Origin of the sequence: Pelagicoccus enzymogenes, assembly GCF_014803405.1 — a bacterium.
Taxonomy (GTDB): Bacteria; Verrucomicrobiota; Verrucomicrobiia; order Opitutales; family Opitutaceae; genus Pelagicoccus; species Pelagicoccus enzymogenes.
Genome location: NZ_JACYFG010000040.1, coordinates 56,916 through 287,601, shown reverse-complemented (window position 1 = coordinate 287,601; position 230,686 = coordinate 56,916). Strand labels below are relative to the sequence as shown.

Below are 230,686 nucleotides of genomic sequence, written 5' to 3'. Positions count from 1 at the left end.
AGTTTTCGCCGCCGACGAGGTAGAATTCGTTGTCTGGGATCTTGGCGCGACCGCCTTCGGGGTAGGTTATCTGGGCGGCCTTGGTTCCCAGGTGGAAAAGCCAGCGATCTCCGAGTCGCTTATGGTAGGCGAAGCCGAGTTCGGGTTTGAGGAAGCTCGATTCTCCGCCGAGGGATTCGTCCGCGTAACGCACGACTCCGCTGATCTCGTATCCGGACTTAGGGTACAAGATGTCGTCGATGTTGCTCCGAGTCGCTCGGAGCGAGAGGCTGCCGATGTTCGCCTCTTGCAGGCCGAATTCCTCGTTGAACTTCGGGTCGCTGGAAGCTTTGCGTTCCAAGGCGTAGTCGATTCCCACGTCGGTGAGGAGCTGGGGAAAGCGCCTGAAGAGTCCGACGGACACGCCTCGCTCCTCGCGGTCGAAGTAGAGTTCCTGGCGGTCTAGGAAATTGATTTCGAAGGTGCCGTCTATGGATTCTCCGAGCAGCTCGGGCACGGTGTAGTCGAGCCGTCCGCTGGTAGACTTGATGGAGCGGATGGCTTCGAAGGAGAGGGTATGGGCCCGGCCGAAGAGGTTTTCGCGACGGGCGAGCAGGCCTGCCCGGAATTGCTCGTAGCTGCCGTAGCCGAGCAGCAGCTGCGCTTTTATCCGCTCGCCGGGTTTGTAGTCAAATATCGCTTTGCGCTGACCGGTTCCGTCGGCTTGGTAGCTCAGATCGATTCGCTCGAAAATGCCGAGGCGTGAGAGGCGTCGGCGGGCGGCCTCGGCCTTGGTAATGTCCAGCGGTTCGCCGGGCGTGAGGTCGGTCTTGCGGTCGAGCAGTGGCAGGTGGGTGTTGGTGGCTCCTTTGTGTTCCACGCCAGTGAGCGTAACTTTAGGCCCGCGGCGCACTTCGAAGCGAATGTGCACGGATACGGTGTTTTCCTCGGGAGTCGCTTTTATGACGCGGTTGCTGACCTTTGTATCCGGATAGCCGAGACGGTAGGCTTCGTTGCGGATGGCTCGGGTTTGGTCCTCGACCCAGGTTCTGGTATAGATGGCTCCTTGCGGGATTTCCTTGGTCTCGACCAGATTCTCCTCTCTCAGGTAGTGCGCTTCGGCTTGGGTGATCTTGTAGAGCGGGCCTTCGCTGACTTGGAAGGTGACGTTTACGGCGCCGGTCGCTTTATCGAGCTCGATGGAGCTAGCGGTCACTTTCGCGTCGGTCCGGCCGATGGCTACGAGGGCAGCGGTGAGCTGTTTTTGGTGATTGGAAAGGATGTTCGGCGAGTAGGAACGGTCCTTTTTGCGGGAATAGAGCGAGGTATCGGGAATGATGTAGCTCTTCGCTTCCTCGACTGGCAAGGATACGAGGCCGTCGATGGTGACGTCTTGGTAGTAGTAGAGGGTGCCCTCGTCGATTTGGAAACGTAGTTCGGTGGCCACTACGCCTTCTGGGATTTTTGGTTCGAAAGGCGCGGACCAGCTCGCGGTGTGCTCTTCCTCGTCGGCGGTTCGATAGGTGGCGCTGACTTGGGCGTCGAGGTAGCCGTTTTGGGTGAGGCGTGTGAGGAGGAGGAAGGCGGCGTCGTCGATTTTTTGGGCATCCAATTCGCCCTCTTCGATTTCGAGCAGGCGCAGCGAGCTGCGCAGCTCGGCGTTGCCGAAAAGTCCGAATCCGCCAACCTTCACGGGGGCGGCGTCGAGGGGCGAGAGTTGGGCGATAAGGAAGGTTAGGAGAATGGAAAGGAGCGGCCTCGGACTGAGGGCAATGCGGCGTGCCGCGAGCGGCAGCCCTACGTGAAGAGCGAAGCGTGATCGCGACACAAGGTCGTATCCTGCTGGATGAAGTACGTCTCGGGTCATCGCTTGAAGATGGTCCATTTAAGGTTGGCGTTGAATTCGTCGCGCTTGTCGTACTCGCCTTCGATTTCCAAGTCCTCGGTCAATTGGTAGCTGGCGTCGATGGTCTTCTTTCCTTGCAGGGAGATGTCTTGCCCGACTTCCAGGCTGAGCTTGCTGGCGGAGTCGCTGTTGCCGCCGGTGAGTTTTTTGAAGAGCCCTTTGCCGATGAAGAGTCCGAGGGAGGTGGCTGACTTTTGGGCGAGGTTCCCTTGGGCGTCGGGCAGCGCCCCCGTGGTAAGCAGGAGCAGAGCTTCGACTTGGGTGAGGGCGGGGTTGGAGGTGATGACGAGCTCGGGATCGTCCACGGTGCCGCCGACGTCGAGGTTGATGTCGTAGGCGAAGAGTCGGCCCTCGGCGATGGCTTCCAGCTGCAGCTCGGAGGGGCGATCGCGGGTGATGTAGGCTTGTCCCGACTTTAGCCTTAGCGAACTGGCGGGGAAGAAGATGCGGCCTGTATTCGTTTCTGCCTTACCGATGAGCAGGGGCGTGCCGAGGGTACCTTCCAGGTCGAATTCAGCGGAGAGGGTGCCTTCGAAAAAGGAGTTGGAGACGCGCAGGAACTCGTTTCCGCGAATATCGATATCGATGCCCCATTCGTCGAATGGCTCTTGCTCGACGGAAAAGTAGGGCGGTCGCGAGCTGACGGTCTTGGTGGAGCTCGCCAGCAAGTCCGGCTCTATGAGAAAGAGGCCTTTGGTGAGGTTGAGCGATCCTTTGAGGAGGGGCGGCTCTTGGTTTTCGGATACGAGCTGTAGGTTGATATCGCCGCTGAAGAGCAATCCGTCGTCGCGTACCAGCGGGAATTCCTTGCTGGAAAAAGCTAGGTCGTAGAGCGGGTTGGAGAAGTCGTTGAGGTCGGCTGTGCCGGTGAGAGTGAAGGGGCTTTTCTCAGCCAGTCCGCGTACCCTCTGGATTCGCCAGATTCCCTCGGCGAGCTCGACTTGGCCGGAAATCTTGGAGAGGGCTCCCAGCGGCGGGAGGGGGCGAGTGGCGAGGTTTTCGATGTTCGCGACCGCGGAAATTTCGCCCGCGTCAAAGTTGACGTCGATTTGAGCTTTTCCCTCGTATCGCAGGACGGGAGGCAGCCAGCTTTTTAGAGCCTCCAGCTCGAGCAGTTCCACGCGGGCTTGCCCGGTGAGCGGGGAGAAGTCGAGTTTTTGGCTGTCGCGAGCGAGGTCCAGGAGGGAGGTTTGTCCGATGGGAAGGGTGGCGCTCGCGTGGACGGCGTTTTTGCCGGCGTGGGCTTCGAAGGTCTTGATGGCGAGGCCTTGGGAGTCGGCGAGCAGGGAGGCGGAGAGGTCTTGGAGTTGGATGTTTCGGCTGGCGTCGTTCGGGTGGCGCCAGTCGAGCGACGCGAGCTTGAAGTCGAAGGTGCCTTGCGGGTCGTTAAGGGTGCCGGAGAGCTGAGCCTTGATGACGGGGCGTTTGAGGGCGATGGGAAAGAGGCTTTCGAGCGAGGCCCAGAAGTCGGGGTGAGGCGAGGACTGGAGCGAGAAGGCGAGCGGGGCGTCTTGGTGGATTTTGGTTTTGGGGGCTCCTTGAGCCCAATTGACGGAGATGGGGAAATGGCCCTCGGCAACGAGGATGTGCTTGGAGTCGGCCCCGACTTCGAGGTGGTCGATGCTCAGGCTGTCGGAGCGTTTGGGGTCGGACTTGGCGAGCCAGGACAGGTTGACGTTGCTGGATTCCTTGAGGGTCCAGGAGGCGGAGCCGGAAGTGGTGATTTGGGATTGGGTTTCGCTGAGGCTGGCCTGCGTATCGAAATCTTGGATGCGCAAGCTTGGGACTGGGGAAGCGAGCCAGTTGTTGAAGACGTCGGTCTCGAAGTCGATGGCGGTGGCGTGGAGGGCGAATTGGGAGTTGGTGAGCCGCAGGGAGCTCAGTTCCAGCTGTTGTCCCTGCGGACCTGCGAGCAGGATGCCTGAGGACTCGATGCTTGCTTGCTGGAGGTCGTAGGTGACGGTGCCGGCTTCTTCGAGGGTGAGGATGGGCTCGCCGGAGGCTCGGGCGAGGTCGAGTTGGGAGAGCTTTACGGTTGCTTGCTGCGGGGTGCGTTCGAGGTGGAGGGCGAGGGCCAGGGTTTCGAGCTCGTTCGCCGCTTGCAGCTCAGCGTCCAGTTGGTTGAGGGTGCCTCTTAGGTGCGATTTGACCGAGAAGGGCTGAGTGCTGGAGAGCTGCAGGGTAGCGAAGGCAAGGTGTCCTTCGAATTGGGGGTCGGCCAAGGGGCCGACGAGGCGGAGGTCGCCGTCGAGGGTCTGCCATTCGATGGGTGGCATCAAGTCCCTCAGGCGTTGGGATTCGTTTTCGAGGTGGAGGGTGAGTTGGGAGTCGAGAAACCGTTGCTCCTTGATTTCGTAGCCTCCGGTGAGGTGAGCCGTGGAGCCTGCGGCGGAGCGGATGTCGAAGGTCTGGATGGTAGCCTCTTGGCCGAGCAGGTCCACGTTGGCGGACAGGCTTTCCAGGGTGCTGTCCCAGAGTGTTATATTTGCGCCCTGCAAGTCGGCAGTGAGGATAGGCAAGCCCTCGGGCGAGGTGCGGGTTTTCAGGAGGGCGTCGAGTTTTCCGCTGGCCTCGATGAAGGGAAGTTTTCCGAGGTCGAGTTTGGCTTCGAGTTGGGCGGCTTCCAAGGGGTTGTCCAAGGAGAAGTCGAGGCGTATGGGCCTGTCGCTCTCAACGGTGAGCCAAGGCAGGTCGACTTTGGCGGTTTCGATTTCCAGGTAGGTTTGCGAACCGATGCCCGCTAGCTGGATTCTGGAGTCGCCGCTTAGGTCGGTGGTATCGAAAGCGTCGATACGGTAATCGAAGCCTTGCCCGGTCCAATTCGCCAGCAAGTCAACGGCGAGGGGCGGGGCGGATCCCCAAAAGGCGTAGCGTTGGTCGAGCTCGAAGTCGTTGCTCTGGATGGTGGCCTTGTCGGGAACGAGGGAGCGGCTCCAATCCGCTTGCAGCTCGATCGCGTTTTGGTGGCTTCGCAGTTCGCCTACGAGGCTGGCGTCGGTCTCGGTGGCCTGAACTTCGGCCTCGAGGACGAGTTGGTGCTGGGGGAGCTGGGCGGCGAGTTGCCAAGGACGGTCGGCGGCGAAGCGGGCTTGCAGTTTGGTCTCGGTCTGGCTGGGCGTGTGCTGAAGAGCGGCGGAGAGTTCCTTGGGGCTGAGCTCCAGGCTTGCGACTTCGAGCGTTGGCTGGCCATTGAGGGTTACGGCGCCGGAGCTGAGGGTAATTTGGGAAAGGTAGTTGCTGAGCTGCTCGAGGGCGCCATTTGCGAGGCGGATGATTTTAGCAAGCGTGATTGGCTCCTGGTTTTGGGGGGCGTCCTCGGTCGCCGGGGCGACGATGTCGAGCTGCCAGTTCTCGAGCTCGAGGGATTGGGTTGCGGGTTCGGAGGAGAGGTGCTCGAAAAGGAGTTTTGTGGGCGAGGGGAGCTCGACTTGGCCGACTTTCAATTGGACGCCGGCCTGTTCGGTGGAGATCTCACGGAGTTGCCAGCGGGTCCAAGTGAGTCGTTGCACGGAACCGATTTCGACGCCGAAGCTGGCGGCGATTGGCTTGGCGATCCAGGCGGACCAGAAGGGAAAGCTGAGAAGGGCGAGAAACAGGAATCCCGTCGCGGCTAGGATGGCGCGTTTGGTCTTGCGGAAGCGTGGGGGCTTGGCGGGACTTTTAGGTTTGGACATCGATGGAACTGAGCGGATGGGTCACTTAGGATACGCTTAGGTGGAAGGGAATGGATGCGAGCGGTTTGCCGTTTACGAGCAGATCGACGGTGTTTTCTCCTGTGTAGTACTTGCGGGTGGTAATTGGTTTCAGATGGAAGCTCTTCTGGAGGGACCTTTTCGCTTTGGGGGCGAGGGTGAGGGTGGCGCCTTTGAAGACTTTGGGGGAGGTTTGGCCGTTGGCTTTTACGAAGTGGAAGCGGTAGTCGACGATGAGCTGCTGCGTTTGCGGGGCGGTGGACTGGAGTTCCAGCTGGAGGACGAGCTTTTCGCCGAGCTTGAGGGAGCGCGGGCTGGCGGAGAAGCCAGCGACCTTGAGCTTGGGAGCCTGGTAGCCGAGGAGCTTGAGGCAGCGTGGGTGGCCTTGCTTGACGAGGCTGCGGCAGGCGTGCTTGAGCAGGCGCTGGCGCTGCGGACTGGCGTCGGCCAGCCAGGCCTCGACGGTGTCGAGCATGAGCTGGGGGTTGTCCTTGGAGATGTCGTTGAGGTTGTTGGCGACGGAGCGGCGGACGTATTCGGAGGGGTCGTCCTTGAGGAGCTCCAGAAGCGGCAGGACGGGGCGGGGGTCCTGCACAAAGGCGGTGATCTGCTCGCCCCAGGGCAAGCGGGGGCGGGTGCCTTCGGAGACCAGGCGCCGCAGGTTGTGGTTGGAATCCATGGCCCAGCGCTGAAGCAGCGGGAAGACTTTCTCGGGCTTGTGGATAAGGAATACGCGGATGCCGAATTCGGCGGTGAAGCGTTGGGTGACTTCCGGGACGAGCTTGAGGGCGGCGTCCGGGGCTTCCAGCCCATGGGCGGTGAGCAGGGAATTGAAGGCCATGAAGAGCCAGCCGTCGAAGGAGTCGTCCTCTTCGAGGAGGGGGACGGGCAGGATGGCTTGGCGGGCGACTTCGAAGGCTTGGCTCGGGTCGTCGGGAAGCTCCCGCCAGAGCTCTTCGGCTAGCAGGGCGGCGCGCTGCTTGAGCTCGAGGGCGTCGAGCTTGGCGAGGCAGCGCTTTTGGAATCGCTTGTCGTCGAATTCTGGATACGCGGCTTTGACGAGTTGGGACAGGGTGCGGACGACTTTGGCGTCGATGAAGTTCTTAAACGGCTCCATCGTCGTCCTTCTTCTGGTCTTCCAGCAGCTTCTCGTAGTCCTGTTTGCTGAGCGAAGTGATGACTTTTTGGATCGCGACGTTGGCGGGCAGCGTGATGTAGGAGCCGCCGTCGGTCTGGATTTTCAAGTACATGAGGGTGACGTCCTTGAGGACTCCGCTGTACCGGGGCTCGTTCTCGATGAGGAGGCGGTCGCCGATGCGGTAGGGGAAGGTGAAGTAGAGGATGATGCTGGCGGTGACGTTGCTGAGGATCGACCAGTGGGCGAAGAAGGCGACGCCGACGATGGCGAAGAAGGAGCTGGTGGCGACGAAGATGCCTTGGATGCCGAAGCCCAATACGTTAGACACGATGCCGACGGAGACGAGGTAGATGAGGGCTTGGCCGGCTTTGGAGATGCTGTCGCTGCGCTGGGGAGCGAAGCGGTGGCGTTCGCTGGTGTGGCTGATGTAGCGGCGGTAGAGGCGGATGGAAAAGTGGGTGAGGATGAGCACGAGCACGGTGATGCCCGCCTTGATGAGGCCTTCGCTGTAGTCGTTTATGAAGTTCAGGATGCTGTCTTTCATGATTTTCGGCGGATTTTGGGGATCGCGCTCGCGAGTGCGATGCAGAAAACGCCTGTGGGAGCAATGTTGAGGGGGGAGGCGCTTGCGCAAAAAAAGCGAAGCTTGCGTTTTTTTGCGCGGGGGAAGCCCCCGGAGGGCGCGGCGAAAGGGAGAGGGAGGCGGGGCCGGATTGCGGAGGGTGAAAAGGGGGTTGTGGCGCTGGTCGAGTTGTGGCTAGTGGTGCGGCTTCAGATGACGTGGGTATACGAAGCAGTTGCGAGCGCCTTGTTTCTCGGGGTGTATGACGTGTTCAAGAAGCATTCCGTGAATGGAAATGCGGTGATTCCGACCTTGTTCATCAGCGTGTGCGCGGGGGCCTTGCTTTGGTTGCCTTGGGTCATCCTGTCGGCTTGGGGCGAGGTTCCGCACGCGATGCTCGAGGTCGACGCTTTGGGCTGGGCGGACCACCTGCGCCTTTTGCTCAAGTCTACTATCGTGTCGGTTTCTTGGGTGCTGGCCTACTTTGCCCTGAAGCACTTGCCGGTTTCATTGGCGGGTGGAATTCGGGCGACGGGTCCTTTGTGGACCTTGCTGGCGGCGTTGGTGATCTTTGCCGAACGCCCTAACGGCATGCAGTGGGCCGGGATCGTGGTGACGCTTGGCTCTTTCGTAGCCCTGTCCTTCGCCGGGCGTCTGGAAGGCTTGGTGTTTCATCGCAACAAGTGGGTGTTCCTGATGATTGGCGGCACGCTGGCTGGCACCGTCAGCGGTCTCTACGACAAGTACCTGATGGGTACCATCGGCTACCGGGCGTCGACCGTGCAGGCCTGGTTCTCCATTTACCTCGTGGTGGTGATGCTTCCGATGATGATCGGCTGGTGGCGACGCTGGTGGCCGCGGGGGGAATTTCACTGGCGTTGGACGATGCCCTTGATCGGGGCCACTTTGCTGGTGGCGGACTACTTGTATTTCGAGGCCCTGCGCGACCAGGATGCCATGATCTCGGTGGTTTCCTGTCTGCGTCGGGGCGGCGTGCTGGTGAGTTTCGCGGCGGGATACCTGCTCTTCCGGGAAAGGAACTACCGGGCCAAGACTCCTTGCGTTTTGGGCATTTTGGCAGGGGTTGTCCTGATCGTGCTCGCCAGGTAGGCGAGGACGCTCCGTTGCGTGCTGCAAATCGGTCGCCGGGACCCCGAAATCTAGGGGAGGCTTGACAGCGCCAGACTCCGAGCGAAGGATTCGTGTACGAATGATTCGTGTCGAAACAGTTCGAAGGCTTAGCAAATGAGCCAGGAATTAGAGACAGATGAAGTCCCCTTGGAGCCGCGAGGCGAGGTGGAGGAGGTTTTGCCGGTGGTGCCGCGCGAGCGTTACGATTTGAGGATATTAAGTTCATTGCGTCGCATCGTGAGGTCGATCGACAGCCACTCTCGTCGGCTTGCCGCTGAGAGTGGGATGACGGTGCCGCAGCTTCTGTGCATGCTGAAGTTGGACGAGCTTGGCCCTCTGACCATCAAGGACTTGGCTAGCGAGGTCTTTCTCAGTCCCAGCACGACGGTGGGCATCGTGGACCGCTTGGTGAAGTCGGGAGCTTTGGCCCGCGAGCGTTCTGTCAGGGACCGGCGGCGGGTTCGTATCACCTTGACCGAGAAAGGCCGGCAAATGGTGGCTAGCTCTCCCTCTCCGCTGCAGGAAAATTTAGTAGACGCGATCGACAAGCTTCCGGAACTGGAGCGGGCAACGATCGCGCTCTCGTTAGAGAAAATAATCGAATGCATCGACGCGCCGGTATCCGAGGCCGCCGATAGCCAAACCGCCCCCATTCTAGAGACTACGGCAGATTTGCGGGGGAACGGTCGTCTTTCTCCCAGATCGGTCGAGCGGACCGACTCCTAATCCCTCGTAACCCCTCGTAGATATGCATCATGCTCTCATTTACATGAGAATGCAGCTACGCTCTGTCGCTGCGTTTTTATTTGTATCGTTAGTTTCATTACACTCCACGCCGGCTCTGGCTACCGGCTTCACGGAACCCGGGGGTGAGAGCTATCAAACCGACGACGGAACGGTTTCCCTGGTCTGGGGCGAGTCGGAATCCGGGGGCGCCGCGAACAGGGTGTTCGAAGTGCGTCGCTGGATGTCGGGAAGTTCTCTTGAAGGCCAGCTTGTTTACGAGGGGCAGGATACCGCATCCTTTGTTTCGGGCTTGAACGAGGGGGAGTACTCGTTTCGGATCCGTTCGAAGCCGGAAGGCGGAACGTATCCAGAATGGGGAGACGAAAGCTTGTCCGTGACGGTTGACTATATCGATATGGCTATCGTTTGGCCTTTGATGGCAGCGGGCGCGGTTTGTTTTGTCGTTTTGATTCTAACGATCGTTTTCGGTCGTCGAGCTGTAGCAGGAAAGGAAAGCGCCTAGGGCGAGTTTAGATGAATCAAGAAGATACCATTCTCGCTCCGAACGTTGGGTGGATTTTGCTGATCGCGTTTGGCGTCCTTTGGGTAGGGCTCGGCCTTTACTGGGGACGCAAGTCGAAGAGCCTTGATGGCTTTATGCTGGCCGGTCGCAACGTGGGGATCGCCTTTGGCTCGGCTACGGCGATGGCGACTTGGGTAACCTCCAACACGATCATGGTGGTGCCCCAGTTTGGGCTTAAGATGGGTGTTTGGGGCTTGTTGGCGTTCACGACGGCAAGCTTCGGGCTTTTCCTTTTTGCTCCAATGGCTTCGCGTATCCGAAATCTCATGCCGCGCGGGTTTACCTCGGGGGACTTCATTCGTCTGCGGTACGGCAAGGTCGCTTGGTCGGTCTTCTTAGGGATTTCTCTCTTTTACTCGATGGCGTGGCTGGTCTCCATGGCGATGGCGGGCGGTATCGTTTTGGAAGCCTTGGCTGGAATCAACTACAAGTACGGCATGAGCATGATCCTGCTGGTGTGCGTTCTATATACTTTAGTGGGGGGCTTGTACGCGGTGATCGGTACCGACTTCATTCAAAGCGTCATCATCCTCGTGGGAATCATCGCAGTAGCGGTAGCAGCTCTCTCTCGCATCGACTTGGGGCCTGCCTATGAGACTTCCGTTCGCACGCAACCCGCTCTCTTCAATGCGTTGCTGCCGGTGGCGTTGTTGTCGCTTTTCAACAACATGTTCTTCGGCTTCGGGGAGGTGTTCCACAACAACGTCTGGTGGAGCCGGGCCTTTGCGATTCGCAAGAAGGTGGTCGCGAAAGCGTTTTCCTTGGCCGGGTTGCTCTGGCTTCCTATTCCCTTGGCCGTAGGCTTTTCTGCCCTTTTTAGCAACAGCTTGGGTATCAACATTACGGATATCGATATGACTGGACCGTTGATTGCTGGAGAGCTGCTTGGATCGGCTGGAGCGGTCGTGCTCTTCGTGGTCATCTTTTGTTCGCTAGGCTCGAGCATCGACAGCTTGCTGGCCGCGACCTCCGACTTGTTGGCGGAGGATGTCTACAAGAAAATGTTCAACCCGGAGGTGAGTGATGCGCGTCTGCGTACGATTTCCACGATGATTATCGTGGGGCTTGGCCTCGTTGTTTGGCTGATTTGCTTGCCGCGAGTCGGAAACTTGATGTCGGTTCTTTTTTTTGCGGGGCCTTTTGTGGGGAGCGCGGTGTGGCCTGTAGTGACGGGCTTGTACTGGAGCCGATCTAACGAGATTGGGGCTGTCTTGGCGATGGTTCTCGGATCTGCAGTTGGGTTGTACGCTTATTTTGAATACGGTTGGTATACGGCATCGTTGATCGCGACGATTGTTTCGATGCTTATTACCTTTGGGGCGATCGCGTTTTCGAAGACGCGGTTTCAGTGGAGTAAATTGAACGAGGAGGAATTATGATCGTACTGTTTCCGAAATTTGTAGTGGTGGCGTTGATTTTTGCGGCGCTCTTTTTAACGGCGGCCGGGGTGCTTACTTTGCTCTGGATGGTTGCCAAGGACATAATCTCTAAGGACCTGTGGTAATATGGCTGAAAAACTGGAACTGAATAAGCATATCGAGTTTCTGGAGCCCCCCGAAGGCGCGGAAACGTTAAGGCCGAAACCGGTCAATCTCTTCGAAGACAACCCGATCAATTTGTCGGTTCTAGAGGGCTTGAAGGGTCGCTCCATACTTGGGGTCAAGGACTTCAAGCGGGAGGAAGTGATCGAGCTTGCGAAGCTGGCTGCCGTGCTGGAGAACTTCGAAATCGCTCCCTACCACATCATGGATGGAAAGATCGTGACCACGGCGTTTTTCGAAGCGAGTACGCGGACGCGGCTTTCCTTTGAAAGCGCCGTGCTGCGCTTGGACGGAAAGGTCTTGAGTATCCCCGAGGGCGGGGTCACGGGAGTTCGCAAGGGAGAGTCGCTGGAGGACATCGGCGAGATGTTCAACGCTTACTGCGACATGGTTATCATGCGCCATACCGAAACCGATTCGGCGGAACGGGTACGTCGCAACCTGCGCGTGCCCCTTATCAACGCGGGTAACGGCAGCGGAGAGCATCCGACTCAGTCCTTGGCTGACTGGTATGCGTTGCTGAAGTGGAGGCCGGAACTTGCGAGCCCGGACCCGTCCAAGAAGAGCAAGCGGCTATGTCTTGGAATTTTGGGTACGCCAGGAAGCATGCGTGCGGTGAAGAGTTTCTTGCTCATGTCGCTGATGTTTCAGGACAGGATAAGCCGCGTTGTTGTCATCTCCCAGATGGCGGATCCTTTTGGCGAAGACTTGGTAGCGGAACTGAAGAAGGCGGGAATTCGCTACGAGGTAACCAACGACATGCAGAATCATGTGGCAGAGTTGGATGTGATCTACATGAACTCCATCGCCTTTCTAGGCGACAGCTACAAGAACCTCGATAGCGAGTATCAGCTGAACAAGGACAGTGACCTTAAGGAGAACGCCGTTATTTTGCACCCCTTGGCCCGCTTGTCGGAGCTGGACTGCAGTCTGGATAACACGGCGCACAATCTCTACTTTTCGCAGGCCCACGGGGCTGTTTTTGTGCGGCAGGCGCTGTTGATTAGCATAAGCGGTCGCCTGAACCGGCTGCCGAAGGAAATCCCAACCGTAAAGTAAAATCGAGCGAGGGGAACGGATCCCCCGCAGCTCAAACGCAAAGGAACTATGTGCGGAATAGCAGGAATGTTTTCAGTAAAACCGATGCATCCAGAAGATGGTTACACGCTGTCTCGGATGCTCAAGACGATCGAGCATCGCGGTCCTGATGGAGAGGGTAGCTATGTCGACGCTGGGCGAGGCTTGGCGATGGGGCATACGCGTCTTTCTATCATCGATCTCAATACCGGCGAACAGCCGATCCACAACAAGGACAAGTCGCTGAGCTTGACCGTCAATGGAGAGTTTTACGACTTTAAGAAATATCGCTCCCATGCCATGGCGGAGGGGGATCGGTTTAGCTGCAAGTCTGACAGCGAGATCGCTCTCACGCTCTATCGTAAGTACGGCAAGGCCTTCGTGGAGCACTTGCGGGGCGAGTTCGCTTTTGCTCTCTATGATCGCGAGAAGGACGAGATGTTGTTCGTGCGAGATCGCTTCGGCATTCGCCCGCTGTTTTACTACAACTCCGGCGAGACGCTTGTCTACGGTTCAGAAGTGAAGGCTATCCTCGCTCACCCAGATGTGCCGAAGCGATTGAGTCGCAAGGCGGCCTTGCACCAATTGATGCAGACCATCAAACCCGGAACTTCTGCCTTCGAAGATATTGTTGCCGTAGAGCCGGGACACATGATGGTGGTGCGGAAGCGTAATGGAAAGCTGGAGACGTCGACCCGAAAGTACTGGGACATGAATTTCCCGGAGGTGGACGCTCGGGACGACATGATGAGCGAGGAGGACCACGTGGAGAAGGTCCGTGAGAAGCTCATCGAGTCGGTCATATTTCGCTTGGAAGCGGACGTGCCGGTCGGTTGCTACCTTTCTGGAGGAATCGACAGCTGCAGCATTCTCGGTCTCGCCACTGGGGCGATGCAAAGTCCGGTCAAGGCCTTTACGATCAGCTTCGACGACGACAAGTACGACGAGGCGCATATCGCCAAGGAAATGTCGGACAGCATGCAGGCGGATCAGGAGCAGATAAACCTCAAGGCGGAAGACCTTTATGGGGACAATTTCATCAAGACGGTCTGGCACGCGGAGCGCACGTTTTACAATACCTTAGGGGTCGCGAAGTACCTCATGAGCAAACGTGTCCGGGAATGTGGATACAAGACGGTTGTTACGGGGGAGGGCGCGGACGAGCTTTTTGGCGGTTATCCTGCCTTCAAGCGCGACATGTTCCTCTACGGGCTGGACAGCGAGCGGCCGGAAGAACGGGCTCGATTGCAAGGCTTGCTAGACGAGTCGAACAAACTCTTCAAGGGCGCGATCCTCGCGGAGAACCAATTGAAGCACTCTGCGTTCGAAGAGCTCTGCGGCTTTACTCCCTCTTGGATTCAGCCTTGGATGGCGACCTTGGAGTTGGCGAAGCCCTTGTTGAGCGATGAGGCTCAAGAGGAGATCGGAGACTACGATCCGATTGAAGGGATCGCCTCCAAGATAGACCCCAAGATGCTGATGAACCGACACGCTTTGGACAAGGCCCAGTACACATGGAGCAAATGCCAGCTGGAAGGCCAGATCTTGAATTGGGGAGGGGATCGCGTGGACATGGCGAACTCTATGGAGTCGCGTCCTGCATTTCTCGACCATCACCTGGCGGAAGTCGCGATGCAGGTTCCGGCGAACCTGCGGGTGAAAGGCAATATCGAGAAGTGGGTATTGCGTGAGGCGGTGAAAGGAGTGTTGCCGGAAGTGCTCTACAAGCGCGAGAAGTTCGCCTTCATGGCTCCGCCCGCTCACACCAGTCCGGACAAGCAGGCCAAGGTAAACGAGTTGATCGAACGCTTTCTCAATCCGGACGCCTTGCGCCGTTCGGAGCTGCTCAGTCCGAAGCGGACGGCTCAATTCTTGGAAGACTACCGGAAGGACAAGGATCCCATCTCCCTGACGCGAAAGGACACCTTGCTCAACCACCTGCTCTGTCTGCAGATTTTGAGCGAAACCTTCGTCGAGAATCCAGTTGTATCCCCGTAACGACTACGCGATTGTGCGCTCGAAGGCTAAAAGGAGTAGAAGTCGAAACGGGGTGTGTGCTGTTTCGTCGCGAGCAAGTAGGGGAATTGGGTTCTGCGGCCTACCGCGAGCGGCAGCCCTACCAATCAGGAGCGAAACTCGATAACTAGCGATGACCGCGATCGTCGAATAAAAGAAAGGAATCCCATGGCTCTCACCATCGATATCGAACGTCTTAAGCAGGACTTCTTTGAACTGTCTGAGATTGGAAAGAACCCGGAGGATCGAGGCCTCTACCGGACTGCGTTTTCGGAGGCCGACATGCAGGGACGCGAGTGGCTCCGGGAAAAGCTCGACGCTTGCGGTCTGCAAGTCCGGACCGACGGGGCTGCCAACGTGTTCGGGCGCCTTCCTTGCGAGGAGGATTCCGCCAAGACGATCTTGGTGGGCTCCCATTTGGATACGGTTCCCTGCGCGGGGGCTCTAGACGGGAGCCTAGGAGTTTTGGTCGCCCTCGAGTGTCTGCGCACGCTAAAGGATGAAGAGGCGGCGGAGTCGTATGCCCGTCACTTGGAGTTGGTTGCCTTTAGCGACGAGGAAGGGCGTTTCGGCGGGATGTTCGGTTCCCAAGCGGTGGTGGGGGCGGTGACTCCGGAGACGTTGGAGTACTATAGCGACTTGGAGGGCTGCACCTTGGCTGAGGCCATGACGCGTTGCGGTATGAATCCCTTGGATGCCCTCGACGCGCGTCTCGGACCGGAAACCATTGACTCCTACCTGGAGCTTCACATCGAGCAGGGCCCAGTCTTGGATCGTCTCAAGAAGTCGGTTGGGATCGTGGAGAACATCACAGGCCTATTCAAATGGCTTATCAAGATCCGCGGCACTGCGAACCATGCGGGTACCACTCCGATGGAAATGCGCGAAGACGCCTTTATGGGGCTGGCGGATTTCGCCCATGAGATTCCGCGCATTTTGGAAGAGAACGGGGCGGAATCGAGTCGGGCGACTATTGGCCGAGCCCAGATTCTACCGGGAGCTCCGAACACGGTCCCAGGTTTGGTGGAGCTGACGATCGATGTGAGAGACACCTCCAAAGCTGTATTGGAAGATTTGGGACAGGCCTTTCACCGAGCGCTCTCGGCGATTGCCCGTCGTCGCAAGCTGATGTTCGACTACGAGATTCAAAGCGTAATCGAGCCGACGCAGTGCCATGAGGAGATTATCGATGTGCTGGAGGCAGAAGCGAAGGAGTTGGAGCTGGACTATCTAAAGATGCCCAGCGGAGCGGCTCATGACGCGCAGATAATGGCCCAGCTTACGCGCATCGGCATGATTTTCGTTCCCAGTCGGGAGGGCAAGAGCCACTCGCCGGCTGAGTGGACGGCTTGGTCGGATATCGAAGCGGGAGCGAACTTGGCGTTGCGGGCCTTGGACCGCATGGCGCGGTCAACCGAAAAGTGAAAGGTGTATCCAATGAGCGAAGACGACAAGAAACAGCGAGATCCCCTGAAGTCCATCTACCACGATTCGATCGTGGACAATCCGGGGCACTTCAAGCAGTTGATCAACCACAACACCGGGCTGCTCTGCATCGACCTCCAGTATCTTGATGCAGTTGAGGGGTTCGGGGTTTTTAGGGAGCCAGAGAAATCGGGTGTGCCCAAGGAGGGCCGCGATTACTACTTCGGTCGCCTCAAGGAGACGGTGCTTCCAAACGTCAGGCTGCTTCAGGATGCGTTTCGTTCCTGCAAGCTCGAGGTCATGCACACGCGGATACAATCGCTGACGCAGGACGGTAGAGACCGCAGTCCGGGGCACAAGCGCCTAGATTTGCTGGCGGCTCCTGGGTCGAAGGAAGCGGAGTTCGTGGAAGCGGTGGCTCCGGTAGGCGACGAAGTGGTGGTAAACAAGACGGCAAGCGGAGTGTTCTCTTCGACCAACTTCAACTTTGTGCTCAGCAACATGGGAGTGAACGCCTTGTTTGTTTGTGGCGTTTACACTAACGAGTGCGTGGAGACCACGGTGCGAGCTGCGAGCGACTTGGGGTACTTTGTGACTATGGTCGGCGATGCCTGCGCAACCGTGACGCCCTATTTGCACGAAGCGAGTATAGCGACTTTGAAGGATCGCTATGCGCGCGTGGTCACGACTGAGGAGGCCCTTGAAGACTTGGCTCGTTTTGCGGGAGTGGAGTCGAGCAGCATGCTATAGGGCGCGTGATGCCAGGCGGAGCGGCCGGCCCACCCTTTGTACCTTCAGTTGTTTTCGTCTACGAAGCGTAGGGAGAAGGCGGCGATGAGGAGAGACACGCCGCCAAGGGCGACGGCGATAGCGGCGTTGTTGGAGAAGAGGTGCTTCACCACAAATCCCAACCCGAGCGAGGCCACTATTTGCGGCAGCACGATGAAGAAGTTGAATACGCCCATGTAGAACCCCATCTTTTTGGACGGGATTACATTGGAGAGCATGGCGTAGGGCATGGACAAAATGCTTGCCCAGGCAATGCCAACCCCGACCATGGAAACTAGTAGTATTTGGTGGTTGGATACAAGTGCCGTAGATGCGAGCCCCAGGGCTCCGCAAACGAGGCAAGCCGTGTGGATCGCCTTGGCGGAGTACTTTTTCGTCAGGGCGATGAGGGCGAAGGAGAAGAGAAATGCGATAAAGTTGTAGGCGCTGAGGCAAACCCCGGCCCATTCGACCCCCTTTTGGTAGGCTTCTTCGCCAACCTTGCCGCCGAAGACTTGAGTGGCTACGGCGGGGGAGAAGTAAAGCCACAGGCAAAAGAGTCCGAACCAGGTGAAGAACTGAGCGACGGATAGCTGCCGCATGGCTTTGGGCATGCCTTTGATTCCGGAAAAGATTTCCACGAACATGTGGCCAACGCCGGAGGATGCCGCCTTTTCGCGTTCGAAGGCTTCAAGGTCTTCGGGCGGATTTTCCTTGGTGGTGAGGATGGTGTACATCACCGCGACGAAGAAGATGACGGCGCCGATGTAGAAGGAGATCTTTACCGTTTGCGGGATGGCGCTGCCTTCGGAGGATCCGGCTTCCATTCCGAAAACGTTGCTGAAGACCCATGGAAGGGAGGAGGCGGCGACGGCTCCAAGCCCGATGAGCAGGCTCTGCATGGCGAAGCCCGTCTTGCGTTGGTCCTCAGGCAGCTTGTCGCCCACGAAGGCGCGGAAGGGCTCCATGGATACGTTGACCGAAGCGTCGAGGATCCAGAGCAGGCCGGCGGCCATCCAGAGGGTGGAAGAGTTGGGCATGGCGACAAGCGCCAAGCTGGCAAGGATGGCCCCGACGAGGAAGTAGGGGCGCCGACGGCCGAGGCGGGTCCAGGTGCGGTCGCTGTAGTATCCAATAATTGGTTGCACTACGAGGCCTGTAATGGGGGCGGCGAGCCAAAGCAGGGGAATCTCGCTCTCGTCGGCCCCGAGGTACTGGTAGATGGCGGACATGTTGGCCATCTGCAGTCCCCATCCGAATTGGATGCCGAGAAAGCCGAAGCTCATGTTCCAGATTTGCCAGAAGGAAAGTCTTTGTTGGGTCATTTGGGGATTCGTTTGGGAAAGGGTGCGTGGGGGCTGTCGACGCCTTGGAGGGCTTCGCTATTTTTGCAAGGTGGGGATTTCGTCAAACGCAGCCTTTTTCTCGGGAGGAGCAGAGTAGTTGCGCTGCAGCGTGTCGTTAACGCGATGATAGCGTTTGTGCAAGGCTAGGAAACGATCGGTCTCGCGGTGGGCGAGCGTTTCGAAGCTCTCGGGAGAGAGTCGCCACTGCCAGTTTCCGATCGATGTACCCGGTTCGTTCATACGGGCCTCGGCCCCCAGACCCAGCAGATCTTGTACGGGGGTAATGACGAGTCGGGCGACCGACGCGTAGGCCGCTCGCAGAATGCGATCAACGGTAGGGCTGTCGTGCAGGTCGAAGTAGTCGAAAACGAGCTGCTTGTTTTCGCCGCTGAGCGAGTCGATCCAAGCTTGAGTGGTGGCGTTGTCGTGGGTGCCGGTATAGACGACTTGGTTGTGGTCGAAGAAGTGTGGCAGGTTGACGTTGTTGTCGTCGTGGCCGTAGCCGAACTGCATGATTTTCATGCCCGGGTAGCCTGTTTGTTGGCGAAGGGTGAATACCGCTTCATTGATGTAGCCGAGGTCTTCGGCGATGAACTTGGCGTTGGGGACGGCTCGCTCGATAGCTTGGAAGAGCGAGATGCCGGGACCGAGTTCCCACGCCCCTTCGGAGGCGTCGGGGGCGTGGGAAGGCACTACCCAAAAGTCTGCGAAACCGCGGAAGTGGTCGAAGCGGAGCACGTCGAAAAGCTCAAGGCTGGAGCCAATGCGTTCTATCCACCATTTGTATCCATTTTTCTCGAGATGCTTCCAGTTGTAGAGGGGATTGCCCCAGAGCTGGCCCGTTTCGGAAAAGTAGTCGGGCGGTACGCCGGCGACGGCATCGAGGTCGCCATCGGCCTTGACAAGGAAGTTGTCGTGCCGGCTCCAGACGTCGGCGGAGTCGAGAGCGACGTAGATGGGGATGTCGCCCACGATCTGCACGCCTTTCTCGTTGGCGTAGGCTTTGAGCTTTTTCCATTGGTGGAAGAATACGTACTGGTAGAAGGCGTGGCGGGAGCGTTCGGATAGCTCCGGTTGGCTGAGCTTTATCTTGGCGATCCGTTTGGGGTCGCGGTATTCCTTGGGCCATTCGACCCAGGAGCGTTGTCCGAAGCGGGCCTTGAGGGCCATGAAGGTCGTGTAGGGGTCGAGCCAATACGCCTGTGACTCGTAGAATTCGTGAAAGGATTGACCTCCTTTGAGGGAGTGGGTTTGCGGATCGAAGCGGGCGTGGGCTTTGGCGAGGATGCCCCAGAAGCGGTGGTAGAGCTGGCCGTAGTCGACGCGATCGTGGGGGAGCTTTCGTAGCTCGGCGACTTCGGCTTCGAGCAGGAGTCCGCTCTGGACGAGCTCGTTGAGGTCGATGAAGTAGGGGTTGCCGGCGAAGGCGGAAAAGGATTGGTAGGGAGAGTCGCCGTATCCGGTGGGGCCGACTGGACAAACTTGCCAGTATGCGAAGCCTGCGGCGGAGAGGAAGTCCACGAAGTTTTGGGCGCCGGCGCCGAGGTTGCCGATTCCTGTCTCGCTCGGTAGCGAGCTCACGTGTAGGAGGGCGCCTGACTGGCGGGCGTTCAGCCATGTCTTGTTTGGAGTTGGCATGTCTATGGGGCAGCTGTCCGATTGGGGCGGATCTCTGGCGAGATCCGTTACTTTGGGAGCCCAAGCTGGCCGACGGAGTGTGCCGCGCGGCCAGCGAGGGAGTTTGTTTTCTTGTCCTTAGAATTTGTACGACATGCCTATGGAGTAGGATGGGCCGTAGCTTTGGTAGTCGCGGACGAAGCGTGGGTCGTCGCCTTCGTAGGTTACGAGTGGCTCGTCGTTGAGGTTGTAGCCTTGCAAGATGATGGAGGCGCCTTCGAGGCTGCCGGACTTGAAGGTGTAGCTTACTTGGCCATCGATGACGGTTTCGTCCTGTACGGTGCGGAAGTCTTCGCCGCGGGGGCCGAAGGAGGCGACGTTGGCGCGGTATTCGGAGCGGTATCGACCGCTGACGCGAGCGGAGAATCCGTTGTCGGCTTCATAGTAGAAGGTGGCGCTGGCGACCTTGTCGGAGAAGCCGGGAAGCGGAGTCGCGGCGTCGTTGGGATCCGGTTGGATGTTATTGTCGGTGAAGGCGGCGTTCAGGATGGCTCCGAAGCCCTTGAGCTTGTCGCTAAGCTTTTCGCCCGGCAGGGAGAGGGTGAGCTCGAGGCCTTGCACGCTGCCACCGCTGCCGTTCTGCGGGACGTCGACGCCTCCCAGGAAGGTGGCGGGCTCGTCGCCGTCGTAGGGGAAGCCGGTGAAGTCGCGGATTTGCTTTTGGGTGTAGGCGAAGGTGCGCAGGTCCTTGTAGAAGAGAGCTGCGGACCAGTAACCCATGCCGTCCTTGAAGTAGCGCTCGTAGGAGAGGTCGATGGCGTTCGCTCTCCAGGGCTCCAGGGAGGTGTTTCCTCCGCTACCGCCCCAGGGGCCTTCGATCGGGTCGCTGATGTTGGCCCGTCCCGGAGTGTAGCTGAACTGGTAGCCGGCTCGCATGTCGGACATGCGTTGGCGCATGATTTGGCGGGCGGCGCTGAAGCGCAGGTACTGGTCGTCCGGGAGCAGGAAGTTGAGGTTAAGCGAGGGTACGAAGTCTTCGTAGCTGTGCGAGTCGCTGACGGGCAGGGTCTGTACGCTGTCGCCTGTTCCGCTTGCGGCGAGACCGGTGGAGGACTGGTCGCTGAAGATGTACTGGAAGCCGATGGCGCCGGTCACAGGCACGTCTCCCACACGGGTGTCGATATCGAGTTGGGAGTAGAGCTGGGTGATTTGCTCGTCTACGGCCCAGTCGACGGCTACGACGTCTGCGTTTGGATTGTTGATGATATCGTAGACCCCTGAATTGAGGGCGGCGATGGGGTCGTAGCTGGCCATGCCGGGGATGCCGATGAAGCTGAGGTCGGTGTTGCCGATGATGGTTGGCAGCGGGGCTTCGGTGGCGCCGTTCGGGAGGGCGAGGTACTTGCCGACCTCCGCTTCTGTCTTGGAGCGGTCGGTGTAGCGCAGGCCGACTTGGAGGGCGGAGAAGGTTTTGTTGTCCAGTTCTCGCGTGGCTCCGAGCTTTATTTGCAAGAGTTCATCTTCGGTCTGTGGCTCCTTGAGGTAGCCGAGCTGGCCGCCTGGAACGATGTCTCCACCCCATCCCTGCGGGCCTGTGAGCACGAGGTTGTTTGGGTTGGTGTAGTCGATGGTTGGAGTGAAGACTGCTCCGGTGCCTCCGGTCATATTGAAGCGAAGGGAGTCGGGCGTGCCGCTTTGGTTGGATCCGGTGCCGGAGTAAGATTCGAGCACGGTGTCGACGCGGTCGACCTTGGAGTAGGCGATGTCGGCGTCGGCGGACCAATCGCCGAGGTTTTCGAACTGGAGGTTCCATCCGAGGGCGTAAACGTCGGCGTCACGCTCCGCGATGTCGTTGCGGACGACGCCGTGAACGTTGTCGTACACGCCTTCCACCACGAAACCGTCGTCCACCACCTCGGTGCCTTCGCGGAACTGGGCGGAACTCCACCAGAGTGGAAGCTCAATGCCGCGCAGCATCTGAGTTTCGGCGAAGTTCGAGTAGAACGCGTCGAAGGTGGAGTGCACGTTGTCGCTGAGCTCGTTTTCCAGCACGAACATGAAAGAGTCGCGTTCGAGGGAGCTGGAGCGAACGAAGGGCTTGGCGCCGCCGATGATGTTGATGTCACCGTACTCTTCGGTGGTCCCGCCCGGGTAGCCCCAGGCCTGCCACTGTTCGCCTTGTCCGGGCTTGTCGGTATGGGAGAAGCCGAAGGCGATACCTGTTTTTCCTTCGTTGAGCTGGTCGATATACGTGCCCGTAAAACGGATACCTGCATCGTCGGAGCCGGCGTTGAGGGCGTCTTTTCCTGTCCACTCGTAGAACACGTTGGTCGCGACGGTCTTCTTTCCGTGGCTGAGCGGGCGAACGGTTTGCAGGTTTACTGTACCGCTGATGCCTTGGGTGGCGAGCGCGGCTTCGGTGGTCTTGTAGACGGTGGCGCCGGAGAGAAGTTCGGCTGGGAATTGGTCGTACTCGATGTCGCGGTTGTTGCTGGTGGTAGCCAGCTCGCGTCCGTTCAGCAATCCGGTGGTGAATTCGGAAGGGAAGCCGCGGATGGATATGACTTGGCTGCGTCCGTTGACGCGTTGCGAGGTCATGCCGGGAAGGCGGGCGAGTGATTCGGCGATGCTGGTGTCGGGCAGCTTTCCGATGTCCTCAGCGGAAATCGCTTCCACGATGGTTGGCTTAAATTTCTTTTCCTGGGCGGCGGCGGCGAGGCTGCCGGCGAAGGATCCGGTTACCTTGAAGGCTTCGAGGGTGAATACGTCCTCATCCTCATCTTGTGCGTGGGCGAGGGGGGCGGTTGCTAGGCCGAGCAAGAGCAGGGCAGCGGAGCTGATCCGCGAGACCTGATGATAGGTCTTTGGAGCATGATTGTATTTCATAGCTTTAATATTTCTAGACGTTTGTAGGGGGAGTGCCAAACGAACGGGGTATTTTGTAGGTAGCCGTCCTGCTCAGTGTTGTGACTGGCTTTGTGGGGCACGTTGGGTTAGCGATAACAAAGAAAGCTTAGCCGATGGCCGGTCGGGTCGCTTTCTTGGAGTATTTATAATATCGCCGTTATTTGTCCCCTTTTCCAACCGGATCTGTCTCATAAAACTGATATGGATAGGACAAAACTTAGGTTGCGTATTTGAGGGTCCAAAGAAGGTCCCCAAGGAGCGAGGGAAAGTGGGTTTGGTGTTTAACTAATTGATGGTGAATGGATAAAGAAAAGCCCCCGCTTTGGGGAAGCGGGGGCTAAATAGGCTGTCGTATCAAGAATCTCAAGCGTCGGCTGCGCACCATCAGCAAAGCTGGGCGCCAAGATTTGCATCGCCGCGTTCTCTACCTGGACAAGTTCAATATGAAGGCGCTGCGAGGTTTCAGGGTAATTTTCTCGCTTATCTTATATGCAGCGCCTTCCGGGGCGACGGTGGCCTTGCGGTATTGGTCAAGGACTTCCGCAAAACGGGAGCTCTCGAGGGTGGCGATTTCGTCGCCTCCATTGATCGCGACCATCACTGCTTCGTCTTCGAGGATGCGGAAGTAGACGAAGGTGTTTTCGTCGGGGATGAACTGGAGAAGCTTGCCGTGGTGGAGGGCCTTGGATTTGGCACGCCAGTGGTTCATGGCTTTCATATAAGAGAGGATCTCGTTTTCCTTGTCGGTACGTCCTCGTTTTGTGAATACGCTACGTTTGTCGTCAGGCCAGCCTCCCGGCATCGTTTGGCGCCAAGCTTCGTCGTCGCCCCCTCGGTTTTCATGCCCCATCATGAGTTCGGTGCCGTAGTAGACTTGGGGGATGCCGCGGGCAGTGAGCAGGATGGAGTAGGCGATCTTGAAGAGCGATTCGTCCTTGCCGAGGTGCTCGAATACGCGGCTCATGTCGTGGTTGTCGATAAAGATAACGTTTTTATTGGGATCGGTGTAGAGCCGGTCCTGGGCGAATGCGTAGTAGACTTTGCTCAAGCCGGTGGTCCAGCCGAACTCTTCTTTAAGACCGTCGCGGATGGCGAAGCTGAGAGGGAAGTCGGTGACGGACGGCAAGTTGGAGTCGTAGCCGTCGTCGACATTGGGAGGGTCATCCTGCCAGTAGGATTCGTGAGCAACGGTTTCGACCCAAACTTCGCCGACGATGTTGAAATTTGGATACGCGGTGAGGACCTCCTGGGTCCAGCGAGCCATGTACTCGGGGTAGGGATACAGGTAGGTATCCATGCGAATGCCGTCGATCCCGCTGTATTCGATCCACCAAATCGAGTTTTGGATAAGGTAGTCTGCGAGCAGCTCGTTGCGTTGATTGAGGTCGGGCATGTAGGGGACGAACCACCCTTTGACGAGTCGGTTCCAGTCGTACTGGGATGCGTGGGGGTCGCCCGGAATCGTGCCCTTGAAGTTAGTGTATCCAAATTTCTCTACGTCGTGCACCCAGTCTTTGGTAGGGAGGTCGCTCATCCACCAATGGTCGAGCCCTATGTGGTTGTGTATCATGTCCATGATCACCTTCATGCCGCGATCGTGAACGTCTGAGACGAGCTGCTTGTAGGATGCGTTGGAACCGATGCGGCGGTCGACCGCGTACATGTCGGTAGCGGCATAACCGTGGTAGCCCCCGTAGCTGGGGGGCGAATTGTTTTCGAACATGGGAGTGAACCAGATGGCTGTCATGCCCAAATCTTCGATGTAGTCGAGGTGATCGGAAATGCCTTGGATGTCGCCTCCTTGGCGTTTGGTTGGGTCGGAGCGGTCGACACCTTCGGTCAGGCCTTCGATCTCGTCGTTGTCGAGGTTTCCGTTGGCGAATCGGTCGGGCATCATTAGGTAAATGAGATCGGAGGCATCGAATCCTTGGTTGCGCCCCTCGGTCGCCTCCCGCTCGAGCAGTTCGTAGTCGATGGTGAAGCGGTCCTCGCCGTTCTTCAACAGGATCGGCAAGGTCATGGCGGGTACGCTTTCGTCGATCTCGAGGTAGAGGAAGAGGTAGTTGGGTGAGTCCACCGCGACCTGTTTCTTGAGGCTCACTCCCGGAATGTCGATGCTGGCGCGGTAGTGGCCGATATTCTCTCCGTAGAGCTGTAATTGAAGTTCGGATACTGGCATCTGCGCCCACCAGAAAGGAGGTTCGATACGGGTTGGCTCTTGAGCGATCCCGCTGTGGGCGAGTAGCAGGGATACGAGGGCGGTGAGGCTTCGTTTTATCATATTGGAAGATTTTCTAGATTTTTAAGATTAGCGAACGAGCAAGTGGAAATTCCAAGGTTCCAAGGCGATCCTTGCTGGATAGCCGAGTGTGATGGTTTCGCCCGTGATGTGGTCTTGGTAGGTACCGGTGATGTGTGAATCGGCCAGATGGAAGGTGAGTGGCTCCGCGGATAGGTTTGTGACGACGGTGACCTGTCGGCTATCCAGCATGCGAGTGAATGCGAATATCTTCTCGTCGTGGTCGCTGGGGATGCGATGGAAGCTGGCGTCGGGATGAGAAAGTGCAGGATGCGACGCCTTGAGCGCCGTCAGCTTCCGGTAGAAGTCGCTCTCGGATAGGTTGCTCCAGTCGATGGGGTCGTGTTCGAAGAACTCCAGTTGCTTTGCCAAGTTTGCTTCTTGCCCGTTGTAGATAAGAGGCAGTCCGGGAAGGGTGAAGACGAGGGTGTCGAAGGCTCGCTTCGCGGGGCCAAGGCGTTCGGCGGTGGTGCCGTTCCAGCTGTTTTCGTCATGGTTGCTAGTGAAGTTCAGCAGCAGGGTGCCGGTGGGAAATTCGATTGTCTGGCGATTGATTTGGTCGAGGATGCTGGAAGCGCTCTTCCTGCCTTGAGCCACGTCGTTAAAGGTGTGGTGCAAGGGCCAGGCGTAAGAGGAGTGGAAGGCGTGCTGATTTAGGTAGGGGGCTTCGGCCTCGGCGAGCAAGTAGAGGTCCGGTTTCATTGCTCGAAGCCTACTCGAGGCGAAGTTCCAGAATTTGGTGGGAACGCCAACGGCGTAGTCGCAGCGGAATCCGTCGATGTCGTAGTTGATTACCCAATACTCCATGGCGCGACTCATATAGTCCCAAAGCTCGCGGTTGCTGAAGTCGAGTTGGATGACGTCGGTCCAGTCCGTACCGTGAGGGGGCGTGAAGTCGCCGTTCTCGTCCTTTGCAAAAAACTCGGGATTGCTTTGGGAAATGGGGTTGTCCCAAGCAGTATGGTTGGCGACCCAGTCGATGATCACTTTCATGCCCCGCTCATGGGCTGCGTCTACGAGGGAACGGAAGCTGTCGGCGTCGCCGAATTCGGGATTTATGCCCAAGTAGTCGGCCACTGCGTAGTAGCTGCCCAAGGTGCCTTTGCGATTCGTTTCGCCGATGGGATGGATGGGCATGAACCACAGTACCCCGATGCCCAGATCTTGGATACGGTCGAGATCGGCTTCGACTGCTGCGAAGGTTCCTTCCTCGGAGTACTGACGGACGTTGACTTCATAGATGGTCTGGTTGCGCAGCCAGTCAGGGATCTCCAGTACCTCGTAGGCGCAGAGCGGATCGGAGGGGGCTCCGGCTGGATTAGGCAAGGCGCTGGTTGCGGCGAGCATCAAAGCCAGCGCGGATGTGGGGACGAACGTGCGAAGTCGGGTCATGTTTCGATTCTCCTTAAGGGGCTCGGGTGGGGGAAGGGTATGGCCTCTACTATGCCCGAATCGATGCCGGAGGCGCGGCTACAAAAGGTTGGATAAAGCCAAACTCGGTAGGACAAATCTTAGAGGGATGTCGTCTGCGGGGGGGCGCTGCGCGTGCTGGCGATGTCGGCGGTCGCGAGCTGGAAGCCCGAATCGAAGTGGCTCCGGCCGGCTGGGAGGGCGGGGCGGCATGCCTTCCTAAGTCAGGTCTGGCTTTGTAAAAAGCGGCCCTGTGTCGGTGAATTCGTAAAGGAACCTTACGGTATTGAGAGATCTTACGTAAATACCGAAGCATCAGTGTCTTTGGAGGTCAGTAAAAACCCTTGAGTTGAAAACCGTCGGCCTGGCTTACATTTCTGTAAGTCGATAACGATTCATACACGGATAGTTATTTTGTAAGATGCAGAAGTATAATGGGTTAGGTGTGCTTGAGGAGATCTGGCATGGCATGAGCTAAACTACTCAAAGCCTTCCTGCTGGAGGCGACCAAACGTCATTAAAGAAACAACTCTAATCACCATTCATCAGATGAAAAAACTTCTCTCCCTTGCGGCGGTAGCGTCGCTCTTCGTCGCTAGCCACGCCAGCGCGATCCAGTACACTTTCGATTTTACCAATGATGGCCTTTTTGGCACTTACACCAACCCTCAGCTCATCGATGATGAATCCGGAAGCATCTCCTTGTCTGCCTCGGCGGATCCAAGCAGCGCGGAAATACGATACGGTTTGCTTGGCTTGGGCATTTACTCGCATTTTTTGGATAACGTCCTGATCGACAACTCCCTTGTCTCCGAGACCCTCACGCTTTCGTTTGGAACTTCTTTCAAGTTCGTTTCGGCATCCATCTTCGTAAACGAAGACAGCGACACCGTCGCAATCAACGTGGGCGCGAACAATTGGACAGGTGATCCTTGGGGCCTCGGCGGTTTGGTTGAGCTTGGTTTTATTGGTTCTGAAATTTCGTTCAATGCTGTCGGCAACAACGACTTCTCAGTCATGAAAGTCGTGGTTGAGTCGGTTCCTGACACCGGTTCCTCGCTGGCTTTCCTTGGGCTCGGAGTTCTTGCGCTCGTTGGCTTGCGCCGCCGTTTCGCAAAGTAGGACCTTCGTTCCAGTCCTCAGGTTTTTAGCCTACCCGTTTAGGGTAGGCTTTTTCGTGCCTAGATTGTGGATACCTCTAGGGCGGGCTGGTATTTGGCGGAGCGTTTTGGCTTGGTTTTCTGGGGGAAAGTGATTTGTGCAGGAGCATGGAACTGTCGCCAACCGTATTGATTTGGGCTCCGATCGGGCTGCTCTTCTTGACTGCTATCATCGGCATCGTGATCGAGCGGCACCGCAAGGATGGCTGCCTGAAGTCTTTCAATGGCGATTTCGTTTTCATCAAGATGAAGGATGGGCAGTTCATTTGGGGAAAGCTGCGGGTTTTTCCCAGTTGCTTGGAGCTGACCTACGATACGCCTCAGCCCATGGGGATCGGCCGCAGCAAAGCGAGCTACGTTTTCTACGACAAGAAGATCGCCGAGATCGAACGCATTTATCGTCCCGCTCCCGTGGCGGAATCTCAGGCTCGCAGGGAGTGGGAGGAAGAGATTGCCGATCTGCGATCCCTCGGCTTTCTCAAGCGCATACGCCGCTCGATACGCAACGGATACGGCATGCTCAAGGATGCGTTTAGCCAGTCGGTTGGGCTGTTGGTAGGCGTGGTCAAGCAGCGCAGCGATACGATGAAGCAGGTTGGCGGTTCGGACAAGCACGCGACGGAAGTGGGGCAGAGCTTGTTAAAGGTGCTGCCGCACGCCTACGAGCCGGTTTTCGAGTCCTATCGAGGGTCCTTGGTAGTGTTGGAGTCGGTTTCCAAGGGGGAAATTCAAGAGACTGTCGGCGTTCTCGACGACTATACCGTAGGGAATATTCTGATACGATCGGTAGAGCTGGCGGAACAGGCCTTGCCTCCCGCGCTCGTTGAGCGATCCTTTGACCTGTGCGACGTGATCTTTCCGCGCACAGTGGCGATCGTACGTCACCGGATCGCGGAGACCGAAGTGTAAGGGGAGCTGGGATCTCAGGTTCTCAGGACGGCTTTGCAAGCTTCATGGGATCCAGGACTTTCTTTAAATGAGCCTCGGAGAGGAGCTCGAGTTGCTGGGCGGCCTCGGCGACGGATATGTTTTCTTGGTGGGCGAGTTTTGCTGCCTGAGTGGCGGAATCGTATCCGACTTCTGGATTCAATGCGGTTGCCAATCCGAGCGCCTCATTGGCGTACTTGGCGCAGCGTGCCTCGTTGGCTTCGAGTCCGACGATGCAGTGTTGCGAGAAACTCTTGCAACCGCGAGCGATGGCTTCGATGGCTTGGTGCAAGCTGGAGGCAAGCAGGGGTAGGGTTGCGTTCAACTGCAGGTGTCCATCCTGGCCGCAGCGGATCGCAGTCTGGCAGTGGCCGATGGCGCTGTGGCAGCACTGGATGAGGGACTCGCAGAGCACGGGGTTAACTTTGCCCGGCATGATGGAGGAGCCTGGTTGGGTGGCGGGGAGTCGCAACTCGGCCAGTCCGGCGCGGGGACCAGTGCCGAGCAGGCGAATGTCGTTGGCGATTTTGCTGAGGGCGGTGGCGACGGCGCAGAGTATCCCGGCGAGCTCCACCGCGTCGTCGCGACTGGCTTGGGCTTCGAAGTGGTTTGGGGCCTCGTGAAACTCGATGCCTGTATCAGCGCTGAGGATACGACAGACGATCGATCCGAACTGCGGGTGGGCGTTTAGGCCAGACCCGACGGCGGTACCGCCGATGGCCAATTCGCTCATGAGATCGCTTCCGCGTTCGACCCGCTGAATTGCCTTTTTTATCTGGCGGGTGAAGGCGCCGAACTCTTGTCCCAAGGTAATGGGTACGGCGTCCATAAGGTGAGTGCGGCCGAGTTTAACTAGATCGCTCCAGGCTTCGCTTTTCTTGGCCAGCTCGGTTCGCAAGGAGGAGAGGGCGGGGCGGAGTTCGTTTTCGAGGGCGAGGGCGAGACTGAGATGGAGGGTGGTAGGGATCACGTCGTTGGAGGATTGGCTGCAATTGGCGTGATCGTTTGGATGGATTGGCTGCTTGCTTCCGAGCGGTTCTCCTTGGATCTGAGAGCAACGATTGGCGATGACCTCGTTGGCGTTCATGTTGGTGGAAGTACCGGAGCCGGTCTGGAATACGCTGACGGGAAAATGCGAGTCGAGCTTGCCCGCCTCTATTTCCTTGGCGGCGGCTTGAATGAGTTCGCTCTCCTCAATGTTGATTTTGCCGAGTTCGAGGTTCGCTCGGGCGCAGGCGCCTTTGAGACGTCCGAGGCTGTGGATGAAGAGCGGGGGTAGAGGGGTGGATGATTCGGGGAAGGTGTTTAGGGCGCGTTGGGTGGAGGCGCCCCAAAGGGCATCCTCTGGAACTTCGATGGGGCCGAGCGAATCCGTTTCGGTGCGTGTTTTTCCTGGCTTCATGATGATAATGGGTAGCGAAGACGCCCTCGAGCGTCGAGCTCGAGGGCGTGTCGTTCAGTTAAGTTTCTTGTATCCGTTTTTCAATGGCGGAGGTGGTTATCTGAGCTTAGCTATCTACTACGATCTTGTTGACGACAGAAAGGGCTCCGCCTTCGATTGCGTTTTCGGTCGCTGCATTCTTTTCCTTCAAGGATTCAACTTCGCCCACGAGTGTGGCGACGCCGTCGTCCACTGCGATCGAGATGTCTTCGAGCGAGATGAAGGGGCTCCAGTAGATTTCTTCAGCGATCCTCTTTGCAGTCCTGCGGTCGTCGTTGGAGTTGGCGAATACTTCGGTGGTCACGGGGCGATATTTGTCATAGAAGCCCCACGGGGTGAGAGTATAGCCCCACAGATAGGGGTCGTACACGATGACTGACTCCTTCTCCATGACCTGCAAGTAGTTCTTGATCTCGGTCACTCCGACGGTGGATTGCGCGATTGTTTCGCAGCGGGCCTTTTCGAATAGGTTGTCCACCACTCCGTTAAGACGCACGGTGTTTTCGTCCACTTCCACGTTGATCGCCTCCGAGCGAATCATGGGGTCGCGGACCAGTTTGGCCTCGATGATGTCAGCGAGGGCTTCTTCCTCAACTGAAGCTTCGGTTCGGATCTTCAGCATGTTTGTCACTCCCGTGACGCCTACCGTGTGGCGAGCGATGGCTTCAGCAGATTCTTTGGCGAGGATGTTGTCAACCTTGCCGTAGAGGGTGACCCAGGAGGATTCCACCTCGGGGTTGACGGCTAAGCCGACGACGCGAGGGTCGTAGAGCATGGCGTCGTTAATCGCCTGACGGATTGCTTCGTCGCTCTTGGCGGCGAACTTGTCCTTGCGCAGATCGTCGTCGCGTGCCCATCGTTCGACGCGTAGATCGGAAGTATCGACGCTGTTGATACCGCCTACCCAAGCTATGTTTTCGGCTTGGCGTTTCTCTGCGAGCGAGCCGACTGTGCCGGTCAGTTTTGCGATTTGGTCGTGCACGGCGACCTCGACGAGCACGTCGTCAATCAAGGTACTCCACGCGAGAAGCTTTTCGATCTCGCTTTTCATCTCATGATCGGGGCGGTTCACCGCGTAGCTAACGGTCAGGGCGTTGTCGACCTCGGTGACTCCGATGACTCCCATCGCCACGCGCTCTGCGAGCTTGCTCTCTTGCCAGGAGTCGACTTCGCCAGTGAGTCGGATGGATCCGTCTTTTTTGGCTTCCACGTTGATCTCGTAGGATTCCGCTACGGGGTCGAAAAGGAATGCTTCTTCGACAGACTTCTTGAGGTCTTGGGAGCTGATCGATTTGGTTGGCTTGACCTCGATTCGGTTGCTTACGGCGCGCACGCCGCGCACCGTCTCGGCCAGCAGTGTTGCCCGTTCCTTGGCGAGCAGGTTTTTGGTCTCGCCAGTCAAGCTCACGATTCCGGTGAGAGTGTGGACGTCGATATCGTTGTAGGGAACGGCTTGGTCGAAGAGTAGCTCCTCTTCAACGGCCCGGGTGATATCGGAGTCCTCGAGACTGTTTTTCACCTTCTGTGCGGCGTGGGCTTGGATTGCGAGTATGCTTGCGACGGCTGCTGCTGAGAGCCAACGCAGGTTCTGTGCTGTTCTCATGCGTTTCATCTTGGTTGTCGGGGTTGAGTTTTTCTATGGTTCGGCTGGCTCGTTCCAGCCGGTGTTCCACTTGGGTGGGAGCCGCAAAGCTCGCGCCAGCTGCTTTAGGCAGCATTGGAAACGGGCGTGGCCTTGCAGGCTGCAAGGGTCGGGCCCGGCGGATCGTGCGTCCTGAAAGGTTGTACTCTCAGACGAGCGGCTGAAGCGAGCGACCGAGGGAAAGTTCAGCCAAGAGGGGAAGGTGGTCGGAAGCGTGCCGGCTAGCAGGCGTGTCGATGGGGGCGAGGCTACGCAGCAAGCGGCTGGGGCGAACGAGAATGCGATCGAGCCCGAGTGTGGGATTGACGGAGGGGAAGGTGAGACGCGCTTGCGGAAGCGAAAAGAGGCCTTGCAGGGCCTGCAAAAAGGCGCTGTGGGGGAGCCATTCGTTGAGGTCCCCCATGAGCACGCGGATGGCTTCAGGTTGTTTCGCTCGAGACAATTCCCACTGGGCTACCAGCTTGGCGAGTTGCAGGGCTCGTTCCGCTCGGCCCAGACCAAGGTGGGTAGCCACTACATCGAGGGTCTGACGCGGATGCTCGACGAGGGCGCGAATCGCGGCTCGTGGCTCTCGATGGGGAATGCCGAGGTCGATTTCCTCGATCTCGGCAAGGGGCCACTTGGAGAGGAGAAGGTTGCCATACTTTCCCCGCTCATCGTGCTCGAAGGTCACTCCGTAGTGGATGTGGGGATACGGTAGCGTTTCGAGTCGCTGAAGGAAATCTCGCCCGGGGAGTCTGTCCTCGTATACTTCCTGGAGGGCGACCACATCGGCTTGGGAGCGCTCGATGAGTCGTAGGATGGGGGTGGCGGCGTACCTTCCAGCATTGTTGATGCAGCCGTGTACGTTGTAGCTCATCAACCTCGCTCGACCGCTTGATCTTGGGATCTTCCTAGCTGGCATGGGGCTTCGCGGCTAGCAGCTTCCTCAAGTAGAGGAAGGCGGCGAGCAAGAGAGCGGCGACGGCGCCCAGCGAAAGACTGGTGGAGAGGCTGGGTTGGTGGGCGAAGGCTTCTGCTCGATTTGCGAGCAGGACAACGGCGCTCATGCCCGGAGCCATACCCAGCAGGGTCCCGATGAGGTAGGGCTTGAACTTGAGCTGCGAGGCGCCTGCAGCCATGTTGACGATGAAGAAAGGGGCAATGGGAAGCAGCCGCACGAAGGCGACGGACTTGAAGCTGCGATTGGCTAGCTTTTCGTCGAGCGCGGCAACCGTTTTCGAGTTGAGCTTTTGCAGCAGCGACTTGCCGAGGGTCTTGCCAAGGTAGTAGCCGATGCAGGAGCTCAGCATCGCCCCGCTGATTCCGTAGAGCAGCGCGTATTGGGTTCCCAGCACCACCGCGGTTGTGACCAGCATGAAGTTGAGGGAAATGCCCAGCGATCCGCCGATCGTAAAGGTGAGAAATACAACGAGCGGCAGCCAAGAGTTGTCCTTGATGGATTCCAGCATGGCGCGGGCGCGCTCCTCGCTCAAGAGCTGTCCCCAAGCCCAGTAGAAGCCGATGCCTACGAGGACGATAGCGGTCAAGGCCACGGCGACTTTGGTGATTCGCTTCAAGACGAGGTGACGCTCGTCGTCAGGCAGGCTTTGGGAGATATGGAATTCCGGGTCGGGCGGGCTGTCGGGATCAAGGAGTTCCGACTCGGCCAGCTTTTCTTTTAGCTCCGAGTCGCATCCGTATTCCAAGGGCAGCAATTGCCGGGAGCTCTCCGAATCAGAGCCTTGGCGGATCGCTTTCGCGAGGCTGGCTTCGTTTTCCTCGATCTCTGCCCACCGGGGCTCGCTGAGGCCAAGGTGATTGGCGATCAGACTTTGTCGCAATTTTTTGATCTTGTCGCAGGTATCCAATCTTTCGATGCAGAGGTCGATCTCCGAGTCGACGCCCATGGAGCGATTGTTCAGATTCGAGGAACCGATTTTCAGTATCCGGTCATCGACTACGATGAGTTTGGCGTGGACGTAGATGTTGGCTTTGTTCCCTTCTTCGTCGAAGGAAGCGGGAGAGCAGGTGAGGAGGCGTCCGTGGCGGTCCGATTCATGCAGGACTTGCAGCAGCCGGTCACGCATTACTCCTACCGTGCTTTGTACCAGCCAACCGCTCGTTTCGGCGGGAAGTAGGATAATGACGTCCGGTCCGTCCTCCTCCTGCAGCCTTGCAGCAAGGGCTTCGGTGAGCGTCTTGGAAGCGAGGTACTGGTTTTCGATATAGATAAAGTCCTTAGCTGCGGCGATCAGGTCGAGGTGGAGCTGTTCGATCTCGGAAGGCTTTTCCTCCGGTGATGAAAGTATTTGGGAAACGGATACATCGACGTCTTCAAAGGTCGCCTCCAAGGCGTCGGGCCAGAGCTCGGATTCGCTGGCATTTAGACTGATTTGCTCTCCCGTTGCGTGTTCCCAGCGATCGTAGACGACCTCGCAGAGTGCGGTGGCGAGGTCTCCCTCGAAGGCGGCATGGATGTCGTGGTAGGGCGGATAGTGTTTGCCGTCGGGATTGATTCTACGTTCCTCGTTCGGACGGTGCTCTGAAGTGTCCCAGCGGGAGATGCTGACGTCCATTCCTCCGGCGAATACGAGGCGGTCGTCGATCGTTACGATCTTTTGGTGGTGGGAGGCTCCGCTGGGAGCGGTTTCGTCCTCCACGAAATGGAGGCGAGGATGGGCGTTCTTCCGCCACTCGGAGAAGAGCTTCATCTCTCGCTCGGGCAGATAGATGAGGGAGTGGTCCCACACCAGGACGTGGACCTCTAGCTCTGGTTTCTCCTCTAGGAGAGCGTCCAGCAGGGGGCCGATCTCGGTGGGATAGCCGTCTGCGGGATCGCTGTGGCACAATTCCGTTTGGCTGTGGAATTCCCATGCGACGATCGCGATGCGACGCTCCGCCTTGATCAAGGCTTGCCGCAAGGTCGGGTAGTAGGCTTCGCCCTCGACCAGAATAGACAGGCGAGAGGCTTTTCGGATGCAGGTGCAGTTGCGGCCCGCTTGCAGGATTTGGTGGCTGTTTTCTGTTTCCATAGGAGCCCGCCGCCTCGTAGGGGGAGACGAAGGAACGGCCCTCCCCATTGCAAATTGCGTGCCAGCAGGTGGAGGCGGGCGCTGCGAGGATTTGCGGTGGTTCCTTCGACTGAAACAGTCTTAGAGAAAAACTTGACCGAGGCCAGCGCCCAATGCCGCGATGAGCCAAGGCGGGAGTTTCCAGAATTTCAGCAGGGCAAAGGCGGCGAGAGCGAAGCCGAAGCTAAGGTTGCCGTGGATGGAGCTTTGCCAGATCGGGTCGTAGAGGGCGGCAAAGAGCAAACCGACGACGGCGGCATTGGCTCCTAGCAAGGCGGCTCGAGCTGCGTTGACTTTGCGCAGTCGCTCCCAGAAGGGAATGGCCCCTAGGACCAAGAGCCAAGCAGGCAAGTAGATCATGACCAAGGCGTATATGCCGCCGGCAACGCCGCCTGGCCCTTGGTTGATGCCGGTTCCCAGAAAGCTGGAAAAGGCGAACAGCGGGCCGGGCAAGGCTTGGGCGGCTCCGTATCCAGCGAGGAATGACGATTCGCTGATCCAGCCTTGTTGCACGGTGTAGCTGTCCAGCAGCGGCAGCACCACGTGGCCGCCACCAAAGACGAGGGAGCCTGCCCGATAGAAGGCGTCGCCGGTCTCCAGGGCTTCGTTGTCCGGAAACAGTTGGCTGGCGAGGGGAAGTCCGAGAAGAAGCAGGAAAAAGAGGCCTAGGTAGAGCGAGCCCATGCGTTTGCTGCCGCTTTGGTTGGTTGGCTTCACGGCGCTCGTGTGGTCTTGGGAGCGGTAGAGGGCGAATCCGGCGATCGCCCCGAGGAGGATGGCGAACAATTGGGCCAATGGATTGGAGGCGAGTAGGAGCCCGAGGGCGACGAGCGCGGCGATACTCGCGCGCGTCCGATCCGGGCAGAGGGATTGGGCCATGCTCCAGGCGGCGTTGGCGACTACCGCTACGGCAACGAGTTTAAGGCCGGCGACCCAGCCGGCTTGCGAGAGGTCGCCTGCGTATTCCAGCCCGAGGGCGAAGGCGATCATGAGCACGGCCGAGGGCAGGGTGAAGCCGATCCAAGCCAGGAAGGCGCCGAGGATGCCGCCGCGGTCCAGGCCGATGGCGAAGCCGGCTTGCGAGCTGGAGGGGCCGGGCAGGAATTGGCAGAGGGCAACGGTGTCGGCGTAATCGGCCTCGCTCAGCCACTTGCGGCGCTTCACGAATTCCTCGTGGAAGTAGCCCATGTGGGCAGTGGGACCGCCGAAGGCGTAGCAGCCGAGGCGCAGGAAGGTCAGGAAAATGTCTTTCATCGGATCAAGGGCAGCATCTGTTTTCGCGAGAGGAGCAGCGGAGGCAAGAATAGTTGATTAGACTTTCAAAAACGGAACTAAAAACGTGATAATTGCCTGATCTAAACGGTTAAACTTTCAATTATGTAGCGTTTTGAGTGACTTACACCGTAATGGTGGATGTATGAAACTAATCCCCCTATCCCTGTCATTGTTGTTTGCCAGTGCCGGTTCGGCAGAAGAATGGAGCCCGGTCGAAGGATCGATGTTAACCGAATGGGGCGAGAAGGTGACGCCCGAAAACGCGTGGACCGAGTATCCTCGACCGCAGATGGAGCGGGGGGACTGGACCAACCTCAACGGGCTTTGGGATGTGAAGGTGCAGCATCGCAGCGCTCGCCAGCCGGAAGAGTGGGAAGGGAAGATCTTGGTTCCCTATGCCCTCGAGACGCCGCTTTCCGGCGTGGGCAAGCGTCTGGAGCAGGACGAGGTGATCTGGTATCGAAAGCAGTTCAAGCTGAAGTCGAAACCGAAAGCCCGCACGCTCTTGAACTTCGAAGGGGTCGACTATGAGAGCCGCGTTTGGGTGAACGGCCAGATGGTGGGCTCGCACGTTGGCGGCAACCTGCCGTTTTCCTTCGACGTGAGCGAGGCCTTGCAGCAGGGCGAAAATGAAATCGTTTTGCGGGTGACCGACGAGACGGACTCTTTCGACCGCTACCAGCTGCGCGGCAAGCAGAAGCGCGACAACAAAGGGATTTGGTACACGCCTTCATCCGGTATCTGGCAGACCGTTTGGTTGGAGCAGGTTTCGGAAACTTTCGTCGAGCGCCTAGTGATCGAAGCGGACATGTTTGGGGAGCTGCGCATCGAAGCGGAGCTGGGCGGCGAGCCGATCGCGGGCGCTCAATTGCGTGTATCCATTTTTGACGACAGCAAGCCTCTGGCCTCCAAGTTGGTTACCGGCTTGCGCAACGAGCAGGTGCTCAGGCCGGTTTCGCTTTGGTCGCCGGATTCGCCTAAGCTCTACGATCTAAAGGTTGAACTGATCGACTCGCGTGGTGAGGTTTTGGATACGGTCGAGTCCTATGCGGGCTTCCGTACGGTGGGCAAGGCAAAGGACGAAAACGGAGATTGGCGTTTTACCATGAACGGGGAGCAGGTGTTCCATTTCGGTCCCTTGGACCAAGGCTGGTGGCCGGACGGTTTTCTCAACCCGCCAGCCGACGAGGCCATCGTATGGGAAATGGATTTCCTTAAGGCGGCTGGCTTCAACATGATCCGCAAGCACAAGAAGGTGGAGCCGCGCCGCTACTATTACCACGCGGACCGTCTCGGCTTTGTCGTTTGGCAGGATCACGTTTCTGGCGGCGCGGGCGGCGACGAATGGCCGAAGTGGAAATCGCTGCGAGCGGTGGAAGCGGGCTACGAGCCGCGTAACGCAAACCATTGGAACGGCGAGCAAGACGCCCTCGACGCGGACTGGCCGGACTGGGCTCACGAACAGTGCATGGCTGAGCTGAAGGTCATGATCGATACGCTCTACAACAATCCGTCGGTAGTGGTTTGGACCACCTTCAACGAACGCTGGGGTCAGCATCGCACCATGGAAGTGGGGCGTTGGGTGGAAGATTACGACCAAACGCGCTTGCTGAATATAGCCAGCGGCGGAAATTTTTTCGAGGTGGGGGATATCGCGGACGAACATCGCTACCCGATGCCCTACTTTCCGGTCGACGTTGAGCTCTACGACGACTACCTAAAGGTGAGCGGCGAGTATGGAGGACATGGATACGCGGTGGAGGGACATCTTTGGGATACCGAAAAGCGTAACTGGGGCTACGGCGGCCTGCCCAAGAATTTCGAGGAGTACGTCGAACGCTACGAGAAGGGCTCCCAAGAGCTAGGCGATTTGCGTCGCAAAGGCGTGACGGGCGGAGTCTATACCCAGACCACCGACGTGGAAGGCGAGATCAACGGACTCATCACCTACGACCGCCGCGTCGTGAAAATCCCAGCTAAGCGGTTGGCTGAGATTCACAAGAAAAGTGGGCTGATGGACTAGGCGGCAGCGGTTGTTGCCGACCGCACGCCAATCTGCGGGAAGTGGCCTTGTGCCACGATCTGAATCTTGCAATCGCGACGCAAGGTCGCTTCCCACAGGTGGAGCGGCCTTCCCACCGGTTGCTAGTGGTTCGCGGCAGAAGTGGCCAGTTCTCGTTTGGGCAGCGACTCTCCTTCGATCCAGGTGCCTTCCACTTTAGTGACGGTGGGGTATTGAGGCAGGCCGATTTGGTTTTGCTGCAGCTGGCCGGCGAGGATTTCCACTGCTAGCTCGCCCACGCGTGTGCAATTGTTGAATACGCCGGCATTGCTTCCGTCCTTGGTTTCGGGACAAATATCGATGTAGGCGAAGTCGTCCGGCGTTTGGATCTGCAGCATTTCGAAGGCGGACTTGACGAATTCGGAGTAGCTGATGATGACCTCCGGGCGGTGCTTGAGGCGCCACTGTTCGAACTCGGTGACGGGCACGCCGGAATTGGTTCCGGGCGAGGTGTGGAAGAACTTGAGCGGGATGCGGTCTTCCTCGGGCACTTGCAGTTGGCTGGTGAGGAAGCCGGCGGACCAGGCGTTGTTGACGTAGGAGTCGTACCAGTGAGGCAGTACGAATCCGATCCGTCTGTAGCCAGCCTTGAGGGCCTTCTTGAAGGCGAGCTGCACGATGGCTCGCTGATCGTTTGAAATCGTGTGCACGTGCAGGCGGGTGGGCACGAAGTCGATTTTCACTGAGCTGAATTTGCTCCAGTCGAGGGCCGGCTCCTCGTCGGAGCCCGGCATGTGGGAAGCGATGATAAGGCCGCGAATGCCTCGATTGAGCAGAATTTCGTTGGTTCGCTGGTGGCTGACGCCCGGCTGTCCCAGCCAGAAGTGGTCGATCTTGTAGCCTAGCTCCCTGGCGCGGGACACTGCTCCCTCGTAGAAGCTGAGGTGGGTGTTGGTCTTTTTCCATCCCCACTCGGTGTCCCATTTGGTCACGTAAGCGAGGGGCGCTGCTTGCTGCTTGGGAGAAGCGTTGCGGCGATAGGCTACGAGCGCTCCGAGGGCGGGATCGGGCTGGTAGCCCATTTCCTTGGCCAGCTCCTGAATTTTTTTGGTGGTGGCCTGGGGCAAGCGCGGGTGGTTGCGCAGCGCCATGGAGATGGTGGTAGGGTGATAGCCAGCTCGCTTGGCTATGTCGGCTAGAGTGATGCGTCGATTCATAAGGGCACGGGGGTTGTGGGAGAAGCTTGTGGTCTATCGTTAGAATTGCAAGTCGAGTCTAAAGTTAGAACGCAGCGGCGGGCTCGGGCGTGTTGGAGAAGACGGTGCGTGTTGAGGCTCCTCAACCCATAGGAACGAACGAAAAAAGTGAACGACTTTTGAATTCATGCAGTGAGCGGCAACGTATTCGTAGGTAGTTCAATGAGGGAGATTTACTTCTCGTGTACAAACAAACGATGCAAATAACCACCGATATACTGTTCAAAATGAATTCTATTAAGACAACGCTTGCTTCACTTACTCTTCTAGCCCTGCCAGCTGCTGCGATCGCCGCCAACGGGGATTGGTCCTTCTCCATCAAGGGGGGCGTCGTGGACGCTGTTGGAGGCGACGTCCACCGCGGTCCCAATTTCGATGGCTCCGTGTTGCTCGGCCTCGAACCCGGCAGCCTGCCCGTGGACGTGGATGCCAAGAGCTTCGACGACGTCTATGGCAGTTTGATGACGCTTGCTCTGGAAGCATCTTACCAGCAGAGCGAGAACCTCTCTTACTTTCTCGGACTGAGTCGGCTCAGCTCGGACGAGGGGGTGTTGCGGGTAGGCACGGTAGCGGACAGCTTGCCCTTGAACGGCGAATTCAGCGACTACGAAGACGTCGGCCTCTACGGGGGAGTGCGTTACCACTTCACGAACCAGAGCAACTGGCAGCCTTTCGTTTCCGCCCAGATCGGTCTAAAGGACGTGGATGAGATTACCGCTTCTTTTTCCGTGCCGGATGTTACTTTTGTGGATCCCTACCAAGCTGCTCTGACGAATGCCCCCTTCTACGACGGAGGCACGGTATTCAGCTACGGTGTGGGCTTCGGCTTGGATTACCGCATTTCCGAGGGCGGGACTTTGAGCATCGAGACCGGCATCTATTCGCAAGAGGCGATAGACGACAACGACAGCGTTTTGGATGTGTTGGCCCTGGGCGCCTTGAACGATGAAGGCGACCTAGACTACATGCCGCTCACGCTGCGCTACACGTTTTCTTTTTAGAGCTTAGACTGACGCTAGCAGCGTCTGGGTTTAGAAGGGTTTGATGTAAACCGCGACCGTTGTCCACCTAGGTGGGCGGCGGTTTTTTGTATCCCCTCTCAATGGCTCTCGATACGTAGCTGCGGATCGACCGAGAAAGGGGCGAGGGCTTTTCCGCCGGCCGCGTCGGACGCGAAGATGGCGAGGGCGATGCGCAGCGCTTCGATGGCGTTGGCCACCGAGTAGAGTGGAGGCTCTCCGGTTCGCATGGAGTGGAGGAGTTCGGGAAGCATGTCGCGAGGGTAGGTCGCTCCCCAGTGGTATTCGGGCTCTTCGAAAAGCTCCTTAAATCCGCTGTAGAGCTTGCTGGCGGCAGGGCGGTAGACCTTGGCGATATCGTTGCCGATGAGGATGCGGGCTTGGTCGAAGATGAGATCGAATTGGAAGATGTAGTATTTTTTTCGATACGCAGAAACGAAGGCAACGGTACCGTTCGAAAATTCGATTGTGGCTCGTCCCCCTTGGTCCTTGATCAAGTCCTCCGTGCCGTATCCGTTTTCTAACTTCCCGCTTACAGAAACGGCCTCTCCACACCAGTAGCGAAGTACGTCGAAGGCGTGGGTACCGGTGTGGATGAGCTGGTGTGTCATGTGGCAGGTCACGGATTGCAGCCTGCCATAGACCTCGGTTTCGATCAGGTCCTTAATCTTGCGGAAAGGAGCCCGGGCCCGTCGCGGGTAGTCCACGACGGCAGTCGCTTGGTGGCGCTGCAAGGCGGCTTGGATGGCCTCGCCCTCCGCAATGGAGCAGCCGAGGGCCTTCTCGAGCCAGAGGCCTTTGGCGCCCGCTTCCAGAGCGGCTTGGGCCATTTCCAATCGCTGCGGCGCGTAGGCGCAGATGCTGGCGATGTCGATCCGTTCGCGGGCGAGGAGATGTCGGTAGTCGGAGTAGAGGTGCTCGTTGGCGATGCCCCAGTCGGCGCCGAATTCCTCCAAGGCTGCGGGGAGGGTGTCGGCTCCGGCGATCAGTTGCACGCCGTCGTGGGCGTGGTAAGCGCCGGCATGGGTGCCGCCGGCTGGGCGCAGCGGGTCTTTTTCGAGGCTGGAGGCGATGCGGCCAGTGCCGATGATACAGGAACGTAGCATTGTAAAAGATTGGAAGTGATTGCCCTACAAAGTGGAGTTATTAAGGAGGGTACCTCTTTTTTGTAACCCAACTAAGCCTCTAGTGAATACCTCAAGCAAATGAATCCTCACACCTTTAAGAAACTATCCGCGACCGCAGCCCTGCTCGGCTCTACTACATTCGCCTTTGCGGGCGGCTCTTTCCAGGAAGCCTCCCAGCACTTGGACCTCGACGGCGATTTCGTCGGCTTCATGGACTTTGACGGCGATGGCCAGGCCATCGGCGAAAAGCTCAACGTGATCTACCAGGAAATGGCTCAGGTCATTCCGGACATGCCTCCTATTCCTCTCGATTTTCCAGCGCTTTTCGAAACGCTCGGTTTTGGCTCGGTTCGTTCGATGGGAGTTAGCTCTTCCAAGGTGGAAGAAGGTCTCTACCGGAATCGCTCGGTAACGCTTCTGCAGGGCGACCCTGCAGGCTTGCTGAAAATCTACGGACTCGATCCGATACCTTTCCGGGCGGCGGAAATTGCCCCCGCAAACGCCACGTCCGCTTTTTCCGGTCAGATCAAGTTCGAGGAGATCGTCAATACGGCGAAGGCCTTGGCGGTGCAGGTGATGGGGCCAATGGGCGAAGGCATGGTGATGCAAGGCTTGATGCAACCGATTCCCGGCACGGACGTGACCGCCCAAGAGGCGGTGGCCGCGCTCTCCGGAGGGGTGGACATGGTGGTGCACCAGAGTCTGGAAAATCCGAAATCCCCAGAAATCAAGATGTGGGCAACCTTCAAGGGAGCAGGAGCCTTGCTGCCGCGTCTCGAGCCCATGTTTAATCAAATGGGTTTCCAGTTTATGGATACGGACAGTGGACGTATCGCTGATCTTTCGATGCTGATGCAGGACGCTCCTATGGGCTTGTTCGTCGAAGTTCCAGCCGGCACGAGCGACTTGGTGGTCTACACCGACAAGGAATGGGTAGCGAGCTTTGGAGCTGGCAGCGCTGGTCTAACAGGAACCGATAAGTTCAAGAGCGTCGCGGGCCGCTTGCCGCAGGATGCAGCTTTCTACGCCTACAGCAGCGGTTTTGACACGAAGCAGCTCGAGGCGATCTTGTCACAAAATCCGGATACGGCGGCCTTTGCTCCAATGATCGTCAAGGCGGTTGACTCTCTCTTCGGCGGCTTCATCGCGCCAAGCGCCTCCGCGACCTATCGCGACGGAGATGCCCTCGTGACCGAAGGCTATGGCGGCTTTTCCTACAAGAGCATCGTGGTGGCCTTGCCAGCGGGGATTGGCGCCGGCGTCGGAGCGGCTGTGGCGGCGGAGCAAACCAAGAAGGCGAGTGCCTGGCAGGGGGGCGATTCCCACAAGCATGACGACAGCGTGTCGGTGGCCGAGTAGTTGAGGCTGCGTTAAAATTTTGAGAGGGCGTTCCCGTCGAGAGGCGGGAACGCTCTTTTTTTGGGATCGAACCAGCAAAGAGTTTATTCGCGAACACGCCCCAAGAGGATTCGCGTTTCTCGGGATAGATTCGGTCGCCGCGCAAGGCGCTTAGTGGCGAGCTGCGGCGTAGCCGTCGTCTTGGTTGATGTAAGCGACGGCGTCTTTTCTCGATTCGAAATGGACCACGGGCCAGACGGGGTCGGCTTGAGTGTTCGCGTAGGCCTCTTGCACGTCATTGAGAATCTCGGTCTTGCCGACGAAGGCTACGGTGATGCGCGGGTTGCTGCGGGCCGCGGCTTTATCCATGTAGGCGATGAGCCGGATGTTGGACTCCTTGAAGGCGACGGATTCGGTCCGGTCGAAAGACACGAGCTCCCAGCGAAGCTCGTCGAAGCGGACGTCCCCGTACACTTCCTTGTTGCTTTCGATAATGTCCTCGTCGGTGACTCGGCCGTAGTAGTCGAAAGCGACGTAGTTGTGATTCCAAGTTATCTGATAGGGCATCTCGGTGTACAGCGCTAGGGAAAGGCTTAGTTGTTCCCCATTGCTGTAGCCACGTGATAAGCTTTTTCAAGGGCCTGGCCAACCTTTTCCGGGCGAATGGGTTTGCTGAGGTAGTCGTTCATGCCGGCTGCGATGGCTCGCTCGCGGTCGCCCTGCATGGCGTTTGCGGTAAGGGCGATGATGTGGGGGCGACGTTCAGGAGGGAAGCGTTTGGCGATTTCGCGGGTTGCTTCGTAGCCGTCCATATTGGGCATTTGCACGTCCATGAGGATGACGTCGTAGCGCTCGTGTTTCAGCTTTTCGAGCACTTCCAAACCGTCGTTGGCGACGTCGATCTGGTAGGAAAGCTGGTTGAGCACGAGTCGGGCGACCTTTTGGTTTATCTTGTTGTCCTCGGCCATGAGGATGCGCAGCGGGCAGCGTTCTCCCAGCTGGGCGTGCGGCTTGGCGGGCGCTGACCGTTCGCTTTGCGCAGCCCGCTCGGGGCTTTGCAGGGACTTGCCGATGACGTCGATCAGGGCGCTTGGCTTGATGGGCTTGGAAAGGCTGTGGCAGGCGTCATCGGCCTCGGATTTGCCGTAGGGGGTGACCTTCACGATACGAGTGTCGGCGCCCGCTTGGCGACAGGTTGAGGCAAGGCGGATTCGCTCGTGCTTGGCGTAGCTTTGGTCGACGAAGGCGATCTCGAAGGGGGTCGCTGCGGCGAGGCTGCAGGCTTGGGCCAGGCTGGCGCAGCTTTGCACCTGGGCGTCCCACTTGCCGAGTTGGGAAGAGAGCTTTTCGCGGATGACGGGGTTGGGCTCGACCACGAGAATCGCTTTTCCGGCGACCATGTTCCTTCCGCGGTTGTCGAATTCGGGCGAGTAGACGACAGGGGCGCTGGTTGCGGCGCGGATGGTGAAGATGAAGGAGGAGCCTTTTCCTTCCTCGCTCTCGACGCGCATCTCTCCGCCCATGAGTTCGGTGAGTTTTTTGGAGATGGCGAGCCCGAGTCCGGTACCTCCGTACTTGCGAGTGGTTGAGGAGTCGACCTGAGAGAAGGATTCGAAGAGCCGCCCCTGCTTGTCTGCGGGGATGCCGATACCCGAGTCTTTGACTTCAAACTCGAGCAGGCATTCCTCGACGCTGATTTCCTTCGCCTGCAGCAGCACCTCAACCTGGCCGGTTTCGGTGAACTTGATGGCGTTGCCGACGAGGTTTACGAGGATCTGGCGCAAGCGAGTGACGTCTCCGAGGATGCCGAAGGGAATGTCGCCCTTCACCTCGTAGCAGAGTTCGAGGCCCTTGCTGGACGCTTTTTCGGCGAGGAGCTCCAGGGATTCCTCGACGCAGCAGCGTGGATCGATGGGGAGGTTTTCCAGCTCCATCTTGTTGGATTCGATCTTGGAGAAGTCGAGGATGTCGTTGATCAGAACGAGCAGGGAGTCGCCGCTGGCCCGAATGGTCTGCAGGTAGTCGCGCTGGTCCTCGTTGATGTCGGATGCGAGCAAGACTCCGGTGAGACCGATCACCGCGTTCATGGGAGTGCGAATTTCGTGGCTCATGGAGGCGAGAAAGGCGCTCTTGGCTTGGTTTGAAAGCTCGGCTTCCAAGGCGGACTGGTTGGCTTTGGCGATGGCCTCGTCAAGCTGCTGGTACAGTTGCTCGGTCTCTTGCTTGGCCAATTCCAGGTCGGCGTCGCGGGCGTTTTCGGCGGGGAGCTCGCGCGAACTCACGAGGATGTTCCCGTTCGCGGCGGCTCGTAGCGATAGCTGCCGCTTTGCGAACGGGCCGCTCCAGCTGTCCGTGAAGTCCATGGAGGGGAGAATTTCGCTTTCCCAGCGGCGGGCTTCTTCGTCGTCGAGAAGTAGCTTCCAAGGGGATCCTTTCAATTGGAAGACCGATGATTGGGAGTGGGCTTGGGCGAAGGCGGGATTGAGGTAGGCGAGGGTTCCGTCAGGTGAGATAGCGGCGAGTCCCTCGCACGCCTGCTCCGCAAGCTCCAGGCAAAGCTCGTTTTCGTCCGCGGTACCGCAGGAGCTTGGGGCCATGCCCTCGAGGGAGAGTTCTCGAATGATGCCCACGCGTTCGTTTCCGACGGGACGAGAGACCAGGAAGCCCGGAATCGGGGCTCCGTGCCGCTGGGGAATCCAGACGACGCCGGACGCGCCGGAACTCGGGAGCGTGTTGCCGAAGGGACGGTCCTCCAGCCATAGTAGGGGATTGCAGCGCTCGTTCCCGAGAATGGCTTCGAGAGCGGGGTTGAGGTGGCGCGGGAAGCCGTCTTCTCCGGTGACGAATCCGTACTCGGAGAGGGCGTCGAGGCTGTGGGCAAGGGCTTCGGAGCCGAGCAAGCTGTGCAGGCGCGTGAGGGCGTCCAGCTGGTTGTTCAGGCTGGACGCCGTAGTTGCGGGAAACGAAAGGGATCGCTCGTTGACGGTCATTTGGGGCGGCTAGGGACTATTCGGTTTTTCCTAAGGTATCGACACTGCCTCAGATGTATTAAGCGAGAGCGGGGAATTGGCCTTTTTAGAGAGAAAATCAGGTTTTCAGTGGGAGGGGTGAATATCCTAATTTGAAGGTTCTCTTTGGGTGGCTTGCCTAACAATTTTGTAATGCTTACCGGCGAGGGCCTGTCATCTTTGGGAGCCAATCTAGGGGCATGAAAACGAATCGTGCATTGATAGGCCTCTCCCTCTGCGGCCTCCTCCTGCAAGCGAATGCTGCAGCCCGTCCCGAACTTGCCGAAGCGGGGGAGAGAACTGAACTCTTTCTGAAACTGGATCTCGACCATGACCAGAGAGTGGACGAAGCGGAACTCATGTCCGCTCTGGCTCGACAGGAGCAGCGTCGGCTCGAGCGGGTGAGCCAGTTGGATGAAAAGGACGCTGGCAAGGCGAAGGCCTTGCAGGCTCGTATCGAGGAGCGTCGCGAAGACCCGATGTTGGGTACGCCGGACAAGGCAGCGGCATTTATCTTGGCAAATTTCGATCAGGACGGGGATTGGGCGCTCGATCAGGAGGAAGTCGGGCAGGCTTTCTCCGTTCTGCGAAAGTGGCGTAGCGAGGGGCGATCCTAGCGCTTTGCTGCCGAGCGGTAGCGAGCCTCGGGGAACTTGGGGTGGCTGCAGTCGTCGCTTCCTCTTGGCTCAATTGAAAACGGCCCTCCGTGATCTTCGGATCCGGAGGGCTCTACCGTTTGGCTTCAGGCTCTGAAGACGAGCGGCTCGCGATATACCTCGAGGCCGTAGCAGAGGAGTTCGACGAGGTTGTCGAGGTGCTTGTGGTGGAGGGCGGAAACGGAAAGCGGGGGGAGTTCGTAGGTGATGACGTGTCGACCTCGCTCCTTGGCCCAGCTGCCGAAGGATCCCGGCGTCTCGTAGCCGATGTGGCTGAACAGCGGGAGGCCGGTCCGTTTCGAGAGCCAGTAGCCGATGGGGCTGTATTCGGGATCCTCGATACAGGCTAGCGGCGCGTGCAAGGAGATGATCACTTTCGGATCCAAGGCCTCCACGAGCGATATGAGGGCTCGGGTTTCCGGTTCGGAAGCTGCTTGAGAGCCGGTGGAGTGGGTGACGTATCCGTGGTTGGGTGCCCATTTCGTGGATACGGGGTCCGGTTGCCAATTGCTGGCGGGAAAATTGCGATTGAGCTCGACCCCGTTGGCGTTGACCCGCGTACCGAGCAGGGTGCCGTCGGGATTGGAGCAGAGCACGGCGGCGCAAGTGGGGGAAGGCTTGTCGAGAGAGCGGAGGGCCTTGGAAAGTAGGGTGGTGGTTTCCGGCTCTTCGCCATGGATCGCAGCAAAGATCAAGATTTCGCAATGCCCGGAACTGGGAAGATGGACTTCCAAGGGAATTCCGTTAACCGAGCGCCCGTAAGTGGAGTGGGCAGGTGGAGTGCGGGATCGGTCGGCGATTGGCTTGGGCAGGGGCGGTTGCTCGTTCCAGTAGTCGAATTTTGGAGACACGCGTAGCCCGAAGGGTTCGACGATTGGGTCGAAGTTGAGTTGTCCTGACTTTTTCACTACGCCTTTTATCGGGTCGTTGCGAGTCAGCAAGGCTCCGTCGAGGTCGATCCAATCTGCCTTGGACGCGAGCTGCAGGGCGGCGGCGATCCCGAGGCTGCTCTCGATCATGCAGCCCAGCTGAACCTTGAGTCCACGAGCGCGGGCGGCGGTTGCAAGCTGGTGGGCGGGGGCGATGCCTCCGGCTTTGGCGATCTTTACGTTAATTCCGTGAAAGCTTTGTTCGCAGGCGTCTAGGTCGTCTTTCCCGCAGCAGGATTCGTCGGCCAGCAGGGGGAGGGGGCTGTGCCGCTTCAGCCAAACCGCGTCCTCCAAGGCGATGCCGCGTGGCATGGGTTGTTCCACGAATTCGATAGGGCCGAAGGCAGCCATTTTCTCGATGGCGTCGAGGGCGGCTTCGCGGGAGCTCCAGCTCTCGTTAGCGTCGATGCGTACCGGTTTGTTCGGGCTCACGCTTCGCAGGGCGCTGAGGGAGGTCTCGAAGCTGCGCGCGTCCACCTTGAGCTTGAGGATGGGAAAGCGGTCGGCATCCAGTGCGCGCTCCACGATCTCGTCGGGACTGCCGATGCCGATGCTGTAGGAGGTGGGCGGCAGCTCTTCATGGCGAAAGGGCAGGCCAAGCAGCTCAGCGAGGCTCTTCCTGGAGATTTTGGCGGCGCCATCGTGCAGCGCCAGGTCGATGGCAGCCTTGGCGGCTGAGTTGCCTGCGGGCAATGAACCCAAGTAGGCGAGACTGCGGGGCAGGTCGCGGAAGCTTAGCTGTTGCCAATCGAGCTCGCGCAGGAATCGCAGGACGCTGAGGGCAGTTTCGCCGTAGGTGGCGACTGGAGCGGCTTCGCCGAATCCGGTGGCGCCCGATCGGTCGCTCAGCTTGAGCAGGAGGCTGCTGCGGTGCCCGATGCCTCGCCCCCCGGGTCCGAGCCGGCTGGCGATGGCCCAAGCTTGCTTGAGCTCGAGGGTGTAGAGGTGGATTTGGCAGGTCAGCATCGTGCGGCCTGCGAGCAAGTTTCCGGCCAAATCGATGGACCTTGGCCTGGGAATTGCATGGAGTAGCGGCATGCGATCTCTGCTCCTTTCTTGGCTGCTTTGGTTTCCGGTTTCCGTTTTCTCGGCAAGCGATCCGGTTGATGCCCTGCGTTCGCAGCGGAATTGGGAGGAGCTGGAGGCTTTTCACGGGGCGGTGAGCCGCTCGTTTTTCGAGAACGCGATGGAGCGAATCTACGCGCCCACCGCCCAGTGGCGGAAGTGGATGCGGGTCGAGGAGAGCGGGGTTTGGATCGAGACCGGCGAGCTGCCGGGCGAACAGGGGTTCTTTCTGCGCTTCGGGGAAGGCAGTCCCGTGGTCTCGCCCTCTACATGGAGCGGTTTGCGAGGCCTGCGTATCGTGCTCGATCCCGGGCACATTGGCGGAACCTGGGGGCCGTTGGAGGAACGTTCCTTCGCGATCGGGGACGGTCCGGTGGTTCAAGAAGGGGACTTGACGCTGGCGATTGCCCGGCGGCTGGCGGCCCGTTTGCGGGAGCAGGGGGCGGAGGTCTTGCTGACGCGGGAGGCTGCGGAGCCGGCGACCCCCTTGCGCTCGAAGGATTTTTGGGAGGAGGCAAGGGCGAAGTGGGCCCAGGACGAAGTGCGGGTGGCGGCCTTGGCTGAGCGATTTTTTTATCGGACTGCGGAAATTCGAGCTCGGGCTCAGCTGATCGAAGCGTGGGGCGGGGCGGACCTAGCCTTGGCCCTCCACATCAACGCCAGCGGATTCGCCGACCCGGAAAAGCCGGCCTTGCACGAACGCAACGACGCCCATGTCTTGATCAACGGTTGCTACCTTGACTCCGAGCTGGCTTCGCCTGCCCAGCGGCTGGAGTTGCTGCTGCGCCTGCTCCAAGGCTACCATGTCGAAGAGGAGAGACTGGGCAGAGGCATGGTTGACTCCATCCGGGCCGCCACGGGCTTGCCCGCTTACCAATATGCCGCCGGAAACGCCTGTCCGATCGACGCGGAGCAATACCTCTGGTCGCGCAACTTGCTGGCGAATCGCATTTACGACTGCCCGGTGCTCTACCTCGAGCCTTGGCAGGCGAACAGCAAAGGGGTTTACGAGTGGGCGGCGGCTGGGGACTACGAGGGCTTGCGGGAGTTTCACGGGGAACTGAGGCCTTCCTTGCCGGCGACCTATTGCGACTTCGTGCTTGCGGGGCTGGAGAAGGGCTTTTCGGTCGAGCCTTAGTCAATTTGGCTTGGCCTTGGTTTTTTCCCGACTCCGCGCTTGTCGGGCAGGGGGTAAGCTCTCAGTTTGCCAGCGTTATGATCATCCTTCGTGGCGCTCCGTCTCATTCACAATTCCGTTTGCAAAAGCTGCAGGCCTCGCTCCTCGCGGCTGGCCTACCGGTCAAGTCCGTCTACGCCGAGTACCTGCACGCTGCCGAAATCGAAGGTGAACTCAGCTCCGACGAGCATGAGGTACTGGCCAAGCTGCTGACCTACGGGCCGAAGCTGGAGGAGCACGAACCCCTTGGCTTGCAACGCATTGTGGCGCCGCGTCCGGGTACCCTCTCCCCTTGGTCCTCCAAGGCGACCGATATCGCCCACATTTGCGGGCTGGCCAAGCTCGAGCGCGTGGAGAGGGCGGTCTCGTTCTGGATCGAGCTGGAGGAGGGAGACCTCGATGTGGACGAGTTGAAGGCGATCGACGCCCAGTTGCACGACCGCATGACCCAGGTGGTGCTCAGCACCCAGAACGAGTTGTCAGTGCTGTTCCGCCACGAAAAGCCCAAGCCTTTCACTACGGTTCCGGTTCTGGAGGGGGGTCGCGAGGCTTTGGTCGCCGCCAACAAGGAGCTGGGCTTGGCGCTCGCGGACGACGAGATCGACTACTTGGTGGAGAATTTCCAGAAGCTGGGACGCGACCCGGCGGACATCGAGCTGATGATGTTTGCCCAAGCCAACTCCGAGCACTGCCGCCACAAGATCTTCAACGCGTCCTGGGACATCGACGGCGAAGCCCAGGAGAAGTCGCTCTTTAAGATGATCAAGAACACCTTCGAGATGCGCAGCGAAGGAATCCTGTCGGCCTACAAGGACAACGCCGCCGTTTTCGAGGGCAGCAAGGGCAACCGCTTCTTCGCCGACCCCAAGACCAACGTCTACGGCCCCTCGCTGGAAGACATCGCCATCCTCTGCAAGGTCGAAACCCATAACCACCCGACGGCCATTTCCCCGTTCCCCGGCGCCGCCACCGGATCCGGCGGCGAGATTCGCGACGAAGGAGCGACTGGAGTCGGCTCCAAGCCCAAGGCGGGCTTGAACGGTTTCACTGTATCCAATCTTAAGATACCCGGCGCCATACAGCCTTGGGAGAAGGACTACGGGAAGCCGGAGCGTATCGTTTCCGCTCTGGACATCATGATCGACGGCCCGCTGGGCGGAGCCGCTTTCAACAACGAGTTTGGACGGCCCAACATCCTCGGCTACTTCCGTACCTTCGAACAGGAAGTGCCAGGCGCCAACGGTCCTGAAATCCGTGGCTACCACAAGCCCATCATGCTGGCGGGCGGCTTGGGCAACATTCGCCACGAGCACATCGAAAAGGGAATCGTCAACGCGGGCGACAAGCTCGTGGTGTTGGGCGGACCTACCATGCTGATTGGTCTCGGCGGCGGCGCGGCCAGCTCCATCGACAGCGGAACAGGCAACGAGGACTTGGATTTCGCTTCCGTGCAGCGCGACAACCCGGAGATGGAACGCCGCTGCCAGGAAGTCATCGACCGTTGCTGGGCCCTCGGCTCCGAAAACCCGATCGCCTTCATCCACGACGTGGGAGCGGGCGGACTTTCCAACGCCATGCCGGAGCTGGTCAACGACGCTGGCAAGGGCGGCATCTTCGACCTGCGCAAGATCAACAACGACGAACCCGGCATGAGCCCGCTGGAAATCTGGTGCAACGAGTCCCAGGAACGCTACGTGATGGCGATCCCCGGCGACCGCATCGAGGCCTTCGAGGCCATCTGCAAGCGCGAGCGTTGTCCCTACGCCATCATCGGGGAGGCCACCGACGAGCGCCAGCTGGTGCTGAACGACCCGTACTTTGGCAATACACCCATCGACATTCCGCTCGAAGTGCTTCTCGGCAAGCCGCCTCGCATGCACCGGGAGGAGAAGTCGCTCGTTCGCCCTCAGGAGCAGCTCAAGCTCTCTGGCGTCACCCTGGCGGAGGCGACCAAGCGCGTGCTCGCGCATCCCACCGTGGCGGACAAGACCTTCCTCATCACCATCGGCGACCGTACCGTAACTGGCCTTATCCACCGTGACCAGATGGTGGGCCCCTGGCAGGTGCCGGTGGCGGACTGCGCGGTGACTGCGTCATCGTTTGATGGATACACGGGTGAAGCCATGTCCATGGGTGAGCGTACGCCAACCGCTATCAACGATGCGGCTGCTTCCGCCCGCCTTGCAGTGGGAGAGGCCCTGACCAATCTCGCCGCGGCGCAGGTTGGACCGCTCACTCAAGTGAACCTTTCCGCGAACTGGATGGCGGCACCGTCGGTGGCCGGCGATGCGGCCGACCTTTACAAGGCGGTCAAGGCCGTAGGCATGGAGCTTTGCCCCGCTTTGGGCGTGACCATTCCGGTGGGCAAGGACTCCATGAGCATGAGCACCGTTTGGCAGGACGAGCTTGGCGAAAGGCGCGTCACGGCGCCGACTTCGCTCATCATTTCCGCCTTTGCCCGCTGCGAAGACATTCGCCTATCGCTGACGCCACAGCTTATCCAGGATGCGGATACAAGTTTGATTCTTGTCGATCTTGGCCGCGGCAAGAATCGCCTCGGCTCCTCCATTCTCGCCCAAACGGTGAGCCAAATGGGCGAGGGGGCTCCCGACGTGGACAGCGCCGAGGATCTCAAGAATTTCTGGAACGCGATCCAGCAGCTCGGCAAGGAGCAGAAGTTGCTAGCCTACCACGACCGATCGGACGGAGGTTTGCTCGCAGCAGCAGTTGAAATGGCTTTTGCGGGCAATGTTGGCGTGGACCTCGAAATCCCAGCCGATGCCGACGCCTTCGCGGCTCTCTTCGCCGAAGAGCTGGGAGCCTTGATCCAGGTCAAGGACAGCGACCAAGCTGCGGTGCTGGAAACTTTGCGTGCCCATGGATTGGATACTTGCAGTTCGGTTGTGGGAACTTTGAACGACGATCAGACTTTCAAGGTGCTGCAGGGCGGGGAAGATATCTACGACGAAGAACTCTCCGTCTTGCGTGGCATTTGGTCCGACGTGACGTTCCGCATGCAGAGCTTGCGCGACAATCCGGAGTCGGCTGCCTCCGAGCAAACGATTCGCCAAGACATGAGCAACAAGGGCATCAACCCGAAGGTCACTTTCGAGCTCGAGCCTGCGGGCTTTAACCTTCTTAAGTCCGCGAAGCCGAAGATGGCGATCTTGCGCGAGCAAGGCGTGAACGGCGAAATCGAGATGGCCGGCGCCTTTCACCGGGCAGGTTTCGAGTCGATCGACGTGCACATGACCGACATCCTGAGCGGCAAGGTGTCATTGGCTGACTTCAAGGGCTTGGCGGCCTGTGGCGGTTTTAGCTACGGCGACGTTCTCGGAGCGGGTGAAGGCTGGGCCAAGAGCATTCTTTTCAACGCTAAGGCGCGTGACGCCTTCCAGGCTTTCTTCGAGCGCGACGATACTTTCTCGCTCGGCGTTTGCAACGGCTGTCAGATGCTCAGCAACCTGCGTAGTTTGATTCCGGGTACAGGGCACTGGCCGCACTTCGTGCAGAACCGCAGCGAACGTTACGAAGGACGCCTGGTTTCCGTGAAGATCGAGAAGAGCCCCAGCGTGCTTTATGCAGGCATGGAAGGCAGTGTCTTGCCCATCGCGGTGGCACATGGCGAAGGTCGCGCCGAATTCAAGAGCGCGGAGGCCGCCGCAGCTTGCAATGCCTCCGGCTTGGTTTCCGCCCGCTATGTCGACAACAATCACGAAGCGACGGAGGCGTATCCACTGAATCCGAACGGGTCGCCATTCGGCATCACTTCGCTTACCAGCGAGGATGGCCGCGCTACTATCCTGATGCCGCATCCCGAGCGCGTGTTCCGCACGACTCAGCTCAGCTGGGCTCCCAAGGAGTGGGGCGAGGATTCGCCTTGGATGCGCATGTTCCGCAACGCCCGCGTCTTCGTGGGCTAGGTCAGGAAACGCCGACACATTTTATTTGCGCCGAGAGGGATGAACTTAGGTTCATCCCTTTTCCGTTCCAATTGCTTGTGAGGCGTTGATTCCAGTGGATTCAACGCAGGACGATTGCCCTAGAGGGACTTGTCCATTTTCAGGTGTTCGATGCCTACCTCGACGAAGCTTTCCCCGATTGCTCGATAGCCTAACTTCTCGTAGAAGGCCCGTGCGGACGCCCTAGCCGAAAGGGTGATTTCCAGGCAGCCGCGCTTCATCAGCGTTTCTTCAGCGTTGGCGATTAAGGTCCTTCCGAGTCCCGACCTTTGCAGGGAGGGGTCGACCACCATTTGCCGCAGCTTCATTCGTTTGTCGTCGAGTTGCTTGAAGCTGACGCAGGCGAGGATACGTTGCCCGTCAAACAGGCCGAAGTGCAGCTGCTGGTCTTCGCCTGCGGTGTCCAGTTCGTTGAGCTTCAGGCCAAGCGGAGCCCGCAAGTGGGCATCGCGCAGTTGGATGGCCATCGAGTACGCTTCGTCACGGGTCGAGAACTGGCGGAAGGTCATTTGTGGCAGTGTCTTAGGGGCAGGATTCCAAGAGGCAACGTTGCATCGCTCCGCTCACTCCACCACTTTGCCGAAGCCGATGTCGTGTCCGTCTAGGTCCTGGGTGCCGAATTCGCGGCAGCCGTAGGGTTGGTCGCAAAGACCGTAGTCGATCTTGGCCCCCCGGCTTTTGAACTCCTCGTAGAGGGCGTCCACGTCGGACACCCAAAAGTAGATGTTCCAGAGCTTGTCAGCTACGGTCCAATGCGGAACGACATGCTTGGGGTCCTCCGCTTGGCGGAGCATGACGTACATCCCGTCACGCTCCAGTATTACGAAGTTGGGCGGCTCTCCCCAGAACCGATTGTAGGAGAAGCCCATGGTGTCGCGATAGTAGTTCGCTGCGGCCACCACGTCTTTTACCAGAAGCACGGGGGAAGACGCGGTCAGCTTGGCCTTTGGCTCTGTATTCATTCTGCTTTTCTTCGTTTCTGGCCCGTGGGAAAAGCGAAGGCAAGCTCGGTGGGGTTTCAGGGATCGGCTCAGCCGCGCTTGGAGGAGCTTGTTCTATTGGGCGGGAAGGAGGGTTTGTTGCTCGAGGAACGCGTTCATCAGGGCGCGGCTTTTGGTTTTCCACTCGGGCAAATCGCTGGAAAAGCTGTGGGATCCGCCGGGGATGCTGACGAATTGGCATTGGTTTCCGGTCGCTCGATACTTCGCGTCGAGGGCGATGGACTGGGCTTGCGGAACGACCGTATCGGCGTCGCCGTGGAAAAGCAGCAGGGGCGGCATTTGCGGGTCGAGCTGATCGATGGAAGAGACGGAGAGCCCGTTTTCGCCAAATCGTTTGGCGGCATAGCCGAGGTCTTTGCTGGTGTTGGAAACGGGGCTGAAGAGGATGAGGGCTGCGGGCGGTCCGAGCGGGGCTTCCTCGGGGCTAGAGCCGTAAGGGCTGTGGGCGATGGCTGTCCAGAGGGCGAGGTGTCCGCCGGCTGAGCTTCCGCTGACGGCGATGCGGCCGGGATCGATGCCCAGCTTCTCCGCGTTCTCTTGTACCCAGCGGAAGGCAGCGCGGGCGTCGGCCACGGCTTCGTAAGGCGTCGTGCCGAAGCGGTCCTTGACCCGATAGTCGGGCGCGATGCCGACCATGCCGCGTTTCGCAAGCGATCGGGCCCAGCCGATGGACTTGTCCGGCGAGCCTTTCACCCATCCTCCGCCGAAGAAGTGTACGAGGGCGGACCGCTTGTCCCCCGGTTTCCAGCCCTCCGGCTTCACGATGTGCAGCAGCATCGCGTTTTCGCCTTCCCGGTAGGCGTAGGCTTCGGCGCCGTCGTAGCCTTGAGGGGTGGGCGGCGGCTCGGCGGAAGCTGCAGCAGCGAGGAAAATCAAGCAGCAGCCGAGCAGGCAAGAGCGGAGGGCGGGCAGCGGGCGGGGTACCATGGCTTGGCACGATGGGGAAGGTGTGATAGTTATCAATTATAAACTTATAACCCGTTGGCGCGGTTTTGGCAGGATGGAAGGCATGTGGCTCGCGGCGGCGCTCGCGGCGGGCTTCTCTGATATAAAACCCTAACCCCTTATCTCTTATGAAATCTGAATCGACCTCTCATCGCTCCTCCGCCGACAAGCCCATCGCCTCTGAAGCATCTCGGGAATGGGAAGAGTTGGCTGACGCGGTTGAACCGCTTGTAGAAACGGAACTGGCCCAGGTGGAGGTTCCGCTCGAGTCGAAAGACGAGCGTGTCGCCGAGGCTGCCGAGCAAAAGGAACAAGCCCGCTTGGAGAAGGAGCGGAATGAATCGAGGGCTCATGAAGACCTTGTTAAGTCAGGAGTGGAGCGAGCGGCGGACGATCAGGAGGAATCGAACGCGATGCGGTATCACCCGTAGCCATCGTACTCCCTGTTCGCTTTTACGATGATCCTATCGACGTTAAAGGATGGGGGATGGCAACTCGCTGTCGCGCTTTAACCAACAGGTAAGCTATGAATGAAAAACCGTATTCGGTGAAGCGATACGCGCTGCGTATCTTCCTTCCGGTGGCCGTGGTATCGGTCACGGGTCTGGTTCTGCGTTGGCAGGGCAGCCAGGAGTTTCAGGAAAAGAACGTGGCTCCCGTAGAGTGGGAGGGTGCGGAAACGATAGAGGAGGAGTTGCGGTTCTCGCATGAGAATCGTGCCCATGTGAAGGCGGGCCTGCAGCAGGCTCTCCAGCTCGCGCAGGAATCGGGTAAGAATCTGGACAGCGAGGATGTGAAGCGATTGGAGGAAAGTATCGAAAAGTTGGACACGGTGGGTGAGGAAGAATGGGAGGCGGTTTTGGAGGAAGCTTACGAAGCCTTGTCACAGATTAGGTAAAACGTTTCGAGTTACTTTATCGGGACCAAATAAAAGGCCGCAGCGTTGGGGCTGCGGCTTTTTGTTTTGTTTAAGGTTGGCAGGCGGCATTCAGCTACCTGGCAAGGGCGTTTGGCGCGAAGGCGCTCTTCCTTTATCCAGCGTAGGTCCAGCCGATATGCTTACAGCTGAGAGGGGTGCCCGTAGCGTTCTGGCAGGAGTCTATGACTTCGCCGATGAACAAGCTATGATCGCCTGCGTCCACGGTTTCGACGAGTTTGCAATCCAAGTGTGCGAGGGCCCCTGTGATTACGGGAGCTCCGCTGCTGCCGATCTCATGCGGGACGTGCAGCATTTTGTCCTCGTCCCGGTCGTGCGGCTTGACGAGGACGCGTGCCAATTCGGTTTGCTTTGAGCTGAGCAGGTTTACGGTGAAGCAGTGTTCTTCGGTCATCAGTTGGTGGCTGTTGCTATCCTTGCGGATCGCGACCGCTACGCGTGGCGGATCGAAGGAGCATTGCATGACCCAGCTCGCGATGAGGGCGCTCTTCACCGCTTCGTCCGAGCCGATGCCTATTGCAAAGATGCTGTAGGGAAATTGGCGGAGCACCTCGTGGGTGGTCTTGGTTTTGCTGGAGTCGATGGAGCTTATGGGGGTCATTTTATTTGGGTGGTTTGATTGGTGTTCTAGGGCGCTGGAAGAGCGGTTTTCTCACATAGGCGTGAGGACCGAAGCGTCTTCCTTCCAGTGGTAAGGGCGTCCGTAGTAGTCGTAGAGGTTTTTCTCGTAGTCGCGGTTGATGGGGGCGCTGGGGTCGTATTTGGGAGCGTTCTCGATCTGCTTGCGCGAGAGTCCGACGGTTGCGTAGTTTTCCTTCCAGTCGATGGACTCGATCCAGCCGATGTCGATGAGGCTCTTGCGGCCCGGCAGCCAGTTCTTGGTATCGATTACAAGGTATTGAAGTTTCCACTTCTCGTCATCGAAGATGAAGTCCTCCACGTGCCCGAAGCTGTCGTCGCGGGCGTCGACGTGGTAGCCGATGACCTCCTTGGCGGACTGTAGGTGGCTCTCCGCTATTTGGTCCAGCCTCTCGGAGTGCTGCTCCCGCTCCACGCGGGAGGGGCTTTGAACTTCCTCATGTGGCGGAAAGAAGATGGGCTCCTGGGTGAATCCCCAAGTGTAGGGGCCAGACCAATACGGTTGGCTCTGCTTGTAGTAACGAGCGTATTCGCGCTCGTATTGGCGAGAGACTGGCTCGTGCTCCTCGATCTTGGGAGCGTTCTCGATTTGCTCCTTGGTGAGTTCGACGGGGAAATGCTTCCGTTGCCAGCCCGTTTCCGGCTGTTTGGCGTGGTGGGGGCTGACGAGGACTTTTTGCCCGGGGAGCCAACGTCCGGTGTCGACGACCAAGTAGCGCATGCGCCAGTGGCGGTCGTCGAAGAGGGTGTCTTTCACTTTACCGAGGGTTCCGTCGAGGGCTTCTACGGGGTAGCCGAATGTGTCATGGATGCTTCTCAACATGACGAGTCCTTTCCTTTGAGTTAAGGTGATGGTTCGGTTTAGGAACCGCATGCCCCGCGCCAGCCTGTGCGCTGCCCGTGGAGAGGAGGGCGGGAATGTCGATAGTCTCGCTCAGGCCTGCTTTTCGCATTGTGGGGCAATGCAAGGCGCACGGGAAGATGCGGCGGACGGCGTGGCAGCCGTCCCTCTAGGTTTACTGGCTGGGGGCGGCTCCGTGGTGTTTTTTGTAGGCGCGGCTGAAGTCTTGGGGATGGCGGTAGCCCATCTCGTAGGCGACGCTTTTGACGGAGCGTCCCTCAAGTTTGAGCAGGTGGCGGGCATGGTCCATCTTGAGCTTCTGGAAGTGCTGGCCGGGGGATTCGCCGAGCTCGTCGATGAAGAGACGGTGCAGGGTCATGGGCGAGATGTCGAGGAAGCGTGCCAAGGTGGTGGCGGGAGTGGTCTTGTTGAGATTGTGCAGCATCCACTGGCGGGCGGCCCGGATGCGGTTGCGTCCGGGGCGGCTGTTTTTGTTTTCTCCAGCCCGCCGGAAGCTCAGGTCGAGCATGCCGCGGAGGTGGAAGAGGGCGAAGGCGTTCTGCTCGGATGTATCCAGCGTTACGATACGGGACTGCTCGTGAAGGGAACTGAGCAGGCGAACCAGGTCTTGGGAGAAGTTCGCGGTTTCGTAGAAGTCGGCCGGCGGGGCGGGCTCGCGCAAGGGCGGATCCTTCCAGATCCAATTGATGACCTTGACGCCTTTGCCAGCTTGCAGGGGAAAGCCGAAGGGGAAGTCTGGCCCGCAGAGCAGTCCTTCGCCGGCTTGGAAGTCTTGGCTGCCGCGGCGGTGCTCGAGGGTGACCTCGCCTTCGAGCAGAATCCAGTAGGTCCAGCCCGGGTTGCTGTGCATGGGGATGGCTTCGCGGGCGAAGTTACGTTCCCCCCAACCGAGGTAGACCAGCGGGTCGTTGATGTCTCCCTGCCAAGTTGGATAGAGTTCGGAGGGGGGGAGCAGGCGATGGGGATATTTTCGCTCGGACATAGGAATTTATAACATTGGGTTAATTTCACCGTTATCAATTCTCTTTTTATTAGGGGAGAAGTTGCTAGATTAGACTGTTATGAGAAACGCATTTGATCTCGCTGGGCAGCGCGCCTTGATCACTGGAGGAGGCACTGGAATTGGTCTCGGCATGGCTAAGTGCCTGGTTGCCAGCGGCGCCGCGGTGGTTTTGGTTGGGCGTCGCGAATCGGCCTTGAAAGAGGCGGCGGCGGAAATTGGCGAGCGGGCCAGCTATCGGGTGTTTGACGTGACGGATCTGGCGGCGGTCCCGCAGTTCGTGCAGTCGGTGGAGTCGGAGCTCGGTCCGGTCGACACTTTGATCAACAACGCCGGCGTGCACCTCAAGAAGGAAGCCAGCGGCATCAGCGACGAGGAGTTTCAAACGGTGATGCAGACGCACGTGAACGCGGCCTTCGCTCTGAGCCGCGAATTTGGCAAAGCCATGATGGAGCGGGGAACGGGCAACATCATTTTCACGGCTTCGATGGCCTCTATTTTCGGCATTCCCATGGTGGCTGCTTACTCGGCTGCCAAGACGGCTCACCTCGGACTCGTCCGAGCCTTGACGGCGGACTTTTCGCCGCGTGGGGTGCGCGTCAACGCGATCGCTCCGGGTTGGATCCACTCCGAGATCATGCACAAGGCGGTAAACGCCGATCCTAAGCGCAAGGAGAAGATCCTCTCCCGCACGCCGCTGGGCGACTTTGGGGATCCGGAAGACATTGGCTGGGCGGCTGCCTACCTAGCTTCGCCGGCGGCTAAGTTCGTGACTGGAGTTTGCCTGCCGGTAGACGGCGGAGCGTCGATCGGATTTTAAGTGTAGTTTCTTTGTTGATACGTTTATGAAACTTGGATTTGGCCTTTATCGGCATATGCTCGATCGCGAGCATCTTCGCTTCGCCAAGCAGGCGGGCGCGACCCATATCGTGGTGCACTTGGTGGACTACTTCAACCAAGGGGGCGATGGTAAGGACCAACCGACGACGGGCGGTCGCGGCGGAGGCTGGGGGCACGCTGGAGATCCGGAGAAGCTCTGGAGCAAGGAGCAGCTTTTGCAGATCAAGGACCTGATCGAGAGCGAAGGCTTGGTTTGGCACGCGATCGAAAACTTTGACCCGGCGCATTGGCACGACGTCTTGCTCGACGGCCCGAAGAAGCGGCAGCAGATCGAGGGCTTGAAGCAGATGATTCGGGCTATGGGCGAAGTCGGCATCGCGGTGATGGGGTACAATTTCAGCCTTGCGGGCGTTTACGGTCGCACCACTGGCAACTACGCTCGCGGGCAAGCGGGGGGCGTGGGCATGGAAGGTTTCGTGGACGAGGAGCCGATGCTCGACGGCATGGTCTGGAACATGACTTTTGACGAAAACGCCACCGGCACGGCCGCGCGTACTCGTATCAGCAGCGACGAGCTTTGGGCGCGTTTGAGCTATTTTTTGCAGGAGCTCGTTCCGGTGGCGGAGGAAGCGGGCGTGATGCTGGCGGCCCATCCGGATGATCCTCCGGTTCCCCGTTTGCGCGACACGCCGCGTTTGGTCTACCAGCCCGACATGTACCAGCGCCTCTTGGACATCGTGCCGAGCAAGTGCAGCGGTCTGGAGTATTGCCTGGGCACCTTGGCGGAAATGACCGAGGGCGACATTTACGAGGCGACGGAGCAATACGCGGCGCAACAGAAAATTGGATACGTGCACTTTCGCAACGTCCGCGGCAAGGCTCCTCATTACGAAGAGGTATTTATTGACGAGGGCGATATCGACATGGAGCGGATCGTGGCGATTCTCAAGAAGCATGACTTTCAGGGAGTCCTGATTCCTGACCATGCTCCCGCTATGGCCTGCTCAGCTCCTTGGTATGCGGGCATGGCTTACTCGATGGGTTACATGAAAGCCTTGTTGGGCAAAGCCGATAGATAGAGCGAGGCACGCTTTTTTTGTGGGTCCGGGTTAGCGGAGGTAATAGTTCTGGGGGGAACTTTTCCGCGGCCCGGGCCCTTTTTTTTGGGGGGTGATTGCTCAAGGTCGGAGTGAGTTAGCTGGCTTTCTGGGTGATTCGATTGTGGGAAGCGGCCTTGTGCCGCGATTGATCAGGTTGGAAATGGCGACGCAAGGTCGCTTCCCACCGAAAATTCACTTTTTCCGCAAAAGGGGGATTTGCTGCAGTGAGGGGGAAGGGAGGATTGGCCCCTGCGTTGCTCCTGCAGCGCGGACCGGGTGGAACCGGTCCCTCCTTTGAGTTGTTTACGTTGCAATGCGTCTTCGGTACCGAAGCGACAAAGCGTCAGCGCCCAAAGCCGCGCCACCAGGTTGGATTGTAGGGATTTGACGACCGCGCCCACAGGACGTCCCATCTTTTGCGCTAGGCGCGCCGTTGGCGTTTTTGGAAGTCGCCGAGTACGCGTTTGATCTTTGACCGGGATATGGGCTTTGTAATGAAATCTTCGATACCGCAATCCGTGCAAGACTGCTTGATCTGTGGGGTCGAGTCCGCGGTGACGGCCACGATGTAGGGGCGTGGTCGGTCGCTTTGCAGGGAACGGAGCCGGCTGAAGGTTTCGATGCCGTTCATCTTGGGCATGTGAATGTCGAGGAAAACGATGTCGTATGGGTTCTTGCAGATGAGTTCGAGGGCGGTGTGGCCGTCGGCGCAGCTCTCGCAGGGAAGCTCAAGTTCGGAAAGGACTTCGCTGAGTACCTCTCGGTTGCTCTTGATATCGTCGACGATCAGGGTGCGGGTATTGGCGGGCGGACAGAAGCCGGCGTCATTGGATTGCTGTGATTGTTGCCGTTGGCCGGTTTGGAAGCAACGCAGGGGGATCCAGCCGCTGAAACTCATGCCGTGGCTGGGGTTAGGGATTGCTTCGATTTCGCCTCCAAGGATGCTGAGGGCGCGTTGGCATATGCTCAGTCCGAGGCCGGCTCCCTCGGTTTCCCGCGAGTTGGAGGAATCGATGCGGACGAAGGGCTCGAAGACTTTCTTGAGGCTGTCGCTGGGAATGCCGGGGCCCTCGTCGATGACTTTGAAGTGGAGCTTAGCGTCGTCGCCGGCTTGGGTGCAGGTCTGGTAGCTCAGCAGGAGGATGACCTGTCCTTCGGCGGTGAACTTGATGGCGTTGTCGATGAGGTTGTTGAGGACGTTGCGCAGCAGTTTCTTGTCGAGGGCGAAGGATTCGTCGCGTGGGCCGGACAAGGAGGTGAGGAAGGTGATGCCTTTGCTTTCAGCCTTGAGCGCGAAGGTGGACTCGAAGTCGTTTCGCAGATCGTTGAGGCAAAGGCTGTCGAACTCCTGGTCGTAGATCTCCGGATCCATCTTCGAGATTTCCAGCAAGCTGTTGATATGCTCGTGCAACTGCTGACCGGCCGCGTTGATGCTGCGGGCGATCTCTGAGATGCTGGGGTCGACGTTGGGGCGCCGGGTGAGGATCTCGGAGAATCCCAGGATGGGATTGAGAGGGGTCTTGAGGTCGTGGCTGATCATGGCCAGGAAGCGGTCCTTGGCCTGGTTTTGCCGATTGGAGCTGACGAGGGCCTCCTCCAGGGATTTCAGGGCGGACACGTCTCGGCCTGCGAGCTGGATTTCTTGGGCCCCGCTGAGGGGGTTGCCGATGGTGGTCGCCTGCCAAAGGTGGCGAATCGCTTGGCCTTTTTTGCTCTGGCTGTGGGTGATGAAAGAGCGTCGTAGCCTGAGCTTGGAGTCTTCTCCGGTGATGGCTTTGAAGTCGGAAAGGTTGGGGTAGCGCTGGATGGCGGATTCGAGGGTGAGCTCGAGGTCGAGCTCTTGGGTGTCGAGGAAGTGCCTCGCGAAAATGGAGTTGTAATAGGTGATGCGGTGGTCGACTCCAAGGCGCACGACTGCGTCGCCTTGGGATTCGGCGATGGCGCGGTAGCGTTCCAGCAACTGCAGCTTCTCGTTTTCGGTCTGCTTGCGTTCCTCTATGAGCTGGGTGGTGCCCAGCATATGGGTGGCTTGGCCCGAAGAGGCGCGTTGGGTGACGACCCCGAATTGCTTTATCCAGAGGTATTGTTTGTCGACGCTCTTGCAGCGGTACTCTGCATCCCAGGTATCTTTATTCCCGTCGATGGCTTGCCGCAGGGCGGCTTGGGCGTCTTCGCGGTCCGCGGGGTGGACGCGTTCGACCCAGAATTCGGAGCCGCTGGGAATATCGGAATACCGGTAGCCGAGGATACATTCTTGAGGGCCAACCAAGCTCAAGGAGTCGCTTTCAAGGTCCCAGTCCCAGCACATTTGCTGCGACGAGCTCATGAGCAGGTTCATTTTGCGCATCAGATCCTTGTAACGCTGGCGGTAGCTGCGTTCGTTTGGTTGAGCTTTGTCGGAGGCGCTTTTGAGGGTAACTTTGATTACCTCTTCCTTGTCTGCGGAAGCGGGAATGCGCTCGAGTAAGAGAGTGCTCCAAATCTGCCCGTCGAAAAGGGGCAGGTCGACGTGCGAGCTTGCCAGACCGCTTTGGACGAAGGTTTCGAAGGCGGCTTGGCAGGTTTCCTCAAGCCTTGGATGAAGGAGGGAAACCCATCGAACGGGAGGCGCTTCTGGGGAAGAGGAGGAGGTCGGTGCGTTGACCAATTGGGCGTGGGTGTTCACGAAGTAGCTTCGGAAACGGTCGCTATCGCCTTTGCATGGCTTTTTCATGGAGAATTGGCTTCGGACAAGCAATGAACACTGAAAGAGGGAAATGCAATTCCTGAGGGTCTTGCATACTTATGCATTGCGTTTCGCAGCGAGTGCTCCCTTCGCTCTGGAAGCTTCTTTGCCCTTTTGCGGACGCGAAAAAGGCGAGCCTGCAGGCTCGCCTTATGGAAATCGGAATTAGCGTGGCTACTGGCCCGCTAGAGCACGGCTTTGATGGCGGCGACGACGCGGTCGATGTTGTCGTCGGTGATGCCGGCCACGTTGATGCGTCCGGAGTCGACGATGTAGACGCTGTGCTTCTCGCGCAGGGCGACGGCTTGCTCCTTGTTGAGTCCGGTGAAGGAGAACATGCCTTTTTGCTGGGTGAGGAAGCTGAAGTCGCGTTCTACGCCGGCTGCCTTGAGCGCATCCACAAATTGGGTACGCACGCTGGCGATTCGCTCGCGCATGGCGGCGAGCTCGGCATGCCACTGCTCGGTGAGCTTCTCGTCGGAGAGGATAGTAGTGACAATGGCTCCGCCGTGAGCGGGCGGGTTGGAGTAGTTGACGCGCACGGAGATCTTGAGCTGGGAGACGACGTTGGCGTAGTTGCTGGCGTCGTCGGTCACGACGTGCAGGGCGCCGACGCGGTCCTGATAGAGCCCGAGGTTCTTGGAGAAGGACTGGCAGACGAAGGCAGGGAGGCCGGCCTTGGCTACGATGCGAGCAGCAGCGGCGTCCTCTTCGATTCCGTCACCGAAACCTTGGTAGGCGAAGTCGATGAGAGGTATCCACTTCTTGGATGCGGCGATACGGGCGACGTCTTCCCATTGCTCGAGGGTAAGGTCGGCTCCGGTTGGGTTGTGGCAGCAGCCGTGCAAGACGACGACGTCTCCAGCGGGGATGGCTTCGAGGGATTCGAGGAATCCGCAGTAGTCGAGGCTGAGGGTCGCGGAGTTGAAGTAGTTGTAGGTTTCGACCTTGAGGCCGGGGGCGGCGAAGATGCCTTTGTGGTTGGCCCAGGTGGGGTTGGAGACCCAAACGGTTTTGGTTTCGAGGTTTTTGGCGATGAAGTCTGCGGCGACGCGCAGGGCTCCGGTGCCGCCGGGCGTTTGCAGGGAGGCGACGCGCCCTTGCAGTTGGGCGGCGAGTTCTTCGCCGAAGCAGAGCTTTTGGGTGAGGCTGGCGTAGGCGGGAGTGCCGGTCATGGGCAGGTAGCTCTTGGAGGTGGAGCTTTCGAGCATGCGTTTTTCCGCTTCCTTTACGGTGTCGAGGATGGGAGTGACTCCGGACTGGTCGACGAAGACGCCTACGGAGAGGTTGATCTTGTCGGGATTGGGATCGGCCTTGAATGCCTCGGTGAGGCTGAGGATGGGATCCGCGGGAGCGAGGCTAACGGTGTCGAAGTGTGACATGGCTCTAGTTTTTGTGGCTTTTGTGCTGTTGGTGCAAAGTAAGGCAGCGGCGACCGTAGTTTGTGACGGGGGCGTGTCAATTTAAGGATGAAGCTAGGTGGAAGAAGCTTGCGGGGGAAGCGGGGCTATTGGGGGGCGAGGCGAGAGAAGCTCGTTTGGGCGGCGGTTTGGTGGGTGATGGTCAGGAGGTTGTGGGTAGTGTCGTGGGAGTCGACTTGGAGGCTGATCGGGGCGTTGCCGATGGGGTGGCTTTGCCAAGTTTCGAGGTTGGAACTGTTGTCGACTTGCAGGTACTCGAGCGGATAGTCCAAGGGGATGAGAAGCTGGTAGGTGAAGGTTGGCTTGCCGTCGACGATGCGGACGGATTGCTGGATAGGGTTTCGACTGTCGGGCGACTTGGGGTCGAGTTGGCCAAAGAATTCGAGGAGGTTAGGGATATGGTCGCCGTCGGGATCGGCGGCCCGGCCGGAAATATCCTCGTCGGTTTGTTCGGCGGAATCGGTCCAGTGGCTCTCCCGCCAGGCTTGGTAAGGGTCGCCAGCTTCAACGGAGATTTCGTACCACAGCGATTGGTGAGCGCCGCCGATTTCGAGGGTGGCATCGTCGCCGCTAGCGATGACGGGGATCTCCGCGAGGCGTTGGCCAGTCTCGTCGAGAGTCCAGGCGGTGACCCGCTCGGCGGGGTAGGGCAGGGTGATGGTGGCGGGGATAGCTTCGGTGAGCGAGGGGGCTTGGCCCCAGTTGCGGCCGACGGAGCTTTTGGTGGAGTCGGTCCAGACCATGTTGGTGTTTTCGGTGAGTCCGGTGGCGACAAGCAGGATGTTGGCGGGGGCGTAGCGGTTTTCGAAGGAGCCTTGGCGGGCGGTGAGGGTGAGGGTGGCCCAGTCTTCCTGTGTAGTGGCGATGTCGATACTGACGTTTCCGATGTCGAAATCTCGTCCGTTTATGTAGCCGACGATGCTGCGGGTTTTTGCAGTGTTGACGGTGACGACGCCTTTGTTGGCGGAGGAGAGGTCCCAAATGAGCTCTTGTGTGTCGGAGGGGTAGCTGGGGCCGCTCGGAGCGGCGGGGGCAGTGGTCAGACCATTGGCTTCGTTGCCGATTGAGAGAGCGACTTGGTGGGTGAGCGCCAGTTCGTGCGGGATTTCGAGGTCGCGGCCGTCCCCGACTTTCCAGGCGCGTCCTTTGGTGGCGACGACTTGGGCTTCGGTAGCAGGGTCGAATCGCATGAGGACTTGGTTTTGGGCGGGCGCGATGTGGTGGTTGCGAAACATCTGGGCCCCGGCGAGGGCGTTGGCCATGGCGGAGGGATGGGCGTTCATGTTGAAGTAGCCGTCCCAGTAGCCTTGGTCCCAGGTGCCGGTGCCGCCTTTGGAGTAGTCGAAGAAATAGATGCCGTCCCAGTCTTGCAGGGAGGCGTAGGCGGCAACGAGTAGGGGGCCTTCTGAGGCGAAGGGGTTGGGGTAGGCGTGGCGGTATTCGGATACGGTGTGGGGAAAGCCGTCGACGCGTTGCTTGGCGAGGCTAGCGAAGGTGTTGTCCAGAGTATTGACCATGGAGACGGGGTTGACGGTCCAGTTGTCGGGATCCCAAGGCTGGCCGGGGAAGTTGGGATGCTGCCAGTAGGAGTGCGTATCCACGAGATCATACACGCCTTGGATGTTGGGCGTGGAGTTCATGATGGTGGTACCGTTGACGAGCCCGCCGCAGTCGAGCTCGTCTTTGATATAGTCCCGCATGTCGGTCCAATAGTCTGTGGCGAGGTCGATGAGGAAGCGGGTCCAGTCGAGGCTGCGGTTGGGCAAATAGGAGCCGTCGCTAGTGTTGTTGGATATATTAGCCTCTTCGAGGCTCTGGCCAGCGGGCAGGGAGGCGGAGAGGTCGGCCCCGGAGCGGAGCGAAAAGCCGGAGAAGTAGATTGGGCCCGCTTGGCCGATGTAGTTGGAGATGTTGAGGCGTAGGTTATCGTCGGATACGCTGGAGGCGAAGGTGTAGCTGAACTGTTGCCATTCGGTAGTGGCGGTGAGTCCGGAGTAGTTTTGCACGCCAGAGTAAGGGGCGTAGGCGAGGCCGATGCCTGCGTTGAAGCTGCGTTCGGCATCGGCTTTGGCCCAGAAGGAGAGGGTGTAGAGCTGGTCTTTTTCGAGGCTCACGCCACTTTGGTTGAGTTGGCCGTGCCAGTTGGTTTCGCTGGTGGTGAGCACGTCGATCTTGATGGCTTGGCGGCCGTCGAACAGGCCGGTGGTGGCGTTGGTGTCAGCTCCTTGGTGCTCCTCGGAGTTCCAGTTGGCGAGTCCGTTGTCGAAGCTTGGGTTGGCCAGCTTTTCGAGGCCGAGCGCTTCGCTGTCGCCACTCCAAGCGGAGAGCAGCTCGGCTGTGGTGGCGTAGCGGTCTTGCAGCCAAGCGTTCCATTTAGATTGTAGTTGGTTCTTGTATACTTGCGGCCACTTGTTGACGGAGCCTCCGTAGTACTGGTGGAAGATGCCGTTCTCGTTGTTGACCTCTACCACCGCGATGGCGGGATCCTCGGCGTAAGTCAGCCCGGTGTAGGGGTTTGTGTGGGTGAGCAGCTGGCGCACGAATTCCTTCTCGAGATCGCGGAAGGTTTCGTCCACGAAGCCGAGCACGTGGCGTTCCTTCCAGTCGAGCTGGGATTCGACCTGGGAGTCGAGTCCGTCGGCGACCTTGAAGTCGCGGGAGTTTATGAGGTTGATGTTGGAGTAGATGCCGTGGGATTTGAGCTGGGCGATGAAGTAGTCGAGCTTTTCCAGATTGGCGGCGTTCAGCTGTCGGGAGTTGCCTTGGGCGTAGTCGATGATGGATCCGCTTCCCCAATTGTTGTCCATGTGGTGGAAGCGCACGATATTGAAGCCGAACTTTGCGAGGCGGGCGGCGATGCCTTCCGATTCCGAGTGAGTGGGGAAGCAGGAACGGGAGGTGATGTTGACGCCCCAGAAGCGGACGCGTTCGCCTCCGGCGGAGAAGTGGCTGTTCGCGTCGACGCCGATGTAGCCGTGTTGGCCAGCGGTTTCGTGGTTGAGGTCGGAGAGGTCGGTGATGCCGGCAGCATCGTCGTCCCAAGGAAGGGTGAAAGGGATCAGGTCCCCTGCGAAGAGGGAGTTGGGCAGGGTAAGGAGATAAATGAGCGCGGGGGTAATCTTCATCCTCATTAGGGGCATCAGGGGGTGGTTCGTTCGCAAGAATGGCTGCGAGGCAGATTGGGGCTTTACGCTTCCGAGCGAGATTGCAAGGTTGTCCGTCCTCTTAAATTCGAACACGAAACCGAAAGACCTATATATACCATGTCTAGAGCAAGTGCCCGTCACATTCTCGTTGAGAGCGAAGAGCTTTGCAACGAACTGAAGTCTAAAATCGAGGGCGGCGCGTCCTTTGCGGATCTCGCCAAGGAGCACTCCAAGTGTCCTTCCGGCCAGCGAGGCGGGGAGCTAGGCGAATTTGGCAAAGGCCAGATGGTGCCCGAGTTCGACAAGGTGGTCTTTTCCGCTCCCGTCAACGAGGTGCAAGGTCCGGTCAAGACCCAGTTCGGCTACCACCTGCTCGAAGTGACGGGGCGCGGGGATTCCATGCCGCGCGCTAGCGCCCGCCACATCTTGGTGGAGACCGAGGAGCAATGCAGCGACTTGAAGGCGAAGATCGCGGCAGGCGAGGCCTTTGCGGATCTGGCGAAGGCCCACTCCAAGTGCCCGTCGGGCCAAAGCGGCGGAGCCTTGGGCGAGTTTGGCCGTGGCCAGATGGTTCCGGAGTTCGACGAAGTGGTATTTTCTGCTCCGGTGAACGAGGTACAAGGTCCGGTCAAGACCCAGTTCGGCTACCACCTGTTGGAAGTGACTGAGCGCAACATGTAGCCAGCAGCCGCTGTTACGGAACATTTTAGAGCCGTCTCCTCTGTTTCGAGGAGGCGGCTTTTTTGCGGGGTCGCAGGAGGGAGCAGCCAAGGGCGTGCCTGCTGGGGGGAGTCGCGCCGATCGGTTTGATCGGGTTGGGGGGATTTGTTACTGGAACGCTTTTCGTTTAGTTAGACGCTTCATATCGCGGCACAAGGCCGCTTCCCACAATAGATGTTTGAGCGAGAGCGCGACTGTTCAAAAGGAAAGTGTTCTTGGCGGGAAGCTTTCGCTTGGCTTGGGGGCCTTGCTTTAGGGCTGAGCCTTGGCTTCGGCTGGGGCGTTTTGGCTCTTGGCTGGAGTTGGGAAGGAAATCGGCAGGGTCAAGGTGGCGGTGGCGCCGCGGCCTTTGCCGGGAGATTCCAGCGAAAGGCTTCCGCCCAGCGTTTTTGCGGCGTTGGCGCTGCTGTGCAGGCCGAAGCCATGGCCGTCCCGTTTGGTGGTGAAGCCGTGGCGGAAGAGCTTTTCCTTGTTCTCAGGTGCGATGCCGACGCCGTTGTCTTGCACGGTGAAGGCGACGGTCTCTCCGCTGGAGTGGGCCTTGAGGGTGATGACGCCGATCTCCGGCGCCTGCTCGTCGATGGCGTCGTAAGCGTTTGATATGAGGTTGAGGGCGATGTCCAGGAGACGGTGCTTGTCGTTCTCGATGGCGATGTCGGGCGGGACTTCGTTAATCACCTCAACTTGGGTTTTGCTGCGCTCGGTGCCTACGATGTTGAGGGCGGTTACGCAGAGTTCCCGCAGTCGCACGGTTTCGACTACGCTCTCGCTGCGGGCATGGGTTTGCTGGGCGGCGATCACGCTTTTGATGTGGTCGATGTCGTCGCTCATGACGCCGAGTTCATGGAGGTTTTTTGCGATTTCTTCCTCTAGCGTTTTCGACAGCTGTATCAAATAGTTGGGCACGTTTTTGCCGCGAGGATCGTTGGCGATGAAGTCGGCGATGGACTCGCGATGGGCTTCGACGAGAGCGGCCAGGCGAGTGAGCTTGGTGGCGTGGGATTCCTGGGCACGTTGGCTGAGCACGTTTACGCTGACGTTGAGCGAGTTGAGCACGTTGCCGACGTTGTGCAGGACGTTGATGGCTATTTCCGCCTTGCCTGCGGTGCGGGCGGTGGCGACCAGCTGATCTTGCATCTGATGCAATTGGTTGAGCGTGTTGGTGAGCGCCTCGGTGGTTGCGGTCAGCTCTTCGGTCTTCTCTTCGAGTTCCTCGTTTTGCACCTCGAGGCGAAGGGCTTGGGCTTCGAGTTCGTCGTTTTTGTTGGCAATTTCCTTGGTCCGCTCGGCGACCATCTTTTGGAGTTGGCGGCTGCGGCGGATCTGTTGCCGATTGTACAAGTAAACGATGGCGGCGACGGCGAGCAGGGCTCCGAGGAAGTAGGCGACGAAGGCGATGGGGCGCAGGTAGAGGGGAGTCTCCACGAAGAGGGGCAAGGCGCTGGACGCGGATTGCCCGAAAGTGTTGCGGGCGTTGAGGATGACGGTGTAGCGCCCCGGCGGGAGGTTGGTGACTTCGCGGAAGGGGATGGTACTGGGCTCCGGCCACGACTTGTCGAGTCCTTCGATGTAGATTTGGAACTGGTTTTGGGAGGATGCGAGGAAGTGGGGGAACTCGGCCTCGATGCGAAGCGAGTTTTGCTTCGGTTTCAGGCGGATGGAAGCGTCCGATTCGGCAATGGTTGGCAGTATCGCCTCGTCTTTTAGGGAGATCAGACGATGAATTTGGGGACTGGCGCGAAGCGGGTCAGGTTCGGTTGTAGGATAGCGAGCCAGCATGAGCCCGAAGCTGCCGCCGATCCAGGCTCGCCCCGCACTGTCGTACGCGATGCAGCTAGCCCTGGCTTCGAGGGCGTCGTTCATGCCGGATATTTGTCCGACAACTTCGCGGTTAGGACGCCGGACCGTTTTTCCGCGGCGGGCGTTTACGCTGATCCACGTGTCTTCCGTCGACGTGCCAAAGATGTGGTCGAATCCATAGGGAGGTTCGCTTTGGTAGTAGCCCATCTCGGGGCTTGGCTCGAAACTGTCCTTGTCGCTGTTCCAGCGGTGTGTGGGGCTCGAATTGACGTAGATTTCTCCTTCGATTTCTACCACCATGCTCCACACGTCTTGCATGTCGACGGGGAGCTGGCGTAGCTCGAAGCGGCCATTGTCTCCCAGGAGAACGACTTTGGCGTAGTCGTTCCCTCCAGTGCTTCCGATCAGGGTCCCGTCGCTGCTCTCGGCTAGGCCGAAGATTTCTCGATGGGGTCCTTCCAGGTAGCGTGGAGCGCCCCAGCTACCGTTTGAATAGCGACTGGCGAGGATGCCGCGGTAGTTTCCGGCGAGCACGAGGTCGGGATCGGCGCTCGGTTGCCACAGGTTGGTCGATCCTTCCGTCGACAGTACGGATAGCTCATCGTTTTCGTCGACTAGGCTAAGGTTCGATCCGGCGACGAAGAGCTTGCCGCGGTAGGCGAGGATGTCGTTGATGCCGCTCAAGGGGTGCTTGAGGACGAAGCTTTCGGCCATGCTGTTGGCGTGGGGATTGTTGACGTAGAGTCCGCTGGCGGTAGCGAGATAGAGCCGGTCGTTGAGCACTTCCGCTGCGACGATGGCCTCGGTGAGGCCGTGGCGCTCGTCGTAGACCAAGGTGCTGGGGCTGAGCTGGACGCGGGAAATGCTGCGCTTGGTGCTGATCCAAAGGCCGTCTTGGTTGTCGGCCCCGATGCCGAGCACGCTGGCGCTGTCGAGTCCATGCTTCTTGCTGGTTTGCTGCTGGAGGATGCCTTTGCTGTCGAACACGAGGGCGCCCGCGGCGTGGGTGCCTATGGCGAGTTGGCCGGGGGCGATTTCCTCGAAGCATTGGATGGAGCCGCCGAGCGCGGCGATGGTGGCGTTTCCGGGCCAAAACCAGCTTTTGGTGCCGTCGAAGCCGATGATTCGGTTTTGTTCGTTCAGCAGCCAGGCTCCGCCTTCGCTTCGCGTTCGCGCGTCCCTGAACCAAAGGTATTCGGTGTCGTTGAGTGGCTGCTGGGCGTCGACTAAGGTTTCGTTCTCCCAGTCCCAGCGGTTGATCAAGGCGGGCGCTCCACCGGTGGTGTATATTTCGTCCCCGATGGAGAAGAGGGCGCTGGCCCAGCTTTCGAGCTGGTAGCTGCGGATGTCTCCGTCGGGGGCGACAGTGACGAGGAGAGTGCCCTGCAGGGCGAAAAGGTATCCGCGGGCGTCGGCTATGTAGGGGAAGAGGGCGTGGCGTTCGGGATGGTCCTGGGGACTGACAAGGGTCTGAATATCGTAGTGTCCGTAGCGGTTGGGTTCGATTCGTTTCAGGCCGCTGCCGCTGGACGCGATGGTCTGCCCGCTCGACAGCGTTGCCAGCAGCCCTGGTCGCTGGAGGGAGTGGATGTCGGTCCACTGGGTACCGTCGAACACGGTGAATTGGTTTTCGCTGAGGAAAGCGATGTCGCCGTCAGGGAGCATGGCGATGCGTTTGACGGGCGAGCCGATACGCGTGGTTTTGGGGACGTAGCGCTCGATGTGGGGAGCTCCCCATTTCTCGATGGTTTCGATCGGGAGTTCGGCTCGAGCCGGGAAAGGCGCGAGGTAGGCGGCGAGGCAAAGGATTGCCAAGCAGGTCCGCCGGAAAGTACGTATGGGGTTGTGGTACACTCGGTTCGTCTGATTTAAAGGGGATTCCGGCCTCTATACCACTATCCTTCGACAGAGGGCAATTGGGGTGAACGCGCCGCGAGCCATTTTAACGAGCCTTTAGCGGATAGAAGGGATGCTCGGGGCATTTTCTGGTATCTGGTAGGATGGGTCCCCTTCATTCATTGGAAAGCGCGAGCCTAGGGTGGCTCTAGGGGTGGCGGCGCCTTGAGCTTGCAGGATATCGCTTCAGTTTCGCCTCGACGGCGCGTTTACTAGGCGAGGCGACGGTTCCCCGCTGTCCGATTGAACGACCCCAAGCCCGAAACACATGTTAGCGAACAAACAGCTCTGTGCCGCAGCGTGCCTGATGGCCTCGGTCCTATCCGCGGCGTCAGGGGCGGAGACCTTGGTGGACAGAGACGGGGATGGCTTGAGCGACGTATGGGAACTGGCGTTTGACGCTCAAGATCTGTTGCCTGGAGAGGACGCGGATGGCGACGGCTCGAGCAACCGGGAGGAATGCGAGCACGGGACGGATCCGTTCGACGCCGCTTCGTGCTTCGAGCCTTACCGATTCGAATGGGATCCCGAGGGAGTCGCTTTCGTTTTCGAAGGCGTGGAAGGGCAAAGCTACTCGGTGGAGGTGAGCGGGGATTTGGTGAACTGGGAGGAAGGTCCGGACCGCCTTTTCAGTTCGGGAGGGCCGGAGCGACTGGTGAGCCAGGCGGATGGGCAGACGCTGCGTTTCATGCGCTTCCGGGTTGGGGGCGATCAGGACGGCGATGGACTCGGTGACTTCGAGGAGAAGTTGCTGGGCACGGATCCGTTCGCGACGCATAGCGATCCTGATTTCGGCGCGGGAGACCTTGCCCAACTGATGGACCGCTTTTTCAGTGAAGGCACTTTCGATGTCGCCGGCAAACAGGTGGCAGGAGCTCTCCCGAGCTTGGAAGAGGCTTCCCGATTTCTCGCTCAAGCGTCTTTGTCTTCGCGTATCCAGGAAATAGAGACAGTTGCCTCGCTCGGTTTCGGGGCGTGGATAGATGGGCAGTTTGCCGAAGTGCCTGGCTACATTCTGCCGGGAACGAAGTGGTGGCGCGACAATGTCGAAAACTTCTTTTGGGTCCATCGTCACTATGCTTGGTGGGACCAAGTGATGAATTCTTCGGACTTGCTTCGCCAGCGCCTGGCGGTGGCATTGGGAGAGGTCTACGTGCTCTCGGACCAAGCTTTGGATGGCGGGGCGGCGACCTTTGGCATGGCGGATTTTTATGACATGTTGCTGGACCATTCTTTTGGCAACTGGAGGGACCTCTTGCGCGATACTTCGCTTCACCCGGCTATGGGGAACTATCTAAGCCACCTGAAGAATCGTAAGGCGAATCCCGAGGAGAACCGGTATCCGGACGAAAACTACGCTCGCGAGATTATGCAGCTATTCAGCATCGGGCTTTTCGAGCTCAATCCCGATGGGTCCCGCAAGCTTGACGCGGAGGGAAATCCGATTCCTACCTACGACAACGAGGACATCACCAATTTTGCCCGCGTGTTCACCGGCTTCGCCTTTGGCGGCGAGAACAATAGTCCTGACATCCGTTGGCATTTCGATTTTGGGCAGTGGGTTTGGGATGCGCCGATGAAGGCTTGGGAGCACGAGCATGACCAGGAGTGCAAGGTGTTGCTCAATGGAACGGTGCTGCCTGCCTTTTCGGAAGATCCTGGCCGCGTGGCGATGGATGACTTTGAGGCCGCCATCGACAATTTGTTTCACCATCCCAATGTTGGGCCCTTTATTTCGTATCGCCTGATTCAACGCTTGGTGAAATCGAATCCAAGTCCTGGATACGTACAGCGTGTGGCTCAGGTTTTCGCGGACAACGGAAAGGGCGTGCGGGGCGACATGAAATCAGTCGTGAAAGCGATCTTGCTCGACGCGGAAGCTCGGGTTCCGGTTTCGGACGACGACCTTTTTGCCGGCCGCCTGAGGGAACCTTATTTGAGGTGGGTGCGCATCGTGACGAGTCTCGGAGCGGCTTCAGTGGATGGCGGCAAGCCGCTCATTCCGGACTGGGAGCATCCCAGCGAGATGGGGCAGCGGGTGATGAGCTCGAATTCCGTTTTTAACTTCTTCCAGCCCGACTACGTTCCGCAGGGAGAGATGGCGGATGCGGGTTTGGTGGGTCCGGAGTTCCAAGTGCTCAACTCCTCGACGGCGATGGCGACGCAAAATATCTATGGAGGCGCTATCATGTGGGGCTTTGCGTGGCAGGATGACGATGGCGACGGCCAATACGAACCGGGCATGACCTTCGAGTTCACGGACGAGATCGCTCTTTTGAGGAGCGAGGGTGTCGGCGCGGTAATCGATCGCTTAGATTTGGTGCTCTTCCACGGAACCATGACGGATGCGACGCGGGAAATAATGCTCGACGCCTACGAGGGCCGGGCCGGTTGGTTCGACGATCGCCTGACGGTCGGGATGTTGGTGAGAATCGCTATGTTGTCGTCGGAGTTTGCAGTCACCTTGTAGTTAACGTTTGGGCACGATAGGAATGGATCTAGGAAAGAAGTTAAGCCGGAGGAAGTTTATCGGGCAGGCGAGTTGCGCGGCGGTGGGGAGCACGGCCTTTTATTCGACCCTGACGAGCCTTTTGATGAGCAGTCGCGTCTCGGCCCAGGGCTTACCGGCGGCGGGCGGGCACAAGGCGCTGGTTTGCCTTTTCTTGGATGGCGGCAACGATTCCTTCAATATGCTCGTGCCGCGGGAATCGGATGAGTTTCAACGCTATCGAGCGGCTCGCGCTGGCTTGAGCCTGCAAGCCGAGGAGCTGTTGCCGATCGCCGATGCAGCCAGCGCGCGAGCCTTCGGGCTGCATCCGGAAATGGCTGCGATGCAATCTCTGTACGCTGCCGGGGAGCTCGCCTTCGTTTGCAATGTCGGGACCTTGATCGAGCCGACCACTTTGGCCGCTTTCGAGAACCGGAGCGCTCGACTCCCGCTGGGGCTCTTTTCCCATTCGGACCAAGTGATGCATTGGCAAACCTCTACGCCAGACAAACGGGATTCCAAAGGGTGGTTTGGGCGGATGGCGGACGTGTTGGATGCCCTGAACGAGTCGCCGAAGGTGTCCATGAACATCTCCCTTGCCGGGACGAACATCCTGCAGAGCGGAGATTCGCTGATTCCCTACAGCATCACACCCAATGGAGCGATCGACCTGCAGTTTTACGGGAATGAAGACCACCAGTATTTCAAAGGGGCGGTGGACAGCGTATTGGATCAGCAATACCAAAACCTCCTGCAGCGTACCTACGCCCGTTTCAATCGTAGCGCCATCGACCTAGGGGTGGAGTTCAATGCAGCAGTCGGAGAGGAAATCCCTTTTTCCACGGAGTTCCCCGACACTCGCCTTGGAGACGAGCTCAAGATGATCGCTCGCAGCATCGCGGCCAGCGGCAATCTGGGGCACCAACGGCAGACCTTTTTAACGCGTCGTGGCGGATTCGATACGCACGACGATCTGATGGATGCCCATGAAGGTTTGATGCGGGAAGTGAGCGATGCGGTGGGCGCCTTTTGGGCAGCCATAAAAGAGATGGGATTGGAAGACGAAGTGGTCCTGTTTTCCGCTTCTGACTTTGGCCGGACTCTTACCAGCAACGGAGATGGCACGGACCACGGTTGGGGCGGGAACCACTTCGTGCTCGGCGGCGGCTTGCATGGCGGCAGACTTTACGGCGACTACCCGGAGAACATCGGTTTAGGCAACGATTTGGATACGGGCCGCGGTCGCCTCATTCCTACCACCTCCGTGGACCAGTACTTCGCGGAGCTTGCCCTCTGGCTTGGGACTTCGCAGTCGGACTTGTCCCTAGCCCTGCCTAACATCGAGCGCTTCTACGACCTCGGATCCAGCTCGAGCCCACTGGGGCTTTGGGGATGAAGAAAGTTGGCGGTTTTGCTGTTTTGCTTGTAGGAGCGCTTGTCCTTGCAGGAGTGTACCTGTGGCGTCGCGACCTTCCCGAGACACGGGAGAAGCCGCTGGCGTATCCATCAGCCAATACAGCGCCGAGAGCCTTGGAGGACTCCAGCGAACGGAGTCGTAACGCAGAGCCCTCGAATGCGGAGCAGATGGTGTCGCCTCCGACGGTGGACGCTCCCTTTTGGGAGTTGGAGGAAGGGGATGTGGTGACGGATGTGAAGCATCCAGAGTTGCTGCGTCATTACGGAGCGGATACAGGAGGTGGGGAGCGAGACCTGCGATTGGTGGCATCCGTACTTCAACGTTTCTGGCTGCATTTCAAAGACCCGGACTTGATTGCGGTCGGGTCCAACGCGGATGTGCTCGCATCGCTGGCTGGCGACAATCCAGAGGGGATCGCCTTTGTTTCGCGGACCAACAAGTTTTTGGATCCGGAAGGGAGGCTGTTGGATCGTTGGGGGGAACCTCTGTTTTTCCATGCGAAGTCGATGACGCGGATCGAAATACGTTCCAACGGCCCCGACAGAGAACGTTACACGGAAGACGATATCGTGGTGGTGGCCAGCTCCGCTTTGCCATTGCGGTAGCGGGCTGCCGTGATTTGCTGGCGGCTATGAACAAATTTGAAATATCGCAGCTGGACGAGATCCCCTCCGTTCCCTGTCCTTGTGGCCAGTCGCGACGCGCTTTTGCCACGCCCGACAATCCCGTGGCCACGCTACATCTAGTGGACATCTCGAAGGACGCGAAGACGCACTACCACAAGAAGCTCACGGAGATCTACCTCGTGCTGGAAGGGGAAGGGCACATGGAGCTGGACGGCGAGCTTTACCCGGTCAAGCCCATGACCTCTATCCTTATCAAGCCCGGATGCCGTCACCGAGCGATCGGCAAGCTCAAGATCGTAAACATCCCGGTGCCAGCCTTCGATCCGGAAGACGAATGGTTCGACTGAGCGGCACTGTGTCAAACTGGCTCGATGAGACGGTTCGCTATGTGAAATAACGAGCCGTCAATTACGCTCGTTGATTTTGTAAGTTACTTATAGTCAATGCTAAGTGTGCTCTGTGCCACTTGGCATTTTTTGTGCATTTATGTTGGCACCACTTAATTCAATCGAAGGAGGATTATCATGAAACTTGTTAAACGTAACTCATGGCCAAGCGATCCGTTTTTCGAAATGGATCGACTTTTCAACCGCGCTTTCGGCTCCAGCGATCTATGGCCGTCAGCCTTCAAGAGCGCTGCTCACCGGGATTTTCCCTTGGACGTGCACGGCGACGACGACCACTACTTCGTGACTGCCGAGCTGCCGGGAGTTTCCAAGGATGCCATCGACCTCAAGGTAGAGAATTCGGTGTTGAGCATCTCGGTGAATGTGGAGGACAAGTCCGGAAACGGTGAAAGCAAGCGTACGATGACGCGCAGCATCACGGTGGGTGACGACATCGACATCGAAGGCGTCTCCGCCAAGCTGGAGAATGGCATGTTGCAAGTCAGCTTGCCCAAGGCCGAGGAGCGACGTCCCCGTAAAATTGAAATCTCGTAATGCTAGGAAAGGAGGAGAATCACTCATGAACTCAGAACTTGCTACCACGCAAAACAAGCAGGCAACGAATGAAGAAAAGACGTATCGTAAACCCGAATACGTCGTGCATTCCGAAGACAACGCCTATCGTTTGGAGGTCCACCTTCCCGGCGTGCCCAAGGACGGTGCCCGCATCACCCTCGACGGTAATCTGCTGAGCATCGATGCGGAAGCGGTCGAGGTGGCTCGCGATGAATGGAAGACCTACCGTCGCGAGCGACCGGACGGAGACTTTAGATTAAGCCTGGAGTTGAATGTCGATATCGATGAGAGCGAGATCAAGGCGAAGGTGGAAAACGGCGTTTTGACCGTGAATCTTCCCCTCGCAGCGAAAGCCGCAAAGCGCACGATCGCTATCGAATAGTATAGGTATGTCACGAGCGTCTCTCTCTCGCAGGGAGACGCTTTTTTTGGCTTTGCGGGAAGCGGGAAAAGCTGAGGATTTCCGCTTTGCCGCGGGTCTCCAAGCGCAGCGCGCGCTTGCGTCACTGTCTTGAATGAGTAAACTATTGTTTCTATGGATTCCGAGCCGAACGACAAGTTGATTCCGAGGTGGCGGGCTCCGGGGGCGACCGACGAAATTTATGATGTTTCGAAGGCGGCGATGCTCGCCGGAGTGACTTCCCGCACCTTTTTAAAGTACTACCGCATGGGCTTGTATCAGTCGCTTGGAGACACCCAGCGACAGGGGTACCTCTTTGATTGGGACGCGGTTTACCTAGCCCGGCAAGCGGAGCGGGTTCGCTCCGAACTGGGGGTGGATATGCGAGGAGCGATATTGGTTGTGAAGCTCAAGCAGGAAAACGAAAGCCTGCGCGAGGAGCTGCGCTTTTGGCGCCGTTAATCGGGCTTCCCATTCGTTTTAGGGATAGGCAATTGAAACTTAACTAGGAAAGATGTTTGCAGAAAAAGAGAATCGAACGGTTGGAAAGTCGGGCCGCTCCAAGAGCGAGGTTTGGCTCAAGCGAGCGAATCGAATCGAAGCAGCCATCGCGAAAGAGCCGTGGCTGCCGATTGGGCTTCGTAGCCTTCTGGCTATCGAAATACCGGAGGTGTGCAAGGATCTGAAAAGCGGCCGCCGCGCCCGGGCTTGGCGAAACGTGCACCGTCTCGCCCTCATGAGCTTTCGCTACGGACCGAGGTTGCTTGACTCGGAAGCGGTAGCGCAATTGCGGATACTCGACTTGGAAATGTCGGAACCGTCCACCCACGGCAGCCACCTTACGGTAGGCAAGTCCATTGGGGCTGCTTAGCCCTTGGGAGACGTTCCTTTAGCTTGTTTACAACGTGCCGGCCGGAGGATTCGGAACCGCGACGCAGGAGCGTTCCCCGTTCCCCATAAACAAAAAAACGGCCGCGAACTGAAACGCGGCCGTGATTGTTTGTAAGAACGATTTTGAAGTGGACTGGCGTTATTCAACGCGAAGGGCCAGATAGCCGGTGCGGCCTCGGCTGTAGACGAAGAGCTTGTTGACTCCAGTGCGGAGAAGGTCGCGTGCGTCAGCGACGGTTTCTACCTCGTTGTCGTTGATTTCGAGGATGACAGTGCCTTCGCCTAGAACGCGTGCGTAAGGAGAATCTGGAGACACGCTGACGATGGCTAAGCCGTCGATGTTCTTGGGAATGCGGTAGCGTTCGGCGATTTCCTTGTCGATGACAGCGACTTCAACGCCTTCCACCAGCTCGTTCGCTCCCATAGCGAAGCGGCCGGAAGCGCTGCCTACGGTGATTTCGAGGGTCTTAGGTTTGCCGTCCCTGAGGATGTCGAGTTCGATCTTGGTGTCCGGAATAGTATTGCCGATGCGGATACGGAATTGGTTGGCGGATTCGACTTTTTTGCCGTCGACCGCTACGATAATGTCGCCGCGTTCGATACCGCCTTGATCGGCTGCGGAATCCTCTTCGACGTCGTTGATGAGCACGCCCTTGGAATTTTTCATATTGAAGGCCTCGGCGATGTCTGGGGTGACGTCGGCGATGCTCACGCCGAGGAAGCCGCGGCGGACCTCGCCGCTGTCGGCGAGTTGTTGAGAGATGCTGATGGCGAGGTTTGCGGGGATGGCGAAACCGATGCCGATGTTGCCTCCGCTGCGGGAAATGATGGCGGAATTGACGCCCACGAGTCGCCCTTGCGAGTCGATGAGAGCGCCGCCGGAATTGCCGGGGTTGATGGAGGCATCGGTTTGGATGAAGCTCTCGTAGCCCCGTTCGCCGTAAATGCCGATGGCTCGGTTGGTCGCGGAAACGATCCCTTGAGTGACGGTGAGCCCGACGCCCATGGGGTTGCCGATAGCGAAAACGACGTCGCCCACCTCGATGTTGTCGCTGTCCGCGATACGAATGGCGGGAAGGTCGTCGGCTTCGACTTTAAGGATGGCGATGTCGGTGAGGGGGTCGGTGCCCACAACTTTAGCTTCCAGCTCGGTGCCGTCGCTTAGCTGCACGAGGATTTCGTCCGCGACGTCCTCGCTCTGCCCGGTCACGACGTGGCTGTTGGTGATTATGTAGCCGTCTGCGCTGACGATGACGCCGGAACCGATGCCCTGTGGCATGCGGCGTTCCTCAGGTTCGCCTTGTTGTTCGTAGCGAGGTGCGGGAAGGCCGAAAAACCGCCGCAGCAGCTCGTCCTCGGGTGACATCCCTCTGCCGCCGCGGGCGACCTTGACGATACGTGCGGTGTGCACGGATACGACGGATGGGGTTGCGGCTTGCAGCATGTTGGCGTAGCTGTGCGGCATGAACTTGTCGCTCCTGTCGATGGGATTCGAGTCGACTTCGAGCTGAAGCGAATCTGCGTAGCTCGTTGAAATCGCGGTAGTTGCGGCAAGGGCAAGGGCGAGAGTAATCTTTGGGAATCGTTTCATTTCTAATTTCCTATTTGGGAGTCGATAGGTGGCGTTTGCGGCCACGTTCCTACTTGCTCATGTACCCAGCAGTCGAGGTGCCAGAAGAAATTTTGTCGGCGTAAGCTGTTGCTAGGCAGGAGGTATGTGACTTGCGCAGGGACGCTGGGTTCCGCGGTCGCGTGAATTTATGTCACAATCGTCTCCGAGCAGCTGTGCCAGTTTTTGCCAGCCCCTGAGGTGATTTTATGGGAGCAATCGCGGGGCCGTTCAAAGCCCGCAGGTTGGCCTCCCTTGCGCTTCTTCACTGGGCTACGTGCTTAAGGCTCCCTCTCTCTCCCTTGCGAGCCGCAGATTGGATTCGAGAGTCTGAGACTGGTTCCGTGCCTGGAATTTGGATACAGGGAGTTCGCCGTGGGGTTGTCTTAGGCATCTTCCGGCAGGCCGTATTTTTCGACGACGAAGTCGATGTCCTTGTCGCCGCGTCCGCTGAGGTTTACGAGAATGGACTGGCGCGGCTTTTCTTGGGCGAGCTTCATGGCGAAGGCTACGGCGTGGGCGCTTTCGAGGGCGGGGATGATGCCTTCGAGGCGGCTGAGCTGGTAGAAGGCGTCGATGGTTTCCCGGTCGTTGGCGTCGCCGTAGCTCACTCGGCCCTTGGCCTGCAGCATGCAGTGCTCGGGACCGACGCCTGGATAGTCGAGACCGCTGGCGACAGAGTATACGGGAGCGGGATCGCCGTTTTCGTCCTGCAGCATTTGGCATTTGAAGCCATGGATGACGCCAGGCTTGCCGAACTTCATGGTACAGGCGTGTTCGCCGGTCTCGTAGGAGCGGCCGGCTGGCTCCACCCCGTAGATGGCGGTTTCCTGGTCGTCGAGGAAGGCGGAGAAGATTCCCATGGCGTTGCTGCCTCCGCCCACGCAAGCGACGACGTTGTCTGGCAGTTCGCCGGTCATCTCCAGGAATTGCTCGCGGGCTTCGATGCCAATCACGCGTTGGAATTCGCGCACCATCATAGGAAAGGGGTGGGGGCCGACTACGGAGCCGATGCAGTAGATGGTGTTCACCGGGTCCTTGAGGTAGGACTCGAAGGCGGAGTCGACGGCTTCCTTGAGGGTCTTGAGGCCGTGGCTGACGGGCACGACCTCCGCCCCTAGAATCTTCATGCGCACGACGTTGGGGTGTTCCTTGGCGATATCGACCTCGCCCATGTGTATCTCGCATTCGAGTCCGAAATAGGCGGCAGCGGTGGCGAGCGCGACTCCGTGTTGGCCAGCTCCGGTTTCGGCGATGAGGCGTCTCTTGCCCATGTGTTTGGCGAGCAGGGCCTCGCCCATGCAGTGGTTGAGCTTGTGGGCGCCGGTGTGGTTGAGGTCTTCGCGCTTAAGGTAGATGCGACCGCCGGTTTCGTCGGAGAGGCGTTGGCAGTAGTAGACTGGAGTGGGGCGCCCCTGGAAGTGCTTGCGGATGCTGCGCAGCTCGGAGATGAAGGCGTGCGATTTGCTGATGGTGTAGTAGGCGTCGGTGATCTTATCCATTTCCTCCTGGAGGTGAGGGGGGATGAAGCTACCTCCGAATTCGCCGAAGAGTCCGTCTTTTGTGGGTGTGGTTTTGAAGTAATCGCTCATCTGCTTTGGTCTTAGGGTTTGCGGTTTAATGCCATGAGGCGTGCTAGGCAGACGAACGTAGAATGCTTGCGGAGAAAGGGTATTAGTCAGCGTTGCAGCTGCCAGTAGGCTTTGGCGCGGGTGGCGGCCGATTCGCCGCTGGCATCCTGCGATGCGGCGTGCCGTGAGCAGACAGCTCTGCGATCCAGGGCGATGGCGCCAAGCTACATTTGGATGCCTTGGTCTTCCTCGGTGAGGGCGAGTTGGGCGACTTGCTTGAAGAGGTCGGAAACGTAGACGAGGCCGATGACGCTGCTTTCCTCGATCACGGGAATGCATTCGTGCTTGCCGGTTCTCATGTATAGCAGCAGCTCGCTCAGGGGCGTTTCCTTGGTGGCGGTGGGGATCCCTTTTTTCATGACTTGCCCGACGGTGAGCGAGTAGTTTCTCTCGACGGCCTCGCTGAGGGCCTCTTGGGAAAGGTGGGCGTTGAGTCCGGAGAGGCCGGCGACGACGCATTCGGGGGTAAGGATGCCGGCGAGGTTCCCCTGTTCGTCGATGACGGCGATGGCGGCGGTCTCGGCTTTGTGCTGCTCGCCGTAGAGCAGGAGGGCGAGCGCTTCTTTGAGGTTGTGCTCGGTGCTGATGCGCAGGAAGCGTTTGGTCATGAGGTCGGCGGCGGTTTGCATCAGACTTTGGGGAGTTCCTTTTCGGGGTTGAAGCCTTTCAGGCGGCCGATGCCGCGGAGGAGATCCATCTGGGTGACGACTCCGGTGATCTGGCCGGACTCGTTGAGGATGGCGAGCATGAGTTGCTGGTTCGCGATGGATTGGCTGACGAGCTCGTGAAGTGGCGTATCGACGGTGAGGCGAGGCAGGTCTGTCTGGCAGAGGTCGGTAATAGGATCGTGGAAATTGGTTCGTAGTTGCTGGCTCAATACGTCTTCGTTGAGGGTGGTAGCTTCGTCCTCCTTGATCGATGAGCCGAGGGCTTTGAGCAAGGTCCAAAGGTTGAGCCCGCCGTAGAGCTTGCCCTCTCGGTCTTGCAGGAAGAGCTTTCGAGCGGCTTTGGTCTTGATGTGCTTGTACATTTCGGAAACGAGCCAGGTGGCTTCGCGCAATTGGTGCTGGTTTCCGAAACGCAGGAGACGCGGGGTGAGCAGTTGCTTGGCGGTAATGGTCTTGTCCGGCTCGGCTTCCGGAGCGGGCGCGTCGGAGAGTTTGCGATTCCGTTCCATCTCGACCATGGAACGGGCTCGCGCGAGGGCGAGCTCGGTTGATTGGAAGAGGCGGTTGTCTGCGTAGAAGATGTTTTGCTCGCCGATGCGGTTGCGCAGGCCGGAGCCGGTCATGACTTTTTTGAGGTCTTCTTCGATGCCGCAAACGACGAGCTTGAGATCGCGCTCCTTGAGAATTTGCCAGAAGTGCTCGAGGATGGCCATGGCGGTGCTGCCGACGGTGCGCAAGCGTTTCATGCGCAGGATGACCACGCGGGTCTTGGGGGTGATGCAGGATAGCAGCTCGTAGTCGAGGTCCTCGGCGGCGGCGAAGTAGAGGTCACCTTCCATGTTGACAGTGACGACCTCGCTTTCAGGGGCGCGGTTGAAGGGGACTTCGTCGATGGTGGAGTCTTCGTTGAAGACGAGTTGGGTGAGGTCGGTGGTTCCGGTGGTGCGGAGTAGCAGTATCAGGGAAAGGGATACGCCGACGATGATTGCGTATTCGAGCGGGAGGACGAGAGTGGAGGCGAGGGTGCCGAAGAGCACGATGCGAGAGTTGCGAGTGGATCGCCAGGTGACCACAAGGCGCTGCTTGTCGATCATGGTGTAGGCGATAACGATGAGGATGCCGGCGAGGCTGGCCTTGGGGATGTAGTTGGCTACGTCGGCGAGCAGCAGGATGGTGAGGGCGGTCCAAAGGGCGGAGAAGACGGCGGCCATACGGGTGGCGGCCCCGGACTTGAAGTTGACGGCGGTGCGAGTGAAGGAGCCCGAACCGGCGAAGGAGGAGAAGAAGGACCCGACCAGATTGCCGGCGCCCTGGCCGATGAATTCGCGGTTGAAGTCGAGTCGCTGGCCGGATTGGGAAGCGACTGCCCGGGCTATGGAGGCTGCTTCGATAAGGCCTAGGACAGCGAGGGCGACGGCTCCCAAGCTGAGCTCGTGGGCGAGTTCGAAATTTGGGGAGAGGATTGTATCCGGAAAGTGGATCATGTTGGCGAAGGAGGCTTGGATGGGCTCGAGGTCCTTGACGATTTCCACTCTCCATTCTCCGACGCTAGGTTCGTGCCAGCCCAGCAGATAGGAAAAGGCGCCGCTTACGACGACGGCGATGAAGGCGCCAGGCAGCTTGGCGTTGAGGCGAGGGACGACGATTACGAGGGCGATGGTGAGGATCCCCACAGCGAGGGCGTAGGGATTGGTATTGCCGATTTGCTGGAAGGTGGCTCCGATCACCTGGTAGAAGTGCTCCGGGCGCTCCTGAAACTGGATACCGATCAGGTTCTTGATCTGGTTGAAGGCGATTAGGATGCCGGCGCCGGCAGTGAAGCCGATGACGACGGCGTGGGAGACGTACTTGATAATGCCTCCGAGGCGGAGCAGGCCGAGGGAGAGCTGGATGGCGCCGACCATGAAGGTGAGCAGCAGGACTATTTCGAAGCGGTCGAGGCCGTACTTTTCTGGCAGGTGGGCGACGAGGCTGAGGATGACCATGCAGATGGCGTTGGTCGGTCCCGTGACCAAATGGTGGGAGCTGCCGAAGAGAGCGGCCACCACGCAGGTGATCATGGCGGTATAGAGTCCGTAGATAGGGGGGAGCTCGGCGATGACGGCGTAGGCCATGGCCTGGGGAACGCCCATCACGGCGACAGTGAGGCCAGCGATAGCGTCGGCCTTCAGGTGGGTTGAAAAGTATTTCTTTGTTTGGGAGGGGAGGCGCTCGAGTCGGGAGTGGATGGCTTTCATTGGGGAGGGGATTTCCTTAGGTTGCTGAAAATCCGAGAAGTTTCAAATCGTGGCGACCGTTCGTGTCCCTGTGGCCGCCGATGGGCTGTAGTGTTGGTGAGGATACTCGAGTTGGAAAATTGGATTTAGTAGTTTTCTGTAGGCACTAAGTAGAAGGCGAAGCCGCCTTGTTGCGTGGGCCTAGGGGCAATATGAACTTCGTTTCGCTGCACTTGGAATTGGCGGAATCTGGTGTAAGTATATGAATGTTTATGCCTTGTCTTCGGCTGGTTGGATTGCTTGCCGATCTGAGGGGCCGCGCCAGGGTGTGTGTGCCCTTGGGTTTGCTGGCGTTCGCATTGGCATGTGGGGAAGCCGCGCAAGCCCAGGACCCTGCCAAAAGGGTGCTGGCGATCGGTCCGTACGCGGAAGACGTTCCGTTCCAAGCTGGATTTATGGCGGGGCTGGCGGAGGGCTTGGGAGCGGAGACGGTTTTGTATCGGGAGTATTTGTCCTATCCCACTTTTAGCGGAGCGAGCCATGAAGCGAACTTTGAGCGCTATTTGCGGGAGAAGTACGTGGAGCCGCTCGATTTGCTGGTTCTGTTTGGCGACGGGGCGACTCGTTGGGGCGAACGGTTTAGGGCTTTCCATCCGGAGGCGAAGCGCTTGAACTTGGTTTCCAGCGTCGAGCTGGAGCGGAAGCGAGCGGAGCAGGACGTCTCGGGATACGTGCTCCTGCCGGAGCAGAACTTCGCGGAGGCACTCGACTTCATTTGCTCGGTGGATCCCGGGACGAAGATTCGCGTCGTGCACGACGAGCTCAGCGACGGGAGCGAAAACAGTGGCGAGCTTTTGGAAGTGGCGGCGAAGCAATTGGGGGTTTGGGAGCGGCTCGATTTTATCGGGGGAAGCTTTGGGGAAATCCGAGAGCAGCTTGAAGCTTTACCGCAGGGGAGTCCGGTGGTGTTGACTCCTTATTTCCGTGGTCGGGGGGGAGAGCCTGCTGTTCCAGCTGTTACGATGCCGCATCTCATCGAAGGCCTTGACCTGAAATTCTACACGATGTGGGACACCTTGATGCTGGAGGGCGTTTTGGGAGGTAAGATAATGATCTCGCGAGAGGTGGGGCGCATGGCCGCAGCGCAAGGGTTGCGCTTGCTGAGAGGAGATGCCTTGCTGCCGGCGGACGCTTACGGCGCGGGTTTGTACGCTTTCGCCTTCGACGATCGCTTGTTGCGTCGGTTTGGCATGGAGGAGTCGCTTTTGCCTGCGGGCAGCGTGTTGTTGAATCATCGCCCAAAGTTTTTGGAATCTTACTTTTGGCAAAGTTTGCTCGTGGCGTCGATTTGCGCCGGGCTTTTGGTTTCGACCTTGGTTTTGCGGGCAGTGGTGCGACGACGAACGCAAGAGCTGGTGCGTCGTAACGAGGAACTGAATACGACCTTGATGCAGCGCAACCGCCTGAGCGATATCGGGCGAAGCATGACGATGTTGGCCCATGACCTGAGGTCGCCCATTTGCACGATCAAGACTTGTAGCGACCTGCTGACGGGAAAGTCGGAGATCGGAGTCGACGACGAATGGCTGGTTCAGCGCATGAGCGATTCTACCCGCAAGTCGCTCTCCATGATCAGCGACATGCTAGATTACGTGCGCACTTTGGAGCCCAAGATCGAAACGGTATCTGCGGAAGAGTTTATGGGGATCTTGAATAGTGAGATCCTTCCATTGTGTGACGATTTGGAATGGGTGTCGGTCGAATGCCGTCTATTGGGGGAGGGTGATGTCAGTCTGGATACGGTGAAGGTGAGTCGAGTGGTCGTGAACTTGGTCAAGAATGCGATAGAAGCCTTGGGCCAAGCGGAGGTGGCGAATCCCGTGGTGGTGGTGACGGTGGAGGTCTCTTCGCAGGAGACTTCTATTTCCGTCTCGGACAATGGTCCCGGAGTCGGCAAGGAAATTGCGGAGCAGCTTTTCGAACCCTTCAAGACGAGCGGGAAGCGATCGGGCACGGGCTTGGGCCTGGCGATTGCCAAGGAGTTTGTGCAAGCCCACGACGGAGCGATTTCTTGCGAGACAGAAAGAGGAAAGACGGTGTTTGTCGTGCGGATACCAAACCGAACGGAGGGCGCTCGGGAGAAGGTACCGCGCGAAGGGGTCTCCCTGCCATCCTAGGAAAAGTCTCGTTGTCGGGGATTCTGCATCCCGGCTGGGGTTGGAGCCCGTTTTGTTTGCCTGCGTATCAGGAATTTGGATCTCTGCAAGATTCTCGAGGTGGCTTGATGAGTCGCCGCTAGAAATTCGGGTTGAAGTAGAAGGGGGGAGTGGCGGCCTGCTCGAGCTCTTCCCCACGGCGTTTTTCCTGCTGCTGGATCCATGTTCTCGCTTGTTCGAGAGTTTGGCAGATTTGGAACTTCCAGGTGAGGTTCAAGCGAAGGCAGGTCGAGATGTATCTTTCGTAGAACTCCCGAACTTCGGGATTGGAGCCGATGTGAATCACGGAAAGATTCTTCATGTAGTATCCCATGCCGATGTCGTGGGATGCTATTTCGTTTATCCCGTTGGGCGGAAGCACGATGGAGGTGATCTCGGATCCGTCGAAGATCTGGTAGTGGGCTTTGTCGCTGCGTGGGCTGTTGGAAAAGTGCCGGTTTTTGGCAGCGATTTCATCGATGCGGACGTCGCCCCAGAAGCGGGCGTAGAATCCGTTGGGTTCCCATTTGGTTTCGAAAGGCATGTTACGAAGTCGAGTTGTCTGCTTCGGCGAGTCCATGCGGTCTGCAGCTGAAGCGAAGTGAGTTGGTTCGTTCCTTTGGACTTAGGAGAGGCCGAGCTTTGTCACAGTTTTTTTGGTCGGGCCGAAGTTTGCTGGCATCTAAGGCTGCAACGGGGGGCTTGCCCGGACATGAAAAAACCACCCCGAAAAAGGGGTGGTTTCAAAAAAACGGGGGGCGCTGCGGTCCTAGTCGGCGGAGCGGCCGCGGACGGGTTCGGAGATGAGCTTCTCGTTGGGGATGATGACGAAGCCGCCGTCCTTGCGTTTGAGCTTGGTGGTGACGGGTCCGATGCCGGCGATGGTCATTTCTTCGCCTTCGAACTCGATTTGGGTGCCGACCTTGTAGATGTCGCGGGAGTAGACGCCGGAGACGATGCTGCCGGCCATGCGCTTGAGTCCGAGTCCGAGAGCGAGCGCGAGGGCGAGCGCGAGGGCTCCGAGCAGGATCTTGACGGTCGCGTTGAGGAGCTCGGTTTGGATGTTTATTTTGGAGAGGGCGACCGTGAGGATGAGGATGAAGATGAAGCCGAAGATGACCTTGGAAAGGGTGCGGGCGTACTCGAGCCCCATTTGGTCGAGGGCGTTGAAGACGGCGTTTTTGATGACGTCGGCGACGATGAATCCGAAGAGCAGGATGAGCGCTGCGGTGAGCGCGTTGGGCATGAAGGAAATGATCGCGATGATGATGTCCGAGATGTCCTCGATGGAGGCGGACTGGGCGGCGATCTTGATGACGAACAGCATGGTCAGCCAAAAGACCAGGGTGGCGGTGAAGGCTCCGGGGCTGGCTTTGATGCCTGCGCGCAGCAGCTGGGCGGTGAAGCCGGACCGTTCAAGCAGGTTGTTGACTCCCAGCTTGTCGAAGATGATGCGCACGATTTTGGAGAGGACTTTCGCGATCGCGTAGCCGATGAGCAGGAGGATGAGGGCGAGCAGCAGCTTGGGGAGGAACTGGGCGAAGTCGTTGGCCATCTCGGTGAGGGCGGAACGAACTTCTTCGATGAATCCGGAGAAGGAAAAGTCGGCGGCGGCTAAGGGGATCATGGCTGGAGGAACTTGAGTGTTGGATGGAAAGAGGAGGGGGCGGGCTAGGCGCGGTAGTCGGCGTCTTTTTCACCCACGGCGTTGGCCGCTACGGCCATGAAGCCCATGAGCACGGCGGGAAAGCCTTGGAAGACGAAGGAGGCGGTGTCCTTGATGGCCTTTTCGTGCAGGCTGCGCTCGATGACCTTTTCGACCCGCTGTGGGTTGGGCTCGGGCGTGTCGGTGAGGCCGGCCTGCTCGAAGAGGAGCTGGAATTCGGCTTCGTCGAATGAGAGTGCGTGTGAGCTGTCCATTTTTTGCTTAGGGCTGTGGGGAAAGGGGTTGCGGCGCGTCGGTGGCGGTGCGCTCGTAGGCGGCCTTGAAGGCTTCCATGGCGCGGTAGTAGCGCATCTTGGCGGCGGAGGCGCCAAGGTCCAAGGTTTCTGCGATTTCCTGCAAGGTCATTCCCAGCATGAACTTGTAGGTGATGATTTCTTTGTCCTTCGTTTTAAGTTGGTGCAGCGCCTCCTGGATGCGGGCGTTGTTTTCGGTTTGGTGGAGGCTGCTTTTTCCGGTGGCGGGACTCTCTTCTTTCACGTGATCCTCGTAGGCTTCCTGTACTTGGCGTTTCCTCACGATCTTAGAGATGCGGTTGCGGCAGTAATTGTGCACAATTTTATACAACCAAGTTTTGAAGGCGGAGCGGCCTTCGAACTGGTGGATCTTGTGGAAGACTTGGATGAGGGCGTCCTGGGCGACTTCCTCGGCGTCTTGGGGGGAGCCGATGGTTTTGAGGCAAAAGTTGTAAACCAGTCCTTCGTAGCGGCTTACGAGCGCCCGGTAGGCTTCGACCTCGTCGGGGAGCTGGCATTTGCACAAAGCGACCAGCTCGTCGTCCGAAAGCTGGTCGAGAGGGAGGGTTTCCTGCGGCGGTACGAAGCGTATCTGGTTGGACGACAAGGTGGTAGAGATGGCTCGGAGGCGTTTATTGGGAAATCACTGCTAAGCTGATGCGCTTTGGGGAGGAGGAACAGTAAAAAAAAGCGCGCCGTTTTCGGCTGGTGGCTGGAACCTAGAGTGTCGCCTTTTCTTGGCGAGGGGCGAAGCGGGACGAGGCGTATCGTTCGGTCGGATACGTGAATGGGGTCTTTGGGTAGCGGAAAAGCTGGGGGTTGGGGACTTGTGTGTTGTGGTGGGGCTGGAAGGGGCTTTTTGTGATTTCGAGTGGAGCTTCGCTCCTCAGCTTATGGGATTAAACATATACGGCAGTCTGATTGTTCTGCACTTGGTGTCGGCTTGCGTGTGGGTTGGCCTGCTGGTGGCGCTGTCTTGTTCGCTCTTGCCCCAAGCGGTTAGGGAGCGGGATGGTGCGGCCTTTTATCGAATCGAGGCCCTTTACTCCACGGTCGGAATGCCGGCTCTGTTTTCTACGATAGCGACGGGGCTCGTGTTGGGCTATCTGCACTTGCCGGATTTCGGTGCTTGGTTGGATTTCTCAAACCCCATGGGGAGGCTGGTTGGGCTGAAGCTGATCCTGCTTGCGGCGCTGCTCGGCTTGGGCGTCGACTTGCGGTTCAGGCTTTTTCCGAAGGTAGAGAAATTGGGGATCGGCGCGCTGCGGTGGCACGCGGCCCTCATTACGGTCCTTTCGCTGCTCTTGGTTTTCGTGGGCGCCTCCTTTCGTATCGGTTGGCTCTACTGAGTCCCGGCATCCGCAAGCTGGATTTTTTCTAGGGCTGGGAGGTCGAGGATGGCTCCTTGACGCTGAGGATAAGGGCGAGGCCGATGCTTGCCACGGCGCAGCAGGCCAGGAAGGTGCCTTGGTTGCCCCATTGCTCCACGAGGAAGCCGAACGACAGCATGCCGAGGAGGTTGCCGGTCGCTCCTGCGTTGGAGAAGAGGGAGGTCGCTAGCCCCATCTGATTTGGGGCGAGGTCCTGGAAGTAGAGGATCGCGACGTTGGAAAGGATGGCGAAGGAGGCTCCGCTCAGTAGTTGCAGGGCGTATACATGCCACGGGGAGGAGGAGAGGTAGAGCCCGGCAAAGTAGAGGCTGGTGATTAGGAAGCCCAGCTTGATGAGCATCAGTTGGTGGCCCCTGCTTGCGAGTTGCCCGAACCAAATCATGAGGGGGATTTCAGCGACGGGGCCGATTGCGAACACGATGCCGAGATCGCTCTCCTTTCCGTTGAGGCTGCGCGTAATTGCCAGCGGCAGGTTCATCATGTTGATGGCGTTGGCGGCGAAGACGGCGGCGAAGGAGAGAAAGCTGAGCAGCAATCGCGGGTGGCGCAGGGTTTTCCATAGGCTGGTCTGGGGACTGGAGCGGTCGGGCCTGGCGGGCTTTTTCTCGGGGACGAAGCGAAGGATGCCAAGCAGGAAGAGCGCGTAGAGAAGGGATGCGGCGAGGAAGAGGCCGCGGAAGCCGAACGCTATCAGCATGGTGGCGCCGAGGGCAGGGCCGACTGTCCACGAGAAGGAGAAGGTGACGCGTACGACGCTTAGGCTGATGCTGGAGGTCTTTTGCTTGTCTCCAGAATATTGGTACGATTCCCGAACGTGGGAAAAGAGCTGGGCGAAGCAGATGGAAGCGACCGCGTGCAGGCTGCAGCCGATAAGCAGCAGGATAAAAGGGTCGCGTACAAGGGCATAGCCTGCGAATCCGGACACGCCGCCTAGGCTGCCGACCAGCAGCATCCGCCGGCGGGAGAAGCGAGTGTCGGAGAGTCGGGCCAGGCCCGTGCTGGCGAAAATGGCGCAGAGCGAGGTGGCGGTCATGAAGAGGCCGAATTGTCGCGGGCTCATGCCAACCGCTTCCAGCCCCCATTTTGAAAGGAAGGGTACCGCGAACGAGAAGGCGGTGCCGAGGGCGAAGGTGGACGCCAGCAAGCCCGTGAAGTGAGGCTGCCGGTGCAGCGCCAAGAGGTAGTGTTTGGAGGAGAGCAGAGGCATCGCTTTGGAGGAGGGATCTAAAGCCCTGGGGCAGGGGCTTGAGGAGGTTCGGAAATTCTGACGGTAGGAGATCCCTGGCCCGTCGGTTGAACGCCAAGCACTTTTCTGGGAAAGGGTTGCGAATATCTGAATCCTGCCTACTCTCTCCTTTCCGCCTCCTCGTTTACTCTCCTGTGAAAGCGCTATGAAAAGACTTTGCCAATGGGCTCTCGCGAGCATTTGCCTGAGCTTGCTCTCCTCCGCCCAAGCCGACATTGAATTTGTCTATCTGATCAAGGAAAAGGTCCACCGGCAGTTCGGCAACGAGCCGGCTGCAGGGCCGGTGGAATGGGGCTTTGGGGCCGGGGTTTCGGGCGACGCCCAAGTCTCCGCTGCGAGCGTGACCTATCCCGGTTCGGACGGCGCGGTGGCGATTTCCGGCGCGGAGGGCTCCTTCGACCTGGACCAAGACGGGTTCGCCAGCAAGGAGGAGATGGACGCGGCCTACCCGAACGGCAGTTTCTCCCTGAGCGTGACCAACCAAGGCTCGCCCGAGACTTTCGGTCCGTTTGCGGTCACGGGTGACAGCTATCCCGCTGCTCCGCACCTGACGAACGTAGCGGATTTGGAGGCGCACGATTTTTCCCAAAGCTTCGAGCTGACTTGGGCGAGCTTTAGCGACGCGGATGCCAGCTCCCGCATCATCTTGCAGGTTTGGGACGATGCCAACGACCAGGAGATCGTTTTCGAGTTTCTCGATTCCAGCGCCACGTCTTTCACAATCCCGGCCAACACTTTCAGTTCGGACAATTACTACAGTTTTGACCTGCTCTTCGTGGACGAAACCGCTCAGCTCGGTTCGCCCGAGTCCGTTATCGGGTATCTCGCCACGACGACTTACGAGCTTTCGACGCAGACCAGCGATACTTCGCTAGGCCTCTACAAGTGGAAGCGACACCAGCAATCCGCTCAGGAACTGGTGGAAGCGGAGGGCTACCGTCCCTATGCTTTCGTAAGCGAGGGGACGCGAGAGGTTTCCTATGCAGAGCTCAACACTCCGGCAGGCAACTACGGCCTAGTCCCCCTAGGGCAGAGCTTGTTTTTCCTGACCGACTCCTTTGGGACGAAAGAAGTTCTGGATGCGGCGTATCCAGACGGTGAGTACCGGTTTTGGCTAAACGAGGATGGTGAGAACCGTTCCTATGGTACGTATTATTTTTCTGGAGACGAATATCCCGATGCTCCTCGATTGACGAACTACAACGAGTTGCAACGCTTCGATGCAACGCAGGACCAGCTGGTCAGTCTGGATATCCCAGCGGGCGGAGTGGACCGAGTCGACCTGCGTCTTCTAGGTGGCAGCGGCACTTTGGTTTGGGCCGAAACCTTAGGGGATGGCATAAGCAGCGCGACGATTCCCGCCGACACGTTGGTTCCGGAAGAGAACTTTCAGATCGTGGCTATCTACTGGTCTTCCCAGTTTGAAGCCAGCAAGCCGCCCGCGGAAATCGGTTTTGTCTCCTCGACCTATATGCTGGGTCAAACCGCTTCTGAGAACAGCAGCGGCGGCGGAGTCGAATTGGCTTTTTTAATAAAGGAACGCGTCTACAGCCAGAGCGACAACAACGCCGCCACGGAACCGATTGCCTGGTCTTTCAACGCAGGCGTTCAAGGCGCGTCGGACTTGCAGGGGGCCTCCGTAAGCTATCCTGGAGGATCTGAGATTCTGACTGGAGAGCCCGGCGAATACGAGAGCGAGGAGCACACCTTCGCAAGCCAAGCTTTGCTCGACGCGGCTTTCCCCGATGGAAACTACACCATGAGCGTAACGGTCGATGGGACCGGGTCGGACCTTGGGCCCTTCAATATCTCTGGTGGAAACTACCCTGTGGTTCCGCAGTTGCAAAACTTCGAAGAGCTGCAGGCCCACGATTTCTCCCAGCCCTTCGATCTGAGCTGGAACAGTTTCACGGGAGCGGCGGCTGACGATTTGGTGGTGGTTCAGATCTATGACGAAACGGGCGACCAGGAAATTGTATCCGAATTCTTAGACGCGACTGCGACTTCTTACCAACTTCCGGCTAACTTGCTTCAAGAGGACCGTTTTTATGAAATTGAATTGCTCTTCTTGAAGGCGACGGACGGTTTCGGATCGTCGGAAGCAATCGTGGGGTACTTGTCTACGACTACGCTTTACCTTTCTACTCACACCAGCGAATTTTCTCTGTGGCTATCTGGATACTTTGATTCCGGCGAGTTGCAGGATCCCGACATTGCAGGCGAAAATGCGGATCCGGATGGCGACGGTCAGGACAACTACTTCGAGTTCCTCGCCAAGTTTGACCCGAGCGATAGCAGCTCGCGTTTGCAGCATCGTATCCAAGATGGGGTAATACGGTTCTGGCCTGTCAACCCCGGCGTTTTCTGGGAGGTTCGTTTCAGCGACGATCTTCAGGCTTGGAATCCCGTGGATCAAAGCGTGTATCGATTTGATGGAGACGCGATCGAGTTCGATGTGGATGACTCTTCCGGCTCCGCTTTCTACCGATTTATTCTCTTGGAGGCTCCGCCTCAAGACTAGGCCCGAGAAGGTTGTCGCGGCTGTCCCTCCCGGTTAGGCCTCGCTTGCGGGAGGGACAATTGATTGTAGATTATCGCAGTCGCACCGAGGAATGTTGACGTATTGGAAAATTGGGTATGTCTGGGGGAATTGATCCAAGTCGCTTAAGCGTTATGAGCCTACTGGCCAACGTTTCCTTGGCCGGGGTGAAGCTGCTGGTTGGCTTTTTTGGCAACTCCTTTGCTCTGGTAGCGGATGGGGTCGAGTCCTTAGCGGACATCGTTTCTTCGGCTATTGTTTGGACTGGCTTTCGCGTGTCTGACAAGGATGCGGACCACGAGCATCCCTACGGCCATGGTAAAGCGGAGGCAATCGCGGCCCTATTGGCGAGCGTCGGGCTTTTGGTTTCCGCCTCGTTTATCGCCTATCACGCGATTGGCGAAATCGGCCGGTCGCATGAGGTCCCTGCGCTTTTTACGGTCCCGATCTTGCTCGGTATCATTTGCATCAAGGAGTGGCTGCACTTCGTGTTGCGGAGATCGGGCGAGCGGATGGGCAGTCCCGCTCTCAAAGCGGAAGCCTGGCACCATCGAAGCGATTCTCTGACCTCGATGGGGGTACTGCTAGGCATCTGCATCGCCGTTTTCGCGGGGCCAGGCTACGAGGCGGCAGACGACATCGCGGCGCTGCTGGTGACGGGACTGATCGTCTTCAATGCGGTTCGTATTGCTCGGCCTGCCCTTGACGAACTTATGGATCGGAGGGTAGACGATTTCCGGATCGACGCGATCGAAGAGGTCGCCCGCTCGATAGAAGGTATCGAATGTTTGGAGACGATTATGGTGCGTCGTAGCGGACGGCAGTTCGTTGCTGAGATACACATGGAAGTGGCTCCGGACATGACGATCGAGAAGGGGCACCGGCTTTCTCACCGGTTGAAGGATGCCTTGCTGGCAGATCCAGAGTTGAGGCTCACTCATGTAGTCGTGCATGTGGAGCCGGCGGAGTGACCCTAGGTAAGAAGAGGAGGGCTCTAGGGGGTTCTCTGATGCATGGCACCTCGTTGACAATTTGCGGCCTTGTCGTAACGTAAGCGGCTCTTTTTTTGCCGTAAGATGCCCGTTAAATACCGCTATAATCCGAAGGCTCGCATTCTCGAGGTCGAATGCAGTGGCGTACTGGTGGTCGATGAAATCATGCAGTACTTCGAAGACATTCGGAATGATCCAAGCGTTACTAAAGAGGCGATCGAGTTGGTGGACCTCTCGAGGGTGCGCCACTTCAACGTCGATTTCAAAGACGCCTCCAGCATGCCAGCCGGCTATGTTTCCGCTCACGTTGCCAAGGAGATCAGAGCGACCATCCTCTTTGGCGCGAATTCGCTGAACGAGGGATTGGCGGAGCTTATCAAGGCTCACTTCCTGCACAGTATGCCGGACCACTTTTTCACGGTGGTGAAGACTTGGGACGAGGCTCAATCCCTTGCTGCCCACGTGCATACTCAGCGGGACTCGGCCTAGAGCCGGCGTCTCGGTGAAATTGAAAGCGGGAGACCCCAAGGACTGTCGACTGGTTCGCCAGGCTCGCCCGAGGCCATGCCTGTTTCCAATTCATAGCCGTCTGCTAGGACTTTTGCGGCTCCGGCAGGGCGTTGAGGTATTCAAAGAAGCGTTTTTCCGAATCGGTGTCGCCGATGAGGATGAGTTCGTCTTCTGCGGAAAGGGGCTCCCTCGGTCGCGGCGGGGCTTGCAGGCCGGACTCGCTGCGCACGGCAATGACGTTGCAGCCGATCTTTGCTCGCAGGTCTTCCTCGGCGAGGGTACGACCGTGCAGGCTGGGCGGGGCTTGCACCTTGAAGATGTTGAGCCCTTCGGCGACCATGAGAATGTCGCTGTGCTTGAGGAAGTTGAAGATAATGTTGGCTCCGATGGAGGCGTAGGAGAGCACGATGTCGGCGCCGGCTTGGTGCAGCTCCCCGATGGTCTTGTATTCAGAGGCGCGGCAAACGATCTGGATGTCGGGGCGAAGCTTGCGGCAGAAGATGGTGAGGTAGACCTCGAGGTCGTCGTTGTGGGAGGTGATGATGACGGAGCGAGCGTCGATAATCCCGGCGGAGTGCAGGGTTTCGAAGTGGGAAGCGTCGCCGGTGATGGCTCGCGATCCGAATTGCTTGGTGGCGCGGGCGGAACGGTCGATGACGCGGTAGTCGGTGTCGCGGGCGTCGAGGGTTTTGCAGACGGCGGTGCCGACGCGACCGGCCCCGATGACGATGACGTGTCCTTCGTCCCTGCTGGTGTTTCGGTAACGTTGGTCGAAGAGCTCGAGCTGAGCTTCGGATCCGGCGAGCAGTAGCACAGTGTTGGCGTGTATGACGGCGTCGGGCCGGGCGGTGGTGAAATCGCCGCGTTCCCAGATGCCGATGACGTTGATGCCGGCGTTTTTGCGCAGGTTGGCTTCGGCGAGCGTCTTGCCGACCAGTTCGGGGGAGTCGGCGAGTGCTTCGGCGATGAGCAACTCGTCGAAGTTGGCCACCACGTGGTGCAAGGAGCTGCCGCCGATGGTGCGGCGGGCGAGGGCCTCGCCGATGATGTTAGCCAGCTGGAAGGCTTTGTTGGCGCCGGAGAGGCGGATGACTTCGCTGGACGACTTGGAATCGGCGGCCGAGATTATGGGAATCTTTTCGTGCAGGGAGCGGATCTTGAAGGCGTGACGAGCGTTTTCGAAGTCGTTGCCGGTGAGGGCCACGATGGAGGCGTGCTCGAGGCGGAGTCGCTCGTAGCTTTCCGCTTGGCTGGGATCGCCGGCGAAGGCGTTGATGCCGATGTCGGTAAGCTGCAGGCACTCGTCGGTTTCTGGGGTGAGCAGGGCGTAGGGGATGCCGTGTCGGTCGAGCTTCTCGATGAGGGTGGCGGAAACGGAGTCGTGGTTGAGCAGGACCACGTGGCCGCTGACGGATTCCGGAAGGCGGTCGCGCACGATGCGCTTTGTGCGGCTCTCTACCCATGGGGCGTAAAAGAATTCGATGAGGGTGAAGGGCAGCAGTATGAGCAGGAAAATGACGCCGGAAAGCAGGACCAGAATGGAGAAGAGGCGGCCGATGTCCGAGTGGAAGGTGATGTCGCCGAAACCCAGGGTAGACATCACGGTGAGGGACCAGTAGAAGCCGGTGAGCCAAGAGTGCTCCTGGCCCTCCCAAGCCATCAGCACGTGAAAGACGACACTGAATATGATGACGAGGGCGACGAGGGTGAGGAAGAAGCGTCCGAGCAGTCGCAAGTTTCGATGGCGGGACTCGCCTTTCTTGTAGGCGGCAAGGCTGGAGGTGAGGAATTTCAAAAGAGCTGGCGGGTGGTTTGGTTTGGGGAAAGATGCGGGAACACCTTCTCCACCGGCGCCATGAACGCTACGAGGATGGCGAACGGGAGAGCGGTGCGCCAATGAGAGGAAAAAGCGGAAATCGAGAGCGCTGTCAACTGGAGTGGGCGACGCGAAAAGCGTCCCCTTTTCGCTTCGGAGAGGGCAACAAACCTAGCGCCGCGCTTTAGCCGGCGTCCGCCCTGCAGGATCTGTCCACTGCGGTCGCTGGCTTGTAGCTCAGCGTTACGTCGCATGCGACATTGGAAGCGTGACAGGGCACTATGGGCATCGGGCATAAAAAAGCTCCGGATATGCGCTTATCCGGAGCTTGTCGAAACCTGTATCTTTAATCAGGAGAGCTTATCCCTCTTCATTTTGTTGCTCCAGTCTCTGATCAATTGTGAGACCTCGTAGGCGACTTCTTGGTTGGCTCGGAATGCCCTTGCCGGATCCGATAGGAAGGAATCGTTGCGAAGTGTTTCGGCTCCCTCGCGGACGATCGTTCCGTTAGCGTCAAGCACGCGGTAGTCGAATTTGATTCGCGGAGTGTAGATTTCCTTAACGACTCTGGGGAAGCTTGCCTCCCGATGCGGCTCGTACTCGCCCGCCAGGTCGATGTTGCGCACGGTCACCTCCAGTTGGTAGCTAGGCGGAAGCCAGCTGTTTGCCGATTCAGCGAAAACTGAACGGATACGGTCGAGCACGACTTGCTGACCTTTGTCGCTGTTCATGCCGTCGTAGTCGATGTCCGCGAATTGGCTTGGCTCGTGAAACGAGACGCGAATGTTGTCGCTGGCCGTTGTGGTCGCTCCGGAGCTCGGAGTCGTGGCGATTGCTGAGAGTATTGTCAGTAGGGCCAGTTTCTTAGCGATATTCATAGTTTCCTCCATCCCTTCTCTGTATCGATGATTCGTATACGGTTTTGCTGCCCTTTCGGGGCAGTGCCCTCGGGGGCTTCATTCAACTGATATTTCGATACGACGAGCCTTGGCGGATTCAGTTTTTGGTAAGACGAGCCGCAGTTCGCCGTTCTTGTACTTGGCCTTCACCTTGTCTCTTTCGACTTCGCAGGGGAGCGGGATGACTCGCGTGAATGATCCGTAGCTGCACTCGCTTATATGCAGGTGGCCCTCCTTGCGTTCATTGCGTCCGCTCTTCTCTCCGCGAATGGTCAGATAGCGGTCGTCGAGATCGACTTGGAAGTCTTCTTTGGCGAGGCCGGGGAGTTCGGCGACTATTTTGATGGTAGTGTCGCTCTCCTCCATCTCGATGCGTGGTCCGCCGCCGAAGCGAATGGGATTCCAGAATGGATCTTCCTCAGCGAGCGCGTTCTTGGCCTCCTTGCGTTGTTCAGGTTTGAGCCGTGATATCCACCGGTCGACAGTTTCTCCGATTTCCTCGCGGAGTTCGCCGAGCGATTCTTTCCAGTGCTGCGGTATGAGTTGGTTGGTCATCTTTCGTTCCTCCTTCTTGATTGTTAATGTCCACCTCAAAGGTTGGCAAAACTGCAGCTTTCATCATGCATCGCGAATGCCAGCTCTGGTGTGTTTGTAACATGTTGCAGCAGAATAATATGTGGGGATTTAAGTCGGTATGGTTGTGTCGCTTGGACTCAGGGCTGCGTCAGGTTGACGCACTGTTCGGAATTGGGTTTCGCCGATCCTGTTTTGTGGAACAGCGACAGAAGGTTTGGCTAAGGTTCTAAAAAACGAAGAGGGCCACCCCGGAAGGGTGGCCCTCGTTTGGTTTGTAGTGATAGGTTCGATACTTAGTAGTCGTAGTCCTCGCCTCCGGCGGTGACGGCTTCTTTCTTCTTTTCCGGCGCATCGGTGATCATGCAGTCGGTAGTGAGAAGCAGGCCGGCGATGCTGGCTGCGTTTTGCAGGGCTTGGCGTGTGACCTTGGTGGGATCGACGACGCCAGCTTTCAAGAGGTCCTCGTAGGCGCCAGTGGCCACGTTGTAGCCTTCGTTGCCTTTGCGTTTGAGGACTTCGACGACGACCGAGGCACCCTCGATTCCCGCGTTTTCGCAGAGCTGGCGCAAGGGCGCCTCGATGGCGCGGCGCACGATGCGGGCGCCTTGCTTGAGGTCGCCTTCGTCCATCTTGGCAATTGCTTGGTCGAGCTCTGAGGCGGCTCGTAGCAGGGCCACGCCTCCACCCGGCAGGATGCCTTCGGCGACGGCGGCTCGAGTGGCGTGCAGGGCGTCGTCTACGCGGTCCTTCTTTTCTTTGAGTTCCGGCTCGGTAGCGGCTCCGACGTTGATGACGGCTACGCCTCCCGCGAGCTTGGCGAGGCGTTCCTGCAGCTTTTCGCGGTCGTAGTCGGAGTTGGTTTCCTCGATCTGGCGGCGGATCTGCTTCACGCGGCCTTCGATGTCTGACTTGGAGCCGGCGCCTTCGATGATAGTGGTGTCTTCCTTGGTGATGGTGACGCGTTTGGCGCTTCCGAGGTCGTCGAGTTTGACGCTCTCGAGTTTGATGCCGAGGTCTTCGCTGATGAACTTGGCGCCGGTGAGGGCGGCGATGTCCTGCATCATGGCTTTGCGGCGGTCACCGAAGCCTGGGGCCTTGACGGCAGCCACGTCGAGGGTGCCTCGTATCTTGTTGACCACGAGTGTGGCGAGGGCCTCGCCTTCGATATCTTCGGCGATGACGAGCAGCGGCTTACCTTGCTTGGATACTTCCTGAAGTAGCGGAAGCAAGTCCTTGAGGTTGCTAATTTTCTTCTCGAAGCAGAGGATGTATGGATTTTCCAATACAGCCTCTTGGGCTTCGGCGTCGGTGCAGAAGTAGGGGCTAAGGAAGCCCTTGTCGAACTGCATGCCCTCCACGACGTCGAGCGTGGTTTCCATGGACTTGGCTTCTTCGACGGTGATGGTACCGTCCTTGCCGACTTTGTCCATGGCTTCCGCTATGATGTCGCCGATCTCGCTGTCCCAGTTTGCGGATACGGTGGCGACTTGGCGGATCTCGTCGTTGCCGGAGACTTCCTTGGAAAGTTTGTGCAGGCTCTGTACGAGGGTGTCGGTGGCTTGGTCGATTCCGCGCTTGAGGTAGATCGGGTTCGATCCGGCGGCTACGGACTTGAGACCTTCCTTATAGATGGCGTGAGCGAGCACGGTGGCGGTGGTGGTGCCGTCGCCTGCGGAGTCGGCGGTCTTGGACGCGACTTCGCGAGCCAACTGGGCTCCCATGTTTTCGTAGGGGTCGGAGAGTTCGATCTCCTTGGCTACGGTGACGCCGTCTTTGGTTGACTTGGGGGCGCCATATTTCTTGCCGATGAGAACGTTTCGTCCTTTCGGTCCCATGGTGACCTTGACGGCGTTGGCGAGGGTTTCGACTCCGCGCAGGATTTTCTTGCGGGCCGATTCGTCGAACACGAGTTGCTTCTTGCTCATGCTTTGATTCTCCGGTGATTGGTTTATGATTCGATGATGGCGAGGATGTCGTCTTCTCGGACGAGCTGGTAGTCCTCTCCGTCAAACTTGATGTCGGTGCCGGCGTACTTGCTGAGCAGCACGCGGTCGCCTTCCTTGACGGGCAAGGGGGTGGCCTTTCCGTCCTTTAGCTCGCCGGGGCCTACTGCGATGACCTCGGCCTGCTGGGGCTTTTCCTTGGCGGAATCGGGGATGTAGATGCCGCCCACTTGGGTTTCGTTTTCCTCGATGCGGTGCACGAGGGCGCGCGTGCCGAGCGGTTTGATGTTCGGTTTTGCAACTACGGACATGTCTGTTCTCCTTTTGGATTGTTAAGGTTTTACTGAGGTCCGGTTAGCGGCTCTGGCCGAGCTGGAAACGCTCCAGCGGTCGGATCGTTTGGCCGGATCCTGAAATTTTTCGCGCCCCCATATGCATGGCTCGCGCCGGGGAGCGGGGCGGTGGAGAAGGATTTTCCTAAGTTGCGGAATTTCAAAGATTTGTTGGAGGGCGCTTGGCGTTTGGCGCCTGTTTCGGATGTGTCGTCTGTAGTGCCATCGCTGCGACAGTGAGACAGGTTTTGTCACAGGAGGTGGCTCGCCATGCTACCGCCGTTACGGAATCCAATTGTGGGGAGGCAAGGCGGGGGAGGGGCGGGCGAGGGCAAGGAGCCGGCGTACTCGTTCTCGGGTGAGTGGAAAGCCATTGGTTCGGGCTCTGCGAGGCGAGGCCTGCATGGCCTGGGGGAGAGTCCTAGCCATCTATAGGGGTGGTGTCTTTCCCTTAGATCTTGAGGATGCTGGAAGCTGCAATATGGTTTTTCACAAGGAATTAGTATGTGAGTCAGACTCGTCCGCTTTGCTCGTAAACAGCAGTGGCGGCACTAGGTTTTGCCTTCAGTTCAGGATGGGAAGTTGGTCCGCAAGTGTAGCTCGACGTTACCTGATGAAACTTCGCTTTGCGGGGTTTTGTTTGGGAATGTGCTGCGCGCGTCTCTCGTGGAGCGAAATCGATATCGAAGAGTCCGACTGGTTCACCCTCGACCTCTCCCAGCTGGACGAGCCAACCTTCCAGAGCGTTTCGAGTTCGTTGGCGCCTAGCGACTTGTTTGGAGGGGTTTTGGCCTCGGACGACGACGCGTTCGAGGTAGAGATCGACTTTTCGGATACGGCGCTGGCGGAGGGGAAGGAATACCTCGTCGAAGTGAGAATTGACACGACCAGCACCACGGATTGGCCCGAGCTCAAGGCCGGGGCGGGAATCAATGTCGCTTGGAGGATGGAAGTCGATGAGCTCGGCAAGCGTCTTCTGTTGAGCAATGCGTCCGAAGCCAAGGGGTATACCGTATTGGAAGGTCAGGTCGTCTGGGACGAGGAAGCTGTTTCGTTCCCTTTGCGCGATTGGCCGGCGGCGGATTACGAGTACCGTTTGCTTGAAGTTGGGAGCGAGGATGGGGAGAGCGTCTCGTCCGGCGCTTTCAGGTTGTCGAAGCTCGTCCGGAGAAGCGATAGCGCGGTGGAGGGGAGGCCCTTGCTGCTGCTCCATGGGCAAGGCGGCAACGCGAGCTTTTTCGCGGACGCGAACTGGGCGGATTCCGATCTGGACGATGACTTTGACGATTCCAATTATCTTGGGGGGCGCCTCGCCCTCGCTCGGCCGACCTACACGCTGGAGGTTCCTAACTTGGTCGATCTGCGGTCGATGGCTGAGTTGTTCGAACAGGCGGCTAACATCCTGGCGAATGCGCACGATGATACCAAGGTGGATGTTCTAACGCACGGCATGGGAGGTGTCGCGGTCCGTTACTACCAGTACTACAGAACTGCCGGGGTCTATGACTTGGTGGGGCGTTTCGTTTCCTTGGGCGCCCCCATGGAAGGGAGTCTTGCGGACGGTATATTTTACGAGGAGCAATGGCCGGTAGAAGGCGACTTGGCGCGCAGCAGAGGTGTGGGGGAGCGTTTGCGAGCCCTTCGAGCGATGGGAATGAGCGAGTACGTTCTAGGGTTCGATCCGCTATTTGTTTCCGAGATGATTGACCCTCAGGGATTCGTTGAAGCGACGGGAAAGGTTGCCTGGGAAAACGAGGACCTTCAAGTGGTCCAGGACCCGGACTACTTGGCGGTGTTGGGCTACAGCCCTTGGCTCGTGGAATCTGATCTGAGTGGATTGGAAGCAGCGGTGAGCGACGTTTGGAAGAAGCAGTTGCTTTCCGATGCCTTGAACTCCCAGTTGGCTGACATCGAGGCTCTCCGCTTCCAGGAGGATTCGGATGGTTTGGCGACTTGGGCTTCGAGCGGGAAAAGTCCGATCGATACCGAACGCAATCTCTACGTGAGGGCGAACCACGTCAGTTACAATCGAATGGCCAACCCGGATTTGGATTCGATGTTGGATAGCATTGAGACCTTTCTCTCGGTGGGGTCTTTGTCGCCGAGCTCTGTCTATCGTTACGCTCCGCTCGAAGACGACTACGATTTTCGAATCGAGGGGAGAGGCCTCTCGCAGATTCGGATTCTGGACGAGCAAGGAAGTGGGATTGCGGGAGCCTTCGTTGGGCTGAGGACCGCGGGCGACGAAACGATACGGGTGGTGAGTTCCTTGAGCGATCGCTCGGGGCAACTTTACCTGCCGTCCACGTTGACAGCCCTGTCGGGAACGCAGCTTTGGGTTTACGCCCTTGGCTACGAGGAGACGAGCTTGGATGAGCCAGGCGTGGCGCGGGTTGTTCTGTCTTCAGACGAAGCCAACTTGGGTGCGAGGAACGCTAGCGTACTGGTGGATGGAGGGGCGGCGACAAGTGTCGCGAGCGAGCTGTGGCTCGACATCTCGGTGGAGAACGCCGACGAAATGAGAATCGGGGAAGACGGGGTTTGGGGCGATTGGATGGCGGCGACTCGGAGCGTATCGCATCCGTTGGTCGATCAGGCGGAAGGAGAAAAACGGATCCAGGTCGAATTTCGCAACCAGTCCGGCCAAGTGGGGGCCGTTGCGGTGGACAAGATTCTCTACGGGCCTGCGACGGGAGGGGAAGTGGTGCTGGAGGACATGGTGGGTGGGGCCGCTGTGCTCTTCAACGGAGAGTTCATTCCCAACGCGACGCCGCATATTTTGCGAAGACTGCCTGCGGGGGAGTATTCGCTTTCTGTTTTCCGTCCAGGCACTGTTTACGAGAATCCCTCTCGCAAAGTAACGATCGAAGAAGGCGGTAGGGTCTCCTTGGGATTCGTCCCGGCCAGCGTCAGCACGGTAGGAGGGTACGCATCGTGGCTGTCCCAGCACTTGACTGCGGAGCAGCTCCTGAAGGCCTTTTACGCGAGCCAGGAAGCGGACCCCGATGGCGACGGATTGACGAATCGCGCCGAGTACATGGCTTTGACGGATCCCATGGACTGGAATTCCAAGCTGTCGTTGCGATGGATGGATACGAAGGGGGCGGAGTTGTCCTACGGACCCATCGAGCCGGGAGTGCGCTCTTTTTTGACCTACAGCGCCGACCTTGAGTCTTGGTTGCCGGTTCCGGCGGCTCGCATCTCGCAATCGGGAAGCGATTACACGGCCGACTTGAGTGGCTTTTCGGAAAAGGCCTTCTATCGAGTGCAGGTAGATCGAGAGCTTCCCGACAACTTGCCGGCAGGCTTTCAACGCATCGAAGCGGGGACCTTTGCCATGGGGTCGAGCGTCATGGAGCGAGATCGCAGCGACACGGAGACAACGCATAACGTGACCCTGACCCAGTCGTTTCGCATGGACTCGAAGGAGACTACCAACGCCTCGCTGGTGGAAGTGTTCAATTGGGCGATTGGCAACGGCTTCGCTAAGCTAGGCGTCACTCAGCTCACCTTGAACGGCACCGTATTGCTCGACTTGGGGATCAATGTAGATCGGCTGCTGGTTTCCGGCGAAGAGCTGGGAGTGCAGGAAGGCTTCGACGAGCATCCGGCGGTGGGCGTGACCTGGCATGGCGCGGTTGCCTACGCGCATTTTCGCAGCCTGAAAGAAGGGCGTAAATCGGGCTTGAGGCTCGTCGACTGGAGCTATGACTTCGCGTCTTCCGGATACCGATTGCCCACGGAGTCTGAGTGGGAGTATGCGTGTCGGGCAGGTACGGAAACGGCGTTCAGCTCAGGGGACAACACCGCGAGCGATTGTAGTCTGGACCTCGCTTTGGATGAGGTGGGCTGGTACTGCCGCAACAGCGGGGGAGACACTCGCAAGGGAGGGCTGAAGGCCCCGAACGCATGGGGCTTGTACGACATGCACGGCAACGTTTCGGAGTGGTGTTGGGATCCCTACGTCTTGGACTGGGGCAGCGGTGGGCTTCTGAATCCGATCGCTTCCAGTATTTGCGATGAAAGGGTGGCTCGCGGAGGTGACTTCGCGTCGGAGGTACAGCGTTGCCGGTCCGCCTACCGCGCTCCGGTTGATTTTGATGAAGCGAAGCGAACGACGGGATTTCGCTTGGTCCTGATAGAAGCAGCGGAGGGTGATAACTGAGACGCTGAAGGAGGCACTTTAATGAAGCGAAAGACGACTAGCCTTTGGAAGAGCTTAATGTTGGGGGGATCTCTGCTCGCCTTCGGCGGAGCTGCGTTGCCGGTGGACTCGTGGGCAGCTCCAACGATCTCCAACGTGGTGGCCGAGCAGAGGCCTGGCACGGGCGTTGTAGATATCAGTTATGACTTGGATCACACCGCAGGGCTTGCATCGAGCGTTTCTCTGGAAGCCAGCTTGGATGGCGTGAATTGGCAGGCGGTCTCGGTCGCGGCGGGCGACATTGGCAAGTTTGTGCGGGTCGGCCCGGGCAAGACTATATTGTGGAACGCGGGGGCGGAGTGGACTTTGGATGTGTTTCCTCAGGTCAAAATTCGCCTTACAGCGGACGATGCCCACAGGGTAGGTGGCGAGTTTTTCATGCCGTCCCACTATTACAAGTTCGATGGCGACGCGTCCGATTACGAGGGGGATGTAGATGGCGTGGTCGGCGAAGCTGTGAACCCCAGCGCGGAGGCTGTCGTTGGCCAGGCCCTGCGATTCAACGGGAGCGATGGCGAAGTGGCTTTTGGACCATCCAGCGAATTGCTGGGCAGCTCGCTTTTTTCCATCAGTTTTTGGTTCAACGCTAACGAGGTGGACGATCGGGTGATCTTGTCGAACGTGACGGGAGAAAGCTACCAGGTGGGCGATTTCGAATTGCGGGTCAGGGATGCAACGGGCGATGAGCTTGGTTATGGGGCGGGAACGCTTTACATGGGCGGCAAGGATAGCGAAGGGAAAGCGATACGTAACGCTTTTGACGCGAAACTAGAGGCGGACCGCTGGCATCACATCGCCTTGGTCGTGGACACCTCAGAAACGGTGGGAGCTTCGGCCCGTCTGTGGGTAGATGGATCCGAAGTCACCGAGGTCGATGCCTACTCGGGCGAGGGGCTGACCAATCGTTGGTCGGGCGCCGTAGGTGGAGGATCTCAAGTCCTCAAGGCGGGCGTGGGCTTCGGCGCTGGCGCTTTTTCAGGGGAATTGGACGAGCTCAGGATTTACGGTCGAGCCCTGGAGGCCGCTGAGGCGGTCGTTTTGGGCAACGCAGATGCCCGCTACGAATTGGTCCCGGCCGGTTCTTTCACGATGGGTTCGCCGACCAGCGAGCTCGGACGGGGATCCGACGAGGTGCAGCGTCGGGTGAGCCTGACTCAGTTCTTTTTCATGGGCCGCACCGAGGTGACGAACGCCCAGATGGCGGACGTTTTGAATTGGGCCTACGGGGAGGGGCTGATCGAGGTGACCGCGGATGCGGTCATGAATGCGGAAGGGCGTTCCGAGGTTTTGCTCAAACGAGACCAAAACCAGATCGTATTTGTGGAATCCGACGCATTCTCGCACTTTGCGGTGAAAGAAGGGAGGGAGAATTATCCCTGCTTTGAGGTGAGCTGGTATGGCGCCTTAGCCTATTGCAATTACTTGACGCGCAAGGAGGGTGTCCTCACCCAGGCGGTCGACCTTTGGGAGTGGACGATCGACCAGCAGGCCACCGGCTACCGTCTGCCGACGGAGGCGGAGTGGGAGTTCGCCTGTCGGGCGGAATCTGTTTCGGCCTTCTACAATGGCTCGATTTCTCGTCCGGTCGGGCCCGAGGTGGATCCCGTGCTCAACCGGGTTGGCTTTTACGACCTGAACTCGGCCAACGAAGAGTATCCGATCTTCGCGGGAAAAGGAACCCATCCGGTCGGATTGAAAGATCCAAACGCGCATGGACTGTTCGACTTGCACGGAAACGTGCGGGAATGGTGTTCCGATTGGTACGAGACCGACTGCGGCGGCGACGCCATGAATCCTGCGGGGCCTCGAACGGGCACGGCCCGCGTGATCAGGGGGGGCGCCTGGAATTCCCAAGCGCAGGACTGCCGTTCGGCGAACCGCTCTTCCAGCCCTCCCGATTTCGCTGGGGAAGGAATTGGATTTCGCGTGGTGCGCCGACAATAGTTTCGCTCGTTTGCAGGCCCCGACGGCTGCCGTATTGCCCCCTGGGTTCGCCTTGCGGATCAATTAGGGTATTTGCATTAATTTAAGTGATCTTTCGAGGGAGCTTCTATTAGAAGGGCTTTAGGGTTTTTACCCTTTTTCCTGCCCCTAGGGGTCAGGTAACCCTATTGCTAGTCCTATTGCCCTGAGAGGGGATGGGGGGAAAGCTCATATCGGTCTCGATTTGTCAAAAACCATTGAAAATTGGGGTCCTCAGCTGGTTTAATCTACGTAGGATTCCAATCGATGTTCGCCTTTTGAGCGAAAGCACCGATCTGACGGCAGCGTGCAAGATCTCCCGCCAGAAAGGCAGAAAGGCAGGCCTTCCATTGGGATTTTAGAATTCAACGGCATTAAATTTGCTGAACGGCCCCGACTAGGCGAGGGGCTGCTCGACGCAGCAAATTGACCTTTTCCAACTCCTCCTCTGTGATGTCCTCTCCAACCAAGTCAGCTTCGAAACTAGTCCGACCAGCGGCTCTCCTGCTGGCAACTCTGACTTGTGGGACACTGGAGCTTGCGGCTGAGCAGTTATTTAAGAGATGGGGCGTCCAGCAGGAAACCCAGCTGGGCTTGGGCTTCGACGAAAACATCGACGGCAGCGCGGAGGCGACTCGCGACGACTACTATGCTTTGGCCTCGCACTCGGTGTCGGTTTCGCGTCTCAACAGCCTCACGGATTTGGTGTTCAGCGGCAACTTGGCTCGTACCCAGTTTTTTTCCGAAGGCGATTCGGACTACACGGATGGCGGAGTGGCGGTGAACGCGGTTTACCCTAACGACAGGGAAGGTTCCGCTTTCTGGAAGGCGGACGCGTTTTGGAACCGCAATACGCGGGAAAGCATCGAGACGGGGCAGCGCATCCAGCCGACGATATACGGGGTTCGAGCATCGGGTGATTTCCTATTCTCCGCAAAGACTGGGATGACGGGCGCTATCCTGGCCAACAAGGTGGACCGTTCGAACGACGGGTTGGACGTCTCGCAAACCTTGGCCTTGAGAGGCGGCTACAGCGGTTCGTGGGGCGTTGAACGACGTTGGGCTCTGGAATACGGCTTGCGTTCTCTCGATTCGGATTCCGGCTCCGAGTCGACGCAGCATCTCTTGGTGTTCAGGGGAAGGGGAAAGCTCAGCGAGAAGCTCAATGGTGACTTTTATGCTGGCGTGCGGCATTCGGAATTTACGGGTCTGATCGACTTCGAGGACACGGGACCTGTGTTCAATGCGGATGTGACGTGGACAGCGTCTCCGCTGACCAAGGCGAAAATTGGATTGCGGAACGAATACGGTTTTTCGGCCAATGGCTCGGCGTCCAAGCTGCAGTCACTCGATATTGAATACCGGAAAGAACTGGGAGACGGATTCCGTTTCATCGGATACGTCGAACGCGGGATTGTAGACTTTGAACTGCTGGATGGGGAAACGCGGGACGACAGCTTTTTGCGCTTTAGGGGCGCTCTGGAGTACGCGTTTACGAAGCGGTTCTTTACCCGGCTGACAGCCGAACTCTACCAAAGCAATTCTGACGTGGAGCGATTCGATGTAGATCGCACCTTCTATAACTTGGTGAGTGGCTGGAGATATTAGCGGAAAGGGAAGCGATGACGTTGAAAAGCAATCACATTAAGAAAGCGCTGCATTGGCTTCGGATTTTTGGAGGGTTGGCGATCGTGTTTGCAGCCACCATGGCGAGAGGAAACGGGGAAGTCACTCAACTGAACGACTACGAAATCGCTCCTTTGGATTTGGTAACTTTTCAAATCTACGACGAGCCAGATACGCGGCTGGTCCAGCGCGTCTCCGCAAGTGGGGAATTGAGGTTACCGTTAATCGGCATCGTGAACGTCGCCGGGCTCACCCTACGCGATGCGGAGCAAAAGCTGGTCAAGATGTATGTCGAGCAGGAGTTCTATATCAACCCGCAGGTGCTTTTGGCGATGCAGGAGTATTCGCAACGAAGCGTCTCCGTATTGGGGCAAGTGAACCGGCCCGAACAGATCTTATTTCCGCTAGAAGCCAAGTCTATGAATCTGGTGCAGGCGATCACGGAGGCGGGTGGCTTTACCCGGCTTGCGAAAATCGACGCGATTCAAGTGACGCGGCAAGACACGCAGGGGGCTGAGGAGCGTATAACCGTAAATTTAGAAGCATATTTCGAATCAAAACGCAAAAACGCCGAAGCGAAGGCATTCGCCTTGCTACCCGGAGACATCGTTTTCGTTCCCGAACGCACGTTCTAAAATGTCACAGATATGTCACTGTTTATAGAGTAAAATGTATTGATAAAGAGAGCGAAGTAGATCGCTCCTTTACGAGAGCTTACGACCGAATCCAATCAACCAATTAACCGCCATGAAAAATGACCCACTACCCGTTGCGCGAAGAAAAAGGTATCCCATTTCCTGGATGTTCATTGGCGATTGCTTTGTGGTGGCGCTCTGCATGTTTATTGCCTATTACTTGCGTTATATATTGAATATTGGCGTTGTGGAAGGTGGAGACCGTCCGCCTGTCCTGGCTTACCTGCTGCACTATTCGGCCGGCTTTTTTCTCTTCTTCTTGCTCGCTTGGAATTTGGATCTCTATGACTCGAACGTGGCGCAGTCCTTGGAGCGCTCCTTGTCCCGTTTGATCAAGGTTTCGCTGTTTTGGGCAGTCATGTTCCTTGGCTTGTCGCTGATTTTGAAGCTGTCGCCGCCCGTTTCTCGTCTCTTCGTGGGATACACCTGCGGCCTGATGTGCGTATTATTGCCATTGTGGCGAATTTTGCGGGTCAAAATGGTGCAGGGCGTATGGGGAGGCAGAAGGTATGTCCGAAAAATCTTGGTAGTTGGCTGTCCTGATCGAAATCAAGCGTTTGTGGGTAAGCTCGCAACGAGCCTCAACGAGCCTTGCGAGGTGGTCGGAGTCGTGGCCGATGGAAAGAAAATCGGTGCGAAGTGGTTTAACCTGACGGTCCTGGGCCATTTAGATTCATTGGAATCGGTGCTCGAGCGTTATGCCGTCGACGACGTTGTAGTGGCTGACAGTGAGATGGGAGCCAAGGCGACGTTGAATATCGCCAAGGTGTGTGAGCGTCACTTTGTGGAATTCAATTTGGTTCCAAACCAGTTTGACATCTTCACCCAGTGTTTAGGGCTCAAGATGCTTGGGCGACAACCGGTTTTGGGTGTTTCGGAGCTGCCGCAGAACAACATGTTCAGCAGTTTGCTCAAACGGATGCTCGATATTGTGGGAGCGATCGTAGGCTTGGCGATTACGGTTCCGATTTTTCCGATCGTCTACTTTCTTATTCGCCGGGAAAGTCCGGGACCGGTCATTTACAGGCAGATACGGACAGGTGTGGGTGGCAAACCATTCACTATATACAAGTTTCGCTCGATGAAGCTTTCTTCGGAAGCTGACGGAAAAGCCCGTTGGTGCAGCGAGAACGATGGTCGGCGGTTGAAAATCGGAGCGTTTCTCAGGAAATGGAATATCGATGAACTGCCTCAGTTTTGGAATGTGCTCAAGGGTGACATGAGCTTGGTTGGGCCACGCCCTGAACGTCCAGAGCTGATTCGCGGATTTTTGGACGAAATTCCGCACTATCAAAGTCGTCACTCTGTACGGCCAGGCATGACGGGCTGGGCTCAGGTAAATGGATTGCGCGGAAATACGAGCTTAGAAGACCGTATCAAGCACGATCTGCAGTACATTGAAAACTGGTCCATCTGGCTGGATATCGTCATCCAGTTTAGGACCTTGTTCCAATACAAGAACGCGTACTAGCGCGTGAAAATTTGAGGATGTTTACATGAATGAATCAAAGAAAATAAAGTATTTATTTATAATAGCAGCTGTAGTGGTTGTTGTTGTTGGCGTGATAAAATCGAGCGGTTCGGTGTAGCGATTGCTGAGGGGGTGTTGCGAACTGCATTATAGGAGGAGTTTCATTAGGTAGCTCGAGGCGAACTGCGTCTGGGGATCTGGGGAAACGGGACATGAACGGGAGCGAATTAAATGGCGGATAAAGATAACGAACCAACATCGTCGAACTCATTCCGCCGGAATGGGAGGCGGAATGTATTTAGCGGCGCGAATGATGGGGGACGGCATGATTATCCGGCGTCGCACCTGCCATCGACTGCGAACTACAGCTACAATTCGCAGAAAAGCGGACCTGCCCATGACATGACCATTGCGGAGGTTATAGGACGCCTCCGGGCGCTGTTAATGATTATCCGCAAGCGTTGGGTTTCCGCATTTCTGGCAGCCGCCTTGGTGGGGGGGACGCTTTATTTCTTTTTTGGCAGAACGGTTCCGGAATACACCGCGGTTTCCACCATGCTTGCCCAAAGTCCTCTGGACGAACTGCTTAAGATTAATGGAAATGAAAGTGTTAGAAAGGATGTGCAGGAAAATTTTCTGCATAACCATCTATCGGTCATGCAAAGTCGCCGCTTCAGCGTGGCGATATCCAAGGCCATTACGGATGAGGAAAAGCAACGCATTGCAGCGCCTCTTCTTAACGACGGAGAGACCCTGACCGAGGACCGTTTTATCAATATGATCGCCAGTCGATCGGGAGCGGAGCGGCAAAGGGATCGCGAGTTTTTCACTTTGCGCTACACCCACCGAGATCCGGAGGTTGCAGTCTTGGTCGCCAACCGGATGACGGCGACCTACCTTGAGCTGGTTCAGGACGAAATCAAGGAGACAAACAAGTCGGTTGCCCAGATATTAAATATACAGTCGAAGCAACTGCAGGACGAGATTACTCAGCTTGAAGAGAGCCAACGAGAATTTAGGGATCAACACAATATTTCTTCCATGGAGGAGGAGGACAGCTTTCATGCCTTGAGGCTTGAGCGTTTAAATAAATCCCTTACGGAGACACGTATTCGCAAGTTTGATCTGGAATCCAAGTTAAAAGAAGCGAAACGGGACTTGGCGGTAGACGGGCAACCCTTCGAAAATTTATATTTAGCGAACTTCGCGAACAACCAAGCGCTGCGGCAATCGCTTGACGCGTTGAATGCGGAACGCTCTGTGCTCGCTCTCAAGTATGGTCGTATGCACCCGAAGATGCTCGAAATCGATGGCAAGATAAAGGGCGTCAATCAGAATATAAGCCGCAATTTTGAATTGGGTTATCGCGATATAGAGAGCCAATTTTTGAACCTTGTGGCCATGGAGCAACGTCTCGACCGAGAGTTCAATGATGTATTCAAGAAGGGGATCGAAATGGGGCGTTTGTCAGCTCAGCTGCTCCTCATCGACAGTGAAATCGAAGCGAAGCGCGAAGCCCTGAAGGAACTGCAAAGGCGAGCCAATCAGGCAGAGGTCGTGAGCAACTTGCCCAAGGATGTGATGAGAGTCATCGATCCGGCCTTTATCGTGCGGCCCAAACTCTCGAAGGAGAAGGTGACGCTCATGATCATAGGCTGTCTCGCTTTCGGGGCTTTTGTTACCATGCCGCTCTCCCTGCACTTGTTTGACCAGCGGATCAAGGTGGCGACGGATATTGAGCAAGAGCTCGGCAAGCCGCTGGTGGGCGGGGTTCCCCGCATTTCCCGACTGAAGGCCCGCGACAAGGCTCGAATCGTTTCCGACGATTTGGGAATGACTTACGTGGAGCCGTTCATGGCTCTGATCGCTCAGGTGGAGTTGATGTCGAGGCAGTCTGGGTGCAAGTCGTTTGTGATTGCGAGCGCGGTGAAGGCGGAAGGCAAGTCCACGATATCAACGAATCTCGCCGACGGTTTTGTCCGTCTGGGCAGGAAAACGTTGTTGATCGATTGTGACCTGAGGAAGCCTGGGCTGCAGCAATTCCATTCCGTCGAAAAAGAGAAAGGCTTGATTTGGTGGGGAGAAGCCGGTTGTCCGATGGAAAACGTATTGGATGACTCCTCTCCGCTGGGCATTCACCAGTTGGATAGTGGAACCTATATGTTGCCAGCTGGTGGAGTTTCGAAGCATCCGTCCCAATTGCTGGTTTCTGACGCGTTCGATAAGCTGTTCGAAGTGTTGAGCGAAGCGTTTGATGTCATCTTGGTGGATACTCCTCCCGTGGGGCTCTACCCTGACGCCCAGCTTCTTGCCAAGTACGTGGGCGAAACGCTTTTTGTGGCCCGCGAGTCTTGCGCTCCCGTTGCTCAGATCAGGCGCGTCATCATGGATATAGAAAACACGGCCGCCCCTGTGCTTGGTATTATATTGAACTGTTACTCGCCCGGTAGCTTCAATCCGCGTCTGGCCTACCGTTCGAATTACGAAAAATATGAATTCGATAAGCGCAAGAAGGCTCGCGAGAAGGAATTAACGAGAGCGAAAAAGGGCGGTAACTCGCTCGTCAGTAAACTGATGGCTGACAAGGAGAACCGAAGGTAGCCTCCCTTGCCGCGTTTCCCGGGACGCGGCCTTTAACGCGATGAAAAACTTCAATACTTCAGATTTTGGTAGCTGTCCCTTGGACGGCGAATCTGCGTTTGTATCGAAGGAGGGGAATGATATACTGGGGCGCTTGCTTTGGATTGTCGGTGGCGATGAGGGCTACGGCTTTCGCAGGGCGCATTTGGGGTTCGCGAGCGACCTTCGCAGTCGCGGGATAGAGATTGGCTTTGTCATTCGTGAGCAAGGAACCTTTGCGGATGAGCTGGAGGCCGCGGGTTACTCCGTTTTCTTTCTCAGCGACCGCAACAAGGACAGGGGCATTCGCGGCAGGGGCGTTTCCTATCTCTTCGGTTGCATTGAAAGTGTTCGAGACTCGTTGGTTCACAAAAAGGAGATCGCGTCTGCGATTCGCGCCTTCGAGACGGACTGGGTTCACGTGTCGATCAACTCCGGTATCTTGAAGGCGGGTCTTGCGGCAAGGTCGGCTCAGGTCCCCGTATTTTGGCATATTCACAACACCATCAATTCCAAGCTGCCCTTTGGGCTCCAATCGCTGGCCTACCGTTCGATCTGTCGTGTCTTGAGTATAAAACCGTTGGCCAATAGTCGGCATACGGCTGACTCGCTGGGCGGAGGAAATGGGTTTTGCGGGGTGCTTTATCCGGGAACCGACGAGAAATGGTTTTCGCCCTCGGCTCCGTTTGAGGCGCTGGATAAGGAAAGCGTTGGTTTGCCCCAGGACCTTCCTGTTTTTCTCGTGGCGGCCAGACTTGTGAAAGCAAAGGCGCAGCACCTGGTGGTCGAAGCCTTTCTGGAGCTTATAGAAGAGGGATTGGAGGTCGCGCTGATTCTAGCGGGAGGGCCGTTGGACTCCGATTACGCAAAAGAGCTGCAGGACAAGGTGGATGCAGCTGGGGTGACGCATCTGGTTCGGTTTTTGGGGCAAGTGGATGACACCCGCCCTTACCTGCGTTTGGCGGACGTGGTGATTAACAGTCGATTGAACGCCGAGCCGTTTGGTCTCTCTGTAATTGAGGCCCAGTTCCTGGAGCGCCCGGTTCTCGCTTACGCTTTAGGCGGTCCTTCGGAAACGGTGTTGGATGGCGAAACGGGCTGGCTGATCGAAGAGCCGACCAAAGACTGTTTCAAGAGAGGAGTCAGGCGTGCTCTGGAAGAACGCGACTCGTGGGGGGCCATGGGTGTCAGGGCGCGCGAGAGAGCGGTTCCCTTGTTTTCCTTGGGAGCGTCTTCGGACAATTACTTGAAACGAGTCGATCAAGCAAGGGGGAGCTTGGCCTAAGAGCTTCGCTAGAGCTCTCGCGAAAGCCCGGATACAGATGACGTTTTTGATCGATAGAATTTTTGCGCGTGTAGCGCCCCGGCATGGATTGGGGGCAGCCTTGCTGGTTGCCTGCATTTTTTCCGTCGCCGCTTCGCCAGCGGCAACGATTTCAATTCTTTCGCCCAACCCTGACTCGGTTTTCGTGGAAGGGGAGTCGATCAGGTTTCGTAGCCATATGCTCCCTTCCGCGGATGAGACTGCTGGTTATGAATACGTTTGGAGGTCCGACATCGATGGCGTTCTGGGGGATTTCATTGACGAGTGGCATACATCGGATCTTTCCGTGGGCTACCACACCATCAGCCTGATTGCCTACCAGAACGGCGAAACCGTGGCCACAGCTCGAATCAACTTGAGCATTCTTTCCAACATAGAACCCTATGTTTCCGTATCGATCAGCGAAGGAAACGGTCAGTACGTTTTGGGCGACCTCGTTTCGTTTGAGGCGGAGGCGATTGATTCGGAGGATGGCGACGTAACCGACCGGATCCAATGGAGTTCCAATCTGGATGGGCCGCTCGAAGGAAAGGGGCGTTACCTTTCGCTCGACAGTCTCTCGGCGGGCTTGCATCGCGTCCGCGCGAGCTCCACGGACTCTCGCGGGGCAGTCGGATATGGTGAGGTTGAGGTTTTCGTGGAAACGCCGCGGAGGACCTTCGTCTCGGAGGACTTCTCTCGGGAGAAGCTGGATCTCGATCTGTGGAAATTTCGGGATCCTGTTGGCGATGCGGGGTACGCCCTGGAAGGGGGCGTGCTGAAGATGACCGTGCCTCCGGGGCGCGACCATGACATATGGGTGGGCGGGAACCGAGCCCCAAGGGTCAGTCAGAGGATTTTGAATACGCCCTTTGGATTGCAAGCCAAGTTCGCTTCGACGCCAACGGAGCGTTTCCAAAGCCAAGGTTTGTTCGTAGAGCAGGATTCCAGAAATTTCATCCGCTACGATTTTTACTCAAATGGAACCGGCCTTTTCGTGTTTTGCGCCTCCTTTACGAATGGTAAGCCCAAAACCTTGTTCAACTCGAAGATTAGCCCTTCGGACCAATATTATTTGCGCATAGATCGTAGCGAATCGAAGCTCGTTTTCTACTATTCGTTCGATGGGCAGCGCTGGACCGAAGCTGGAGCTCTCGACCGAAACATGGACGTTGTAGAGGTGGGCGTGTACGCAGGCAATGCGTCAGCGGCTCGGTCGGATGCGCCTGGCTTTACGGCGGTAGTCGATTATGTGTTCAATGTGGAGAGTCCTATTTTCCCTGAAGATAGCGGCGGCCCCGACAGTTTGCCGCATGTCGTAGCAAGCCGAATCGGGAATTCGGGTCCTGTGGTGATAGGGCATTCGCTTCGACTTTCCGGAAGCGCTGTGGACGTGGAGGAAGGTTTGCTCGACGACGAGTTGGTTTGGATGTCCTCTTTGGATGGTGAGTTGAGCGTAACGGGCCCGACCGTCGAAATCATGGGCCTCTCGGAGGGGACGCACGAGATTTACGCGCTTTGCCGTGGGGTGGAGTCAGAGCGATTGTCGGTGGAAGTGGGCCCTGACCGGGCTCCCCAAGTGGTCATCGAAGAGCGGCAAGGTTTGGGCGCGGAAGGCAAGGTCGAAGGGCGGTACCTGCAAGCGTTCGTCACGGATGATGTAGACGAGGGGTTGGGCGCCGATGTGATTTGGGAATCCAGCTTGGCAGGCTTCTTTTCAGCCAAAGGAGGGGTTCTAGACTTACGCGGAATGAGTCCCGGCCTGCATCATATTCAAGCCTCGGTTAAAGATTCGGTAGGCAACTGGGGCTCTGGAAAGGCCAAGGTTTTGATACTGAGCGAGAGCGAGAAATTCGTATCGGATCGATTCAAGGAGGCTTCCTTCGACGAAAAGGTTTGGATGCAAATCGACCCGCTTGGAGACAGCCACTTCGCTTGCGAAGATGGGGCTCTTTCGATTTTCGTTCCGAGCGGCTCTAGCCACGATGTTTGGGAAAACGGAAATTTGGCACCTCGCCTGATGCAGCGGGTGCGTGACGAGGATTTTTCCCTGCAAGTCAAATTCGATGCCTTGCCAAGCAAGCAGTTCCAGAGCCAAGGGATTATATTGGAGGAGGATGCCGATAACTTTATCCGCTATGACTACTATTCGAATGGCAGGGATTTGTATGTTTTTTGCGCGGTCTTTGTGGATGGAGATCCCAAGGTTGTCTTCAACGAAACGGCTCGGGGTTCGGATTCGCTCCATCTAAAGGTCGTTCGAGCTGGAAGCTCCTATCGTTTTCACAGCTCGCCCGACGGCGAGGATTGGCTCCTGAATGGCACTCTGGAGAATGACATGGATTTGGAGATGGCGGGGGTTTTCGCTGGCAATGCGAAGGATGCTGCCTCGCCGGCCTTTATCGCAAAGGTGGACCACGTACTCTACGAAGCAAGCGATGCGAACGATTTGCTCGCTGCGACGGCTGAGGAAGAAGACGAGAGCGTGGTGAATTCGGGGAGGCGGTCGGCCCCATTTTAGCATGCGCTTTTTTAAGCAGCTTGGAGTCGCGTTAATAATGAAAACTAGATAGATTGATGGCTAATAACATAATTACCTTTAGTGCCCTGATTCGTGGGATTATATATAACAATGCGACGGCGATTAAGAGTTTCTTTCATCGACCGACGAGGCAGAGCTACCTCGAGTCCGTAAGAACTTATCAGGACATTTACCTTCGGGAGCCGCATCTGCGTCGCGTTAGCGCCGCGGAGCTGATCGACGAATCTGAGGCGATAGAGCTGACCCGCTGTATTCGCAACGAGTGGCAAACGACGCTTGTTGAGTTGGCGGTGATCGTTGGATTTGTTAAGAAGCGAGCTCCGAAGTCGGTATTCGAGATCGGCACGTTCGACGGGAGGACGACTTTGGCGATGCACTTGAATAGTCCCGACTCCCAGATTCATACCATCGATCTACCTGGTGGCACGGAAAACTCTCCGGGGGGGAACGAGCCCGGATACTTATTCCACGACCGTCAGCTGGACGGTAAAATAAAGCAGCTCTACGGAAACACGCTGACCTTCGACTTTTCGCCGTGGTGGGGCACCCAGGACTTCGTCTTTGTGGACGCCGGGCATAGCTACGAAAACGCCTTGGCCGACTCGAAGACGGCCCTGTACCTGATCGAGGGGCGGGAAGGAGCTATTCTTTGGCATGACTATGCGGTGATGCCAGGGGTGACCAAGGCGGTCGAAGAGGTCATGGGACATGTAGAAAGCCCCGTCGAATTCCTCTGGATCGAGGGAACTTCGCTTGCCCTTCTGATTTGCAATTCGGGCTCCCCTTTGCGGCTTGATAGCGAGTATTCCCGGACTTCTCTTCCGGAGGAGGCCCTGCCGGCCGCGGTGGAGAAAACGGTCTAACATTGCGTATCCAAATCGCTGTTACATGAAATCGAACTTTAAAACGACTCAAGGATGAACGCCAGGGAAAACGCGCCGCGCGTCAGTTTGGGAATGCCCGTTTACAACGGGGCGAATTTTGTAAGGGAAGCGATCGCTTCCTTGCTTGAGCAAACGTTTCGGGACTTCGAGCTCATCATAGTCGACAATGCTTCGACGGACGATACGGAAGCGATCTGCCGCGGCTTTGCCGAAGCCGATGAACGGATTCGTTTTTATAGGAACAGCGAGAACATTGGGGCGGGGAAGAATTTCAATCTAGCGGTGACCTACGCCCGCGGGGAGTACTTCAAATGGGCTGCCCATGACGATCTTTGCCATCCGCGATTCCTCGAGGAGTGCGTCGAGGTGATGGATCGCAATCCCGACGCGGCATTGGCTTATCCCAAGTCGAGAATTATCGACGCGGCTTCTAATTTCGTCGATAGCCCGTACGTCGTTTCCGAAGGGACGAACGACGAGGATCCGGTTGTAAGGTTCAAGGGACTGGTGAAGCCTCATGTGTGTTATCAGGTTTTCGGTTTGATGCGCTTGTCGATCCTGAGGCAAACGCCGCTGATCGGTCTCTACGCTCGGGGGGACGAGATTCTCATGTGCTGGCTAGGCTTGCGCGGCCGCTTCGTGCCGATCGACGAGTTCTTGTTCTATCCGCGCAAGCATGAAGCCCAGTCGATGTCGTTCCTCGGAAACCGGAAGAGGACGTCGGCGGACTTCGTCGCTTACAGCGTCTGGTTTGATCCCAATTGGCGAAACCGTCTGGTCTTCCCTTGGTGGAGGAGTCTGCGCGAGTTGATTTGGTGCGTGCTGAAGGCGCCGATTTCCATCGGCGGGAAGATTCGTTGCCAGCTGGTGGTGTTGCGTTGGGCGATTTCCCGGAAGCGTTCCCTATTGCGGGACGTGGTCTTGCAGATGAAGGTCTTGGCCGCCTCGTTTGCTCCAGCTAGGGAGCGTTCGGACAAGAGCCCGAGTTGAAACCTTGGATGAAGAGTCGAGCTAGGGTTGCCTCATGGGGCGAGTTGATATGAGGCGTCGAGATGCGAAGGCGGATTTGCTCTTTGAGACGAAGCACCTCGAAGATGATTTGAAGAAAAAGGCGGTTCGCGGTGGGTCGTTTACGGCGAGTTCCCAAGCGATCAATATGCTCTTGCGGCTCCTTTCGACCGCGGTCCTCGCCAGGTTGCTGACGCCCGAAGACTACGGACTTATCGGAATGACTTTGGTGGTGACTGGCCTTGCTCGGGTGTTGGGGGACGGCGGGGGATTCCTCTACGCTACTTTGCAGAAGAAGACGCTGAGCCACGAGGAGGTTTCCTTGCTGTTCTGGGTCAACCTGGCGATCGGTTTAACGGTGGCCATTGCATTGATCGTGGTTTCGCCCGTCATTTCCATGGTTTTCGACGAGTCGCGACTGACCCCATTGCTGTGCCTGCTTTCGTTGTCGTTCTTTTTTGGTGGGCTATCCGTGCAGCACAAGGCCTTGCTGCGGCGCCAAATGATGTTCGGCAAGATTTCGGTTGTCGATATCGGCTCAACCTGCGTGGGCCTAGGAATCGGAATCGGCATGGCGTATCAAGGATTTGGATATTGGTCGTTGGCGGGAATGGAAATCGGTATCGCCTTGAGCAGTACCTTGTTGACTTGGGCGTTCATGCGTTGGGTGCCATCGCGGCCAAGGCGCGTCGAGGGCATGGACTCCACCTGGAAGTTCGGCGGCAACATATTCCTTTTCAACTTGGTGAACTACTTTACGCGCAATGCGGATAACGCCTTGATCGGTTGGTATTGGGGAGCCAGCGCCTTGGGTCTGTATTCTCGGGCCTACAGCCTTCTTATGCTGCCGATTCGCAATATGAACGCGCCGTTTTCCGCGGTAGCAATTCCCACTTTGTCGAGGGCGGCAGCAAACCCTGCCAAGTTGAAGAGGTTCTTTCTCGGAGCGGTTTCAATGGTATCCGCTTTGTCGATACCAGTTGTTGTGGGGGCGACGGCTTTTGCGGAGGACCTCGTTCTTTTATGGTTGGGCGAGAACTGGATGGCGACTGCCGACATTTTCAGGATACTCTCCATACCGGCTTTCCTGTTCGGGGCCACTCAGCCTTTGGCTTGGTTGTTCGTGGTTATGGATCGAACGAGCGTGATGCGGAACATCGGCTTCGTGGCGGCCCCTGTGAATGTCGCTGCATTTGCCATTGGATTGCCGTATGGACCGGAAGGGGTCGCGATTGGCTATACGATCAGTTCGTGCCTTATGTTTTTCCCTCTAGCCCTTCTGGCCTTGAAGGGTTCAGGCGTCAGCCTCTGGGAGGTGCTTAAGAGCTGGAAGGAGCCTTTGGTTTCATCGGTTCCGGGCGTCCTTCTGGGGTACCTGATAAAAGAATGGGGAGGGGGCAGTAATCCAATTGTGATGGCATTCCTGTCGCTCGGTGTGTTCGCGTTGAGCTATGTGTTGGTGATGACATTATTTTTCGGATGGGTCGATCGGGTGAAGTCATGGTATTCGCTTAAGCAAGGGAAAGGCGAAGGAGTTGAAACGAATCAAAGTCGGGTATCGGTATGAGTGAATCTGTTTGTAGTGACGTGGATCGGGAGCAGCAGAAGGTTGTAGATCCGAACTTTTTAGTGATCGGCGCTCAGAAGGGCGGCACGAGCTGGTTGGCGAACATGGTCAAGCAACATCCGGACGTTTTTGCTCCGGAGGTTAAGGAGCAGCACTTCTTCAACTTGCGTGAAAATTACGATCGAGGAATCGAATGGTACCGTTCGAAATTCGAGGGTCGGCGAAATCAGAAGGCGGTCGGCGAATTCACTCCGAATTACTTGTGGATCTGTCCCAACCAGCAGGAGATCGATGATATAGGCGTGATCCCCAACATTCCGGAAATCGTTCATCAGCACTATCCGGACCTGAAGCTGATCGTTAGCCTTCGCAATCCTGTGGATCGAGCGGTGTCCGCCTATTACCACTTTATTCGTACCCGAAAAATCCCGCCGACCAGCAAGATTCTGGAGATAGGCCATACCAACGGGATTATCACGATGGGCGACTACAAGGAGCATTTGTTACGCTGGCTCGAGTATTACCCGATAGAGCGTTTTCACTTCATTATCTACGAGGAGGATATCGCGCGCAATAAGAGCGAATGCCTGCGAAGGGTTTTTCGGTTCCTGGAGATCGACGAGACCTTCGAGCCAGCGAATCAAAAGTCCAAGGTCAACGCCCGCCTGGGGCATCTCTACATGTGGATCTATTATTATGCTCCCTTGTTCGCTCGAGGGCTTTTCAAGCTGTTGCCCTTTTTGCGTCCGGTGAACTTTCCGAAGATCACGGTTTCGGAATCGGAAATCGCCCAGCTGAAGGCTCGCTATCAAGAAACGAACAAGGGCCTCGCCGAGCTGATTGGTCGCCCCTTGCCGTGGTAGTGGTCGAGGACCGCCCGGAGGCGGGTGAAGTGCTTCAAAGGCGCCTCTTTTAAATCAATTTGTTGCCAAAAGTTTTCTTGAATAAAGCAACCCTCGTAGGGGCTTGGCTCAGATCTACTCACTGTGTCATAGGGGCCCCCCCCATAAGGGTCTGGAGGATGAGTTATTCATTGAACGAAGGGCGATTTTTATATGTTTTTTATAGGTGCCGAGCGGCCAGTGGCGTCGCTGTTGCTTGGTGGTATCTCAACATCCAACTCTTTGATACTGCGTTGAAAAGGAAGCTAGAATTCTATTTTTCACGGAAAGGCATGTGCTACCTTGCTTTTGTCGCGCTTTGGTGCGGGCTTTTGGGCGAGGCGCGCGGCCAGACCTTGAGACATCCGGAGCCGGGAGACGTTTTCAAGGATCACAAGCTGGTCAATCCGGGGAACACTTGGCGGGTAACGGATCCGAACGCTACCAACGAGCGGGCCATTCTGACTCTACCGAATCAAGTGTATGGCATCCCAGTCGAGGACCTTCAGGGGGCGATTCGAGCTGAGCTGATCATCGACTACTGGGGAGGCCATTCCGGCACGGACAAGCGGCAAGTTCGCTTCAACGGGAACGCGTGGCTCGACATCCCTGACATCGTGACAGGCACGCCTAATCCGAACTGCTATCTCCAGATGGTGAATTTCGTGGTCGACGTTCCGCTGTCGAACCTCGTGCAAGGAACGAACCTGCTGGAAGGCCTGGCGGGGCCGCAGATTTGCTACGGCTTCAACTGGGGCATGTGGGGCATGTACGGCGCGGTTCTCCGAGTCTATTACGATCCAGAGGCAAAGGATCACCCGACTGGCGGTATCACCTCGCCACGCTCTGGCGACACGGTGGGGGAAGAGCCTTGGGTCAGGGTGAACGCATCCAGCACGGTGGGTGTGGCTTCCGTCGATATTTTCGCCCACTACAACGGCTTCGATCCCGATGGCGACGGCAAGTTCTTGGATTGGAACATGGGCTACCGGGAGGGCGCGAAGTTGCTGGAGCACGTAGGCACGGACAGAACGAGTCCGTTTGCTCAGATCTGGAGAACGAACCTCGTCCCGGACCAAGCGGCGGGGACCATCAAGTTCAAGGCCCATATCACCGACAACTCAGGCTATACTTTCGTCACCGACGAAGTTTCGGAGGTCACCCTTTTGCGTGAGGGCGTCTCGGTTAGGATGTATCGCAGCTCGGGCAGTCCCGAGAATTTCATCGTTCGCGACCATGTTACGGAAGAGGTCTACTTCACCATTCCTGAGGACGACGACCTGAGCAAGATCGAGGGAGCCGCTCTCATCATGCGAACCTGGAACGGTCTCGACCACCACGGCATCAGGAAGCTGAACGACTTCACCTTTCCCTTGTTTGGCAAGGACCACCGCCCAAGCATCGACAAGCTGCCGGTGGGCGACGGCAGCGCCCTGAAGAACGGCTTAAACGTATTGAGTTTATACTCCGCTGAGGAGGAAGAGCACGGGATGGATGTGCTTTGGCCGGGGCCGGTTTTAATCGCGCGCTACAACACTGATCCGCGGGCTCCGACGAAGTTTCCGGGCATGTTCGGATTTGAGGCCGAAGAGGGCGACGCGATTGTCGACTCGACCAACAACGGCAACGGGAGGCGAATCATCGGCGACGTCTCGCGCACGAGCAACGGCCGCTTCGGAAACGGGCTGTCGTTCGATGGGACCAGCGGATACGCGGATCTGGGAGTGATCAACTTTTCAGGCGACGAGTTTACCTTGTCCATGTGGGCGCACGTCGCTGCGGACACGGATCCCTTTGCCCGCTTGTTTGCGAAGGCCATTGGCACGAATCCGACGGAAGGCAACGTGATCGTGTCTCTCGACAACGGCGATGGCCTGCGCTTCCGACTGGCGACGGACACGGGAGGGTTCTCGGACGTCGTCACGCACAACGCTTTGACCTTGGATGCATGGAATCACATTGCGGTGACTTACGACGGTGCCTTCATGCGGATATATGTGAACGGGGTGCAGCGTCGCAATGGTCCCCGCACCGGAAATGTCTACAACGGCTCGAACGTGCCTGCCTGGCTGGGTGACAATCCCGGCGGCGACCGTCGTCCCTTCAAGGGGCGGATCGACGAAGTGCGGCTGTATTCCATCGCTCAGACGGTCGAGCAGATCCGGGTAGACATGGAAACGGCGGTGACGGATTCGGATCTGCGAGCGCCGACGATCCCCGGTAATCTCACCGCGGTCCTCACTTCGAATTCGACCAGCCGTTTGACTTGGGAGCCTTCGATCGACGAGATCAGCGTCGATCGTTATCGCATTTTCCGCAACGGCATCGAAATCGATAAGACAAACTCGGCCGTCTACGAAGACACGTTTCTGCTCCCTAACCGGACCTACACCTACACTGTCTCGGCGGTGGACTTCCAAGGGAACGAATCGCCCTTGTCCAACGGCTCGAACGTAACGACGCCACCGGACCTCCAGCCTCCCACGACGCCTCGCAACCTCAGCGTGACCGCCTCCTCCTATCGAGCGAACTTGAGTTGGGCGGCGTCCATCGACGATACGGGGATCGCCTCCTATAAGATCTTTCGCAACGGCAAGGAGGTCGCGTCGGCGAACAACACTTTCTATAGCGACAACGGCTTGGAGGTGCAGACGACCTACGTCTATCAAGTCATGGCCGTGGACTATATCGGCAACTTTTCGGGCCTCTCCGAACAGATCGTAGTGACCACCTTGCCGGAGCCGCGCAACCCCTCGCTCTTCCTAGGTTTGCCGTTCGAGCAGGAGAGCGGAAGCATCGCGGTCGACAGCTCTGGCTATCGAAATGACGGGATCATATCCGGCGGCGTGCGCCGTTCGGACGAGGGATACTTCGGCGACGCTCTCGATTTCGGGGGTGGGGGCGGACTCGTCGATTTGGGCAAGTTGGATATTCCAGGCTCGGAGACGACGATCGCTGCTTGGGTCAAGGCCGACGACTTTGGAATTCGGGACGCCCGTATCATTTCCAAAGCCATTGGTTCGGCGGACAACCAACACTATTGGATGATCAGTACGATTCCGAGCAACGGCGGGATCAAGTTGCGTGGCCGATTCAAGACAAACGCCGGAGCCACGCGCACGCTTCTGGGGGCTACCGACTTGGTCGCGGGCGAATGGATGCACGTGGCCATGGTGTACGACGGCTCCTTCATTCGGCTGTACCTGAACGGGGTGCTTGATTCCGAGTTGGAGCATGGTGGCGAAATTGCCCAGAATGCGAATGTACCGGTAGCGATCGGCAATCAGCCGCAGGGGGGACGTGGATTCGATGGCTTGATCGACGAGGTCAAAATTTACTCCGTGGCCTACGATGCGGAGGGGATTGCCGCCCTGATGAACGAAAAGCTGCCAGGTCCCGGTGGCGCGAACCTGCCGCCGGAGATCAGCGACATTGCCGACCAGACGCTGAGTGGTGGCGAAACGCTGCCGACAATTCCATTTTCCATAGACGACGTTGGCACGCCTGTAGAGGAGCTCGTCCTCACGGTTGCCTCTAACAATTCCAACTTGCTTCCCACGAGCGCGATCGCGCTTGCCGGCACGGGAGCGAGTCGTAGTGTCACACTGACTCCCATCGAGGGAGTGACCGGATCCGCGAAAGTTACTTTGACGGTCAGCGACGGCGAGGCCGAGGCGAAGGAAAGTTTCACGCTGCGCGTGGTCACGCCCGGCAACACCCCGCCAGTCATCAGCGACATTCCCAATCAATCGATGGAGCAGGGGGATGTCATAGAAGGGATCGCCTTCACTCTGTTTGACGCGGGAACGGCTGCCGAGGATCTGGGCCTAACGGTGGCGACGGAAAATCCCAAGCTGATTCCGCTCGAAGGCCTTGTCCTTGGTGGAAGCGGATCGGAGCGAACGCTGTCGATCGCTCCGGCCCCTGGATTCTCCGGCAAGACGACGATCCTCCTGACGGTGGATGATGGCGAGTACTTCGTCGAGCAGCAGATCGAAGTCGAAATCTCGCCGCCTTTCGAGACGAGCCTTTGGTTGGGACTGCCTTTCGAAGAGGAATTTGGAACCATCGCCTTCGACATCTCGGAACACCGCAACGAAGGGGTCCTAGGAGGGACGATCGAACGAATCGCCGAGGGCCAGCTGGGACGCGCTTTGCGCTTTTCGGGCGACGGCGAGTCTGTGGACTTGGGAAGTCTGGATATCTTCGGCTCGCAGATGACCATCGCGGCGTGGATTCGCCCGGACGATCTCAACGCGCCAGGCGACCGTATCATCTCCAAGGCGACAGGAGAGCAGGAAGACAAGCACTTCTGGATGCTCAGCACGCATCGAACGAATCAGGGGACTAAGCTGCGGGCTCGCTTAAAAACTTCCAGCGGTGGAACCGAAACGCTGGTGGGCTCCACCAACTTGCTCCAAGGCGAGTGGATACACGTCGCTGCGACCTACGACGGCGCGGAGTTGAAGCTATTCCTGAACGGCCAGGAGGACGGTTCCTTGTTCATGAACGGGCAGATCGCCGAGAACTCCACGGTCCCGGCCGCGATCGGCAATCAGCCCCAGGGCGGCAACAATTTTGTGGGATTGATAGACGAGGTTCGCATCTACAGCCAGGCTCTGAACTCCTCGCAGCTCCAGTCGATCATGACCGAGCACCTGGTGCCGCCAAACGTGGCTCCGATCATCTCTGAAATCTCGGCTGAAAACATTCCCGTTAACAGCGCGTCGTCGATTCCTTTCACGGTCGCGGATGCGGAGACTGCTCCTTTCTTGCTCGAGGTTTCGGCCACATCGAGCAACCCGACTCTCATCCCCAACAGCGGATTGGTCGTGGGAGGCGCCGGAAACAACCGCACCTTGACGATCACTCCCACCGCCAACCGCTCAGGCAACGCCCAGATCACTGTCACTGTGGACGACGGTGAACGCATGACTTCTCAAACCTTCTCGGTCGTGGTGGTGACGCCGGGCAATACCAAGCCCACCATTTCCGCGATCGGCGATGTTTCGATCATCGCGGATTCCTCGACCGGTCCGATCCCGTTTTCGATCGACGATGCTCTGACCGACCCGGCGAATTTGGCTCTCACGGCAGAATCGGACGATCCGGACTTCGTTCCACCGTCCGCTATCACCTTCGCTGGCAGCGGATCCAACCGGACCATCGAAATCCGACCGGTTGCCGGCGCGAGAGGACCAGCCACCATTACGGTGCGAGTGAGCGACGGTGAGTTCGAGGTTGAGGAAACCTTCGAGTTGTCGCTCTACACGCCGGTGCATCCCGACTTGTGGTTAGGACTGCCGTTCGAAGAAGAGGAAGGCTCGGCGGTCGTCGACATCTCCTTGTACGGCAACGACGGCAGCCTGACGGCTGGGGTAAGCCGCGCGGTTTCGACGGAGCGCGGAGGCAACTTAGTCTTCTCGGGTCGAGGCGGTCATGTAAACTTGGGGCCCTTGGACATACCGAGTTCGCGGGTTACTTTGGCTGCTTGGATCAGGCCCGACTACTATGGCATTCCCGATGGGCGGATCATTTCGAAGGCCACGGGCCTGACCGATAACCAGCATTTCTGGATGATCAGTACCATCGATGTGGAAGACGAAACGCGCATCAGGGTGCGTTTCAACACATCCACAGGCGTGGGCACGCTCGTGGGCGAGTCCGATATTCCAGTCGGCGAATGGACCCACGTCGCGGCGACCTACGACGGCGCTGCGATCCGCCTTTATATCGATGGTTCGCTGGACGGCGAGTTGCCTTGGTCCGGTTCCATGACGCAGGACCCGAACGTTTTGGCTGCGATTGGAGACCAGCCGCAAGGCGGCCGCAATTTCGACGGATTGATCGACGACGTGCGTATCTACACGCGAGCTCTCGCTGACGCGGAGGTGGGTACGATCATGAATGGAGTGCTGCCCGTGCCCAACGCGCCCCCGACCATCAGTTCCATCCCAAACCAGACGGTCCTCGTCGATAACGCGACGGATGAAATTGTCTTTGCGGTGGGCGACGTAAAAACATCCCCCTACCAGCTCGACGTGACTGCTGTATCCGACAATTCGATACTCGTGCCGCAGCAAGGGATCGAGCTTGGACACTCGGGCGGCGCTCGCTACGTAAAGATCACGCCGCGAGCTGGAGAGACGGGGAATGCGTGGATCACCCTTTCGGTGAGCGACGGCGAATTTACTGTCGAGGAATCCTTCCTAGTCGCTGTAGTGACGCCAGGCAACTCAGCGCCGACAATCAGTGAAATCCTCGACCTGAAAATCATCCCGGATTCCACCACCGGACCCGTTACCTTTACCATTGGCGATACCGACACGGACATTTCGCAGCTTAGTGTTTCGGCGACCAGCGACAATGCGACGCTCCTTCCGCCAGAAAACATAGCCACGGGCGGAAGCGGCAGCACCCGTTCGGTCACCCTGACGCCGGCTCCCGGCCGAAACGGCGAAGCGGTCGTATCGGTATCCGTTCATGATGGCGAGCTGACGACCGTCGAGAATTTCACCCTTCGCGTGGAAGCGGCGGTCCACCCCAGCTTGATTGTTGGCCTGCCCTTCGAGGAAAGCGAAGGCGACACGGTCTTCGACATTTCAGCCAATAAAAACAACGGGCAACTCACCTCAGGAGCCAAGCGCTCGGAGCTTGGTTACAATGGGAACTCCGTCGTCTTTTCCGGCAATGGCGGCCATGTGAACTTGGGGAAAATCGATATTCCCGGCTCGGCTATGACTCTGGCTGCTTGGGTCAATCCGGATGATTATGGGGTCAGCGACGCTCGCATCATCTCCAAGGCATCCGGAACCTCCGACAACGAGCACTACTGGATGATCAGTACCACTGCGGTCGACGGGGAAATCCGTCTCCGACTGCGTTTGAAGACCTCGGATGGAAACACCAAGACCTTGGTGGGCACTACGAACCTGCTTACGCTCGAAGATTGGTACCATGTCGCGGCGACCTACGACGGCGAATACATGCGCCTTTTCATCGATGGCGTAGTGGACGCGGAACTACCGGCGGTCGGAAAGATTATTCAGAACTCGAACGTGTCGGCCGCCTTGGGCGACCAACCGCAGGGCGGCAACAATTTCGACGGACGGATCGACGATCTCCGCATTTTCTCCATCGCTCTCAGTTCCTCGGAGCTGCAGGACTTGATGGCAGGTGTCTTGGAGGTGCCGAATACCGGACCTTCGATCAGCGAGATCGCGGATCAAAACGTATTCCGTGACGCGGTCACAGATCCGATTCGTTTTACGATCGAAGACGTAGAGACAACCGGGTACTTGCTCGAGGTTTCGGCGAGCTCCGACGATGCGACGCTGCTGCCGCCGCAGGGAATCACTTTGGCGGGAGCGGGGCCGACTCGAGAACTCATTCTCAGACCTCAGACCGGCCTGACAGGCATCGTGAACGTCACTGTCAGAGTGAGCGATGGCGAGTTCGAAGCCAGCGAAACCTTTGTGCTACGGGTGGTGACCCCTGGCAACAAGCCGCCTTCTATCAACCCCTTCGAAGACATCGTGATCGATTTTGGCGGTTCCAGCGACCCGATTCCCTTTAGCGTTGCTGACTCGGAAACCGCATCCGCTGATTTGCTCGTTACCGCCCGCTCGGACAACGATGTATTGGTTCCAGCAGACAGCATCGTGCTGGGAGGCAGTGGTGCCAGCCGGACGATGACGATAACACCGGCGGCTATTCAGGGCGCTACCTCGGTGATCACGGTCACGGTGAGTGACGGCGAGCTGATTTCCTCCGAATCCTTCGAAGTGACGGTCAATCCTCCCTTCGATGAAAGCCTTCTCCTTGGCTATCCGTTCGAAGGAACGTCCGCGACGGTATTCGACATTTCGCCAAACCTCAACAATGGAACGATGAGGGGTGACGCCGAACGCGTATTGGGAGGCAAATACGGACGAGCGCTGCGCCTGAGCGGACGCGGGGGGCAAATAGACTTGCACAGCATGGACATTCCGGGCTCCAGAATGACCATCGCGACATGGATCAAGGCTGACGACTTTGGTATCCAGGACGCCAGAATTGTCTCCAAAGCGAGTGGCGAAGGAATCAACGACCACTATTGGATGATTAGCTCCTCGCCTGTCCGTGGCACCGATAGGCTGAGAATGCGTTTGAAAACGCGTAATGGCGTGACGAATACGCTTATCGGTTCAACTCCTCTAGAGGAAGGCGTATGGACCCATATCGCGGTTACCTTCGACGGTTCGCTTCTGCGTCTGTTCGTGAACGGGGTGGAAGACGGCTTGCTTCCCTTGAACGGCGAGATCGCCCAGGATGCCGGAGTGGCGGCAGCGATCGGCGACCAGCCCGATGGGCAGCACAATTTCGATGGATTGATCGACGATTTTAGAATCTACACGCAAGCGCTCTCGGCGATCGAGATCCAGGAGATCATGGCGACTCCGCTGGTCGATGTCGGCTACCTCAACCATGCTCCCGCGCTCTCAGCCATTCCCGATCAAGAAATCTATGCGGGATCGCGCACGGGTGAAATAGATATCGCGGTGAGCGATGTTGAGACGCCCGCGGAATCGCTAGTTGTAAGTGTCGAATCGAACAACCAGTTGCTCGTTCCGAGCAGCTCCCTCGTCATGAGCGGTACGGGAGCTGCGCGAACCCTTGTCGTCAGCCCGACGGTCGGCACCTACGGTCAAGCGATCGTGACGGTGACGGTCGACGATGGCGAGGCCCAGACGAGCGAGTCGTTCCGTCTCACGGTCAAGGATGCCAAAGGCCGCGGCGGCTGGTGGAATGCCGCATGGGCCTACCGCATGCCGCTCTCGGTGAGCGCCAACGGCGTTGACCGTCGCGACGCGATCGCAGAGCTCCCGGTGGATTTAACGGCTGCTCTCGACGAAATTGCGACGGTGGAAGCGGTGGATATCTCCACCTTGAGACTCGTCGAGGTCGACTCCTCGGACTTGATTCTAGACGACCAGGTGCCGTTCCAGTTTGACCCGTCGGCTGAATTTGACGCGACGACGAACGCGACTGGAAACCTGATATTGAAGTTGGAAGGGGCAACCCCTGGCGACGCGATTCGCTACTACCACCTGTACTTTGCCCCAGCCGGCTCGGAGGCCTTTGCGTGGGAGCCCGAGGTTGAGGTGCGGGTGCGAGACGACGTGATCGACGAAGGGCAAATTTCGGTTCGCGTCGATACGCTAGAAGGATCCCTGTATTACCACAAGCTAGGCGCTGGATTCTCAAGTTGGGATGACAAGGACGGTATCGACTGGATCGACTACCATCCCACTGGCGGTTCGTCGGGTAACTACCGCGGCATTCCCAACATGGTTTTCCCGGAAGGTTACTTCCATCCGAGCAGCGAAGCCTCTTCAACGACTGTGGTGCACGAAGGTCCATTGAAGGCGACCCTGCACTCCCGCTCGCTCGACGGTAAGTGGGAAAGCCAGTGGGAATTCTTTGGATCCCACGTGCGGATGACGGTCTTGAAGGCGGACCATTCCTACTGGTTCCTCTACGAGGGCACGCCGGGCGGCGTGCTTGACGGCAACGACGTGGTCGTGCGCTCGGATGGCGAATCTGTCACCGCGAACCAGTCCTTGAAGGGAGACGTTGTCGGTGGAGATGAATGGTATTTTATAGCGGATGCCGATCAGGCCCGCTCGATCTACTTCGCTTTGCACGAAACCGATGGCGCTTTCGACACTTACCAAGATCTTGACGGTCGGATGACGGTACTTGCGTTCGGGCGAAATGGATTAGGCGTTAATCCAGAGCTCAACGGTACGCCAAAACGCTTTACCATGGGACTTGTCGATCAGACAGAGTACGGTCCGATGCGCGAAGCGATCGAATCGAGTTATAAGGATTTTGGATACGAGACGAGGACCGTCGAAATCGCTTCCGACGCGAACAATGCTCCTCTAGTTGAAATCGCTCCGCTCGGTAATGGGGCTGAGTTTGGCGAAGGGGATTTGATCGCGCTGCAAGCAACGGCCCTGGATTTGGAAGACGGAGATGTGACGGCATCGATTGTTTGGTCTTCGACCTTGGACGGTTTGATATCAGGCGCTGGCGGTAGTGCTTCGACGAATACGCTTTCTGTCGGAACTCACGAAATTCGAGCAACTGCCACGGACTCTTTGGGCTACAGTTGGTATGACTCCGTGGAGGTGGTCGTCCATCCGAACCAAGAGCCGCGAGTAACCATTGCGTCGCCGTTGGATGAAGCGTTTTTCCTCGCTGGGGAAGAGATTGTATTCACTGGTTCTGCGACGGACCCCGAGGATGGGGACGTGACTTCGAGCCTGAAATGGGTATCTGACATTGACGCTGGCGAGTCCTTCGGAGCGACTGTTTCCACGTCGAATCTGTCTGTAGGCGTTCACACGATTACGGCGACGGCGGTCGACACTCACGACCTCGTCGGCTCGAATTCTATCACCGTGACGGTAGCGGACTCGAGTTCGCGACCCGTTGTTTCAATTGATTCGCCGACGGCCGCAGCAGGCTTCGACGAGGGCAGTCCCGTTGTATTTGCCGCGACGGCGATTGACGCGGAGGACGGTGACCTGTCATCCGGCGTCGCTTGGAAGAGCAACATCGATGGAAACTTGGGCACGGGCAGGACGATTTCGGTCGATGACTTGACGGCGGGAATCCATACGATAACGGCCACGGTTTCTGATAGCGGATTGTTGCCCGGATCGAGCTCGATCTCAGTCACGATCAGAGGGGTAAGCGCTTTGCCGGTGGTCGACATTCGCTCTCCGGAGGGTGGTTTATTCTTCACCGAAGACCAAACGGTCGTCTTCTCGGCGAGAGCGACTGATGCGGAGGATGGGGAACTGACCCCGCAGATCGAGTGGATATCGAGTCTGGACGGCGTGATCAATGAGATCGGTGGGGACTTCGCCACTTCGGATCTATCGGTGGGGCAGCACGTGATCACGGCGCAAGTGACCGACGCGGGCTACCAAGTAGGTTCAGACTCGATCGAGCTCACGATCAGCGGAATATCCCAACCTGCAAACGTAAGCATCCTATCCCCGGAAGAGATCTCCTTCGTCAAGGAAGGCGACCAGGTCGTTTTCTCTGCGGTGGCCAGCGATCCAGAAGATGGGGACCTCTCGGGATCAATCGTGTGGACATCGAACCTTGACGGATGGATGGGCGAAGGGGGCACGGTCTCCGCGGCTACGCTCTCGAAAGGATTGCACACCGTAACCGCCGCGGTGCTCGACTCAGGTTTCCAACGAAGCTCCGATTCAGTGACCATTGGGGTTGGTTCGGACAGCCAGCCTCCGCAGGTCTCGATCTTTGCCCCTCTCGAGGGCGCCCGTTTCAATGAGCGTCGTAGGATCGATTTTGTGGCGACCGCGCAGGACCCCGAGGACGGCGATGTCACGGATACGATCAGTTGGCGCTCGAACATCGACGGACCTCTAGGCGCGAGCGGAGGCGAACTCTCGATCAGCACGCTTTCGGTAGGCGTTCACACGGTGACGGCGACCGCGATCGATTCCGGTTTCGAGCCGGGCTCCGCGTCGGTGACGTTCATGGTGCGTGAGGTGAGCTTGCCGCCGACCGTTGTGATTGAACAACCCGCTAGCGGGTCCGTATTCACTTTGGGCGATCGAATCGATTTTCTGGCGAACGCTTCAGACAAGGAAGATGGAGATGTCTCCTCGGGGATCGAATGGTACTCTAATATAGACGGACGGATCGGAACGACGGGATCGTCCATCAGCTTGGATAGTCTGTCGGTAGGGGTGCACACCATCACGGCAAAGGCATTCGATTCGGGGCTGCTAGACGGCTCCGCCGAAATCGAGCTCATCGTGCGAAGCGAGAGCGGTCTGCCTGTGGTCGAGCTGTTCTCGCCCGAAGAAGGCGAGTTTTTCGCCGTGGGTGACATCGTCTCCTTGGAGGCGATTGCGACTGACCCGGAGGACGGCGATATCACTTCGACGATCGTTTGGAAGTCGGACTTGGACGGCCGCATCGAAGGTCAAGGTGGACTGGTCTCTACCACCAAGCTCTCCGTAGGCGTCCATACGATTACGGCCACGGCGCTCGATTCTGGATTCCAGCCGGGTTCCTCTTCGCGGCGCGTGGCGGTCAGCGCGGAAAGCGATGCTCCGGTTGTTGTGATAAACGACCCGCTGGATGGGGCCCAATTCTACCAAGGTGAAGCCATCGAATTTGTGGCCACTGCGCAGGATGCGGACGATGGTGATGTTTCAGAGTCGGTGACTTGGACATCCAGCATTGACGGCGAGCTAGAGGAAAGGGGCGGCACGGTTTCGATCTCGGACTTGTCGGTCGGCAATCATGTGATCACCGCGACTGGAGTGGACTCCGGCTTCTTGCCAGGTTTCGCGAAGGTAGAAATTACCGTGCGCCGCGATACGGCCTTGCCTCAGGTTACCATACGACGCCCCACCGCAGGAGCGGTCTACGAGCAAGGCTCGGTCATCAATTTGGAAGCTGTGGCGATCGACGCCGAAGACGGCGATATCAGCTCAGGCATCCGGTGGCACTCCAGTTTGGACGGACCGTTTGACGAGACGGGCCGCCGCTTCTCGACTCCTGCGCTCTCTCCCGGCATACACACCGTTACGGCGTCTGTATTGGATTCTGGACTACAATTGGGAGAAGCTTCGGTAACGTTTGAAATTGAGCCGCTCGTAGGGCAGCTGCTGTCCGACGATTTCAGTGGTGACGGTCTTGACGAAGGCATTTGGCAAGTAGTCGATCCGGTCGGCGACGCGATCATTTCAACAGATGGCGGCTCCTTGCGGATACATCTGCCTGCAGGTTCGGATCATGACATTTGGACAGACGGAAACCGCACCACGAGACTGATGCAGGACATCCACGATACGGATTTCGAGTTCGAGGCGCGTTTCACCTCGGACATGACGGGGCCCTATCAAATGCAAGGTTTCCAGATCGAACAGGATTCCGAAAACTATCTCCGCTTCGACTTTGTCAGGTTCCCGTCTTCCGTGCGCCTGTTCTCGGCCAGTTTCGTGGGAGAGGTTCCGACGACCCGCATCGCGACTGACCTGCCGATTGCCGACGAGTATTACATCCGAGTAAGACGTTTTGGCGACCGTTGGACGCTGAGCTATTCATTGGATGGTGACCTGTGGAACGTCGGCGGTTCCTACACCTATCCGATCACTGCCACGCGGGCGGGGATCTATGCAGGTAACGCGAGCGGAGCCAATGCGCCAGAGTTCAATTTGGAAGTGGACTATGTCGTCAACAAGACGATCCCGATTTTCTATCCGGACTCCCAGCTCGAGGTGGTCGTTTCGGGAGAGGGTACGGTGACGGTAGACCCGGTTAAGACTTACTATGAAAGTGGCGAACGGATCGAATTGAAAGCCGAGCCAGCTCCGGGATGGAAGTTCAATGGCTGGGCGGGCGACGTCGACAGCAAGTCGAATCCATTGCGCATGGAGATCGAAGAGGATCTCGAGATACTTGCCTTGTTCCTGCCTTCGGACGGACGCTCGATCATAGACGTCTGGTACGGGGACCACCAGACCTTTGGACGCCTCGGCGTGCCGCAGGCTCAGATTAACATTCTCGGCAATGTTATCATTCCAGAGCAAATCGAGTCGCTCACGTATTCATTAAATGGAGTTCACGTGCTCGAGGAGCTTACCATGGATCCTGAGCAGAACGTGCGGATAGGCCGCAAGGGCGACTTCAACGTAGAGATTCCCTTTACCGATTTGAACGAGGGCGAGAACCTTGTTGAGATTAAGGCTATCGGTATCAACGGGACTGAATACACGGAAGAAATCACCGTTGATTCCTCGATCTACAACGTGTGGCCACGGCCATTTGCGATAGACTGGTCCTTGGTCTCGAGAATTGACGAAGTGGGCCAGGTCGTGGACGGGAAGTGGGAATTGGTCGCGGGCGGAGTGCGCGCGGTGGAGTCGCACTACGACCGTTTGATCGCAATCGGGGATATCGATTGGACGGACTATGAGGTGACAGTGCCGATCACCGTCCACCACATCGACCATCAGCCGCCTCCGCACGAACCTCTGGTGGGAGTCATGTTGCGTTGGGATGGCCATGAGCGCATCGGCTTCGAGCAGCCGGGCACCGAATGGAGGCCGATCGGCGCCATGGGTGTGCATGGTTGGTATTTGGAAGGTCCGCGTGGCGGTCATCACTTCCAGATTTTCGAGACAGGCCGTAAAAAGTATGGCGGCTACAACGGCATCAGCATGGAGGTAGACAAAACCTACTACTTCAAATTCCGTGTCGAAACGCCTGAAAACGACGCAACCTTTGGTCTGTACAGTTTGAAGATCTGGGCAGCTGGAGATCCGGAACCCAATGCCTGGGGGATTGTTCGCCAAGCGGAAGAAGGGCTGCTGCGCGGCTCGTTCATGTTGGTTGCCCACTATGTGGAAGCGACTTTCGGAAATGTCCTCGTCTCTTCGCTGGAGGGCAACGATCCGCCAACGATCGAAATCAGCGGACCAGATCCGGATGGCGAGTATGTCGAAAACGTGCCCATTTCGTTTACCGCTACCGCGATCGACGCGGATGATGGAGATATTTCCTCTTCGATCAAATGGAGCTCGAGCATCGATGGTCCTCTCAACGTCGTGGGCGGCAACGTGGAAGCGGGACTCTCGCTGGGAGAGCATGTCATCACCGCTTCAATAGTGGACTCGGATTCGTCGCCGGCGGTCGCTTCCATGGTGTTGACGGTGACTCCCAACACAGAACCATCCGTTTCAATCCTCTCGCCAAGCGCGGGCAGCCAGCTATTCGAGGGCGTGCCGGTGACCTTGCGAGCCACTGCGGAAGATCCTTACGACGGCGTCATCACCGACTCGATCGTGTGGAGCTCCAGCATTGACGGATCCATAGCGGGACAAGGAGGCGCGGTTACGACCTCAAGTCTCAGCATCGGAACTCATGTGCTCACTGCGACGGCTACCGATCGCGGTGGCCTGCAGCGGTCGACCACCCTGACGCTTGAGGTTTTGGTGAATCCAAACGACCCGCCGCAGGTGGTCATACAAACTCCTGTGCACAACTCGGCGCACCCAGAGGGAGATCCTGTGGAGTTGCTCGGACGTTCGACTGACAGGGAAGATGGCGATCTGAGCGAGCAATTGACATGGCGCTCCAGCATCGACGGAGAGATTGGAAGCGGTCGCTCCTTCGTCCTGACGGACCTTTCGGTGGGCACTCACGAGATTGAAGCGTTCTCTACGGATTCGGGATTATTGACCCGGTCTACCAAGGTCAGTGTCACGATTGTCAAAAACGCCTCGCCGCTCGTATCAATTTCCAAGCCGGAGACGAACGCCAATTACACTCTCGGAGACACGGTCTCATTCCGAGCTTCCTCCTTCGACGCGGAAGACGGCGACCTGACGTCCGACATCCTTTGGAGCTCCAGCATCGATGGCGATCTCCCTTATACGGGCCCGACCTTCTCCACCGACATGCTGTCGCCGGGTAAGCACACCATCGTCGCCAAGACTGTAGACTCCAAGGGCCTCGAAGGCTCCACCGAGATCAAGGTCGTGGTGAACACGCCAGCCGGACCCGTGGGATCGGACGATTTCGTGGGACCAGAGCTGGATACGACGCAGTGGACCTTTGTGGACCCTCAAGGCGACAGTAGCTACTCTCTCGAAGGTGGAGAGCTCATCATCTCTCTTCCCGGCGGCAGCGATCACGACGTGTGGATCGGAGGCAACCGTTCGGCTCGCATGTTGCAGCGCATCGACAACACCGATTTCAGCTTCTATACCAAGTTTGGAACGACGCCGAGCGAGAAGTTCCAAAGCCAGGGGATCTTGGTTGAGCAGGACAGCGGTAACTTCATCCGCTATGACATCTACTCGAACGGCAAGGGAGTGTTTATATTCGGAGCGTTCTTCTCGAATGGCATTCCGGACATCCTCTTCAATACGAGAATTGGGGAATCGACGGCGTACTTCATGCGGGTGAGCCGTGAAAGGGATGTATTCACACTTGAATACTCGTTTGATGGGTTTAACTGGATTCAAGGCATCTCCTTCAAGCAGCGTCTGGATGTCGAAAACATTGGTATCTACGCCGGGAATGCCTCCGGTCGAAACTCTCCAGCGTTCACGATGAGCGCGGACTACGTGTTCAATACAGAGTTCCCGATCGTGCCGGAAGACGAAGGGGGCCCGAATGCGACCCCAACCGTTACCATCGCCGAGCCGGCTCACGGCGCTTCTTTCAAACAGGGCGAGACGGTTACGCTTAGAGCCACCGCTCAGGATGCCGAGAACGGAAACCTGACCGGGCTTCTCGGATGGAGCTCTGACATCGACGGGGCGATACAGGGCAATGGAGGAGTCGTTTCGGTTAGCGACTTGTCGCCCGGCATCCACGTGCTCACGGCCTCGGCGACTGACTTGGACTTCACTACAGGCACGCGCTCGGTCGCAATCGAGGTGATTCCCAATGACTCGCCGGTGGTTGCGATTGCTCAACCTGCCGAAGGTTCGCTGTACTTCACTGGCGAGACAATTTCGCTCTCGGCGGAAGCTTCCGATTCATTGGATGGTGACTTGTCGGCCAGCATCGAGTGGAGTTCGGATATTGACGGGGTATTCGCGACCGGCGCGACCGTCGATGTCAGCTCGCTATCGGCCGGTGTACATTTGATTCGCGCCGCAGTTGCCGACTCCAACGGAGCGGTGGGCGAGGACACGGTCTCGCTGACGAACCGAGTCGCGAGTAATGCTCCCGTGGTAAGCGTCTTAAGCCCGAACGATGCTGAGGCCTTCATCGAGAGCGATCCGATCACGCTCACAGCAAGCGCCTTGGACACGGAAGATGGCGATTTGAGCTCCGAGGTGACCTGGGAATCGAGCATTGACGGCGCTCTGCCGGAAAGCGGCGCGTCGGTTACCACCTCTACGCTTTCAGTTGGGGTACACCTCCTAACGGCTCGAGTGGTAGATTCAGGATTCCTGGCAGGAAGCGCGACCGTCACGGTCGAGGTGAAGCAGAACAATCAGCCGGAGGTGGTCATTGGCGTTCCGACGAACCGGTCGATTTATACCCTTGGCGATACCATAAACTTCACCGGTACCGCTAGCGACGTGGAAGACGGTGTTCTCAACGATCAGATCGTCTGGATTTCCAGCATCGACGGCCAGATCGGTACTGTGGGCGCGGGCTTCTCGACCGATGCGCTCTCTCCCGGCAACCACATTATCACGGCCTCGGCGACAGATTCCCACGGTCTCGAGGGCTCCACTTCGATCGAGCTCGTTGTCCTGACGCCAGCTGGTCCAATCGAATCGGACGACTTTGCGGGAGAGGATGTGGATAAGACGCTTTGGTCTTTTGTTGATCCCGTGGGCGACAGTTCCTACAGGGTGCGCGACGGTGTATTGACTATATCGATACCGGGAGGTACGGATCACGACTTGTGGTCGGATGGAAACCGGGGCGCTCGGATGGTGCAGCGTATCGTCGACGAGGACTTCGGAATTGAAGCGAAGTTCGGTTCTCGCCCCACGGAGCAATTCCAGAACCAAGGCATCCTCATAGAGCAGGATGACGAGAACTTCATCCGTTTCGACTTCTACTCCAATGGCAGCTTGCTCTACATCTTTGTGGCAAACTTCTACGATCTCGATCCGCGAATTTTGCTCAATCGCCCGATCGTTGCGACCTCTGACGCCATCTACATGAGGGTCGAAAGAGATGCGGGCGTATTCACTTTGAGCTACTCCTTCGATGGCGAGGCCTGGGTCGAGGCGAGAACGGTGATTCGCCGAATGGTAGTGAACAACGTGGGCGTTTACGCCGGAAACTCGACAGGGTCCAGTTCGCCAGCCTTTACCGCAGCGATCGACTACGTGTTCAATACCGCCTCGCCAATTCTCGACCAAGACGAAGGAGGCGTGAACGCCGCCCCGACCGTGACGATCCAACAGCCGGCAGCCGGCGCCAACGTGCCGCTGGGTGAACTGCTGACCCTCACTGCAACCGCGATAGATGCGGAAGACGGCGACGTCAGCCACACGTTGGCTTGGACTTCCAACGTGGATGGCCCGCTTGAAGGAACGGGAGGCACTGTATCCACCAGCGCTCTTACCCCGGGAGATCACATCATCGAGGCGGTCGCTAACGACACCAGCGGCGTTGAAGGCAAGCAGAGTATTGCGATTACTGTAAATGCTCTGCCTGAGGTTACGATCTCTGGTCCTGCTGAAGGGGCTGTATTCATCGAAGGAGACACGATAACGCTCTCCGCCACCGCGACCGACTTAAATGACGGTAACCTAAACAGCTCGGTCAAGTGGTGGTCTGATATCGACGGTCCAATTTCCGGATCCGGATCGACGGTTTCGGTATCGACCTTGTCGGTCGGGACCCATGTCCTCGAGGCTCGAGTGACGGACTCGGGTGGACTCACCGGCAAGGCTTATGTCTCGATCGTAGTGGATCCGAACCAAGAACCTGTTGTAGTCATCACGAGTCCCGCCAACGAGGCGAGCTTCCCAGAAGAGGGAGTCATCCGCTTCACGGCAATCGCCAGCGACGAAGAAGATGGCGACCTCACGGACTCGGTCATTTGGAGTTCCAATGTAGATGGAGTGCTCGGCGTATTCGGTGGAGATTTGTCGGTCTCGAACTTGTCGTCAGGTACTCACTTGATCACTGCGACAGCGGTAGATTCCGGCTTCCAAGCCGGAAGCAGTTCCATCATTCTGACCGTTATCGGTAACAAGGCGCCTCTGGTCTTGATCACCTCTCCGCTGCAGCGCTCGATATTCAATCTCGGCGATTCGATCCAATTCAAAGCAGTTGCGACGGACGTTGAAGATGGAGACTTAACCTCGGAAATCTCGTGGATCTCGAGTCTTGACGGGCCTCTGGCTCCGACAGGTGGTATCGTGAATTTCGATACGCTGCTGGCAGGCGAGCACTACATCTTTGCCTCCGTTTTCGACTCGGATGAGGTTATTGGATCGGACATTACCTCGATTGTCGTGGAGCCGCCCGTCGCTGAATTCATATCGGACGATTTTGTGGGCGATACACTGGATCGCTCTTACTGGAAGCCCGTCGACGCGGTCGGTGACGGCACCATCGAGCAAAGTGGAGGCAGCTTGAAGCTCTCGGTTTCCGAGGGGAAGGACCATGACCTTTGGGTTGACGGCAACCGATCCCTGCGGGTTGTGCAGCGGGTACCGGACAGCGATTTCTCGCTGGAAGCCAAGTTCCTCTCGACACCGACGCGACAGTTCCAAAGCCAAGGTATCCTAATCGAGCAAGACGACACAAATTTCACCCGATTCGACATCTATTCAAACGGAAAATCCCTCTTCGTCTTCTGCGCAACTTTCCAGAACGGCGAGCCGGAAATTCTATTCAATCAACGGATCGAGGCTGAAGACGCTTACTTCCTGCGGACCCGCCGCGTGGGTGACTTCTTCGTCTACGAGTATTCGAACGATGGGGATACCTGGTTCGAGTTCGGCAGTGGATACAATTCCCTGCTCGTCAAGCAGCTCGGTGTCTACGCTGGTAACGCTTCCGGCGCGAACTCACCTGCCTTTACGGCTGAGATTGATCACGTTTTCAATACGAACAGTCCCGTCTCCCCGGAGGACTGAACGCGCAGTAATGACCTCAATATAAAGATTTATGGAAAAGATAAAAGTAGCGATCCTCGCAGGAGGAGTTGGAAGTAGGCTTTCGGAAGAGACGTATGTTAAACCCAAGCCAATGGTTGAAATCGGGGGGCGACCCATCCTCTGGCACATCATGCGTCACTATGCCACGAGTGGCTTCAATGACTTCTACGTAGCGCTTGGCTACAAGGGCGAGTACATCAAAAAGTACTTCGTAGACTACTGCGCGCTGGAAGGCAATCTAGCCATCCAGTTGAAAGAGGGAACGGTTGCCCAAAGTGGAAGCAAAGGCCCGGATTGGAACGTGAATCTGATCGATACCGGAATTGCAACGCTGACTGGCGGTCGCATCAAGCGTCTTCAGCCGCACATAGGCAACGAGAGGTTTATGCTAACCTGGGGCGATGGCGTATCCAACGTTGACCTACAAAAGTTGATCGAATTTCACAAGTCCCATGGCAAGCTGGCGACGGTGACTGCAGTTAGGCCTACGGCTCGATTCGGGCACATGGAGTTCGATGGAGACAAGGTTCTCGAGTTCTCCGAGAAGCCCCAAGCGGCGGAAGGATGGATCAACGGAGCGTTCTTCGTTCTGGAACCAGAGATTTTCGATTTCATCGAGGGGGACCAGACTCAATGGGAAAAGGAACCCATGGAACGTTTGGCCAAAGAAGGTCAGTTGATGGCCTATCGCCACCCAGGATTTTGGCAGTGCATGGATACCCTGCGCGACAAGCAGCTGCTAGAAAGCCTGTGGCAAAAGGGCAACGCCCCTTGGGCGACCTGGGAGAAAGCTTGAATGGATACTTGGAGAAAGTCTACCGCTGCATCGGGACACACCGACATGCAGTAAAAACTAAACACTCAAACGACATAATATAATGAAAGTACTTGTTACCGGCCACCTTGGCTATATCGGCGTTGTCCTCACACCTATGCTTCAAGCCGAAGGCTATGAAGTGGTAGGAATGGATAGCGATTTGTTTCGCGCCAGTTCCTTTGGCGAAAAAGCGCCTGAGGTTCCCAACATACAGAAGGACGTACGCGATGCGACTGTCGAGGACTTGCAGGGCTTCGACGCTGTCCTGCACTTGGCGGGACTGTCCAACGATCCACTGGGTGACATTGATGCTCAGCTCACTTACGACATCAACCACAAGGCAACGGTCCGCTTGGCTGAACTGGCGAAAAAGGCGGGTGTAAAGCGCTTCGTTTTCTCTTCCTCTTGCAGCACCTACGGCGCGGGGGGAGACGGTCTTTTGACGGAGGAGTCGGAGTTCAACCCAGTGACGCCGTACGGCAAGTCAAAGGTCTACTCCGAACGAGACATCGCGCCTTTGGCGGACAAGGATTTCTGTCCGACCTATCTTCGCAACGCGACGGCGTTTGGAGTCTCGCCCAAGTTGCGCTTCGACTTGGTGGTGAACAATTTGACGGCTTGGGCCTACACCACCGGAAAAGTTCACTTGAAGAGCGATGGCAGCGCCTGGCGTCCATTGGTCCATATCGCTGATATCTCTCTGGCTTTCATCGCGGTTCTCAAGGAAGAGCGAGACGTCGTATTCAACCAAGCATTCAATATCGGCGTGCCGGACGAAAATTATCAGGTACGCGAGATCGCCGAAATGGTGAGGGATTGCGTTCCCGGTTCCGAGCTTCGTTTCGCTTCAGGGGCTTCTGCGGATACCAGAAACTATCGTGTGAGCTTCGAAAAGGCGGTAACCCAATTGAAGCACTACAATCCTCAGTGGACCGTGAAGAAGGGGATTCAGCAGTGCTACGAGGCCTACAAGAAGCACGGCGTGACGCTCGAAGAATTCGAAGGTCCACGCTACCAGCGATTGGCTCATATCAAGATGCTGATTGAAAAGGGAGCGATCGATTCTCGCTTGTACTTCAGGGAAAGCGTTAGCGCGAAGTAGGGCCTCGTTTGGCATACATCTAGCACTACCGATCAACGGACCTCCTCTACTGCAACCTCCGATGAAAATGGATCAAGAAACCATCTCCCAGTCCGATACGGACGTCTTCAATGAACGCTGCGCTAAAGCCCGGTGTCGTTGCTGTGACACGGTCGGGCTCAAGCCTGTCCTCGACCTCGGCATGATGCCGCCTTCCGATCGAATCTTGAAGAAGGAACAACTCGATGAAGAGGAGCGTAAGTTCCCGCTCGATGTTGGATTCTGTCCGGACTGCGCGCTGCTGCAAATCCTCGAAACCGTCGATCCGAAGTTCCTCTTCGGGCCGGACTACATGTACTTTTCGTCCTTCTCGCAGTCATGGCTCGACCATTGCCGAGCGAATGCTCTCGACCTGATCGAGAAACGCGGACTGGACGGATCGAGCCTCGTGGTCGAGCTGGCCAGCAACGACGGCTATCTGCTCAAGAACTTTGTCGAGAAGGGCGTACCTGTTCTGGGCATTGATCCGGCTCCCCGTCAAGCGGAGGCGGCCGAGAAGATAGGCGTACCGACGCTCAACGACTTTTTCTCGCTGGAAGTGGCGGAGAAGCTCACGGCTGAGGGCAAGCAGGCGGATGTCATCATCGGCAACAACGTGCTTGCCCACGTGGCGGACACGCATGGCGTGGTGGAAGGCATTGCGAGGTTGTTGAAGCCGACGGGCGTGGTGGCGATCGAAGCGCCGTACGTGCGCGACTTGGTAGACCATTGCGAGTTCGATACGATTTACCACGAGCACCTGTGCTACTTTTCGCTCACTTCTATCGATCACTTGATGCGTCGTCACGGGCTCTACTTGAACGACGCCAAGCGTCTTCCTACCCATGGCGGATCGGTACGCTACTACATCGAAAAGGTGGAGCGTCCTACCGAGAATCTGAAGAAGCTGCTCGCTGAAGAGAAGGAGGTAGGCATTGACAAGCTTCCGTACTATCAGGACTTCGCTTCGCGGGTACAAGTAATCCGCCAGGAGTTGTCGGAACTGGTTGGGAAGCTAAGGGCGGACGGTAAGCGGGTTGCCGCTTACGGCGCGGCTGCCAAGGGCACCATAATGCTGAATGCGGCGGGCCTTAATTCCGAGTCGATCGAATACGTGGTAGATAGAAACGTGCACAAGCACGGCTGGTTTATGCCAGGCGTCCACGTGGAAATCCTCGAGGTAGAGAAGTTGCTCGAAGACCAGCCAGACTACGTGGTGCTGTTGCCGTGGAATTTCTCGGAGGAAATTCTCGAGCAGCAGGCGGAATATAGAAAGCGCGGTGGCAAGTTCATTGTTCCGGTTCCCAGCGTGAGAATTGTCTAATCCCTCCTTTGCTGATGACCCATTCAACAGATACGATTTCCGCTCTCAAGTCCGGACCTAAAACGGAGAAGGGCGTTACCTACTGCCCGAATTGCGAAAGTGGAACGCTCGAAGCCTTTTATGAGGTGAAGAGCATTCCGGTGCACTCGGTTTTGCTGATGCCTTCTCGCGACCATGCCCTCGGCTACCCGCAGCGAGACCTCAAGCTGGGGTTTTGTTCGAGCTGTGGCTTCATATCCAACATGGTATTCGATCCCACCGTCCACGAGTATTCGACTTCGTGCGAAGAGTCGCAGGGCTTCTCTCCGACCTTCACCGCATTTGCCCGTTCGCTGGCCGAGCGCTGGGTCGAGGAGTACGACTTGAAAGGCAAGACGGCTCTCGAGATTGGCTGTGGCAAGGGGGAGTTCCTCGCAATGATGGTGGAGAGCGGAATGGCCAAGGGGATCGGCATCGATCCCGCTTACATACCTGAGCGTCTCGATACGCCGGCAGCCGACAAGCTCGAGTTCATTCAGGATCTTTACGACGAACGTTATACTGAGCTCAAAGCCGACGCGGTCTGCTGTCGTCACACTCTCGAGCATATTTCGCCAACCAGCGCTTTCATGCGTATGGTGAGTCAAAATATCGGAGAGCAGACTGAGACCGTTTTGCTCTTTGAGTTGCCGGACGTCTATCGTGTCCTCAAGGAGGCCGCCTTTTGGGACATCTACTACGAGCACTGCTCGTACTTTACCACTGGGTCTCTAGCCCGCTTGTTTCGCCGGCACGGTTTCCGACCGGTGGAGCTGGATCTCGAGTATGATAAACAGTATATCACCATCGCAGGATATCCTGACGGGGGGCAGCCGTCTCCGCTTATCGAGGGCGAGGACGACCTCGCAACGGTCACTGCCGAGGTCAAGCGCTTCAAAGAGAAATTCCAAAAACTAAGGAGTGACTGGATTTCAAAAGTCGACGCCTTCAAGGCTGAAGGCAAGCGGACCGTGGTATGGGGAGGTGGATCGAAAGCGGTTTCCTTCCTAACCACCTTGGGTCTGAAGGACCAGATCGACTTCGTGGTAGATATCAATCCGCACAAGCATGGAAAGTTCATACCAGGTACGGGCCATGAAGTGCGGGACCCCGAAACGCTTCGAGTGGAAAAGCCCGACTGCGTTATACTAATGAACCCCGTTTACGAAAAGGAGGTAAGCGAGCAGTTGGCAGGCATGGGCTTGAGCCCAGTTATCCTACCAGTCTAGCTCTTCGAGTGTGATGTAAAAAAGCTGTTTAGGCCTCGATGATTTCAGGAGTGAGCCCCATCGAATCGAGCTGGGATTTTATTTCCCCCGAGTAGATAGGGTTCATGACGATCACCACGTCGGGCTTTTCGCTTTGTAGTTGAACTGGGGATACGATCTTTTGCCCCATGCCCGCGAGATGCAGACCCTGCTTGTGTGGGTTGATGTCGACCGCGATGGGGATTCGGTCCCCGATTTGAAGCATGTTCACGAAGCCAACCGTCTTTGCCCCCGCTCCCCAGATAGCCACCTTTTTGCCAGCCTTCTCGAATTCCTCCAAGCGCGCATGCCAAGAACCGATACGCTCCTTCATCTCCGTAGAGAACCGATCGACCAGCCCCGAAAGGTCATTCAGTGGTTCTGGCGTAGCTTGGGAGCTAGCGCCTTCGGAAGAGAGGCGACAGTCGATGCTGAGAAACTGCTTTTCGTAGGTTTCTTCGATTCGGAGAACTTCGAAACCTGCGCTTCCGAAAAGGTTTACGAGAGATTCGCGACTGAAGTAGTTGCAGTGTTCGTATATGATATCCCAGACCGAGAGGCGTTCGAGTATAAGCCTTACATTGGGGACTTCGAAGTAAACGATCGTGTCCGTGTTGCCTCCGACAGTTTTCCGAACCGAGGCCAGGAAGTCGAATGGGTTTTTGATGTGTTCGAGCACGTGTCGGCAGCAGACGAGGTCGCCCGGATGGTCGGTATACTTCTCCCCGTAGAAGTCCTGGACGTACTCGATACGTTCGGCGACTGCGCTATCAACCCGTTCCCCTTCGTAGCTGGGATCGAAGCCGATCCCGGTGTTTTCGCCGCGTTCGCAAAGCAAGGACAGGAAGTGTCCCTTGCCGCAGCCCAATTCCACGACTCTTTTTCCGCGAATCGAATAGGTTTCGATGAGCCGGTCTGCCAATCCCTCTGCGTAAGATTGAAATACGGGAGAGAAGTCGAGCGAGTTGTCATACTTTTGCGAATACTCAAGCCGACTTTCGTCGAAGGAGCGATTCCATATGAAGCCGCATGAGTTGCAGTACGCGAGTTGTAGGTCGCCGCGCCCGCAAGAGCGCGCGGTTTCGATGTCAGGCCATTGCACGCCGATGGAGACTGGCATGCTAGGCAAGGAAAGGAAATCGCGATGATCTCCAGATTGGCAGGCAGGACATTGTTCGCTCATATCGACTTCGTAATTGATAGGACGATCCACCTGCTGTCCATCCAAACTTTTGTATCAGCTTATTTATGACACCGAATTTGAGAAGACCGATGCGTTTAGTCCCATGCTTCTCAGAAAATGGAGGCGCAGCATGGGATGCTGCGGCCTCTTACCAGGAATCAGAGCCAACCAACGAACCTTGTTATGGAATTTGATATGAGTACCCGAACCAGCGCTAGAATCCCTGTCCTCTTTGCAGCTGCTTTTCTTGCGCTATCGCTTAGCAACTCAGTCGAGGGCGCTCCACCTCGTTTGGAGTGGACGAGATTATCAACGACTTCGGGTGATCTGCCTGCAGCTCCGGGCGCCGACCACCAAACCGCTTGTATCGTGGGCGACGTGGACGGTGATGGCGACGACGACTTTTTCATCGCTGACCGGCGTGCCGCCCCATCGCTCTACCTTTATAGAAACACTGAGTCGGGCTGGGTTCGCAGTGTTGTGGACAACGATCAACTAGAGATTGAAGCGGGCGGAGCCGTCGCGGATATAGATGGTGATGGCGACCTTGACTTGGCTCTTGGCCAGGATTGGCGCGGCGGTGACGTTTGGTGGTGGGAAAACCCAGGTCCGGGCGGCGCTGTATCCGGTCGTTGGACGCGCCGCTTGGTCAAGTCTGGCGGACGGCAAGGGCACGACCAAGCGTTTGGTGACTTCGATGGAGACAACCAATTGGAGTTCGTGACTTGGGTCAACATGGAGCAGCGATTAGAGATTTATGAGATTCCGTCGAATCGAAACACCTCTCCTTGGCCCCGCGTAGCAACAATCGCTTTGGAAGGCGAAGGCATCTTCATCGACGACATTAATCGGGATGGCAAAGTCGATATCCTCGCAGCCCAGAGCTGGATCGAGCATGTCAGTGGCAACAATTATCGGAAGAATACGATCGACTCGAGCTATCCCGGGGCCTCAACGCGAATCGTGAGCGGACAGTTCGTGCCCGGTGGCCGTCCCGAAGTCCTTATCGGTGCGGGTGACGCCAATGGACCACTCAACTTCTACCAGTTCATTGGACAGCAATGGGTGAAGACGGAGTTGATGGAAGAAATCGTCCACGGGCATACGCTGCAAGTGGGAGACATCGACGGAGATGGGAATCTGGATTTCTTCACGGCGGAAATGGGTGACCCAGGTCATGGCGTCAACGCGACAGCTTGGATCGCTTGGGGCGATGGCGCGGGCGGTTTCGAGTTCGAGGTTCTGAGCAAGGGAATCGCCAACCACGAATCGAAGCTAGCTGATGTCGATGGCGACGGGGACTGGGACATCATTTCCAAGCCCTTCAATCATGGGGCTCCGAGGTACGACATCTTTATCAACGAGGGGCCGAAGTTCGTTCACACTTTGAACGAGTGGCAGCGTCACCTGATCGATGGTGGCTTGTCTTGGCAGGCCTTGGATGTCCACGCTGGAGATCTCGACGATGACGGAGACTTGGACATCGTCACAGGCGGTTGGTGGTTCCAGAATCCGGGCAGCATAGGGGGCGCTTGGGTGCGAAAAACGATCGGTCCTGACTTAAGAAACGCTGCTTGGCTGCATGATTTCGACAATGATGGCGACTTGGATGTTTTCGGTAGCAACGGGCGTCCCCGTGGAGAGGGCATGGGCTGGTCGCGAAACGACGGAGAGGGAAATTTCAGTTACCTGAGCAATGTGGCGAACGGGGAGGGAAGCGTGATTTTTCAGGGTTCGCTGGGCGCCTCTTTCGATGGCGGAGAAACCTATCAGGTTGTGATGCAGTGGAATGGTGGCGAAGCGGGCGGCACGAACGTCGACGCCTTTACGGTTCCGACAAACAGCATTGCCAGCCAGACCTGGCAAAAGTCGGTCCTTAGCAGCAACTCGCTAGGGGAAGACATGAGCGCCGGCGACATCGATGGCGATGGCGATCTGGACATCTTCCAAGGGAACGCGTGGTTGCGTAACGAGGGCAACGGCACGTCATGGACGCAGTTCGTGATCGCTGATTTTCCCGCAAGCTATGGAACGCCGGATCGGAACGACTTGGTCGACATTGATGGCGATGGCGATTTGGATGCCTATGTCGGGCTATCCGATTTTCCCGGTGATGCAGCGCCTCTGCTTTGGTTGGAATGCCCAGAGGATCCAACCCAGGACTGGACGGTTCACGTCATCGAAGCTGACGTTTTCGGTGGATACAGTATGGATGCTGCCGACGTGGATTTCGATGGGGACATTGATGTCGTGCTCGGGGAGCACAGGGGAGCTACTCGCGCCCTCATTTTCGAGAACGTAGGTTTCGGTTCAAGCTGGTTGATGCACACCATAGACACGGGCGGCGCGGGAATCGATCACCACGGCGGAACGAAGTTCTACGACCTAGACCTCGATGGAGACCTCGATATTGTCTCGATAGGTTGGGACAACGACAAGTTATGGATTTACGAGAATCAGGGTACGGTAGCTGTAGACTTGGAAGCGCCTACTCGTCCTGCGAATGTGACAGTCGAAGCGGTGGTCGGACCGTCGCTGCTTGTCGAGTGGAGCGCCTCTACCGACAACCAGGAGGTTGAGAAATACCTCGTTTACCGAGGCGGTGTCCTGCTGGGCGAAACTGAAAGTCTCTATTTTTTGGATACAGAGGTGAGCGAGGGGGCGAGCTACGCTTATTCCGTGGTTGCAGTCGATGGCAATGGCAACGAGTCGTCGGAATCTTCCGCCGTCAATGGGACGGGAGGACCGGCAATGGAGAACTGGTGGAATACGAGCTGGGCTTACCGGACCTTGGTTGCTGTAGATCCGAATCAGTTCGATCGCGGCGATGCTGTGGTCGACCTTGAGGTTGATTTTACTGCATTGCTAGCCGCTCAAGGCGTACAGGCTTCTATCAAGTCAGATGCTTTGCGCATCGTAGAAGTTGATGAAGTTGGTACTGTCTTGGATGCGAGCGTACCTGTTCAGTTTGACCCAACTGAGAGCTACGATCCGCTTGCAAATGCTCGCGGACGAGTGATTTTCCCGCTTGAGGGCGCGACGCCTTCGGGAACGATACGCTACTTTTTCCTCTACTTTACTCAGTCGTCTGCTTCCGTTTCGCCTTTGGCATTCGATCCTCAAGTAGCGTTGATGGAGGGCGTTCCTGACGAAGGCCAGGACTCCTACAGAATCACGAACCTCACCGGCGAGCTATTCTACCACCCACTGGGTGGAGGCTTCTCAAGTTGGGAAGATATTGAAGGCAACGACTGGATTGACTACCATCCGACAGGACAAGCGAGCGGTAACTATCGTGGCATTCCCAACATGATCTATCCCGAGGATAATTTCCATCCTGGCTCGACGGATTCAACCAGTGTAGTGGAAATCTCGGGACCGCTGAAGACAACGCTTAGAACGATGTCTGATGATGGCGACTGGGAGGCAATTTGGGAAATCTACGGCCGCTTCGCGAAAATGACCATGCTCAAAGCGCCGCGAAGCTATTGGTTCCTCTACGAGGGAGCGCCGGGAGGTAGCTTCGATGCCACGTCAGATTTCGTGGTTCGTTCGAATGGCGTGTCGAACCTCGTTTCCGAGTCATGGCAAAACGACTTGGTCGATGAGGAATGGGTTTACGTCTCGGACCCAGCCCTAGATCGTTCGTTGGTTGTAGCGCATGCTGAGGACGACGACTCTATCGATTCTTACCGACCGTTCGGAGGGGACATGACGGTATTGGGATTTGGGCGGAATATTGGCTTGGAGAGTTACCTCAGCGGCGTGCCGCACACTTTTTACATAGCCTTGGTCGAGGGAACGGAGTTCGCTGGGACGAGCGCGAAAATCAATTCCATCTACAAGCCGCTGTTGGTGAAACTCGCACCGGTCAGCGCCATACAGGATACCGAGGTCCCGTCCGTACCCGGGGCAGTTCGTATTGATGCGATGACGACTAGTACCGTGACCCTTTCTTGGGAGCCATCTTCCGATAATTTGGCCGTCGTGGGGTACAACGTTTATCGTGTGGGTACTTCCAGCCCAATTGGCTTTGTTAATACTGAGTCGTTTACTGACACGGGGCGCAACGCGAACACTGCTTACAGCTACTTCGTGAGGGCTGTTGACGATGGAGGAAATGAATCCGAGTCGTCCGTGGTTGTGAGTGGCACGACCGCTACCGCAGGCGATTTGCCTTCCAAGCCGTCTGGATTGAATGCGGTGAACATCGGTTCAACCGAAGTGGAGCTGAGTTGGAATCCTGCGACGGATAATGTGTCTGTCGCGGGGTATCGCGTGTTCCGCGACGGGAATCTCGTCGGAACGTCTTCAAGTAACGGTTTTACGGATACGGGATTGAATCCAGGAACTCGTTACCAATATCAGGTACAGTCGATTGACGGCGAATTGTATGTTTCCGCTCTTTCCAATTCCTTAAGCCCGACGACTGTTGCGGATACCACGCCTCCAAGCCAACCGATTGGACTTGTTGTCTCGAATGAAACCGAAACGTCGCTCCGCATAGGTTGGAACGAATCGAGCGATAATCATTTGGTCGCGCTGTATCGAGTTTATCGAGACGGTACGCTGATTGGAGATACCGCCTCTGCGTTTTTCCAAGATTTCGGACTTCTGCCGGACTCCACCTATCGCTATACCGTTGAGTCTGTTGATGTTTCCGGAAACGTCTCGTCTCGATCCAATGGAGCCCTAGGCTCGACGGTTTCGGACACCATTTCGCCGAGCGTTCCCGATAGGCTCGCATTGGAGATTCTAAATACCGGTGGCATTCAGCTGACTTGGGCTGTCTCTTCGGACAATGTAGGCGTTGCAGGCTATCAGGTATTCCGCGATGGTTCTTTGCTCGGGGAAGTTGCCGATGCAACCTTTGTGGATGAAACTGTATTGCCGGAGACAGTGTACAGCTATCGCGTTGTGGCGCTTGATCTCTCTGGCAACGCGTCTGGAAGTTCGGATTCGCTTACGTTGCGGACGGTGACTCAGCCAGATCCGGACCTTTGGCTTGGGCTCGATTTTGAAGAAGAGAATGGTGCCTTAGTTTTTGACGTGACCCCGAACGCTCACGATGGAGCGATAACGGACTACGTCGAACGAGTCGAAGATGGAAAGACAGGGCGTGCTCTCGATTTTCTCGGAGGGGGAGGATTCGTTGATATGGGCAACGTCGATATTCCCGGAACGAACATGGCGCTGACCGCATGGATTCTAGCGGATAATTTCGATGTGTCCGACAGTCGAGTGATATCCAAGGCTACGGGACCCGCAGCGAACGATCACTACTGGATGCTTAGCACCATTAACAGCGGCGGAATCAAGTTGCGCATGCGTCTAAAGACCAATGATGGTGGTACTGATACTCTTATCGGCAGTCGGATTCTTGTGCCGGGAGAGTGGATACATGTCGCTGCTACCTATGATGGTGTGAATATGAGGTTGTATGTTAACGGCGAATTGGACGCAGAGCTCTCTAAGTCGGGAACTATTTCGCAAGCGCCAAGCGTGCCCGTCGCGATCGGAAATCAGCCGCAGGGAGATCGTAGTTTCGATGGCTTAATAGATGACGTGCGTATCTACACTCGAGCCTTGGATGAGTTGGATATTGCGGCGGTCATGGCTAGTAGCTCTTCGGTGGTGGGCAATCGCGTTGTCTCAACCCCGTCGACTCCTAGCCAAGTTCAGGCTATCGGTGTCTCTCAAACAGAAGTGAACGTTTCCTGGGAAGCGTCTAGCGATGATGGATTTGTGGCGCTCTACAAGGTTTTCCGAGACGGGGTCGAAATTGGCGAAACCGCTTCAACTTCGTTTCTGGATACGGGACTAGAGCCTGACACCGTTTATGGATACGGTGTTCAGGCTGTTGACAATGACGATTCCGTTTCATCGGTTTCTTCGACAGTCAACGGACAAACCCTGCCCAGTAATCCCAACGTTGTATTGGATGGAGGGTTTGAAGGAGGTTTGGGCAGTTGGAGCTTTTACACGAATGGTTCCGGCGATGCTGATACGAGTAGTCCGGGGTACCTTGGGCAAAACGCGGCCCGAATTCATCTAATCACGGGCGGCTCCAATATCCAGCTTTACCAGAACGATATTCATTTGCTTCCCGATACTCGTTACCGGGTGAGCTTTGCTGCCTACTCAAGCAGCGGTCGCGATCTCAGGCTTTCGCTCTCAAAGCATTCGTCTCCATACTCTAACTACGGAATGAGTCGCGAGTTGTTCGACCTCGGGACGGAATGGCAAAGCTTCTCTTTTGAATTCACGACCTTAGGCTTCGCTGCACCTGTCGAGGACGGTCGGCTTTTCTTCTGGTTTGCAAGTGACGGCAGGGCCGGCGATACGTATTACATAGACAATGTCTCTCTCTCTCCTATTAACGAATCGGGGGGGGGCGACGCAGAAAATCCTTCAGCTCCGAGCAATGTGTCGGTGAGCTTGGAAGCGAATCTGAGCGCGCGATTAACTTGGAGTGCCGCTACTGACAATGTAGGAGTGACGGAGTATCGAGTTTTTCGTGACGGATCGCTCTTAGGAATCGTTTCGACTACGAGCTTCTTGGACAGCGGCTTGTCGCCAGCCGCCCGGTATGAATACTCGGTCGTTGCCTTGGACGCCGCAGGCAATTTGTCGGCTCAATCGGAAAAAGCGGTTTTGTTCACTCCGAGTGTCAATGCTCCGCCAACCGTTCCTTCGAACGTACAGGCATCTGGCAGCTCTACGTCGCAGATTGCGGTATCTTGGGATGCGTCCTCTGATGATGGAACGGTTGTTGAGTACAGGGTCTTACGCGACGGCGCCTTGGTCGGCACTGTTTCCACAACTTCCTTCACCGACAGTGGGCTATCGGCCGGAACGAGTTATGGCTACCAGATTCAGTCTATAGACAATGAAGGAGTCTCTTCTGGTCTGTCTTCAACCGTGAGCGGCGTGACCTTGTCGGATACCATCCCGGGGCCGAGCTCGAGCGTGGTGGAAAACGGTGGTTTCGAGGACGGGATGAGCGATTGGTCGTTCTACACCAGCGGCACTGGTGACGCGAGTCTGTCAAATGATGCTTACAGCGGCTCTCGTGCGGTCGCTCTCTCGTTGGCTACCGCCGCTTCGAATATCCAGCTTTTCCAAAATGGTGTCAGCCTTGAGGCAAATACCCGGTACAGACTTAGTTTCGCAGCGTATTCGAATTCTGGACGCGATTTACGCGTTTCTTTGGCAAAGCACTCTTCGCCTTACACCGTGTATGGCCTGAATCGTGAACGTTTCGATTTAGGGACTGGTTGGTCGATTCATAGTATCGAATTTACCACGACTGGTTTTGGTGGATCGGTGAGCAATGGGCGCTTGTACTTCTGGTTCGCCAGCGACGCTCGGGCAGGTGACGTTTATTACATCGATTCCGTTGTGCTCGCTCCGGTTGTCGAGTCTGGAGGCGATACGGAACCACCGAGCGCTCCTGATGGTTTAGCGGCTAACTTGGTGTCTGGCTCGGAAGTCTCGCTTTCTTGGACTCCTGCGACGGATAATGTAGGTGTTGCCGGTTACCGAGTGTATCAGGGTAATTTACTTTTGGATACGGTTCCGGGAGCTAGTTTCCAGGTCGAAGGGCTCGCGGCAGCCACGACCTACAATTTTTCTGTCGCCGCCATTGACGCGGCCCAAAACGAGTCTCTTCGCTCTAGTAGCGTGTTGGTGGAAACTCCTGCCCTCAATGCGGCGCCTTCGACTCCTACCGGAGTAAGCGCGAGCGGTGTGTCGGTGAGTGAGATTGACGTTGCTTGGAATGCGTCAAGCGACGATGGAACGGTGGTCGAGTACAAGGTATTTCGCGATGGGAACGAAGTGGGCGTGAGTTCGGGGCTTTCTTTCAGGGACCATGGACTTGAGCCCGGGAACAGCTATGATTACACGGTATTGGCTGTCGACGATACGAATTTGAGTTCGAATCAGTCTAGTCCAGTCACGGGTAGTACTTTAGTGGATACTTCCAGTCCGAGCGTTCCTTCCGGCCTAAGTGGTTCAGCTCCGGCGACCGGAGGGATCGGTTTGAGCTGGAATCCATCGACGGACAATGTAGGGGTCGCTGGCTATCTCGTGTTCAGGAACGGAACGCCGATCGGCGAGGTTGCGGGAACCAGTTTGTTTGACAGTCTTGTGGTGGCGGGGACGAGCTACGAGTATCGGGTGCTAGCCTTCGATGAGGCTGGGAACGAGTCCAGTTTGTCTGCGCCCGAAAGCGTTCAGGCGGCTGGCGCGGTTTCGGTCGATCCTGATCTTTGGTTGGGTATGGGATTCGAAGAGGGAACTGGCGCTTTGGTTTTTGATGTTTCTCCGAATCAAAATGATGGGCTGTTAGACAACTCGGTCGTTCGAGTAGAGCAAGGGCGCTTTGGTGAAGCTCTAGGGTTCTCGGGCTCGGGCGGATTCGTAGACTTGGAGAACTTGGATATTCCCGGCAATTCGCTGACGATCGCATCTTGGATCTATGCGGATTCATTTGCTATCCATGATGCCCGAGTGGTTTCGAAGGCGGTAGGGGTCAACGAGGACGATCACTTCTGGATGCTTAGTACGATTGGAAGTGGAGGAAATAAATTGCGGTTCCGTTTGAAGACAGATGGAGGCGTTACGCAGACCTTGGTCGGTAACTCTGTTCTGCCGATAAACACGTGGATACATGTAGCCGCGACCTTCGACGGTTCGGAGATGAGGGTGTACGTGAATGGTCAACTGGATGGAACGCTTTCTCACGCTGGCTCGATCGCATTGGACAGCAGTGTTCCAGCGGTGATCGGCGACCAGCCGCAGGGCGGGCGCAGTTTCGATGGGCGGATCGATGACCTACGAATCTACAGGCGAGCTCTCTCCGCTTCCGAGCTGCAGCAAGCGTTGAACGGACCAATTGCTCCCGTCGGTGTTTCCGATTCGGAAGCGCCGTCCGTACCGGAGGGCTTGGCTGCAACGTCGACCTCTGCGACGGAAATCGACCTCTCTTGGCAGGAGTCTACCGACAACGTTGGAGTCCTGGGGTATCTCGTTTATCGAGACGGCGAGAATATTGGTCAGTCTATCGTGAGCTCCTTTAGCGATAGCGGTTTGAATCCATCGACTGAATACGATTACCAAGTTTCAGCTTTTGACTTAGCCAGCAACGAGTCGGCGCTTTCGGCTTCCGTATCGGAGACGACCGGATCGGGTGCGGGGAATGCGTTGCTGAATGGGCATTTTGATTCGGATTTGAGCGATTGGTCTTTTTACACCAACACAGTGGGCGAGGCAGTCGTCGACTCCAACGGTTATGGAGGCTCAGTAGGGGCCGCCAAAATTGTTATAACGCAGGCCGGAAGCAATATTCAGCTTTTCCAGAACGGGGTGAGTTTGAAACCGAATGCGAACTACCAACTGCGCTTCGTCGCGTATTCCAACTCCGGTCGTGATTTGCGCATATCGTTGTCGAAGCACTCGAGTCCGTACACGAACTACGGCTTAAACCGCGTGCGCTTCGATTTGTCGACCGGTTGGCAAGAGTTCGCGTTTGAATTCCAAACGGAAAATTTCAGTTCGATGGTCAGCAATGGTAGGTTTTACTTCTGGTTCTCGAGCGATGCGCGTGCCGGAGATGTCTACTGGATAGACGCTGTTGAATTGATTGAACTGTAGGATCTAAGCTTGCTTGGATACGGTGCTTTCCGGTCGTTTTCGCTGCATGCCAGCGGAGTTTTCGCTAGGGCATGGTAGTTCGCCTGATGCGGGTTTGGGGGTTAGCTTCAGGTGCGTCCTTACCCCCAGAAAAATCTTGTAAAAACGATGGCTGAGAAGCACTTTTTTAGGTGAACTGACTCTTTCGTTTACAATTCTTGGCTCTATTGAAATTCCTCTATTCAACTGCGTGTTGGCGGCGAAGATTGTTTGTTTGACGCGGTCTGATGGAGGGGGAGCAAGGGGGCTTTGGATCGCCGATGATCGGGTTGAAGACCACGAATGCCGAATGGCCGACGTCGATTTTTGCAACAGCCGAAATTGCCGGTAGCTCCGATGGCGAAAATTGAATGACTTAGCGTTTTGAGGTTGTCAGAGGCATATCAGGAGGAGGCTTCCCATTCCTTGGTTTTGGAAGATAACTCCAGCGAACCGGCGAGCAAATTTAGTTTCGGCGGTTGGTTGCTTGGGGGCATGGTGGCCTATGGCATGTTCGGCCAATTGGCGGCGGTGCTCGCGTCTGCGGGATTGGGGGTTAGTTCTCGACTGGTCACCGTGCCTTCTCGCGCTCTCTTGCTGGGAATGGCTTTGGCGTCGTTGATCGTTCTGCTCTTCCGCCCCGGTCGAGCGGTTTTGAGCAGTGCCTTGATTGCGTATGGGCTTTTCTGGCTTGCGTTTGGTTCTCGCATTTTGATGGAAGCGGCGACTCGAGTTGATGTGGTGGTGGAGACGGGGCGATTCACATTGCAGTTCATTGTCACCATGACTTTGGGAGGGGTGCTTATTCCATCGCTTGCGGTTATCCTGAATGGGTGCTGGGAGAAGCATCGCTTTATCAGGAATACCAGTTTCTTTCTCGCTTTGGGGTCGGGGATCACGACCGTGATTTTTTACGGTAATCGTTTTACCAATTTCGAGAACCGCATGTCTGCGGGTGACACCGAAGGAGGCGTGCAAACGATCAATTCGATACCGATTGGATACTTGGGCGCTTCTCTGGTGATTTTCGCGGCATATTATGTCGTTTGCCTGAGGCAGCGAGGGTTTTGGCGCTGGATTCCGACTATCGTTGCGGGTGGTTTGGGTCTCTTTTTGTTGGTCGGGAGCGCCTCCCGCGGTCCAATCTTGGGTGCGGCAGTGACCTTGTTGTTTTTCTTCGCGGCTCAGGCGAGACGGTTGGATTTTAGGGGAGTGAGCTTCCTGCTGGTTGGCGGAATTGTCGGTGTGACTGGATTGGTGATGCTCGCTCAGTTCACCGGCAGTGCGGTTATTAATCGTATTATGGGCATTGGATACGCTGTCGCGACCAATAGCGAGGGAGCTGCGCGTGTCAATTTGTACGAGATGGCTGCAGAGGAAATTGCAGCGTCGCCGATAGTGGGAAGTAGCCTTACCTTGCGTGCTGATGATGGTACGGACATGTACCCTCACAACTTATTTATCGAATCGATGCTAGCTACTGGTTTGGCGGGAACGATTCCGTTAACCTATGTGCTTTTCTATGCCTTCAAGTGCGCATGGACGATATTGTTGAATCGCGCTGAACTGGGGTGGGTGTCACTTTTGTTCATGCTTTATTTTATGTACCAGATGGTGGGTGGAGCGATTTATTCGAGTGGCCAGTTTTGGATTGGAACGGCTACTGTGATATCTTGCGGGACTTGGATACGGCGGAACAACTATGAACTTCCAGACTAGCTATGGCAGGGGATTTGTACAAAAGAAAGAGCGTTGGAATCGGTAATGTCAATATGCGCTATTCGGTAGCGTTTTTGGCTGAACTGGGGGATCTTATATTGTGATTAACTTTCGTAGGAATGTAGTTTTAAAGAAGGCATGGCGTTACGGCTCGGCGTTTCCGCGAGCGTGGCGCCTGATGGGAGTAAGTGGGGAATTATACAAGGCGGATGCTCCGGTTTTGGTGAACTCTGTTCCCAAGAGCGGTACCTATTTGTTGCAAAAGATATTGGGTGTTGTAGACGGCAAACGGGATTGGGGCAATTTCCTGGCTTCGCAACCCTCTTACAGCTCGCGGGTGCGTGATGGCGCTCAAATGGCGTCGCGGGCATCAAGGATGGTCCCGGGCGAGCTTGTTTGCGGCCACTTGCACTTCAGCAAGGAAAGCAAGGAGGCGCTGGAGCGATTGAATGCTGTGCACTTCTTGATATATCGAGATCCTAGAGATGTAGCGATATCTGAGGCTCACTATCTTGGAGAGATGAATCGTTGGCACTATATGCACAGGACGTTCAAGCCCTTGAGCGAAAGCGAGCGAATCGCATTGTCTATCAGGGGGAACGAAAGCGCTGGCGGCGGCTACCCGGACATTGGCAAGCGCTATGCGGCATTCTTAGGTTGGATCGAGGATCCGGAGGTCTATTCGGTTTCCTACGAACGTCTTGTCTCGGATGAACGGGCGCTTGAGTTTCGCAAGGTGTTCGAGTTCCTGTCGCAGAAGACGGGCCAGGCCCTCGAGATCGATAGTCTTGTACAGCGAGCTCTAGAAGCGGTGCAGCCCAAGCGTTCCCACACCTTTCGGCGTGGAGGAAGTGGTGGTTGGAGGGCTGACTTGGATGAGGCGGCCAAACGGGATTTTAAAGCGGTGGCCGGTGACCTGTTGATTAGGCTAGGGTATGAAGACTCAACGGATTGGTGAAGGGATTGAAGCGTATGAGGATAATGGTACACGACTATGCAGGGCACCCGTTTGTGGTAAGCCTAAGTCAGGAGCTGGCAAGTCGAGGACACGAGGTGACGCACAGCTTCGCGAGTGACCTGCTCACGCCTCGTGGCGTTTTAAAAAGATCGGATGGCGATCCGGAAACGCTTCGTTTTCGAGAGATTCGGATGAATCCTAATTATCGACGCGACAAGTATAAGTTCGTGCGTCGCCGTCGCTACGAATGCGAGTATGGACGAGAGCTGGAGAAGGCGATCGCAGAAATCAAACCTGATGTTGTTTTAAGCGGGCAAACACCGTCTGAACCGCAACTGGTGGCGGCCAAGGCGTGTCGCCGCATGCAAATCGCCTTCGTTACCTGGGTGCAGGATTTCTATTCGATCGCTGTCAGGAAATTGGCTTCCAAGAAATCGAGTGTGCTCGGCTTCTTGGCTGGCAGCTACTACACGCGTATCGACAGGCGTTTTTTCTCCTACAGCGATCATATCGTATCCATAAGCGATGACTTTATTCCGATACTGAAGCAGTATGGAGTGCCGGAGAGTAAGGTTACCACGATTGAGAATTGGGGCGCGTTGGCGGGCATTCCCTTGCGCGATAAGGATAATCCTTGGTCGAGGCGAATGGGGCTTTCGGACAGTCGTGTATTGATGTACAGCGGGACCTTGGCAATGAAGCATAATCCAGAGCCGCTTCTTGATTTAGCCAAGCAGCTCGAAGCTGACGTTTCAGCCAAGATCGTGGTAATCGCCGAAGGGCCAGGGGCGGATTACTTGAGTTCGGAAGTAAGCAAGAGAGGTGTTGGCAATATCATCATCATGCCTTTTCAGCCATTCGAGGACTTGCCTGATATTCTGGGGACGGCGAACGTGTTTCTCGCGATGTTGGAACCCGAGGCAGGCATATTTTCGGTGCCGTCGAAAGTGCTCTCCTATCTTTGCGCGGGTAAGCCTACTGTTGCCGCAATGCCAGAAGAAAACCTTAGCGCTCGCATTCTGGTGAAGCAGGGGGCGGGGATCGTCGTTCCTCCAGGGGATAGCGAACGCTTTGTGGCTGCGGCTATGGAATTGCTCAAGGATGACGATCGCCGAATCTCCATGGGGCGAAAGGCTCGGGAGTATGCGGAAAGTCGATTTGAAATTGGAGGTGTTTGCGATCGATTCGAAGCTGTTTTTCGGATTGTTTCTTTCGAACGTTCCTTAAAGGGAAGCGCGCCGCAGCGTGAAGCCGCTGTATTGAAATAACTAGGGGCGTGGAGATTCGAGTAAGTATAGAAAACAGAATGGGATCCGTGTTGAAGGATCTTTGAGGCATGTCGAAAGAAGTTGAAAAGGGCGGAGAAACCGCTTCCAGGAAAAGAGGCGTAATATACGTTGTTGCAGGCAGTCGTAGTTATATGGGAGAGCTTGTGAGCTCGCTGAGCAGCCTGCGCCGCCACGAGCCAGACTTGCCGGTCGTTGTTTATACTAATTTCTCGGTTCCGGCCAAATTTAAGGTCGAGGTTCAAGCCTTGGACGACTACGATAATCCGCATAAGCATAAGGTCTCGTCCATCAGGCGGTCCCCGTTTGAGGAAACTTTGTTTTTAGATACGGATACAGAGATAAGAGGTTCTTTGGCTCCTTTGTTTTCAGAGCTTGAGGGGAAAGACTTTTGCGCCGCCAACGCTCATGAGGCAGACTATTTGGTCCGCCCTCCTCGGTTCATTGCCATGATAAAGGAAGCGACTTTCAATACGGGTGTTCTGCTTTATCGGAAGTCTGAGGCGAGCGAACGTTTTCTGGAAAAATGGGAGCGCGCAGTAGTGAGTCATGACTCGAGCCAGATGTGGGCTGGGCATTACGGCGACCAGTACTTTTTTAACGACCTGATCGCCAAGGGAGCTTGCGAAGAATGCGGCTTGCGTTGGGGAACGGTTGAGAATTGGCGTTGGAATCTGAGAAGTATCGCCAAGCCGCAAGTGATATCGGAAGGAAAGTGGGCCGAAGTTAGCATCATGCATGAACGGACGAATGGCATGAAGATACGCAAGTTGATGTTTGCCCTCACTGACTATGCAACCATTCGGGTGATGTTGGAGAAAGCCTGGCGTCAAACGAGAAAGCTCCTTACTGGAAAGGTCGAGGGCGAGCGTCCTTTGCCATGAACCCATTAGCTGGATACAACATTTAAAATAATCGATGAAAGTGGAGTCTGCGCCTGATATAGCAGTGGTTATTGCAACCTATGCCCCCAATGAATTGCTCGAGCGCACTTTGGAAACCCTTTCCGCGTGCGAGATTCCTGATACACTCAGGCGAGTGATTATCGCCGAGAATGGACCCGAGGAGGTGGGGCGCGAGATTGCTAAGAAGTTTGTCGATCGGTTGCCGGTCGAACATCATTTCTTCCCGAACGCCAAGAAGTGTGGCGCCTTGAACAAGTCGCTCGATTTGTTGGGTGATGAGTTGATCGTCTATTTTGACGATGACGTAAGAATAAGCAGAGGCACCTTGAAGGCTTACGCGAAAGCGGCGGAGGGAATGAGCAAGGGCGCCTTTTTTGGAGGCCAGTGTTGTGTTGACTACGATGAACCTCCAGAAGATTGGATTGTTAAGTTTCTCCCGGCTGCCGCCGTCGGATGGGCTCCATCGAGCGGTTTCACAGAGATGAAGGAATCCGGCGCTTTGGGTTTCAATTGGGCAGCGTTCGCTAGCGATTTGCGAGCTGCGGGCGGTTACGATGAGCGTTGCGGCCCCGGTACGGCTGCGAATTCTGACGAGATGAACATCCAGAACGAGATGTTGAGGAAAGGCGTGAAGGGGTACTACTTGCCGGAGGCGCTGGTTTGGCATTACGTTCCGCGGTCGCGGAGCTCGGTCGCATGGTTGCTCGACTACAAGCGAAAAGATGGGATGGGAAAGGGGATCGCAGCCGCGGACGAAGGCGGGCTGTTCTGCTTGAAGCAGAAGTATGGCAGTTGGGCGAAGCTGCAGCTCTGTCGGCTATTGCTCATGGTTCCCTCTGGGATCTTGTCGCGTGATCTGCGATTCCACAGCCAGATCAAGGTACAGAGATTGGAAGGAAAGCTTGAGGGGATTCGACTTGTCGAAGGGGGAATGAAGAAGCGGGCTGTGCCTCCGAATGTGGATAAGGCCTTAGCTGATTAGCGTGGTCGCGACCTTTCTATTCTTCCGGTTCGACCGCTGCTTGTCGGCCAAGCTAAGTTTGTATTCATGAATTCATCTCCCTCACAAATCAGAACGGTTTGCGTCGTCTGGCAGACGATGGGGCCTTATCACCTCGCCAGGCTGAAGGCAGCCCACGACTTTTTTAAGGAACGTGGCATCGTAATGATCGCTATCGAGACCGCAGGGAGCAAGGGCTCCCTGGTCAAGGAGATCAAGCGTCACGAGACCCCCTATGTGTGCGTGCGCTTGTTTCCGGATCGAGTTTTCGAGGATATTAGCCCGCTTGAAATGGATCATGCGGTTCGTTCGACCTTGTACCGAATTAACCCTGATGCTGTGGCCACCAACAGCTATTTTTTGCCGGATACTCGATCGGCGCTACGGTGGTGCCGAAGGAACGGTCGCGTGGCTGTAACCATGATCGACAGCAAGGAGGACGATGCGAAACGGAAGCCGTGGAGGGAGTACTTAAAGTCAATCATCGTGAGGCAATACGATGCCGCTTTGGTCGCTGGGGTGCCGCATCGTTCCTACATGAAGAAAATGGGGATCCCGGGTAAGAATATCTTTGATGGTCTCGATGTGGTTGATAACGACTTCTTCGCCGCCAAGGCGGCGGAGGCTCGGGCGAATCCCAAAGCGTTTGAGCACTTGCCTGCGCTGTTCGATGAAGGGGAATACTTCCTAGCCTCGAATCGTTTTATTCCACGCAAGAACTTGGAACTCCTGCTGTCTGCCTACGGGGCGTATCGAGAGAGAGCGGACAAGCCGTGGAGGCTTGTGATGTTGGGAGATGGGCGTTTGCGAGAGCGCTTGGAAGCGCAGGTCGAGAGGGAGGGCATTGAAGGGGTGGCCTTCGTTGGGATGAGATCGATCGATGAAGTTGGGGCCTACTATGGCTATGCCGGAGCCTTTGTGCATACCGCTTTGGTAGACCAATGGGGCTTGGTCGTAAACGAAGCCATGGCGACGGGCCTGCCAGTGATCGTCTCGACGGGATCGGGGTGCTCTATGGATTTGGTAGATCCTCCAAAAAATGGATACGTATTCGAGTCGACCGACGGGGAGGCATTGATGGCGGCCATGCTGAAGGTCTCCGCTGCCGGGGCGGATCGGGCAGCGATGCGCGCGGAATCCTTGAGAATTATCTCGGAATGGACGCCGTCGCGGTTCGCAAGTGGCTTGTATGAAGCTGTGATAAGTGGGGGCGAGTCGGGGCCTCGCTATTTGGGGCCTGTGGCTCGACTGGTATTCTGGCTAATGCTTAAGGTGGGTAAGAAGCCAGCGGCGTTTGCATCGGTCGAAGCCTAGAAGGCGCTGTTTAGATCGAAGTTCCGTTTTCTCGTTTCCATACCCTACGGTTTTTGAATCAGATCGAAAGCTGAAATGTTGAACTCGAATGATGCTTCGTCCCCTCGAAAGCGCTTTATTGAAGTCTTCAGGATGAGGGCGAATTATATTTAGACGTGTATCCGATTTAAGAATACTATAGCGTTTTTTCGTGTGATTTGACGTAGCAAATTGCGTGACAAGCACGCTCCCACAGGAGCTTGCGGTGATGAGTAATGCGACGGGATAAAAGAAAAATGCTCTAAAGAAATTTCATTACGTGCTTCGCTTTCGTCGGTGAGTGAGAGGCAGTCCAATGATACATACTAGCCTCTTCTGAGTAGGGTTGCAGCTTGCTGCAGACCGCAGTGCAAACCCGTTACCCAGCGCGATGCGGTCTGGACCAAGGTCCAACCCTACAAGTACTCGATTTATTGGACAGTCTCTGAGGAAGCGTTTGGGTGCGGCTTGTATCTATAAGACCAGGTGTTTTTGTATTTCTGTGTCGTAGAGCAGAAATGTTGCCAACGGCGAGTGGGGGAGTGAAGTTTAGGATACGTTTTCAATCCATTTTAAAGGTTGAGTATTAGTGGCGCTTGTGGTGCTTTTTAGACACTAAATATGGGAAGAAAAACTAGGTTTAGTCGCTTCGTTGCAATCGCAGCAATTTGTATCTCCTTCTCGGTTCAATCCTTCGGTGTATTGACAATTAGTGTTAGGGATGTGGGCGAGGATGTGGTTGTTTCATTTGCTGGTTCTCTGGACACCACTGGTCTGACTTACAAGAGAGCTGCCGCGATCAATGCAGAAATGTATCCTCATGCGGGCTTCCTGTTCAGTTCGCCAGACGATGGGCTAGCGGACGAATATGAGTCTGCCCTGCCGGTGAGCTTTCCCTACTTTGGGGTTGGCGCGTCCGAGGGGAATCCCCCCGAATTGTCTCTGTCTGCTGATACTGGCGCAGGGGCGGCATTTGGCCTAGGTTCGGAGTACGTGTACCTGCCTCGAGGGTACGTTTCTAAAGAGCGTTTTTCAGGTTCCTCCACTTACAAGGGTGCTTCAATCGAGTCGCTTCGAATCGATCCCGGTATTTACACCACGGCTCTGCCTAACGATATCGTAGTGCTGATAGTCAGTTCGCACCCATCTGCGACGGATCCTGGTTCTGTTCCAGATGGCGATTCTGATTCTGGCGCGGGTGGAGAATCGGATCCCGACCCCTTGCCGAACGCGGTCGACAACGGCGCTTTCGAATCGACTCTGTCGCCATGGAAATTTTATACGAATGGAAAGGGGGATGCCTCGATCGTGTCGCCGGGCTTTGACGGCTCCGCGAGCGCCGCTCTGGTGGTCGTAAGCGCCACTGGATCGAATACGCAGCTCTTCCAAAATGGACTTAGCTTGGAACCGAACACGGAATATAGCTTGTCGTTCGCAGCCTATTCGAATTCTGGGCGCAATGTTCGTGTCTCTCTAGGCAAGCATAGCAGTCCTTACACGAACTATGGCTTGAACAGGGTGGTTGTGGATTTAACCACTGGCTGGAAGGTTCATACTCTGACTTTCACGACAGGAAACTTCAGCTCGAGCGTCAGCGATGGGAGGTTGTTTTTCTGGTTCGCTAGCGACGCGAGATCGGGCGACCGGTATTTCATCGATGAGGTGACCCTCTCGCCTAAAAGCTTGTGAAGGGTGGGGGCAAGCAGCTGGCTTACGGTGCTATGAGAAAGGAGTTCAGGGGTTTCTATTACGCTGCTCTGTTGAGTATGCTGCTCTCTGCTTTTACCTCGCCGGTGGAAGGCGTCTTAACGGTCATTGTAAGGGAGGTGGACGGAGATGTCGTCGTGCAGCACGCGGGTTCCTTGGACCTTGCTGGCTTGGAATTTGATGCGACTACGACGCGTCCAGCTCTTTTGCACCCCCCGTTCGGCAGTTTGTTCTCTGCGTCGGGATCCTTGGACAGGTATTCGAGTCCGATGCCGACCACCTTCTCGGAATTTGGACCGCATCGAGGAGTCGATCCGGATACTTACGAGCTTGCAGATACGAGCGCTGGACTGCCTTTCGGGATAGGCAACGATTTCGTTTTCGTTCCCCATGGCTATGTCTCCGGGACTCATTTCTCTGGAAAGTCTACTTTTGTTGGGGAAACGTTTTCAACGCTCCAGCTTGAACGTGGAGTGTATGCAGCCGCGATTCCCAATGACTTGTTTGTGTTAATCATCGGTTCGAGTCTTTCCCCCGAGGCTTTGAATTCCAGCTCGACCGACGTTCCCGACCCGGATCCGCAACCCGACCCGGATCCCGATTCCGGAGAGCAAACTGACCCAGACTCGGGTTCCGATACGGGCGTTGTTCCGAAGATAACGCTAACGGCTGACAGCGCTAGGCTGAATGGAGGCGATATTAATCTCAGCTCCGGCTCCTATATCGATTTTTGGAAGGGCACCGAAAGCTTTCCCAGTTGGCAGATTGCGGCCCCAGTTGCTGGTGACTATGCAGTTCGGATCTTATATTCCGTTGATGATCTCAAAGCCGGCTCCACCTACGAATTATCGATCGGAGATAAAAAACTCAGTGGTGTGGTTCCCAGTACTGGAGGCTGGAAAAATTTCAGGACGCTGGATCTCGGTGTTGTCGCTTTGCAAAGTGGCTCTCACAGCGTGGCGTTGAAGGCTCTCACAATTAAAAACGTCTATTTCATGAACCTGAAGGAAGTCGTTGTGGGCGACTTCGATTCCGACGTCGAGGCCTCCGGTGAGGAACAGGATGAGGATAGCGAGGGTACGGACTCGTCTGGTTCGACTGGCGGTACGTCTGGCGAGTCGCAGGGGGAAGGCAAGGACAACTCTGATCCAACGAAGGACGACTCCAATCTCTATTTCTTCGCGAAGCATCTCCCGCGAGCCATCGATGATGCGGAGGAAATGGCAAAGTATCCACCATACGATACGATGACGCTTCAGGAGCTGTTCAACGCCCCTGCGGAAATTCGCATCAAAGACAGTTCGCCGGTTCTCGATGCGTACATCGATCCGGCTACTGGTAAACCGACTGACCAGTTCACCGAATATAGCAAAGACAAGTATGGCGGAATAATCACGGAGCACAGTCGCAACGGAACTGGGTTTTTCCGCACCGAGAAAATCGACGGAAAGTGGCGGCTCCTGACTCCGGAAGGTAATCTCTTTTTCAACATGGGGGTTACGGGCTTTGCGTACTACGGTCGGTCTTGGGCGATTTCCGACGATCCCGACGCGTTTCAAGCCTATGACGACGCACGCGTGCTGGGAATTGGCAGGGACAAGCCTTGGGACAGGCTCCGCAACGGGCAGCTGTCTTTCAGCCTGTTGCTCTACAACGCCTGGAAGAAATGGGGCGACAACTACCAGGATGAGCTGCTGCGGTACCAGCAAGAAACCCTCGCCCGAATCGGCTACAACTCGCGCGGCGCGTTCAGCGGAAGGGGAGATTTCGGCGATGAACCCAATGTTCCGAAGGCTCCGGTTCGAACCCTGCAGCGTTGGATGGTCGAGGGGGGCACTCAAATACGAAAATTGGCGCCCGAACTGATCGACCAAGATTCCTATCCTCGGAATTACATTCCATATGACTACCGGGATCCTGAATTTCCTGAAGTCGCCAGAAAGTGGGCACAAGAAAATCTCACTCCTCTAAAGGGTAACAAATATATCATCGGCGTGTTCATAAACAACGAGATGCCGTGGTTCAGGGTAAAGGACCGCCAGCTTCGCAACGAGATGGCGGAACGCTACTATCGAGTCATGTCTGAGGCTTTCAAGGAAGTGCTCCCCAACCATTTGAATCTCGGAGATCGGATTTGGGGGGTAGAGGCTTTGGTCGCGAGAGAGAGGGAGGACTGGGACCTTTTTGAAATCCAAGCGAAGTATGTCGATGTGGTGAGCCTGAATTTGTACATGCATCTTACGGCGGATGCGATGAGGAAGCTCGCCTCGCTGGATAAGCCTTTGATGATTGGAGAATGGGCGGTTTTTACTCGAGACGCGCCATCGCGGCGCAAGAGTTACAAGCCCAACGCCTACCAGGACCCGTACTATACCCAACCGGATAACCAACACGAGCGCGGCCTGAACTGGAAGATGCAGATGGCGGAATTTTTTAACAGTGGATTCGTGGGAATACACTGGTTCCAGGTGAACGATTTCAGTCGCGCTACAGATCCCGGAGCGAATGAGGGCAACTACGGTATGTTTAGCGATCAGGCGGAAATCTATCATGACTTCGGAGCCCATATTGAGGAGTTCAACAAGCGGATGTATGACATCATGCTCGGCAAGCTCTTGTACAAGCCTGACCCGAATGTGACTCATACCTCGTCCGATCTCTATGGCCTATTGAAGCAGTTCGTGTGGGTGGAAGGCTGGAAGCCCTCGGCGATCCCCGGAAACGGCAATCCGGGTTACTTGTCCGACTACATCCAGAAGCCGTTTCTCAGCGGTAGGCTGCGCAGCGCGGCTGGACCCTCTTGGGGCAAGGCTCAAGCGGGCTGGATAGAATATGAGTTCAAGGGCTACGAAATGGAGGAAGGTTTGCTGTACCTACGTTACATGGCTGACGGAGATTACGATATCGACGTATTGCTCAACGGCACGAAGGTTGGCACGATTACCTGCAGCGCGACTGGAGGAGGGAGCTCATGGACGAATCGCACTGCGTTCTCGATGGCTAGCATTGGACCCGTCGCTGACGGCGTCCACACGCTGAGGTTCGTTGCGCAAGATCCGTTCGCGGACGGTCGTGGGGTCGCAATCGACGGATTTTTCGTGTCTCACCGAAATCTACATATTGTGAACGAAATAAATTCTCTCGGGCAAATCACGGCGCCGCAGTATCTGCCGCCGGAAGAGTAGTTAGTGGGCGGCATCCGATCGGACTGAGATGCCATGAAATAGAGAGAGTGGGGGCGAGCCTCAGATCAACTTAGCGAAATTGTATCTGTCTTGTACCGCTATCAAATATAGCAATCGTAGAATAAGCCTGCTTCTTAATTATATCCGTTTGATGAGTAAACTTCATAAGTGGTGGGCTGAGTCCCACTGATTTTAGCAGGGACTTGTTTAAACTCTCTGTGATCGACCGATCTGATCCTTTAAGCGAAGCGCAGCCAACGCATTGGTTGCTAATTGCAGTGCCAAAAAAAGGTTCAACACATTTTGCGGGGAGACGCTCTTGAGGTAGGGCTGGCGCTCGCGCCAAGCCGCGATGCAGGATATTCGATTTGGGATCTGCGGCACGCCGCCTTTCGACTTACCGCTAGCTCTACGACAAGCGACGGTCCTGCAGGTAAATACCCACTGCCGTTGGGGATGAACCAAAAAAAACCGCCCCTATTAGAGGGCGGCTTATGAAATGGGTTAGGATTCGGGCTAGTGTTTGATCCTGCGACGGATTGCGCCGAGTACCAGAAGTCCAAAGCCGAGCAAGGCGGCTGTGGCGCCTGTGTCGGGTACGGGGTCGGGGTCGTCGATTTCCGTAGTGATTTTTTCCAGAATGGTAACTGCGAGGTCGTCGAAGTCGTTTGCCGGGAAGATCATGGGGCTTACTCCGGCCAGGACGTATGTCTCGTACCAGATTTGTAAGTCCGCATTGTCGACTTCTGGGGTGATGATGGGAAGTCCGTTGATTTGGTCGATGCCTGAGTCGATCGCATCTTGTGCAGCGTCTGCGGTCTTTTGCCCGGTTATAGCGAATCTGGCATCTTTATTTGCGTCGGATTGTTGAACCGTACGGAAGCCGCCGTTTACGGGTTGGCGGTTGTCTTTACCGTCGCCGGAGATGTCGATTATTTTGCGAGTCCCTTCGTAGTCGTTACTAGCGATCGAGTTGCTGGCAAAGGTTATAGCGCCCGCAATTTCCGTTAGCCCGCCGATGCCTGACGTCAGGCGCGAGAGCGCGGCGATGGAGTCAGCGAAAGCGGTGGCGCTGGCTGCATCGGTGAGATGGGTCCAGGGCACTCTGGTTTGCTGATTGGTCCCAAAAACGATGTATGACACAGCGACGCCGCTTGGGGTGTTCGCTATGAGATCCTGCAAGGCTGGATTGCGGAAAGCGGCCTCGTAGCCGTCTTTCTGAATCTGCCATTCTGTGTTTGATATACTACTGGAAACGTCAATTACGAGCGCTAGCTCTACGTCAACGCTGATAGCGCTAGCGGAAGTTGCAAAAAGTGCTGCGGCACTCAGGAGGGAAACGATTTTGGTTTTCACTTTTAGTTGGTTTCTTAGTTGGTTACAGATTGTGGTGGCCCTGGCGGCGGACAGGTTACAGCTCGCTGCTTGCGATAGAAACAGTGAAGGACGGCCAAGCTGATTGCCGACTTTCGTGACACTGCAGACGGTTGGTAGACTAAACCTGGAGTGTAAAAAGAATGTTAGTTCTTTGATTCTAGTAGTAGGCTTAAGAAGCTCGTTTGTCAAACCGCGATACCTACTGTTTAGCCTGATTACCCCGTAGTATTAGTGAATGTCGCTTAGTCTCTAAAGACTATGGTGGACTAGGGGTGATATTAGGTAGAGCGCACCATGTTTTTCAGCGAAAACAAGCGACTAATTGACCCATTTGGGAGATTTGTAATAAGGGTTTACAGATTTGAGCAGTTCGTTGCTATAGCGTGAAGCGCTTCTAGCAGGAATCGGAGCTCATTTTTGAGCCATATAAACACTCTAGTTGAAGACAGTTATTCCCTTAGATTGTATTACTTAATGATTGGGCTTTATTTGGATCCTAGCGCAGTGAGTCGCGGGTCGGATCTCTTATAGAACCTTTAATGATCAGAAAACCGGGATTGGCCGTCGCATGCGCTGGGATTACGCGTACGGGCGGATGATATAAACAACTGTACAAGACCAACTAATGAGTTTGTCGTTCACAGCGGGCTCACGCTGCCTCCGGCCTTCGATGTGCTCTCTCGTATATTGGTGAGGGGCGGGCTGACGTTCGCGCTAGGATTTTGCGCGCTCCGCCTTTGTAGGGTTCGTAGGTCTATTCCGATTGGAACGGTGCTGTGCGAACTTAAGGTGTGCGCGGCTTGTTGGAGTTTTTGACGTGCTGCTGTATGAGCTCGTGAATGAAGCGCAGTTTTTCGGCTACGGGCGGTGCGGTGACGAAAGGGTAGGCGTCAGGCGTGCCGAGGCTGCGGTTGAAGGAATTGATGAGGCAGGCGAGAGCGGGCCAAGCTTTGATGATGGAGTCGAAGCGAGTGGGGTCGATACGCCGGTGGTAGAAGGTGGGATCCTGCTTGTGGGATTTGGCGATGTTGACGCTTGAATAGATTGCGGTGCCGATGGCGTCCATCATGTGCAGGTAGTGAGCCCAGGTTTCGGCCCAGTCCTCCCAGGCGTGGGCAGTGGCATAACTGCTGATATGCGTCTTCGACCAATTGGCTGGTGCTCCGTTGGCGTAGTGTTTTTTGAGGGCCTCGCCGTAGTCGACCGTTTCGTCGCCGAAAAGGGACCGGAAGGCGTCGCGTTGGGAATCTTCAACGAGAATGTCCCAGTAATAGTGGCCGACCTCGTGGCGGAGGTGTCCTAGGAGGGTGCGATAGGGTTCGCCGAGAGCGGTGCGCCGCCGCTCCCGTTCGGCATCGTTGGCTTCAGCGATATTCAGGGTTACAACTCCGGATGCGTGGCCGGTCAGCACGGGTGGGGCTTCCGGCTCGGGCGAGTCGGCGAGGAAGCGAAAGACGAGTCCGTTCGGGCTGGTTTTGCTCCGGGGCTGGGGGCGGAGTCCGAGGCGGTTGAGGTTGTAGACAAGGCGACGCTTGGCGTCCTCGATTTTTGCCCATGCGACTTTGTTCTCGGGATGGGCCAAATTAGGAATAGTCTCGGTGAGCTGGCAGGAGCAGCAGAGAGAACGGGGGGAGTCGGAGGGAAGGGTCCAGTTGCAGGTGGCGTGCTGGCTGTAGTTCTGGCAGGCCCTGTAGGCGGTGGTGTTTGACCCGGCGGCGAGGGCGACCATTTCAAGGCTTTCGATGTCGAAGCCGAGCTGGGTATGGCAGCTGAGGCAGACGGTATTGGAAAAGAAGACGCGAGCTTCGCACTGAGGGCAGTAGTAGTTTTTCATCGGTCAGCGGGCCAGTGGCAGGAGACGTGAAGGAGCGGTTGCTCGTTCTATGTATAGGAGAAGGCTATGGAATGTAGAGCTAACAAGTATTTCCGTTATCGCAGGGAATGCCGTATAGTATGTCCAACGACAGAAAGAAGAACTAAGATGAACGCACTTAACACTACCAAGCTTTTTGGCGCCACACTTACCACAGTGGCAGTGATCGCAACTGCAGCGGTAATCGCTCCGATCGCGGGTATACTCGGGGTCGCTGGAATGATCGGCGCGGGGCTGGTCGCCATGGCCGCATTGGAAACCAAGAAGCGCGCTTACTAAGCGACACGCCAGGTAGGAAGACGCCCACGGAGTGGCCGTGCCACCTGGATTACAATTTTTTTGGGGTAACATACAAAATAGATAGCGCATAGGGATTAGGGGTAGTCCCGCTATCGAAGGAAGCCCGCGCTGAGCTTAGCTCAGGCGGGCTTTTTTGCGTCTGGATGCTATGCGGCTCTGGTCGCGAGGTTCCAAGGGGCGTTTTTTCGCGCTGGGATTCGATGTTTGCGTGTTCGGGGGCGTTGAGCGATAGGCTAGGGGCGATGTTGCACGGTATGAGGACGGACTACGGGGAGGTTTTGCGCGAGATCGCGGATGCGGTGGGGAAGCTGGAAAAGTCGGGCGAGGTGGCCCACTATATCCCTGCCTTGGCCAAGGTGGATCCGGACCAGTATGCCATGTTCGCGGAAATTCCGGGAAAGGAGTGCCATGGTGTGGGAGCGGTGGATACGGTGTTTTCGATCCAGAGCATTTCCAAGGCGATCACCTTGGCGATGGTGATTGAAAAGAAGGGAGAGTCGCTTTGGGAGCGGGTGGGAGTGGAGCCGAGCGGCAACGCTTTCAACTCGCTTTTCCAGCTGGAAAGGGAGATGGGCAAGCCGCGCAACCCGTTTATCAACGCTGGCGCCATTGTAGTGGCAGACGAACTACTGAGCCTTTACGACGATGCGAAGGGGCACTTGTTGCAGCTGGCGCGGGAGTTGGCGGGGGACGAGACGATCGACTATGACGTGGAGGTGGCGAAGGGAGAGATGGCGACCTGCCATACGAACTATTCGCTCGCCCATTTCTTGAAGTCACATGGCAATTTGAGGAATCGGGTGGAGGACGTGATCGAGCTTTATTGCTACCAGTGTTCCTTGACGATGAGCGCCAGGACCTTGGCCCGCAGCTTTAGCTTTCAGTGCAGCGACGGAGTGATCCCCTACAGCGGCCGCCGGTTTTTGACTGCTAGCCAAAGCAAGCGCTTGAACAGCGTGATGCTGACCTGCGGCTTTTACGATCAGGCGGGAGCCTTCGCGTACCAAGTTGGCTTGCCCGGCAAGAGCGGAGTGGGTGGCGGCATCGTGGCGGTGGTGCCCGGTTTCATGAGCGTGGCGGTTTGGAGTCCGCGTTTGAACAAGTACGGCAATTCGGTCTTGGGAATCGAGTCCTTGGAGCGCTTTACCACGAAGACCAACCTGGCGATTTTTTGAGTCGAGGTCAGCGGGTGGCTGCCCTTGAATAGGCGGTAACGCGGGCTTTACCTCGAGGGTAGAATCTGGGGTAATGGGCATGAAGATGAAGGACTTAGGAAAAGGGGGATCTGCCAAGTGGCGTTTGGAGGAATTGGTGGGCTTCGAGTGCGCTTTGGCGAAAGACGAGGGCCTGGATTGGCAGACCTTGAAGCGTCAGGATGCGGAGACGCGGATTGAGGCTTCGGTTTTGGCGGGTGGGAAGCGTCGAGAGATCGCTTTGGCGTGGTTGAGGGCTCGCTTGGCGGATGCTCCGGAGATCAAGCTGGCGTCGGATAGCGTGTTGCACTCGCTGCGGGTGGCGGGGCAGTTGCTGGGGGCGGGCGGCTTGCTGCTTGGATTGGCAGCGGCCACGGGCGCTTTGGCTTACACTGGCGAAGCGCCGGTCAACGTTTCTGCCTTCTTCAGCGTTTTCGTCTTGCTGCAGGCCTTGCTGGCAGCGGGGTTGATAATGGTTTTCGTTTTGCCGCGAACTTGGCGGGAGCGCCTAGCTTTCGGACCTTTGTTTCGGGCGACTCGCTGGGTGTTGGAGGCGATTTTTTCGAGATTGCAAAGCTTGTCGGCTCGCTTCTTGTCGGGCCAGCAGCGGCAGGACGCGGCGGAATGGGCAGGTGCGGCACGGCGTTCGCTGGCCTTGCATGGAAACGCTGCCAAGTGGCTTGCTTTTTCCAAGATCCAGGCGGCGGCTTTGTTTTTTAATTTCGGTGTGCTTGCGGCCCTGCTGGTATCGGTGGTTTTCTCGGACCGAGCTTTCGGTTGGCAGACGACCTTGAATGCGGAGGCAGATTCGGTGAGCCAGCTTGTTCGCTGGGTTGCGGCGCCGTGGTCTGCTTTCTATGGCGAAGGGAAAGGCTATCCTGACCTGCAGCAAATCGAGGGTAGTCGGATCGTATTGAAAGAAGGGATACGTGGACTGGAAAGCGAGGACCTCGCGGCATGGTGGCGTTTTTTGGCTCTTGGCGTACTGACGTATGGGGTTTTACCTCGCATCCTTTTCTATCTTTTGGGCAAGTGGCAGCTACGTGCGGCCTTGGCCCGCTATGATTTTAGCAATGCCTCGGCGGAACGTTTGCTGCAGCGCTTGAGGCCGGATTCTCCTCGCTTCGACGCGGAGAAAGTCGCTCAGGGGGCTGAAGGGCTGGAGCCCCGCGTGGAGATTACAGGGGAGGACGCGAGCCGAATCCGACGAGTCTGCTGTCTCTGCTCGAGCGAGCTGGGCGAAGCTTTCGACTTGGAAGCCTTGCGATTGCGTTTGGCGGAGAGGTGGCAGCTTTGGGAAGGTAAGATGGAAGTGAAAACTTATCAAAACGGCAAGATCGCGGAGGCGGCAGCGGAGCTTGGGAGCGAGGTTCAACTGGCGCTTGTATTCGAAAGTTGGATGCCGCCGATCCGGGAGATCGAACGTCAAGTGAAAGCCTTGCGGGCTCAACTTGATAAGCGCAGCTTGCTGAAAATCGTTTTGCTGGGAATTCCTGCCTCTGCGGAAGAGGAGATCTCCTTGCATCCGGATAAGCAGTACGCGGAGGCGTGGCGTTCCTTTGTGCTCCGCTTGGGCGATCCCTATTTAATCCTAGACAATCCAGCCGTATGAAAAGCTTACCCCGATTTGCAATTATCGGCCATCCCAACGAAGGGAAGTCTTCGATCGTGGCGACCCTCTCCTTGAACGACGCGGTAGCGATCAGTCCCACGCCAGGAGAGACGGTTCAGCAACAACGCTTCGATTTGAAAGCGGGCGAGCGTACGATTATCGAGTTTGTGGATACGCCTGGGTTTCAGAATCCGCAGGCCACCTTGCAGTGGTTTCGGGAAAATGAGGGTGTGGGGGAGGACCGAGTGGAGCGTTTTATTGAGACGCATGGTGGCGATCCCGATTTTCATCATGACTGCGAGTTGCTACGCCCTATCGTGGAGGGGGCTGGCATCCTCTACGTAGTGGATGCCTCGCGACCGATGACCGCAGTGGACACGGCAGAGATGGAGATCTTGCGCCTAACGGCCAAGCCGCGCATGGCGATCATCAATCCCAAGTCGAATGAGAGCCGTTTCTTGCAAAGTTGGAAGACGGCGTTCCGCCAGCATTTCAATTCGGTTCGCACCTTCAATGCGCAGACGGCACGCTACTTGGATCGTATCGAACTTTTGGAGGCGCTTAAGAGTATCGACCAAGATTGGGAGCCTGCCTTGAGCGAGGCGGTGGAACTGGTTCGTATGGACCGGCGACGTTCGACGGAGCGGGCCGCGGAGGCGATGGTGGAGCATCTCGAGCAAGCGTTGCGGTGCAGCTGTAGTTCTTTTTTGGAACATGAGAGCGGGGCGGAGTTGGAGAAGCGTCGCTTAGAGGACGAATATCGATCCAAGCTGGAGAAAATTGAAAAGCGCTTTCGCGAGCAGGTGCGGGACATTTACGCGGTGCGTAAAGTGGCGGTGGAACTGCCGGAAAATTCGATCTTGGCGGAGGACCTTTTTTCGGAGCGGGCTTGGCAGGCGCTGGGATTGACCCAGAAACAACTGGCGATCGCGGGAGCCTTGCTGGGAGCGGGGATCGGCGTGGGCGCCGACTTGGCGGCGGGCGGCATCACCTTTGGCGTGTTTGCGTCGCTGGGAGCTGCGATCGGGGCGGGCTCGGCCCTCTGGAAGGGGAAGGATTTGGCGAGGGCCAAGATCAAGCAGCTGCCGCTGGGCGGCTTGAAGGTGACGGTAGGGCCGAACGTTTCGGACCAGTTTCCTTTCGTGCAGTTGGATCGATTTTTCCTGTACGCCCAGTTCGTCTCCAACTGGGCTCATGCCCGGCAAGAGGCGAGCGTGAGCTTGGATGACGCGGACGGAAAGGCGGGGCTGAGCTCCAGCTGGGGGCAGGAGCAGCTAAAGATTGCGACGCGTTTCGTGAAGGCGGTCAAGGGCGGCAAGGCTGAGGATTTGGAGTCAAGCGGGGCTGCCTTACGTCAGTTGTTGGTCGATGCCTTGGGCTGATCCGTGAGAGGAGAGCGGGGTTCGTATAGGATATTCCTATTAAAAGTAGAGGTAACAAGTATTTCCAATTATGGCGATTTGTTCGTATAGTAAGCATGTCCAACAACAAAGCAGTTAAGAAAATGAAAACGCTCACTACTACTAAGATCATCGAAGCCACCGTCGCAGCCACTGCGATTCTCGCAGGTGCGGCCGTGATCATCCCCGCTGCCGGGATTCTCGCAGCAGTCGGCCTCGTCGCCGGCGGATTGGTCGCCATGGCGGCCTTGGAAAGCAAGGGTCGCGCTTACTAAGCGACCTTTCGGGAGGGCGTCTCGGGACGAGCCGCACCACCTGAATAGAATTTTTTGGGGTAACATACAAAATAGATAGCAGATAGGGATTAGGGGTAGTCCCGCTATCGAAAAAAGCCCGCGTTGAGCTTAGCTCGGCGCGGGCTTTGTTGTTTCTGGAAGGGAAGGTGGCTTTGAGAAATGGATGGGTTGGCGCGGGCGAGGAGTAAACCTCGCCCCTGGCACGGGAATGCCGTCAGGAGCCGGTCTTGAGGCGGAGCATGAGCTGGCCGTCGGTGGCGACTGGATACTGCACGGTGACTTTCTCGATGTGCGCTTCGGCGGTGTCTTGCGTGGTCTCGCTGAGGGAGCTGAGGGTTTCCCAGGCTTCCGTTTCGAAGTTGAAGCTTTCGATTTCGAGGGTGATGCCGCTAGCGTTTTTGTTTCTGTGGTAGCTTACGGAGAACCCGGTTGCGGTGAGCTCGATGTTCACGTGATTGGCGACCAGATCGATTTCGGTGGGCGAACTTCCGAAGGCGTAGTGCAGGAGGTTGGCGATTCCGTCGTGATTCGCGTCTTCGTGCGGGAGGCGGTTTTCGCGGGTATTGCCGAGGTGGGCGAGCTGCCAGCTGGTGTAGTTGCTGTTGGCGCTGTCCTCGGTGCGGGTGACGGTGAATTGGTCGCCATCCGCGAAGCCGGCGTCTTCGAGGGATTGGCTCGGCGTGGCGAGTTCGCTGGCACCGAGAAATATCTGCAGCTCGTCGCCGGAGGCTTGCAAGGCGCTCGCGATCTCGTTGCGGAGCGTTTCCACAGTATCTGTCGTTTTGAGATCGAGCTCCAGTTTCACGGGACCGTTCACGATGGCGATCAGATGTATGTCGGAGCCGGATACGGGGCGAGAGACCATCGCTACGTTTGAGTAGTCGGATGCGACTTCGCCTTTGTCGGCGGCGACGCGGTATTCGAAGGTGTCGGTTCCAATGTCGAGGTTGTCGTCGTAGGTGGTGGAGTTGGCGGCGGTGGTGGCGAGTTGGCTCCAGGTTTGATCGCCCTGCTTGCGGCGCTGGATGGAGAATCCGGTTTCGTCGTTGGAGAGGTCGTCCCAAGTGAGGGTTACCTTGCTGGTTTTGTCCTCGGCGGCGAGGTTGGCGGGGGCGGCTGGCGGAGTGATTTCTCCTCCTCCTTCGCGCTTTACCGTCGCTACGTTTGAGTAGCCGGATGCGACTTCGCCCTTGTCGGCCGCAACGCGGTATTCGAAGGAGTCGGTTCCGATGTCGAGGTTGTCGTTGTAGGTGGTGACGTTGGCGGCGGTGGTGGCGAGCTGGCTCCAGGTTTGATCGCCCTGCTTGCGGCGCTGGATGGAGAAGCCGGTTTCGTCGTTGGAGAGGTCGTCCCAAGTGAGGGTTACCTTGCTGGTTTTATCCTCGGCGGCGAGGTTGGCGGGGGCGGCTGGCGGAGTGATTTCTCCTCCCCCGCCTCCACCTTCGCGAGAAACGGAGGCGACATTGGAGTAGTCGGAGCTTTCACCGTTGTTGGTGGCTTTGACGCGGTATTCGTAGGTGTCGCTGCCGATGTTGACCGGATGCGTGAAGGCGTTGGAATTGGCTCCGATGTTTGCGAATACCTGCCAGGTGCTGGATGATTGGAGCTTCCACTCGATGGTGTATCCAGTTTCTGAGGTCGCATTGTCGGTCCACTCGAGTCTCACGTGAGCGGTGTTGTCGCTGGCGGAGAGGCTGGTGGGTGCGGCGAGCGGTCCTGGACCGGAGGAGCGGCTAACGGCGGCGACGTTTGAATAGCTGGAGTCGCCGGAGCTGCCGGTGGCTTTGATGCGGTATTCGTAGGTGTCGTTTCCGATGTCGGTAGCGTCCACGAATTGGGTGTTGTTGGTGGGAATGGCTCCGGATACGGAAATCCAATTGTCTGTGCCTTGTTGGCGGCGTTCGAGTGCGAAGCCGGTCTCGTTGTTAGAGTTGTCCTGCCAAGTGAGGGTGACGGAATCGGTGCCGTTGTCGCTGCCGTTCAGATTGCTAGGAGCGGTGGGCGTAGATCCGCCTCCTCCTCCTCCGCCGCCGGGTTGGTTGCTAATTTGCACGAAGGCTCCGTTGCTGGTGATGGAGGTAAGGTCGTCGGTAATGCGCGCTCGGTAGTGGCCGTGGTGAGTGGCGCGTACGGCGGAATTGACGCTGTAGGTGGAGCTGGTGGCGCCGGGGATGTCGACGCCCTCGAGCGTCCATTGGTAGTTAAGGGTACCGGTGCCGCGGGCTTCCACGGTGACGGAGAAGGACTCGCCTTCGTTCAGGATGGCTCCTGCGGGCTGTTGGGTGACTTCGAGGGGAGTGCTTACGGTGAGGTTGAAGTCGGGGGAGGTGATTTCGCCCGCTGGGTTGGCGATGGTGGCGTGGTAGGTGCCGTTGTCGTCGGAGGTTACGGAGAAGAGGCTGAGAGTGCCCTCTGTTTGCCCGTCGATGGCGACGTCGTCTTTGTACCATTGGATGGATACGTCTCCGTAGACGCTGGTATAGTCCAGAGTGAAGTCGACGTTGGATCCGCTGGTAGTGGATTCGTTGACTTCTGCACCGTCGTATGTGGGTGCAATCGTGTAAATGAGGGTGTATTCAGTTTCTGAATCGTCCCAGATCTGAGCTCCGTTTTGGAAGCGGAGGCTAAGGCCGTATTCGCCGTATTCGCCTTCCACAATTGCGGGGATAGAGTCTAAGGTGATACTTTCGGTGAGGGGGTTGCCGCCGCCGTCGATGGTGTTGCCCCCGTTGTTCCAGGACCAGTTGTATTGGCCGTAGCCGGAAATGGGGTCGCTGTGTCCCGTGAAGGTGAAGCTCGGGGTGAGGGGAGAGGTGATGACAGCTCCGCTGGCGGTTCCGTGCAGCGGTGTTACGACGAGGCTGCTACGGTCCATGGCAGTGGTGTCGTAGCCGACTTCGGTGTCGAAAGCGTCGTCGCCGAGGAGCGCGTTGCTCGCTGAGTCGCTGTCCGTGGCGACTATTTGGAGGCGGAAGTGCCCCTCGGAGGGAAGGGTATAATCGACGGAGGCATCGACGATCTCATTGGAGCCGTTTCCTGCGATAATCTGGTCGGCTGTCCAAGCTCCGAACTCGCCCGTACCGGTGTCTTTCTTTGAGTAGTAGACTTGCAGTTGGGTGATTTCGTCGTCGTCGAAGGCGCTATAGGTCAGGCTACGCGTTTCTGTGGAATTGAACACTTCGTAGCTGAAGAGAGAGTCAAAGTAGGCGATAGGGGCGATGTTTGGGTGGTCGCGTTCTGTAATGGCAGATCCGATACGGAGGATTCCCCAGTAGTTGAGGCTGGGGATCGTGACTTGGGAGAAACCGTTTTCGAGGTCGGTGATGGCGAGGGTGGTGGGCGTGCTGTCAGCGGAAGCGACGTAGGTGGCGACCGATTCGGATTGGTATTCGGTCGGGCTGGGGAATTCGGCTGGAGTGGGGAAAGTGAGCGTGAAGTTGCTCTGGGAGGTGATGCTTGTTCCGGATCCGTTGAAACTGTAGTTGAGGAGTTGGTACACGCGGGAGTAGTCGGAGCTGTCCACGTAGCTGAGGACGCGAACATCGCCCGTCGCCGCGTTGGTGACGCGCTCGAGGGTGCTAGGCAAGGCAGCTTCGAAGCCTGCCAAGGCGGTGGTGAGGTTGGAGGAGCTCGGTTGGTCGGTGTAGCCGGTGCTTCCCCAAGGATCGAGGCTGACGACCTTGAGGGTTCCGCTTCCGATGCTGGTGTTTCCGACGGAGCCGAAAAGCTGGCTCCAGGTTTTGCTGTCGTAGGAGCGGGTGGAGGATTTGTCATTGCCGAGGGCGTCGTAGCGGAAGACGTTGCTTCCGGAAACGATGAGGGTTCCGCCATTGTTGACGTAGTCCATGAGTTCGGTGAACTGGCTGTCAGTCACTTGGATGGCTTCCGAGGCGAAGACGACTGCGTAGTCGCTGATATCCTCGGTGGCAAAGGTGTCGGGCATGCCGAGACCGTCGCCGCCGAAGGCCACGTCGTAGTTGATCTCAAGCTCTTGCATGATGTATCCAAGGCCTAGATACCAGTAGTGGTCGCCGCCGAGAAGCCCAGGGTCGGGGCCGACTTGCAGGGTTTCGGTGTGCAGGGCGGTGGCCAGCGGATAGAAGATGGCGGCTTGGCTGAGAGGGGTGTGGTCGAGCTGGTCCTCGTATTGCTTGGCGAGACGAGCGATGGGGGCAGTGGCGGGGTAGGCGTCTTCCCAGGTGGCGACGCCGTTGTTGGCGATGGATTCGGCTAGGAAGAGGCTTTGTACGGCGGTGTTAGTGGCGGGCGGAGCGTTCCAGGGCTCGAAGCGGTTGTCGTAGGTTTTGAGGTTGGCGCGGAAGACGGGCTCGAGGTTGTAGCCGTCTGCGTATTCCCAGGATTGACCGCCGAAGTGGGTTTCGCCGAGGTCGCCGGAAGCGTATTCCGCGAGGAACCAGCGATCGGCAGGGCGATTGATGAAACCGTAGCGGTTGAAGTAGAAGCCGATTTCGCGTCCGATCTCGCTCTGGGCGTAGGTGTTCACCTCGTCGACGAGGGTGGCGATGACTTCGCGTTCCTTGTAGCGGAGGAAGGCTTGCCAGAGACGCCAATGCTTGGTGGATCCGAGCTTCACGCCGTCGATGGTCGCGGTGGCGTAGTTGGATGCGGTGACTCCTTCGGATCGCAGGAAGGCCCCGTAGTCGAAGGTGGCATCGTCGTAGCTGGAGTCGACGTAGCTTTGCAGGGTGGTTTCGTCGTAGCGGGCGTTTAGCCAGTCGCGGAATGCTACGAGGGTGGCGGCGTCGAAGGGTCCTGCGTCGAGGGTGACCCATGCGGTGTCGTAGTGGATGGCGTCCACTCCAGCGTCGACGTACGCTTTGGCTACGGTGAGGATGGCTTGGTAGGTTTCGTCGAGAAAGATGCTGGGATTGGACGCGTCGCCGTCGAGGGTGAGGGTCTTGCCTGCGGAGCTGATGGCGTCGGTGAAGCCGATGGCGCTGCCGATGCCCGGGCCGAAGTCGGCGTAGGCGGAGTAGTATTGGCCGCGGTCGCGGTACCAGCCGACGAGAGGCGCGAGGTCGGCGGCGGACGCGGAGGAACTGACTTCGCCGGCGGCGTCGATGCGGACGGTGGTTTGCACGCCGTTGAGCACGGCTTGGTCGCCGCGGCGATTCAAGGCGGCTTCGGACTCGAATCCTCGCAGCAGGAGGCCTTCGGGGTGGGGCGGATTGGAGCCGGCTAGGAGTAGGTTCGAGCTAGCAGAAAGCGTAGCGGTAAGGAGGATCGCCAGAAGTTTGTGAGCCATAAAAACTGAGTTCGGGATTACCGATTTTGGTACCCCTAGGTATTCGGCGCCTTGGCGGGGATACTCAGCTTTTAGAGTCTATAAGGTCGGATTGTGGCTTGGGCGTAGCGCGTTTAGCGAAGTTTTGAAAACTGCTGCTGGGGATTGCCCTGATGGTGGGAGATCTCTCCTCGCCGCGGGTTGGTTGGAAAGGCATGAACCAGGACCGCGGTCGCTCCTGTTCAGCGTTTTTTGCGGTTGCTGTAGCGGGAGCTGCTTTCGTCGAGGGCGGCTCGTTCTTCGGCCGTGAGGCTCTGGAAGCCGGTGCGGGAAATCTTGTCGAGGATGTCGTCGATCTTTTTGCTGCGGGTTATGGAGGGGACGCTCTTGCTCCGGGATGGCTGACTTTTGGATTTGGTGACGATCTTGATGTTTAGCTTGGCCTGAATCCAATCCGTCATGGCGTGGCAACTACGTACGCCCTCGAGGTGCAAGATGATGAAGGCGGTTAGGATCGAGAGCCAGAGGGCGGCGAGGTTGCCCCAGGACTTGTAGCCAAGGTACTGCAAGGTTTGCACGCCAACGATCAGCAGGACGAACCATTTGACCTGGATGTTGAACCACATGGGGGCGCTAGGATAGATGAGGGCGAAGCCCACGAAGATGGCGAAGTGCACGCTGCCTTCGCCGATGAGCGGAAGGTCGCCGATGAGGGGTGAAAGGGCGAGCAGTCCCAATGCTGGCAGGGCTGTCAGGGCGGCGTAGAGCCAGATAAACTTTCTGGTGCCCAGAAGGTTTTCCACCTCACCGCCGAAACGCCAGAAGAAGTAGAGACCGATAGCGAACCAGAGGTCGATGCCGTGCACGAAGGGGTAGGTAAGCAGGGTCCAGATGCGAAGGTCTTTTACCGCCGCGGCCGAATAGACGAGCTCGTTGAACCAAGTGGCGGCAGCCCAGCCGGAGCCGAAAGTGACGATGAGCGCGGTCAGGGCGTGGAGGGCGACAAGGGTATTGGTCGCGTCCATGGGAATCTTCCCAAGGTAGAAAAGCGGGCGGTGGGTATGAGTGGAACGGACTGGATTGAAATTCATGGCAGGTAGGCGCGGCAGCGTGGAGGGAAACCTAGAGGCGGGGAGGCCAGTGTCAAACGGGGAGCGTTTCGGACGAGCCGGCTGGGCATGTAGGAAAATCTGGATACGTATTGCCCGTGGACGCCCGCTTGCTTGGCGGCAGGGGGAGGCAGTTTTATGGAGCCCTTTCCATAGGAAAAGGCTATGGATGGTAGAGAATACAAGTATTTCACATTATAGCCGAATAATCGTATAGTCCTCTCAGAAACAGAAAGAAGACAGATGAACACAGTAAACAAGACACAGTTGATTGAAGCCACCGCCGCCACCGCAGCGGTGATCGGACTCGCAGCAGTCGTCGTCCCGAACCTGGGAATTATGGCTGCTGTAGTACTCGTCGGAGCGGGGCTCGCCGCCATGGCGACTCTCGAAACGAAAAAGCGCGCTTACTAGGCGCTAGTCAGTCGGGAAGGGCTGACACGCGCGGAGCGCCTGTCCCACCCGACAAACGAATTTTTTGGGGTAACATACATACTAGATAGCAGATGGGATTAGGGGTAGTCCCGCTATCGATAGGAAGCCCGCGTTGAGCTTAGCTCGGCGCGGGCTTTGTTGTGTCTGAATGGATTCCGTGGTCGCTTTTAGGCTGTGGGTTTGTCGGAGAAGGCGGGAGGGCTCGCGGAGCGTTTGTCGTCGGGAAGCGCCAGGCGTAACAGGCGCGACTTCTTGCGGGCGCCGTTGAGGGTCTTGCCGATAAGGGTGGGGCGAACGAGCAGGTCGTAGACGAGCAGGGAAAGGCCGACCGTAAGGCTGCTAATGGCGATCAGCTTGACGGACCAGTGAAAGGGGAGTTCGGCGAAGGCGACTTGCAGCCAGACTACCGCGGGCAGGTGGACGAGGTAGAGCCAGTAGGAGGAGTCGGCGATGTAGCGCAGGAGCCGGTTGGGGCGGTCGCAATATTTCTTGAAAAGTCCAATGGATAGGAAGACGAGGCTAAGCATGGTGTAGGCGTAGGCGAAGGCGAAGCCGGATTTGAAGAGGGCGTAGTGTTCGTGGGTGTAGTCGCCCTCGAATTTGGCGAGTCCAATGATGGCGGCTATGCTACCGAGGCAGTTGAAGCATCGGGTCCAGCTTAGGGCGCTCAGCGCTTCGAGCAGGTGTGCTTGGCGATGCAGAAACCAACCGAAAACGAAGAATCCGCCGTAGATGAAGAAAGTGGGAAGGTGGGGAATCAGCGACTTGTCGGGCGTATCCATTCCCCAATGACTCATGAACCAGATTCCGCATGCGATCGGAGCGGAAAGCAGGAGGAGGCGAAATCTGAATTGGACCAACCATTGGCTGCTTCGGTCGGCGAGAAAGACGAGGCGAGTGTGCAGTTTGGGGGAGAGGGCTACTAATCCACGAAGCGCAAGGGTAGCAGCGCTGATAATCAGGATGTAGTAGAGAAACCAGAGGTGACTGCCCACTAGGATGCCGGATGGCAGTGTATTCAAAGATTGGAAACCAACTTTTAGGCCTTCGAGGATATTGACGTCGCCTCGCAGGCTAGCGGCGCCCATGACCCAGCCGCTGACGATGAGCGGGTAGAGGATAAACCAGCCGATGATGAAAGGGATGGCGATGCGGGTGAGGCGGGATTTGGCGAAGCCTCTGAATCCTCGCTTGTGGAAGGTCATGTGGCTGAAGAAGCCGGCGATCAGGAAGAAGAGCTCCATGCGGAAAGAGTGGCTGATCATCATGAAGATTGAAATCAGCGGGCTGGTGGAAATGTCCATGACGGCCCATCCGATAAACATGGGAGTGAAGGAAAGGCTGGCGTGAAATACGATGCCGAGCAGAAGTGCGAATGCTCGTACGGCGTCGAGGTAGTAGAGGCGGTCGGATTTGGCGGGTGCTTGCATGGCTTGGAATTTGGGGTGCGGGGAAGCGGCTTTGTATCGCGGCACACATTCGATAGGCTCAGTGTCTTGGACAAGGCCGCTTCCTACGTTTTACAAAGGTGTATCTAAAATCGTAATACGATTAGTAGAATCGGATTTCTTCGACTTCGAAATCGAAGGCTCCGGGTTGCATGTCGTAAGCGACGAGGCTGAGGCTGGCGATGGTCTTGGTGTTGAGCTTTGTCTGTTCCGACCAGGCTCGTCGCATGCTGTCGAAGGGGATTTTGACTTCTTGGAACGCGTCGCCCGCTTTGCGAGCGATGGGTGCTGCATGGTAGTCGAAGTTGGTGACTTCCGAACTGTTCGCCGAGATCGAGAGATTGCCTTTCTTGATGCGGATCTTCAGCTGGATTCCTTGGTATTGGCTGAGGTCCTGAGCTTGGCCGCTTGCTTCGAGCAGGAAGACGGCGCTGGCCCAACCCGGTTGGCCTCGCGGAGGCTGGATGTTGCCTTTGGCGGAAAGGGTTCCCTCGCTGACTTGGTAGTCGGTGGTGGTCTTGCCGCCGGCCGCCGTGTCGTCGGCGAAAAGGCGCGGGAATCCGAGGCTGTTCGCTTCGGAGTCGCTGAAGTCGTCGACGAGGCTTTGGGTAGCGTTGGCGCTGAAGGCGGTTGCGATGAGGCTGAGGCCTGCAATGAGAGATTTGAGTGAATTCATAATGGGTTTTCTCCAGGATGTTTTTTTGTTTCGCTCGCCGCGTTTCGCTGGGAGCTCTTGCTGTTCGCAGTTAAGTGCCCGCTCGCGCTGGAGGGGTGACAGCTTTTTGCTCTTTTTTTTGAGAAAAGGAGGGAAGGTCGCAGCTCGGTTGGGAGGGGGCGGCGGCGAGCGCTTCTTTATTAGAGTGGAGCTTGAAGGCTGCACTCCTGCAGAAGGCCCGGGGGCATCGGACTTTCCTTGGGTGACGAATCTTTTGTTTTTTTCAGATTTCTTGTCACCTTTGTGATGAACGGGGGCACTTGTCTTCAGAAGCCCATGAATACCGAAGAGGAAAACCCAACTTATTTAGACTCCAGCGACGCGTCGCTGGTTGTCGCTTGCCTTGGCGGAGACCGGCAGGCGTTTGGAAAAATTGTCACTCGCTACCAGAGCTTGCTGTGTTCGGTAGCCTATTCGTCGCTCGGCAATTTGAGCGCGAGCGAGGAGGTGGCTCAGGAAGCGTTTATCGAAGCGTGGAAGAAGCTGAGTAGCTTGCGGGAACCGGAGAAGCTGAAGTCTTGGTTGTGCGGAATCTTGCGTTTCAAGATCAGCCACCACCGGCGCAAGGACGCGCGGCAACCGGTGTTTGAAGCGGAGTCGGGCGAAGCCTTGGAGAACATGGAATCAGAAGCAGTAGGGGTTGAGGAGTCAGCAATGAAAGAAGAGGAGCAGGCTTTGCTATGGAAAGCCTTGGAACGGGTACCTGAGAATTATCGTGAAGCCTTGGTGCTCTATTACCGTGAACACCAGTCGATTGAGCACGTCGCCTATGAGCTGGACCTTACGGAAAGCGCGGTTAAGCAGCGTTTGTCCCGCGGGCGCAAGATGCTGCAGGAGCGCATGATGGGGTTTGTGGAAGACTCGCTTGCCCGGAGCTCTCCGGGGCGTGTATTCACCATGGGAGTACTGGCGGCTTTGCCGGCTGCCATCGCCCCGCCCGCCAAGGCCGCAGGCGTCGGCGTGGTAGCTGCCAAGCTGGGCGTTTGGGGAAAGTGGGCGAGCGTGGTCGCGTTTCTAGGAACCTTTTCCGGATTGATCAGCAGTGTGTTCGCCTTGCGAGCCAGCCTTGACCAGTCGCGTACGGAACGCGAGCGGCGCGACGTGATCCGCGCGGTCATATCCTTTTTTGCGGTAGCGGGTGCCTATGTGGGCGGGGTATTTTTTCTGCTTTGGCTAAGCGGAAAATCGTATGAGAACAGTGGATACTATGCCTGGCTTGCCCAAGTAGTGGTCGTGGGAACCGCGGCCTTTTATTGTTGGATGACGCGCAAGATGTTCGCTTATTCACGCAAGCTGCGGGCTGAGGAGAGATTGGCCCAACCGGAAAAGTTCTTGCAGGAGAGGGATCAAAAGGGGGCGAAGGCTCGCGAATACAGGAGCCCGTGGTCGCTTTTTGGCGTACCGCTGGTGCATATCCGTTTCGCCAAGACGGAGGAAGGGGACAAGCCCGTCTTCGGTTGGATCGCAGCGGGCGAGCAGGCTTACGGTTTGCTCTTCGCTTGGGGCGGATTTGTGGTGGCGCCGATCAGCGTGGGGATCGTCTCGGTCGGCTTTTTGACCGTGGGAGCAGTCGGTTTCGGCGTAGTGGGACTGGGCATGATTGCAATCGGAGCAGTGGCCTTCGGGTCGGCAGCCATCGGTTGGAATGCTTTCGCCAGTCTCTCGGCTCTGGGTGGGGATACGGCTTTGGCGGGCGGATTCGCGATCGCACCGGAGGCGGCGATCGGAAAGGTCGCAATCGCTGCGGAAGTAAACAACGAGGCGGCCGCGACCCTGACGCGACTAGGAGCCTTGGAGGCCAGTTACGTGGGCGTTTTGGGCTTGATCGCCCTGCTCGTGCTGGTGCCCGTGATGCTCTACGCCAAGGGCGTGCGGAAGCGTTATGGCAAAAAGCGCAACTAACAAGGGCTTTTTTCAGGGTTCGCCACCCAGGGGGTAAGGTTTGTAACGCGCTGCCCTAAGGGGATTTGAGTTGAATGGTGGCGTAGTATAGGAAATAACTATGAGTGCTAGTGGAATGAAGTATTTCCAATTATGGCAGAAATTTCGTATAGTTCTCGCATCGGCCAACCGAGAGGTTGAAACCGAATCGAAGCCAAGCTTCGAAACAGTATTTTTTGGGGTATAAACATACACAGACAGCGTTATAGGAGTAGGGGTACTCCTGCTGTCAAAGAGGCCCGCGCAGAGCTTAGCTCTGGCGGGCTTTTACTTTGTCCAAATTCCTCGAGTGCCGTCCGGGCTTAGGATCGATACCAGGCTCGAGCAGCTTTTAAAGAGACTGTCCCAGAAAGCTTACTGGTGACGTGTCATACATCAAACGTAGCACCGAGCTTTAGCCGGCGCCCGCACTGCAGGATTTGATCTCTGCGGTCGCTGGCTGAAGCTCGGCGCTACGTCGCATGCGACATTGGATGCGTGACAGGACACTAGCCGCTTCTGAGCAGGGGCAGCTTGCTGCAGACCGCAGCGCAAACCCGTTTCACAGCGGGACGCGGTCTGGACCAAGGTCCAACCCAACAAAAACTCGATTTATCGGACAGTCTCAACGCGCTGGTCGGAAGGTTTTGCTGGGATGTGCTGGGTTTTGACTGGGCTGTCGGTTGAGGTTCCGAGCTTTCTCGTGGCCACGGGAACCCCCTGCAACGCGGCCTGGTGAGACGGCCGCTCGACTGCGGAACTGGATTTTTTGGCGAAAAGAGGAACTTTTTAATCTCGATTGAAGCTAGAAGTAGTTCTTTAAATCTCTATTTGTGAGACGCTTATAGGTGAATTTGAATAGGTATAGCTTAATCCTATGGGTGCTAGTGGAATGAAGTATTTCCAATTATGGCAGAAATTTCGTATAGTTCTCGCATTGGCCAACCGAGAGGTTGAAACCGAATAGAAGCCAAGCTTCGAAACAGTTTTTTTTGGGGTATAAACATACACAGACAGCGATATAGGAGTAGGGGTACTCCTGCTGTCAAAGAGGCCCGCGCAGAGCTTAGCTCTGGCGGGCTTTTACTTTGCCCAAATTCCTCGAGTGTCGTCTGGGCGCTTCTAAAACAGCGACGCTTAGGCGGCGACCTCGGGCTTCGAATCGACCAGAGTCGATCGGAAGGCAAAAGTTCAGCGTTCCTCTTCGGACTTGGGGAATGGGATTTTAATCTCCTCGGCCTCGACCATCTTCTGGATGGCGTCCTCTAGGTTGATGGCATCTGGGTTGTCGCCGCTTTGTTGCAGGAGGAGTTCGACGAGCTCGGCCTGCTCCAGAGTTTGGGATTGCCCTTGGCCGTCTTGGAAATACGCGGCCCATGGGATGCATTTGGTCAGGGGGAAGAGCTGCCCGGGTTGAGGAGAGATGTCGATGTTGAGGCAGGAGACGAACAAGAGCCGTTTACCTGTGTAGGTCGGTTCTTTGAGGATGCTGCGGTAGGTGCGGTCGAATTCGGCTTGGGTGTTGAATTGGGCGGCGAGGAGGATGGGGGATGGGGCCGTCACGATCCACGGCATCGGATTGAAGAGATTGCGTTCTAGTTGTTCGTGGGAAGGGATCGCTTTGCGGAAGAAGAATAGTCCTGGAGCTAGGCTTTTCCCTATTTCGCGCGGGGTTTCGCGCGGCCAATCTTTCGCAGAAAACTGTTGGAAGAAGCTATCTGCCGCTGCGTAGATCCGGGAGGTACTGAGCGTTTTGAGCAGGTGGGGCTGTCCGTTCTTTCGGGCGACCATCTTGTCGAGGTCGAGCGCTATCCCTTCGGTTCGGGTATCGTCTAGCAGCTGGTTGTCGATGCGTAGGCTCGGCCTGTCGTCTTCGTAGCAGAGCCGGATCTGGCTTTGGGCGAAGGCGTACTCTCGTTGGTACCAGGAGATGACGTGTCCGACTTTTCCGCAGGTGGTCGACATCTCGTTGTCAGCGGTTTGCAGGCGACAGTAGTGGCCAAAGCTTTTATTTTGGGCATCGTAACCGACGTGGCTGGCATGAATGAGGACGAGGTCTTTTCCGTGGTGGGCGTGGGGACCGTGGCGTGTGGTTGCGACCACTCCTCCTGCGCGGCCGTGATTGAAGGGGAAGGCGCCGAAGTGTTTCGCGATGAGAATGATGGGAAAGCCTTGGCTTTCGTCGGAGCAGAAGGCTCGCGAAGGCATGATGTTCCCCTTCTCGAAGCCGAGCGAGCGACAGAGGTTGTAGAGTCGCGGAGCGAACTGGCTGTATCGCATCATCGCTTCCAGGTGAAAGTCGGAGCGGATGGATTGTATGTTCGTATGCGAGGAAAACATGGGAGGCTGTGGGAGCGATTGCTCGACTGGGGAACGGGCGGGTTTGACTTCTTGCTAGGCTAAGGCGAGAGAATGTTTATGCAAGAAACGGAATTCATTTGGCACGGAGGAAAATTGATCCCTTGGAAAGAGGCAACGGTGCACGTGATGACGCACGCGCTGCACTATGGCTCTTCGGTATTCGAAGGTATTCGGGTTTATGATACGAATGAGGGGCCGACTTACCTTTGCTTGCAGCCACACTTGAAGCGTTTCTACGACTCGGCTCGGATTTATCGCATGACGATGCCTTTCGGGCAGGAGGAGCTGACGCGAATCTGCCACGAGGTGATTCGGGCGAACGGGTTGAAGTCTGCATACGTGCGGCCGCTTGCGTTCCGTGGCTACGGTCCGATGACGGTGTTTGGCAATTCGGATCCGGTGGAAGTCACGGTAGCGGCGTTTCCCTGGGGCGCTTACTTAGGCGAGGAGGCTCTGGAAAATGGAGTAGACGTGGGTGTGAGCAGCTGGACGCGAGTGGCTCCCAATACCTTGCCGACCATGGCCAAGGCAGGAGGCAATTACTTGTCCTCGCAGCTGATCACCATGGAAGCGCATCGCCATGGATACACCGAAGGAATCGGGCTCGACGCTTCGGGGCACTTGAGCGAAGGAGCCGGGGAGAACATTTTCGTAGTGAGGGACGGGGTACTGTACACGCCGCCTATAACGGCCGCTATTTTGCCGGGGATTACGCGAGGGATTGCCATGGATCTGGCGCGGCGACTCGGTTACCAGATACGCGAGGAGAGCTTGCCGCGCGAGCTTCTCTACGTGGCGGACGAGGTGTTCATGACGGGAACTGCCACGGAGATTGCTGCGATTCGCTCTGTTGACGGCTTGCCGGTAGGGAGCGGAAAACGGGGCGTCATTACCGAGCAACTACAAAATGCGTTCTTTGGTCTCTTCGACGGATCTACGGAAGATACGGAGGGCTGGTTGGAAAAAGTGGAAATTTACGGATAAACCAAGCTTCTTCCTCCAACGATCCCGCTTGATTTTTGGAGAGTAGGACGCATCATTGGCGGCCTCGGCGATCGCGGCAGACACGGTGTTTGGAACGGATCGTTTCGAGAGGAAGTTACCTTAATGAAAATACGATTGTTGTTTGCTGCCGTCATGGTTTTGGCGTGTGGCGGAACGGCTCTGCTCGCCCAAGACTCGAGTCCAGAGCAAACGAAAGCCCTCTCACCCGCAGATGCAAAAAAGGCCAAGGCTTTGGAGAAGCGAAAGGCGGACCTGATCAAATCGATCCAGAAGCAGGTCACCCAAGCCGAGAAAAAACTGAAGCCGACCGCTGAGCAGCAGGAAAAGCTGAACTCGATCCTTACGCAGTATTATGTGAAGCGGGTTCCGCTGGTGGCGAACTTCCGCAAGAGCAAGGATCCCGAGGAAAAGAAAGTGGCCCGCCGCGAGATTCGCCAGTGGGCGAACAAGCAGGAAAAGGCGCTTGCTGAATTCTTGGACGAGAAGCAGATGAAGACGCTCAAGCGCATCAACCAAAACGACATGGAAGCGCTCAATCCACCTCCCGCGGGCGGTGGAGGCGGTGGCTTTGGCGGTGGTGACGGCGGCGGAGATGGCGGAGGCGGCGGCGACTAAGCTGCAGCCGTCTTCGGCAGTCTACCTAGAAACTCTTGTAGGGGAAGCGGTGATACGCTTCCCCTTTGTGTATCCGGCTTCAACCGATGCGGCGAATCTCGGCTCCATCTCCCGGTACCGGAGCTACGTTCTCGGCAGGCAAGGTGACGCTGCCGGTTTCGAAGTCTCTAGCGGATACGGACAGGGTTTGGCTGTAGAGAGGGGATTCGGCGTTTTCCATGAGGTCGCGGAAGCGGATAAACTCTCCCGTGTAGGCGGCGATACGTCCCATGATTGCGACTGCGGTCGACTCTGCCACCTGGCGAGACTCGTTGAGTGGATTGCCGGTTATGGCGGAGTCGATCCAGTTCACCATTTCTTGGATACGGCCATCTTTATCGAGAACTTGTATTTCAGGGATGGATACGTCATTTCCTTTAATCTTTCCGCCTCCCAATAGCTCGCCCTTGGTTCCGCGGAAGAATTCGCCCACTCGAGAGTAGGTGCCGGAAATTTGGCGGCATTGGCTGTGAATGTGCACGCCGTTTCCGTAGTCCAGGTCAACGCTGAAGAAGTCGTAGCTGTTGCCGGTCTCGCGGCGGGCCCGTCCGCCGAACCCGATGGCGGATTGGGGAAGACGCCCGAGAAACCAGTTTGCCACGTCGATATTGTGAACGTGTTGCTCGCAGATGTGGTCTCCGGAGAGCTCGGTCCAGTTGAGCCAATTGCGCCCCAAGTACTCGGCGTCGCTCCAAGTCGCTTTGCGTTCCCTTATCCATGGTACCTGGCTGTTCCACATAACGGTGCCGCCCACGATTTCGCCCACGGCCCCGGCATCGACGAGGGCTTTGTTTTTCAGGTAGCTCAATTGGTGGCGGCGTTGGGTGCCCGCGAGAATGGAGAGCCCTTTCTGGGCGGCAGTTTCGCCGATGGCTATGATTTCGCGGCAGCCAGGGGCGTCGACTGCGACTGGCTTCTCCATCATCACGTGTTTTCCTGCCTCCACCATCATTGCGAAGTGCAGAGGACGAAAGAGGGGAGGCGTGGTGAGGATGACGAAAGTGGCTCCGCTCTCGGCTACCTTGTGATAGGCGTCCCAGCCGACAATGCACTTGTCGGGGCTAACTTCGAAGCGGTTGGCTGCCGCCTCCACTTGGTCTTGGAATGCGTCGGCCAAGGCGACGATCTCGACCTTGTGCCCCATGAGAGCTGCAGCTTCGGTGAAGGTGCGGATGTTGTGTTGCCCGCGGTTGCCGCAACCGACGACAGCGATCTTGAGGGTTTTTCCTTTGCCCGGATTGGCGGCCCCGAGTCCGGAAAGGAAGGCGCTGGTTGCTAGGGCGGACGTGGCGGCGGTGTGTACGAACTTGCGTCTGGTAACTTGCATATTTTTGGGGGCAGGGTGAGTTGTATAAGGTTATTTGATACGATGTGTAAGGAAATCTAGGGCTTCCTGAGTCTATCGATTCAGGATCGAAGACTAAGGCGTACGTCGCTGGGGGAAAGCTTCTTTTCGGTTAACGATTCAAAAGAGGTCCGATTAAAGCTTTGTCCCGTATTCGCGAGGGTAGGGCTGTCTGGCCCAGACAGCCGCGTTGCAGGATCATTCCTCCGCGGCGGACGCCCTACCTGTACGCTGTTATAATCGCACCCATTCAAGCGAGGAGCTTATCGGTTGCCTTGAAGGAGGGCTTGGGCAGGGTGGTGCTGGATGAAGTTAGAGGGGCAGCAATCGAGGAGGTTTTCTTTTCAAGCGCTTGACTACGCGGCGATGTCGGGATTTCTGGCGTATTCGTCGTGCGTGACGGCGATTCCGATCTGCTTGGTCGCGATCACGAAGGATTTGGGAATGTCGCTTTCGCAAGCGGGTGGCTTGGAAATGGCGAAGGGTATCCTTGTTTTGGGTACTTTGCTGGTGAGCGGATTCGTGGCGGCTCGCTTTGGAAAGGCGCGATCGATTGGGGTTTCGAGTCTGGTGATGGGGGTAGGGATGGCGCTGTATGGCCTGGCGCCCAGCTACGGTGCCTTATTTCTTGCGGTGGCGTTGTTGGGCTTCGGGGGTGGCGTTATCGAAGCCTTGATCAATCCTTTGGTGCAGGAGCTGCACCCCGATGACTCGGGGCGCTACTTGAACTTGATCAATGCCTTCTGGTCGGTGGGTGTACTGGCTACCATGCTGGGAACGGGAGAGGCGTTGACCCAGCTGGTCTCCTGGCGGACGGTGATGTTTAGCTTGGGCGGGTTTTGTTTCCTGACTGGCGTTGTGTTTTTGGCATTGCGAGAGAAGGGGCGGATTCGGGAAGAGGGAGAACTCTCCGCCGTTTTTGCCCACAAGTGGAAGATCCTGCGCCAGCGGCGCTTTTGGCTGTTTACGGCATTGATGTTTTTGGGAGGGGCGGCGGAAGGAGCGTTCACTTACTGGAGCGCTAGCTTGCTGCAGCTCGAGCACGGGGCGGCTCCTCGCGCGGCGGGGATAGGAGTGGCCTTGTTTGCTGGAGGCATGATTGTGGCGCGGCTGCTCTGGGGTTGGCTAATTCCGCAAGCTCGCCTCTGGCACCTATTGTTGGCTTCGGCGTTGGGAGGACTTTTGGTGAGCGTAGCTTTTCCTTTAACGGATAGCATGTGGGCCCTCTACTTGAACTTGTTTTTCGCGGGGATCTCGATGGCTTGCTTTTGGCCGACGCTGCAGTCCTATGCGGTGGATCGCATGGAGTGCGACCCGACCAGCGCTTTCATTCTGTTGTCCTGCGGAGGGATCGCGGGTTTCGCTTCCGTGACTTGGACGATGGGCTTGGTGGGCGACTGGGTCGGTTTGCGAGCCAGCTTTTGGATCGTGCCGAGCTATTTGGGAATCATGGTTCTTTTATTGTGCGTCGAAAGGGGCCGCTCTCCCGCCTCGCTTCCTCAGAGTGGCGGGGAGGCGTGAGCTCATGCGGGCGGCTCTCATTCTTCAGGCTCGAGGCGATAGAATTTTCTGAGTCCGTCGTTTAGTGGAAATTCAAGGGTGGCTGTATTTCCTGATTGTAGTGGCTTTGTTGATACTGGATTCCAGGTCGAGAGGTCGTGCGATGAGACGAGGCGAAAGTTCTGGGCGGAGTCTACTTGCCAACTGAGCGAAAGGGTTGAGTGTTGGCGGATGATGCTTAGTTTGGGGGCGACGAGTGGGGCTTCTTCCGCTGGTAGGACGTAGAGGCTGAGGCGGAGGGCTCCGGGGGCGGGTTCAGGAGCGGTGTCGCCAGTGCCGTCGTCGTTGGACCAAGGGGTCAGCACGATGTCAAAGGTGCCCGCTTGGCTAGGGATGCCGGTAATGATGCCGATGTCGGTAGCGATTACTCCATCGACCACGGATTTGCGCAGGCGCAGGTCTGTCAACCGCATGCCGGGGGGTAAGTCACCCGTGAGGCTCCAAGATAAGGGCGTGATGGTGTTTTGAAACCTGATGACGGCTTCGACGCCGACTTTGAGTTCTGGGGTGTTGATGTATTCAACATCGTAAGACGAGGTGCTCGCTCCGGAGAGGGCGTGGGGCGTTGACAGGGCGGCCGCGGGTAAGGCGATGGACTGGAGGATGCGAGCGACCGGCGAGGTCGCTTGTAGCTGCTTGGCGGTGAGCAGGAGCTTTAGGGTGGGGCTGCGTTGCAGTGCGAGCAGCAGGAACACGAGAGTCCAGTGCAGGCGGACGGATAGGCATTTCTGTAGCAGGTAGAGTTTCACGGACGGCTAGGCGAGTGCGGTAACGCCTTTATGTCGGTGAATTTTAGGGCAAGCAGTAGTTTCGCTCAGCGGGGGCGGGAGGAGGGACGGAGGGGCCGGAGAGGGGGCTACGGGTAGACGGAGAGTAGAGTCTAGCGGTGGATCGTGAATTGCTTGCTTGGTCCTGCTACGCGGCGTGCTGCGAGCAGAGAGCCCTGCGGGCGATGCGGAGGGCTGGGATGCTGTGCTGCGGTCGCTGGCCGGGGCACCGCCCTAGGGGTCGGGCGCGAAGCGGTAGAACTCGGTTTGTGTGAGGGGAATTTGGATACTGGATTGATCGCCGTTTTTTATGGGAGTGAGGGTGATGGGGGCCCATTGGACGAGGTCGGTGGAACGGGTGAGCTGGTAGGATCCAACTTCGGCGGTGGTCCAGTAGAGCGTAAGGGTTTGCTGGTTTCGCTGATAGTGGAGCTTTGGGGGAGGGCCGTCGGCTGCGGAGATGTCGAAGGCGATGCTGAGCAGTTGGGGCGCGGTGTTGCCTTGGCCGTCCTTGAGGCTCCAGGGCTTGAGGATGAGACCGTAGGGGCCAGGGGTGGTGGGGGTGCCTTTGATGACGGGAAATGGAGTGTTGATCACGCCGTCAATGAGCTGCGCTTCGTTGAAGATGTCGGTGGCGACCAGGCCGGGAGGCAGCTCGCCGTCGATGGTCCAGGAGGCTGCGGTAACGGTGTTGGAAATGTCGATCGTCGTTCTAATGCCTACTTGCCCGGATTCGATGTGAAGAATGCTTTTGTTGCCGACGGTGTAGGTGGATTCGTTGACGTTGTACTTTGAAACGGTGGCTCCAGAGAGGGCGTGCGGGGCGGCAAGACCTGCGGTGGAGAAAAAGGCTTTTTGAAGGATCTGAACGCTAGGGAGTGAAAGGCGGGAAAGGAATGCGGACGACAAAGTCGGTGCCCGTTGTAACAGCAATGCAATTACAGCTAGGCAGATGCGTAGCTTTATATTTATTCGGACGAACATGGAATCGCAAAAAATCGTGTGACAAGCACGCTCCTACAGAAATAGCCCTTAGATCGCTGACTTGACGAAGCCGAGTGGTGGCGCGAGGGAGTAAGGGTCGTAGAAGTTTTGGATGTTGGGGAAGACGGTTTCGAGGTCGCCGTTGGATACGCCGAACCATTTGGCGATCTCGCCGCAGTACTGGTCTACGGATGTAGTGGGAATTTGGCGACCACGGCCGGTGTCGAGATCGGATCCGATATGGAGGTCCGGGTAGGTTCCGTAGATTCTGCCGCCTTGCACGGGGCCACCGATGACGAAAGCGTTGCCGCCCCAGCCGTGGTCTGAGCCGGCGTCGTTGGACGTCAAGGTGCGGCCGAAGTCGGAGACGGAGAAAGTGAGTACGTTCTCTTGCTCGCCGATTTCCTCGAGCGCTTTCTGGAAGGCGTAGAGGCTCTCGGAGAGGTCGGGATACATGTTGTTTTGGCTGTCCAGCAAAGTGGTATGGTGGTCCCATCCGCCGAGTCGCACGAAGAAGGTTTGCCGTTTCATCTTCAGCTTATTGTGGGCGGCGATGGTGCGGGCGACGGTTTTGAGATTGTTTCCGAAAGCGGTGTTGGGGAAGCCTTGTTCGACGAAGGTGTTGTCGAAGGCGTCGTTGAAGGCGATGGAGGACTCTATGAAGCGCTTGCTGTTGCGTCCGAAGTTTTTCTGGAAGAGGTTCTTGTAGTTTTCGGTGAGGAGGCTGTCTACGGCGGCTCGCTCGAGCGGGTCGCTGTAGGCGATCATGTCGGCTCCTCCGTCGTTGTTGGCTACGAAGGAAAAGGCTTCGTCGCTGGTTTGGAAGATGTTGAGGCCGCTGACCGAGATGTTCATCGAGATCTGAGATTCCGCGTTGAGGGAGGCGAGCAGTTCGGAGGCTCTTCCGCCCCAGCCGCCCGGCTTTCCGCCGCGGACTTGCGGGAGGCAGGTTTGCCAATGGGCTTGTTGGTCGGAATGGGAGAACAGGCCCTTGGGTAGATAGCGGCGGGCTTGGTAGTCGGCTTTGGTTATGGGTTGTATGAGGGTTCCGACGTTGGCTACGAAAGCTAGCTTTTGCTCGTTGTAGAGGGTTTGGAATCGGTTTAGTTTTGGGTGGACTCCAAATTCTGAATACGCTTGGCCTTCGGTGGCGATGGGCAGGATGTTGAACTGCGGGTCGGAGTCGTCCTTGGGCACGGCGAGGTTGTCGCGGGTGTTGGCGTAGGTGTTGTAGGCCTCATTTTGGCGAGGGACGAGCATGTTGAACGAGTCGTTCCCCCCGGCGAGGAAGATACAAACGAGGGCTTTGTAGTTGTCGTCTGAGTTGATGTTGGGCGTGTTGGCGGCTGCGGCGCTGGTAAGCTTGAGCGAGAGCAGGCTGGAGAAGAGGGCGGTGGAACCGACCGCGGCGCAGGGGGCTTCTCCGAGAAAGCGGCGGCGGGTGATGAGGCGTTTGTCTTTTGAGCTGCTCATTGTTGGGGGGGGGAGATTGAATTGCAATTTGGAGGAATCGCGGCACAAGGCCGCTTCCCACAAGGGATGACTTATTGCAGGATGTTGAAACCGGGGGCGATGCTGAGGAGGACGAGGGCACGTTCGACGCGTTCCCGGGCTTGGCTGGGGGCGAGGCCCTCTACGGCGGTGACGATGGCGTTTATTTCGGTCTCGTTGAGGGCGTTGTTGGCGAGCAGGAGGTTGAGGTGGGCGACAAGGGCGGAGGCGTCGCTGGCGAGGCTTTGCTCGTAGGCGAGATCGAGGCTGCCTTGGGAGCCGCTTCCTGTCATGAAGGGTTGCGAGAGCCCTTTGGTGACGAGTCGCTGCATGACGCCGAAGGAAAGGATGCCGCTTGAATCGTCGAGGATTTGGAACTCGGGGGCGGTGAGCTCCTGGTCGCGTAGCTCGCCCGCGGGGGCGAAGTCGGGTTCGTAGAAATTGAATACAGTAGGCGAGCGGAAGGGAAACTGGGCGAACTGGTCTTGCAGGTCGGCGATGTAGAGCACTTTGTCGTTGCGACTGCTCTTCAGCTCGAAGGCGCGGGAAATTTGCAGGAAGCGGATCAGCGGTTCGCGCAGCTTGCCCCGGGTAGGGTCGACGAGGTAGGCTCCGCTGCGGGCTTCGGGATCGAGCAGAATGGCCTTGGCGACGGCGGCGAGATTGCCTCGGGTGCCGGTGCCGTCGTCCTCGAAAACGGCGGCGACGCGGTCGAGGTATTGTGGGGAAGGGTTGGAGCAGGTAAGGCGTTGTATCAAGCGAAGGGATACGAAGGGCGCGGTGTTGGGATGCTCGAAGAGGGCGTCGAGAGCTTGGGTGACGTCAGTGAGGGTATCTTGTCCTGCGGGCAGCACGGTGCCGTCCACGAGTGTCTTGGATCCAGTGTCGTGACGATTCTCGTTGGTATGCATGGGGTCGATCCAGTTTTGGTCGGTATCCTCATAGTTAGGGTTGTCGGGGGCGTAGACGAAGCCGGTAAATACGCGGGCCAGCTCCGTGATATCATCGTTGTCGTAGGTCGGGATGGGCTCGCCTTCCGTATCCGTTTTTATGCTACCGTCTCGATTGAGCTCCCAGAGTCCGATAGTGAAGAGCTGCATCACTTCGCGGGCGTAGTTCTCGTCCGGCTTGCGAGTGCCCCGTTCCTTCTGGTTGTTGAGGTAAGTGAGGTAGCGTCCCGTTTTGGGAGAGCGGGTCACGTCTTGTAGGAGGTCGCGGTAGTTGCCGAGAGCGTTCTTGAGATAGAGGTCGTAGTAGTGGAGCCACTCGTCGAGGTTGCCGCGGTTGGCGGAGCCTTCTTCGCCGAGCACAATGATCTGGGAGAGGGCCCAGGCCATGCGCTGGCGGAGCTGGTCGGGGGCGTTGAGGGCGGCTTCGAACCAGGCGGCGCCTTTGGCGTGGCGATTGCCCAAGGGGAAGCTGCGAGGGAAACCAGCGAGGCCTGGGATGGCGGCAGCGGTGTCGGTCAGGCTGCTGAGGGGCTGGGCGATTTGGGCGTCGAGCCAGTCTTCGAAATGAAGGTTGAGCTCCAGCAGTTCCTCCACTTCGGCGGGCGTCGGGCCAAAGGTGGCCTGGCGGAGAAAGCGCACGGCCTGGGCTTTGTTGAGAAGGGTCGGGCTGGTTTCGACGCGCAGGCGGAAGATTTGGGCGCTGCCGGCGTATTGTTGGAAGCGGAGGAAGTTGCCGTCTTGCGTAAGCGTGGCATTTGTGTCGGTGACCTGCCACGGGGTGGGGCCGAGTTTCCAAGCGAGGGTGGTCCATTCGTTGGGCGAAAGGTCGGTGCGCGACTCGAAGATGTATACCACGTCTTGGCGGCCGGGAAAGTCGAAGTGCAGCAACGCGTCGCCGGTGGTGGTGGAGAGGTAAGGGGAGTTGCCGGACTTGCCGGGGTCGACCGCGTCGGCGGGGGCGGCTCCGAGGGCGTACTCGTAGAAGGAGGTGGCGCCGTCGGCGTCGGGGTCCTCGGTCGTAGGGGCGCCGGGGATCTGAGCCTTCCACTCCGGGTAGTTGAGCGGCAAGGCTTCGTATTGGTTGGCGCTCAGGCACAAGGCGGCGCCGGTGGTCGCCAGGAGCAGGACTCCTCGGCGAAAGCGTTTTCTCAGCATGTTGTTTTTCGGGGGATGAGACGGGCGGGGGGGCTTGCGCGTCGGATGTAAAGTTGTTCAGGCGTATTGGCGCTCGCAATGGATTTCTCCTGCGGATTAGCGCCTATCGGTTTTTGAAAGCGTTGTGGCGGGTAGAATAGGCAATCGACTTGCATTGCACGAGGTATGCCATTTTGAGGTGATAGCATAAGGGGCTGTCCTGCAGTTTTTTATACATTTAGGGGATTGTTTGTAACGTCGGGTTTGGGGAGTATTTACTAGATCGACTGGGGAGTGAGTGGCCATGCCTGGTTAATAATCCCAAGCGCGGGGGCATCTTTTGTGTAACGTGCAGCGGGGATTTGGGTTTCCTTGGACGTGAGTTCCTCTTCCTTTCCTGCTCTTCGCCAGAGTTTGCGTCGTTTGCGGCGCGAGCGTGGCTTCACTGCAACGGTGTTGCTGACCTTGGCCCTTTGCATCGGAGCCAACGTGGCGATGTTCGCGGTTATCGACGCGATCTTGCTGCGAGCCTTGCCATTTGAGAAGAGCGAGCGGCTGGTGACTTTGATGAATTCCTATCCGGGAGCGGGGGCCCCGCGCATCGGGGCGTCCTTGCCCAACTACTACGAGCGACGCGAGGGCATGGAGTCCTTCGAGTCGGTCTCGATCTACCAGGGCGGCAGCGTTATTGTGGGAGAAGCGGGATCGCCGCAACGGGTGCCGCGGGACCGCGTTTCGATCGAGTTTTTCGAGACCTTGAAAGCGCCTCTGCTGATGGGGCAGCCGTTTACGGAAGAGCAGACGCTTTACGAGAATTCCGGAGTGGCGATCCTCACTTACGAGTACTGGCAGGACTATTTCAACGGCGACCCGGACGTCCTGAATCGCGAGCTGATGGTGGACGGCTTGTCCCAGCGGGTCGTTGGGGTGCTCGGGCCGGACTTCACTTTTCTCAACAGCGACGCGCGCTTCTTCAACCCCACGGCGTCGAACTTGGAAGATCGGGAGATTGGGCGGCGTCATTCGAACAACTTCCGCATGATCGCTCGCTTGAAGGAAGGCGTCACGGTGGAGGCCGCTCAAGACGAGATGAATCGCCACAACGAGCTAATGTCGGAGACGGATCCCTACGCGGAGATGGTGCGCAACGCCGGCTTCGAGACCATCGTGGTGAACTTGCACGAAGAGGTGGTGAGGGAGGCGAAGCCGATCCTGCTGATTCTGCAGGCGGGGGCCTTTTCGCTGCTGTTGATCGGTTGCGTGAATTTGGTGAACTTGTTGCTGATTCGGGCCAAGGGGCGGGCCAAGGAAACGGCGGTGCGGCAAGCCTTGGGAGCGGGGCGCAGGGATCTGGCGCGTGAAACCTTGCTGGAAACGGTGACGCTCGCCCTCGTCGGAGGCTTGTTGGGAATAGGCGTGGGCGCTGCGAGTATTCGAATGTTGGAGACGCTCGGATCGCAGCAATTGCCTCTTGGGGCAACGATTTCGCTGGATGGGCGAGTGTTGCTGGTGTCCTTGCTCGGGGCTTTTGCGGTGGGCTTGGCCTTGGCTCTGCCGATAGTGGCTTTGAACGCCCGTCGAAATCTGGCGCCAGCCCTGCAGGCGGAGTCGCGTACGGGCACGGTATCGCGCGGTGCCCAGCGAGTGCGGCACGGTTTTATCGTGGTGCAGATCGCCTTGGCGTTTGCCTTGCTGGCGAGCGCGGGGCTGCTGGGCTTGAGCTTGCGCAAGGCCTTGCAGAACGATCCTGGATTCGAATCGGAGAATGTCTTAACTGCCAGCATCTCGCTTCCATGGAAAACGTATCCAGAAACTGAACCGCGACAGGCCTTCTTGCAGCGTTTGCGCGAAGCGTTGGCCAACGTACCGGGCGTCGCCGAGGTGGGAATGTCGAACTGCCTGCCTTTCAGCGGAAACGTGAGCAACAATGCCACGGTGGTGGAAGGGGTGGAATTGAAGCCGGGCGATTCGCTGCGGGCGCACTGGGTCGGCTTTGGCTTTGGCGAGTATTGGCAAAGCTTGGGAATCCCTCTGGTGGAAGGCCGCTACTTGAGCGAAGCCGAGCAGGTTGGAGAGCAACGTGTTTGTATGGTGGATACGGCTTTCGTGGAGCGCTATTGGCCGGGGGAAAGCGCCTTGGGGCGTCGCCTCGCTACGGACGTGGAGCTGAACGAGGAGAATGCCATGACCATCGTGGGCGTGGTGGAGACCGTTAAGCAAAACGACCTTACGGAAGAGGTTTCCCAAGGCATGATCTACACGCCGTTTCGGCTGCGAGCCCAGCAGTTCTTTTTCATTACCTTGAAGACGCAGGTCTTGCCGGAATCGGTGAGCGACGCCTTGCGCGAAGCGGTGCTGCGAATCGATCCGGAGTTGCCGGTAGACAACATTCGGCTGTTGCAGGATCGCATCGACGACAGCCTGCTGATCCGCCGTTCGCCTGCGATCCTGGCGGGGATTTTCGCGGGAGTGGCCCTCTTGCTGGCGGCGATTGGAACGTACGGTGTGCTGGCCTACGCGGTGGGAGAACGCGGCCGCGAGATCGGAGTTCGCATGGCGATCGGGGCTCAGCCGGGACAGGTCCTGGGCAGTTTCCTCTTGATGGGAGCGAAGCTGCTGGCGGGTGGCGCCCTGTTGGGAGCAGCTGTCTCTTGGCTAGCGGGTATCGGGATGAAAAGCGTGCTCTACGAAGTGGTGCCCTACGACGTTGGCGTGCTGCTGGCTACGGCCTTGGCCCTGTCGGTTGTGGTTTTCTTGGCGAGCTATTTGCCGTCGAGCAAGGCAGCTCGGGTGTCGCCGATGGAAGCGATGCGCGAGGAGTGAGGGGCTCTATTGTTTTTAAACACTCCCGAGGGAGATAAAGAGGACTTTTTTAACCACAGATGGCACAGATAGACACAGATGCTCTTGCAATGGAAGTTGGGTTGAATCGACCGACACTCGAGGAGCGAAGCGAGGAAACAATCGCACAGATTTTCACGGATGATCCTGCATAGAAATTTTGGGTGTGGTAAACGTTGGTGAATGGGGGCTGGTTTGAGGCTAGGATGCGGCGGATGAATTTTAGGGCGATAGGGTGGGCAGGTTCGACCATGCCGTGACCGTATCCGTCGAATTCATACAGGGTGGCGGAGAAAGCTCGGCCACGCGGAGAGTCGATCGAGATTACGAGGGACGGCGCAAGCGCCGCGCCTTACGTTTGCCCACCCGAAGCTAGCGAATTAAGAACCCGGTGCGGAGAAGAAGAAGCTGTCCAGCACGAGTTGGTAGAAACTCTGTGTTGTGCTGTCAGCCGGCAGCTCGAAACGTAGGGAGTTTTCGATGGTGGTGGGATTGGCTGAGAGTTCGTTCCAAGCTTGCAGGTTATCACTTTTCTCCAATTGGAAGGTGACGAGTTCCGAGTAGGGAGAATAGGTCAAGGTGTAGGTGCTTCCGTCGAAGTCCAGATGGCTTTGAATCCGGGAATTGGGATCGCTGGGGTCTAAGCCGAGCGTGTTTTCTGCTAGGTTGCTGACGCCGTCACCGTCGCTATCCGCCGTGTAAACGTCAGGTGTCATGGCGGCGATTTCGGTCGCTGTGAAGTAGTTGGCGAGCCAGCCGTCGAAGTCGCTTCGTTGCTGAATGGTATGGGATTGGCCATTTATTGTGAATGTGGCCGAGCGCGGAGTGGAGGCCTCGTTAGCGGAGACGGTAACGGTGAGTTGTTCGGATCCGTCCCCGGAGCTGGAAGACAAGGAGACCCACGAGGGCACGTTTTCCGCTTGCCAAACGGTATTGGAGTCGAGACCGAGTTGGTAGTTTTCCGCTTGGAATCCGATCTCTTGGGAGTCGCTATCGAGAGTGACGTATGGTTCCTCGAGGGTGATCGTGAAAGCGAGTTCGACCGTGTTGCCGTTGGGGTCGGAAGCGGTGACGGTGATGTCGGAGCTTCCGGTCTGGCCCTGGCCGAGCGTGAGGGTGAGCTGGTTGCCGTCTATGTCGTCGATGGTGGCGTTGGCTACCTCTGCGTTTGAGGAGCTTACGGCGGAATAGGATACGAAGCTCGGCGAGGAGTTGGCAGACGGGAAAAGGTCGGCTTCGTAAACGGAGGGGAGCGTTACGAAGTCTTCTACGGTGACGTCTGAATCGAGAACGCGTTCGATTGGCATCTCGTTGAAGGGGCTTCCGAAATTGTATCTAGGCAGAGCGGCGATTGCGTCTGCCACTGTCATGCCTGAACCGATCACCTTTGCGAATACGGTGAAGCCGCCGTTTTGGTTGTCGAGATTCTCGGAATTATTGTTGAGGTTGATAAACCAACCATTGGTAGCGCTGTTGGGGTCGCCGCCAAGTTTTGCCATTGCCACGGTTCCGCGTGTGTTGGAGATTTTGTACTCGTTTACGACGGGGTCTTTATCAGGGACATCTTCTACGGGGATTGTGGACTTGAAGCCGCCTCCCTGGATTATGAACGAAGGGACTGAACGGTGGATAATGCTATTGTCGTAGCTGCCGTCGTTCACGTAGCTAAGAAAGTTGGTGACGGTTTTGGGGGCATCGTTGGCCAGCATTTCCAGAGCGATGTTGCCTTGGTCTGTTTCGAGGATGACGATCTGACCGGTTATCCCGGGGACTTCCAAGAACTGCGACAGGTCGAGGCTGTAGCTCGTGGTGAGATTGTCGAAGGTCTGGTCAGCCGGGTGGGAGACGCGCTGCAAGGTTTGGGCGTTGGATAGGCTGACGAGCAGCGTTGCTGAAAGGGCGGAAAAAAGGGCTTTTTTGAAAGTCACTTGCTGGAAAGGGAGTTCGAGGTTTGGATCGCCGGTTTGGGCGGGCGACGCCTTTTTTACGAGCTTCTTTCCGTTTTGGGTTCAGGAAATTGAATTTTCTTGGGGCGACGGGCTAACGCCCGCGGAGCGGCCGTTCCACCTGGCGGGTCGAGGGCGTACTTTTTGAGGGCGTGTCGGGACGACCCGCGCCACCTTTTTTCAGCTGGCCTGCTGGAGGCACTCGGCAAGTTGGGCTTCCATGTGCTCGACGGCGTAGAGGTACTCCTTGATGCGCCACTCGCGCCAGGCCCGGGCGTGTCGCAGGGTCCATTCTTGGGCGATCTTTTCGCGGTCGTGGTTGCCGACCTCTCCTTGTATCCAGATCTCGGATTCGATTTCCTTGATTTGGTCGAGGGTTTCGGCGAGGCGATCGACGATGCCGTTTTGAGCGACGAGGTACTTGGCGATTTGGATGATCTCCTCGTTGTCGCTGGTGGTATCGAGCAGCTGCATGAACTCGTCGCGCTTTTCGCGGTAGAAGCGTTCGAGGGCGGCGAGGTGTCGCTGGAGGCGACCGGCGTGCCACAGCTGCTCGAGAAGCTGTCGCTCAGCGGCTTGAGGCTGCAGGCGTGGGTCGATAGCGGGCTGAGGTTTGTATGCTTCGGAAATGTGTACCATGTGGAAATTGGGTTGAAACGGGGTGATTTCGCATGCTCACGAAGATAGTTATTAGATCGGATTTCGCAGGTCGTTTGGTTGGTTTGACCCGCATGCGGAATGAATTTGGCGATTGCTTTACAGTCGGCTGAGGAAATTCGCTTCGCGGAACTAGGGTTTGTTCCGAGACGGGAGAGGCATTTTCTCGGCGAGTTCCCTTGGGGAGGTTCTGGAGCCGTGGCGCGTTCGTGCGCAGGGGCCCTGCGACAGCTGGCTCTAGGAGATGTAGGCGTCAGGTTCTACGACCGAACTTCCTGCAGGGGAAGCGGCAGGATTTTGAGGGATCAGGCGTCGGTCATGGGCGAGGCCCAGGCGAGCCAGATGGCGGCGGTCCAAGTAAAGTGGTTGCCTCCGGAGCCGGCCCCGGTGATGGGGTCGAAGTACTCGTAGAAGCCGTTGTCTTGAATGACTTTTCGAGTATCGAGGCGGATGCGCTTGGCTTTTTCGGCGAAGCCGTATTCCTCGAGCCCGCGGGCTACGAGGTAGTTGACGATGGCCCAAGTGGGTCCGCGCCAGTAGCGGCGGGAGTCGAACTTGGGGTGTTGCGGGTCGAAGCTAGGTAGGCTGTACGGAGCGGAGTCTAGTATGCGGTCTAGTGTTTTCTGCAGGCGGGCGTCGCGTTTCGGTTTGGTGATGCCCCCGTAGTAGGAAAGGAAGGCGACGGAGGAGACTCCGTCGGAGTGTTGGCCGTTGCGCAGGTTGCGGGCGGCGTAGGCGTCGATTTCGTCGTTCCAGAGGTAGTTGGCCGCATGCTCGGCCCGGTAGAGCCAGGTGTCGATCTCGTGGACGGCGGACTCTTTGTTGAGGAACTTGGCGAGTTTGCGCAGGTCGCGGTCGGCTCGCATGAGGATGAAGGTGATGCCGGGGTCGGCCACGGCGAAGGGGCCTTCGCGAGTGATTTGGGCGTGGTCCCATCCGCATTCGCGTCCGTACTCGACGAGCTTGATGTAGCGGTCGTACTGGGCGTTGGTGGGCCGCATGTCGGCGTCGACGTGGCCGAGGTCCTTGCGTTGGTAGGGGGTGACGCCGGTGGGGTCGACCTCGTCGAGGGCGTCGTCCCAGTCGGGCGAGTTGTCGCGTCCGGATTCCCAGGGATGGGTCACGGCGATGGCGGCTCCGCCGGAGATGACGCGCTTGGTGTGAAACCAGCGGTGCCAGCGCATGAGGCGGGGGAAGAGCTCGCCGAGGCGCTCCTTGCCGAGGATCGGATCCTTTTCGTAGAGGTCGCGCACGATGGTGGCGGCGACGGGGGGCTGGGAGCAGCCGGAGGTGGCGACCTCGTGGGTGCCGCCCCACACCTTGGGGCCGGGAAAGTAGGAGGGCGAGTCGCGGCGGAAGACGATGTGGGCGGCCATGCCATTCTTCCACTGTCCCTGAAAGAGCGATTCGACTTCGGTCCAAGCTCGGTCGAGGTCGATCTCGGAGAAGCCGAGGGCTACGAACATTGAGTCCCAGTTCCATTGGTAGGGATAGAGTCCTTTGGTGGGCAGGGTGTAGTCGCCCCAGGAATTTTCGCGCAAGATCTCGATCGCTCGCTTGTCGAGGTCGACCTTCTTGGCGGGAACGGGTTCGTCTGTCGGGAGTTTGCTCATGCGTGCGGCGGCAGGCACCTGTGTGAAGTGAAGGGTTTCGGCGCCTGTTCACGCTTGTAAAAGCAGGGATTATGCCGGTTGGCGGGGCGCTCGTTTTTGAGCGAAGGTTGAGCTGTCTAATTTGGAAGTGTGGCCGGTGGGGTTGCGGGCGCGGTGCGATTGCCAGAGGGTGATGGCATGAAATTGAGACGTTTGGGTTCGAGTGGCATGATGGTTTCTCCCGTTTGCTTGGGTACCATGACCTTTGGTTCGCCGGTGGGCAAGGAGGAGGCGATTCGCATCGTGCACGGTGCGATGGATTTGGGAATCAACTTCATCGATACGGCCAACGTGTACGAGGGGTATTCGCGCTATCAGGGATCGCCCGGCGGGGTTTCGGAGGAGATTTTGGGCGCGGCTTTGCGAGGTCGACGCGAAGAGGTGGTGCTGGCTACGAAGTGCGGCGCTCCCAACGGTCCGGGGACCCATGACATGGGACTGACGGCGAAGACGATTTTGCGGGAACTGGATGGGAGTCTGCGGCGATTGGGCACGGACTACATCGATCTCTACCACATTCACTGGCCGGATGCCCAGACGCCGCTCGAGACGGTGCTTTCCACCATGGAGACGGCGTATCGCCAGGGAAAAATCCGCGCCTTCGGGGTGTCGAACCACTTTGCTTGGCAGCTTTGCGAACTGCTTTGGATGGCCGACAAGCGGAATTGGCCGAAAGTGGTGGCCTCGCAAATTCCCTTCAGCTTGCTGCGGCGCGACTACCAAAACGACTTGGAGTTTTGCCGGAAGCACGAGGTGGGAGTGACGCCCTGGCAGGCCCTGCAGGGGGGATTGCTGACGGGCAAGTACCGGCGGGGGAAGCAGGCTCCAGAAGGCTCGCGCATGGCGGACAGCGCTTGGCTGTCGGAGCCGGAGGATGCGGTTTTCGACCAGATCGAGGCGACGGAGGAATTGGCTAAGGAGCAGGGATTGAGCCTGACGGAGTACGCGTTGGCCTGGAGCTTGGCCCAGCCTGCGATGACTTCATTGATCGTGGGTGTCAAGTCGATGGCCCAAGTGGAGGCCGCGGTGAAGGGAGCGGAAGCGGTGCTGCCAGCGGAGGTCTTAGAACGGCAGGATGCGATCACCCCGCCGCCACCCAGCAACGCTCCGATCTTCAAAAGATAGAGCACCACTGTCGGTCGCTGCGATCGATCGTGTGACTAGCATGCTCCTACCAGAGTTTGTGGTGGGTTAGACTGTGCGACCGAGTCCCGGCGCAATTGGGAGGTTGACGGTTGCGGTATTTAGCGGCTGATGCTTGGCAATGAGCGAGGCTGCCAAAAAAGATCCGATGCATGGGAAGACCTTGAAGGCGATGCTGACTGAATTGGTCGACAAGTATGGCTGGGAGGAGCTGGCGGCGAAGATCTCTATCAACTGCTTCGCCAACGATCCCAGCTTGAGCTCCAGCTTGAAGTTTTTGCGCAAAACGCCATGGGCGCGCCGCAAGGTGGAAATCGCCTACATGGAGTTGATCGGAATGGAGCCGCCGACGCGCAAGAAGCCCTCGCCGCGACCTGCCGCGCCGCGCGAGGCGGACAGGCCGAAGACAAACCCATGGACCGGCAAGCCGTTTTAAGGCTAGAGTCGTGACATTCGTCGAGTGTCGCATTTCGTAGCGCGGAGCGTGGAGGGACGACTGACTTTTGTCACTGCGTTCGGTACCACGTCGTCCGCGGTGCAGGATCAAAACCGCCGAGGAGCGCGGTGGAACTCGTCCCTCCAGACAAAAAGGACAAACCCCAGTAATGCCAGAAGCTCAGGCGACACTTGGAAACGAACCCTCCTAGCGGGGGGACGAAGGCAGGGGTTGCTATGGCGGTCGTTTGGGTGCAGTGATGGGCGGCTATGTCATTTGAATCGCTTGATCTGCCGGATTTTTTGCTTCGCTCCCTCGAGACCCTCGGCTACGCGGAGGCGACTCCCATCCAAGCTGCGTCCATCCCAGTGGCCCTCTCGGGGAAGGATTTGTTGGCGGCTGCCCAAACGGGCTCGGGCAAGACGGCGGCCTTCTGCTTGCCGATCGTGCGGAAGGTGACTGGGGAGGCGACTGCGGGCAAAGCGCCCAGGCATCTGATCCTGGCGCCGACGCGAGAGCTGGCGGTGCAGGTTGGCGCCGCCTTGGAGCGTTACGCGGAGGGGGCGCCCGCTCCGGTGCGTGTCTTGGTGGCCTTTGGCGGCGTGGGCTACGATGCCCAAATGAAGGCGGCGGCCGCGGGAGTTGATGTCGTGGTTGCCACGCCAGGGCGTTTGATCGACTTGGTGGAACGTCGCTCGGTGGAGCTTGGCGAGGTGCAGACGTTGGTGTTGGACGAGGCGGATCGCTTGCTGGCCTTGGGCTTTACAGAGGAGTTGAACGCGATTATGGAAATGCTGCCGGAGAAGCGGCAAAACCTGCTCTTTTCGGCGACTTTTCCGCAGCACGTGGTCGCCTTGGCGAATGCCTTGTTGAAGGATCCGGAGCGGGTGGAATTGGAGGCGGCGGCTCAGCCGGTGGCCAGCGTCGCTCAACGAGCGATCGAGGTGGAGGGCAACAAGCGTACGGGCTTGCTGCGACATTTGCTGGAAGCGGAAGGATGGGAGCGGGTGCTGGTTTTTGTGGGGTCCAAGCGTCGAGCGGACAACGTGACGGCTAAGTTGAGCAAAAACGGGATCTCGGCTCTGGCCTTGCACGGTGACATGTCGCAGGACAAGCGGCAGCGTTCGCTGGAGCGGTTCAAGCAGAAGAAAGCTCGGGTGCTGATGGCTACGGACGTGGCGGCCCGCGGTCTCGACATCGCGGGCTTGCCCTGCGTGATCAACTACGATCTGCCCCGGGCGGCGGCGGACTACGTTCATCGCATCGGTCGCACGGGCCGTGCGGGTCAGGGCGGCGTGGCGATCAGTTTCGTGACGGACGACATGGACGCCCACTTTCGCCAGATCGAGAAGAAGAACAAGATCGACCCGATTCCGCGCGAGCGGCTGGAGGGCTTCGAGCCGGAGGATTGGAATCCGCAGGACCCGAACAAGGGCAAGGCCCCGGTGAAAGGGAAGCGTCCGAGCAAGAAGGACAAGCTGCGGCGGCAGGCTTCAAAGGGCGAGGATCGCCCTTCGGGAGATGGGGGCGATGTATCGAGCCCTTGGGTGCAGGCAATGCGCAGGGGGAAACGGTAGGAAGCGGCCTTGCGCCGCGATCGAGGCGTGCTTATCGCGACGCGAGGTCGCTCCTACAAATTGCGCTAGCGGACGCAGGCGAGTTCGATGGCGTCGCGCAAGTGCTCGATTTTGAAGGGCTTGGTGAGGTAGTGGTCCATGCCGGCGGAAATGGCGCGATCGCGGTCGTACTGGATATTGTGGGCGGTGAGGCCGATGATGGGTACGTCGCGGTTGATCGATCCGCATTGGCCGTTGCGGATCATGCGGGTAAGGGTGAGGCCGTCGACTTCAGGCATTTGCAGGTCTAAGAGCACGAAGTCGTAGGGCGTCCGTTCGATGAGGGTGCGAGCGGTTTCTCCGTCGTTGGCTTGGGTGGGGGATGGATATCCGAGCTGGCGGAGGAAGTGCTCGAGCAGGAGGCGGTTGTTGGCGTTGTCTTCGGCGATGAGGATTTTCAGCTTGGAGGGCTCCTTGTTGAGTTGGGAGCGGGTGCCGATCTTGGATGAGTGCACGTCGGGGGCGTCGCTGGCGTAGTCGAATTGGAAGTCGACTTTGAAGGAGGTGCCGATGAGGGTTTCGGACTCGAACTGGATTTGTCCTCTCATTCCGGATACGAGACGATTAACGATGGCTAGGCCCATGCCGATGCCGCCGTGAGCGCGGGTGAGCGAGGAGTCGATTTGCTTGAAGGGCTCGAAAACGCTGTGACGTTGGTCGACCGCGATCCCGCAGCCGGTGTCCTCGACGGTGTATTGGATAGCGACGCTGCCGTTGGGCTTGGGTTGGGATTGGGCGATGACGCGCACGCTGCCGCTATCGGTAAACTTGATAGCGTTTTGCACGAGGTTGGAGAGGATTTGCCGCAAGCCGATGGGGTCGGCCATGACGGTGCCTTCGAAGTCGCCGAGGTGGCGGAAGGTGATGTGCAGGTTTTTGCTGCGGGCGATTTGGGTGAAGGAGTCGACGGTTTCGCGGGCGATCTCGATGGGATCGCAGGGCTGGTAGCGTCCGCTCAGGTCGCGGTCGGCGAGGTTGGCGTAGTCCATCATGCTGCTGAGCATGCTCAGGAGATGGTCGCCGCTTTGCTCGATGGTGAGGGCGAGGTTTCTCTGCTCCTGTGAGGTTTCGTTGAGGCAGAGGAGTTGGGCGAAGCCGAGGATGGCGTTGAGGGGCGTGCGCACTTCGTGGCCCAGCATGCCTAGGAATTCGCGCTTGATGTCGTCGGCCCGTTCGGCGGCTTTGGTCGCGTGGCGGGCGGTTTGTTCGGCGAGTTTCGTGTAGTATTGGCCGGCCAGGACTTCGGCGTAGAGGCAAAGCAGTGGGCCGGTCTTGGCATTGATGGAAGGGCTCTCGATAAGGTCGTCGACCGATAGGTAGCCGGTGAGCTCGCCACCTCGGTAGAGGGGAGCGGTGAAGTGCACGCCGCGGGCGATGATGCCTCCCTCGGAGTCTCGCAGTGGACTGTCCGTCTTGTGGAAGTAGTAGGGCTCCGTTTCCCACGCTTGACGCTGGGGGCCGACCGTCCCGTGGTCGAAGACCTTGTTGTGCCGCTCGTCCACGACATTGCCGTCCGGGTCGACTCCGAAAGTCCCCTTCAGGGCATGGAAGCCGCCGTCGAAGAACCAGACGCTGAGCCGGCTGAAGTTGAGCGTGTGGCGTCCTTGTTCGACGGCGTAGCGCAGGACGTCGTCGGGATCCTCGAGCGAACTAAGGAGTTTCGCGATCTGGCGTACCTTGGGAATCGCTCTTTGCAGAAAGTCGTTGGGGGCGGGGGGCAGCGATGGGGACGAATTTTCGGACGACATAGGCGAGGAGGGTGTCGGGATGCGACAGGCCGAGGAAGGAGCACGCAATCAGAGCCGCCCTTACAATTCAATTAAAACGTCTACGTATTCACACGGGCGAGGCGGTCGTACTTCGGGGGCTTTGCCTTTTGCGGTGGGGAAGGCTCACCAGGGCGGGAAGGGAGGCCGCCCCTCTTCTGGGAAAGGCTTCCCAAAACCGCGTCTGCGGGCGGTTTCGAGATTGGAGGAAAACGTCCGTTAGTTGTTGATGCTCAGTGTTTAGAAGCGTTGTTTTTCAATTTGGCGCGTGCGATGCATTGAGCGTTGCCTATGAAAATTTCTAGCATCTTCCGTTTGGTCCTTTGTGGACTTTCTCTCGTCGCCGCCGCCAGCGCTTGGGCTCAAGACAAAGGGCCGGGGCGCGCGGGCCGGGCAGGCATCGAAGGCTTGGTACAGCAGCTGGATCCAAGCGATTCTCAGCGTGAGCAGTTTCGAGCGATCTTTGCGGAGTCGCGCGAGGCGCGTAAGGCGATCTTTGCCAAGCATGGCATCGAGATGGGCAAGGGTAACCGTCCGGATCCCGAGCAGATGAAGGCGATCCAGCCGGAGATGGCAGCCTTGCGCAAGGAAACCGAGTCGAAGATCCAGGCGATCTTGACGGAAGAGCAGGTGGCGAAGCTGCAGGAGCTGCGGGCTCGCGGCAACAAGGGTGGCAAAAATGGCCTCAAGAGAAAGAGGAAGGGCGAAGAGGAGGCCGATTCGGAATAGCTCCCGCGTAGCTGCTTTTGTATTCTTTTAGTGGGTACGTAGTAGTCGATCGTTCGCTAGACTCTCGGGTCTAGCGAACTTTTTTGCGCCTGTTCGTTTCGAATCGCAATCCTCCCGAGTGCCGTCTTTTTTACGGGGCGTGAAGGCAGCTCGTGAATTCAAGTTGGTCGTGTTCGACCTCGACTTTACTCTTTGGGATGCGGGAGGAGTTTGGTGCGATTGCTTGCAGCCTCCGTTTTCCCTTCGCGATGGCAAGGTACGCGATGCATCGGGCGCGGTGGTCCGCGTTTACGAGGAGATCCCACCTTCGTTGCGAGCTCTCTCCGCTGCAGGGTTCGAGCTGGGAATCGCTTCTCGCACCACGCAGCCAAGCTGGGCCCGCTCCTTGCTCGATTTGCTTAAGCTGCGTGACTGCTTTGCCTTCGAGGAAATCTACCCGTCGTCGAAAGTGAGGCACTTTGCGGAGCTGAAGGCAGCCTCGGGCTACGACTACGGGGAGATGTTGTTCTTCGACGACGAGCTCAGAAACGTGGAGGAAGTGGGGGAGCTGGGCGTGCGGTGCGTGCACGTGAGGAATGGATTTCGCCGCGCTCTCCTCGACGCGGAAATTTCGCTTTTTCAGTGAACGATGACGATCTGGTTGGTTGAGTATTTTGGTAGTCGAGAACTCAATACGTTGTTTTGGGTGGCGACTGCGAGCTCAGCCCCGTTTTGGATTCTGATGCTGTTTTGGCCGCGTAGTCGATTGACGCATACGCTGTGTCGCCTCTGGCTGGCTCCTCCGCTACTGGGCGTTTTCTATCTTTACTTGCTCTATCTTGCCAACGACTTGACGGGGCTGCCGCGATTAGAGGGAGTGGAGATGAAGAACGTGCGCCGGTTTTGGGCGCACCCGATTCTATTCATCGCTTTGTGGATGCATCGATTGGCCATGGATCTCTTTGTGGGAATTTGGATCGCTCGCTTCGCTCGTTTTCGAGGGTGGGAAGTGCGCTTCGAATTGTTGCTGGTCTGGTTGTTGGGACCGATTGGAACCTTGGTATTTGCAGGCCGCTATTGGGTGGCGACCGTGATCAGCAAGTTCAGGGCGCGGCAGGACTCCGAAGCGGATTAGCTGTTTTGTCGCCGCCATTGGCCGGGGGTGAGGCCCAGCTCGCGTCGAAAGACTTGGGAGAGGTAGATGGCGGACTGGAAGCCGGAGGCGTCTGCGATGTCCTCCAGGGTGCGATTGCTGTGGCGCAGGAGATCGCGGGCATGGTTCAGCTTGGTTCGCAGAATCTCCTTGAAGACGGTGCGCCCGAGGTGGCGCTTGAACTCCTTTTCCAGCAAGCTGCGGCAGATCGAGGTTTGAGCTACGACTTGGGAAACGGAGATTGGATCGCAGGCATGGGATCGAATGTAACGCAGGGCTCGGGGGAGGTGGGGCGAGTCGATCGCGAGGATGTCGGTCGAGGCGCGGGTTACGACTTCCGTGGAAGGAATAAGCTGCTCCATCGGTATCCGTTTTTTGGATGAAGTCATCATTTGATGAAGCAAGCTGGCAGCTAGGTGCCCGATTTGAGCGGCGTCGGTGGCGACGCTGGAAAGGGGCGTGGGTGAGAGGGTGCAGAGGTGCTCGTCGTTGTCTACTCCCAGGACGGCGAGGCTTTCGGGAACGGAAATTTCGGACCGCGTCGCGGCGTCTATCGTCTCGCGGGCCAATAGGTCGTCCACGCAGAGAATGGCAGTGCGGTCGGGCAGTCTCTTTAGCCATTTTCCGAGCCGTTTTTGCTGGGCTTCCCAAGTGGCGGCGGGGCGTCCCAGGCGGGTGTCGGTGAAGGTGGCGCAGGGGTAGCCGTTTTGCTCGACCTGCTCCTTGAAGAAGCGGCAACGTTGATCCAGGTGCGGGTGGTAGGCAGGCGGGGCTCCTACGATGGCGAAGCTCTGGAAACCGCGGTCGCGGAAATGTTGATAGGCGAGGGAGGCGACGCTACGGTTGTCCACCCCTACGAATGGAACGGGGAGATCAGGCAGGATTCCGCGCAGGTCGATGAGCGGGATGTTGCGAGAGAGCAGGAGCTCCGCGGTGGCTGGGTCGCTGACGCGGGCGAGGATTCCATCACCTTGCCAGTCCTTCAGCCAGGGCGGGGTGGTTCGGCCGAAGCCGGAGGGTTCGAAGTAGACGGACCAGCTTGGGTTTTCGCGGGTGAAGCGAGCTACGCCCCCGAGCAAGCCTCGGCCATAGGCCCGGGAGGTTTCGATGAGGAGTGCGACTTTGTAGCGTCGCTTGTTTTGAGGGCGGATGGCTTTCAATGACGAAATTTATAGAACAAGATAACTTAACAATAATAAGAGAAATGGTAATGTCTCAAGGTCGGATTTAAGTTATAGTGCGGGCATGCAAGATGCGGCGAATAAAGATGAGTTGAGCTTTGCGAGGGAATCTCGTTTGGCGATGCGGCGTGGGGAGTGGACGGGAGTGACGCAGTTTCGAGGTAAGGATCAGGTACTGGCCAACTTGGTGGTGATTTCAAAGGAGCTTGCCTACGATTTCGTGGTCTATTGCCAGCGCAACCCGAAGCCGTGCCCCGTGATCGAGATCTTGGAGCCTAGCGATCCCGAACCCCGCTACAGCGCCCCCGGCGCGGACTTGAGAACTGACTTGGCGAGCTACCGGGTGTTCCGCAACGGCCACTTCGAGGCGGACGTGCGCGAGATCGGCGACCTGTGGCGGGAGGACAGCGTGGCGTTTTTGATTGGGTCGAGCTTGTCCTTCGACAATGCTCTCGCGCGTGCGGGCGTCCCGTATTCTCCGGACGTATGGGTATTGAATTCTTCGATACCGACGCGACCTTCGGGAAAGTTTTCCGGCAACATGGTGGTAACCATGCGCTGGATGAGCGCGGAACAGGCGGTGATCGCCACGCAGTTGACAGCGCGCTATTACAACAACCATGGTGCTCCGGTGCACATCGGGGATCCGGCGGCGATCGGAGCCGACATGGCGAATCCTATTGTGGGTGCACCGGTGGAGATGATTCCGGAGGGAGTGGTTCCGGTGTTTTGGGCCTGTGGGGTCACGCCGCAGGTGACCTTGCTCGAGGCCAAGCCGGATCTCTTGATCACGCACACTCCCGCCCATCCGTTCATGTGCGACCTGAAGGTGGACCGGATTTGCCTGCCTTGAAAATTTGCTTGAACCTGCATTGCGGCGTGCCGCGAGCGGCAGCCCAATTCGACGAACCCTGAAATATTAGTCCCCATGAAAAGAAGAGAATTCATCCGTACTGCTGGTGTAGGAGCGGGCCTCGCCTGGTCGCTCAACGCTTTTGCGGCTAAGGAAAAGGAAAGCGCCAAGAAACGATCTGCTAACGACCGCATTAATATCGGTTTGATCGGCGTGAAAAACTTGGGAGGCAAGGTACATATGCCGTCGGTTATCGGCTCCGCAGAATGCCAGTTGGTGGGAATTTGCGATGTCGATGCCAATGTGGCCCAAGACGCTTTGGCCAAAGCGGAAGCGCTCTACGCGGAGCAAGAAGGGAAAAGTGGATACAAGGGGATCAAGACCTACGGAGACTTTCGGGAGCTGTTGCGTCGTCCGGATTTGGACGCGGTGATGATCGCTACGCCAGACCACTGGCACGTGCCGCTCGCTAAGGAAGCGATCCGTGCGGGACTCGATGTCTATGTGGAGAAACCGCTTTCCTTGCATATCGAGGAAGGGCGGGAGTTGGTCGAGCTCTTGAAAAAGCATCCCCAGGTCCTGCAGGTCGGCAGCCAGCAACGTTCGCAGGAGAAGTTTATCATCGCCAGCGAGTTTGTACGCAATGGTCTCCTAGGAGAAATCAAGCACGTGGACGTCTCGATCATGACTCGTTCCGGCAGTGCTGAGAAATGGGAGCCGGAACCTATTCCCGAAGGACTCGACTACGATATGTGGCTGGGGCCCGCTCCTTGGTCGGAATACCACTCGGAGCGAGTACATTACAACTTTCGATTCGTTCCGGAGATCTCAGGGGGCGAAATCGCGAACTGGGGTGCACATTTTCTTGATACGGCCCAGATGGGATTGGGCACTGACCACACGGGGCCGGTTTCAGTGAGGGGTATGGGGCAGCGAAACCCGGTTGGAGCGCGGCACACGAGTTTTTTCGATCTCGATGTAGACTACGAATACGCGAATGGAGTTACCATGAAGCTGCATTCCGGAAAGAACGGGGTTACCTTTTTTGGAACGAGGGGTCAGCTCTACGTGAATCGCGATGAGCTTTGGACCGATCCGAAAGAATTGATTCGTGAATACAAGCAACGCGACGATTTGGCGGTCAGGCTCCGCAAGACCAAGGGCAGTCATTTCCAGAATTGGTTGTCCTGCGTGCGTTCGCGCAAGGCGGATGATTTGCATGCTTCCGCCGAAGTAGGACATCGTTCGGCGACGCTCTGCCACCTGGCGAATATTGCGATCGATTTAGGAAGGCCTCTCTATTGGAATCCCGAGCGAGAGAGCTTCGTGGCAGACGCTCATGCCAACGCCTTGGTGAACCGACCTTCGCGAGCGAAGTGGAGATTTTAGTCATGAGGCTCCTCGCGACTTTCCTGATCGTTCTCTCTAGCGCTTGTTTCGGATTCGGCGAGCCGCTGAGGCTCCACCTACTTTCCGGTTCAGAGGAATACAAGTCGGAGAAGAGCCTTTCGGTTTGGGCGGAGCGGCTGCAGGAGCTGTACGGAGTCCAGTGTACCTTTAGCTTAGGTACGGACAAGGTGGATACCGTGGATGGCCTCGAAGCGATGGACGAGGCGGACGTTTTGGTCGTTTTCTGTCGCCGCTGGATTTTGCAGGGGGAAGAGGCGCAGCGCATCGTGGACTGGTGCGAGCAGGGCAAGCCGGTGCTGGCAATTCGCACGGGGAGCCATGCCTTCGAATTCTACAAGGAGTTCGACTCAAAAATCCTAGGCGGTGACTACAGCGGACACGGCCCCGCAGAAGATGGTATCCGTATCGAAATCGTGGATGCAAGCCGGACGGATCCGATCCTCTATCAACTTACAAGCTGGTCGCGACCCGGTAAGTTGTATCGTAACCCGAATATTGCCAGCGACGTGCAGGTACTTCTGACGGCGAAGTCTCCCAATGAAGAAGCTCCCGTTGCCTGGAAGCGAATCAATGGGGAACAACGCGTTTTTTATACGAGCCTAGGCGTGCCGGCGGACTTTCGGAACGAGCGGTTTTTGGGAATGCTTGATCGAGCCCTGTTTTGGGTGGCGGATCGTAAGTGAGCTAGCCAGTGATCAATCAGGCAGCCATCAGTTAGTAGAGCGGGATGCCGATTGCCAGGTTGAATGGGAAGGTGATTCCCAAGCTCGTGAATAAGCAGTAAGCAGGATTGGCTTCCGGCAGCGCGATACGAGCGGCAGCGGCGTCGGAAGCCGATTTGAAAATCAGTTCTTTGGATACGTAGAATGCTGCTATGCTCAAGAAGGCTCCGAGAGCGATTGCCCCGAGCGCCACAGGAGCGACTGTGAGGAAACTGGTTTCTGCGATCGAGGCGCCGCCTTTGAATCCGATGGGCAAGAGCAAGTATACCGCAAGGCCTTAGTAGACCTGTTCGGGGATCTTCAGGTTGCTTCTGGCGAAGACGGCCATGACTCCAGCCCCGAAGGCGACGACCAGAGGAGAGAACAAGTTAGCCTAGAGGGTGGTGTGGTCCATTTGCTTTGCGTGTCACGCTCTCTTAGCTCTCTAAATGCGAAAAATAATTCGCGAAAAAAATGTCTTAATACTTGACTGTAGATTTAAAATGCGAAAATAAATTCGTGTATAGGTTAACGTATAAAATAGAAGGACACACGAACGATGAGAACTAGCATCATTGATAACACGCTTGAGAGGATTACCAATCTGTGGTCCCAAGAGCGTCCGAAGCGCGAGAAGCGCGTTTCGTCGTCGGGGTTGGCCAAGCGGGTCTGGAAGACCGATGGCAGCCGTCTCACCAACATCGCGACTCGGCCAAGCGGGACTCGCTTTCGCTTGTTCAATTAGGAGGGGGCGAAGATGAGCATACTTTGCATGGACGTGGGAACCAAGGCTCCCATCCAAATCGAAACGGTAGACATGCGTTTGCATGCGGGCTACCGGAAGACTCTCGTGGACAAGGCAGGAGCCTTGTTCAGGCGACATAGCCAGTTGCTGGGCTTGAAGCTCAGCATCCGTCGCAGCGAAACCGGCAAGGCGACGGCCGAATATGCTACCACCGCCCGACTGGTGCTGCCCGGCTACGACAAGATCGTGGTCAAGCGGGGACAGCGGCTCTCGGCGGTGATCGCCGAAACGCTAGAGGTCGCGGGGCGCCAGCTGCGCCGTCGGGCCAGAGCTTTGCGAGCTAAGAAACGGACCTAGCTCAACAGAAGAGGAGGGGCTGTCGTCACCGCTAGGGGCGGGGGCGGCAGCTTTTCCGTTTCCGGAGGGGGCTCCTAGCCCGACTCGCCTATGAAAACTAGGGTTTGCCAACCGCGAAACCAAGTATACGAATCCAGATACATGAACGAGAGGTCGGAGTAATTCGCTTCCCAACCAAACGCCCTGATGCATATGGCAATTCAAACCAAGAAAGCGGCAGCAGCGCCTGCCAAGGAACAATCACACTGGACGTTTTTTTCCAACCATGCCCACGTCCTGCTCTGCATCGACATGTCGGACGACAAGGTCTTGCGCGACGTCGCGGTCGAGGTCGGCATAACGGAGCGGGCCGTGCAGAAGATCGTTGCCGACCTAGAGGCGGCCGGTATCATCACTCGTTTCAAGGAAGGCCGCCGCAACCGCTACAAGATCAACCGTCGGGTCAAGCTCCGCCATGCCATCGAGTCGCATCGCACCGTGGGTGACCTGCTGGACTTCGTGCACAAGGATTAGCACTCCCGCGGCGCTTCCCGGGTCGGAGAAGCGGGGCTGCGCAAATAAAACATAAGGTTGTGCTATTTTTGCCCTAGGCGTCTTTTTTGAGTTTGGCTTTGAGGGTCGCGAGGTCCTTTTCCATGCGCTCTAGGGTGGCGACGAGGTCGGCGTTGCCTTTGGGCTCTGGCTCGGCGAGGGAGGCTAGCTCCTGCATGGTGGAGACGATGATGCCGATGAAGAGGTTGAGGATGGTGAAGGTCGCCACCACGATGAAGGGGATGAAGATGGCCCAAGCCCACGGGAAGGCTTCCATCACGGGACGCACGATACCCATGGACCAGCTCTCGAGGGTCATGATTTGGAAGAGGGTGTAGAAGCTCTTGCCGAGCGATCCGAACCACTCGGGGAAGGCTTCGGCGAAGAGCGTGGTTACGAGCACGCCGAAGGTGTAGTAGAAAATGCTCATGAGAGCGATGACGCCTGCCAGTCCCGGGATGGCGTGCATGAAAGCGGCGACCACCTTGCGTAGCTGGGGGATGACGGTGAGCAGTCGCAGGACCCGCAGCACGCGAAGGGAGCGGAGCACGCCCCAGATGCCGGCGCCCGGCATGAGGGCGATGGCCACCACCGCGAAGTCGAAGCAGTTCCATCCGTTGCGCCAGAAACTGAGGCGGTAGATGCTGAGCTTGAGGGCGATTTCCAGGACGAAGTAGGCGAGGCAAAACTTGTCCAGCAGCTTCAAGGCGCCGCCGAAGTCGGCCATGATGGACGGGCTGGTTTCCATGCCCATGAGGATCGCGTTGAAGAGGATGATCGCTGTGGTGGTCCACTGGATACGCGGCGATTCGATCCAGCGGGCCAAGCGGGCTCGCCAAGGAGAGACTCCCTTGCGGGAGAGGAGGTTGATCAAGTCGGATTCGCTCATGTTTTCGTTGAGAAAGGGACGAGAGAAGCACGAAAATAAATTCGTGCAAGTCAATGAGTTTAGCAGGTTTGCGTCGATTGGGGGCGGATAAGCGGCAGGGAACTCAAAGAAGATTGGCGGGTTCCGGGCTTGGGGGGCGCATGGTATAGGGTATGAAGACCCTTACCCTTTTTGCCGCGCTGGCGGCTGCTGTCTCGGCTCATGCCGACAACCCGATCATCACGGATGTATTCACCGCGGATCCGGCTGCCTTGGTTCATGGCGACACGGTGTACCTCTACACCGGGCACGACGAAGCCTTGCCCGACAAGCCTGGCTACGTGATGGACGATTGGCTCTGCTTTTCCTCGACCGACATGGTTAACTGGAAGCCGGAGGGATCGCTGCTCTCGCTGGAAGACTTTCCTTGGGCCAAGGCCAACGCTTGGGCGGCCCACACCATCGAGCGCGACGGCACGTTTTTCTGGTATGTCTCCGTGTGGCGGGGCGAAGGGCTCGGCTTCGCGGTGGGCGTGGCCACGGCCGACAGTCCGACCGGGCCTTTCAGCGACCCTTTGGGAGGTCCCTTGATTTCCAGCGACATGACTCCGGACCCGATCAATCCCGAGGGGCGCCGCGTCACCTGGGACGACATCGACCCGGCTGCCTTCATCGACGACGACGGGCAAGCCTACCTTTTCTGGGGCAACACCAATCTCTACTGGGCGAAGCTCAAGGACAACATGATCGAGCTGGACGGTGAGATTCACCAGATCGAGCTGCCGCACTTCACCGAGGCGCCTTGGATCCACAAGAAGGGAGACCTTTACTACCTCACTTACGCGTGGGGCTTTCCAGAGCGTACGGCTTACGCGACCTCCAAGAGCATTACCGGCCCCTGGGAGTACCGCGGCGTCTTCAAGGGCTTGGCCGGCAACTGCAATACCAACCACCAGTCCATCATCGAATTCAAGGGGCGCGACTACTTCATCTACCACAACGGAGGATTGCTCACCGGCGGGAGCTTCCGTCGGTCGGTCTGCATCGACGAGTTGCGCTACAACGAGGACGGAACGCTGCAGCGCATCGTGCCAACGATCGAGGGCGTGCCAGCGGTCGAGTGAAAGTGATACGGGATTCGGTTCTCGCGAGAGATCCGCTCCCTGTTGAGGAGGAAGCAAATTTAAATACGTATACAGATTAAGACTACAATGACCCTGAAACTGAAAAATACCCTTTCCATGGCTCTCGGCCTCAGCGTTTGCGCGGCTGCTATGGCCGAGCCCGCCCAATACCGTGGCAACCCCATCGTGACGGACATGTTCACGGCTGACCCGTCGCCTCTGGCGCACGACGACACGCTTTATATCTACACCGGGCACGACATCCAGAACGAGACCGACCGTTTCTTCAAGATGCACGACTGGTATGCTTTTTCCACTACAAACATGGTGGACTACCAGAAGCATGGACCCTTGCTCTCGGTGGACGACTTCGAGTGGGCGCAGGGCGACGCCTTTGCCAGCCATGTCACGGAGCGCGACGGCAAGTTCTATTGGTACGTCTCCATCCGCCACAAAGACATCCGCGTGCACGAAGGGTTCGCCATCGGGGTCGCCGTGAGCGACAGTCCGACCGGCCCCTTTCGCGACGCGATCGGCGGGCCGCTCATCACCGACGAGACGCCGAATTCGGTCGTGCTCAACATCGACCCGGCGGTCTACGTGGATGACGACGGCCAGGCTTATATGTACTGGGGCTCCTGGAATGCCGGTCGTTGGGTGAAGCTGAAGGACAACATGGTGGAACTGGAAGGGGAGGTTCACACCTTGGAAGCTCACAATTTCTTCGAGGCGCCTTTCATCCACAAACGGGGCGACACCTATTACCTGACTTACGCGTCTCACTATCCTTCGACCACCGAGTACTCCACCAGCGACAGCGTCACGGGGCCTTGGACCTATCGCGGCGTGATCAACGACCTGCTGCCTAAGTCCGAAACGAACCACCAGGGGATCGTCGAGTTCAAGGGCAATTGGTACTTCATCTACCACAACGCCCAGCTGCCCGGCGGGGGAGTATACCGTCGCTCGGTGTGCGTCGACAAGCTGGAGTACGACGCGGACGGCTTGATAAAGAAAGTGGTTCGCACGGAAACCAGCGTGCCGCGGATCGAGTGAGGAGTGGGGAGCGGGGGCGAAGGGCTTGCGGGATTCGCGGTGACTTCTCCTTCGCCCGGATCGAAGCCATTTATCGGGAGATCGTTGCAAATGTTTGATATCGTGAGAAACGCATCTAGCGTGGGGAACAGTTACGAGGAGCCGATTTCTATCTTGCCCCATTTGAAGGGGGGAAAGGGTTTTTCGATGAGCGTAAACGATACCCCTGAAGACATGACCGCGGAACCGAGCGAGCCAGATAAGCCCCAATGGTCGGGCGCCAACATGGCAGATCTTACGGTTTGCCTGCAGGCGATCGAGGCAGGGGACGAGCGGGCGTCCGAAGAGCTGCTGCCCTTGGTCTATGACGAGCTGCGCCAGCATGCGGGCGTACGCATGGCGCGCGAGTCGTCCTTGCACACCTTGCAGCCGACCGCTCTGGTGCACGAAGCTTGGCTGCGGGTTGTGGGCAAGGGGGGAATCCGTTGGGAAAGCCGGGCCCACTTTTTCGGGGCGGCAGCCGAAGCCATGCGGCGCATTCTCATTGAAAGCGCCCGCAAGAAAGCTCGCCTCAAGCGAGGCGGCGACATGGTGCGAGTCGACTTGGCCAGCATCGACGTGGCTACGGCGACGCCGGAAGAGAAAGTGCTGATGATCGACGAGGCTCTGGAAAAGCTGAAGCAAAAGGATCCGGAGCAGGCCCGCGTGGTCGTGCTCAAGTTTTTCATGAGCCATACTAACGCTGAGGTGGCGGACATGTTGCGTATCAGCGAACGCACGGTGGAACGGCGTTGGGCCTTTGCCAAGGCATGGCTTCTCGATACCATCAAGCAGCAGCAAAACCAGCCTCTATGAGTTCCGAAACCGCTCGCGAAGAAGAGATCTTTGATGCCGCCCGCGCCATTGCGGACGCTCAGGAGCGTAGTGAGTATTTGGAGACGGAATGCTCGGACGATCCGGGTATGTTGCGCCGCTTGAAGTCGATGCTGGAAACCACCGATGAGGTGGACGATTTCTTCGCAGAGAGCGCTCGCGCTATCAATTCCGAGGAAGTCGCGGAAAAGCTGCGCAAGGACCCGGACGAGGAGGAGGAAGTAGGGGTCAAGATCGGCCGCTACCGGCTTTTGCAGCGCTTGGGCGACGGCGGCTGCGGTGTGGTTTACTTAGCCGAGCAGGAAGAGCCCGTGCGCCGGGCGGTGGCCTTGAAGATCATCCGTCTCGGCATGGAAACGGAGCGAGTGATCTCCCGATTCGAAGCGGAGCGTCAGGCTCTGGCCATGATGGATCATCCGAATATCGCTCGCGTTTTCGATGCGGGCGAGACCGCGGGCGGCTCGCCGTACTTTGTGATGGAGCACGTGCGAGGCGAGGCGTTGACCGACTACTGTCGCGCCCATCGCCTAGGTATCATCGATCGGCTCAAGCTCTTCATGCAGGTGTGCCACGCCATTCAGCACGCGCACCAGAAGGGCATCATCCATGGCGACATCAAGCCGTCCAACATCATTGTCAGCGAGCACGACGGCGGGGCGGTGCCGCGGGTAATCGACTTTGGAATCGCCCGCGCGACCGAGGCGGGGTTCAGCGAGATGATGCTTTTCTCCGGCCCGGATAAGCAGGTGCTCGGCACGCCGTCCTACATGAGCCCCGAGCAGGTGCAGCTGGGAGGTTTGGATGTGGATACGCGCAGCGACGTCTACAGTCTGGGCGTCTTGCTTTATGAGCTGCTGACCGATGTGCAGCCCTTCGACCAGGATCGCTTGGCCAACGTGGGCATCGCGGATTTGCGTCGCATCGTGGGCAAGGAAGATCCGCCGCTCCCTTCGGCTCGCATCCTGAGCCTAAGTAGTGAGAAGGTGAATACGATTGCGGAGTCTTTGAACAAGACGCCTAAGAGTTTGGTTTCGCGACTTAAGGGCGATCTTGACTGTATCGTGATGAAGGCGATGTCGAAGGATCGTCGCCGCCGCTACGAAACGGCGGATGCCCTGGCGACTGAGATCAAGCGGTACTTGGCGGACGAGCCGGTGGCGGCCCACTCGCCGGGATTTTTCTATCGCTACCGCAAGATGGTGAAGCGAAACCGCAGCATGGTGCTGGCCTCCACGGCGGTTGCCTTGACCTTGATTTTTGGACTGGGGCTTTCCACTTGGTTGCTCATCCGCGAGCGGGAGGCCCGCCAGCGGGCGGAGGCAGCGGAGCAGCAGCAGGCTCGCTTGCGCCTGGAAGCGGAATTTCGTGGGCAGTTGACGGAGGCGGCGATGTTGGTGAGCCGAGAAGAGTACGCTGAAGCGGACGTGCTGTTGGGGGGCGTAGAGCTCAACGAGGCGACTATGGAAGGGGCGGCCGTTTTCCGAGCCTTGGGCGAGTGGCATGCCATCAACGGTCGTTGGCGTTTGGCGGCCGAGCGCTTCAAGACCTTGCTGAAGGTGAACCAGCTGGAGGGGGCGGACGTCTCCAGTTTGGATTACCTGGAATTGGGGCCGGTGCTCATCGAGCTGGGGGATTTGGACGAGTACGACCGTTTCCGACGCGAGGCGGTAGAACGCTTTTCCGGCGTGGATATGCCTTTCGCGGACCGCATCGTGAAGATCAGTCTCCTGGTTTCGGCCAACGGGGAGATGCTGCGGCAACTGGAGCCCTTTGCGGAAGCGTCGAAGGCCTCAATACACGCTGCAGAGACTTCGGGCGACAACTTCCAGGCAGCGTGGCGGTCCATGTCCCATGCGCTTTTCGAGTATCGGCGAGCCAATTATGCGGAAGCGGCTACCTACGCGAAACGCTGTTTCGCGTACGGCGCCCCGAACGCGCCTCGCGACGCGGCGGCTGGCTTCGTATTGGCCATGGCATCGTACCAGATGGGGCGGACGGAGGAGGCGGAGTCTGCCTACCGGGCGGCTGCTCGGTTGGTGGAGAGCAAGTATTTGACGAATATCGACCCCGGCAACCCGGTGCAAGGGTTCTGGTTCGACTGGGCCTTCGCGCGGGTGATCATGCGGGAAGCGTCCCGGCTTTTAGGAATGGAGTAGGTTCTTGTGTAAGCGACCTTGTGTCGCGAAAGGGGGGATCCTGCAGCACGGACGAGGTGGAGCTCGTCCCTCCATTTGCGAAGGGTCCGTGATGGCGTGTTGATTGTTGCCACTTTTTTGGCGGGTTTGACTTCGGTGGGGCGCATATAGGGGTAGCTCGGTCTGGCTGCGGTTTGCGCAGCGGCGGGGCTTAAGCTTTCAAACCCCGTCAACTATGCCCTCAATTCAGTTTATCGCTTCCGAGGAGGCTTCTCTTTTCGCCCTATGAATACCAAGAAGCTCACAGTCTTGGAAAAGGTCGGTTTCGGAGCGGGCGACATGTCCATCAACGTGATGGTCGCCGCTCTGTTCTTCTTCATGTCCTTCTTCTACACGGACATCTTTGGGCTAGATCCGGTGCATATGGGGATCTTGTTCATGGTGGCCCGCTTAGTGGATGCGTTTACGGATCCGATGATGGGCTTGATCACCGACAAGGTAACGACCCGCATGGGACGTTTCCGGCCTTACTTCCTTTACCTTGCGGTGCCCTATGGTGTTTCCATGGTCCTGCTTTTCACTACTCCGGATTGGGACTACGCAGCCAAGCTGGTTTGGGCTTACGCGACCTATCTGCTGGCTACCCTGATGTTCACGGGGGTCGCCATCCCATACATTTCCTACATTGGAGTGCTGACCTCGGATCCGCAGGAGCGTCTTTCGGCCAATGGCTATCGCATGTTTTTTGCCAAGATCGCGAATGTGGTGATCGTGGCGTCGGTACCGATCCTGGCGAAAGCTTGGGGAGGGGACGATCTCGGAAAAGGTTACCAGCTGGCGATGGGTCTGATGTCAGGACTTGGCGTTCTCCTATTGCTGTTTTGCTTCTTTACTACGCGGGAGCGAGTGGAGTACGTGGCGGATCGTCGTCCGATCGGAAGGCAGATCTCATTGCTCTTGAAAAACGACCAATGGCTGGTGCTAGCGGGAGCCTGCATTGTAGGAACGCTCGGATATGCGATTCGCGGCAGCGTGGCGATGTACTACGCGAAGTATTTTCTCAATGGAGACGAAGTGGTTATCTCGGCGTTCACGAGTTCGGGCATAGCGGCTTCGATCGCCTCGATGGTGGCCTCCACTTGGATCACCAAGCGCTATTGCAAGATCGCTCTTTTTCGGTGGTCTCAAATTTTGACCGGGGTGGTCAGCTTGGCCCTGTATGTCTTCGTTACGCCGAACGATATTGTTTTGGCCTTTGCTCTCTACATCCTCCTTTGCTTCGTGGTCGACTTGCATGCTCCGGTTTTCTGGTCCGCTATCGCTGAGGCGGTCGACTACGGTCAGGTCAAGAACGGTGAGCGCGTCTCGGGCTTGGCCTTCGGAGGGATCTCCTTTTGCCAAAAGGCGGGGGGCGGCTTGGCCGGTTTGGTTGGCGGGCTCTTGCTCAGCTATTTCAACTACGAGAAGGACGTGCAGCAAACGGCCTACACTCTCAACGGTATCGCCTTGATGCTGACGGTCATTCCTGGGGGCTTCCACGCTCTGCTTGGAGTGATGATGTTCAAGTATAAGATCACCGATAAGTACTATCACGAGATGGTGGACGACAGCGGGATCTTGAAACCGGCCGAGGTTCAGTCCTAGCGACTGTATCGACAAAATGGATAGGGGAGCGACTGCGAGCGATGGCCCTTGTTTCGATGACTATAGATTTTTTTGATTATGAATGAACGACCCACTCCCTTGATAGAGCAAAGAGCGGATCCGCATATTTTAAAGGCTGCCGATGGGTACTACTATTTTTCGGCTTCGGTTCCCGAGTACGACCGGCTGGAGCTGCGTCGTTCCAAGACGATTGCGGGCTTGGCGGATGCGGAGCGGGTGACGGTTTGGCGGAAGCCGGATGAAGGTCCGTTTTCGGACCTAATCTGGGCTCCGGAGATTCACTATGTTCGCGGGGCGTGGTATATCTACTTCGCGGCAGCGCCGTCTCGAGAAATCAAATACGACCTTTTTCAGCATCGGATGTATGCGATTCATACGGATGCCGCGAACCCGCTGGAAGGGGAGTGGTCGGAGCCGGTGCAAATCGACACGGGGATCGATACGTTTTGTCTCGATGCGACCGTCTTCGAGCATGGAGACGATCTCTTTTATGTCTGGGCCCAGAAAGAAATAGGAATCGAAGGAAATTCGAATCTCTATATCGCAAAAATGGATACGCCCTTGCAGCTTCAAACGAAGCCGGCGCGCTTGAGCATTCCCGAATTTGAGTGGGAAATTCGAGGGTTCTGGGTCAATGAAGGCCCCTCTATTCTAAAGCGGAACGGAAAGGTCTTTTTGTCCTACTCGGCTAGCGCGACGGACGAAAACTATGCGATGGGCCTGTTGTACGCGGACCAGGATAGCGATCTTCTCGATCCTAGCAGCTGGACCAAGAGCAAGGAGCCGGTCTTGGGGTCGAGGCCCGAGCTTAAGCATTTTGGGCCGGGACATAACAGCTTTACCGTATCGGAAGACGGTCAGAAGGACCTGCTCGTGTATCACGCAAGAGAATACACGGAGATCGAAGGAGACCCATTGTGGGATCCGAACCGGCACACCTTTGTGAAAGAGCTCCAATGGGGAGCGGACGGTATGCCAATTTTCGATACGCCAGGTTCCTAGCCAAGGGAGGAAATGAGCATGAAGGGAAAGATTATTTGTTGGGCAGTCGGGCTGAGCGTGATTGCCGCAGTTCAGGCTGACGAGCCAGCAGTCGTATCGAACAAGGTCGATGTGCCCCGAGAAGATGTGGTGGCCCATGATCCGGTCCTTATCAAGGAGGCGGATACCTACTACCTGTTTACCACTGGCCCGGGCGTCTCTGTTTGGAGCTCGCAAGACATGGAGCTCTGGACCATGCAAGCTCCGGTTTTCGATCCGGTTCCCGCTTGGGCTAAGGAGACGGTACCCGGCTTTAACGGACACATGTGGGCTCCGGACATCAGTTACCACGAGGGGCGTTACCTGCTCTACTATTCAGTTTCCACTTTCGGCTCGAACGACTCCTGCATCGGCTTGGCCAGCAATGCTACTCTGGACTCCAGCAGCCCAGATTTCGAGTGGAAGGACCACGGCGTAGTCGTTCGTTCGGAGCCCGGCTTGCAGGATTGGAACGCTATCGATCCGAACTTGGTTTTCGACGAAGAGGGACAGCCTTACCTAGCCTTTGGCTCGTTCTGGAGCGGCTTGAAGCTCGCTCCCTTGACCGACGACCTTTCGGCTCTCAAGCAGGAGGCAGGGAGTCCGGTTTCTATCGCCAGCCGTCGTTATCAGTGGGTGGATTCGGAAGTCGGTGACGCTCCGGTCTTGCAGGAAGGGAACGACGCGATCGAAGGCCCGTTCATCTACCGCAAGGGAGCGTACTACTATCTTTTCGCTTCCGTCGACTTTTGCTGCCGCGGCAAGAACAGCACCTACAAGATGATCTACGGCCGCTCGAAGGACATTCGCGGTCCTTACCTAGACCGGGAAGGCCGCTCGATGCTTGAGGGGGGAGGCACCCTTCTCAAGCGAGGCGATGCTCGCTGGCATGGTGTCGGGCATAACGGAATTTCCAATATCGATGGCGAAGAATACGCCATTTTTCATGGCTACGACGGGGAAACCAAGCGTGGGCTGCCCAAGCTCCACATAGAGGCTCTCAGCTGGACGGAAGACGGCTGGCCGGAGCTCGCTTCCCTGGACGTTCCGTAATGTTTGCCGCCCGCTCGCCAGGGCAGTGATTTAGGGATATAGTAAAAATTGCATATCGCAAAAATTTCTTGGCGGGTCCGCGACGATAACAGCGCATTGGCTAGTGAGGATATCCTCTGCTGATGCCCTTTTAGTTCTCTTTAGACTAAATCAGCTACACCAAAAACTACCATATTAACATGACCCCGAAGATTAATAACCTAGAAGAAAAGGCCCCACTGTTTTCTGCCAAGAGCAAGAAGTCCGTCGGTCTTTCCCTCGCCATGCTCATGGCGATTTCGGGTGGAGCCAGCCAGGCTTTCGCTCAAGAAGATGACGACAAGGTATTCGAACTCGACGCTTTTGTCGTGGAAAACAGTATTCGTGACAGCCTTGCGGCTGGCGTTGAGATCAAAAAGAACAACCGCCAGATGATCGACGCTCTTGTCGCGGAAGACATTGGCAAGTTCCCGGACAACAACGTTGTCGAAGCGCTGCAGCGCGTAGCAGGTGTGCAAACCACGGACCGCGCTCGCGGCGAAGTGAACACGGTTACTATTCGCGGTCTCAACGACGTTACCACTACGGTCAACGGGCGCAACATTTTCACCTCTTCCGGCCGTTCCGTCGCCTTGGCGGA

Annotated in this window: 155 protein-coding genes and 1 pseudogene (2 of these 156 only partly in view); 92 read left to right on the top strand and 64 right to left on the bottom strand. The window is 57.4% G+C overall.

Annotation, left to right across the window (positions count from 1 at the left end; all coding sequences use genetic code 11):
- The 4 genes in view from IEN85_RS17425 to IEN85_RS17410 are tightly spaced (at most 25 nt apart) and all read right to left on the bottom strand, a layout consistent with a single transcriptional unit that may run on beyond the window.
- Positions 1–1,864, bottom strand: partial view of a BamA/OMP85 family outer membrane protein gene (locus IEN85_RS17425; RefSeq protein ID WP_191618385.1) — the 5' portion only. It extends 323 nt beyond the left edge of the window; 1,864 of the gene's 2,187 nt are visible here — the first part of the coding sequence; the start codon lies at positions 1,862–1,864; the stop codon falls past the left edge of the window.
- Entirely contained in the window at positions 1,843–5,559 is a 3,717-nt protein-coding gene (locus tag IEN85_RS17420) for a translocation/assembly module TamB domain-containing protein (RefSeq protein ID WP_191618384.1), read from the bottom strand. Before IEN85_RS17420 ends, IEN85_RS17425 begins: the two co-directional genes overlap by 22 nt.
- Positions 5,560–5,584: 25 nt before the next feature.
- Positions 5,585–6,694, bottom strand: coding sequence for a DNA alkylation repair protein (locus IEN85_RS17415; protein ID WP_191618383.1), 1,110 nt, complete (start codon positions 6,692–6,694; stop codon positions 5,585–5,587).
- Positions 6,681–7,259 (bottom strand): mechanosensitive ion channel family protein, encoded by a 579-nt coding sequence (locus IEN85_RS17410; RefSeq protein WP_191618382.1) that lies wholly within the window; start codon positions 7,257–7,259, stop codon positions 6,681–6,683. Before IEN85_RS17410 ends, IEN85_RS17415 begins: the two co-directional genes overlap by 14 nt.
- Positions 7,260–7,490: 231 nt before the next feature.
- Between IEN85_RS17410 and IEN85_RS17405 the strand changes: the two genes are divergently transcribed.
- From IEN85_RS17405 to IEN85_RS17370, 8 genes are all read left to right on the top strand, one after another.
- The gene (locus IEN85_RS17405; protein WP_191618381.1) at positions 7,491–8,387 is read left to right on the top strand and encodes a DMT family transporter; all 897 of its coding nucleotides are present in this window, start codon (positions 7,491–7,493) and stop codon (positions 8,385–8,387) included.
- 135 nt (positions 8,388–8,522) lie between these two features.
- Positions 8,523–9,134 (top strand): MarR family winged helix-turn-helix transcriptional regulator, encoded by a 612-nt coding sequence (locus tag IEN85_RS17400; protein ID WP_191618380.1) that lies wholly within the window; start codon positions 8,523–8,525, stop codon positions 9,132–9,134.
- Between the two features lie 22 nt (positions 9,135–9,156).
- Complete coding sequence (locus IEN85_RS17395; protein ID WP_191618379.1) at positions 9,157–9,657, top strand: fibronectin type III domain-containing protein; 501 nt, start codon at positions 9,157–9,159, stop codon at positions 9,655–9,657.
- 11 nt (positions 9,658–9,668) lie between these two features.
- Positions 9,669–11,096, top strand: coding sequence for a sodium:solute symporter family transporter (locus IEN85_RS17390; RefSeq protein WP_191618378.1), 1,428 nt, complete (start codon positions 9,669–9,671; stop codon positions 11,094–11,096).
- Positions 11,097–11,222: 126 nt separating this feature from the next.
- Positions 11,223–12,317 carry an aspartate/ornithine carbamoyltransferase family protein gene (locus IEN85_RS17385; protein ID WP_191618377.1) on the top strand — a complete coding sequence of 365 codons (1,095 nt, stop codon included), beginning with the start codon at positions 11,223–11,225 and terminating at the stop codon, positions 12,315–12,317.
- Positions 12,318–12,365: 48 nt separating this feature from the next.
- Positions 12,366–14,333, top strand: a complete 1,968-nt coding sequence (gene asnB, locus IEN85_RS17380) for an asparagine synthase (glutamine-hydrolyzing) (protein WP_191618376.1) — start codon at positions 12,366–12,368, stop codon at positions 14,331–14,333.
- A gap of 186 nt (positions 14,334–14,519) precedes the next feature.
- Complete coding sequence (locus tag IEN85_RS17375) at positions 14,520–15,776, top strand: Zn-dependent hydrolase (RefSeq protein ID WP_191618375.1); 1,257 nt, start codon at positions 14,520–14,522, stop codon at positions 15,774–15,776.
- A gap of 12 nt (positions 15,777–15,788) precedes the next feature.
- Positions 15,789–16,526, top strand: a complete 738-nt coding sequence (locus tag IEN85_RS17370; RefSeq protein ID WP_191618374.1) for a cysteine hydrolase family protein — start codon at positions 15,789–15,791, stop codon at positions 16,524–16,526.
- Between the two features lie 44 nt (positions 16,527–16,570).
- On the opposite strand, the gene IEN85_RS17365 is transcribed toward IEN85_RS17370, so the two are convergent.
- From IEN85_RS17365 to IEN85_RS17345, 5 genes are all read right to left on the bottom strand, one after another.
- Entirely contained in the window at positions 16,571–17,869 is a 1,299-nt protein-coding gene (locus IEN85_RS17365; protein WP_191618373.1) for an MFS transporter, read from the bottom strand.
- A gap of 57 nt (positions 17,870–17,926) precedes the next feature.
- A complete protein-coding gene (gene malQ / locus IEN85_RS17360) occupies positions 17,927–19,528 on the bottom strand; it encodes a 4-alpha-glucanotransferase (RefSeq protein ID WP_191618372.1) in 1,602 nt (533 codons plus the stop codon).
- 117 nt (positions 19,529–19,645) lie between these two features.
- Complete coding sequence (locus tag IEN85_RS17355; protein WP_191618371.1) at positions 19,646–22,393, bottom strand: TonB-dependent receptor; 2,748 nt, start codon at positions 22,391–22,393, stop codon at positions 19,646–19,648.
- Between the two features lie 445 nt (positions 22,394–22,838).
- Complete coding sequence (locus tag IEN85_RS17350; protein ID WP_191618370.1) at positions 22,839–24,695, bottom strand: glycoside hydrolase family 13 protein; 1,857 nt, start codon at positions 24,693–24,695, stop codon at positions 22,839–22,841.
- A 27-nt stretch (positions 24,696–24,722) separates the two neighbouring features.
- Positions 24,723–26,105 (bottom strand): alpha-amylase family glycosyl hydrolase, encoded by a 1,383-nt coding sequence (locus IEN85_RS17345; RefSeq protein ID WP_191618369.1) that lies wholly within the window; start codon positions 26,103–26,105, stop codon positions 24,723–24,725.
- A gap of 567 nt (positions 26,106–26,672) precedes the next feature.
- Between IEN85_RS17345 and IEN85_RS17340 the strand changes: the two genes are divergently transcribed.
- Complete coding sequence (locus tag IEN85_RS17340) at positions 26,673–27,245, top strand: VPDSG-CTERM sorting domain-containing protein (RefSeq protein WP_191618368.1); 573 nt, start codon at positions 26,673–26,675, stop codon at positions 27,243–27,245.
- Positions 27,246–27,391: 146 nt separating this feature from the next.
- Positions 27,392–28,192 carry a hypothetical protein gene (locus tag IEN85_RS17335; protein ID WP_191618367.1) on the top strand — a complete coding sequence of 267 codons (801 nt, stop codon included), beginning with the start codon at positions 27,392–27,394 and terminating at the stop codon, positions 28,190–28,192.
- Between the two features lie 22 nt (positions 28,193–28,214).
- Here IEN85_RS17335 and IEN85_RS17330 read toward each other — a convergent pair whose 3' ends face one another.
- The 5 genes from IEN85_RS17330 to chrA all read right to left on the bottom strand — a co-directional run bounded on the left by IEN85_RS17330 (position 28,215) and on the right by chrA (position 35,600).
- Positions 28,215–29,612 (bottom strand): class II fumarate hydratase, encoded by a 1,398-nt coding sequence (locus IEN85_RS17330; protein ID WP_191618366.1) that lies wholly within the window; start codon positions 29,610–29,612, stop codon positions 28,215–28,217.
- Positions 29,613–29,718: 106 nt separating this feature from the next.
- Entirely contained in the window at positions 29,719–31,254 is a 1,536-nt protein-coding gene (locus tag IEN85_RS17325) for a BON domain-containing protein (RefSeq protein ID WP_191618365.1), read from the bottom strand.
- A gap of 187 nt (positions 31,255–31,441) precedes the next feature.
- A complete protein-coding gene (locus IEN85_RS17320; protein ID WP_191618364.1) occupies positions 31,442–32,152 on the bottom strand; it encodes an endonuclease/exonuclease/phosphatase family protein in 711 nt (236 codons plus the stop codon).
- Between the two features lie 34 nt (positions 32,153–32,186).
- Complete coding sequence (locus IEN85_RS17315; protein WP_191618363.1) at positions 32,187–34,307, bottom strand: VTT domain-containing protein; 2,121 nt, start codon at positions 34,305–34,307, stop codon at positions 32,187–32,189.
- A 120-nt stretch (positions 34,308–34,427) separates the two neighbouring features.
- Positions 34,428–35,600 carry a chromate efflux transporter gene (chrA, locus tag IEN85_RS17310; RefSeq protein WP_191618362.1) on the bottom strand — a complete coding sequence of 391 codons (1,173 nt, stop codon included), beginning with the start codon at positions 35,598–35,600 and terminating at the stop codon, positions 34,428–34,430.
- A 163-nt stretch (positions 35,601–35,763) separates the two neighbouring features.
- Here chrA and IEN85_RS17305 point away from each other — a divergent pair, with 163 nt between their 5' ends.
- Positions 35,764–37,644, top strand: coding sequence for a glycoside hydrolase family 2 protein (locus tag IEN85_RS17305; protein WP_191618361.1), 1,881 nt, complete (start codon positions 35,764–35,766; stop codon positions 37,642–37,644).
- A gap of 122 nt (positions 37,645–37,766) precedes the next feature.
- Here IEN85_RS17305 and IEN85_RS17300 read toward each other — a convergent pair whose 3' ends face one another.
- Positions 37,767–38,840, bottom strand: coding sequence for a LacI family DNA-binding transcriptional regulator (locus IEN85_RS17300; RefSeq protein WP_191618360.1), 1,074 nt, complete (start codon positions 38,838–38,840; stop codon positions 37,767–37,769).
- A 266-nt stretch (positions 38,841–39,106) separates the two neighbouring features.
- On the opposite strand from IEN85_RS17300, the gene IEN85_RS17295 reads away from it, so the two are divergent.
- On the top strand, positions 39,107–39,880 hold the full coding sequence (locus IEN85_RS17295; RefSeq protein ID WP_191618359.1) for an outer membrane beta-barrel protein: 774 nt from the start codon (positions 39,107–39,109) through the stop codon (positions 39,878–39,880).
- A gap of 98 nt (positions 39,881–39,978) precedes the next feature.
- On the opposite strand, the gene IEN85_RS17290 is transcribed toward IEN85_RS17295, so the two are convergent.
- A complete protein-coding gene (locus tag IEN85_RS17290; RefSeq protein WP_191618358.1) occupies positions 39,979–41,004 on the bottom strand; it encodes a Gfo/Idh/MocA family protein in 1,026 nt (341 codons plus the stop codon).
- Positions 41,005–41,103: 99 nt separating this feature from the next.
- On the opposite strand from IEN85_RS17290, the gene IEN85_RS17285 reads away from it, so the two are divergent.
- Positions 41,104–42,384, top strand: a complete 1,281-nt coding sequence (locus IEN85_RS17285; protein WP_191618357.1) for a hypothetical protein — start codon at positions 41,104–41,106, stop codon at positions 42,382–42,384.
- A 150-nt stretch (positions 42,385–42,534) separates the two neighbouring features.
- On the opposite strand, the gene IEN85_RS17280 is transcribed toward IEN85_RS17285, so the two are convergent.
- Together IEN85_RS17280 and IEN85_RS17275 are read right to left on the bottom strand one after the other, a co-directional pair.
- Positions 42,535–42,930 (bottom strand): hypothetical protein, encoded by a 396-nt coding sequence (locus IEN85_RS17280; RefSeq protein ID WP_191618356.1) that lies wholly within the window; start codon positions 42,928–42,930, stop codon positions 42,535–42,537.
- Between the two features lie 26 nt (positions 42,931–42,956).
- Positions 42,957–45,353, bottom strand: coding sequence for a response regulator (locus IEN85_RS17275; RefSeq protein WP_191618355.1), 2,397 nt, complete (start codon positions 45,351–45,353; stop codon positions 42,957–42,959).
- A gap of 218 nt (positions 45,354–45,571) precedes the next feature.
- Between IEN85_RS17275 and IEN85_RS17270 the strand changes: the two genes are divergently transcribed.
- A complete protein-coding gene (locus IEN85_RS17270; RefSeq protein ID WP_191618354.1) occupies positions 45,572–45,988 on the top strand; it encodes a hypothetical protein in 417 nt (138 codons plus the stop codon).
- A gap of 125 nt (positions 45,989–46,113) precedes the next feature.
- Here IEN85_RS17270 and mpaA read toward each other — a convergent pair whose 3' ends face one another.
- Positions 46,114–47,994, bottom strand: coding sequence for a murein tripeptide amidase MpaA (gene mpaA / locus IEN85_RS17265; RefSeq protein WP_191618353.1), 1,881 nt, complete (start codon positions 47,992–47,994; stop codon positions 46,114–46,116).
- On the opposite strand from mpaA, the gene IEN85_RS17260 reads away from it, so the two are divergent.
- Both IEN85_RS17260 and purL read left to right on the top strand, forming a co-directional pair.
- Complete coding sequence (locus IEN85_RS17260) at positions 47,993–49,159, top strand: N-acetylmuramoyl-L-alanine amidase family protein (RefSeq protein WP_191618352.1); 1,167 nt, start codon at positions 47,993–47,995, stop codon at positions 49,157–49,159. The two genes, mpaA and IEN85_RS17260, sit on opposite strands and share 2 nt — an antisense overlap.
- A gap of 77 nt (positions 49,160–49,236) precedes the next feature.
- Entirely contained in the window at positions 49,237–53,121 is a 3,885-nt protein-coding gene (purL, locus tag IEN85_RS17255; protein ID WP_191618351.1) for a phosphoribosylformylglycinamidine synthase, read from the top strand.
- 119 nt (positions 53,122–53,240) lie between these two features.
- On the opposite strand, the gene IEN85_RS17250 is transcribed toward purL, so the two are convergent.
- The 3 genes from IEN85_RS17250 to IEN85_RS17240 form a co-directional block, all read right to left on the bottom strand.
- Positions 53,241–53,669 (bottom strand): GNAT family N-acetyltransferase, encoded by a 429-nt coding sequence (locus IEN85_RS17250; protein WP_191618350.1) that lies wholly within the window; start codon positions 53,667–53,669, stop codon positions 53,241–53,243.
- A gap of 54 nt (positions 53,670–53,723) precedes the next feature.
- A complete protein-coding gene (locus IEN85_RS17245; protein WP_191618349.1) occupies positions 53,724–54,122 on the bottom strand; it encodes a VOC family protein in 399 nt (132 codons plus the stop codon).
- A 93-nt stretch (positions 54,123–54,215) separates the two neighbouring features.
- Positions 54,216–55,088: an alpha/beta hydrolase gene (locus IEN85_RS17240; protein ID WP_191618348.1), complete on the bottom strand. Its 873-nt coding sequence runs from the start codon at positions 55,086–55,088 to the stop codon at positions 54,216–54,218.
- A gap of 146 nt (positions 55,089–55,234) precedes the next feature.
- Between IEN85_RS17240 and IEN85_RS17235 the strand changes: the two genes are divergently transcribed.
- Both IEN85_RS17235 and IEN85_RS17230 read left to right on the top strand, forming a co-directional pair.
- The gene (locus IEN85_RS17235; RefSeq protein WP_191618347.1) at positions 55,235–55,537 is read left to right on the top strand and encodes a hypothetical protein; all 303 of its coding nucleotides are present in this window, start codon (positions 55,235–55,237) and stop codon (positions 55,535–55,537) included.
- Between the two features lie 95 nt (positions 55,538–55,632).
- Complete coding sequence (locus IEN85_RS17230; RefSeq protein ID WP_191618346.1) at positions 55,633–56,004, top strand: hypothetical protein; 372 nt, start codon at positions 55,633–55,635, stop codon at positions 56,002–56,004.
- A 133-nt stretch (positions 56,005–56,137) separates the two neighbouring features.
- Here IEN85_RS17230 and IEN85_RS17225 read toward each other — a convergent pair whose 3' ends face one another.
- The 3 genes from IEN85_RS17225 to IEN85_RS17215 form a co-directional block, all read right to left on the bottom strand.
- Entirely contained in the window at positions 56,138–56,644 is a 507-nt protein-coding gene (locus IEN85_RS17225) for a flavin reductase family protein (protein WP_191618345.1), read from the bottom strand.
- 51 nt (positions 56,645–56,695) lie between these two features.
- The gene (locus IEN85_RS17220; RefSeq protein ID WP_191618344.1) at positions 56,696–57,505 is read right to left on the bottom strand and encodes a PRC-barrel domain-containing protein; all 810 of its coding nucleotides are present in this window, start codon (positions 57,503–57,505) and stop codon (positions 56,696–56,698) included.
- A 193-nt stretch (positions 57,506–57,698) separates the two neighbouring features.
- Entirely contained in the window at positions 57,699–58,526 is an 828-nt protein-coding gene (locus tag IEN85_RS17215) for a helix-turn-helix domain-containing protein (protein ID WP_191618343.1), read from the bottom strand.
- A 79-nt stretch (positions 58,527–58,605) separates the two neighbouring features.
- Between IEN85_RS17215 and IEN85_RS17210 the strand changes: the two genes are divergently transcribed.
- Both IEN85_RS17210 and IEN85_RS17205 read left to right on the top strand, forming a co-directional pair.
- Positions 58,606–59,364 (top strand): SDR family NAD(P)-dependent oxidoreductase, encoded by a 759-nt coding sequence (locus IEN85_RS17210; RefSeq protein ID WP_191618342.1) that lies wholly within the window; start codon positions 58,606–58,608, stop codon positions 59,362–59,364.
- 25 nt (positions 59,365–59,389) lie between these two features.
- Positions 59,390–60,463, top strand: coding sequence for a mannonate dehydratase (locus IEN85_RS17205; protein ID WP_191618341.1), 1,074 nt, complete (start codon positions 59,390–59,392; stop codon positions 60,461–60,463).
- Between the two features lie 442 nt (positions 60,464–60,905).
- Here IEN85_RS17205 and IEN85_RS17200 read toward each other — a convergent pair whose 3' ends face one another.
- The 3 genes from IEN85_RS17200 to IEN85_RS17190 form a co-directional block, all read right to left on the bottom strand.
- Positions 60,906–63,197, bottom strand: a complete 2,292-nt coding sequence (locus IEN85_RS17200; RefSeq protein WP_191618340.1) for a PAS domain-containing hybrid sensor histidine kinase/response regulator — start codon at positions 63,195–63,197, stop codon at positions 60,906–60,908.
- Between the two features lie 197 nt (positions 63,198–63,394).
- A complete protein-coding gene (locus IEN85_RS17195; protein ID WP_191618339.1) occupies positions 63,395–64,591 on the bottom strand; it encodes an amino acid aminotransferase in 1,197 nt (398 codons plus the stop codon).
- A gap of 125 nt (positions 64,592–64,716) precedes the next feature.
- The gene (locus IEN85_RS17190; protein ID WP_191618338.1) at positions 64,717–67,755 is read right to left on the bottom strand and encodes a carbohydrate binding domain-containing protein; all 3,039 of its coding nucleotides are present in this window, start codon (positions 67,753–67,755) and stop codon (positions 64,717–64,719) included.
- Positions 67,756–67,893: 138 nt separating this feature from the next.
- Between IEN85_RS17190 and IEN85_RS17185 the strand changes: the two are divergent.
- Positions 67,894–68,172, top strand: a pseudogene (locus IEN85_RS17185) (peptidylprolyl isomerase); the annotation flags it as partial.
- Between the two features lie 3 nt (positions 68,173–68,175).
- Complete coding sequence (locus IEN85_RS17180; protein ID WP_191618482.1) at positions 68,176–68,457, top strand: peptidylprolyl isomerase; 282 nt, start codon at positions 68,176–68,178, stop codon at positions 68,455–68,457.
- A gap of 291 nt (positions 68,458–68,748) precedes the next feature.
- Here the strand turns inward: IEN85_RS17180 and IEN85_RS17175 are convergent, their stop codons facing one another.
- The gene (locus IEN85_RS17175; RefSeq protein WP_224772700.1) at positions 68,749–72,111 is read right to left on the bottom strand and encodes an ATP-binding protein; all 3,363 of its coding nucleotides are present in this window, start codon (positions 72,109–72,111) and stop codon (positions 68,749–68,751) included.
- Between the two features lie 349 nt (positions 72,112–72,460).
- Between IEN85_RS17175 and IEN85_RS17170 the strand changes: the two genes are divergently transcribed.
- From IEN85_RS17170 to IEN85_RS17135, 8 genes are all read left to right on the top strand, one after another.
- Positions 72,461–74,662 (top strand): DUF1800 family protein, encoded by a 2,202-nt coding sequence (locus tag IEN85_RS17170; RefSeq protein ID WP_191618336.1) that lies wholly within the window; start codon positions 72,461–72,463, stop codon positions 74,660–74,662.
- A gap of 124 nt (positions 74,663–74,786) precedes the next feature.
- Positions 74,787–76,076: a DUF1501 domain-containing protein gene (locus IEN85_RS17165; RefSeq protein ID WP_191618335.1), complete on the top strand. Its 1,290-nt coding sequence runs from the start codon at positions 74,787–74,789 to the stop codon at positions 76,074–76,076.
- Complete coding sequence (locus tag IEN85_RS17160) at positions 76,073–76,702, top strand: hypothetical protein (protein WP_191618334.1); 630 nt, start codon at positions 76,073–76,075, stop codon at positions 76,700–76,702. Before IEN85_RS17165 ends, IEN85_RS17160 begins: the two co-directional genes overlap by 4 nt.
- 26 nt (positions 76,703–76,728) lie before the next feature.
- Positions 76,729–77,070 carry a cupin domain-containing protein gene (locus IEN85_RS17155; RefSeq protein WP_191618333.1) on the top strand — a complete coding sequence of 114 codons (342 nt, stop codon included), beginning with the start codon at positions 76,729–76,731 and terminating at the stop codon, positions 77,068–77,070.
- Positions 77,071–77,247: 177 nt separating this feature from the next.
- Complete coding sequence (locus IEN85_RS17150; protein ID WP_191618332.1) at positions 77,248–77,664, top strand: Hsp20/alpha crystallin family protein; 417 nt, start codon at positions 77,248–77,250, stop codon at positions 77,662–77,664.
- Between the two features lie 25 nt (positions 77,665–77,689).
- Positions 77,690–78,067 carry an Hsp20/alpha crystallin family protein gene (locus IEN85_RS17145; protein WP_191618331.1) on the top strand — a complete coding sequence of 126 codons (378 nt, stop codon included), beginning with the start codon at positions 77,690–77,692 and terminating at the stop codon, positions 78,065–78,067.
- A gap of 153 nt (positions 78,068–78,220) precedes the next feature.
- Positions 78,221–78,547 (top strand): chaperone modulator CbpM, encoded by a 327-nt coding sequence (locus IEN85_RS17140; protein WP_191618330.1) that lies wholly within the window; start codon positions 78,221–78,223, stop codon positions 78,545–78,547.
- Positions 78,548–78,599: 52 nt separating this feature from the next.
- Entirely contained in the window at positions 78,600–78,956 is a 357-nt protein-coding gene (locus IEN85_RS17135) for a hypothetical protein (protein WP_191618329.1), read from the top strand.
- A gap of 159 nt (positions 78,957–79,115) precedes the next feature.
- On the opposite strand, the gene IEN85_RS17130 is transcribed toward IEN85_RS17135, so the two are convergent.
- The 4 genes from IEN85_RS17130 to IEN85_RS17115 form a co-directional block, all read right to left on the bottom strand.
- Positions 79,116–80,567: a Do family serine endopeptidase gene (locus IEN85_RS17130; protein ID WP_191618328.1), complete on the bottom strand. Its 1,452-nt coding sequence runs from the start codon at positions 80,565–80,567 to the stop codon at positions 79,116–79,118.
- Between the two features lie 404 nt (positions 80,568–80,971).
- Positions 80,972–82,177, bottom strand: a complete 1,206-nt coding sequence (gene trpB, locus IEN85_RS17125) for a tryptophan synthase subunit beta (RefSeq protein WP_191618327.1) — start codon at positions 82,175–82,177, stop codon at positions 80,972–80,974.
- Between the two features lie 203 nt (positions 82,178–82,380).
- Positions 82,381–82,845, bottom strand: coding sequence for a CBS domain-containing protein (locus IEN85_RS17120; RefSeq protein ID WP_191618326.1), 465 nt, complete (start codon positions 82,843–82,845; stop codon positions 82,381–82,383).
- Entirely contained in the window at positions 82,845–85,121 is a 2,277-nt protein-coding gene (locus IEN85_RS17115) for a SulP family inorganic anion transporter (RefSeq protein ID WP_191618325.1), read from the bottom strand. Before IEN85_RS17115 ends, IEN85_RS17120 begins: the two co-directional genes overlap by 1 nt.
- A gap of 338 nt (positions 85,122–85,459) precedes the next feature.
- Here IEN85_RS17115 and IEN85_RS17110 point away from each other — a divergent pair, with 338 nt between their 5' ends.
- Positions 85,460–87,277, top strand: coding sequence for a sensor histidine kinase (locus IEN85_RS17110; protein ID WP_224772699.1), 1,818 nt, complete (start codon positions 85,460–85,462; stop codon positions 87,275–87,277).
- A gap of 118 nt (positions 87,278–87,395) precedes the next feature.
- On the opposite strand, the gene IEN85_RS17105 is transcribed toward IEN85_RS17110, so the two are convergent.
- From IEN85_RS17105 to IEN85_RS17090, 4 genes are all read right to left on the bottom strand, one after another.
- Positions 87,396–87,839, bottom strand: coding sequence for a hypothetical protein (locus tag IEN85_RS17105; protein ID WP_191618323.1), 444 nt, complete (start codon positions 87,837–87,839; stop codon positions 87,396–87,398).
- Positions 87,840–88,064: 225 nt separating this feature from the next.
- Entirely contained in the window at positions 88,065–88,922 is an 858-nt protein-coding gene (locus IEN85_RS17100; RefSeq protein ID WP_191618322.1) for a mechanosensitive ion channel family protein, read from the bottom strand.
- 44 nt (positions 88,923–88,966) lie between these two features.
- The gene (locus tag IEN85_RS17095; RefSeq protein WP_191618321.1) at positions 88,967–89,215 is read right to left on the bottom strand and encodes a hypothetical protein; all 249 of its coding nucleotides are present in this window, start codon (positions 89,213–89,215) and stop codon (positions 88,967–88,969) included.
- Between the two features lie 7 nt (positions 89,216–89,222).
- Complete coding sequence (locus IEN85_RS17090) at positions 89,223–89,861, bottom strand: RNA polymerase sigma factor (protein ID WP_191618320.1); 639 nt, start codon at positions 89,859–89,861, stop codon at positions 89,223–89,225.
- Between the two features lie 286 nt (positions 89,862–90,147).
- Between IEN85_RS17090 and IEN85_RS17085 the strand changes: the two genes are divergently transcribed.
- Positions 90,148–90,603, top strand: a complete 456-nt coding sequence (locus IEN85_RS17085; protein ID WP_191618319.1) for a CopD family protein — start codon at positions 90,148–90,150, stop codon at positions 90,601–90,603.
- 28 nt (positions 90,604–90,631) lie between these two features.
- Here the strand turns inward: IEN85_RS17085 and IEN85_RS17080 are convergent, their stop codons facing one another.
- Entirely contained in the window at positions 90,632–91,852 is a 1,221-nt protein-coding gene (locus IEN85_RS17080; RefSeq protein ID WP_191618318.1) for a sugar efflux transporter, read from the bottom strand.
- 184 nt (positions 91,853–92,036) lie between these two features.
- Here IEN85_RS17080 and IEN85_RS17075 point away from each other — a divergent pair, with 184 nt between their 5' ends.
- The 3 genes from IEN85_RS17075 (at position 92,037) to IEN85_RS17065 (ending at position 95,911) form a co-directional block, all read left to right on the top strand.
- Complete coding sequence (locus tag IEN85_RS17075) at positions 92,037–94,412, top strand: hypothetical protein (RefSeq protein WP_191618317.1); 2,376 nt, start codon at positions 92,037–92,039, stop codon at positions 94,410–94,412.
- A gap of 152 nt (positions 94,413–94,564) precedes the next feature.
- Complete coding sequence (locus tag IEN85_RS17070; protein ID WP_191618316.1) at positions 94,565–95,401, top strand: cation diffusion facilitator family transporter; 837 nt, start codon at positions 94,565–94,567, stop codon at positions 95,399–95,401.
- 105 nt (positions 95,402–95,506) lie between these two features.
- Entirely contained in the window at positions 95,507–95,911 is a 405-nt protein-coding gene (locus tag IEN85_RS17065) for a hypothetical protein (protein ID WP_191618315.1), read from the top strand.
- Positions 95,912–96,014: 103 nt separating this feature from the next.
- On the opposite strand, the gene IEN85_RS17060 is transcribed toward IEN85_RS17065, so the two are convergent.
- From IEN85_RS17060 to IEN85_RS17035, 6 genes are all read right to left on the bottom strand, one after another.
- Positions 96,015–97,727: a potassium channel family protein gene (locus tag IEN85_RS17060; protein WP_191618314.1), complete on the bottom strand. Its 1,713-nt coding sequence runs from the start codon at positions 97,725–97,727 to the stop codon at positions 96,015–96,017.
- Positions 97,724–98,002: a hypothetical protein gene (locus IEN85_RS17055; RefSeq protein WP_191618313.1), complete on the bottom strand. Its 279-nt coding sequence runs from the start codon at positions 98,000–98,002 to the stop codon at positions 97,724–97,726. The genes IEN85_RS17060 and IEN85_RS17055 overlap by 4 nt, the downstream gene beginning before the upstream one ends.
- 96 nt (positions 98,003–98,098) lie before the next feature.
- A complete protein-coding gene (locus IEN85_RS17050) occupies positions 98,099–98,626 on the bottom strand; it encodes a DUF3016 domain-containing protein (RefSeq protein ID WP_191618312.1) in 528 nt (175 codons plus the stop codon).
- Between the two features lie 78 nt (positions 98,627–98,704).
- Positions 98,705–99,202 carry an Hsp20/alpha crystallin family protein gene (locus tag IEN85_RS17045; RefSeq protein ID WP_191618311.1) on the bottom strand — a complete coding sequence of 166 codons (498 nt, stop codon included), beginning with the start codon at positions 99,200–99,202 and terminating at the stop codon, positions 98,705–98,707.
- Positions 99,203–99,516: 314 nt separating this feature from the next.
- Positions 99,517–101,148, bottom strand: coding sequence for a chaperonin GroEL (gene groL / locus IEN85_RS17040; RefSeq protein WP_191618310.1), 1,632 nt, complete (start codon positions 101,146–101,148; stop codon positions 99,517–99,519).
- A gap of 23 nt (positions 101,149–101,171) precedes the next feature.
- Positions 101,172–101,477, bottom strand: coding sequence for a co-chaperone GroES (locus tag IEN85_RS17035; RefSeq protein WP_191618309.1), 306 nt, complete (start codon positions 101,475–101,477; stop codon positions 101,172–101,174).
- Between the two features lie 634 nt (positions 101,478–102,111).
- On the opposite strand from IEN85_RS17035, the gene IEN85_RS17030 reads away from it, so the two are divergent.
- The 17 genes from IEN85_RS17030 (at position 102,112) to IEN85_RS16950 (ending at position 146,456) form a co-directional block, all read left to right on the top strand.
- Positions 102,112–105,663 (top strand): SUMF1/EgtB/PvdO family nonheme iron enzyme, encoded by a 3,552-nt coding sequence (locus IEN85_RS17030; RefSeq protein ID WP_191618308.1) that lies wholly within the window; start codon positions 102,112–102,114, stop codon positions 105,661–105,663.
- Between the two features lie 21 nt (positions 105,664–105,684).
- Complete coding sequence (locus IEN85_RS17025) at positions 105,685–107,646, top strand: SUMF1/EgtB/PvdO family nonheme iron enzyme (RefSeq protein ID WP_191618307.1); 1,962 nt, start codon at positions 105,685–105,687, stop codon at positions 107,644–107,646.
- 471 nt (positions 107,647–108,117) lie between these two features.
- Positions 108,118–109,272, top strand: a complete 1,155-nt coding sequence (locus tag IEN85_RS17020) for an outer membrane beta-barrel protein (protein ID WP_191618306.1) — start codon at positions 108,118–108,120, stop codon at positions 109,270–109,272.
- Between the two features lie 98 nt (positions 109,273–109,370).
- Positions 109,371–109,925: a polysaccharide biosynthesis/export family protein gene (locus tag IEN85_RS17015; RefSeq protein WP_191618305.1), complete on the top strand. Its 555-nt coding sequence runs from the start codon at positions 109,371–109,373 to the stop codon at positions 109,923–109,925.
- Between the two features lie 112 nt (positions 109,926–110,037).
- Positions 110,038–111,456, top strand: a complete 1,419-nt coding sequence (locus IEN85_RS17010; RefSeq protein WP_191618304.1) for a sugar transferase — start codon at positions 110,038–110,040, stop codon at positions 111,454–111,456.
- Between the two features lie 444 nt (positions 111,457–111,900).
- Positions 111,901–114,057: a GumC family protein gene (locus IEN85_RS17005; RefSeq protein ID WP_191618303.1), complete on the top strand. Its 2,157-nt coding sequence runs from the start codon at positions 111,901–111,903 to the stop codon at positions 114,055–114,057.
- Positions 114,058–114,097: 40 nt separating this feature from the next.
- A complete protein-coding gene (locus IEN85_RS17000) occupies positions 114,098–115,360 on the top strand; it encodes a glycosyltransferase family 4 protein (RefSeq protein WP_191618302.1) in 1,263 nt (420 codons plus the stop codon).
- A gap of 217 nt (positions 115,361–115,577) precedes the next feature.
- Complete coding sequence (locus tag IEN85_RS16995) at positions 115,578–117,899, top strand: DUF1349 domain-containing protein (RefSeq protein WP_191618301.1); 2,322 nt, start codon at positions 115,578–115,580, stop codon at positions 117,897–117,899.
- A 56-nt stretch (positions 117,900–117,955) separates the two neighbouring features.
- Entirely contained in the window at positions 117,956–118,783 is an 828-nt protein-coding gene (locus tag IEN85_RS16990; protein ID WP_191618300.1) for a class I SAM-dependent methyltransferase, read from the top strand.
- A gap of 54 nt (positions 118,784–118,837) precedes the next feature.
- Positions 118,838–119,794, top strand: a complete 957-nt coding sequence (locus tag IEN85_RS16985) for a glycosyltransferase family 2 protein (RefSeq protein ID WP_191618299.1) — start codon at positions 118,838–118,840, stop codon at positions 119,792–119,794.
- Positions 119,795–119,828: 34 nt separating this feature from the next.
- Complete coding sequence (locus IEN85_RS16980; RefSeq protein WP_191618298.1) at positions 119,829–121,379, top strand: lipopolysaccharide biosynthesis protein; 1,551 nt, start codon at positions 119,829–119,831, stop codon at positions 121,377–121,379.
- Complete coding sequence (locus tag IEN85_RS16975; RefSeq protein WP_191618297.1) at positions 121,376–122,242, top strand: sulfotransferase domain-containing protein; 867 nt, start codon at positions 121,376–121,378, stop codon at positions 122,240–122,242. Before IEN85_RS16980 ends, IEN85_RS16975 begins: the two co-directional genes overlap by 4 nt.
- A gap of 272 nt (positions 122,243–122,514) precedes the next feature.
- On the top strand, positions 122,515–141,927 hold the full coding sequence (locus IEN85_RS16970; RefSeq protein WP_191618296.1) for a LamG-like jellyroll fold domain-containing protein: 19,413 nt from the start codon (positions 122,515–122,517) through the stop codon (positions 141,925–141,927).
- Between the two features lie 40 nt (positions 141,928–141,967).
- A complete protein-coding gene (rfbF, locus tag IEN85_RS16965) occupies positions 141,968–142,744 on the top strand; it encodes a glucose-1-phosphate cytidylyltransferase (RefSeq protein ID WP_191618481.1) in 777 nt (258 codons plus the stop codon).
- Between the two features lie 82 nt (positions 142,745–142,826).
- The gene (locus IEN85_RS16960) at positions 142,827–143,867 is read left to right on the top strand and encodes an NAD-dependent epimerase/dehydratase family protein (RefSeq protein WP_191618295.1); all 1,041 of its coding nucleotides are present in this window, start codon (positions 142,827–142,829) and stop codon (positions 143,865–143,867) included.
- A 67-nt stretch (positions 143,868–143,934) separates the two neighbouring features.
- On the top strand, positions 143,935–145,209 hold the full coding sequence (locus IEN85_RS16955; protein ID WP_191618294.1) for a class I SAM-dependent methyltransferase: 1,275 nt from the start codon (positions 143,935–143,937) through the stop codon (positions 145,207–145,209).
- Between the two features lie 14 nt (positions 145,210–145,223).
- Positions 145,224–146,456, top strand: a complete 1,233-nt coding sequence (locus tag IEN85_RS16950) for a class I SAM-dependent methyltransferase (protein WP_191618293.1) — start codon at positions 145,224–145,226, stop codon at positions 146,454–146,456.
- Positions 146,457–146,484: 28 nt separating this feature from the next.
- Here the strand turns inward: IEN85_RS16950 and IEN85_RS16945 are convergent, their stop codons facing one another.
- The gene (locus IEN85_RS16945; RefSeq protein ID WP_191618292.1) at positions 146,485–147,594 is read right to left on the bottom strand and encodes a class I SAM-dependent methyltransferase; all 1,110 of its coding nucleotides are present in this window, start codon (positions 147,592–147,594) and stop codon (positions 146,485–146,487) included.
- Positions 147,595–147,852: 258 nt separating this feature from the next.
- Between IEN85_RS16945 and IEN85_RS16940 the strand changes: the two genes are divergently transcribed.
- The 9 genes from IEN85_RS16940 (at position 147,853) to IEN85_RS16900 (ending at position 169,424) form a co-directional block, all read left to right on the top strand.
- The gene (locus IEN85_RS16940; RefSeq protein WP_191618291.1) at positions 147,853–157,314 is read left to right on the top strand and encodes a fibronectin type III domain-containing protein; all 9,462 of its coding nucleotides are present in this window, start codon (positions 147,853–147,855) and stop codon (positions 157,312–157,314) included.
- 450 nt (positions 157,315–157,764) lie between these two features.
- Positions 157,765–159,051, top strand: coding sequence for an O-antigen ligase family protein (locus IEN85_RS16935; protein ID WP_191618290.1), 1,287 nt, complete (start codon positions 157,765–157,767; stop codon positions 159,049–159,051).
- 178 nt (positions 159,052–159,229) lie between these two features.
- Entirely contained in the window at positions 159,230–160,009 is a 780-nt protein-coding gene (locus tag IEN85_RS16930) for a sulfotransferase domain-containing protein (RefSeq protein ID WP_224772712.1), read from the top strand.
- Positions 160,010–160,023: 14 nt separating this feature from the next.
- Positions 160,024–161,277, top strand: a complete 1,254-nt coding sequence (locus tag IEN85_RS16925; RefSeq protein WP_224772696.1) for a glycosyltransferase family 4 protein — start codon at positions 160,024–160,026, stop codon at positions 161,275–161,277.
- 68 nt (positions 161,278–161,345) lie between these two features.
- Positions 161,346–162,179, top strand: coding sequence for a putative nucleotide-diphospho-sugar transferase (locus IEN85_RS16920; RefSeq protein WP_191618287.1), 834 nt, complete (start codon positions 161,346–161,348; stop codon positions 162,177–162,179).
- Positions 162,180–162,213: 34 nt separating this feature from the next.
- Entirely contained in the window at positions 162,214–163,182 is a 969-nt protein-coding gene (locus IEN85_RS16915) for a glycosyltransferase family 2 protein (RefSeq protein ID WP_191618286.1), read from the top strand.
- 66 nt (positions 163,183–163,248) lie between these two features.
- Positions 163,249–164,514 (top strand): glycosyltransferase, encoded by a 1,266-nt coding sequence (locus IEN85_RS16910; RefSeq protein WP_191618285.1) that lies wholly within the window; start codon positions 163,249–163,251, stop codon positions 164,512–164,514.
- 828 nt (positions 164,515–165,342) lie between these two features.
- On the top strand, positions 165,343–166,221 hold the full coding sequence (locus tag IEN85_RS16905) for a carbohydrate binding domain-containing protein (protein ID WP_191618284.1): 879 nt from the start codon (positions 165,343–165,345) through the stop codon (positions 166,219–166,221).
- 77 nt (positions 166,222–166,298) lie between these two features.
- Complete coding sequence (locus IEN85_RS16900) at positions 166,299–169,424, top strand: carbohydrate-binding protein (protein WP_191618283.1); 3,126 nt, start codon at positions 166,299–166,301, stop codon at positions 169,422–169,424.
- Positions 169,425–169,940: 516 nt separating this feature from the next.
- On the opposite strand, the gene IEN85_RS16895 is transcribed toward IEN85_RS16900, so the two are convergent.
- Both IEN85_RS16895 and IEN85_RS16890 read right to left on the bottom strand, forming a co-directional pair.
- Positions 169,941–170,780 (bottom strand): VPDSG-CTERM sorting domain-containing protein, encoded by an 840-nt coding sequence (locus IEN85_RS16895; protein ID WP_191618282.1) that lies wholly within the window; start codon positions 170,778–170,780, stop codon positions 169,941–169,943.
- A gap of 805 nt (positions 170,781–171,585) precedes the next feature.
- Positions 171,586–172,635, bottom strand: coding sequence for a zinc-binding metallopeptidase family protein (locus IEN85_RS16890; protein ID WP_191618281.1), 1,050 nt, complete (start codon positions 172,633–172,635; stop codon positions 171,586–171,588).
- Positions 172,636–172,782: 147 nt separating this feature from the next.
- On the opposite strand from IEN85_RS16890, the gene IEN85_RS16885 reads away from it, so the two are divergent.
- The 5 genes from IEN85_RS16885 to IEN85_RS16865 all read left to right on the top strand — a co-directional run bounded on the left by IEN85_RS16885 (position 172,783) and on the right by IEN85_RS16865 (position 177,454).
- Positions 172,783–172,953, top strand: a complete 171-nt coding sequence (locus tag IEN85_RS16885; RefSeq protein ID WP_191618280.1) for a hypothetical protein — start codon at positions 172,783–172,785, stop codon at positions 172,951–172,953.
- A 275-nt stretch (positions 172,954–173,228) separates the two neighbouring features.
- Positions 173,229–174,149, top strand: a complete 921-nt coding sequence (locus IEN85_RS16880; protein WP_191618279.1) for a glutaminase — start codon at positions 173,229–173,231, stop codon at positions 174,147–174,149.
- An 85-nt stretch (positions 174,150–174,234) separates the two neighbouring features.
- Positions 174,235–175,779 (top strand): DUF2868 domain-containing protein, encoded by a 1,545-nt coding sequence (locus IEN85_RS16875; protein ID WP_224772694.1) that lies wholly within the window; start codon positions 174,235–174,237, stop codon positions 175,777–175,779.
- Positions 175,776–177,161 carry a GTPase/DUF3482 domain-containing protein gene (locus tag IEN85_RS16870; protein WP_191618277.1) on the top strand — a complete coding sequence of 462 codons (1,386 nt, stop codon included), beginning with the start codon at positions 175,776–175,778 and terminating at the stop codon, positions 177,159–177,161. The genes IEN85_RS16875 and IEN85_RS16870 overlap by 4 nt, the downstream gene beginning before the upstream one ends.
- A gap of 122 nt (positions 177,162–177,283) precedes the next feature.
- On the top strand, positions 177,284–177,454 hold the full coding sequence (locus IEN85_RS16865; protein ID WP_191618276.1) for a hypothetical protein: 171 nt from the start codon (positions 177,284–177,286) through the stop codon (positions 177,452–177,454).
- Between the two features lie 235 nt (positions 177,455–177,689).
- Here IEN85_RS16865 and IEN85_RS16860 read toward each other — a convergent pair whose 3' ends face one another.
- Positions 177,690–182,741: a fibronectin type III domain-containing protein gene (locus IEN85_RS16860; RefSeq protein ID WP_191618275.1), complete on the bottom strand. Its 5,052-nt coding sequence runs from the start codon at positions 182,739–182,741 to the stop codon at positions 177,690–177,692.
- Between the two features lie 221 nt (positions 182,742–182,962).
- On the bottom strand, positions 182,963–183,811 hold the full coding sequence (locus IEN85_RS16855; RefSeq protein ID WP_191618274.1) for a rhomboid family intramembrane serine protease: 849 nt from the start codon (positions 183,809–183,811) through the stop codon (positions 182,963–182,965).
- A gap of 261 nt (positions 183,812–184,072) precedes the next feature.
- Here IEN85_RS16855 and IEN85_RS16850 point away from each other — a divergent pair, with 261 nt between their 5' ends.
- On the top strand, positions 184,073–184,243 hold the full coding sequence (locus IEN85_RS16850) for a hypothetical protein (protein ID WP_191618273.1): 171 nt from the start codon (positions 184,073–184,075) through the stop codon (positions 184,241–184,243).
- 188 nt (positions 184,244–184,431) lie between these two features.
- Here the strand turns inward: IEN85_RS16850 and IEN85_RS16845 are convergent, their stop codons facing one another.
- Together IEN85_RS16845 and IEN85_RS16840 are read right to left on the bottom strand one after the other, a co-directional pair.
- The gene (locus IEN85_RS16845; protein ID WP_191618272.1) at positions 184,432–185,694 is read right to left on the bottom strand and encodes an acyltransferase family protein; all 1,263 of its coding nucleotides are present in this window, start codon (positions 185,692–185,694) and stop codon (positions 184,432–184,434) included.
- A 121-nt stretch (positions 185,695–185,815) separates the two neighbouring features.
- On the bottom strand, positions 185,816–186,388 hold the full coding sequence (locus IEN85_RS16840) for a CIA30 family protein (protein ID WP_191618271.1): 573 nt from the start codon (positions 186,386–186,388) through the stop codon (positions 185,816–185,818).
- Between the two features lie 315 nt (positions 186,389–186,703).
- On the opposite strand from IEN85_RS16840, the gene IEN85_RS16835 reads away from it, so the two are divergent.
- Positions 186,704–188,329: an RNA polymerase sigma factor gene (locus tag IEN85_RS16835; RefSeq protein ID WP_191618270.1), complete on the top strand. Its 1,626-nt coding sequence runs from the start codon at positions 186,704–186,706 to the stop codon at positions 188,327–188,329.
- 1,209 nt (positions 188,330–189,538) lie between these two features.
- On the opposite strand, the gene IEN85_RS16830 is transcribed toward IEN85_RS16835, so the two are convergent.
- Complete coding sequence (locus tag IEN85_RS16830) at positions 189,539–190,687, bottom strand: hypothetical protein (RefSeq protein ID WP_191618269.1); 1,149 nt, start codon at positions 190,685–190,687, stop codon at positions 189,539–189,541.
- A 78-nt stretch (positions 190,688–190,765) separates the two neighbouring features.
- Here IEN85_RS16830 and IEN85_RS16825 point away from each other — a divergent pair, with 78 nt between their 5' ends.
- Entirely contained in the window at positions 190,766–191,692 is a 927-nt protein-coding gene (locus IEN85_RS16825) for a branched-chain amino acid transaminase (protein WP_224772693.1), read from the top strand.
- Positions 191,693–191,815: 123 nt separating this feature from the next.
- The gene (locus tag IEN85_RS16820; protein WP_191618267.1) at positions 191,816–192,328 is read left to right on the top strand and encodes a hypothetical protein; all 513 of its coding nucleotides are present in this window, start codon (positions 191,816–191,818) and stop codon (positions 192,326–192,328) included.
- A 79-nt stretch (positions 192,329–192,407) separates the two neighbouring features.
- Here IEN85_RS16820 and IEN85_RS16815 read toward each other — a convergent pair whose 3' ends face one another.
- Positions 192,408–193,694: a Gfo/Idh/MocA family protein gene (locus IEN85_RS16815; protein WP_191618266.1), complete on the bottom strand. Its 1,287-nt coding sequence runs from the start codon at positions 193,692–193,694 to the stop codon at positions 192,408–192,410.
- Positions 193,695–194,078: 384 nt separating this feature from the next.
- Between IEN85_RS16815 and IEN85_RS16810 the strand changes: the two genes are divergently transcribed.
- Positions 194,079–195,233, top strand: coding sequence for an MFS transporter (locus IEN85_RS16810; protein WP_191618265.1), 1,155 nt, complete (start codon positions 194,079–194,081; stop codon positions 195,231–195,233).
- 17 nt (positions 195,234–195,250) lie between these two features.
- Here the strand turns inward: IEN85_RS16810 and IEN85_RS16805 are convergent, their stop codons facing one another.
- The 4 genes from IEN85_RS16805 to IEN85_RS16790 form a co-directional block, all read right to left on the bottom strand.
- Positions 195,251–196,021, bottom strand: a complete 771-nt coding sequence (locus tag IEN85_RS16805) for a hypothetical protein (RefSeq protein WP_191618264.1) — start codon at positions 196,019–196,021, stop codon at positions 195,251–195,253.
- Between the two features lie 252 nt (positions 196,022–196,273).
- Positions 196,274–196,948 (bottom strand): hypothetical protein, encoded by a 675-nt coding sequence (locus tag IEN85_RS16800; protein ID WP_191618263.1) that lies wholly within the window; start codon positions 196,946–196,948, stop codon positions 196,274–196,276.
- Positions 196,949–197,071: 123 nt separating this feature from the next.
- Positions 197,072–198,496, bottom strand: coding sequence for a DUF1501 domain-containing protein (locus IEN85_RS16795; protein ID WP_191618262.1), 1,425 nt, complete (start codon positions 198,494–198,496; stop codon positions 197,072–197,074).
- 71 nt (positions 198,497–198,567) lie between these two features.
- A complete protein-coding gene (locus IEN85_RS16790) occupies positions 198,568–200,619 on the bottom strand; it encodes a DUF1800 domain-containing protein (protein WP_191618261.1) in 2,052 nt (683 codons plus the stop codon).
- A gap of 357 nt (positions 200,620–200,976) precedes the next feature.
- Here IEN85_RS16790 and IEN85_RS16785 point away from each other — a divergent pair, with 357 nt between their 5' ends.
- Complete coding sequence (locus IEN85_RS16785) at positions 200,977–203,421, top strand: ABC transporter permease (RefSeq protein WP_191618260.1); 2,445 nt, start codon at positions 200,977–200,979, stop codon at positions 203,419–203,421.
- A 398-nt stretch (positions 203,422–203,819) separates the two neighbouring features.
- Here IEN85_RS16785 and IEN85_RS16780 read toward each other — a convergent pair whose 3' ends face one another.
- From IEN85_RS16780 to IEN85_RS16770, 3 genes are all read right to left on the bottom strand, one after another.
- Positions 203,820–205,367, bottom strand: coding sequence for a peptidylprolyl isomerase (locus IEN85_RS16780; RefSeq protein WP_191618259.1), 1,548 nt, complete (start codon positions 205,365–205,367; stop codon positions 203,820–203,822).
- Between the two features lie 198 nt (positions 205,368–205,565).
- On the bottom strand, positions 205,566–206,024 hold the full coding sequence (locus tag IEN85_RS16775) for a hypothetical protein (RefSeq protein ID WP_191618258.1): 459 nt from the start codon (positions 206,022–206,024) through the stop codon (positions 205,566–205,568).
- Between the two features lie 323 nt (positions 206,025–206,347).
- On the bottom strand, positions 206,348–207,655 hold the full coding sequence (locus IEN85_RS16770; RefSeq protein ID WP_191618257.1) for an MGH1-like glycoside hydrolase domain-containing protein: 1,308 nt from the start codon (positions 207,653–207,655) through the stop codon (positions 206,348–206,350).
- 177 nt (positions 207,656–207,832) lie between these two features.
- On the opposite strand from IEN85_RS16770, the gene IEN85_RS16765 reads away from it, so the two are divergent.
- From IEN85_RS16765 to IEN85_RS16755, 3 genes are all read left to right on the top strand, one after another.
- Positions 207,833–208,819, top strand: a complete 987-nt coding sequence (locus IEN85_RS16765; protein WP_191618256.1) for an aldo/keto reductase — start codon at positions 207,833–207,835, stop codon at positions 208,817–208,819.
- 139 nt (positions 208,820–208,958) lie between these two features.
- Positions 208,959–209,273, top strand: a complete 315-nt coding sequence (locus tag IEN85_RS16760) for a VF530 family protein (protein WP_191618255.1) — start codon at positions 208,959–208,961, stop codon at positions 209,271–209,273.
- Positions 209,274–209,542: 269 nt separating this feature from the next.
- Complete coding sequence (locus IEN85_RS16755; RefSeq protein WP_191618254.1) at positions 209,543–210,850, top strand: DEAD/DEAH box helicase; 1,308 nt, start codon at positions 209,543–209,545, stop codon at positions 210,848–210,850.
- A 65-nt stretch (positions 210,851–210,915) separates the two neighbouring features.
- Here the strand turns inward: IEN85_RS16755 and IEN85_RS16750 are convergent, their stop codons facing one another.
- Positions 210,916–212,637, bottom strand: a complete 1,722-nt coding sequence (locus tag IEN85_RS16750) for a response regulator (protein ID WP_191618253.1) — start codon at positions 212,635–212,637, stop codon at positions 210,916–210,918.
- A 309-nt stretch (positions 212,638–212,946) separates the two neighbouring features.
- On the opposite strand from IEN85_RS16750, the gene IEN85_RS16745 reads away from it, so the two are divergent.
- The 3 genes from IEN85_RS16745 to IEN85_RS16735 all read left to right on the top strand — a co-directional run bounded on the left by IEN85_RS16745 (position 212,947) and on the right by IEN85_RS16735 (position 214,498).
- Positions 212,947–213,384, top strand: a complete 438-nt coding sequence (locus IEN85_RS16745; RefSeq protein WP_191618252.1) for a Spy/CpxP family protein refolding chaperone — start codon at positions 212,947–212,949, stop codon at positions 213,382–213,384.
- Between the two features lie 139 nt (positions 213,385–213,523).
- Positions 213,524–214,009, top strand: a complete 486-nt coding sequence (locus tag IEN85_RS16740; RefSeq protein WP_191618251.1) for a magnesium-dependent phosphatase-1 — start codon at positions 213,524–213,526, stop codon at positions 214,007–214,009.
- Positions 214,010–214,012: 3 nt separating this feature from the next.
- Positions 214,013–214,498 carry an abscisic acid-deficient protein Aba4 family protein gene (locus tag IEN85_RS16735; RefSeq protein WP_191618250.1) on the top strand — a complete coding sequence of 162 codons (486 nt, stop codon included), beginning with the start codon at positions 214,013–214,015 and terminating at the stop codon, positions 214,496–214,498.
- On the opposite strand, the gene IEN85_RS16730 is transcribed toward IEN85_RS16735, so the two are convergent.
- Complete coding sequence (locus IEN85_RS16730) at positions 214,495–215,676, bottom strand: AraC family transcriptional regulator (protein WP_191618249.1); 1,182 nt, start codon at positions 215,674–215,676, stop codon at positions 214,495–214,497. The two genes, IEN85_RS16735 and IEN85_RS16730, sit on opposite strands and share 4 nt — an antisense overlap.
- Before the next feature lie 85 nt (positions 215,677–215,761).
- Here IEN85_RS16730 and IEN85_RS16725 point away from each other — a divergent pair, with 85 nt between their 5' ends.
- The 3 genes from IEN85_RS16725 to IEN85_RS16715 all read left to right on the top strand — a co-directional run bounded on the left by IEN85_RS16725 (position 215,762) and on the right by IEN85_RS16715 (position 218,643).
- Positions 215,762–216,550 (top strand): D-glutamate cyclase family protein, encoded by a 789-nt coding sequence (locus tag IEN85_RS16725; RefSeq protein WP_191618248.1) that lies wholly within the window; start codon positions 215,762–215,764, stop codon positions 216,548–216,550.
- Between the two features lie 75 nt (positions 216,551–216,625).
- Positions 216,626–217,939, top strand: coding sequence for a Gfo/Idh/MocA family protein (locus IEN85_RS16720; RefSeq protein WP_191618247.1), 1,314 nt, complete (start codon positions 216,626–216,628; stop codon positions 217,937–217,939).
- Between the two features lie 2 nt (positions 217,940–217,941).
- The gene (locus IEN85_RS16715) at positions 217,942–218,643 is read left to right on the top strand and encodes a ThuA domain-containing protein (protein WP_191618246.1); all 702 of its coding nucleotides are present in this window, start codon (positions 217,942–217,944) and stop codon (positions 218,641–218,643) included.
- 31 nt (positions 218,644–218,674) lie between these two features.
- Here the strand turns inward: IEN85_RS16715 and IEN85_RS16710 are convergent, their stop codons facing one another.
- The gene (locus tag IEN85_RS16710) at positions 218,675–218,944 is read right to left on the bottom strand and encodes a sodium-dependent bicarbonate transport family permease (protein WP_191618245.1); all 270 of its coding nucleotides are present in this window, start codon (positions 218,942–218,944) and stop codon (positions 218,675–218,677) included.
- 276 nt (positions 218,945–219,220) lie between these two features.
- Here IEN85_RS16710 and IEN85_RS16705 point away from each other — a divergent pair, with 276 nt between their 5' ends.
- The 3 genes from IEN85_RS16705 to IEN85_RS16695 all read left to right on the top strand — a co-directional run bounded on the left by IEN85_RS16705 (position 219,221) and on the right by IEN85_RS16695 (position 220,276).
- Positions 219,221–219,406: a hypothetical protein gene (locus IEN85_RS16705; protein WP_191618244.1), complete on the top strand. Its 186-nt coding sequence runs from the start codon at positions 219,221–219,223 to the stop codon at positions 219,404–219,406.
- A gap of 12 nt (positions 219,407–219,418) precedes the next feature.
- Positions 219,419–219,763: a hypothetical protein gene (locus IEN85_RS16700; protein ID WP_191618243.1), complete on the top strand. Its 345-nt coding sequence runs from the start codon at positions 219,419–219,421 to the stop codon at positions 219,761–219,763.
- Between the two features lie 192 nt (positions 219,764–219,955).
- Positions 219,956–220,276 (top strand): helix-turn-helix transcriptional regulator, encoded by a 321-nt coding sequence (locus IEN85_RS16695; RefSeq protein WP_224772690.1) that lies wholly within the window; start codon positions 219,956–219,958, stop codon positions 220,274–220,276.
- Positions 220,277–220,349: 73 nt separating this feature from the next.
- Here the strand turns inward: IEN85_RS16695 and IEN85_RS16690 are convergent, their stop codons facing one another.
- Positions 220,350–221,183, bottom strand: a complete 834-nt coding sequence (locus IEN85_RS16690) for an ion transporter (protein WP_191618241.1) — start codon at positions 221,181–221,183, stop codon at positions 220,350–220,352.
- 152 nt (positions 221,184–221,335) lie between these two features.
- Here IEN85_RS16690 and IEN85_RS16685 point away from each other — a divergent pair, with 152 nt between their 5' ends.
- The 8 genes from IEN85_RS16685 to IEN85_RS16650 form a co-directional block, all read left to right on the top strand.
- Positions 221,336–222,286, top strand: coding sequence for a glycoside hydrolase family 43 protein (locus tag IEN85_RS16685; RefSeq protein ID WP_191618240.1), 951 nt, complete (start codon positions 221,336–221,338; stop codon positions 222,284–222,286).
- Positions 222,287–222,373: 87 nt separating this feature from the next.
- On the top strand, positions 222,374–223,342 hold the full coding sequence (locus tag IEN85_RS16680; protein WP_191618239.1) for a glycoside hydrolase family 43 protein: 969 nt from the start codon (positions 222,374–222,376) through the stop codon (positions 223,340–223,342).
- Positions 223,343–223,528: 186 nt separating this feature from the next.
- On the top strand, positions 223,529–224,176 hold the full coding sequence (locus IEN85_RS16675; protein ID WP_224772689.1) for a sigma-70 family RNA polymerase sigma factor: 648 nt from the start codon (positions 223,529–223,531) through the stop codon (positions 224,174–224,176).
- A complete protein-coding gene (locus tag IEN85_RS16670; RefSeq protein ID WP_191618238.1) occupies positions 224,173–226,350 on the top strand; it encodes a serine/threonine-protein kinase in 2,178 nt (725 codons plus the stop codon). The genes IEN85_RS16675 and IEN85_RS16670 overlap by 4 nt, the downstream gene beginning before the upstream one ends.
- 264 nt (positions 226,351–226,614) lie before the next feature.
- Entirely contained in the window at positions 226,615–227,973 is a 1,359-nt protein-coding gene (locus IEN85_RS16665; protein WP_191618237.1) for an MFS transporter, read from the top strand.
- Between the two features lie 78 nt (positions 227,974–228,051).
- Positions 228,052–228,996, top strand: coding sequence for a glycoside hydrolase family 43 protein (locus tag IEN85_RS16660; RefSeq protein WP_191618236.1), 945 nt, complete (start codon positions 228,052–228,054; stop codon positions 228,994–228,996).
- Positions 228,997–229,014: 18 nt separating this feature from the next.
- The gene (locus IEN85_RS16655) at positions 229,015–230,067 is read left to right on the top strand and encodes a family 43 glycosylhydrolase (RefSeq protein ID WP_191618235.1); all 1,053 of its coding nucleotides are present in this window, start codon (positions 229,015–229,017) and stop codon (positions 230,065–230,067) included.
- Positions 230,068–230,246: 179 nt separating this feature from the next.
- Positions 230,247–230,686 carry the beginning of a TonB-dependent receptor gene (locus IEN85_RS16650; RefSeq protein ID WP_224772688.1) on the top strand. 2,389 nt of this gene lie beyond the right edge of the window, so only the first 440 of its 2,829 coding nucleotides appear in the window; it begins with the start codon at positions 230,247–230,249; its stop codon lies off the right edge, out of view.

Coding starts and splice junctions, on each gene's coding strand:
- IEN85_RS17420 (WP_191618384.1), bottom strand. CDS start 5,559: ATGTCCAAACCTAAAAGTCCCGCCAAGCCCCCACGCTTCCGCAAGACC.
- IEN85_RS17415 (WP_191618383.1), bottom strand. CDS start 6,694: ATGGAGCCGTTTAAGAACTTCATCGACGCCAAAGTCGTCCGCACCCTG.
- IEN85_RS17410 (WP_191618382.1), bottom strand. CDS start 7,259: ATGAAAGACAGCATCCTGAACTTCATAAACGACTACAGCGAAGGCCTC.
- IEN85_RS17405 (WP_191618381.1), top strand. CDS start 7,491: ATGACGTGGGTATACGAAGCAGTTGCGAGCGCCTTGTTTCTCGGGGTG.
- IEN85_RS17400 (WP_191618380.1), top strand. CDS start 8,523: ATGAGCCAGGAATTAGAGACAGATGAAGTCCCCTTGGAGCCGCGAGGC.
- IEN85_RS17395 (WP_191618379.1), top strand. CDS start 9,157: ATGCATCATGCTCTCATTTACATGAGAATGCAGCTACGCTCTGTCGCT.
- IEN85_RS17390 (WP_191618378.1), top strand. CDS start 9,669: ATGAATCAAGAAGATACCATTCTCGCTCCGAACGTTGGGTGGATTTTG.
- IEN85_RS17385 (WP_191618377.1), top strand. CDS start 11,223: ATGGCTGAAAAACTGGAACTGAATAAGCATATCGAGTTTCTGGAGCCC.
- asnB (WP_191618376.1), top strand. CDS start 12,366: ATGTGCGGAATAGCAGGAATGTTTTCAGTAAAACCGATGCATCCAGAA.
- IEN85_RS17375 (WP_191618375.1), top strand. CDS start 14,520: ATGGCTCTCACCATCGATATCGAACGTCTTAAGCAGGACTTCTTTGAA.
- IEN85_RS17370 (WP_191618374.1), top strand. CDS start 15,789: ATGAGCGAAGACGACAAGAAACAGCGAGATCCCCTGAAGTCCATCTAC.
- IEN85_RS17365 (WP_191618373.1), bottom strand. CDS start 17,869: ATGACCCAACAAAGACTTTCCTTCTGGCAAATCTGGAACATGAGCTTC.
- malQ (WP_191618372.1), bottom strand. CDS start 19,528: ATGCCAACTCCAAACAAGACATGGCTGAACGCCCGCCAGTCAGGCGCC.
- IEN85_RS17355 (WP_191618371.1), bottom strand. CDS start 22,393: ATGAAATACAATCATGCTCCAAAGACCTATCATCAGGTCTCGCGGATC.
- IEN85_RS17350 (WP_191618370.1), bottom strand. CDS start 24,695: ATGATAAAACGAAGCCTCACCGCCCTCGTATCCCTGCTACTCGCCCAC.
- IEN85_RS17345 (WP_191618369.1), bottom strand. CDS start 26,105: ATGACCCGACTTCGCACGTTCGTCCCCACATCCGCGCTGGCTTTGATG.
- IEN85_RS17340 (WP_191618368.1), top strand. CDS start 26,673: ATGAAAAAACTTCTCTCCCTTGCGGCGGTAGCGTCGCTCTTCGTCGCT.
- IEN85_RS17335 (WP_191618367.1), top strand. CDS start 27,392: ATGGAACTGTCGCCAACCGTATTGATTTGGGCTCCGATCGGGCTGCTC.
- IEN85_RS17330 (WP_191618366.1), bottom strand. CDS start 29,612: ATGAAGCCAGGAAAAACACGCACCGAAACGGATTCGCTCGGCCCCATC.
- IEN85_RS17325 (WP_191618365.1), bottom strand. CDS start 31,254: ATGAGAACAGCACAGAACCTGCGTTGGCTCTCAGCAGCAGCCGTCGCA.
- IEN85_RS17320 (WP_191618364.1), bottom strand. CDS start 32,152: ATGAGCTACAACGTACACGGCTGCATCAACAATGCTGGAAGGTACGCC.
- IEN85_RS17315 (WP_191618363.1), bottom strand. CDS start 34,307: ATGGAAACAGAAAACAGCCACCAAATCCTGCAAGCGGGCCGCAACTGC.
- chrA (WP_191618362.1), bottom strand. CDS start 35,600: ATGAAAGACATTTTCCTGACCTTCCTGCGCCTCGGCTGCTACGCCTTC.
- IEN85_RS17305 (WP_191618361.1), top strand. CDS start 35,764: ATGAAACTAATCCCCCTATCCCTGTCATTGTTGTTTGCCAGTGCCGGT.
- IEN85_RS17300 (WP_191618360.1), bottom strand. CDS start 38,840: ATGAATCGACGCATCACTCTAGCCGACATAGCCAAGCGAGCTGGCTAT.
- IEN85_RS17295 (WP_191618359.1), top strand. CDS start 39,107: ATGAATTCTATTAAGACAACGCTTGCTTCACTTACTCTTCTAGCCCTG.
- IEN85_RS17290 (WP_191618358.1), bottom strand. CDS start 41,004: ATGCTACGTTCCTGTATCATCGGCACTGGCCGCATCGCCTCCAGCCTC.
- IEN85_RS17285 (WP_191618357.1), top strand. CDS start 41,104: ATGAATCCTCACACCTTTAAGAAACTATCCGCGACCGCAGCCCTGCTC.
- IEN85_RS17280 (WP_191618356.1), bottom strand. CDS start 42,930: ATGCCCTATCAGATAACTTGGAATCACAACTACGTCGCTTTCGACTAC.
- IEN85_RS17275 (WP_191618355.1), bottom strand. CDS start 45,353: ATGACCGTCAACGAGCGATCCCTTTCGTTTCCCGCAACTACGGCGTCC.
- IEN85_RS17270 (WP_191618354.1), top strand. CDS start 45,572: ATGAAAACGAATCGTGCATTGATAGGCCTCTCCCTCTGCGGCCTCCTC.
- IEN85_RS17260 (WP_191618352.1), top strand. CDS start 47,993: ATGCGATCTCTGCTCCTTTCTTGGCTGCTTTGGTTTCCGGTTTCCGTT.
- mpaA (WP_191618353.1), bottom strand. CDS start 47,994: ATGCCGCTACTCCATGCAATTCCCAGGCCAAGGTCCATCGATTTGGCC.
- purL (WP_191618351.1), top strand. CDS start 49,237: ATGATCATCCTTCGTGGCGCTCCGTCTCATTCACAATTCCGTTTGCAA.
- IEN85_RS17250 (WP_191618350.1), bottom strand. CDS start 53,669: ATGACCTTCCGCCAGTTCTCGACCCGTGACGAAGCGTACTCGATGGCC.
- IEN85_RS17245 (WP_191618349.1), bottom strand. CDS start 54,122: ATGAATACAGAGCCAAAGGCCAAGCTGACCGCGTCTTCCCCCGTGCTT.
- IEN85_RS17240 (WP_191618348.1), bottom strand. CDS start 55,088: ATGGTACCCCGCCCGCTGCCCGCCCTCCGCTCTTGCCTGCTCGGCTGC.
- IEN85_RS17235 (WP_191618347.1), top strand. CDS start 55,235: ATGAAATCTGAATCGACCTCTCATCGCTCCTCCGCCGACAAGCCCATC.
- IEN85_RS17230 (WP_191618346.1), top strand. CDS start 55,633: ATGAATGAAAAACCGTATTCGGTGAAGCGATACGCGCTGCGTATCTTC.
- IEN85_RS17225 (WP_191618345.1), bottom strand. CDS start 56,644: ATGACCCCCATAAGCTCCATCGACTCCAGCAAAACCAAGACCACCCAC.
- IEN85_RS17220 (WP_191618344.1), bottom strand. CDS start 57,505: ATGTTGAGAAGCATCCATGACACATTCGGCTACCCCGTAGAAGCCCTC.
- IEN85_RS17215 (WP_191618343.1), bottom strand. CDS start 58,526: ATGTCCGAGCGAAAATATCCCCATCGCCTGCTCCCCCCCTCCGAACTC.
- IEN85_RS17210 (WP_191618342.1), top strand. CDS start 58,606: ATGAGAAACGCATTTGATCTCGCTGGGCAGCGCGCCTTGATCACTGGA.
- IEN85_RS17205 (WP_191618341.1), top strand. CDS start 59,390: ATGAAACTTGGATTTGGCCTTTATCGGCATATGCTCGATCGCGAGCAT.
- IEN85_RS17200 (WP_191618340.1), bottom strand. CDS start 63,197: ATGAAAAAGCCATGCAAAGGCGATAGCGACCGTTTCCGAAGCTACTTC.
- IEN85_RS17195 (WP_191618339.1), bottom strand. CDS start 64,591: ATGTCACACTTCGACACCGTTAGCCTCGCTCCCGCGGATCCCATCCTC.
- IEN85_RS17190 (WP_191618338.1), bottom strand. CDS start 67,755: ATGAAGATTACCCCCGCGCTCATTTATCTCCTTACCCTGCCCAACTCC.
- IEN85_RS17180 (WP_191618482.1), top strand. CDS start 68,176: ATGCCGCGCGCTAGCGCCCGCCACATCTTGGTGGAGACCGAGGAGCAA.
- IEN85_RS17170 (WP_191618336.1), top strand. CDS start 72,461: ATGTTAGCGAACAAACAGCTCTGTGCCGCAGCGTGCCTGATGGCCTCG.
- IEN85_RS17165 (WP_191618335.1), top strand. CDS start 74,787: ATGAGCAGTCGCGTCTCGGCCCAGGGCTTACCGGCGGCGGGCGGGCAC.
- IEN85_RS17160 (WP_191618334.1), top strand. CDS start 76,073: ATGAAGAAAGTTGGCGGTTTTGCTGTTTTGCTTGTAGGAGCGCTTGTC.
- IEN85_RS17155 (WP_191618333.1), top strand. CDS start 76,729: ATGAACAAATTTGAAATATCGCAGCTGGACGAGATCCCCTCCGTTCCC.
- IEN85_RS17150 (WP_191618332.1), top strand. CDS start 77,248: ATGAAACTTGTTAAACGTAACTCATGGCCAAGCGATCCGTTTTTCGAA.
- IEN85_RS17145 (WP_191618331.1), top strand. CDS start 77,690: ATGAACTCAGAACTTGCTACCACGCAAAACAAGCAGGCAACGAATGAA.
- IEN85_RS17140 (WP_191618330.1), top strand. CDS start 78,221: ATGGATTCCGAGCCGAACGACAAGTTGATTCCGAGGTGGCGGGCTCCG.
- IEN85_RS17135 (WP_191618329.1), top strand. CDS start 78,600: ATGTTTGCAGAAAAAGAGAATCGAACGGTTGGAAAGTCGGGCCGCTCC.
- IEN85_RS17130 (WP_191618328.1), bottom strand. CDS start 80,567: ATGAAACGATTCCCAAAGATTACTCTCGCCCTTGCCCTTGCCGCAACT.
- trpB (WP_191618327.1), bottom strand. CDS start 82,177: ATGAGCGATTACTTCAAAACCACACCCACAAAAGACGGACTCTTCGGC.
- IEN85_RS17120 (WP_191618326.1), bottom strand. CDS start 82,845: ATGCAAACCGCCGCCGACCTCATGACCAAACGCTTCCTGCGCATCAGC.
- IEN85_RS17115 (WP_191618325.1), bottom strand. CDS start 85,121: ATGAAAGCCATCCACTCCCGACTCGAGCGCCTCCCCTCCCAAACAAAG.
- IEN85_RS17105 (WP_191618323.1), bottom strand. CDS start 87,839: ATGCCTTTCGAAACCAAATGGGAACCCAACGGATTCTACGCCCGCTTC.
- IEN85_RS17100 (WP_191618322.1), bottom strand. CDS start 88,922: ATGATCCCCTTAGCCGCCGCCGACTTTTCCTTCTCCGGATTCATCGAA.
- IEN85_RS17095 (WP_191618321.1), bottom strand. CDS start 89,215: ATGGACAGCTCACACGCACTCTCATTCGACGAAGCCGAATTCCAGCTC.
- IEN85_RS17085 (WP_191618319.1), top strand. CDS start 90,148: ATGGGATTAAACATATACGGCAGTCTGATTGTTCTGCACTTGGTGTCG.
- IEN85_RS17080 (WP_191618318.1), bottom strand. CDS start 91,852: ATGCCTCTGCTCTCCTCCAAACACTACCTCTTGGCGCTGCACCGGCAG.
- IEN85_RS17075 (WP_191618317.1), top strand. CDS start 92,037: ATGAAAAGACTTTGCCAATGGGCTCTCGCGAGCATTTGCCTGAGCTTG.
- IEN85_RS17070 (WP_191618316.1), top strand. CDS start 94,565: ATGAGCCTACTGGCCAACGTTTCCTTGGCCGGGGTGAAGCTGCTGGTT.
- IEN85_RS17065 (WP_191618315.1), top strand. CDS start 95,507: ATGCCCGTTAAATACCGCTATAATCCGAAGGCTCGCATTCTCGAGGTC.
- IEN85_RS17055 (WP_191618313.1), bottom strand. CDS start 98,002: ATGCGACGTAACGCTGAGCTACAAGCCAGCGACCGCAGTGGACAGATC.
- IEN85_RS17050 (WP_191618312.1), bottom strand. CDS start 98,626: ATGAATATCGCTAAGAAACTGGCCCTACTGACAATACTCTCAGCAATC.
- IEN85_RS17045 (WP_191618311.1), bottom strand. CDS start 99,202: ATGACCAACCAACTCATACCGCAGCACTGGAAAGAATCGCTCGGCGAA.
- groL (WP_191618310.1), bottom strand. CDS start 101,148: ATGAGCAAGAAGCAACTCGTGTTCGACGAATCGGCCCGCAAGAAAATC.
- IEN85_RS17035 (WP_191618309.1), bottom strand. CDS start 101,477: ATGTCCGTAGTTGCAAAACCGAACATCAAACCGCTCGGCACGCGCGCC.
- IEN85_RS17030 (WP_191618308.1), top strand. CDS start 102,112: ATGAAACTTCGCTTTGCGGGGTTTTGTTTGGGAATGTGCTGCGCGCGT.
- IEN85_RS17025 (WP_191618307.1), top strand. CDS start 105,685: ATGAAGCGAAAGACGACTAGCCTTTGGAAGAGCTTAATGTTGGGGGGA.
- IEN85_RS17020 (WP_191618306.1), top strand. CDS start 108,118: ATGTCCTCTCCAACCAAGTCAGCTTCGAAACTAGTCCGACCAGCGGCT.
- IEN85_RS17015 (WP_191618305.1), top strand. CDS start 109,371: ATGGCGAGAGGAAACGGGGAAGTCACTCAACTGAACGACTACGAAATC.
- IEN85_RS17010 (WP_191618304.1), top strand. CDS start 110,038: ATGAAAAATGACCCACTACCCGTTGCGCGAAGAAAAAGGTATCCCATT.
- IEN85_RS17005 (WP_191618303.1), top strand. CDS start 111,901: ATGATTATCCGCAAGCGTTGGGTTTCCGCATTTCTGGCAGCCGCCTTG.
- IEN85_RS17000 (WP_191618302.1), top strand. CDS start 114,098: ATGAAAAACTTCAATACTTCAGATTTTGGTAGCTGTCCCTTGGACGGC.
- IEN85_RS16995 (WP_191618301.1), top strand. CDS start 115,578: ATGCTCCCTTCCGCGGATGAGACTGCTGGTTATGAATACGTTTGGAGG.
- IEN85_RS16990 (WP_191618300.1), top strand. CDS start 117,956: ATGGCTAATAACATAATTACCTTTAGTGCCCTGATTCGTGGGATTATA.
- IEN85_RS16985 (WP_191618299.1), top strand. CDS start 118,838: ATGAACGCCAGGGAAAACGCGCCGCGCGTCAGTTTGGGAATGCCCGTT.
- IEN85_RS16980 (WP_191618298.1), top strand. CDS start 119,829: ATGGGGCGAGTTGATATGAGGCGTCGAGATGCGAAGGCGGATTTGCTC.
- IEN85_RS16975 (WP_191618297.1), top strand. CDS start 121,376: ATGAGTGAATCTGTTTGTAGTGACGTGGATCGGGAGCAGCAGAAGGTT.
- IEN85_RS16960 (WP_191618295.1), top strand. CDS start 142,827: ATGAAAGTACTTGTTACCGGCCACCTTGGCTATATCGGCGTTGTCCTC.
- IEN85_RS16955 (WP_191618294.1), top strand. CDS start 143,935: ATGGATCAAGAAACCATCTCCCAGTCCGATACGGACGTCTTCAATGAA.
- IEN85_RS16950 (WP_191618293.1), top strand. CDS start 145,224: ATGACCCATTCAACAGATACGATTTCCGCTCTCAAGTCCGGACCTAAA.
- IEN85_RS16945 (WP_191618292.1), bottom strand. CDS start 147,594: ATGCCAGTCTCCATCGGCGTGCAATGGCCTGACATCGAAACCGCGCGC.
- IEN85_RS16940 (WP_191618291.1), top strand. CDS start 147,853: ATGAGTACCCGAACCAGCGCTAGAATCCCTGTCCTCTTTGCAGCTGCT.
- IEN85_RS16930 (WP_224772712.1), top strand. CDS start 159,230: ATGGGAGTAAGTGGGGAATTATACAAGGCGGATGCTCCGGTTTTGGTG.
- IEN85_RS16925 (WP_224772696.1), top strand. CDS start 160,024: ATGAGGATAATGGTACACGACTATGCAGGGCACCCGTTTGTGGTAAGC.
- IEN85_RS16920 (WP_191618287.1), top strand. CDS start 161,346: ATGTCGAAAGAAGTTGAAAAGGGCGGAGAAACCGCTTCCAGGAAAAGA.
- IEN85_RS16915 (WP_191618286.1), top strand. CDS start 162,214: ATGAAAGTGGAGTCTGCGCCTGATATAGCAGTGGTTATTGCAACCTAT.
- IEN85_RS16910 (WP_191618285.1), top strand. CDS start 163,249: ATGAATTCATCTCCCTCACAAATCAGAACGGTTTGCGTCGTCTGGCAG.
- IEN85_RS16905 (WP_191618284.1), top strand. CDS start 165,343: ATGTATCCTCATGCGGGCTTCCTGTTCAGTTCGCCAGACGATGGGCTA.
- IEN85_RS16900 (WP_191618283.1), top strand. CDS start 166,299: ATGCTGCTCTCTGCTTTTACCTCGCCGGTGGAAGGCGTCTTAACGGTC.
- IEN85_RS16890 (WP_191618281.1), bottom strand. CDS start 172,635: ATGAAAAACTACTACTGCCCTCAGTGCGAAGCTCGCGTCTTCTTTTCC.
- IEN85_RS16885 (WP_191618280.1), top strand. CDS start 172,783: ATGAACGCACTTAACACTACCAAGCTTTTTGGCGCCACACTTACCACA.
- IEN85_RS16880 (WP_191618279.1), top strand. CDS start 173,229: ATGAGGACGGACTACGGGGAGGTTTTGCGCGAGATCGCGGATGCGGTG.
- IEN85_RS16875 (WP_224772694.1), top strand. CDS start 174,235: ATGAAGGACTTAGGAAAAGGGGGATCTGCCAAGTGGCGTTTGGAGGAA.
- IEN85_RS16870 (WP_191618277.1), top strand. CDS start 175,776: ATGAAAAGCTTACCCCGATTTGCAATTATCGGCCATCCCAACGAAGGG.
- IEN85_RS16865 (WP_191618276.1), top strand. CDS start 177,284: ATGAAAACGCTCACTACTACTAAGATCATCGAAGCCACCGTCGCAGCC.
- IEN85_RS16860 (WP_191618275.1), bottom strand. CDS start 182,741: ATGGCTCACAAACTTCTGGCGATCCTCCTTACCGCTACGCTTTCTGCT.
- IEN85_RS16855 (WP_191618274.1), bottom strand. CDS start 183,811: ATGAATTTCAATCCAGTCCGTTCCACTCATACCCACCGCCCGCTTTTC.
- IEN85_RS16850 (WP_191618273.1), top strand. CDS start 184,073: ATGAACACAGTAAACAAGACACAGTTGATTGAAGCCACCGCCGCCACC.
- IEN85_RS16845 (WP_191618272.1), bottom strand. CDS start 185,694: ATGCAAGCACCCGCCAAATCCGACCGCCTCTACTACCTCGACGCCGTA.
- IEN85_RS16840 (WP_191618271.1), bottom strand. CDS start 186,388: ATGAATTCACTCAAATCTCTCATTGCAGGCCTCAGCCTCATCGCAACC.
- IEN85_RS16835 (WP_191618270.1), top strand. CDS start 186,704: ATGAATACCGAAGAGGAAAACCCAACTTATTTAGACTCCAGCGACGCG.
- IEN85_RS16830 (WP_191618269.1), bottom strand. CDS start 190,687: ATGTTTTCCTCGCATACGAACATACAATCCATCCGCTCCGACTTTCAC.
- IEN85_RS16825 (WP_224772693.1), top strand. CDS start 190,766: ATGCAAGAAACGGAATTCATTTGGCACGGAGGAAAATTGATCCCTTGG.
- IEN85_RS16820 (WP_191618267.1), top strand. CDS start 191,816: ATGAAAATACGATTGTTGTTTGCTGCCGTCATGGTTTTGGCGTGTGGC.
- IEN85_RS16815 (WP_191618266.1), bottom strand. CDS start 193,694: ATGCAAGTTACCAGACGCAAGTTCGTACACACCGCCGCCACGTCCGCC.
- IEN85_RS16810 (WP_191618265.1), top strand. CDS start 194,079: ATGTCGGGATTTCTGGCGTATTCGTCGTGCGTGACGGCGATTCCGATC.
- IEN85_RS16795 (WP_191618262.1), bottom strand. CDS start 198,496: ATGAGCAGCTCAAAAGACAAACGCCTCATCACCCGCCGCCGCTTTCTC.
- IEN85_RS16790 (WP_191618261.1), bottom strand. CDS start 200,619: ATGCTGAGAAAACGCTTTCGCCGAGGAGTCCTGCTCCTGGCGACCACC.
- IEN85_RS16775 (WP_191618258.1), bottom strand. CDS start 206,024: ATGGTACACATTTCCGAAGCATACAAACCTCAGCCCGCTATCGACCCA.
- IEN85_RS16770 (WP_191618257.1), bottom strand. CDS start 207,655: ATGAGCAAACTCCCGACAGACGAACCCGTTCCCGCCAAGAAGGTCGAC.
- IEN85_RS16765 (WP_191618256.1), top strand. CDS start 207,833: ATGAAATTGAGACGTTTGGGTTCGAGTGGCATGATGGTTTCTCCCGTT.
- IEN85_RS16760 (WP_191618255.1), top strand. CDS start 208,959: ATGAGCGAGGCTGCCAAAAAAGATCCGATGCATGGGAAGACCTTGAAG.
- IEN85_RS16755 (WP_191618254.1), top strand. CDS start 209,543: ATGTCATTTGAATCGCTTGATCTGCCGGATTTTTTGCTTCGCTCCCTC.
- IEN85_RS16750 (WP_191618253.1), bottom strand. CDS start 212,637: ATGTCGTCCGAAAATTCGTCCCCATCGCTGCCCCCCGCCCCCAACGAC.
- IEN85_RS16745 (WP_191618252.1), top strand. CDS start 212,947: ATGAAAATTTCTAGCATCTTCCGTTTGGTCCTTTGTGGACTTTCTCTC.
- IEN85_RS16735 (WP_191618250.1), top strand. CDS start 214,013: ATGACGATCTGGTTGGTTGAGTATTTTGGTAGTCGAGAACTCAATACG.
- IEN85_RS16725 (WP_191618248.1), top strand. CDS start 215,762: ATGCAAGATGCGGCGAATAAAGATGAGTTGAGCTTTGCGAGGGAATCT.
- IEN85_RS16720 (WP_191618247.1), top strand. CDS start 216,626: ATGAAAAGAAGAGAATTCATCCGTACTGCTGGTGTAGGAGCGGGCCTC.
- IEN85_RS16715 (WP_191618246.1), top strand. CDS start 217,942: ATGAGGCTCCTCGCGACTTTCCTGATCGTTCTCTCTAGCGCTTGTTTC.
- IEN85_RS16705 (WP_191618244.1), top strand. CDS start 219,221: ATGAGAACTAGCATCATTGATAACACGCTTGAGAGGATTACCAATCTG.
- IEN85_RS16700 (WP_191618243.1), top strand. CDS start 219,419: ATGAGCATACTTTGCATGGACGTGGGAACCAAGGCTCCCATCCAAATC.
- IEN85_RS16695 (WP_224772690.1), top strand. CDS start 219,956: ATGGCAATTCAAACCAAGAAAGCGGCAGCAGCGCCTGCCAAGGAACAA.
- IEN85_RS16690 (WP_191618241.1), bottom strand. CDS start 221,183: ATGAGCGAATCCGACTTGATCAACCTCCTCTCCCGCAAGGGAGTCTCT.
- IEN85_RS16685 (WP_191618240.1), top strand. CDS start 221,336: ATGAAGACCCTTACCCTTTTTGCCGCGCTGGCGGCTGCTGTCTCGGCT.
- IEN85_RS16680 (WP_191618239.1), top strand. CDS start 222,374: ATGACCCTGAAACTGAAAAATACCCTTTCCATGGCTCTCGGCCTCAGC.
- IEN85_RS16675 (WP_224772689.1), top strand. CDS start 223,529: ATGAGCGTAAACGATACCCCTGAAGACATGACCGCGGAACCGAGCGAG.
- IEN85_RS16670 (WP_191618238.1), top strand. CDS start 224,173: ATGAGTTCCGAAACCGCTCGCGAAGAAGAGATCTTTGATGCCGCCCGC.
- IEN85_RS16665 (WP_191618237.1), top strand. CDS start 226,615: ATGAATACCAAGAAGCTCACAGTCTTGGAAAAGGTCGGTTTCGGAGCG.
- IEN85_RS16660 (WP_191618236.1), top strand. CDS start 228,052: ATGAATGAACGACCCACTCCCTTGATAGAGCAAAGAGCGGATCCGCAT.
- IEN85_RS16655 (WP_191618235.1), top strand. CDS start 229,015: ATGAAGGGAAAGATTATTTGTTGGGCAGTCGGGCTGAGCGTGATTGCC.